General features: G+C 41.9%; 224 protein-coding genes, 8 tRNA genes and 10 pseudogenes (1 of these 242 cut by a window edge). 150 read left to right on the top strand and 92 right to left on the bottom strand.

Annotated elements, in window-relative coordinates:
- The 3 genes and pseudogenes from bioB to AC4CUX_RS01200 form a co-directional block, all read left to right on the top strand.
- Positions 1 to 527, top strand: a pseudogene (gene bioB, locus AC4CUX_RS01210) (biotin synthase BioB) (it extends 464 nt beyond the left edge of the window).
- A gap of 70 nt (positions 528 to 597) precedes the next feature.
- A pseudogene (locus AC4CUX_RS01205) lies at positions 598 to 1,269 on the top strand (class I SAM-dependent methyltransferase); the annotation flags it as partial.
- A 57-nt stretch (positions 1,270 to 1,326) separates the two neighbouring features.
- Positions 1,327 to 2,124 (top strand): thioesterase family protein, encoded by a 798-nt coding sequence (locus tag AC4CUX_RS01200; protein WP_004696223.1) that lies wholly within the window; start codon positions 1,327 to 1,329, stop codon positions 2,122 to 2,124.
- A 38-nt stretch (positions 2,125 to 2,162) separates the two neighbouring features.
- Here AC4CUX_RS01200 and AC4CUX_RS01195 read toward each other — a convergent pair.
- A protein-coding gene (locus AC4CUX_RS01195; protein ID WP_088631513.1) for an IS4-like element ISAba1 family transposase occupies positions 2,163 to 3,253 on the bottom strand; the annotation gives its coding sequence in 2 pieces (ribosomal slippage) (positions 2,163 to 2,713 and positions 2,713 to 3,253; 1,092 coding nt in all).
- A 150-nt stretch (positions 3,254 to 3,403) separates the two neighbouring features.
- Between AC4CUX_RS01195 and AC4CUX_RS01190 the strand changes: the two genes are divergently transcribed.
- A complete protein-coding gene (locus AC4CUX_RS01190; RefSeq protein ID WP_201951886.1) occupies positions 3,404 to 4,177 on the top strand; it encodes a Rossmann-like and DUF2520 domain-containing protein in 774 nt (257 codons plus the stop codon).
- Between the two features lie 122 nt (positions 4,178 to 4,299).
- Positions 4,300 to 5,085 carry a fatty acid desaturase family protein gene (locus tag AC4CUX_RS01185; protein ID WP_201951883.1) on the top strand — a complete coding sequence of 262 codons (786 nt, stop codon included), beginning with the start codon at positions 4,300 to 4,302 and terminating at the stop codon, positions 5,083 to 5,085.
- A 53-nt stretch (positions 5,086 to 5,138) separates the two neighbouring features.
- Here the strand turns inward: AC4CUX_RS01185 and trmB are convergent, their stop codons facing one another.
- Positions 5,139 to 5,855, bottom strand: a complete 717-nt coding sequence (trmB, locus tag AC4CUX_RS01180) for a tRNA (guanosine(46)-N7)-methyltransferase TrmB (protein ID WP_005400603.1) — start codon at positions 5,853 to 5,855, stop codon at positions 5,139 to 5,141.
- 192 nt (positions 5,856 to 6,047) lie between these two features.
- Between trmB and AC4CUX_RS01175 the strand changes: the two genes are divergently transcribed.
- Entirely contained in the window at positions 6,048 to 8,501 is a 2,454-nt protein-coding gene (locus AC4CUX_RS01175; RefSeq protein WP_201953947.1) for an ExeM/NucH family extracellular endonuclease, read from the top strand.
- Positions 8,502 to 8,567: 66 nt separating this feature from the next.
- Here AC4CUX_RS01175 and AC4CUX_RS01170 read toward each other — a convergent pair whose 3' ends face one another.
- Positions 8,568 to 10,010, bottom strand: a complete 1,443-nt coding sequence (locus AC4CUX_RS01170) for a SulP family inorganic anion transporter (RefSeq protein ID WP_201951881.1) — start codon at positions 10,008 to 10,010, stop codon at positions 8,568 to 8,570.
- A gap of 219 nt (positions 10,011 to 10,229) precedes the next feature.
- Here AC4CUX_RS01170 and AC4CUX_RS01165 point away from each other — a divergent pair, with 219 nt between their 5' ends.
- From AC4CUX_RS01165 to AC4CUX_RS01155, 3 genes are all read left to right on the top strand, one after another.
- The gene (locus tag AC4CUX_RS01165; RefSeq protein ID WP_078388936.1) at positions 10,230 to 10,841 is read left to right on the top strand and encodes a glutathione binding-like protein; all 612 of its coding nucleotides are present in this window, start codon (positions 10,230 to 10,232) and stop codon (positions 10,839 to 10,841) included.
- A gap of 156 nt (positions 10,842 to 10,997) precedes the next feature.
- The gene (locus tag AC4CUX_RS01160) at positions 10,998 to 11,579 is read left to right on the top strand and encodes an NAD(P)H-dependent oxidoreductase (RefSeq protein ID WP_201951878.1); all 582 of its coding nucleotides are present in this window, start codon (positions 10,998 to 11,000) and stop codon (positions 11,577 to 11,579) included.
- Between the two features lie 15 nt (positions 11,580 to 11,594).
- Positions 11,595 to 11,906, top strand: coding sequence for a putative quinol monooxygenase (locus AC4CUX_RS01155; protein WP_201951875.1), 312 nt, complete (start codon positions 11,595 to 11,597; stop codon positions 11,904 to 11,906).
- 40 nt (positions 11,907 to 11,946) lie between these two features.
- Here the strand turns inward: AC4CUX_RS01155 and AC4CUX_RS01150 are convergent, their stop codons facing one another.
- The 7 genes from AC4CUX_RS01150 to AC4CUX_RS01120 form a co-directional block, all read right to left on the bottom strand.
- Entirely contained in the window at positions 11,947 to 12,672 is a 726-nt protein-coding gene (locus AC4CUX_RS01150) for a hypothetical protein (RefSeq protein ID WP_201951872.1), read from the bottom strand.
- A gap of 212 nt (positions 12,673 to 12,884) precedes the next feature.
- A complete protein-coding gene (locus AC4CUX_RS01145; protein ID WP_004729973.1) occupies positions 12,885 to 13,748 on the bottom strand; it encodes an IS982 family transposase in 864 nt (287 codons plus the stop codon).
- A gap of 93 nt (positions 13,749 to 13,841) precedes the next feature.
- Entirely contained in the window at positions 13,842 to 14,627 is a 786-nt protein-coding gene (locus AC4CUX_RS01140) for a thiazole synthase (protein ID WP_005400610.1), read from the bottom strand.
- Between the two features lie 12 nt (positions 14,628 to 14,639).
- Positions 14,640 to 14,837 carry a sulfur carrier protein ThiS gene (gene thiS / locus AC4CUX_RS01135; RefSeq protein WP_078388931.1) on the bottom strand — a complete coding sequence of 66 codons (198 nt, stop codon included), beginning with the start codon at positions 14,835 to 14,837 and terminating at the stop codon, positions 14,640 to 14,642.
- Positions 14,838 to 14,856: 19 nt separating this feature from the next.
- Complete coding sequence (locus tag AC4CUX_RS01130) at positions 14,857 to 15,222, bottom strand: DUF423 domain-containing protein (protein ID WP_004696247.1); 366 nt, start codon at positions 15,220 to 15,222, stop codon at positions 14,857 to 14,859.
- A gap of 129 nt (positions 15,223 to 15,351) precedes the next feature.
- Positions 15,352 to 16,221 (bottom strand): RNA polymerase sigma factor RpoH, encoded by an 870-nt coding sequence (rpoH, locus tag AC4CUX_RS01125; protein WP_004982243.1) that lies wholly within the window; start codon positions 16,219 to 16,221, stop codon positions 15,352 to 15,354.
- A 138-nt stretch (positions 16,222 to 16,359) separates the two neighbouring features.
- Entirely contained in the window at positions 16,360 to 16,593 is a 234-nt protein-coding gene (locus tag AC4CUX_RS01120) for a sulfurtransferase TusA family protein (RefSeq protein WP_126037172.1), read from the bottom strand.
- Between the two features lie 391 nt (positions 16,594 to 16,984).
- Between AC4CUX_RS01120 and AC4CUX_RS01115 the strand changes: the two genes are divergently transcribed.
- Positions 16,985 to 17,197 carry a cold-shock protein gene (locus AC4CUX_RS01115; RefSeq protein WP_004648643.1) on the top strand — a complete coding sequence of 71 codons (213 nt, stop codon included), beginning with the start codon at positions 16,985 to 16,987 and terminating at the stop codon, positions 17,195 to 17,197.
- A 97-nt stretch (positions 17,198 to 17,294) separates the two neighbouring features.
- Positions 17,295 to 18,446 carry an ATP-dependent RNA helicase RhlB gene (gene rhlB, locus AC4CUX_RS01110; protein WP_004982241.1) on the top strand — a complete coding sequence of 384 codons (1,152 nt, stop codon included), beginning with the start codon at positions 17,295 to 17,297 and terminating at the stop codon, positions 18,444 to 18,446.
- Positions 18,447 to 18,506: 60 nt separating this feature from the next.
- Here the strand turns inward: rhlB and AC4CUX_RS01105 are convergent, their stop codons facing one another.
- Positions 18,507 to 18,887 carry a hypothetical protein gene (locus tag AC4CUX_RS01105; RefSeq protein WP_004982234.1) on the bottom strand — a complete coding sequence of 127 codons (381 nt, stop codon included), beginning with the start codon at positions 18,885 to 18,887 and terminating at the stop codon, positions 18,507 to 18,509.
- A 232-nt stretch (positions 18,888 to 19,119) separates the two neighbouring features.
- Here AC4CUX_RS01105 and AC4CUX_RS01100 point away from each other — a divergent pair, with 232 nt between their 5' ends.
- The 13 genes from AC4CUX_RS01100 (at position 19,120) to AC4CUX_RS01040 (ending at position 32,770) form a co-directional block, all read left to right on the top strand.
- Entirely contained in the window at positions 19,120 to 19,695 is a 576-nt protein-coding gene (locus AC4CUX_RS01100) for a nitroreductase family protein (protein WP_201702896.1), read from the top strand.
- A 23-nt stretch (positions 19,696 to 19,718) separates the two neighbouring features.
- On the top strand, positions 19,719 to 20,792 hold the full coding sequence (locus AC4CUX_RS01095; RefSeq protein WP_004982230.1) for an NAD(P)H-dependent glycerol-3-phosphate dehydrogenase: 1,074 nt from the start codon (positions 19,719 to 19,721) through the stop codon (positions 20,790 to 20,792).
- 102 nt (positions 20,793 to 20,894) lie between these two features.
- Complete coding sequence (gene sixA / locus AC4CUX_RS01090) at positions 20,895 to 21,350, top strand: phosphohistidine phosphatase SixA (RefSeq protein ID WP_201951870.1); 456 nt, start codon at positions 20,895 to 20,897, stop codon at positions 21,348 to 21,350.
- Between the two features lie 29 nt (positions 21,351 to 21,379).
- Entirely contained in the window at positions 21,380 to 22,519 is a 1,140-nt protein-coding gene (gene gspL, locus AC4CUX_RS01085; RefSeq protein WP_201951867.1) for a type II secretion system protein GspL, read from the top strand.
- Positions 22,519 to 22,998: a type II secretion system protein M gene (locus AC4CUX_RS01080; protein ID WP_201951864.1), complete on the top strand. Its 480-nt coding sequence runs from the start codon at positions 22,519 to 22,521 to the stop codon at positions 22,996 to 22,998. The genes gspL and AC4CUX_RS01080 overlap by 1 nt, the downstream gene beginning before the upstream one ends.
- 90 nt (positions 22,999 to 23,088) lie before the next feature.
- Positions 23,089 to 24,099 (top strand): quinone-dependent dihydroorotate dehydrogenase, encoded by a 1,011-nt coding sequence (locus AC4CUX_RS01075; protein WP_201951861.1) that lies wholly within the window; start codon positions 23,089 to 23,091, stop codon positions 24,097 to 24,099.
- Entirely contained in the window at positions 24,096 to 24,680 is a 585-nt protein-coding gene (locus AC4CUX_RS01070; RefSeq protein ID WP_004696270.1) for a CvpA family protein, read from the top strand. The genes AC4CUX_RS01075 and AC4CUX_RS01070 overlap by 4 nt, the downstream gene beginning before the upstream one ends.
- Positions 24,681 to 24,704: 24 nt before the next feature.
- The gene (purF, locus tag AC4CUX_RS01065; RefSeq protein WP_004696272.1) at positions 24,705 to 26,240 is read left to right on the top strand and encodes an amidophosphoribosyltransferase; all 1,536 of its coding nucleotides are present in this window, start codon (positions 24,705 to 24,707) and stop codon (positions 26,238 to 26,240) included.
- Between the two features lie 87 nt (positions 26,241 to 26,327).
- Positions 26,328 to 28,214, top strand: a complete 1,887-nt coding sequence (locus AC4CUX_RS01060; protein WP_201951858.1) for a M48 family metalloprotease — start codon at positions 26,328 to 26,330, stop codon at positions 28,212 to 28,214.
- A gap of 132 nt (positions 28,215 to 28,346) precedes the next feature.
- Positions 28,347 to 29,012 carry a hypothetical protein gene (locus AC4CUX_RS01055; protein ID WP_201951855.1) on the top strand — a complete coding sequence of 222 codons (666 nt, stop codon included), beginning with the start codon at positions 28,347 to 28,349 and terminating at the stop codon, positions 29,010 to 29,012.
- A 2-nt stretch (positions 29,013 to 29,014) separates the two neighbouring features.
- On the top strand, positions 29,015 to 29,983 hold the full coding sequence (locus AC4CUX_RS01050; RefSeq protein WP_201951852.1) for a 2-hydroxyacid dehydrogenase: 969 nt from the start codon (positions 29,015 to 29,017) through the stop codon (positions 29,981 to 29,983).
- Positions 29,984 to 30,067: 84 nt separating this feature from the next.
- A complete protein-coding gene (locus AC4CUX_RS01045) occupies positions 30,068 to 31,507 on the top strand; it encodes a M48 family metalloprotease (RefSeq protein ID WP_201951849.1) in 1,440 nt (479 codons plus the stop codon).
- A 172-nt stretch (positions 31,508 to 31,679) separates the two neighbouring features.
- Positions 31,680 to 32,770, top strand: a protein-coding gene (locus AC4CUX_RS01040) for an IS4-like element ISAba1 family transposase (RefSeq protein WP_490792115.1) whose coding sequence is annotated in 2 segments (ribosomal slippage) — positions 31,680 to 32,220 and positions 32,220 to 32,770 — 1,092 coding nt in all. Because the reading frame shifts where the segments join, the coding sequence is not laid out codon by codon here.
- Positions 32,771 to 32,865: 95 nt separating this feature from the next.
- Here the strand turns inward: AC4CUX_RS01040 and AC4CUX_RS01035 are convergent.
- Together AC4CUX_RS01035 and rpsU are read right to left on the bottom strand one after the other, a co-directional pair.
- Positions 32,866 to 33,312 carry a GatB/YqeY domain-containing protein gene (locus tag AC4CUX_RS01035; protein ID WP_004982206.1) on the bottom strand — a complete coding sequence of 149 codons (447 nt, stop codon included), beginning with the start codon at positions 33,310 to 33,312 and terminating at the stop codon, positions 32,866 to 32,868.
- 33 nt (positions 33,313 to 33,345) lie between these two features.
- Positions 33,346 to 33,561 (bottom strand): 30S ribosomal protein S21, encoded by a 216-nt coding sequence (rpsU, locus tag AC4CUX_RS01030; RefSeq protein WP_001136722.1) that lies wholly within the window; start codon positions 33,559 to 33,561, stop codon positions 33,346 to 33,348.
- A 145-nt stretch (positions 33,562 to 33,706) separates the two neighbouring features.
- On the opposite strand from rpsU, the gene tsaD reads away from it, so the two are divergent.
- Both tsaD and AC4CUX_RS01020 read left to right on the top strand, forming a co-directional pair.
- Positions 33,707 to 34,723 carry a tRNA (adenosine(37)-N6)-threonylcarbamoyltransferase complex transferase subunit TsaD gene (gene tsaD, locus AC4CUX_RS01025; RefSeq protein WP_176537941.1) on the top strand — a complete coding sequence of 339 codons (1,017 nt, stop codon included), beginning with the start codon at positions 33,707 to 33,709 and terminating at the stop codon, positions 34,721 to 34,723.
- 485 nt (positions 34,724 to 35,208) lie between these two features.
- Positions 35,209 to 35,880: an isochorismatase family protein gene (locus AC4CUX_RS01020; RefSeq protein ID WP_201951846.1), complete on the top strand. Its 672-nt coding sequence runs from the start codon at positions 35,209 to 35,211 to the stop codon at positions 35,878 to 35,880.
- Here AC4CUX_RS01020 and AC4CUX_RS01015 read toward each other — a convergent pair.
- From AC4CUX_RS01015 to AC4CUX_RS00995, 5 genes and pseudogenes are all read right to left on the bottom strand, one after another.
- Positions 35,877 to 36,104: pseudogene (locus AC4CUX_RS01015) on the bottom strand (transposase domain-containing protein); the annotation flags it as partial. The gene AC4CUX_RS01020 and the pseudogene AC4CUX_RS01015 sit on opposite strands and share 4 nt — an antisense overlap.
- 104 nt (positions 36,105 to 36,208) lie before the next feature.
- Positions 36,209 to 37,870, bottom strand: coding sequence for a group II intron reverse transcriptase/maturase (ltrA, locus tag AC4CUX_RS01010; protein ID WP_005167203.1), 1,662 nt, complete (start codon positions 37,868 to 37,870; stop codon positions 36,209 to 36,211).
- Between the two features lie 576 nt (positions 37,871 to 38,446).
- A pseudogene (gene tnpC, locus AC4CUX_RS01005) lies at positions 38,447 to 39,826 on the bottom strand (IS66 family transposase); the annotation flags it as partial.
- A gap of 74 nt (positions 39,827 to 39,900) precedes the next feature.
- Positions 39,901 to 40,236, bottom strand: coding sequence for an IS66 family insertion sequence element accessory protein TnpB (gene tnpB, locus AC4CUX_RS01000; RefSeq protein ID WP_004642106.1), 336 nt, complete (start codon positions 40,234 to 40,236; stop codon positions 39,901 to 39,903).
- Positions 40,233 to 40,334: pseudogene (locus AC4CUX_RS00995) on the bottom strand (IS66-like element accessory protein TnpA); the annotation flags it as partial. The pseudogene AC4CUX_RS00995 and the gene tnpB (AC4CUX_RS01000), both read right to left, overlap by 4 nt.
- 73 nt (positions 40,335 to 40,407) lie before the next feature.
- Here AC4CUX_RS00995 and AC4CUX_RS00990 point away from each other — a divergent pair.
- Positions 40,408 to 41,498 (top strand): IS4-like element ISAba1 family transposase gene (locus tag AC4CUX_RS00990; RefSeq protein WP_085947913.1). Its coding sequence is split into 2 segments (ribosomal slippage): positions 40,408 to 40,948 and positions 40,948 to 41,498, totalling 1,092 coding nucleotides; the frame shifts between segments, so codons are not numbered across the junction.
- On the opposite strand, the gene AC4CUX_RS00985 is transcribed toward AC4CUX_RS00990, so the two are convergent.
- On the bottom strand, positions 41,440 to 41,805 hold the full coding sequence (locus AC4CUX_RS00985; protein WP_490792114.1) for a transposase: 366 nt from the start codon (positions 41,803 to 41,805) through the stop codon (positions 41,440 to 41,442). The two genes, AC4CUX_RS00990 and AC4CUX_RS00985, sit on opposite strands and share 59 nt — an antisense overlap.
- 287 nt (positions 41,806 to 42,092) lie before the next feature.
- Positions 42,093 to 42,965, bottom strand: a complete 873-nt coding sequence (locus tag AC4CUX_RS00980) for an ATP-binding protein (protein ID WP_010327089.1) — start codon at positions 42,963 to 42,965, stop codon at positions 42,093 to 42,095.
- 204 nt (positions 42,966 to 43,169) lie between these two features.
- Between AC4CUX_RS00980 and AC4CUX_RS00975 the strand changes: the two genes are divergently transcribed.
- From AC4CUX_RS00975 to AC4CUX_RS00935, 9 genes are all read left to right on the top strand, one after another.
- On the top strand, positions 43,170 to 44,681 hold the full coding sequence (locus tag AC4CUX_RS00975) for a DUF3336 domain-containing protein (RefSeq protein ID WP_201951843.1): 1,512 nt from the start codon (positions 43,170 to 43,172) through the stop codon (positions 44,679 to 44,681).
- Positions 44,656 to 45,480: a serine/threonine-protein kinase gene (locus AC4CUX_RS00970; RefSeq protein WP_201951840.1), complete on the top strand. Its 825-nt coding sequence runs from the start codon at positions 44,656 to 44,658 to the stop codon at positions 45,478 to 45,480. Before AC4CUX_RS00975 ends, AC4CUX_RS00970 begins: the two co-directional genes overlap by 26 nt.
- Before the next feature lie 107 nt (positions 45,481 to 45,587).
- Positions 45,588 to 45,672: transfer RNA gene (locus tag AC4CUX_RS00965), tRNA-Leu, on the top strand.
- A 35-nt stretch (positions 45,673 to 45,707) separates the two neighbouring features.
- Positions 45,708 to 45,781, top strand: a tRNA-Trp gene (locus AC4CUX_RS00960).
- A gap of 33 nt (positions 45,782 to 45,814) precedes the next feature.
- Positions 45,815 to 45,899 (top strand) — tRNA-Leu (locus AC4CUX_RS00955).
- Positions 45,900 to 46,088: 189 nt separating this feature from the next.
- Positions 46,089 to 46,173 (top strand) — tRNA-Leu (locus AC4CUX_RS00950).
- Positions 46,174 to 46,208: 35 nt separating this feature from the next.
- A tRNA-Trp gene (locus tag AC4CUX_RS00945) sits at positions 46,209 to 46,282 on the top strand.
- A 33-nt stretch (positions 46,283 to 46,315) separates the two neighbouring features.
- Positions 46,316 to 46,400 (top strand) — tRNA-Leu (locus AC4CUX_RS00940).
- Positions 46,401 to 46,558: 158 nt separating this feature from the next.
- Positions 46,559 to 47,863, top strand: coding sequence for an IS4 family transposase (locus tag AC4CUX_RS00935; protein WP_168525014.1), 1,305 nt, complete (start codon positions 46,559 to 46,561; stop codon positions 47,861 to 47,863).
- A 66-nt stretch (positions 47,864 to 47,929) separates the two neighbouring features.
- Here the strand turns inward: AC4CUX_RS00935 and AC4CUX_RS00930 are convergent, their stop codons facing one another.
- The 3 genes from AC4CUX_RS00930 to ahpC form a co-directional block, all read right to left on the bottom strand.
- Positions 47,930 to 48,133: a hypothetical protein gene (locus tag AC4CUX_RS00930; protein WP_004696295.1), complete on the bottom strand. Its 204-nt coding sequence runs from the start codon at positions 48,131 to 48,133 to the stop codon at positions 47,930 to 47,932.
- A 488-nt stretch (positions 48,134 to 48,621) separates the two neighbouring features.
- The gene (gloB, locus tag AC4CUX_RS00925) at positions 48,622 to 49,353 is read right to left on the bottom strand and encodes a hydroxyacylglutathione hydrolase (RefSeq protein WP_201951838.1); all 732 of its coding nucleotides are present in this window, start codon (positions 49,351 to 49,353) and stop codon (positions 48,622 to 48,624) included.
- A 204-nt stretch (positions 49,354 to 49,557) separates the two neighbouring features.
- The gene (ahpC, locus tag AC4CUX_RS00920; protein WP_004982189.1) at positions 49,558 to 50,121 is read right to left on the bottom strand and encodes an alkyl hydroperoxide reductase subunit C; all 564 of its coding nucleotides are present in this window, start codon (positions 50,119 to 50,121) and stop codon (positions 49,558 to 49,560) included.
- Positions 50,122 to 50,465: 344 nt separating this feature from the next.
- Here ahpC and hrpA point away from each other — a divergent pair, with 344 nt between their 5' ends.
- From hrpA to AC4CUX_RS00905, 3 genes are read left to right on the top strand one after another with little or no spacing between them, the layout of a single operon-like run.
- Positions 50,466 to 54,404: an ATP-dependent RNA helicase HrpA gene (hrpA, locus tag AC4CUX_RS00915; RefSeq protein WP_279690356.1), complete on the top strand. Its 3,939-nt coding sequence runs from the start codon at positions 50,466 to 50,468 to the stop codon at positions 54,402 to 54,404.
- Between the two features lie 30 nt (positions 54,405 to 54,434).
- Positions 54,435 to 55,547 carry a beta-ketoacyl-ACP synthase III gene (locus AC4CUX_RS00910; protein ID WP_004696303.1) on the top strand — a complete coding sequence of 371 codons (1,113 nt, stop codon included), beginning with the start codon at positions 54,435 to 54,437 and terminating at the stop codon, positions 55,545 to 55,547.
- Between the two features lie 6 nt (positions 55,548 to 55,553).
- Positions 55,554 to 56,327 (top strand): 1-acyl-sn-glycerol-3-phosphate acyltransferase, encoded by a 774-nt coding sequence (locus AC4CUX_RS00905; protein WP_201951834.1) that lies wholly within the window; start codon positions 55,554 to 55,556, stop codon positions 56,325 to 56,327.
- A gap of 23 nt (positions 56,328 to 56,350) precedes the next feature.
- Here the strand turns inward: AC4CUX_RS00905 and AC4CUX_RS00900 are convergent, their stop codons facing one another.
- The 3 genes from AC4CUX_RS00900 to AC4CUX_RS00890 all read right to left on the bottom strand — a co-directional run bounded on the left by AC4CUX_RS00900 (position 56,351) and on the right by AC4CUX_RS00890 (position 58,486).
- On the bottom strand, positions 56,351 to 56,629 hold the full coding sequence (locus AC4CUX_RS00900; protein ID WP_004696307.1) for a hypothetical protein: 279 nt from the start codon (positions 56,627 to 56,629) through the stop codon (positions 56,351 to 56,353).
- 270 nt (positions 56,630 to 56,899) lie between these two features.
- Positions 56,900 to 57,895, bottom strand: a complete 996-nt coding sequence (locus AC4CUX_RS00895) for an ABC transporter substrate-binding protein (protein ID WP_201951832.1) — start codon at positions 57,893 to 57,895, stop codon at positions 56,900 to 56,902.
- A 3-nt stretch (positions 57,896 to 57,898) separates the two neighbouring features.
- Positions 57,899 to 58,486: an ANTAR domain-containing response regulator gene (locus AC4CUX_RS00890; RefSeq protein WP_201951830.1), complete on the bottom strand. Its 588-nt coding sequence runs from the start codon at positions 58,484 to 58,486 to the stop codon at positions 57,899 to 57,901.
- A 612-nt stretch (positions 58,487 to 59,098) separates the two neighbouring features.
- On the opposite strand from AC4CUX_RS00890, the gene AC4CUX_RS00885 reads away from it, so the two are divergent.
- The 23 genes from AC4CUX_RS00885 (at position 59,099) to AC4CUX_RS00775 (ending at position 82,188) form a co-directional block, all read left to right on the top strand.
- Positions 59,099 to 60,448 (top strand): MFS transporter, encoded by a 1,350-nt coding sequence (locus AC4CUX_RS00885; RefSeq protein WP_201951827.1) that lies wholly within the window; start codon positions 59,099 to 59,101, stop codon positions 60,446 to 60,448.
- A gap of 65 nt (positions 60,449 to 60,513) precedes the next feature.
- Entirely contained in the window at positions 60,514 to 63,060 is a 2,547-nt protein-coding gene (gene nirB, locus AC4CUX_RS00880; protein WP_004696315.1) for a nitrite reductase large subunit NirB, read from the top strand.
- A 95-nt stretch (positions 63,061 to 63,155) separates the two neighbouring features.
- Complete coding sequence (gene nirD, locus AC4CUX_RS00875) at positions 63,156 to 64,766, top strand: nitrite reductase small subunit NirD (protein WP_201953944.1); 1,611 nt, start codon at positions 63,156 to 63,158, stop codon at positions 64,764 to 64,766.
- Between the two features lie 291 nt (positions 64,767 to 65,057).
- The gene (locus AC4CUX_RS00870) at positions 65,058 to 67,850 is read left to right on the top strand and encodes a nitrate reductase (protein ID WP_201951825.1); all 2,793 of its coding nucleotides are present in this window, start codon (positions 65,058 to 65,060) and stop codon (positions 67,848 to 67,850) included.
- Positions 67,847 to 68,473, top strand: a complete 627-nt coding sequence (gene mobA / locus AC4CUX_RS00865) for a molybdenum cofactor guanylyltransferase (protein ID WP_201951822.1) — start codon at positions 67,847 to 67,849, stop codon at positions 68,471 to 68,473. Before AC4CUX_RS00870 ends, mobA begins: the two co-directional genes overlap by 4 nt.
- A 357-nt stretch (positions 68,474 to 68,830) precedes the next feature.
- Positions 68,831 to 69,859 (top strand): GTP 3',8-cyclase MoaA, encoded by a 1,029-nt coding sequence (gene moaA / locus AC4CUX_RS00860; protein WP_201951809.1) that lies wholly within the window; start codon positions 68,831 to 68,833, stop codon positions 69,857 to 69,859.
- Position 69,860: 1 nt separating this feature from the next.
- Positions 69,861 to 70,127 (top strand): MoaD/ThiS family protein, encoded by a 267-nt coding sequence (locus AC4CUX_RS00855; RefSeq protein ID WP_078425903.1) that lies wholly within the window; start codon positions 69,861 to 69,863, stop codon positions 70,125 to 70,127.
- A 1-nt stretch (position 70,128) separates the two neighbouring features.
- Positions 70,129 to 70,626, top strand: coding sequence for a molybdenum cofactor biosynthesis protein MoaE (locus tag AC4CUX_RS00850; RefSeq protein ID WP_201951807.1), 498 nt, complete (start codon positions 70,129 to 70,131; stop codon positions 70,624 to 70,626).
- 191 nt (positions 70,627 to 70,817) lie between these two features.
- Entirely contained in the window at positions 70,818 to 72,239 is a 1,422-nt protein-coding gene (gene cysS, locus AC4CUX_RS00845; protein WP_201951805.1) for a cysteine--tRNA ligase, read from the top strand.
- 64 nt (positions 72,240 to 72,303) lie between these two features.
- Positions 72,304 to 72,379, top strand: a tRNA-Gly gene (locus tag AC4CUX_RS00840).
- Between the two features lie 147 nt (positions 72,380 to 72,526).
- A complete protein-coding gene (locus AC4CUX_RS00835) occupies positions 72,527 to 73,174 on the top strand; it encodes a 2'-5' RNA ligase family protein (RefSeq protein ID WP_201951803.1) in 648 nt (215 codons plus the stop codon).
- Complete coding sequence (gene cobU, locus AC4CUX_RS00830) at positions 73,165 to 73,683, top strand: bifunctional adenosylcobinamide kinase/adenosylcobinamide-phosphate guanylyltransferase (RefSeq protein ID WP_490792113.1); 519 nt, start codon at positions 73,165 to 73,167, stop codon at positions 73,681 to 73,683. Before AC4CUX_RS00835 ends, cobU begins: the two co-directional genes overlap by 10 nt.
- Positions 73,680 to 74,732 (top strand): nicotinate-nucleotide--dimethylbenzimidazole phosphoribosyltransferase, encoded by a 1,053-nt coding sequence (gene cobT / locus AC4CUX_RS00825; RefSeq protein WP_201951798.1) that lies wholly within the window; start codon positions 73,680 to 73,682, stop codon positions 74,730 to 74,732. The genes cobU and cobT overlap by 4 nt, the downstream gene beginning before the upstream one ends.
- Before the next feature lie 2 nt (positions 74,733 to 74,734).
- Positions 74,735 to 75,337, top strand: a complete 603-nt coding sequence (locus AC4CUX_RS00820; RefSeq protein WP_201951795.1) for a histidine phosphatase family protein — start codon at positions 74,735 to 74,737, stop codon at positions 75,335 to 75,337.
- Positions 75,337 to 76,080: an adenosylcobinamide-GDP ribazoletransferase gene (locus AC4CUX_RS00815; protein ID WP_201951792.1), complete on the top strand. Its 744-nt coding sequence runs from the start codon at positions 75,337 to 75,339 to the stop codon at positions 76,078 to 76,080. Before AC4CUX_RS00820 ends, AC4CUX_RS00815 begins: the two co-directional genes overlap by 1 nt.
- Positions 76,081 to 76,352: 272 nt before the next feature.
- Entirely contained in the window at positions 76,353 to 77,330 is a 978-nt protein-coding gene (locus AC4CUX_RS00810; RefSeq protein ID WP_004982125.1) for a KpsF/GutQ family sugar-phosphate isomerase, read from the top strand.
- Positions 77,331 to 77,333: 3 nt separating this feature from the next.
- Complete coding sequence (locus tag AC4CUX_RS00805) at positions 77,334 to 77,873, top strand: KdsC family phosphatase (protein ID WP_004982122.1); 540 nt, start codon at positions 77,334 to 77,336, stop codon at positions 77,871 to 77,873.
- A gap of 34 nt (positions 77,874 to 77,907) precedes the next feature.
- The gene (gene lptC, locus AC4CUX_RS00800) at positions 77,908 to 78,450 is read left to right on the top strand and encodes an LPS export ABC transporter periplasmic protein LptC (RefSeq protein WP_201951789.1); all 543 of its coding nucleotides are present in this window, start codon (positions 77,908 to 77,910) and stop codon (positions 78,448 to 78,450) included.
- Positions 78,440 to 79,006, top strand: coding sequence for a lipopolysaccharide transport periplasmic protein LptA (gene lptA / locus AC4CUX_RS00795; RefSeq protein WP_004982118.1), 567 nt, complete (start codon positions 78,440 to 78,442; stop codon positions 79,004 to 79,006). The genes lptC and lptA overlap by 11 nt, the downstream gene beginning before the upstream one ends.
- Positions 79,006 to 79,752: an LPS export ABC transporter ATP-binding protein gene (gene lptB, locus AC4CUX_RS00790; RefSeq protein WP_004696348.1), complete on the top strand. Its 747-nt coding sequence runs from the start codon at positions 79,006 to 79,008 to the stop codon at positions 79,750 to 79,752. The genes lptA and lptB overlap by 1 nt, the downstream gene beginning before the upstream one ends.
- A gap of 264 nt (positions 79,753 to 80,016) precedes the next feature.
- Positions 80,017 to 80,613, top strand: coding sequence for an IMPACT family protein (locus AC4CUX_RS00785; protein WP_176537922.1), 597 nt, complete (start codon positions 80,017 to 80,019; stop codon positions 80,611 to 80,613).
- Positions 80,606 to 81,217 (top strand): acyltransferase, encoded by a 612-nt coding sequence (locus AC4CUX_RS00780; RefSeq protein WP_125273462.1) that lies wholly within the window; start codon positions 80,606 to 80,608, stop codon positions 81,215 to 81,217. Before AC4CUX_RS00785 ends, AC4CUX_RS00780 begins: the two co-directional genes overlap by 8 nt.
- A 128-nt stretch (positions 81,218 to 81,345) precedes the next feature.
- Entirely contained in the window at positions 81,346 to 82,188 is an 843-nt protein-coding gene (locus AC4CUX_RS00775) for a universal stress protein (protein WP_004696353.1), read from the top strand.
- A gap of 141 nt (positions 82,189 to 82,329) precedes the next feature.
- On the opposite strand, the gene AC4CUX_RS00770 is transcribed toward AC4CUX_RS00775, so the two are convergent.
- The 3 genes from AC4CUX_RS00770 to fdxA all read right to left on the bottom strand — a co-directional run bounded on the left by AC4CUX_RS00770 (position 82,330) and on the right by fdxA (position 84,304).
- Positions 82,330 to 82,995: an O-methyltransferase gene (locus AC4CUX_RS00770; protein WP_201951786.1), complete on the bottom strand. Its 666-nt coding sequence runs from the start codon at positions 82,993 to 82,995 to the stop codon at positions 82,330 to 82,332.
- Positions 82,996 to 83,128: 133 nt separating this feature from the next.
- Positions 83,129 to 83,848, bottom strand: coding sequence for a D-Ala-D-Ala carboxypeptidase family metallohydrolase (locus tag AC4CUX_RS00765; protein ID WP_201951783.1), 720 nt, complete (start codon positions 83,846 to 83,848; stop codon positions 83,129 to 83,131).
- A gap of 132 nt (positions 83,849 to 83,980) precedes the next feature.
- A complete protein-coding gene (gene fdxA, locus AC4CUX_RS00760) occupies positions 83,981 to 84,304 on the bottom strand; it encodes a ferredoxin FdxA (protein ID WP_004696359.1) in 324 nt (107 codons plus the stop codon).
- Between the two features lie 404 nt (positions 84,305 to 84,708).
- On the opposite strand from fdxA, the gene tnpA reads away from it, so the two are divergent.
- The 5 genes and pseudogenes from tnpA to AC4CUX_RS00735 form a co-directional block, all read left to right on the top strand.
- Entirely contained in the window at positions 84,709 to 85,092 is a 384-nt protein-coding gene (gene tnpA, locus AC4CUX_RS00755) for an IS66-like element accessory protein TnpA (RefSeq protein WP_043041542.1), read from the top strand.
- Entirely contained in the window at positions 85,035 to 85,424 is a 390-nt protein-coding gene (gene tnpB, locus AC4CUX_RS00750; RefSeq protein WP_101598935.1) for an IS66 family insertion sequence element accessory protein TnpB, read from the top strand. Before tnpA ends, tnpB (AC4CUX_RS00750) begins: the two co-directional genes overlap by 58 nt.
- Before the next feature lie 74 nt (positions 85,425 to 85,498).
- Positions 85,499 to 86,878: pseudogene (gene tnpC / locus AC4CUX_RS00745) on the top strand (IS66 family transposase); the annotation flags it as partial.
- 576 nt (positions 86,879 to 87,454) lie between these two features.
- Positions 87,455 to 89,116 (top strand): group II intron reverse transcriptase/maturase, encoded by a 1,662-nt coding sequence (ltrA, locus tag AC4CUX_RS00740; RefSeq protein WP_005167203.1) that lies wholly within the window; start codon positions 87,455 to 87,457, stop codon positions 89,114 to 89,116.
- Positions 89,117 to 89,220: 104 nt separating this feature from the next.
- Positions 89,221 to 89,448: pseudogene (locus AC4CUX_RS00735) on the top strand (transposase domain-containing protein); the annotation flags it as partial.
- Positions 89,449 to 89,666: 218 nt separating this feature from the next.
- Here AC4CUX_RS00735 and mutS read toward each other — a convergent pair.
- The 18 genes from mutS to AC4CUX_RS00645 form a co-directional block, all read right to left on the bottom strand.
- A complete protein-coding gene (mutS, locus tag AC4CUX_RS00730) occupies positions 89,667 to 92,300 on the bottom strand; it encodes a DNA mismatch repair protein MutS (RefSeq protein WP_201951780.1) in 2,634 nt (877 codons plus the stop codon).
- A 252-nt stretch (positions 92,301 to 92,552) separates the two neighbouring features.
- Positions 92,553 to 94,559, bottom strand: a complete 2,007-nt coding sequence (locus AC4CUX_RS00725) for an esterase/lipase family protein (RefSeq protein WP_201951777.1) — start codon at positions 94,557 to 94,559, stop codon at positions 92,553 to 92,555.
- Between the two features lie 132 nt (positions 94,560 to 94,691).
- Positions 94,692 to 95,594, bottom strand: a complete 903-nt coding sequence (locus tag AC4CUX_RS00720) for an ABUW_2363 family tetratricopeptide repeat lipoprotein (protein ID WP_201951776.1) — start codon at positions 95,592 to 95,594, stop codon at positions 94,692 to 94,694.
- 123 nt (positions 95,595 to 95,717) lie between these two features.
- On the bottom strand, positions 95,718 to 96,527 hold the full coding sequence (gene cysE / locus AC4CUX_RS00715) for a serine O-acetyltransferase (RefSeq protein ID WP_201951774.1): 810 nt from the start codon (positions 96,525 to 96,527) through the stop codon (positions 95,718 to 95,720).
- Entirely contained in the window at positions 96,520 to 97,368 is an 849-nt protein-coding gene (locus AC4CUX_RS00710) for an RNA methyltransferase (RefSeq protein WP_005400658.1), read from the bottom strand. Before AC4CUX_RS00710 ends, cysE begins: the two co-directional genes overlap by 8 nt.
- Positions 97,369 to 97,401: 33 nt before the next feature.
- The gene (gene dnaE / locus AC4CUX_RS00705) at positions 97,402 to 100,971 is read right to left on the bottom strand and encodes a DNA polymerase III subunit alpha (RefSeq protein WP_490792112.1); all 3,570 of its coding nucleotides are present in this window, start codon (positions 100,969 to 100,971) and stop codon (positions 97,402 to 97,404) included.
- 184 nt (positions 100,972 to 101,155) lie between these two features.
- A complete protein-coding gene (locus tag AC4CUX_RS00700; protein WP_201951769.1) occupies positions 101,156 to 101,785 on the bottom strand; it encodes a hypothetical protein in 630 nt (209 codons plus the stop codon).
- A gap of 85 nt (positions 101,786 to 101,870) precedes the next feature.
- Entirely contained in the window at positions 101,871 to 102,566 is a 696-nt protein-coding gene (locus tag AC4CUX_RS00695) for a methionine ABC transporter permease (RefSeq protein ID WP_004696373.1), read from the bottom strand.
- Entirely contained in the window at positions 102,563 to 103,588 is a 1,026-nt protein-coding gene (locus AC4CUX_RS00690; protein WP_078389205.1) for a methionine ABC transporter ATP-binding protein, read from the bottom strand. Before AC4CUX_RS00690 ends, AC4CUX_RS00695 begins: the two co-directional genes overlap by 4 nt.
- Positions 103,589 to 103,661: 73 nt before the next feature.
- On the bottom strand, positions 103,662 to 104,534 hold the full coding sequence (locus AC4CUX_RS00685; protein WP_004982088.1) for a MetQ/NlpA family ABC transporter substrate-binding protein: 873 nt from the start codon (positions 104,532 to 104,534) through the stop codon (positions 103,662 to 103,664).
- A gap of 587 nt (positions 104,535 to 105,121) precedes the next feature.
- Positions 105,122 to 106,405, bottom strand: coding sequence for a phosphoribosylamine--glycine ligase (purD, locus tag AC4CUX_RS00680; protein ID WP_201951767.1), 1,284 nt, complete (start codon positions 106,403 to 106,405; stop codon positions 105,122 to 105,124).
- 128 nt (positions 106,406 to 106,533) lie between these two features.
- Positions 106,534 to 108,108, bottom strand: a complete 1,575-nt coding sequence (gene purH, locus AC4CUX_RS00675; protein WP_125274433.1) for a bifunctional phosphoribosylaminoimidazolecarboxamide formyltransferase/IMP cyclohydrolase — start codon at positions 108,106 to 108,108, stop codon at positions 106,534 to 106,536.
- A 90-nt stretch (positions 108,109 to 108,198) separates the two neighbouring features.
- Positions 108,199 to 108,468 (bottom strand): DNA-binding transcriptional regulator Fis, encoded by a 270-nt coding sequence (gene fis, locus AC4CUX_RS00670; protein WP_001086304.1) that lies wholly within the window; start codon positions 108,466 to 108,468, stop codon positions 108,199 to 108,201.
- A gap of 380 nt (positions 108,469 to 108,848) precedes the next feature.
- Positions 108,849 to 109,748, bottom strand: a complete 900-nt coding sequence (locus tag AC4CUX_RS00665) for an MJ0042-type zinc finger domain-containing protein (protein WP_201951764.1) — start codon at positions 109,746 to 109,748, stop codon at positions 108,849 to 108,851.
- A gap of 18 nt (positions 109,749 to 109,766) precedes the next feature.
- Positions 109,767 to 110,669: a 50S ribosomal protein L11 methyltransferase gene (gene prmA, locus AC4CUX_RS00660; protein WP_004696394.1), complete on the bottom strand. Its 903-nt coding sequence runs from the start codon at positions 110,667 to 110,669 to the stop codon at positions 109,767 to 109,769.
- Positions 110,670 to 110,783: 114 nt separating this feature from the next.
- Positions 110,784 to 111,665, bottom strand: coding sequence for a bile acid:sodium symporter family protein (locus tag AC4CUX_RS00655; RefSeq protein ID WP_010327049.1), 882 nt, complete (start codon positions 111,663 to 111,665; stop codon positions 110,784 to 110,786).
- 44 nt (positions 111,666 to 111,709) lie between these two features.
- Positions 111,710 to 112,597, bottom strand: a complete 888-nt coding sequence (locus AC4CUX_RS00650) for a bile acid:sodium symporter family protein (RefSeq protein ID WP_004982071.1) — start codon at positions 112,595 to 112,597, stop codon at positions 111,710 to 111,712.
- Between the two features lie 137 nt (positions 112,598 to 112,734).
- Positions 112,735 to 113,085 carry a hypothetical protein gene (locus AC4CUX_RS00645; RefSeq protein WP_004696401.1) on the bottom strand — a complete coding sequence of 117 codons (351 nt, stop codon included), beginning with the start codon at positions 113,083 to 113,085 and terminating at the stop codon, positions 112,735 to 112,737.
- Positions 113,086 to 113,338: 253 nt separating this feature from the next.
- Between AC4CUX_RS00645 and mnmG the strand changes: the two genes are divergently transcribed.
- Positions 113,339 to 115,219, top strand: coding sequence for a tRNA uridine-5-carboxymethylaminomethyl(34) synthesis enzyme MnmG (gene mnmG / locus AC4CUX_RS00640; RefSeq protein WP_005400671.1), 1,881 nt, complete (start codon positions 113,339 to 113,341; stop codon positions 115,217 to 115,219).
- 44 nt (positions 115,220 to 115,263) lie between these two features.
- On the opposite strand, the gene AC4CUX_RS00635 is transcribed toward mnmG, so the two are convergent.
- On the bottom strand, positions 115,264 to 116,598 hold the full coding sequence (locus AC4CUX_RS00635; RefSeq protein ID WP_201953753.1) for an IS4 family transposase: 1,335 nt from the start codon (positions 116,596 to 116,598) through the stop codon (positions 115,264 to 115,266).
- 149 nt (positions 116,599 to 116,747) lie between these two features.
- Here AC4CUX_RS00635 and AC4CUX_RS00630 point away from each other — a divergent pair, with 149 nt between their 5' ends.
- Positions 116,748 to 118,556: an SEL1-like repeat protein gene (locus AC4CUX_RS00630; RefSeq protein WP_005400672.1), complete on the top strand. Its 1,809-nt coding sequence runs from the start codon at positions 116,748 to 116,750 to the stop codon at positions 118,554 to 118,556.
- A gap of 438 nt (positions 118,557 to 118,994) precedes the next feature.
- On the opposite strand, the gene AC4CUX_RS00625 is transcribed toward AC4CUX_RS00630, so the two are convergent.
- Positions 118,995 to 119,996, bottom strand: coding sequence for a helix-turn-helix transcriptional regulator (locus tag AC4CUX_RS00625; protein ID WP_005400673.1), 1,002 nt, complete (start codon positions 119,994 to 119,996; stop codon positions 118,995 to 118,997).
- Between the two features lie 239 nt (positions 119,997 to 120,235).
- Between AC4CUX_RS00625 and AC4CUX_RS00620 the strand changes: the two genes are divergently transcribed.
- The 5 genes from AC4CUX_RS00620 to AC4CUX_RS00600 are packed head-to-tail and all read left to right on the top strand — an operon-like array spanning position 120,236 to position 124,422.
- Complete coding sequence (locus AC4CUX_RS00620) at positions 120,236 to 121,786, top strand: circularly permuted type 2 ATP-grasp protein (protein ID WP_201951761.1); 1,551 nt, start codon at positions 120,236 to 120,238, stop codon at positions 121,784 to 121,786.
- Positions 121,787 to 121,811: 25 nt separating this feature from the next.
- Complete coding sequence (locus tag AC4CUX_RS00615) at positions 121,812 to 122,414, top strand: alpha-E domain-containing protein (RefSeq protein WP_125280490.1); 603 nt, start codon at positions 121,812 to 121,814, stop codon at positions 122,412 to 122,414.
- Positions 122,411 to 123,190 (top strand): transglutaminase family protein, encoded by a 780-nt coding sequence (locus AC4CUX_RS00610; RefSeq protein WP_201951757.1) that lies wholly within the window; start codon positions 122,411 to 122,413, stop codon positions 123,188 to 123,190. The genes AC4CUX_RS00615 and AC4CUX_RS00610 overlap by 4 nt, the downstream gene beginning before the upstream one ends.
- 24 nt (positions 123,191 to 123,214) lie before the next feature.
- Positions 123,215 to 123,949: a proteasome-type protease gene (locus AC4CUX_RS00605; RefSeq protein ID WP_058869871.1), complete on the top strand. Its 735-nt coding sequence runs from the start codon at positions 123,215 to 123,217 to the stop codon at positions 123,947 to 123,949.
- A 47-nt stretch (positions 123,950 to 123,996) separates the two neighbouring features.
- Entirely contained in the window at positions 123,997 to 124,422 is a 426-nt protein-coding gene (locus AC4CUX_RS00600) for a BLUF domain-containing protein (protein WP_201951755.1), read from the top strand.
- A 32-nt stretch (positions 124,423 to 124,454) separates the two neighbouring features.
- Here the strand turns inward: AC4CUX_RS00600 and alr are convergent, their stop codons facing one another.
- From alr to ppsA, 14 genes are all read right to left on the bottom strand, one after another.
- Positions 124,455 to 125,525 carry an alanine racemase gene (gene alr / locus AC4CUX_RS00595; RefSeq protein WP_201951752.1) on the bottom strand — a complete coding sequence of 357 codons (1,071 nt, stop codon included), beginning with the start codon at positions 125,523 to 125,525 and terminating at the stop codon, positions 124,455 to 124,457.
- A gap of 47 nt (positions 125,526 to 125,572) precedes the next feature.
- Positions 125,573 to 127,018, bottom strand: a complete 1,446-nt coding sequence (gene dnaB / locus AC4CUX_RS00590; RefSeq protein WP_004696432.1) for a replicative DNA helicase — start codon at positions 127,016 to 127,018, stop codon at positions 125,573 to 125,575.
- Positions 127,019 to 127,290: 272 nt separating this feature from the next.
- On the bottom strand, positions 127,291 to 127,737 hold the full coding sequence (gene rplI, locus AC4CUX_RS00585; RefSeq protein WP_058869869.1) for a 50S ribosomal protein L9: 447 nt from the start codon (positions 127,735 to 127,737) through the stop codon (positions 127,291 to 127,293).
- A gap of 9 nt (positions 127,738 to 127,746) precedes the next feature.
- On the bottom strand, positions 127,747 to 127,974 hold the full coding sequence (gene rpsR / locus AC4CUX_RS00580) for a 30S ribosomal protein S18 (RefSeq protein ID WP_004278792.1): 228 nt from the start codon (positions 127,972 to 127,974) through the stop codon (positions 127,747 to 127,749).
- An 11-nt stretch (positions 127,975 to 127,985) separates the two neighbouring features.
- Entirely contained in the window at positions 127,986 to 128,372 is a 387-nt protein-coding gene (rpsF, locus tag AC4CUX_RS00575) for a 30S ribosomal protein S6 (RefSeq protein ID WP_004278789.1), read from the bottom strand.
- Positions 128,373 to 128,516: 144 nt separating this feature from the next.
- Entirely contained in the window at positions 128,517 to 129,272 is a 756-nt protein-coding gene (locus tag AC4CUX_RS00570) for a DUF3142 domain-containing protein (RefSeq protein WP_201951749.1), read from the bottom strand.
- Positions 129,273 to 129,278: 6 nt separating this feature from the next.
- The gene (locus AC4CUX_RS00565; protein ID WP_490792111.1) at positions 129,279 to 131,393 is read right to left on the bottom strand and encodes a PA5441 family protein; all 2,115 of its coding nucleotides are present in this window, start codon (positions 131,391 to 131,393) and stop codon (positions 129,279 to 129,281) included.
- A gap of 105 nt (positions 131,394 to 131,498) precedes the next feature.
- Complete coding sequence (gene cyoE / locus AC4CUX_RS00560) at positions 131,499 to 132,377, bottom strand: heme o synthase (protein ID WP_004982036.1); 879 nt, start codon at positions 132,375 to 132,377, stop codon at positions 131,499 to 131,501.
- A 10-nt stretch (positions 132,378 to 132,387) separates the two neighbouring features.
- On the bottom strand, positions 132,388 to 132,714 hold the full coding sequence (locus AC4CUX_RS00555; protein ID WP_058869866.1) for a cytochrome o ubiquinol oxidase subunit IV: 327 nt from the start codon (positions 132,712 to 132,714) through the stop codon (positions 132,388 to 132,390).
- Entirely contained in the window at positions 132,714 to 133,370 is a 657-nt protein-coding gene (cyoC, locus tag AC4CUX_RS00550; RefSeq protein WP_058869865.1) for a cytochrome o ubiquinol oxidase subunit III, read from the bottom strand. Before cyoC ends, AC4CUX_RS00555 begins: the two co-directional genes overlap by 1 nt.
- A 4-nt stretch (positions 133,371 to 133,374) precedes the next feature.
- The gene (cyoB, locus tag AC4CUX_RS00545) at positions 133,375 to 135,363 is read right to left on the bottom strand and encodes a cytochrome o ubiquinol oxidase subunit I (RefSeq protein WP_176537896.1); all 1,989 of its coding nucleotides are present in this window, start codon (positions 135,361 to 135,363) and stop codon (positions 133,375 to 133,377) included.
- 3 nt (positions 135,364 to 135,366) lie between these two features.
- Positions 135,367 to 136,440: a ubiquinol oxidase subunit II gene (gene cyoA, locus AC4CUX_RS00540; RefSeq protein WP_201951743.1), complete on the bottom strand. Its 1,074-nt coding sequence runs from the start codon at positions 136,438 to 136,440 to the stop codon at positions 135,367 to 135,369.
- A 301-nt stretch (positions 136,441 to 136,741) separates the two neighbouring features.
- Positions 136,742 to 137,509, bottom strand: coding sequence for an RDD family protein (locus tag AC4CUX_RS00535; RefSeq protein ID WP_201951742.1), 768 nt, complete (start codon positions 137,507 to 137,509; stop codon positions 136,742 to 136,744).
- 343 nt (positions 137,510 to 137,852) lie between these two features.
- A complete protein-coding gene (gene ppsA, locus AC4CUX_RS00530) occupies positions 137,853 to 140,231 on the bottom strand; it encodes a phosphoenolpyruvate synthase (RefSeq protein WP_201951740.1) in 2,379 nt (792 codons plus the stop codon).
- Positions 140,232 to 140,387: 156 nt separating this feature from the next.
- Here ppsA and ppsR point away from each other — a divergent pair, with 156 nt between their 5' ends.
- On the top strand, positions 140,388 to 141,224 hold the full coding sequence (gene ppsR / locus AC4CUX_RS00525) for a posphoenolpyruvate synthetase regulatory kinase/phosphorylase PpsR (protein ID WP_005400687.1): 837 nt from the start codon (positions 140,388 to 140,390) through the stop codon (positions 141,222 to 141,224).
- A 132-nt stretch (positions 141,225 to 141,356) separates the two neighbouring features.
- Positions 141,357 to 142,031, top strand: coding sequence for a hypothetical protein (locus tag AC4CUX_RS00520; RefSeq protein WP_201951738.1), 675 nt, complete (start codon positions 141,357 to 141,359; stop codon positions 142,029 to 142,031).
- A gap of 34 nt (positions 142,032 to 142,065) precedes the next feature.
- Here the strand turns inward: AC4CUX_RS00520 and AC4CUX_RS00515 are convergent, their stop codons facing one another.
- From AC4CUX_RS00515 to AC4CUX_RS00500, 4 genes are all read right to left on the bottom strand, one after another.
- Entirely contained in the window at positions 142,066 to 142,629 is a 564-nt protein-coding gene (locus tag AC4CUX_RS00515; RefSeq protein ID WP_151835995.1) for an NAD(P)/FAD-dependent oxidoreductase, read from the bottom strand.
- 243 nt (positions 142,630 to 142,872) lie between these two features.
- Positions 142,873 to 143,874: an LLM class flavin-dependent oxidoreductase gene (locus AC4CUX_RS00510; protein WP_151835996.1), complete on the bottom strand. Its 1,002-nt coding sequence runs from the start codon at positions 143,872 to 143,874 to the stop codon at positions 142,873 to 142,875.
- 288 nt (positions 143,875 to 144,162) lie between these two features.
- Positions 144,163 to 144,690, bottom strand: coding sequence for a YMGG-like glycine zipper-containing protein (locus AC4CUX_RS00505; RefSeq protein WP_004982017.1), 528 nt, complete (start codon positions 144,688 to 144,690; stop codon positions 144,163 to 144,165).
- 224 nt (positions 144,691 to 144,914) lie between these two features.
- A complete protein-coding gene (locus tag AC4CUX_RS00500) occupies positions 144,915 to 145,340 on the bottom strand; it encodes a glycine zipper domain-containing protein (RefSeq protein ID WP_201951736.1) in 426 nt (141 codons plus the stop codon).
- 461 nt (positions 145,341 to 145,801) lie between these two features.
- Here AC4CUX_RS00500 and prfA point away from each other — a divergent pair, with 461 nt between their 5' ends.
- Together prfA and prmC are read left to right on the top strand one after the other, a co-directional pair.
- Positions 145,802 to 146,890, top strand: a complete 1,089-nt coding sequence (prfA, locus tag AC4CUX_RS00495; protein WP_004982013.1) for a peptide chain release factor 1 — start codon at positions 145,802 to 145,804, stop codon at positions 146,888 to 146,890.
- Complete coding sequence (prmC, locus tag AC4CUX_RS00490) at positions 146,890 to 147,708, top strand: peptide chain release factor N(5)-glutamine methyltransferase (protein WP_201951734.1); 819 nt, start codon at positions 146,890 to 146,892, stop codon at positions 147,706 to 147,708. The genes prfA and prmC overlap by 1 nt, the downstream gene beginning before the upstream one ends.
- A gap of 56 nt (positions 147,709 to 147,764) precedes the next feature.
- On the opposite strand, the gene AC4CUX_RS00485 is transcribed toward prmC, so the two are convergent.
- Both AC4CUX_RS00485 and AC4CUX_RS00480 read right to left on the bottom strand, forming a co-directional pair.
- Positions 147,765 to 148,586, bottom strand: a complete 822-nt coding sequence (locus AC4CUX_RS00485; protein WP_201951733.1) for an ABC transporter permease — start codon at positions 148,584 to 148,586, stop codon at positions 147,765 to 147,767.
- Positions 148,586 to 149,545, bottom strand: coding sequence for an aliphatic sulfonate ABC transporter substrate-binding protein (locus AC4CUX_RS00480; RefSeq protein WP_201951731.1), 960 nt, complete (start codon positions 149,543 to 149,545; stop codon positions 148,586 to 148,588). The genes AC4CUX_RS00485 and AC4CUX_RS00480 overlap by 1 nt, the downstream gene beginning before the upstream one ends.
- 129 nt (positions 149,546 to 149,674) lie before the next feature.
- Here AC4CUX_RS00480 and AC4CUX_RS00475 point away from each other — a divergent pair.
- A protein-coding gene (locus AC4CUX_RS00475; protein WP_223235881.1) for an IS3 family transposase occupies positions 149,675 to 150,807 on the top strand; the annotation gives its coding sequence in 2 pieces (ribosomal slippage) (positions 149,675 to 149,927 and positions 149,927 to 150,807; 1,134 coding nt in all).
- 313 nt (positions 150,808 to 151,120) lie between these two features.
- Here the strand turns inward: AC4CUX_RS00475 and AC4CUX_RS00470 are convergent.
- The 4 genes from AC4CUX_RS00470 to AC4CUX_RS00455 all read right to left on the bottom strand — a co-directional run bounded on the left by AC4CUX_RS00470 (position 151,121) and on the right by AC4CUX_RS00455 (position 155,597).
- A complete protein-coding gene (locus AC4CUX_RS00470) occupies positions 151,121 to 151,474 on the bottom strand; it encodes a hypothetical protein (protein ID WP_029575052.1) in 354 nt (117 codons plus the stop codon).
- Positions 151,475 to 151,952: 478 nt separating this feature from the next.
- A complete protein-coding gene (locus AC4CUX_RS00465; protein WP_201951730.1) occupies positions 151,953 to 152,912 on the bottom strand; it encodes a hypothetical protein in 960 nt (319 codons plus the stop codon).
- 9 nt (positions 152,913 to 152,921) lie between these two features.
- On the bottom strand, positions 152,922 to 154,244 hold the full coding sequence (locus tag AC4CUX_RS00460) for a sphingomyelin phosphodiesterase (protein ID WP_407079393.1): 1,323 nt from the start codon (positions 154,242 to 154,244) through the stop codon (positions 152,922 to 152,924).
- Between the two features lie 327 nt (positions 154,245 to 154,571).
- Entirely contained in the window at positions 154,572 to 155,597 is a 1,026-nt protein-coding gene (locus AC4CUX_RS00455) for an AraC family transcriptional regulator (RefSeq protein WP_201951727.1), read from the bottom strand.
- A 143-nt stretch (positions 155,598 to 155,740) separates the two neighbouring features.
- On the opposite strand from AC4CUX_RS00455, the gene AC4CUX_RS00450 reads away from it, so the two are divergent.
- The 8 genes and pseudogenes from AC4CUX_RS00450 (at position 155,741) to AC4CUX_RS00415 (ending at position 163,761) form a co-directional block, all read left to right on the top strand.
- Positions 155,741 to 156,511: a 3-hydroxyacyl-CoA dehydrogenase gene (locus AC4CUX_RS00450; protein WP_125280507.1), complete on the top strand. Its 771-nt coding sequence runs from the start codon at positions 155,741 to 155,743 to the stop codon at positions 156,509 to 156,511.
- Between the two features lie 261 nt (positions 156,512 to 156,772).
- Positions 156,773 to 157,909, top strand: a complete 1,137-nt coding sequence (locus tag AC4CUX_RS00445) for an acyl-CoA dehydrogenase family protein (protein ID WP_201951725.1) — start codon at positions 156,773 to 156,775, stop codon at positions 157,907 to 157,909.
- A gap of 259 nt (positions 157,910 to 158,168) precedes the next feature.
- Positions 158,169 to 159,815, top strand: a pseudogene (locus AC4CUX_RS00440) (AMP-binding protein).
- 293 nt (positions 159,816 to 160,108) lie between these two features.
- Positions 160,109 to 160,879 carry a HesA/MoeB/ThiF family protein gene (locus AC4CUX_RS00435; protein WP_201951723.1) on the top strand — a complete coding sequence of 257 codons (771 nt, stop codon included), beginning with the start codon at positions 160,109 to 160,111 and terminating at the stop codon, positions 160,877 to 160,879.
- 57 nt (positions 160,880 to 160,936) lie between these two features.
- Positions 160,937 to 162,235: an ABC1 kinase family protein gene (locus tag AC4CUX_RS00430; RefSeq protein WP_201951721.1), complete on the top strand. Its 1,299-nt coding sequence runs from the start codon at positions 160,937 to 160,939 to the stop codon at positions 162,233 to 162,235.
- Positions 162,236 to 162,379: 144 nt separating this feature from the next.
- A complete protein-coding gene (gene folB, locus AC4CUX_RS00425) occupies positions 162,380 to 162,760 on the top strand; it encodes a dihydroneopterin aldolase (protein ID WP_010327015.1) in 381 nt (126 codons plus the stop codon).
- The gene (locus AC4CUX_RS00420; protein ID WP_125274746.1) at positions 162,717 to 163,160 is read left to right on the top strand and encodes a 2-amino-4-hydroxy-6-hydroxymethyldihydropteridine diphosphokinase; all 444 of its coding nucleotides are present in this window, start codon (positions 162,717 to 162,719) and stop codon (positions 163,158 to 163,160) included. Before folB ends, AC4CUX_RS00420 begins: the two co-directional genes overlap by 44 nt.
- Before the next feature lie 73 nt (positions 163,161 to 163,233).
- Entirely contained in the window at positions 163,234 to 163,761 is a 528-nt protein-coding gene (locus AC4CUX_RS00415; RefSeq protein WP_227557028.1) for a COG3650 family protein, read from the top strand.
- Positions 163,762 to 163,829: 68 nt separating this feature from the next.
- On the opposite strand, the gene coq7 is transcribed toward AC4CUX_RS00415, so the two are convergent.
- Both coq7 and AC4CUX_RS00405 read right to left on the bottom strand, forming a co-directional pair.
- Positions 163,830 to 164,465 carry a 2-polyprenyl-3-methyl-6-methoxy-1,4-benzoquinone monooxygenase gene (gene coq7, locus AC4CUX_RS00410; RefSeq protein ID WP_004696505.1) on the bottom strand — a complete coding sequence of 212 codons (636 nt, stop codon included), beginning with the start codon at positions 164,463 to 164,465 and terminating at the stop codon, positions 163,830 to 163,832.
- 4 nt (positions 164,466 to 164,469) lie between these two features.
- Positions 164,470 to 165,789 carry an MFS transporter gene (locus tag AC4CUX_RS00405; protein WP_201951717.1) on the bottom strand — a complete coding sequence of 440 codons (1,320 nt, stop codon included), beginning with the start codon at positions 165,787 to 165,789 and terminating at the stop codon, positions 164,470 to 164,472.
- Between the two features lie 176 nt (positions 165,790 to 165,965).
- On the opposite strand from AC4CUX_RS00405, the gene AC4CUX_RS00400 reads away from it, so the two are divergent.
- From AC4CUX_RS00400 to AC4CUX_RS00390, 3 genes are all read left to right on the top strand, one after another.
- Positions 165,966 to 168,719, top strand: a complete 2,754-nt coding sequence (locus AC4CUX_RS00400; RefSeq protein WP_490792110.1) for an outer membrane protein assembly factor — start codon at positions 165,966 to 165,968, stop codon at positions 168,717 to 168,719.
- Between the two features lie 25 nt (positions 168,720 to 168,744).
- Positions 168,745 to 173,262, top strand: coding sequence for a translocation/assembly module TamB domain-containing protein (locus tag AC4CUX_RS00395; protein ID WP_078389340.1), 4,518 nt, complete (start codon positions 168,745 to 168,747; stop codon positions 173,260 to 173,262).
- Positions 173,263 to 173,415: 153 nt separating this feature from the next.
- Positions 173,416 to 174,621, top strand: a complete 1,206-nt coding sequence (locus AC4CUX_RS00390; protein ID WP_490792109.1) for a tyrosine-type recombinase/integrase — start codon at positions 173,416 to 173,418, stop codon at positions 174,619 to 174,621.
- Here AC4CUX_RS00390 and AC4CUX_RS00385 read toward each other — a convergent pair.
- The 14 genes from AC4CUX_RS00385 to AC4CUX_RS00320 all read right to left on the bottom strand — a co-directional run bounded on the left by AC4CUX_RS00385 (position 174,618) and on the right by AC4CUX_RS00320 (position 180,116).
- Positions 174,618 to 174,884 carry a helix-turn-helix domain-containing protein gene (locus AC4CUX_RS00385; protein ID WP_262470197.1) on the bottom strand — a complete coding sequence of 89 codons (267 nt, stop codon included), beginning with the start codon at positions 174,882 to 174,884 and terminating at the stop codon, positions 174,618 to 174,620. The genes AC4CUX_RS00390 and AC4CUX_RS00385 overlap by 4 nt on opposite strands.
- The gene (locus AC4CUX_RS00380) at positions 174,874 to 175,197 is read right to left on the bottom strand and encodes a hypothetical protein (RefSeq protein ID WP_490792108.1); all 324 of its coding nucleotides are present in this window, start codon (positions 175,195 to 175,197) and stop codon (positions 174,874 to 174,876) included. Before AC4CUX_RS00380 ends, AC4CUX_RS00385 begins: the two co-directional genes overlap by 11 nt.
- Complete coding sequence (locus tag AC4CUX_RS00375) at positions 175,194 to 175,403, bottom strand: hypothetical protein (RefSeq protein WP_490792107.1); 210 nt, start codon at positions 175,401 to 175,403, stop codon at positions 175,194 to 175,196. Before AC4CUX_RS00375 ends, AC4CUX_RS00380 begins: the two co-directional genes overlap by 4 nt.
- A complete protein-coding gene (locus tag AC4CUX_RS00370) occupies positions 175,396 to 175,812 on the bottom strand; it encodes a hypothetical protein (protein WP_490792106.1) in 417 nt (138 codons plus the stop codon). The genes AC4CUX_RS00375 and AC4CUX_RS00370 overlap by 8 nt, the downstream gene beginning before the upstream one ends.
- Positions 175,812 to 176,204 (bottom strand): hypothetical protein, encoded by a 393-nt coding sequence (locus tag AC4CUX_RS00365; protein WP_490792105.1) that lies wholly within the window; start codon positions 176,202 to 176,204, stop codon positions 175,812 to 175,814. The genes AC4CUX_RS00370 and AC4CUX_RS00365 overlap by 1 nt, the downstream gene beginning before the upstream one ends.
- A 78-nt stretch (positions 176,205 to 176,282) precedes the next feature.
- The gene (locus tag AC4CUX_RS00360) at positions 176,283 to 176,480 is read right to left on the bottom strand and encodes a hypothetical protein (RefSeq protein ID WP_490792104.1); all 198 of its coding nucleotides are present in this window, start codon (positions 176,478 to 176,480) and stop codon (positions 176,283 to 176,285) included.
- A 16-nt stretch (positions 176,481 to 176,496) separates the two neighbouring features.
- Entirely contained in the window at positions 176,497 to 176,868 is a 372-nt protein-coding gene (locus tag AC4CUX_RS00355; protein ID WP_490792103.1) for a hypothetical protein, read from the bottom strand.
- A 16-nt stretch (positions 176,869 to 176,884) separates the two neighbouring features.
- Complete coding sequence (locus AC4CUX_RS00350) at positions 176,885 to 177,079, bottom strand: hypothetical protein (RefSeq protein WP_490792611.1); 195 nt, start codon at positions 177,077 to 177,079, stop codon at positions 176,885 to 176,887.
- Positions 177,079 to 177,357, bottom strand: a complete 279-nt coding sequence (locus AC4CUX_RS00345) for a hypothetical protein (protein WP_428871394.1) — start codon at positions 177,355 to 177,357, stop codon at positions 177,079 to 177,081. Before AC4CUX_RS00345 ends, AC4CUX_RS00350 begins: the two co-directional genes overlap by 1 nt.
- A complete protein-coding gene (locus AC4CUX_RS00340; protein WP_428871395.1) occupies positions 177,354 to 177,572 on the bottom strand; it encodes a hypothetical protein in 219 nt (72 codons plus the stop codon). Before AC4CUX_RS00340 ends, AC4CUX_RS00345 begins: the two co-directional genes overlap by 4 nt.
- A complete protein-coding gene (locus AC4CUX_RS00335; RefSeq protein WP_490792102.1) occupies positions 177,569 to 178,246 on the bottom strand; it encodes a 3'-5' exonuclease in 678 nt (225 codons plus the stop codon). Before AC4CUX_RS00335 ends, AC4CUX_RS00340 begins: the two co-directional genes overlap by 4 nt.
- Complete coding sequence (locus AC4CUX_RS00330; protein WP_490792101.1) at positions 178,243 to 179,370, bottom strand: ATP-binding protein; 1,128 nt, start codon at positions 179,368 to 179,370, stop codon at positions 178,243 to 178,245. Before AC4CUX_RS00330 ends, AC4CUX_RS00335 begins: the two co-directional genes overlap by 4 nt.
- A 12-nt stretch (positions 179,371 to 179,382) precedes the next feature.
- Entirely contained in the window at positions 179,383 to 179,688 is a 306-nt protein-coding gene (locus AC4CUX_RS00325; protein ID WP_490792100.1) for a hypothetical protein, read from the bottom strand.
- Positions 179,688 to 180,116 (bottom strand): hypothetical protein, encoded by a 429-nt coding sequence (locus AC4CUX_RS00320; protein WP_490792099.1) that lies wholly within the window; start codon positions 180,114 to 180,116, stop codon positions 179,688 to 179,690. Before AC4CUX_RS00320 ends, AC4CUX_RS00325 begins: the two co-directional genes overlap by 1 nt.
- Positions 180,117 to 180,321: 205 nt before the next feature.
- Here AC4CUX_RS00320 and AC4CUX_RS00315 point away from each other — a divergent pair, with 205 nt between their 5' ends.
- Complete coding sequence (locus AC4CUX_RS00315; protein WP_490792098.1) at positions 180,322 to 180,516, top strand: hypothetical protein; 195 nt, start codon at positions 180,322 to 180,324, stop codon at positions 180,514 to 180,516.
- Positions 180,517 to 180,816: 300 nt separating this feature from the next.
- Positions 180,817 to 180,996, top strand: coding sequence for a hypothetical protein (locus AC4CUX_RS00310; RefSeq protein WP_490792097.1), 180 nt, complete (start codon positions 180,817 to 180,819; stop codon positions 180,994 to 180,996).
- Positions 180,997 to 181,244: 248 nt separating this feature from the next.
- On the opposite strand, the gene AC4CUX_RS00305 is transcribed toward AC4CUX_RS00310, so the two are convergent.
- Positions 181,245 to 181,949, bottom strand: coding sequence for an XRE family transcriptional regulator (locus AC4CUX_RS00305; protein ID WP_125273132.1), 705 nt, complete (start codon positions 181,947 to 181,949; stop codon positions 181,245 to 181,247).
- A 99-nt stretch (positions 181,950 to 182,048) separates the two neighbouring features.
- Between AC4CUX_RS00305 and AC4CUX_RS00300 the strand changes: the two genes are divergently transcribed.
- The 29 genes from AC4CUX_RS00300 (at position 182,049) to AC4CUX_RS00160 (ending at position 200,743) form a co-directional block, all read left to right on the top strand.
- Complete coding sequence (locus AC4CUX_RS00300; RefSeq protein WP_125273133.1) at positions 182,049 to 182,234, top strand: Cro/CI family transcriptional regulator; 186 nt, start codon at positions 182,049 to 182,051, stop codon at positions 182,232 to 182,234.
- Positions 182,235 to 182,298: 64 nt separating this feature from the next.
- On the top strand, positions 182,299 to 182,790 hold the full coding sequence (locus AC4CUX_RS00295; RefSeq protein ID WP_279681329.1) for a phage regulatory CII family protein: 492 nt from the start codon (positions 182,299 to 182,301) through the stop codon (positions 182,788 to 182,790).
- 42 nt (positions 182,791 to 182,832) lie between these two features.
- Positions 182,833 to 183,291, top strand: coding sequence for an HNH endonuclease (locus tag AC4CUX_RS00290; protein WP_490792096.1), 459 nt, complete (start codon positions 182,833 to 182,835; stop codon positions 183,289 to 183,291).
- Positions 183,272 to 184,210 (top strand): phage replication initiator YdaU family protein, encoded by a 939-nt coding sequence (locus tag AC4CUX_RS00285; RefSeq protein WP_490792095.1) that lies wholly within the window; start codon positions 183,272 to 183,274, stop codon positions 184,208 to 184,210. Before AC4CUX_RS00290 ends, AC4CUX_RS00285 begins: the two co-directional genes overlap by 20 nt.
- Positions 184,207 to 185,052 (top strand): hypothetical protein, encoded by an 846-nt coding sequence (locus AC4CUX_RS00280; protein WP_490792094.1) that lies wholly within the window; start codon positions 184,207 to 184,209, stop codon positions 185,050 to 185,052. The genes AC4CUX_RS00285 and AC4CUX_RS00280 overlap by 4 nt, the downstream gene beginning before the upstream one ends.
- Before the next feature lie 2 nt (positions 185,053 to 185,054).
- Positions 185,055 to 185,876, top strand: coding sequence for a DNA adenine methylase (locus tag AC4CUX_RS00275; RefSeq protein ID WP_490792093.1), 822 nt, complete (start codon positions 185,055 to 185,057; stop codon positions 185,874 to 185,876).
- Positions 185,873 to 186,319: a hypothetical protein gene (locus AC4CUX_RS00270; RefSeq protein WP_490792092.1), complete on the top strand. Its 447-nt coding sequence runs from the start codon at positions 185,873 to 185,875 to the stop codon at positions 186,317 to 186,319. The genes AC4CUX_RS00275 and AC4CUX_RS00270 overlap by 4 nt, the downstream gene beginning before the upstream one ends.
- A complete protein-coding gene (locus AC4CUX_RS00265; protein WP_490792091.1) occupies positions 186,316 to 186,888 on the top strand; it encodes a hypothetical protein in 573 nt (190 codons plus the stop codon). The genes AC4CUX_RS00270 and AC4CUX_RS00265 overlap by 4 nt, the downstream gene beginning before the upstream one ends.
- Complete coding sequence (locus AC4CUX_RS00260; protein WP_490792090.1) at positions 186,885 to 187,124, top strand: hypothetical protein; 240 nt, start codon at positions 186,885 to 186,887, stop codon at positions 187,122 to 187,124. The genes AC4CUX_RS00265 and AC4CUX_RS00260 overlap by 4 nt, the downstream gene beginning before the upstream one ends.
- Positions 187,117 to 187,518, top strand: a complete 402-nt coding sequence (locus AC4CUX_RS00255) for a hypothetical protein (RefSeq protein ID WP_490792089.1) — start codon at positions 187,117 to 187,119, stop codon at positions 187,516 to 187,518. The genes AC4CUX_RS00260 and AC4CUX_RS00255 overlap by 8 nt, the downstream gene beginning before the upstream one ends.
- Entirely contained in the window at positions 187,511 to 188,023 is a 513-nt protein-coding gene (locus AC4CUX_RS00250) for a RusA family crossover junction endodeoxyribonuclease (RefSeq protein WP_490792088.1), read from the top strand. The genes AC4CUX_RS00255 and AC4CUX_RS00250 overlap by 8 nt, the downstream gene beginning before the upstream one ends.
- Positions 188,024 to 188,034: 11 nt before the next feature.
- The gene (locus tag AC4CUX_RS00245; RefSeq protein ID WP_490792087.1) at positions 188,035 to 188,598 is read left to right on the top strand and encodes a hypothetical protein; all 564 of its coding nucleotides are present in this window, start codon (positions 188,035 to 188,037) and stop codon (positions 188,596 to 188,598) included.
- 496 nt (positions 188,599 to 189,094) lie between these two features.
- Positions 189,095 to 189,171 (top strand) — tRNA-Arg (locus AC4CUX_RS00240).
- Positions 189,172 to 189,741: 570 nt separating this feature from the next.
- The gene (locus AC4CUX_RS00235; RefSeq protein ID WP_490792086.1) at positions 189,742 to 189,981 is read left to right on the top strand and encodes a hypothetical protein; all 240 of its coding nucleotides are present in this window, start codon (positions 189,742 to 189,744) and stop codon (positions 189,979 to 189,981) included.
- Between the two features lie 5 nt (positions 189,982 to 189,986).
- Complete coding sequence (locus tag AC4CUX_RS00230) at positions 189,987 to 190,211, top strand: hypothetical protein (RefSeq protein WP_490792085.1); 225 nt, start codon at positions 189,987 to 189,989, stop codon at positions 190,209 to 190,211.
- Positions 190,150 to 190,428 carry a DUF968 domain-containing protein gene (locus tag AC4CUX_RS00225; protein ID WP_490792084.1) on the top strand — a complete coding sequence of 93 codons (279 nt, stop codon included), beginning with the start codon at positions 190,150 to 190,152 and terminating at the stop codon, positions 190,426 to 190,428. The genes AC4CUX_RS00230 and AC4CUX_RS00225 overlap by 62 nt, the downstream gene beginning before the upstream one ends.
- The gene (locus AC4CUX_RS00220) at positions 190,409 to 190,924 is read left to right on the top strand and encodes a NinB/YbcN family protein (protein ID WP_490792083.1); all 516 of its coding nucleotides are present in this window, start codon (positions 190,409 to 190,411) and stop codon (positions 190,922 to 190,924) included. The genes AC4CUX_RS00225 and AC4CUX_RS00220 overlap by 20 nt, the downstream gene beginning before the upstream one ends.
- Positions 190,921 to 191,565: a putative metallopeptidase gene (locus tag AC4CUX_RS00215; RefSeq protein WP_490792082.1), complete on the top strand. Its 645-nt coding sequence runs from the start codon at positions 190,921 to 190,923 to the stop codon at positions 191,563 to 191,565. The genes AC4CUX_RS00220 and AC4CUX_RS00215 overlap by 4 nt, the downstream gene beginning before the upstream one ends.
- Before the next feature lie 45 nt (positions 191,566 to 191,610).
- On the top strand, positions 191,611 to 192,078 hold the full coding sequence (locus tag AC4CUX_RS00210) for a DUF2280 domain-containing protein (protein ID WP_161417386.1): 468 nt from the start codon (positions 191,611 to 191,613) through the stop codon (positions 192,076 to 192,078).
- Positions 192,068 to 193,471, top strand: a complete 1,404-nt coding sequence (gene terL / locus AC4CUX_RS00205; RefSeq protein WP_490792081.1) for a phage terminase large subunit — start codon at positions 192,068 to 192,070, stop codon at positions 193,469 to 193,471. Before AC4CUX_RS00210 ends, terL begins: the two co-directional genes overlap by 11 nt.
- A 1-nt stretch (position 193,472) precedes the next feature.
- Entirely contained in the window at positions 193,473 to 194,909 is a 1,437-nt protein-coding gene (locus tag AC4CUX_RS00200; RefSeq protein ID WP_490792080.1) for a DUF4055 domain-containing protein, read from the top strand.
- 2 nt (positions 194,910 to 194,911) lie between these two features.
- The gene (locus AC4CUX_RS00195) at positions 194,912 to 196,030 is read left to right on the top strand and encodes a minor capsid protein (protein WP_490792079.1); all 1,119 of its coding nucleotides are present in this window, start codon (positions 194,912 to 194,914) and stop codon (positions 196,028 to 196,030) included.
- Positions 196,027 to 196,266, top strand: a complete 240-nt coding sequence (locus tag AC4CUX_RS00190; RefSeq protein ID WP_151765223.1) for a hypothetical protein — start codon at positions 196,027 to 196,029, stop codon at positions 196,264 to 196,266. Before AC4CUX_RS00195 ends, AC4CUX_RS00190 begins: the two co-directional genes overlap by 4 nt.
- 204 nt (positions 196,267 to 196,470) lie before the next feature.
- Positions 196,471 to 197,346, top strand: a complete 876-nt coding sequence (locus tag AC4CUX_RS00185; RefSeq protein WP_490792078.1) for a DUF723 domain-containing protein — start codon at positions 196,471 to 196,473, stop codon at positions 197,344 to 197,346.
- A 122-nt stretch (positions 197,347 to 197,468) separates the two neighbouring features.
- A complete protein-coding gene (locus AC4CUX_RS00180; RefSeq protein WP_490792077.1) occupies positions 197,469 to 198,239 on the top strand; it encodes a DUF6651 domain-containing protein in 771 nt (256 codons plus the stop codon).
- A gap of 23 nt (positions 198,240 to 198,262) precedes the next feature.
- Entirely contained in the window at positions 198,263 to 199,402 is a 1,140-nt protein-coding gene (locus AC4CUX_RS00175) for a major capsid protein (protein WP_490792076.1), read from the top strand.
- A 48-nt stretch (positions 199,403 to 199,450) separates the two neighbouring features.
- On the top strand, positions 199,451 to 199,996 hold the full coding sequence (locus tag AC4CUX_RS00170) for a HeH/LEM domain-containing protein (protein ID WP_490792075.1): 546 nt from the start codon (positions 199,451 to 199,453) through the stop codon (positions 199,994 to 199,996).
- 4 nt (positions 199,997 to 200,000) lie between these two features.
- On the top strand, positions 200,001 to 200,375 hold the full coding sequence (locus AC4CUX_RS00165) for a hypothetical protein (RefSeq protein WP_490792074.1): 375 nt from the start codon (positions 200,001 to 200,003) through the stop codon (positions 200,373 to 200,375).
- Entirely contained in the window at positions 200,372 to 200,743 is a 372-nt protein-coding gene (locus AC4CUX_RS00160; RefSeq protein WP_490792073.1) for a glutamate 5-kinase, read from the top strand. The genes AC4CUX_RS00165 and AC4CUX_RS00160 overlap by 4 nt, the downstream gene beginning before the upstream one ends.
- Here the strand turns inward: AC4CUX_RS00160 and AC4CUX_RS00155 are convergent.
- Positions 200,740 to 201,552 (bottom strand): NUMOD4 domain-containing protein, encoded by an 813-nt coding sequence (locus AC4CUX_RS00155; protein WP_479732319.1) that lies wholly within the window; start codon positions 201,550 to 201,552, stop codon positions 200,740 to 200,742. The two genes, AC4CUX_RS00160 and AC4CUX_RS00155, sit on opposite strands and share 4 nt — an antisense overlap.
- Before the next feature lie 101 nt (positions 201,553 to 201,653).
- On the opposite strand from AC4CUX_RS00155, the gene AC4CUX_RS00150 reads away from it, so the two are divergent.
- From AC4CUX_RS00150 to AC4CUX_RS00020, 27 genes are all read left to right on the top strand, one after another.
- A complete protein-coding gene (locus AC4CUX_RS00150) occupies positions 201,654 to 202,046 on the top strand; it encodes a hypothetical protein (protein ID WP_490792072.1) in 393 nt (130 codons plus the stop codon).
- Positions 202,043 to 202,477 (top strand): hypothetical protein, encoded by a 435-nt coding sequence (locus AC4CUX_RS00145; protein WP_490792071.1) that lies wholly within the window; start codon positions 202,043 to 202,045, stop codon positions 202,475 to 202,477. Before AC4CUX_RS00150 ends, AC4CUX_RS00145 begins: the two co-directional genes overlap by 4 nt.
- Positions 202,478 to 202,538: 61 nt before the next feature.
- A complete protein-coding gene (locus AC4CUX_RS00140) occupies positions 202,539 to 203,453 on the top strand; it encodes a phage tail tube protein (protein ID WP_490792070.1) in 915 nt (304 codons plus the stop codon).
- A gap of 41 nt (positions 203,454 to 203,494) precedes the next feature.
- Positions 203,495 to 204,001: a phage-derived protein YdaY family protein gene (locus AC4CUX_RS00135; RefSeq protein WP_490792069.1), complete on the top strand. Its 507-nt coding sequence runs from the start codon at positions 203,495 to 203,497 to the stop codon at positions 203,999 to 204,001.
- Between the two features lie 332 nt (positions 204,002 to 204,333).
- Positions 204,334 to 204,891, top strand: coding sequence for a hypothetical protein (locus AC4CUX_RS00130; RefSeq protein WP_490792068.1), 558 nt, complete (start codon positions 204,334 to 204,336; stop codon positions 204,889 to 204,891).
- Between the two features lie 69 nt (positions 204,892 to 204,960).
- Positions 204,961 to 208,977: a tape measure protein gene (locus tag AC4CUX_RS00125; RefSeq protein WP_490792067.1), complete on the top strand. Its 4,017-nt coding sequence runs from the start codon at positions 204,961 to 204,963 to the stop codon at positions 208,975 to 208,977.
- Positions 208,978 to 209,122: 145 nt separating this feature from the next.
- The gene (locus tag AC4CUX_RS00120; protein ID WP_490792066.1) at positions 209,123 to 209,599 is read left to right on the top strand and encodes a hypothetical protein; all 477 of its coding nucleotides are present in this window, start codon (positions 209,123 to 209,125) and stop codon (positions 209,597 to 209,599) included.
- Positions 209,596 to 209,937, top strand: coding sequence for a phage tail protein (locus AC4CUX_RS00115; RefSeq protein WP_490792065.1), 342 nt, complete (start codon positions 209,596 to 209,598; stop codon positions 209,935 to 209,937). Before AC4CUX_RS00120 ends, AC4CUX_RS00115 begins: the two co-directional genes overlap by 4 nt.
- Positions 209,938 to 209,989: 52 nt before the next feature.
- Positions 209,990 to 210,919, top strand: a complete 930-nt coding sequence (locus tag AC4CUX_RS00110; RefSeq protein ID WP_490792064.1) for a phage tail fiber protein — start codon at positions 209,990 to 209,992, stop codon at positions 210,917 to 210,919.
- Positions 210,903 to 211,691, top strand: a complete 789-nt coding sequence (locus AC4CUX_RS00105) for a phage minor tail protein L (protein WP_490792063.1) — start codon at positions 210,903 to 210,905, stop codon at positions 211,689 to 211,691. The genes AC4CUX_RS00110 and AC4CUX_RS00105 overlap by 17 nt, the downstream gene beginning before the upstream one ends.
- A 2-nt stretch (positions 211,692 to 211,693) precedes the next feature.
- Positions 211,694 to 212,449 carry a C40 family peptidase gene (locus tag AC4CUX_RS00100; RefSeq protein WP_490792062.1) on the top strand — a complete coding sequence of 252 codons (756 nt, stop codon included), beginning with the start codon at positions 211,694 to 211,696 and terminating at the stop codon, positions 212,447 to 212,449.
- Complete coding sequence (locus AC4CUX_RS00095) at positions 212,439 to 212,729, top strand: hypothetical protein (protein WP_063454333.1); 291 nt, start codon at positions 212,439 to 212,441, stop codon at positions 212,727 to 212,729. Before AC4CUX_RS00100 ends, AC4CUX_RS00095 begins: the two co-directional genes overlap by 11 nt.
- A gap of 33 nt (positions 212,730 to 212,762) precedes the next feature.
- Positions 212,763 to 213,395, top strand: coding sequence for a tail assembly protein (locus AC4CUX_RS00090; RefSeq protein WP_490792061.1), 633 nt, complete (start codon positions 212,763 to 212,765; stop codon positions 213,393 to 213,395).
- A complete protein-coding gene (locus AC4CUX_RS00085; protein ID WP_490792634.1) occupies positions 213,352 to 213,711 on the top strand; it encodes a hypothetical protein in 360 nt (119 codons plus the stop codon). The genes AC4CUX_RS00090 and AC4CUX_RS00085 overlap by 44 nt, the downstream gene beginning before the upstream one ends.
- Positions 213,712 to 213,769: 58 nt before the next feature.
- A complete protein-coding gene (locus tag AC4CUX_RS00080; RefSeq protein WP_490792060.1) occupies positions 213,770 to 219,214 on the top strand; it encodes a TipJ family phage tail tip protein in 5,445 nt (1,814 codons plus the stop codon).
- Entirely contained in the window at positions 219,211 to 219,399 is a 189-nt protein-coding gene (locus AC4CUX_RS00075; RefSeq protein ID WP_010326074.1) for a hypothetical protein, read from the top strand. Before AC4CUX_RS00080 ends, AC4CUX_RS00075 begins: the two co-directional genes overlap by 4 nt.
- A complete protein-coding gene (locus AC4CUX_RS00070) occupies positions 219,396 to 219,518 on the top strand; it encodes a hypothetical protein (protein ID WP_490792059.1) in 123 nt (40 codons plus the stop codon). The genes AC4CUX_RS00075 and AC4CUX_RS00070 overlap by 4 nt, the downstream gene beginning before the upstream one ends.
- Positions 219,519 to 219,575: 57 nt before the next feature.
- Positions 219,576 to 220,133, top strand: coding sequence for a coiled-coil domain-containing protein (locus AC4CUX_RS00065; RefSeq protein WP_490792058.1), 558 nt, complete (start codon positions 219,576 to 219,578; stop codon positions 220,131 to 220,133).
- Complete coding sequence (locus tag AC4CUX_RS00060; RefSeq protein ID WP_010326076.1) at positions 220,130 to 220,348, top strand: hypothetical protein; 219 nt, start codon at positions 220,130 to 220,132, stop codon at positions 220,346 to 220,348. Before AC4CUX_RS00065 ends, AC4CUX_RS00060 begins: the two co-directional genes overlap by 4 nt.
- The gene (locus AC4CUX_RS00055; RefSeq protein WP_201950344.1) at positions 220,348 to 220,923 is read left to right on the top strand and encodes a lysozyme; all 576 of its coding nucleotides are present in this window, start codon (positions 220,348 to 220,350) and stop codon (positions 220,921 to 220,923) included. The genes AC4CUX_RS00060 and AC4CUX_RS00055 overlap by 1 nt, the downstream gene beginning before the upstream one ends.
- 449 nt (positions 220,924 to 221,372) lie before the next feature.
- Positions 221,373 to 221,576, top strand: coding sequence for a hypothetical protein (locus AC4CUX_RS00050; protein WP_004696512.1), 204 nt, complete (start codon positions 221,373 to 221,375; stop codon positions 221,574 to 221,576).
- Positions 221,577 to 221,697: 121 nt separating this feature from the next.
- Positions 221,698 to 223,002 (top strand): IS4 family transposase, encoded by a 1,305-nt coding sequence (locus AC4CUX_RS00045; protein WP_201952043.1) that lies wholly within the window; start codon positions 221,698 to 221,700, stop codon positions 223,000 to 223,002.
- Positions 223,003 to 223,121: 119 nt separating this feature from the next.
- Positions 223,122 to 223,556 (top strand): I78 family peptidase inhibitor, encoded by a 435-nt coding sequence (locus AC4CUX_RS00040; protein WP_078389341.1) that lies wholly within the window; start codon positions 223,122 to 223,124, stop codon positions 223,554 to 223,556.
- A 108-nt stretch (positions 223,557 to 223,664) separates the two neighbouring features.
- Positions 223,665 to 224,024, top strand: coding sequence for a hypothetical protein (locus AC4CUX_RS00035; RefSeq protein ID WP_078389342.1), 360 nt, complete (start codon positions 223,665 to 223,667; stop codon positions 224,022 to 224,024).
- Between the two features lie 121 nt (positions 224,025 to 224,145).
- Entirely contained in the window at positions 224,146 to 224,415 is a 270-nt protein-coding gene (locus AC4CUX_RS00030; RefSeq protein WP_004696516.1) for a hypothetical protein, read from the top strand.
- 294 nt (positions 224,416 to 224,709) lie between these two features.
- Positions 224,710 to 227,349 carry a bifunctional aconitate hydratase 2/2-methylisocitrate dehydratase gene (locus AC4CUX_RS00025; RefSeq protein ID WP_078389343.1) on the top strand — a complete coding sequence of 880 codons (2,640 nt, stop codon included), beginning with the start codon at positions 224,710 to 224,712 and terminating at the stop codon, positions 227,347 to 227,349.
- A gap of 56 nt (positions 227,350 to 227,405) precedes the next feature.
- Positions 227,406 to 227,630, top strand: coding sequence for a hypothetical protein (locus tag AC4CUX_RS00020; protein ID WP_490792057.1), 225 nt, complete (start codon positions 227,406 to 227,408; stop codon positions 227,628 to 227,630).
- A 53-nt stretch (positions 227,631 to 227,683) separates the two neighbouring features.
- Here the strand turns inward: AC4CUX_RS00020 and AC4CUX_RS00015 are convergent.
- Positions 227,684 to 228,814: pseudogene (locus tag AC4CUX_RS00015) on the bottom strand (IS3-like element ISAcsp5 family transposase).
- A gap of 89 nt (positions 228,815 to 228,903) precedes the next feature.
- Here AC4CUX_RS00015 and AC4CUX_RS00010 point away from each other — a divergent pair.
- Together AC4CUX_RS00010 and AC4CUX_RS00005 are read left to right on the top strand one after the other, a co-directional pair.
- Positions 228,904 to 229,566: pseudogene (locus AC4CUX_RS00010) on the top strand (IS3 family transposase); the annotation flags it as partial.
- A gap of 86 nt (positions 229,567 to 229,652) precedes the next feature.
- On the top strand, positions 229,653 to 230,686 hold a 1,034-nt coding region (locus AC4CUX_RS00005), incomplete at its 3' end, for a hypothetical protein (protein ID WP_490792056.1).

Genomic DNA, 230,686 nt, shown 5'->3' with positions numbered 1-230,686 from the left:
CGTCTCGTGAGTACTATCCGAATGTGATTAGTACGCGTAGCTTTGACGACCGTCTAGATACCTTAAGTCATGTTCGAGAAGCAGGCTTAAAAGTGTGTAGTGGCGGAATTGTTGGCCTAGGTGAAGAGACCAAAGATCGAATTGGCTTATTATTTGAATTGGCGACTTTACCGATACATCCCGAATCTGTGCCGATCAACATGCTGGTTCCTATGCAAGGTACGCCTTTGGCAGAAGTTGAAAAGTTAGATGTGACCGAGTGGATTCGCACTATTGCAGTAGCGCGCATCATTATGCCGAAAAGTTATATTCGTCTGTCCGCAGGACGTGAATCGTTGTCCGATGCCGACCAAGCTTTGGCTTTTATGGCCGGTGCAAACTCATTGTTTTCTGGTGAGAAATTGCTGACTGCGCCAAATACAGCACAAGGCAAGGATCAACAACTCTTTCAAAAACTGGGTCTACATGCAGAAAAAGCCAAACCGCAACTTGCTGAGTTAACGGTCGATGCTATGGCTGTGGCTTAAGTGCTAGAACATGTGATCATGAAAGTGTAGATTTAGGGCGACGAATAAAAGTAGATGAGTGAACAATAAAATGGCGAAAGACTTTCAGAGTCAAACTGTAGTGGATGGTTATGATCAACATATTCGTAAGCTCATTCCAGGATATGAGTTGGTTCATCTGCAAATTCAAGCCATTTTAAAAACACATTTACCAGAACATGCGCATGTATTGATTGTGGGATGTGGAACAGGTTATGAGCTTTCATATTTGTTGGCGCAGCATCCGGCGTGGAGTTTTACCGCTGTTGACCCATCTTTGACCATGATTGAAAAAGCGCAGCAGTTATTGAGCGAGACCCAGAGTGATTTAACGCGTGTTCACTTTGTGCATGGTGATACGACGGCATTACAGGAAAGTGCAGAGTTTGATGCCGCTTTAGCCATATTGGTGGCGCATTTTATTCCACTTGAAGCAAAGCTATTCTTCTTTGCCGACATTTTACGCTGTCTTAAAAATCAAGCCATTTTACTAAGCTATGACCTGATGAGCTCTAGTGATGACACTGAACTCAAGGTTCTACAAACCTTATGTCAGAGCAATGGTTTGACGGTGGTACAGAGTGAAAAAATGATTGAGCGCCTGCAACAAGATTTTTATTTGGTCTCGGTCAGCCAGATGCGAGAGCTTCTGACTAAAGTTGGATTTCATGAAGTACGAAACTATAGTCAACTGTTGAATTATTATGGTTTTTTTTGCACAAAAGTAAAAACCAATGGCAGTGAAAAGATACATTTTAAAGATAAGAATGAAGGAATACACATGGCAGCCTATTATCAACTTTTAAATCGTGAACAGCACAGTGATGGGAGCTGTACGGCGTCTTATCTTTCCAATATTCATGCACAAGGCGCATGGAACCCGCATGAACAGCACATGGCACCTGCAACAGGGGTTTTATGTGCGGAGTTAGAGCAGTTTCAACCACGCGATGAGATGCGCATTGGACGCGTGAGTTTAGATATTTTTGGACTGATCGCTTTTGGTGAGTTTACGGTGCATACCCGTGTCATTCGTGCTGGAAAAACCATTGAACTGATCGAGGCGGAAATGCAGGCAAACGGGAAGACTTGTATTGTGGCCCGTGCTTGGAAAATGATGAAGCAAGATACCAGTGCAATTGCAGGGCTAGAAGATCAATCGATTGTACATCCTGAAACTTTGCCAGTATGGGATGGGATGAAATGTTGGCCGGGTGGTTATATCCAGAGTATTGAGACACGTGCGGCAGAAGGGCACCGTGCGGGTAAAGGCATTGTCTGGTTACATAATGATTTGGACATGGTGGAAGCTCAGGACACATCAAGTTTTGTGCGTTTATTGGGTATGGTGGATACAGCCAACGGTATTGTCCCACGTCAAAATCCAGCATCTGGATGGGGTTTTCCCAATTTAGATCTACAACTGCATTTATACCGTTTACCCCAAGGGAAATGGTTAGGTTTGGAAGCGACTCAGCAATATGGTGATGATGGTATTGGCTTAACCAGTGCGGTTTTGCACGATGAGCAAGGCCCATTTGGTCGTAGTGAACAGATTTTGACCCTGCGTAAGTTTTAGTTGGTCAGTGTCAATTTAATCTCTGTACACGACAAATTTCACAGAACCCTTATCCTATCAGGGTTCTGCCTTCTTAAAATTGCCAAAATTTCCTTAAACTCTTCTTTTTTCCCAAAACCAATTAAACGCTGAATCGCCATTTGAACATAGTCTAAACCATAGCGAAATAAACTCATTGAGAGTCGTCCATGCTTCTTTATTTTTATCACTTTTTTTTGATCATGTTGCCATTCACCCGTTAAGTAACACCAACAGAAGCTTATAGCTAACACCGCAATCAATTTTTTCACTCGTCTAGGGTCTGTCAAGCGCGTATTTTCAAGATTAAACCCGCGTCCTTTGAGACAACTGAATAAGGTTTCAATTTCCCAGCGTAATGCATAATCCTGAATAGCATTGGCATTAAACTGAGGAGAAACGACGAGTAAAAGCTCTCCATTTTCTAACTGTAGTGCACTTATATATAGTTTCACCCGACCAACCAAAATCCGTCGTTTACGACATTCAATTTGACCAACTTTAAGATGGCGAAATAAATCACTAATTTTATGATTCTTTCCTAAATGATTGGTGACAATGAAGTTTTTTTAACACGAATGCAGAAGTTGATGTCTTGTTCAATTAACCATGTAAACCACTGCTCACCGATAAACTCTCTGTCTGCGAACACATTCACAATACGGTCTTTACCAAAAATGGCTATAAAGCGTTGAATCAAAGCAATGCGCTCTTTCGTATCTGAATTTCCACGTTTATTAAGCAATGTCCAAAGGATAGGTATCGCTATTCCACGATAAACGATTGCGAGCATCAGGATATTAATATTTCGTTTTCCCCATTTCCAATTGGTTCTATCTAAAGTCAGTTGCACTTGGTCGAATGAAAACATATTGAAAATCAACTGAGAAATTTGACGATAATCAAAATACTGACCTGCAAAGAAGCGCTGCATACGTCGATAAAATGATTGTGGTAAGCACTTGATGGGCAAGGCTTTAGATGCAGAAGAAAGATTACATGTTTGCTTTAAAATAATCACAAGCATGATGAGCGCAAAGCACTTTAAATGTGACTTGTTCCATTTTAGATATTTGTTTAAGATAAGATATAACTCATTGAGATGTGTCATAGTATTCGTCGTTAGAAAACAATTATTATGACATTATTTCAATGAGTTATCTATTTTTGTCGTGTACAGAGCAATTTAATAAAAAAGGATGAATTGCTTCATCCTTTTTTTATTGGCATGCTGTAGGCACTTTAAAATAGTGAAATGAAGATGCGGATCAGTTTAATTGGAGCAGGGCGGGTGGCTCATCATTTGGCCAAAGCCCTGATGTCTCAGCATGAAATCATCAATATTTATAGCCGAAGCTTCGACAAAGCTGCGGATTTAGCGCAAGTTGCACATGCAAAGGCGGTCAGTCATTTTAAGCAGTTAAATGCTGATGTGGATTTGGTGATGATTGCAGTAAGTGATCAGTCTATTCCGAGTGTGATTTTGGCCTTGACTGAATATCTGCCGAATGTGTTGATTGTACATACTTCGGGGAGTACAGCGCTTTCAGTTTTGTCTACGAAACATGCACGTGCAGGAGTTTTTTATCCCTTACAGACCTTTAGCTTAGAACGTGAAATTGATTGGTCAAATACACCGTTGTTTGTAGAAGCCACTGAAAATACGGATCTTCAAAGACTACATATACTGGCAGAAAGCCTGAGCCAACGCGTGTATAGCTACAGCTCTGCGCAGCGTCTAAGTTTGCATTTAGCGGCTGTCTTTGCCTGTAATTTTAGTAATTATTGTTATGACATGGCGAAACAAGTGGTGGATGCAGAGCAGGTCGATTTTAATCTGCTACAACCATTGATCTTAGAAACTGCGCAGAAAGCCACACAGAATGACCCGAAGCAGATGCAAACTGGCCCTGCGATGCGTCAGGATCAGAATATTCTACAGATGCATCAACAGATGCTCGCGCAAGCTCAACGAGCGGATCTTGCTGACGTATATGCCTTAATGAGTCAGCAGATCAGTCAACGTCACAGTTGATATTTAAAATAATAAACGAAGAAGCGAGTCACAAAGAACAAGCAAAGCCACTGAAAACGTGGCTTTTTTATGCCCTAAGATTCGGTACAGTGTTGCTTAAAATAAATACAAATAGAGGGTATATGCGTTCACATTCATTATTAGAACAAGTGCAGTGGAAAGATCTCGTTCATTTAGGTCGTACCGATGTGATCAGTGAGTTATTTATCTCTTTACCGTGGTTGATCGTCTCTTTCATTTTTGCAGGTTTACAGTGGTATGTCTTGGCGCTGTTTTGCTCGTTTATGTTTTTCTTAACAGGGCTTAGACAGGTGCATAACGCTTTTCATTTTGCCTTAGGTATTAGCCGTCCTGCGACTCATTGGGTCATGTTTGTTTTGAGCATCGTCATGCTCGGTTCGATGCATGCTGTACAAATTAATCACCTGCGACACCATCAGCACTGTATGCAGGACGAAGATATTGAAGCAAAAAGTGCAACCATGAAGTGGTGGCAAGCTTTGCTTTTTGGCCCAGTTTTTCCATGGATATTACATAAAAAAGCCTTTGAGGTTGGGACTAAAACCCAGAAAAAATGGATGTCTGCTGAGCTGGTTGCCAACGTCATTGTCTTGTTTTTGGTTTTTATGGTCTTGGATATCAGTATTTTAAAATACCATGTCAGTGCCATGTTGATTGGGCAATGTATGACGGCATTTTTTGCAGTGTGGACGGTGCATCATGATACGGAAGATCATGTCTATATGGCGCGTACTGTGCGTAATGAGTTTAAACGGATCGTGACCTACAACATGTTTTATCATGTGGAGCATCATTTGTTTCCCGCAGTGCCGACACGACGTTTACATATTTTGGCAAAACGTTTGGATGAACATGATCCAACGGTTGAAATTCGGCATGTGTTTTAAAACATCGGCCATAAAAATAGGGCTCTTGGCCCTATTTTTATGAGATCTAAAATTTATTTAATTTTCTTAAATAAGAAGTCGTTGATCTTATGACCTTCTTCGAGTCCACGACGTTCAAATTTAGTTTGTGGACGCCAGTCTGGACGTGGGTAGCTGTTGCCTTTTCCTGCCATATTTTCAAGATTTGGACGGTTATCGAGTACATCAATCATCCATTCTGCATATGGTTCCCAGTCTGTCGCTGCGTGGAATGTGCCACCCATTTCTAACTTTTGCTCAACCAGTGGCATACGGTCATGGGATACGAAGCGACGTTTGAAGTGACGTTTTTTCTGCCATGGGTCTGGGAAGTACAGTTGCACAGCGTTGATGCTGTTATCTGGCATTTCACGTAATACTTGAATAGCATCTGCATCTAAAAGACGAAGATTGGTTAAACCTGCAATTCCAGCTTCATACACACATTGCGCAATCCCCGGAACATGCACTTCAATCCCGACATAGTTACGTTCAGGGTTGGCCTGTGCCATCAAGACCAATGAACGTCCCATACCAAAGCCGATTTCAACCGTGAGCGGACGTTCTGGATGTTCAAACTGCTGACGTAAGTCACCTACAGGATATTCCAAAATCATGTGACCATATTGTTCAAGCGCAGTACGTTGCGAGGTGTTCAGCGGAGATGAACGACGCATAAATGTCACAATTTCGCGGTGTTCATTTAAGTTGTCTAGCTCGACGACTTGCTGGTCTAATTGATCATTCGTCATAATTTTGGCAGATGTAGAAATTCGAAAGCGGTATTGTAAGTCCTGAGCAGGACAAGTCAAATTTTTTACTCAGAATTTATCAAATTCAGCACCATCGAGTTTGCGCAGCCTAGAAACTGTCATCATTTATTAATCATGATGTAACGAATAAAAATTAACCTGCCAGCTGATTTAACCAACTGATAAAAAATGATGAAAAATTTTAAGCCACAGATATTAAGCCTGAGCCTGATTTTGGCAGGTTGTTCTTTTCCTGCGTATGCACAACTATTATTGAGTCAGTATGTAGATGGAACTTCAAATAAGAAAGGATTAGAAATTTATAATCCAGATCCGACCACGGTCAACTTGGCAGAATATCAGATCAAGCAATACGCAAATGGCAGTAGCAGTGCAAATTTGACGGTGAGTTTGACAGGGCAATTGGTAGGAAAGGGGCATTATCTAGTCGGGCATTCTGCTTTAAAAGAAGCGCTGGGCGATGCGGTACAACAGCAGGCGAACTTAGCTTTCAATGGTGACGATGCTTTGGTGCTTTATCATAATGGCGTTGCGATTGACCGCTTTGGTACAGTGGGCGAAAGACCAAGCACTGGATGGGGTAGTGTTGCAACAGCGAATAGTTTTAAACGCACACTATTAAGTAATCATGTTTCTAGTACGGGGATAGACGTTACCGCACCATTTGATTTGGCATCGGCATGGGAAAAATGGTCAGACCGAAATGCATTTTCCAGTTATCTTGCTGGAAATACGTCACCACCCCTAACCACTGTGAGCTGTAGTACGACAGCTACCCCAATTGCGGCATTGCAAAGTGCAGCGCAAGATGTGGAGTATGTGGTAAAAGGCGTAATCACGGCTGATTATCGTTATAACAATGGTTTCTCAGGTTTCTTTGTACAAACACCTGATGTTCAAGCCCAAGCCAATACCAGTAATGCGGTGTTTGTCTATGTTCCCTCTTCAAGTAGCGTGACAGGTGGGCAAGTGGGGCAGGAAGTAATTTTCAGAGGCAAGTTAAAAACCTATCAAAACCAACTGCAGCTTCAAGATTTAAGCAGCGATATTAACGTATGTAATCCTTCGGCGAGTGACTTGGTTAAGCCAATGGCGATCAATTTGCCCTTTGATAATTTGACTGAAATGTCAGGCCATGCACCAAAACGCTATCAAGGCATGTTGGTCAATATTCCTCAAACTTTAACTGTCAGTGAAAACTATGATTATGGGCGTTATGGTCAGTTGGCTTTAAGCCCCGCGCGGTTATATATTCCAACCAATTTATATCCTGCCCATTCAACCGAGGCCAAAGCACTGGCACAACAGAATTTACGTTCTAAACTCATTTTGGATGATGGTTATAATAATCAGAACAGAACGCCGTGGTTGCCAACGACCTTTAGTGCTAAAAACACCCTACGTACAGGTGCACAACTGCAAAATGTACAAGGCATTTTAGAATACCGCTATAACCAATGGCGAATTCAACCTGTGCTTGGGGCAACAGCGCCACAAGTCTTAGACGCGACAAACCCACGTGCAAGCGTTCCCGCAAAGGCTACACAGCAAGTCCGTGTTGCAGCATTTAACGTACTGAATTATGACAATGGTTTGGTACAAGGTTTTCCAACTGAACGTGGTGCAAGTTCCGAAGCTGAGTTTAAAAAGCAACATCAGAAAATTGTCAGTGCATTAAAAGCGATTGATGCGGATGTTTATGGTCTGATGGAAATTGCCAACAATGGTTATGGCGAGCGTAGTGCAGTTGCATATTTAGCCCAAGCGCTAGGGAGCGATTGGAAATATGTAACACCTCCAAATGCTGACAAACTCGGAACCGATGCGATTGCTGTTGCTATTATTTATAATGCTAAGCGGGTCAAACCAATCAATGTCGCAGCGGTCTTCGATGATCAGAGTCAGAAAAACCGAGTCACGATGGCGCAAACCTTTCAAGCCTTATCAGGCGGGAAGACTTTTACGGTTATTCCCAACCATTTGAAATCTAAAGGTAGCTGTCCAGATGATAAAACCTCGATAGAGGCAGATCAGGGCGATGGTCAAGGTTGCTGGAATCCAACCCGCGTTAAAGCGGTGCAAGCGTTAATGCAATGGGTTGCAAAAAATCCAACGCAGGTGAGTAAACCAAATGTCTTACTGTTGGGTGATCTGAACAGTTATGCCAAAGAAGATCCCATTTTGGCGCTTGAACAAGCCAACTATAAAGTGCTGTTGAATGATGAAAAAATTGGTCAGGGGAAAACTGCTTATAGCTATGTCTTTGGTGTAGCCAGTAATACTCAAGGTTATGGTGGTGCAGGAAATCTAGATCATGCGATTGCTGATGCAGCACTTTATCCATTGGTGAAAAAAGCATTTGCATGGCATATCAATGCAGATGAACCGACCGCATTAGACTATAACGAAGAATATAAAACGGAGGAGCAAATTGTTGCATTCTATGCGGACGATGCTTACCGCTCTTCTGACCATGATCCTGTGATTGTAGATTTAGACTTAAACGATGCAGTGGTTAACGATGATGATAAAACCAGTGCGGGAAGTACAGGAATGTGGTCTGCATTAGGGTTAATTGGTTTGGCCTTGTATGGCAGTTTAAGACGTCGCAAGAATCAGTCTTAACTTGCTTTATGGATAATAATAAAAGGGCGTCATCGCCCTTTTAATTTGTTTATGATTTGAAACCTTTTATGAGCTGATACGGTCAATGAGGGTAGTGCTGGCTTCATTTAAGCCTAACACCTCGACCACAACACCTTGGACTTCAAACTTTTCAACTACCGCATTTAACATTTGGACTGAAGTCATATCCCAAATATGTGCATGGCTGAGTTCAATTTCAACCTTCTGAATATGCTCGTTAAAGTCAAAAAACTGAAAGAATTTCTCTGAACTGCTAAAGAAAATTTGACCGCTCACCAGATAGCGACGGGTATGGTTATGCAGTTCGGACTGAACATGAACCGTACTTTCCAGTTTATTGATGAAAAATAATGCGGACAGTAAAACTCCGACAAAGACACCCAAGGCAAGATTATGTGTGGCTAAGACAATCATCACGACACTGAGCATTACCACATTACTTTGTAGCGGGTGTTTAGAAAAGTTTTTAACCGAGTTCCATTGAAAGGTTGTAAATGCCACCATGATCATAATGGCAACCAAAGCTGCCATTGGAATATAGGACAGCCAGTCTTTAAAAAACACCACCAAACACAGTAAAAATACACCAGCTACTAAGGTTGAAAGTCGAGTACGTGCACCAGAGCTGACATTAATCACAGACTGTCCAATCATGGCACAGCCTGCCATACCGCCCATAAAACCGCTCACAATATTGGCCATGCCTTGTCCACGACATTCTTTATGACGGTCACCTTCAGTGCCTGTAACTTCATTTACCACCGTGGTGGTCATCATTGTTTCAAGCAAACCGACGGTCGCTAATGTGATGGCGTAGGGGAAGACAATTTGCAGCGTTTCAAGGGTTAGTGGAATATCAGGCAGTAGAAAAATAGGTAAAGTATCGGGGAAATGACCTAAGTCACTGACCATACGCATATCTGTGTCTAAAAACAGCGCCAAAGCGGTCAGGACGAGAATACAAATGAGCGGTGAAGGAATAGTTTTCCCTACTTTAGGCAGATAAGGAAATAGATAAATTACAGCGAGGCCAAGTGCGACAAATGCATAGCCCCAGTAATTCATTTGGCTGAGCTCTGGAAGTTGTGCCACGAAGATTAAAATCGCCAGCGCATTTAAAAAACCATACACCACCGACTGCGACACAAAACGCATCAGTTTGGCAACTTTAAAATAACCCGCAATGATTTGAATGACACCTGTGAGAACGGTTGCCGCCAGTAAATACTGTAGGCCATGCTCTTTGACCAGCGTGATCATGAGTAGTGCCATCGCGCCTGTAGCAGCTGAAATCATGGCTGGACGACCGCCAAAAAAAGCAATGCTCACTGCGATACAAAAGGAGGCATACAGTCCGACTTGAGGGTCTACACCTGCAATTGCTGAAAAAGCAATAGATTCGGGAATCAGGGCAAGTCCTACCACTAAACCTGCTAGAACATCGGTACGAATGTTAGAAAACCATTCATCTTTTTTAAGGCTAATCACAGATCAAATTCATTTTAGGGTTAAGGGGGCTATGTTAAAACAACTCTGTTGCAAATTGCAGTGTTGTTGTACTTGAAAAAAAATGTGAATTAGACAATATTCAATAGGCGAACGAATGATTTTTCGTTTACGCTTTTTTGCAATTTACAGGTTTTGATCACTTGAAAGTTTGTTAGAAGCCATTTAAAACAGAGAATAGAGTTATAACAAGGATCAGATATGAAGCTTTATTATGCACCGGGTGCGTGCTCGCTTGCGGCGCACATTATCCTCAATGAAATTAATGTTGACTTTGATTTAGTCCGAGTAGATTTAAAAACACATAAAACAGAAAAAGGTGCTGATTATTACGAAATTAATCCAAAAGGATATGTACCCGCTTTAGAAATTAATCCAGGTTTGATTCTGACTGAAAATGTAGCCATTTTGCCATTTTTAGCACAACATGATCCAAAACAAGATCTTATTCCGCCATCGGGTTTGGGGCGTGCCAAAGTTTTAGAATGGTTAGGTTATTTAAATTCTGAATTACATGATGCTTATGCCGTTTTCTTTGGTGCGCCATTAGATGCTGCTGCCAAAGAAAAAGCCTACGCAGAGATTGATCGTTTACTCAGTTATATCGATAAACAAATTGGTGAGTCGGATCATGACTATTTGGTCGATGATAATTTTGGCCCCGCAGATGCGTATTTATTTGTCCTCACCAATTGGTCAAATGGCATCGAACATGACTTATCACCGTATAAAAATATTATCTTTATCCGTAATAAAGTGGCTGAACGTCAGTCGGTACAAATTGCAATGCGAGATGAAGGTCTAATTCCGTAATTCTAATGCATTGAAGAAGCGCCGAAAGGCGCTTTTTTTATACTTTAAAGTTTATTGTTGATATTTAGTCAATAATATTTTGCAGATTCACTCCTTTTTAGCGCTGAAAAGAGCCTTTATAGTGCCTGCATAGATTTTGGCTTTTAGGCTCTTCCAATGAAAAATATTTTATTAATTAACGGTGCAAAAACCTTTGCACACTCGAATGGTCAGTTAAACGATACCTTAACTGAACTTGCACAAGAGGTGTTGTTAGACTTAGGACATCAGGTTCAAGTGACACGCGCCGACAGCGAATATGATGCAAAATCTGAAGTGGAAAAATTCCTGTGGGCTGACACCGTGATTTACCAAATGCCGGGTTGGTGGATGGGTGCACCATGGACTGTGAAAAAGTATATCGATGATGTCTTTACCGAGGGGCACGGTAGTCTGTATGCCAATGATGGTCGCTCACGTTCCGATGCTTCAAAAAAGTATGGTTCAGGCGGTCTGATTCACGATAAAAACTATATGCTGTCGTTGACGTGGAATGCGCCGATGGATGCATTTAACGACGCTGAACAATTTTTCCATGGGGTTGGGGTCGACGGGGTTTATTTACCTTTTCACAAAGCCAATCAATTTTTAGGAATGCAAACCTTACCGACGTTTATTGTCAATGATGTGATTAAAGCCCCTGAAGTTGAAGCCTATATGGCACAGTACCGTGACCATTTGACGCAAGTTTTTGCTTAATCGGGAGAAGTGACCATGTTAACTGTAATAGCTGAAATTATTTGTCATTCAGAGCAAGATTTTAAAACGGTTCTTGATTCATTCAACAACATCCGTGAGCAAGTATTACAAGAGCCCGGTTGCCATCTCTATGATGTGCATATCGACCATCCTGCTGTTGATAGTGCATTACACACCAAAGTGCCGTTTTCAATCATGATGTATGAAAAATGGGAAAGCATGCAGCATTTAGAAACACATATGCACAGTATCAATATGCAGCAACATGCTCAAGCAACTGAAGGTGCAGTTGCTCATGTACAAATTCGTATTTTAGAAGCGCAATAAGCTACGCATATGAGTTTGACAGCGCTTTTCTTCGCTCTGTTTATTTAAACTCCAGTGGCTCATTGAACTGAACCTGTTCGAGTTTCAATGCGTAGCGCTGTTTGAGTGTTGTCCATTGAACTTTGACAGGTTGTGTTGTTTCAGCAAACTCATTTTCACCTGTCGTACTTTTTACTTTACCTGTCATAAAGTTGATACTTCGCGCCGTGATGTCACCTGATGCACGGTGGAAATCATCGACATCATAACCAATCAGTTTAAATGTGCGGTCTTGGTATCGGAAAGTATACGTGTGATTGGTCACATACCACGAACCACAGCTTAACCAGTAGTGCAGATGAATTTTGAGCACGCCTTTTTGAATGCTTAACGCTTCAGTCTCACCGAGTGGATCAGCGAGGCAAGGGGACTCTATATCGCCTTCTGTCGGTAAAGTAGTATTAGTTGCCGCAAGTTGATAACCATGCGTTTGCTTCAATAAAACCAAAAGCTTTCGTTCATTGATATTGAGGACATCACTCCCTAAGCGATCATTTTTAACAATATGTTCAGGATTGGTGTCTTCAATAATCAGGGCAATATCCGCTTGACCATCTTGGTTTAAATCGCCTTGGACTTTTTCTAAAATCTTCCAGTTTTTTGGCACAAAAGATTGGTAACTTACTTTGAGAGTCGGTTTTTCCTCTACTTTGGCCCAAGCATTGCTTGTGAGTGTGATGAAAAATAGGGTGTTGAGTATGAGTGTTGGTCTGATCCATTTTTGCATGGGCATCGTTTCCTCTCATTTTTATATGGTTATAGATGTTTGAAGGTGGATATTGCTGAGTGTATCAAAGCGTGTGGCGAAATGTCCTTACAAACTAGGTGATCATAAGGTGTTGTCCTGATGTTGAAATAAATAAAAAAGGACTCCGAAGAATCCTTTTTATTGCTTAAAACAGATTAAAAGATTATTTAACCTGAGTTCGATGAAATATTTTAGCTTTTTAGCAAGTTTTGGAAAGTTGGCTTATTTGGATTTAAGCAATAAGCCACTATAGCAGCCATAATATTCACCATAAAGTTATTCACCGAACGATGACGTGAATGGTCAATTTGATGTAAGTTTTTTAACTGATCATTCACTGTTTCGATCAATCCTCTTCTGCAAAGCAATTGTTTTTCTTCTTCAGTTTGGATGGGTTTATTTTTCATATTCTTGCGTGACGGGGTTAATAGTCTGAGCCCCCTTGCTGCTAAAGCTTCAGTTTTTGCTTTACTCAGATAGCCTTTATCGCCCAGTAAAATACCTTTTAACTCTTGGGTTAAAGATTCAAGTACAGCAACATCATGAACACTTCCCGATGTAATCTTGAGATTAATAATTTCACCCAAGTTGTTGATAACAATATGGACTTTAAATCCATAAAACCAACCTGTGCTACTTTTACCACGACCAGCTAAGCCTTTAAATACACGATGTCTTTTAATTCTAAGATTATGGCAAACGACCAATTTAGTCGAATCAATAATACAAATTCCGGTATCTTCTCCTTTAACTTGATGGAAGAAACTACTCAAAGCTTGCAAACAACGCGGCATAATTTCAATAAAACGATTGTAACTAAGAAGCTTGGGAAAAGCTGATTTCCAAAATGGGATGATCATATGACAATAAAAATATTTGAAAAATCTAAACCCGGATTTATGAAATAAAATGACAATGGTCATGACTTCAGACAAGCTTAAAGCTGACTTTTTCATTGTTGTTTTTTGATCAGAAATTAGAGCTTTCTCTAAAGATTCATTAAACTTTTTGCAGAAATCATCCAAGATACAAAATAATTCGGTAATATAGTCCATGAAAAAGCCTTGCTCTGAAATGTTTTGTCTTCGTAACCAAGATATTACAGATGCTAAGGCTTTTTTTTATTTATTTTTTATGTCGAACTCAGGTTATTTAAAGAAATAACCTGTTTCTGGTGAGCTTGCATTGGCCATACGTTTGCGAGGCATACGACCTGCGAGGAATGCTTCACGACCCGCTTCAACGGCTTTTTTCATTGCAGAAGCCATTAAAATGGGATGTTGAGCGGCAGCAATCGCGGTATTCATCAACACGCCATCACAGCCGAGCTCCATGGCAATGGCTGCATCGCTTGCCGTTCCCACACCTGCATCTACCAATACTGGCACTTTGGCATTTTCTTTAATGATAGAAATCGTGTGTGGATTTAAAATTCCTAAACCAGAGCCAATCAAACTACCTAAAGGCATGATGGCAACGCAGCCCATGCTTTCAAGTTCTTGTGCCACAATTGGGTCATCCGAGGTATAGACCATGATTTCAAAACCATCGTCAATCAAGGTACGTGCCGCTTTTAATGTTTCGGTAATGTTTGGATATAGCGTTTTTTCATCGCCCAATACTTCAAGCTTGACCAAGTTATGACCGTCTAATAATTCACGCGCCAACATACAGGTACGCACGGCACTATTGGCATCAAAGCAGCCTGCTGTATTTGGGAGAATGGTATATTTTTCAGGTGGGACCACGGACAATAAGTTTGGTTGATCAGGATGCTGACCAATATTGACCCGACGAATCGCAACCGTCACGATTTCTGCGCCACTGGCTTGAATGGCCAAATCGGTTTCTTGCAGGTCTTTATATTTACCTGTGCCCACCAGTAGACGAGATTGAAATGATCTAGAACCAATGATGAGAGGGCTGTCTTGCATGTGAACTCCGTATTAACCGCCACCGACGGCATGAATAATTTCAATTCGATCCATTGCACAAATTGGGGTGTGTTCCAATTTACTTTTACTAATAATATTTTCATTTTGCTCAACAGCAAAACGTTTGCCTTCAAGTGCAAAGGTTTGCACCAACTCAAGCAGGGTTTTACATTCGGTATGCTGTAGTTCACCGTTTAAATAAATCTGCATCGTGCTCATCTCTAGTTGTTTACTTGGCATATTTCATGGCATTCCATGCCAGGACCAACCAACCTGCAATCATCAATGCCCCACCAATCGGGGTAATCGCACCTAGGCCACGCGGTAAGCCCAATGCCATGACATAGAGGGAACCACAGAAAAAGAAGATGCCGACTTGAATCAGTAAAAAGCTGATTTTGATGGGAAGCTTGGGAAGGACTTTGGCCAAAATGCCGAGCGCCAATAAACCAAGCGCATGGTAAAAAAAGTAATCAGTTGCAGTTTGCCACCAAGCCAATTGGGCTTCAGTGGCGCGTGCTTTGAGACCATGTGCGCCAAAGGCACCTAATATAACGGCAAACGCTAAATTCAGCGCTGAAATCGCAATCCACATATGCAATGCTTTACTTATATCACTGTGCGCAACAAAGTAGCATATTTTGAAGAAAGGTTAAAAGACAAAAAGCCTCATTTATTAGTAAAAAGAAAAGGGCATTTCGCCCTTTTCTGTATCTGTATCATCTTAGTTCGATGACATCGCCACTTTAATTTTTTCCATGGCATTTTTTTCAAGCTGACGAATGCGTTCTGCCGAAACATTATATTCAGCAGCCAGTTCGTGCAGTGTCGATTTTTCATCATCTAACCAACGGCGCTGTAAAATATTACGCGAACGGTCATCAAGTTGTTCCATCGCATCATGCAAAGCATTGGTACTTTGTTCTTCGTAATCTTCTTCTTCAGCCAAACGTGCAGGGTCGTAGCGGTTATCTTCAAGATAGAGCGCAGGTGCAACATGGGTTGAACCTTCATCGTCATCATCGCCCTGAGCTTCAAACGCTGCATCATAAGCAGTTAAACGACCTTCCATTTCCAACACTTGTTCAGGTGTCACATTAAGGTCATTTGCAATCGATTGAGCTTCTTTTAGAGTGAGTTTTTTAGACGATTTTTTTAGACTACGTAAATTAAAGAACAGTTTACGTTGTGCTTTAGTGGTCGCAATTTTGACAATACGCCAGTTACGAATCACATATTCGTGAATTTCGGCTTTAATCCAGTGTACCGCAAAAGAGACCAAGCGTACGCCCATGTTTGGGTCGAAGCGTTTAACAGCTTTCATTAAGCCCAAGTTACCTTCTTGAATGAGGTCACCTTGAGGTAAGCCGTAGCCTGCATAACTGCGGGCAATATGAACAACAAAACGCAGATGCGACATGACTAGAAGTTTAGCGGCATCGAGGTCTTGGTCATAATAGTAGCGTTCAGCTAGCTCTTTTTCTTGTTCCGCTGTCAAAATCGGGATTTGGTTGACAGTACTAATATAAGCGCCCAAGTTTACACCTGGTGCTGATAATGACAGGGGCATCAATTGATTGCTGCTGTCACTCATGTGTTCTCCTTAGGGATTTCATTTTTACCCAACAATTGAATTTATCTTAATCCAATCTTCCACTGAATAATGGAAAATTGGGTATAGAAATGTAAACTTTTATGCAAATGTGAATAGACTTAGTGTAATTGAAAAGAATTAAGATTCAATGAAGTAGTGAAATTCATGTTCATTAATTTGTTTCAAAACGCAAGTTAAATGATGGATTTCGCAATAACGCGTGATATCGATCTGACTGTGCGGATCAGACGATTTTAATAGAAAATGCTGCGCTGGGTTCTTTTTAAGTGCGCGTTTAAGTAACAACAGAGGCATAGGACATGGTTGTCCCATTGCATCAATAATGTTGGTATTTTGTTCGATATCACTCATATAGCTAGGGCAGGCTTCACAACATTTAGGTGGGTAGAAATAGTAGCAAATTCAGTGCCAAAACCCAAATATTTCATGCTTTATAGGCCTATAGTCGCTATATCTAAAATTACAAATAACTAGTTAAAAAATATGCTGAATTAAAAAGACGATTAATCAAAAAAAAGGGTATGAATTGTTTTTAACCCATGTTAAGCTCGTCGCGTACTGGGATTTAACACAACCATAAATTGTTTTAAATCCTATTTTACAAATGGATGTAACCGGGATTTTGTTAATAGTTATACAGAATGATTACAAGCTTAGAAATAATAAATATTTTTAAACCTTGTTTGGTCTGCTGTTTGCAACACCGGGTGGTCCTTCTTTTAGATACAATGAGGATTAACTTATGACAGCTCGTGAACAAGGCGTAGTTAAATGGTTCAACGACACTAAAGGCTTCGGCTTTATCCAACGCAATGGCGGCGACGATGTATTCGTTCACTTCCGTGCAATCCAAGGCGACGGCCACCGTTCACTACGTGACGGCCAACGCGTTGAATTCAGCGTTGTAAAAGGTCAAAAAGGCTTCCAAGCTGAAGAAGTACAACCTTTAGACTAATTGTCTGAACGTACTTTAAAACGCCCCAATGTAAATTGGGGCGTTTTTGTTTATACTACAGATCAATTTTCGTGATTTTTCGTCAGAGCGCACTTATATGTCATCAGGTTTTGAAACCTTAAATTTACATCCTCAACTTAAACGAGCTATTGATGCTTTAGGTTTTAAGGATATGACGCCTATTCAGCAAAAGGTTTTAAAATTCACTTTGGCGGGACACGATGCAATTGGTCGTGCGCAAACAGGGACTGGTAAAACAGCGGCATTTTTGGTGAGCGTCATTAACGACTTGCTGAATAACCCAATTCAAGAGCAGCGCTACCGTGGTGAACCTCGTGCCTTGATTTTAGCACCGACTCGAGAGCTTGCACTGCAAATCGAAAGCGATGCGAAAGAACTCACAAAATTCTCAGATTTACATGTCGTGACGCTTTTAGGCGGCGTTGACTTTGATAAACAAAAAGCACAACTCGATAAAAAACCTGTCGATATTATGGTGGCGACGCCAGGTCGTCTGATTGACTTTGTTGAGCAAAAAGAAGTTTGGCTCGACCAGATTGAGTTTTTGGTGATTGATGAAGCCGATCGCTTATTGGATATGGGCTTTATTCCTTCAGTCAAACGTATTGTTCGTTTCTCACCGCGTAAGGAACAACGTCAGACTCTGATGTTCTCTGCAACGTTTAGTTACGATGTTTTAAACCTTGCGCAGCAGTGGTTGTTTGAACCTGTAACTGTTGAAATTGAGCCAGAGAAGAAGACCAATGCAGACGTTGAACAACGTGTCTACATGGTCGCAAAGTCTGATAAATATAAATTGCTACAAGACATTCTGCGTGATGAGCCCATTGAAAAAGTGATGATTTTCGCAAATCGTCGCGATCAAGTGCGTAAGCTCTATGACAACTTAAAGCGTGATGGCTATAAAGTCGTGATGTTATCAGGTGAAATTGCACAAGACAAACGTTTGAAAATGTTAGATCAATTTAAAAATGGTCAACATAACATCATGATTGCAACAGATGTTGCGGGTCGTGGTATCCATGTGGATGGTGTATCACATGTTGTGAATTTTACGTTACCTGAACAGTCGGATGACTACGTACACCGTATTGGTCGTACAGGCCGTGCAGGTACAAGTGGTGTAAGTATTAGTTTTTTATCTGAAGATGATGCGTTCTATCTACCCGAAATTGAAAAAGCCATTGGGCAAAAACTACCGTTGACACGTTTAGAAGGCTATTGCTAATCGTTTGACGTGATTGGTGTAAAAAAAACCGCTCAGATGAGCGGTTTTTTTATGGCATCTTTATTTTGCTTTACACGAAAAAGTCAGGATTGTTTGATAGTCACTGTCTTGGTTAATGCCTGAGTTTGTGCCCGAAATAGAACCCAGTACAGATGCGGCTGCTTGGATCATTTTTCCAGTTTCGTCACTCACTACGCCTTTTAAAGCACCTTGATATTCGGTTTTTTCATCACTCACAATCGCCGTTGCTTTAGAGCCACACGTTTTAGCTGCTGCTTCAATGGCGTTGTTTTTTGCAATCAATGCAGTTTTACCAATACCCGTAACTTCGTATTGATTGTCAGCTTTTTGGATCGCTAAAGAGTTGCTTGGTGTCGATGCACAAGCGCTTAGAAGTAGTGTTAGTGCTGCTGCTCCAGCAATAGCGATATTCTTTTTCATTTCATACCCCAGTCATGTTTTATTAAATCATTGTTTATTGGAACATAGCTTGTAGGATGAATCATGTAAGAAATGTATGAAAAATGCAGTCTTATCGAATAGTTTAAAAAGTACTCAATATTTTAAAATTAGTTTTGTCGAAACTGGGTATTTCATGCTGAAGCGCTAGAGCAAACTTTTCAGAGTGTGCTACTCTAAAACGTATTGTTTAATTTGAAAGATTAAGAGCCTAATGACGGAACTCGCGGTAGATATCGTTCACCAGAATATGCATCAACGTCAATCGATTGGCCATTTGGTCGAGCCTGCTCCCAATGCAGAACAATTAGAGCGGGCGTTTCAAGCCGCATTGACTGCGCCAGATCATCATCGTTTAAAGCCGACACGTTTTATCGTAATTGCTGAAGATCAGCGTGAGGCATTTGGTGAGTTATTGTCACAAGCCTTGGCTGATTTGGGCGAAACAGAATCAGCACAATTAGAGCGTGTTAAAAATCATCCTTTTCGTGCCCCATTACTGGTTTTGGCACTGACTAAATTTCAATCGCATCCGAAAGTTCCTTATTTTGAGCAGACTTTAAGTAGTGGGGCTGCTATTCAGAATTTTATTTTGTCCTTACAAGCTCAAGGTTTTTCGAGTATGTGGCGTAGTGGGGCAGTGGTGGAATCGGTGCATTTCAAACAGGTTTTAGGCCTCAGCGCAGATGATTTGATCTCAGGTATTTTATATATTGGTACGGCAGTTAAAGCGATTCCGCCACGTGCCGAAATTCAAACCCAAGATTATGTAAGTTATTGGAATCAATAGTTCCATTTTAGGATATAAAAATAATGTCAGAGTTAAAATTTTCAGATTTGGTTGAACCTGTAGCAGTAGATCAAAAAACGGCACTACGTATTACAGTTTTGGGTGGAGGTAGTTTTGGGACGGCCATGGCGAATACCGCGGTTCGCAATGGCTGCGATACCATGATTTGGATTCGTGATGAAGCGGTTGCGGCTGATATCAATGCGACGCATGTGAATAAACGCTATTTGCCCGATTTTAAACTTGAAGATGGTTTACGTGCAGTTTCAAATATAGAAGAGGCTGTTCGTGATCGCGACATTATTTTGGTGGCGATTCCGAGTCATTCTTTCCGTGATGTCCTTAAACAAATTAAACCGTTTATTACTTCGCAAGCAGTGGTGTCTTTGACCAAGGGTATTGAAGCGAATACTTTTAGTTTTATGAGTGATATTATTCGCTCAGAGTTACCAGAAGTGCCTTATGGCGTGTTATCTGGGCCAAACTTAGCCAAGGAAATTGTGGCAGGACAACCGGCTGGGACGGTCATTGCAAGCCAGTCTGACTTAGTGCGTTACGCTGTACAACAAGCTTTGCATAGTGCCTTGTTCCGTGTTTTCGCCAGTGATGATGTGCATGGTGTAGAACTCGGCGGTGCGCTTAAAAACATTTATGCGGTTGCGATGGGAATGGCAGCTGCATACAAAGTCGGTGAAAATACCAAGAGTATGATTTTGACTCGTGCTTTGGCGGAAATGAGTCGTTTTGCTGTGAAGTTAGGGGCAAATCCACTGACTTTCTTAGGTTTGTCTGGTGTCGGAGATTTATTCGCAACCTGTAGCAGCCCACTGAGTCGTAACTATCAAGTCGGTTTTGCACTGGGGCAAGGCAAGAGCTTGGAGCAGGCAACCACTGAATTGGGACAAACAGCAGAAGGCATTAACACCATTGTGCAAGTCAAAGCACGTTCTGAAGAGTTGGATGTGTATATGCCGATTACCAGTGCTTTATACAGTGTTATTTTTGAAAATGCGCCACCAATGACAATTGCATTATCCTTAATGAAAAATGGACACCGAAGTGATGTGGAGTTTGTTTTGCCGCATCATGAGGTTTAAAGTCAATTAAAAAACGAAATAAAATGAGCGTTTAAGTGGGTAGAATGACTGAATTGTCATAAAAATTAATTAAAATAATCAGGATTTGAATAAGGATTTTTTATGCAACTGACTTTGGTCCGTCATGGCGAAGCTGCACCACCGATCATGGGGAATGACACTAAACGCCCACTCACTGAACGTGGGCATGCACAGGCAGAGCAAACTGCTGACTTTTTAAAGTCACGGATTCAACCTGATGTCTTTGTGGTTAGCCCCTTACTGCGTGCGCAGGAAACATTGGCACACATTAAACAGCACTTTGCGGATGTGCCTGTCGTAATCTGTAATACCATTAAGCCAGATGATGATGCAAAAGTGGCTGTGGAATGGTTATCACATTTGCCGTACGAGTCTATTGTGGTGGTGTGCCATATGAATGTAGTGGCGCATATGGCCTCGATTTTGGTGACAGAATCTTTCAATCCTTATGCTTTGGCTGAAGCGCGGATTTATGAGCAAGCAGTTATCGCGGAAGGCTTGTCGACACAAACAAAAGCATTTATACCTAGCATATAAAAACCAATTAAAACGGCAGAATATAATACATGTTGCAAATTTGGGTGCCCGAAGCCGATGGAACATGGCACTGGTCTATAGGGGAAAGATGGCAATCTGCTCATACACTTGAGCAATTGATCCAAGATATACAAGCGCATCATGGTGAGGAAGCAACTGTTTTCTTTCCAAGCCGTGATGTGCAAATTATTCAGCAAAATATGCCTAAGGCCCAATACAAGCAGTTGGGGGCTGAAGGTGTGAAGTATTTGCTCGAAGAATATGTATTGAGCTCAATCGATCAGATGAAAGTATTACATCACTTTCAAGCGCCTGAACAACTCACTGTTTTGGGTATTTCAAAGCATCGTTTAGAGACTTTGCAGCATGCCTTGAGTTTGATTCCTGTGAAGCTGGTCAGTCTATTGCCTGATTTTCTGATTTTGCCTGTACCTGACGCAGAACAGGTAATCTTGGGTTGTATTGAAGAGCGACTCTTATTTCGCGCTAATGCTTGGTTGGGCGGATCAATTGATGATCTTGCTGTATTTTTAGATTATCAAGCAGCCAATCAAAAATATAAGATTTGTAACTTGAGTGCTTCACACATGGATAGCTTAAACGCCAGTGTGACGCAGGAGCAGCTTGAGTCTTTCCATTATGAATGGGTGGTATTGCCAAGAGCAAAACAGCATCCATGGAATCTTTTGCCGAAGGTGAAAGAGCAACATGTTTCAACGGGCTATTGGAAAGCCTGTGCAGCGGTATTGGTTGCGTTGATTGTGACCCAACTGACCTACGATGCGACGCGTTGGTATCAAAATAAAAAGCTTGCAGAGCAAGTGGCTGTTCAGGCGGTCGATCAATTTAAATATTGGTTTGGTGTGAATTATCCTGTGAGCGAGCAAACCTTGCGGAGCCAGTTTGAATATCAGCTGAATATGAATAAACAAGCGGATGCTCAAGCTTTGTCTTTATTGAGTCGTGTTGGCCCTGTGCTCATGCAACAGCAAATTGTGGCGAATCAGGTGGTTTATGAAGCGAATAGCCTAAATATGCAACTTAAAGCCAATTCGGCAGAGGCTTTACAGACACTCACTCAGCAGCTTAATCAACAGGGTTTTCAGGTTGAATTAGGCAATATTCAGCCGACCACGGGTGGGGCAATTGGAATGGTGAAAATACAATAATGAAAGCCATGCAAAATTTACAAACTGTTTTGGATCAGCGTTTAGAGCTGATCAGTACTTATTTTGATCGTCTTACACCGCGCGACCGTGTATTGGCTATTTTCTTGGTTGTTTTTGTATTGGTGAGCTCGATAGGGGCTGCACTTTGGTATACCCATGCTGCGGCAGAAAAACAGCAAAAACGCGTGAACCAGCTCAAAGAAACCATGACATGGATGCAGAGCAATGCAGTCACCATGAAATCGAGCTCAGATGGACAACTAACCCCGATGGAGCAGATCCAACGTATTGCACAGCAGCAAGGTTTGTCGGTTGCTTCGCAGCAGAATGCTGAACAAATTCAGTTGGTCGTAAGCCACGCAAACTATGTAGTGTTAGCCAACTTTTTGACCCAACTAACGCAAAATGGTTTGAGTATTGAAAAAATGGAGTTGGTCTCAGATGCAGGGCAGATTAAATTATCGGCGAGCGTGAAATAATCGCTAAAAATAAAGCCAGACGAAGCATGGTGTTTTAGCGAGGCTATGCCTATAATATGGCGACTTAAAAAGCAGTAGACTTTTACAGATATGTTGTATTCTCTTGCCCGCCCTTTGTTGTTTACTTTAGCACCAGAGCGTGCACATGAGCTAACACTATCGCTATTGAAATCAACGCATAAGCTAGGCTTACTGCGTCAAAATATAGCGGCTAAACCGGTGACATGTATGGGCATCGAGTTCCCCAATCCTGTGGGTTTGGCTGCTGGTCTAGATAAAAATGGTGCTTATATTGACGCACTGGCAGGTCTAGGGTTTGGTTTTATTGAAATTGGAACCATTACTCCGCGTCCACAGCAGGGCAATCCTCTACCGCGTTTATTCCGTATTCCACAAGCTAAAGCCATTATTAACCGTATGGGTTTTAACAACGATGGCGTGGATCAACTGATTGAAAATGTCAAAGCAGCAAAGTTTAAAGGTGTTTTGGGGATTAATATTGGTAAAAATGCGGATACCCCAGTCGAAAAAGCAGTAGATGACTATCTCATTTGTTTAGAAAAAGTCTATAACTATGCGTCTTATATTACTGTCAACATTTCTTCTCCAAATACTAAAAACCTGCGTAGTTTACAAAGTGGTGATGCTTTAACCGAGCTGCTAGAAACGCTGAAAAAACGTCAGTTAGAATTGGCTGAAGAGCAGCAGCACTATGTACCCTTGGTGCTGAAAGTTGCGCCGGATTTGGAAGCGGAAGATATTCAATTTATTGCGAAACAATTGCTTCAGTTTAAAATTGATGGGTTGATTGTGACCAATACGACTTTGTCTCGTGAAGGGGTGGAAAACTTACCTTTTGGTGATGAAGCGGGTGGTTTATCTGGTGCGCCTGTGTTTGAGAAAAGTACAGCGTGTTTAAAAGCCTTTGCTGAGGTTTTAAAAGGTCAGATTCCTTTGATTGGTGTGGGTGGGATTTTGTCGGGTGAGCAGGCGCTTGCAAAACAAAATGCAGGGGCAAACCTTGTACAAGTTTATAGTGGCCTCATCTATACAGGACCAACCTTAATTCAAGACTGCGTCTCTGCAATGAAAACAACATGAATGCCATTGATATCTTCATATTGATTGTATTGCTCATTGGAGGGCTCAACGGTTTGCGTCAAGGATTTGTTAAAGCCTTTGCGAACTTGATAGGATGGATTTTAGCGCTGATTGTTGGTGCTAAATTTGCAAGCGTCCTAGCACCTTCGATGGTCTCACTCAGTGAGGATCCAGTGGTTCAAAAAATTGCAGCTTTTGCATTTATTGTATTGGTTATTGTGGTTTTGACGTGGATTGTCACGGCATTACTGAATAACATATTGAAGAGTTTAAAACTCGGGCCTTTGAATCGATTAGCCGGCGGTGCTTTTGGTTCATTAAAAGGGTTGTTAATTGTTCTGATTACGATGCAAGGTGTCGGGTCTTGGGTTGAAAGTTCTCCATATTGGAGACAATCTAAATTTGTCCAAACACTTTTGCCTTATGCGCCATGGGCGATGGAGCTTTCTAAAGAAGCTGCAAGCGAGGCGATGTCACATATCAAGTCTAAAGATACGCATGTATCTTCAGATTCTTCACCGAAAATTTCCTCGAAAAATGCTGAGGGACAGGGTGAGTCAACAAATAATCCTTTTTATTAATCCTAGCTTGTCTGCGAGGTTGCTATGTGTGGAGTAGTTGGTATAGCTGGTAAATCAGCTGTTAACCAAATGTTGTTTGATGCATTAACGATGTTACAACATCGTGGGCAAGATGCAGCTGGGATAGTAACCTGCCACGAAGGTCGTTTATTTTTACGTAAAGACAATGGCATGGTTCGTGATGTGTTCCACACTCGCCATATGCGTGCATTACAAGGTAACTATGGTATTGGGCATGTGCGTTATCCTACTGCGGGTTCATCGAGCAGCGCTGAAGCGCAGCCCTTCTATGTGAACTCACCTTACGGGATCACGTTAGCGCATAATGGTAACTTAACCAATGCTGAAGAAATTCATGACGACCTGTTTAAAACAGACTTACGTCATATGAATACGGATTCAGACTCAGAAGTACTGTTAAACGTGTTTGCGCATGAGTTGCAAAAACGCGGCAAATTGATGCCTACAGCAGACGACATTTTTCATGTAGTTAGTAAAGTACATGAACGCTGTAAAGGTGGTTATGCTGTAGTTGCAATGCTTACTGGGCATGGCTTAGTGGGCTTCCGTGATCCAAATGGTATTCGTCCACTGATTTACGGTTCGCGTGAAACTGATGCGGGTATGGAATATATCATTGCATCTGAGTCTGTCGCTATTACGGCACTTGGCTTTAAAGTTGAGCGTGATATTGCGCCGGGTGAAGCGATCTTTATCGACTCACAAGGGCAGATGTTTACCAAGCAGTGTGCTGAGGCGCCTGAATACCGCCCATGTATTTTTGAATATGTTTACTTTGCGCGTCCAGATGCGATCATTGATGGCATTTCAGTCTACAAAGCACGTTTAAAAATGGGCGAAAAGCTTGCTCAAAAAATCTTGACGGAGTGGAGTGAAGAGCATGATATCGATGTCGTGATCCCAATTCCAGATACCTCTCGTACCTCTGCACTTGAACTTGCAAATATGTTGGGCGTGAAGTTCCGTGAAGGCTTTATGAAGAACCGCTACATTGGCCGTACCTTCATTATGCCGGGTCAGCAATTGCGTAAAAAATCAGTACGTCAAAAGTTGAACCCTGTTGAGCTTGAGTTCCAAGGTAAAAATGTACTTTTGGTGGATGACTCAATTGTGCGTGGTACTACGTGTAATGAAATTATCCAAATGGCACGTGATGCGGGTGCGAAAAAAGTATTCTTTGCTTCTGCTGCGCCGATGGTGAAATATCCAAACGTGTATGGCATTGATATGCCAGCAAAAGAAGAGTTGATTGCATCTGAGCGTACAGTTGAAGAAATTCGTGAAATTATTGGTGCAGATCGTCTAATTTTCCAAGATTTGGAAGACTTAAAAGCAGCTGTGCGTACCAGCAAAGTGCCAGATTTACAAGAGTTTGACTGCTCGGTATTTGATGGTAAATATGTTGCTGGTGGTATCGATGAAGCTTATTTAGATGAATTACAAGCGAAACGCCGTGAAACATCGAAAAAGAAAGACAGCTATATTGATGTCAATATTGATGCAGCTTCCGTTGATTTGACGGGTGTGAAAGAAGTCTAATTGATTCAGATTTGAGAAAAGCGGGAGTTTCCCGCTTTTTTCATTTATGATGGTTTGATTCAAACAATGTAAGAAAAGGGATTTACATTGAAGGGTGTAAGTTATTCAATCATAAAGAATAAAAACATGTTGTGGTCTGCCAGTATCTGTTTGCTAGCGGTACTTTTGTCGCTATTTATTTTAAATACTGTTACTGGACTGCTGGTTTTTTATTTTGATTCGAGTCAAAGCATTTTTTGGCATAGCTTGAGTATTTATATCATTGGTTTATTGTTCTTGGTGATGAGTTATTCCGTGGTGTATGAGCTGTATGTGTTTCGTTCAGGTGGACATAGTCTGGCCAAGCAACTGCGTGCACGACGTCTAAGTTTGATTGAAAGTACACCTGAAGAAAGTATTGCACTGAAAATTACAGAAAAACTAGCGGATACTTTTTTAATTGCAACACCTGCTGTCTATGTTTTGCCCGATGAGGTGGGGGTAAATGCCTTAACCGCTGGTTTTTATCCCAAAGATATTGCGATTATTTTAACGTGGGGCGCACTGCAAAACCTCGATGAACTTGAGCTGACGGGGTTATTGAATCATGAGTTTAATCAAATTTTATCTGGTGAGACCGCTGAAAATACACGGCTAAAAATTTTATATAGTGCCCTCACCACCTTTAGTCAGTGGGGCAGTAAAATTGCTAAATTGGGATTTTCAACTCATCATAAAAAGTCGCAAAGTTTTGAAACTACTTTTGTCGCAACAGGTGGTGTGATCTGGTTGATTGGTAGTTTGGGGGTGCTGGTTACCCGCTGTATTAAGTTTCTGACGTTGGGGGGGCGTACTTTAAAAAATGATATGAAAACACGTCGTCTGATGCAAAATGATGCCAATATTCAAACCTTGATGCGAATCTATGTGCATCACGCAGGTTCGCAAATTCACAGTGAATATTCTGAGTCGATTGCACACATGTGTTTTGCCAACTCATTAAGTGCGCAAAGTTGGATGAATATTCATCCAAGTATTGAAGAACGTATTTATGAAATGAATCCGAATTTGGTTCAAGACATACAGTTAGAAAACCTAGAAAAACTGCGCAACCGTCCGCTATTTGGCTTGTTTCGTTCCTTAGAAGAGCAGTACGCGGATTTTCAAGCCCCTTGGACTTCACCGCAGCCTTTGCCCTTATTAAGACTGTCTCCGATTAGTTTTGCCATTAAAGATGCGATTAAACCGCTTAACCCTGAAGTACGTGCGCATATTGAACGTCCAGAGCTAATTCAGCGTGCTTTACAGACCGCAACAGGTTCACGCGAGCTGATGGTCGCGATTTTAATGATTCGCCAATTCCGTGAGTTTATTCCTGCTGAGGCTGAAGTGAGTCGTGCCATTGTTGATTCATTGTTAAACCTAGATGGTCGTGTTCATATTTCAATTTTCCATGAGGCATGCCGAAATATTGGTGGTATGCCAGCAACAATTGCACGCCAGTTTTTATTAAAGTTGGCGAGAATTATTCAGGAAGATGGTGAAATTGGACTGTTGGATGCGCTGTTGCTCGAACGGGTTAAGTTTGAGCTGAATCTGTTGCCTGTACATACACCTGCGGCCCTAGATGAAGTTAAACCACAGATTGTGCGTTTAATTGATGCTTTGTTACATGTTCAACAAATCAATAGTGAAACACAGCTGGAGGTACGAGAGAAAATTTTACGCCGAGTTTTAACTGTGCAAGAGTTGGAGCAGTATGCGGAAATTTCAGATGAGCCGATTGATTTAGCTGAAATTTTAAATGATATGGCGGGGCTACTGCTGCGGGATCGTTTGAGTATTTTGGGGGTGGCTGAAATTTGTCTATGGAATGACCGCATTATTACTCAAGATGAGCAGGATGTTTTGGAGTTGCTTTATTGGCGTCTCGGTTTTGACAGTGAAGAGATCGTTGAACAAATGCAAAAGAAGAATCGCTTGATGATTGTTTAATTGAGTGGTGAATTTTGTCTTTAGCATGCTCTCGATGTTTGCATACTGTCTATGCGAATAAAGTGTGAAAAGAACAGCATCTCTAAGCATTTCTCGATAGAATATGCACTGAATGAAGTGTGAAGGTAAAAGATGATCGGGCATCAGCGTGAGGTTTTGGCGAGTTTAGGAATTGATTTGTGGGTTCCTGCTTTTTTGCCGTCTCAACAAAATGCAACCACATCGATTTGGCGAGATCAAAGCACGACTGAGATTATTTCTGAAATTGTGCGACCTCAATCTCAGCCCGAAGCCAAAAGCATTTCTGAACATCCACTTGTACAGAATAAGCTTCCACATCAAGCGCCTCCTGCTGAAATTGCAACGCAGCCGATTGAACAAGAAGTTGTTACAGCATTAAAAGAAGAAATTGTCCGAGAGGCCATCCATGTTGAGGCTTTTCAGTTGCAAGCTATTGCCTTGGAGCACTGTGCCTTGGTCATTGAAGCGACACAATTGAGCTTGGAGCAGCAACAGCTGTGGCAAAATATTGTGCAAGCCTTACCAGCGCAAAAGTATGCGCTGAATTGGCCTTTTCCTTTGTTGAACTTACAAGATGGGCGCGGTGTTCAGAGTTATATTCAAGGTTTCATTGATGGTGTAAGTCAGGGTAAAACTGTTATTGCATTGGGCTTTATACCAAATGCTAATAGTATAAAAGTCACACAATCAGCAAGCTTACAAGAAATGCTTGATCAGCCATTACTTAAAAAAGCCCTGTGGCACATGATGCGAGCAAAACAACAAAATATGGAATAGGTATGAAACAGAAAGTCGTTGTTTTTAGTCAAATAGATGCAGAAGTATTACAGTGCTTAGAGCAGCGTTATCACGTGGTGGTCATCAACCCGAAAGCAGGTGATGTAAATACGCAAATCCGTGAGCAAGTTGCGAATGCGGATGCCATGATTGGTGCAGGGCGTTTACTGAATCAAAACAACCTAAAAACTGCGAAACAGCTCAAAATTATATCTAGTGTTAGTGTTGGCTATGACAATTATGATCTGAACTACTTAAACCAAGCAAAAATTTGGCTCAGCCACACCCCTCATGTGCTAACTGAAACCACTGCCGATTTGGCCTTTACGTTGTTGATGAGTGCGGCGCGTCAAGTGCCTTATTTGGATCAATGGACCAAAACTGGTCAGTGGTCGCGTACTGTCGGGCAGGCACAATTTGGTCAGGAAATTTTTGGTCAAACATTGGGTATTATTGGCTTAGGAAATATTGGTGCGGCAATTGCGCGACGTGGTTTTCATGGTTTTAATATGAATATTTTGTATCACGGGCGCCGAGAAAAATTAGAATTGGCTCAGCCATTAAATGCACGTTTTTACGAATTAGATGAGCTGTTGGAGCAATCGGACTTCATTGTTGTGGCGGTTGATCTAAACGCGAATACGCAGCATTTGATTGATGCAGAAGCATTTAAGAAAATGCAATCTCATGCCGTCTTTGTAAATATTTCGCGTGGTGCCGTAGTAGATGAGCAGGCACTCATTCAGGCCTTGGAGCAAAAGCAAATTTTTGCAGCTGGGTTGGATGTTTATGAAAAAGAACCCTTGCAAGATTCAGCACTGTTCCAGCTGCATAATGTGGTAACGCTGCCGCATATTGGTTCTGCAACGTCTGTAACACGTAAAAAAATGTCAGAGTTGGCTTACCAAAACTTGGTGAAAGCATTGGAAGGTGGTCAACCTCAATATGTGGTGAATCCTGAATTTAGATAAAGAATTGATAACACTTCATTGCATTTTCATTCAATTATCAATGTTATAGTCATTCGATTCCTTTAAATAAAGTCGGGGTGAGGGTTGAAGCGTTTTCTGTGTGCGTGCAGTTTAAGTCTTATTTCGACTGTTGGTTTTGCAGAAGGTCAATTTCTTACGAATGCACCACAGTTTAATGTGCCTGAGATTGGTTCGGGTATAGGTTTTATTGATCAATATAACGAGCGCTATATTGGTGAAAAAGTTTATCGTGAAGTACAGCGTCAGCTACCTGTTACGCAAAATCCGTGGCTAGAAGATCAACTGATGAATGCTTTTTCAAGCATTTTGAGTCAAACCCAGCTTGGTCAACCCATAGGTCTGGTGGTCATTAATGACCCGCAAATTAATGCCTTTGCAGTTCCGGGTGGTTTGTTTGCCTTAAATGCAGGCTTGATTACCAATGCCAATAATATGGATGAAGTTGCCGGCGTAATGGCGCACGAAATTGCGCACGTCACACAGCGCCACTACAGTCGTTCGCAAGAGGCGTTTAAGGGGCAGGGATTACTCGCGCTGGCAGGGATTTTGGTTGGTGCTTTGGTTGCATCTCAAGCCGATGGTGATGTCGGTTCTGCAGTCATGGTTGGTACGCAAGCCGCACTCATGGACAAGCAGTTGTCTTATAGTCGTAACCAAGAGCGTGAAGCTGACCGTATAGGAATGCAGTACATGTATAGCGCTGGTTATAACCCACAAAGTATGGCTGATTTTTTTGAAGTGATGCACCGTGCAACCAGTCGAGTGAGTTTTTTACCTGACTTTTGGTTTACACACCCACTCACGACTGAGCGAATGAGTGAGGCAAGGCTTAGAGCGAATCAGTTGCCTAAAGTGAAATCTACTTGGCGTGATGAAGACTTTGAAATCTTGAAGCTGTATACCGTGGTGATCTCGAATCAGGCGACAGAACAGCAATTGCAGATGCTGGTGAGTCGTAATAGTTATGCAGCCCAACTGGCTTTGGCTAGTTTTTATCTCAAACAAGGTGACTATAAACTTGCTCAACAAGTGTTAGATCAAGCCAAGTCACATCAGAAATTACATAATTTACAAACCTTGATCCAAACTGATATTTTGCTTGGACAAAATCGAGTGAATGAGGCTCTAACAGTGATTCAATCACCTGCGAGTATCATGCCTGAAAATCGGGCTTTAAATTATAAATTGGCTGAAGTTTACATTCGTCAGAATCGACCTGAGCTTGCGCAGCCTGTACTCAATCGGTTTTTGAAAAATAATCCGCGTGATGTGAATGCGTGGAGACTGATGCAGCAAGCAGCGAGTTTGGATAAAAAGTCGCCAATCCATACCATTAATGTTTTGCGTTATCGGGCTGAAGTGCAGTTCTGGTCGGGTTTTGAAGAAGAAGCGATTAAATCTTTATTGCATGCTCAGCGTTTAGCGAAAGATAATGAATCAATGTCAGCGACCATTAAAACGCGTTTAACCCAAATGCAAAAGGATCGACAATTTAGAGCTTAGAAAAGTGGTATTGCAAATAGAGAGGTAAAACAGAGATGAGTCAGGAGCTGTTTTAAAGCTGAGAATGAATAGATAAAATAAAAAAAAGAATAATAATTTTTCTCTGTACACGACAAAAATAGATAACTCATTGAAATAATGTCATAATAATTGTTTTCTAACGACGAATACTATGACACATCTCAATGAGTTATATCTTATCTTAAACAAATCTCTAAAATGGAACAAGTCACATTTAAAGTGCTTTGCGCTCATCATGCTTGTGATTATTTTAAAGCAAACATGTAATCTTTCTTCTGCATCTAAAGCCTTGCCCATCAAGTGCTTACCACAATCATTTTATCGACGTATGCAGCGCTTCTTTGCAGGTCAGTATTTTGATTATCGTCAAATTTCTCAGTTGATTTTCAATATGTTTTCATTCGACAAAGTGCAACTGACTTTAGATAGAACCAATTGGAAATGGGGAAAACGAAATATTAATATCCTGATGCTTGCGATCGTTTATCGTGGAATAGCGATACCTATCGTTTGGACATTACTTAATAAACGTGGAAATTCAGATACGAAAGAGCGCATTGCTTTGATTCAACGCTTTATAGCCATTTTTGGTAAAGACCGTATTGTGAATGTGTTCGCAGACAGAGAGTTTATCGGTGAGCAGTGGTTTACATGGTTAATTGAACAAGACATCAACTTCTGCATTCGTGTTAAAAAAACTTCATTGTCACCAATCATTTAGGAAAGAATCATAAAATTAGTGATTTATTTCGCCATCTTAAAGTTGGTCAAATTGAATGTCGTAAACGACGGATTTTGGTTGGTCGGGTGAAACTATATATAAGTGCACTACAGTTAGAAAATGGAGAGCTTTTACTCGTCGTTTCTCCTCAGTTTAATGCCAATGCTATTGAGGATTATGCATTACGCTGGGAAATTGAAACCTTATTCAGTTGTCTCAAAGGACGCGGGTTTAATCTTGAAAATACGCGCTTGACAGACCCTAGACGAGTGAAAAAATTGATTGCGGTGTTAGCTATAAGCTTCTGTTGGTGTTACTTAACGGGTGAATGGCAACATGATCAAAAAAAAGCGATAAAAATAAAGAAGCATGGACGACTCTCAATGAGTTTATTTCGCTATGGTTTAGACTATGTTCAAATGGCGATTCAGCGTTTAATTGGTTTTGGGAAAAAAGAAGAGTTTAAGGAGATTTTGGCAATTTTAAGAAGGCAGAATCCTGATAGGATAAGGGTTCTGTGAAATTTGTCGTGTACAGAGATAATTTTTATATAGAGTAGAACTTTGAACTGCCTTTTTAAGGTCAGTTCAACGTAATCGATTTGAAAATTTTTAAATTAAGCCAGTTTTGCTTTAATTTTTGCTGAAACTTGAGAAGGATCGGCGCGCCCGGCTATGAGCGGACGCAGAGAATTCATCACCTTACCCATATCTTTCATGCTAGTAGCTTCTTGCGCTGCAATCGTTTGCGCAATCATGGAATCAAGTTCTTCCTCAGTCATAGCTTCTGGTAGAAATTGAGATAAAACCTCAAGTTCGGCTTGTTCCTTACTAGCTAAATCTTCTCGACCAGCGCCTTCAAAGGCTTTGATCGATTCTTTACGTTGTTTAATTTGTTTTTCAATGACCGCAAGAACTTGAGCGTCGTCAAGTTCTTTGCGCTCATCGACTTCGATTTGCTTAATTGCCGCCTGTAGACCACGAATTACCGTTAACTTATCCATTTCTTTAGCACGCATAGTGGCTTTCAAAACTTCAGTTATTTGGCTTTTTAAAGTAGTCATTATTTAGTCCAGGCAGTCAATCACAAATTAATCTTAGTAAAGGCGAGTAGTACGTACTGATTCACGCGCCAATTTCTTTTGGTAGCGTTTAACAGCAGCAGCTTTTTTGCGCTTACGTTCTTGAGTTGGTTTCTCGTAGAATTCGCGCTTACGAACGTCAGCTAAAACGCCCGCTTTTTCGCATGAACGTTTGAAACGACGGATAGCTACGTCTACTGGTTCGCCTTCTTTCAATTTAACTTGTGGCATGAAGAATCCTCATTAAGTTATGGATAAGATCTGGGCGACATTGCCCTGATCACAAGTGAAGGTCAGTATTTTACTCATTTACATCTCATACCACAAGTCTATAATGGTTCACGCAATAGATTTGATACAGGTTATAGGCAGTTTAATGATCGTTTTAGGCTTAGAAACATCTTGTGATGAAACAGGACTTGCCCTTTATGACAGCGAGTCGGGTTTGCGTGGGCAAGTGCTGTACAGCCAAATTAAACTGCATGCAGAGTATGGTGGTGTGGTACCAGAGTTGGCATCGCGGGACCATGTGCGTAAGCTGATTCCATTGATGAATCAACTGCTTGAAGAAAGTGGTGTAAAAAAATCTGAAATTGATGCCGTGGCATATACGCGTGGCCCAGGTTTGATGGGCGCGCTGATGACAGGTGCGCTGTTTGGTCGAACTTTGGCCTTTGCTTTAAATAAACCTGCAATTGGTGTGCATCATATGGAAGGGCATATGTTGGCACCACTTTTATCTGAAATGCCGCCAGAATTTCCTTTTGTAGCACTTTTGGTCTCAGGTGGACATTCTCAACTGATGGCTGCCTATGGTATTGGGCAGTATGAATTGTTGGGTGAATCAATTGATGATGCTGCAGGTGAGGCCTTTGATAAGGTTGCGAAAATGATGGGATTACCGTATCCAGGTGGCCCAAATATTTCAAAACTGGCTGAGCAAGGTGATCCGAATGCCTTTGCTTTCCCACGTCCAATGCTGCATCAAGGTTTGGAGTTTTCATTTAGTGGTTTAAAAACAGCCGTATCTGTGCAAATGAAAAAACTCGGTGACGAAAACCGTGATGCGGATATTGCAGCGAGTTTCCAAGAAGCCATCGTGGATACCTTAGTTAAAAAATCTGTGAAAGCGTTGAAGCAAACAGGTTTGAAACGTTTAGTGATTGCAGGTGGTGTCAGTGCAAATAAACGTTTACGTGAGCGTTTGGAAGCAGATTTAACCAAGATTCGTGCTCAGGTTTACTATGCCGAACCTGCACTTTGTACAGACAATGGTGCCATGATTGCTTTTGCTGGTTATCAGCGCTTAAAAGTAGGGCAGCATGACGGTTTGGCTGTAACGACAACACCACGCTGGCCAATGACTGAGTTGACCAATCCCAGTGAAGTCTAAGACTTTCATTTGATCAGTTTAAAGCCCGACTAAATGTTGGGCTTTTTTACATTTAGGTCTTACCAAAGGGCTGTTAAAAATGCTCTGCTTAGACTTTAAAAATATTTTTGACTTACTTAAATGTAGCTTAGCATCAAGTTAAAAGTATTTACCCATAGGTTTATCCATAGAAATTGGGGATAAGTATGCCTAGCGTAGTTTTTGATTGATCTCAAGAGATTAAGACTTTGAGTATTTCTGAATTTAATTAAATTTTTATTTCTATACGAGGATAAAACTCAAAGCCACGAAGGCCAATTACAACACGTAATATGATTTAGCTTCCTGAGCTTAAGGATATTCTTTAGTTTATATGAAAGGCAGATATAGATTTCATTAAAAATATCTTGGTCGTATAAATCTCAAAGCTATGACGGTCTGTCTTAGGAACTTTCATTACAACAATGGAAGTACATAATTAGAAGAAAATTTTAGAGGTGTTACCCATGGCGGCTACTAATGGAATGCTAGACCCTGATGATTCGATAATTCTACTGATTGATCATCAAAGTGGACTTTTTAATACCGTACGCGATGTACCTGTACCCGACTTACGCAATTATGTGATTGCAATTGCAAAAGCAGCAACTTTATTAAATATACCTGTAATTACCACGGCTTCTGTACCTGACGGCCCAAATGGTCCTCTAATCCCTGAAATTCACCACTTTGCTCCGCACGCAGTTTATGTACCACGGACTGGACAAATTAATACTTGGGACAATCCCTTATTTGTAGATGAAGTTAAAAAAACGGGTAGGAAGACACTGATTATTGCTGGAACGCTGACCAGTGTATGTATGACTTTCCCTGCTGTAAGCGCTCGTAAAGAAGGTTATAACGTTTATTGTGTTGTGGATGCATCAGGCAACTGGAGTAAATTAGCTACAGATACATCAATTGCTCGTGTGACCCAAGCGGGCGCAATTCCAACCGATACTTTTGCAATCGTGGCCGAGTTAATGCGTACTTGGAACTGTCCAGAAGGCTACCGTTTTGCTGAAATTCTTTCAGATCATGTCTGCCCAGAATATAAATGCTTAATGGAGAGTTATGCAAAAGCACAAGCTGTGGTTAAAGATGGTAAGCGTCCGCTGAACCCCATGTCTATTTTTTAATTTGAGTTGGATTTCCAGCGGTGTGGTAGCAATTCTTCTATTTGGGTCACTTTATGGGTCGGCAATCTTTTCAGCACATCACTTAAATAGGCATACGGATCCAACCCATTCAGCTTTGCTGACTGGATTAAAGTCATGATGTTTGCCGCTCGCTGACCACTACGCAGCGAACCTGCAAATAACCAGTTCTTACGTCCCAACGCCCAAGGCCGCACCTGGTTGTCGGGTAGTCAGACGCAGTTACCTACGTCCAACCCCCTAAGAACCGTGCATGCGAGTTTCCCAGCACACGGCTCAAGCCTCTGCTAAGGCGCCATTCGGCACCCGGTTATACATCGTTGACATTGGCAAACTGAACACTCCTCGGACAATACAGATGGTAAATCTCAAGATTAGCAACTGCATCCGTTCCACCATGACTTAGCTTCACAATATGACGGCTGTGCCATGGTGTATCTTTGGTGACTGGTTTAAGACAGGCGCAGCAGCGACCACCTTGTTTTAGCCACACCCGATACAGCTTGGCTCGCCCCTTTGCGGAGACCAGCATTCTTTTACCCCATCGGGATTCGAAGTACTCATCCCATGCGGGGTCATGAGGGTTAGCAGCAGCCTTGATCTTGATATGTCGCACAATTGGCGTGTCCGAGGCAGACACTAATGTGTATTGTCGCTTCCGACCATCGGCGGACTGTTCATCACATGAGAACACCCATCGACGCGCTCCTTGTACTTTGAAATACCGATCTTTGACCCATCGGAGTGTCTTGCGAGGGTGGCGACGTACAGCCCATCGCCAGAGCATTTCCCACACTGCGTTGTCTACCTGGTTGAAAACCTTCTTGGCAACGACATGACTGTGATAGTTGGCCCAACCCCTTAGAATCGGGTTGAGCAAACCGATCAAAGTGGCCTGTCGTGTCGCTTTGTTTGCATTGATTAATGCTCGCAGCTTGTCAAGATGAGCGCTGATGTTTGCCTTTGACGGCTTGATCAGTAGCTTGCCGTTGTACTTACGTACGTTCCAGCCAAGAAAATCGAACCCGTTCCCTATGTGCGTGATTTTGGTCTTTTCCTGAGAGAGCACGAGACCGCGCTGCGCCAGAAATTCAACCACGGCAGGACGAACTTCATTTTCGAGCCACTCTTTAGAATACCCCGTGATGATGAAATCATCCGCATACCGTACCAGTTGCAGCTTTTTGCCTGTCCATTTGGCGTTAGAGAACCTCTTCGCCAGCATCGTTTCCAGTCCGTCCAAGGTCATGTTGGCCAGCACCGGGGAGATAATACCTCCTTGCGGTGTTCCGGAAAGACTGGGAAACAGCTTGCTTTGGTAGACGTAACCGGCTTTGAGCCATTTCCGTAGAATCACCTTGTCCATTGGGAGGTTGGCGATCATCCAGTCATGGCTGATATTGTCGAAACAGCCTTGAATGTCACCCTCTAGCACCCACTCCGCACTTACTTTTCTTGACAGCACACCAAAGCACTGTGCTGCAGCATCCGCGGTTGAGCGTTGCGGTCTGAACCCATAAGAGTTCCGATCAGCGATGGTCTCCGCGATGGGTTCCAAAGCCAGCAGATGGAGCGCCTGCATGGCCCGGCATTTCATCGTGGGTATCCCGAGAGGTCTCATCTTGCCATTTTTCTTCGGAATAAGGACTCTCCGAAGCGGAAGGGGCGTGTAACCTCGCCTCTTCAACGACATCATCGCACCGGTCTTGGCCTTGGGTGTATTCCAAGTCACCTTGTCGACCCCAGCCGTGTTTTTGCCTTTGTTTTCAGACACTCGTTTGACGGCCAATGCTTTGCCACTAAACGAGTGAGTCAGCAGCCATTGCAAAGCTTTCGCCTTGTTATGCCTGCCGTCTTGTACCGCCTTCACAATACGCGCTTGCAGCCCTCTGACATGACGCTGTACAGCAATCCAATCGATGCTGTCCCACGATGTGCTGGAAGGTGCACACGCTGATACTGCTGCATTCATTTGCTCTCCCTCCATTAAAAGGGTTCTACACACTCTCTTGTGATGAGAGACCATAAGGACGTCAGCCCGCTTTCGCGTGGGGTAATGTTTCAACCTCTATCCAACCCATTACAGACTGGCATTCGCTTTTTCCTCGTTCCTTCGCCCGCATCACCATGGGCAGTTTTTGCAAACTGCTTTCCCAATGGGAGTAATACGGGATTTCCACGTTCCGCTTACTGAAGTACATCGGCTTAGGTGCCTGCTATCGACCGGGAGGCGTATGGGTCACGAATGCGTAGTCGAAAGACGCAATTCCCACCTCCATTACCGTTTTGGTTCGAGCGTATCAGCCATTTCCGCTCGTTCAACTTAACGATCGTTACGCAGATTCACATGTGTTCACCATACCGATTATCTAGCCCTTGTCCGGCTATGGCTGCCAGAAGGGTACGCCTCTCACGATTGATACCCCGCACCTTGCGGTGCCTCGTTACATTGTCGAAGGCGCTCTTTATTCAGCCTTCTAGATTCACCCGGTGACACGGGTGGTTCCCGCAGGGGGGAACAACTTCATTAAGCGACTTCGTGTCGCACTTCCACCCAATTATTGCAAATCGGTAGATTGCCATCATCCAGATAGCGGCTTAAAGCTGGCCAACGCTTCAGAGTGTAATTGATGGCCTTGGCGGTTGGAGAACTCGATGGCACCGTCAGTTGATGCTGGTTGAGCCATTCATACAGTTGTTGCATCACCGGTTGACTATGCTGTTGTCGGTATTCGCGGCGCTGTTCTGCTGTACCATCGGTCTTTCTCCTGAGTTCTGCTTCTATGGCATACAGTTTCTGAATCAGCACTAAGGCCTGTTCAGCGACCTGACTTTTCTTGGTCACATGCAGTTCATGGAATTTACGACGAGCATGCGCCATGCAGCCCACCTCAATGACTTGGCCTGATTTAAAGCGTGCTTTATAACCACTGTAATCATCACAGACCAGATGGCCCTGCCAGTCTTTCAGGAACGCTTCAGCATGCTGGCCTGAACGACTATCCTGAAAGTCATAAATCACGGCTTGAATTGGATTATATTGGGTTGTTGCATAGGCCCAGACATAACCTTTCTTCGGTTTTTTCTCATCATCACTCATCCGCATGATGGTGACCGGCGTTTCATCGGCATGGATCACCCGCTGTTGCAGCACCACCTCTTTTAAAGCATTGGCCAGAGGTTCCAGTTCTACACCGCAGCGACCTATCCAGTCAGATAAAGTTGATCTAGAAAGCTCGATTCCCGCCCGCTGATAGATCAGACGTTGACGGTACAGCGGTAAATGATCTGCGTATTTCGAGACCAACACATGGCTAAGCAGTTCAGGACTGGCAATGCCTTTATCAATCACATAGGCGGGCATCGCTTGCTGAGTCAGTGTGTCACACTGATCACAGACCCATTTGCCACGCACATGCTGTTCCTTATAGAACTGTGCCGGTCTGAAATGTAGTTTTTCACTGATATCTTCGCCGATACGACGCAAGGTGCAGCCACAAGCACATTGGGTTGATGTTGGTTCATGCTCGATACGGATGGTGTGTAGATGATCGGGCAGCAGTCGACGTTTAGGTTTGTTGACTGTGGCTTTGTGTGTCGCTGCATCAGTTTTATCTGCATTCAGCCGTTCCAGTTCCAGATCAACAGCGGCAATATCTTCTTCGACCGCTTCATCCCACAGATGGATTTGTTTTGCGGTGAGATGTTCGTTTTTACTGCCAAATTTGTGCTGTTTAAATAGTGCGAGCTCATGCTCGTATTTTTGCGTGAGAATGGAAAGATGTTGAACTTTGGCATCCAATTGCTGGTTTGATTTTTCTAATTCTTGATTTGATTGTGCCAAAGACTGATGCTGCATTGCCAACTGCCGGGTAAATTCCAGCAGTTGTTCATGGGTCAGTTGGCTTAAATCAGGCAGCGTATTCATGACCGCAGTATGCCTGAGGTCATGACGCAGAGGAAATAGAACGTTTGGAGAATAGCAGAATGGACCAAGCTAGTTTAGAGCATCGTCACCACCTGCTGTCGTCCAATGCGCTGCCAAGGCAAACCCTGGATCAGTGCCTGTAACTGTTCTGGGCTGAGGGCTACACTTTCACCCTGGTGAACTTTAGCCCAGTGAAATTTTCCCTGTTCCAACCGCCGGGCACACAGCCAGATGCCCAGTCCATCATGTACCAGCACTTTCATGCGATGGCCACGTTTATTACAGAACAGGTAAGCACAATGCGGTTTGATGTAGCCAAAGGCTCTCACCACCTGAGCCATGGCCGTATCCATACCTGCACGCATGTCCATGGGCTGAGTAGACAACCAGATTTCATCGATACGGATCATGTTGTAAGTGCCTTGAGTAATTCTGCTAAAGCAGATATTTCTGATACTTGCCATTTCAAGCCAATTTCTGCTTTTGAGTGGGGTAAAGTAATTTGAACCGCTCTGTACACGACAAAAATAGATAACTCATTGAAATAATGTCATAATAATTGTTTTCTAACGACGAATACTATGACACATCTCAATGAGTTATATCTTATCTTAAACAAATCTCTAAAATGGAACAAGTCACATTTAAAGTGCTTTGCGCTCATCATGCTTGTGATTATTTTAAAGCAAACATGTAATCTTTCTTCTGCATCTAAAGCCTTGCCCATCAAGTGCTTACCACAATCATTTTATCGACGTATGCAGCGCTTCTTTGCAGGTCAGTATTTTGATTATCGTCAAATTTCTCAGTTGATTTTCAATATGTTTTCATTCGACCAAGTGCAACTGACTTTAGATAGAACCAATTGGAAATGGGGAAAACGAAATATTAATATCCTGATGCTCGCAATCGTTTATCGTGGAATAGCGATACCTATCCTTTGGACATTGCTTAATAAACGTGGAAATTCAGATACGAAAGAGCGCATTGCTTTGATTCAACGCTTTATAGCCATTTTTGGTAAAGACCGTATTGTGAATGTGTTCGCAGACAGAGAGTTTATCGGTGAGCAGTGGTTTACATGGTTAATTGAACAAGACATCAACTTCTGCATTCGTGTTAAAAAAACTTCATTGTCACCAATCATTTAGGAAAGAATCATAAAATTAGTGATTTATTTCGCCATCTTAAAGTTGGTCAAATTGAATGTCGTAAACGACGGATTTTGGTTGGTCGGGTGAAACTATATATAAGTGCACTACAGTTAGAAAATGGAGAGCTTTTACTCGTCGTTTCTCCTCAGTTTAATGCCAATGCTATTCAGGATTATGCATTACGCTGGGAAATTGAAACCTTATTCAGTTGTCTCAAAGGACGCGGGTTTAATCTTGAAAATACGCGCTTGACAGACCCTAGACGAGTGAAAAAATTGATTGCGGTGTTAGCTATAAGCTTCTGTTGGTGTTACTTAACGGGTGAATGGCAACATGATCAAAAAAAAGCGATAAAAATAAAGAAGCATGGACGACTCTCAATGAGTTTATTTCGCTATGGTTTAGACTATGTTCAAATGGCGATTCAGCGTTTAATTGGTTTTGGGAAAAAAGAAGAGTTTAAGGAAATTTTGGCAATTTTAAGAAGGCAGAATCCTGATAGGATAAGGGTTCTGTGAAATTTGTCGTGTACAGAGTTTGAACCGTTAACATGCCAGTAGGGATAGGATCTAATGGTGCGGAGCAAGATAAGGCAATAAATGCAGGTTTATTCGGTAGTAGTGAGCGATCATTCCCTGGCTTAGCATCAATTAAGCGAATCCATTTGGATACAAGATTTGTATTCAATCCATGTTGCAAAGCGACCGAAGCAATTGAAACCTCCGATGCTTTACACGCCTGAACGATCTGCTGTTTAAATTCAGCACTATATGTTCTTCGTTTTATCGTAAGAGATGCGATGGATGTCTGGTTATTTGTAGTCATAAATTTAAGTTCCCACTTGTTTTTAAGTGAGGACTAAATTAAGGCTTATAGGACGAATTCATAAGGTGTGTTCAGCGGACGCTTACTAAAGATGGGCCAGAAACAAACTTAGATAAATATCAATAATCAGATCAAACCTATTTGAACTGATATTTATCCCTAATTTTCAAAGAAATAACCCAAATTCTAATGCGGAATTTGGGTTATTTCTTTGATCAGACTGAACTATTAAAGATAAAAATAATTGAAATAAAATAGATGCTTAAGCGCCGATCAGTATTTTTATCCTAAAGCTGCTTTAATTGTTGTGAACCGACCCAGTGTTTAGAAAATTGATACGCGGCACGTCCAGAGCGTTGTCCACGCGCCTGACACCAACGAAGCGCTTCGGCTCGTACCATATCGTCCATGGCGATTTGAGCTTTTGCTAAGTAGTGCTGCACAATGTCCAAATATAAGTTTTGATCCATCGGATAAAAAGACAGCCATAATCCAAAACGATCGGAGAGTGAAATTTTTTCTTCAATCGCTTCTTGTGGATGTAGTTCAGTGTACTGCGGTACGTCGACCCGAGTTACTGGCGTGTTTTCATGCATAAACTCAGGCAGCAAATGACGACGGTTACTGGTGGCATAAATAATAAAATTACTTGAACCTGACTGCAAAGACCCATCCAGCACACTTTTTAAACTGCGATAGTTTTCATCTTCGGCGTTAAAAGCCAAGTCATCACAATACACAATAAACTTTTCAGGGCGCTCTGCAATTAGCTTTTGAATTTCAGGCAGTTCGGATAAATCATCACGTTCAATTTCAATCAGCCTTAAGCCTTGCTCTGCGTATTCCGTTAATAAAGCACGCACAATAGAGGATTTACCTGTACCGCGTGAGCCCGTCAGCAGGACGTCATTGGCAGGTAAACCATTGAGAAACTGTTCTGTATTTTGCAGTACTTTTTCTTTTTGACGCTCAATGCCTTTTAAATCATTTAATTCGATTCGTTTGAGCTGATGAATGGCTTTTAATTCGCCATTTTCCCATTTAAAGGCAATCGCTGAAAAATCAGGTGCTTGTTTAACTTCTGGTAGGCTTTGCTGTAGTTGTTGGAGTACAGTCGATAGTGCTTCTAAGATATTGTTCGGTAGGTCAATGGTCGCCATGATTAATCAGCTTATAATTACACTTGTCGTCGATCTTAACATCCGATTTAGTCGCATCAAACCCTTAAAGCGGTGCAGATTTGCCAATTTTAGGGTTGAAATGATAATTGTAATGCTCACATAATTTGCACATAGTCAGTTAGACTGACGGTTGAACGTGTCAGTGAAATTTTAGGAAAACAAAAAAAGTGGGTGAGGATGAATATGTTGTTTAAAGATTTCACACGGGAAATCAACCCGCACCAAGCCTATCGAATCAAAAAACTGAAAAACCAATTGGCTCAGGCAGACAACTATACTGAGTGGAAAAGTATTGCACTTAGAATTGATGAAGAGTCTGGGGCGCAAGAGTGGAAGTATGACAACTGTTCACCTTATTTTGATGCAGAAGTGATTACCCATCGTTTGGGACTGTTGAAGCGTTATCGCCAACAAAAGCGTATGACCGATTTGATGTACCTGCTACGTGAAGGTCTGAGTTACGATATTGCCAATATTGCTCATCCCATGCTGTTTACTGCAACCTATGTCGGCACCAAAAAGATTATTGAAGACTATATTGAAGAAGTTAGTCGAGGTTTAGCATTTGTAGCATCTACGGATTGCCAGTGTTTAGATAAACAGCAAAAAATTGAATTTTTTCAGCACTGCCAAAAAGCTTTTGGGCAACCAGCCATGATGTTTTCAGGGGGGGCAACATTAGGGTTGTTTCATACAGGTGTGTGTAAGGCTTTGCTTGAGCAAGACCTCATGCCGAAAGTGCTGTCTGGTTCAAGTGCAGGTGCCATTATGACAGCGATGCTGGGGCGAGCAACGCCTGCAGAAATGCTGAGCATCTTAAATGGTGAAAACTTTTTCAACGACGCATTTCAGTTTCGTGGTTTTCGTGAGGTCTTAAAGGGCAATGGTGGCTTAGCGGATGTAAAGCATTTAAAAAACTTTTTAATTGCAAATTTGGGTGACGTTACCTTTGAAGAGGCATTTAAGCAGTCAGGCTTGTATAACAATGTTGCGGTTGCGCCTTATGATGCCTCACAAAATCCACGCATTATGAATACCTTTACTTCACCTGACTTATTGGTGTGGAGTGCGGTGCTCGCGTCTTGTGCAGTGCCGATTCTATTTCCGCCAGTCAAGCTCACCAGTAAACGACATGACGGCTTATATACCCCCTATATGTCTTCTACTCGCTGGGTTGATGGCAGCGTGCGTAGTGATTTCCCGCAGGAAAAAATGGCGCGTTTATATAATTTAAACTACACCATTGCCAGTCAAGTGAACCCGCATGTGGTGCCATTTATGCAGTCGGATGAAGCACGGTTCCGTAAAGATATGTTGAGCTGGCCTGAACGAATTGTACGCAGACAAGGCAAAGTGATTAGTAAAGGGGTGATGGACTTTGCTCGTGAGCGTGTGGGGATGATTCCACCGATCCGCCGTTTACTGGATCATGGCTATGGTGTGGTCGATCAGCGTTATTATGGCGATGTGAACATTGTGGGTAAATATGGCCTGCGTCATTATAGTTATATGCTGCAAAATCCAAGACCACACTTATTTAAACTCTTACAACGTGAAGGCGAACGTGCAACTTGGCCAAAAATCTCAATGATTGAAACACATGCTCGTGTAGGGAAAACCATTCAACATTGTTTAGAGGTCTTAACTGCATTAAATACGGCAGAGATGAATGAATCCGAATTCTTGGCAGTTTGATCGACAAGAATTGAAAACTCTTGCGTTGTCGCTTCATACTCCGACTCAGCGTTTGGGTTGGGGGCGAAGGCTTTATCGCTTTGAAGTTGCAGGGCAGGGGTATTGGTTAAAGTATCAGTCGCTATCAGAGCATGCCGCGCTAATTAACGGCTTTGACGCTGAACTTAGTTTTTATCAACATGCATTTGCGATGCTGCAACTGCAGAAGTTCTTGCCTGAAGTGCAAATCCTTGAAAATTTTGAGTTTCACTCAGAGCAAGTGAAAGTCGCACTCATCTTAAAAAATGTTCCATCATTACTTATGGCGAACCCCCGTCAGTTAAGTCGAGATCATATCATTCATATCATTTTTAAAATGCTGAATGCTGTTGAAGAATTACATCAGATGGGGTGGATTCATGCTGATTTAAAAGCTTCGCATTTTTTGTTAGACGGTTCTACATGTAAATTAATTGATTTTGAGCAGAGCCAAAGAATTGGTGAAACTGCGCGTCAAAAGGCTTTAACAGCGACACCGCGCTATATGGCACCTGAATTATTTCATGGTGAAGCAAAGACCGTACAAACAGACCTATATGCACTCGGGATCATTCTACTTGAGTGGTTGACTGATCAACGTTTGCAGGCAGCAAGCTACCAAGACTGGGCGTATTTACACTGTCAGTCTTTGAATATAGCACTTCCAGAACCTTTTCAGGGTTTTAGTCCACTTTTACAGGGACTTTTAGCTAAGCAACAAAGCCAAAGATGGCAAAATATTATGGCTGCAAAACGATGCTTAATGACTGAAATTGAATGAGAAAAAGCCAAGTATATGATTTTTGTTTCTTATTTAATCAAATGAGTGTGTTTTTCTTAAAAATTGCTTGTCATGCGAAAATGATCCCTATAGTATACACAGCCATTGGGGACGTGGCGAAATTGGTAGACGCACTGGATTTAGGTTCCAGCGCCGCAAGGTGTGAGAGTTCGAGTCTCTCCGTCCCCACCATAAATCATTTGAATTAAGATGGTTTATAAGGCAATAGAGGATTGGTGTAATGGTAGCATGACGGTCTCCAAAACCGTTCGTCAAGGTTCGAATCCTTGATCCTCTGCCAACTTAAAGTCTAACGCAAAGTTAGCACCCTGATGGGGACGTGGCGAAATTGGTAGACGCACTGGATTTAGGTTCCAGCGCCGCAAGGTGTGAGAGTTCGAGTCTCTCCGTCCCCACCATCAGTAATGAAGCAAGGTATTAAGCCTTGCTTTTTTATTGCCTAAAATTTAGTGAAGAACTGAATAGCCTTTTTATACAGATAGAGCATAAAAATAGATTCAACTGCCGATTTTATGACAGAAAAGCGGGTGATTGCTTATAAAAGCGCTTGTCATATAGTGTCTATCGCTATAATATACACAGCCATTGGGGACGTGGCGAAATTGGTAGACGCACTGGATTTAGGTTCCAGCGCCGCAAGGTGTGAGAGTTCGAGTCTCTCCGTCCCCACCATAAATCATTTGAATTAAGATGGTTTATAAGGCAATAGAGGATTGGTGTAATGGTAGCATGACGGTCTCCAAAACCGTTCGTCAAGGTTCGAATCCTTGATCCTCTGCCAACTTAAAGTCTAACGCAAAGTTAGCACCCTGATGGGGACGTGGCGAAATTGGTAGACGCACTGGATTTAGGTTCCAGCGCCGCAAGGTGTGAGAGTTCGAGTCTCTCCGTCCCCACCATCAGTAATGAAGCAAGGTATTAAGCCTTGCTTTTTTATTGCCTAAAATTTAATAGATGATTCATATATAAAAAAAGCCCCTTTAAGGTAATGCCAGTCAGTTAAGCAAAAAAAGTTAAAATACTGTAAAAAGAGCGTATGTAAATACGCTCTTTTTTTATGAATTTATCTCAGAATTTAGATTTAACATTAAAACAAACCCTACCTTCACTTTCACAATTCAGTGAATTGATTGATTTAAACTGGATTGAAGATTGCTTAAACCAAACAGGTAAAGCATCAATTCGAAAAAGAAAACTGCCTGCTGAACATGTTGTTTGGCTGGTGATCGGACTTGCTCTATTTCGAAATCAACCGATTTGGTATGTGGTTCAACAATTGCAACTTGTTTTCGGTACGGCAGAATACTGTGTACCGAGTGCATCCGTACAAGCAAGACAGCGCTTAGGCTTAGAGCCCATGAGTGCTTTATTTTCGACATTAAGTCAGGCATGGTTTAAAGACTCACAACAACAATATAGCAACTTTCACGGTCTATGCGTTTGTGCTGTAGATGGTGTTGTTTGGTCTATGCCTCATACAGAAGAAAACTTTAAGCACTTTGGTTCATCCAAAGGCAAAACAGCAGCTGCCCCTTACCCACAAGTCAGAGCGACTTGCCTGGTGAATACCAATACGCATGAAATGATTGATGCCCAAATTGGCAGTATGGATCAAGGTGAATTAACCTTAGCCAGTCAATTAAAAGCACCAGTTCGCAGTATTACCCTATTTGATCGTGCTTACTTCTCTGCTGATTTTTTAGTAAGTTGGCAATCTCAGGCAGAAGAGAGTCATTGGTTGATGCGAGCAAAGGACAACCTGCGTTATGAAGTGATTCATCATAATGCGGCCCATGACTTTCAGATCAAAATGCCTGTTTCAGCAAGAGCAAAAAAGATAAATCCGTCATTGGGTGACTATTGGGAAGCACGTTTAATTGAAGTTGAATATGCAGGAAAAATAAGACGTTACATTACATCATTAACAGATTCTAAAGTTTATCCATTCAAAGACCTTGCAATGCTTTATATCCAGCGTTGGGAAATAGAAATGTGTTATCGGGAAATTAAAAGTGATTTACAGGATGCAAGAATTTTAAGAAGCAAACAACCTGATTTGGTCTATCAAGAATTGTGGGGGGTATTTATTGCTTATAATATCTTAAGAAGACAGATGAGGTTTATCGCTGAACATGCAAAGGTGAGTCCTTTAAGGATCAGTTTCCATATTGCATCTATGAGTATTATCAATATCTTAAGGCACACACCTTTAGAATCAGCAGGAAATCTACCCAAACATTTAGCACAATTATTTGAACAATCTAAAATATTTGTATTACCTGAAAAAAGGCAAAGGCAATGTCCGCGAGTAGTGAAAATTAAAGCACAAAAATATCCAAGAAAATGCCAGTCAATTTCTTAACTGACTGGCATTACCCTTTAAGGGGCTAAATTTTGATTCATCACGCGAAGTAAGTATGGAGCAATTTTAGGCTTTCAAATGGTCTTCGAATTCTTCACCGAGCTGCATGGCCAAGTTATTACCTGCTAGGTCGCAAGTTACCAGTCCATATTCTTTTTTAAAGCTAAAAGTAAAGCCACGGTTGTCTGCTAAGGTTTTAACTGAATAACCTAATTTCTCTAGCCAAATACGAAAGGCAATGAGGTTTTTTGCTTTCACTACTTTTTTCACGAGGATATTCCTTTTTCACTGATAAATTATTAATAGGGATATTTCACGCTTTTTTAAAGGGGATTTTTTTATATATTTTTGTTTTTGTCTCTTTTTAAAGCAATCTAAATTAAGGCGAAAACGTATAGAAAGCATAAACGATAGTTTTTCATTGTTTAAAATAAGTTTATCATGATGAAAAATAATAATATTTTGAGATGAGTCTCAATACAATGGAATTATGTGCGTTCGTGATAGAGAAGTATTTTCTCGTAAATAGAAATGTAATGATTTTTTTCAAAGTCTGGATATTTTGAGACGGTATTCTCCTCGAGTCTTGGTCGTGATCATTCGATTCTGGCATTGTGTGGGTTGAAACTGGATTGGTTGAAATTTTGAGAGCTCAAAGGTTAAGGGTAGAAGCCCAACTGATCGTTTTAACTCAATAGAAGCATACATACATAATAGGAGACTGCGTTAGTCAGCAGTCTCTAGAAGGGGGAGACCAATTAAAATTGATCCTTCAGATCACGCAGTCGCTTAAACTCTTCAACGTTTTCTGTACGTAAAAAAGGATTGGTTTCAAGTTCGATCTCAATACTGCTAGGAAGGGTACATTGCCCCAAATAACGCATGGTTTCTACATGGTCTAGGCGTTCTTGAATGGCAATATTGTCTGGTTCGACATGGTTGGCAAACTTCGCGTTAGAGAGCGTGTATTCGTGCGTACAATAGACTTTGGTTTCGGCAGGCAAAGCTGCTAAACGATTGAGCGAATGGTACATCTGCTCATGTGTACCTTCAAACACTCGCCCACAGCCCATAGCAAACAGAGTGTCACCGCAAAATAAAGTCTGGATAGATTCAATAAAGTACACAATATGGCCCAGTGTGTGGCCAGGAACTGCTAAAACATCGATATGTAAATCATGAAATGAGAAATAGTCATCATCCATCAATGCATGGGTGATGAAAGGAATTTTAGATAATTCCTCACGTGGTCCATACACAGGAATATTGCGACTCACAATCAGGTCGGCGACACCGCCAATATGGTCTTTATGCCAATGAGTCAGCCAAATTTGAGCAATGCTTAAGCCATGTTCAGTGCAATAATCTTCAACTAATTCAGCCTCAGTTGGATCAACCACCACGACTTGCTTTGATGAGGTGTGTTCCAGCAGCCAAATATAGTTTTGGACTTGGTTTTTCACATCAATCATATGAACTTGATAAGTCATTTTTCTTCTTCAAAGAGCTGCATGTATTCATTCTACTGTAGCGGGTACACGCACTGAATTCCAGTCATGAATTCTGTGTAGCGCATAAAGGTTAGCTCTTTATTGTTCTGGATTTTTCTCTTTTTTGTCATATTGTACTGTTATTTTGGCCATAAAAAACCACGCTAAAAAGCGTGGTTTTTTATGTGTTCAATCTAATTTAGATTAGATTTTACCTACTAGGTCGATTGAAGGAGCAAGAGTTGCTTCGCCTTCTTTCCATTTAGCTGGGCAAACTTCACCTGGGTGAGCGTGCACATATTGAGCTGCTTTAACTTTACGAAGTAATTCTTGAGCATCACGGCCAATACCACCAGCGTTGATTTCAACGATTTGGATTTTACCTTCTGGATCGATTACGAAAGTACCACGGTCAGCAAGACCAGCAGCTTCGATTAGAACGTCGAAGTTTTTAGAAAGAGTCCACGTTGGATCGCCGATTAATGGGTATTGGATTTTACCAATAACTTCAGAAGTGTCGTGCCAAGCTTTGTGAGTGAAGTGAGTGTCAGTAGAAACACCGTAGATTTCCACGCCTAATTTTTGGAATTCAGCGTAGTTGTCAGCAAGGTCACCAAGTTCAGTTGGGCAAACGAAAGTGAAGTCAGCTGGGTAGAAGAATACTACAGACCATTTGCCTTTAAGATCTGCTTCAGTTACGTCAACAAATTGACCGTTGTGATATGCAGTAGCTGCGAATGGTTTTACTTCAGTATTAATCAAGCTCATCATTGTCTCCATGATTGGGGTTTGTATTTAATGTTGAATAGGGTATCGAAATTTTTGTTATTGCTGAAACAGTATTTTTACATTACAAGAATCGGAAAAACCGAATCTTACTCCAGACTATTTCAGCGAATGTGATCATTCTGTTCATTTAGCATGATAAATATGATGACCAAATGACAAAATCATCTATTCCGCAACTCGTTTACAGACATGATGTCCCTAGGCTTAAAATTCAAGGGGATATTTGAAAAAAAGTTAAAATTAAAAAATAATGCTGTACTTTCGCTTCGCTGTATTACCACGTAAACTAAGCGATTGATGTTTTTGATGTAGGTATTTTTTCTGTGCAGCGTCCTTTAAATATAGAGCAATTGGTGATGGTCAAAGACCGTCATCGTTTAAACCGACTCAAAAAAGGAAAAGATGCCAACGAAAAGCAATATCAAGCATTATTTGAACAGTCGCATTTAAAAGTTCTAGAGCGTATTGAACGCATTCCGAATATTAAACTGAATCAAGACCTGCCTGTTACGCAGTATGCAGATAAGTTAATTGATGCCATTCAAGAGCATCAAGTGATTATCGTTGCAGGGGAAACAGGTTCAGGTAAAACCACACAGCTACCGCAAATTGCAATGTTGGCGGGTCGTGGTTTAACCGGTCTGATTGGTCACACACAGCCACGTCGTTTGGCTGCGCGTAGCGTGTCCCAGCGTATTGCAGAAGAAGTTGGTGAGAAACTTGGTGAGTCGATTTCCTTTAAAGTTCGTTTTAATGAACAAGGGTCGCAGGATTCGATCATTCGTTTAATGACAGATGGTATTTTGCTGGCAGAGTTGGCCAATGACCGTTATCTCAATAAATACGACACCATTATTATCGATGAAGCGCATGAGCGTTCGCTTAATATCGACTTTATCATGGGGTATCTCAAACAACTTTTGCCTCGCCGTAAAGATTTAAAAGTTATCATCACTTCGGCAACTTTAGATGTAAACCGTTTTAGTCAGTACTTTAACAATGCACCTATTTTTGAAGTAGAAGGTCGTAGCTTTCCAGTCGAACTACGTTATCGCCCAGTCTCTGAGATGAGCATTGTCGGTAGTGATGATGATGAGTTTGATGACTTTGAAGAAAACTTACCTCGTGCCGTCGTGCAAGCTGTAGAGGAATGTTTTCGGGATGCACAAGAAAAAGGCCATCCTGAATATGCCGATACTTTAATTTTTGCTAGTACCGAACAAGAGATCCGTGAGTTACAAGAAACTTTGCAAAAGCATGGGCCACGACATACAGAAATTTTGCCTTTATATGCGCGTTTGGCCTTGGCTGAACAACAAAAAATCTTTAATCCATCAGGTGGTGGGCGACGCATTATTATCGCCACCAACGTTGCAGAAACAGCGCTGACTGTACCCAATATTCGTTATGTGATTGACAGTGGTTTTGCGCGTATTTCTCGCTATAACTATCGTTCACGCGTACAGCGTTTACCGATTGAAGCGGTTTCACAAGCAGCAGCAAATCAGCGTAAAGGTCGTTGTGGTCGTATTGCTCCAGGTGTATGTATTCGTTTGTATTCTGAGGAAGACTTTCAAAGTCGCCCAGAGTTTACTGAACCCGAAATTAAGCGAACGAACTTAGCTTCAGTTATTTTGCAGATGCAAAGTTTAGGGCTGGGTGCTTTAGAAGATTTTGATTTTATTGAGCCGCCAGATCATCGTTTAGTCAACGATGGTCGTAAGTTGTTGGTTGAACTTGGGGCAATGACGGAGCAAAGTAAAGCCCCTCTTTTGCAAAGAGGGGTTGGGGGAGATTCATCTGAACTCAATCCCCCTCAATCCCCCTTTTCCAAAGGGGGAAGTAAAGGAGATTTAACCAAAATTGGTCAACAAATGGCCAAAATGCCAATTGATCCACGTTTGGCCCGTATGATTTTGGGTGGGGCACATTTTGGAGTGTTGAATGAAGTCTTGGTGATTGTTGCCGCTTTGGCTGTACAAGACCCACGTGAACGCCCAGCGGATAAACAAATGCAGGCGGATCAGAAACATGCGTTGTTCCGCGAAGCCGATTCTGACTTTTTATTTTATATCAAACTTTGGGAAGCACTGATTGCCAACCGTGACATGAGTGAAAACAAGCGTCGTACTTTTGCGCGTAATCACTTTTTAAGCTGGTTGCGTTTACGTGAGTGGAAGAAAACTCATGAGCAATTGGTTGATTTGGCAAAAGGCTTAAAGTTGTCTTTTAATGAGAAAAAAGCCAGTTATGAAAATTTACACCGTGCACTTTTAACAGGTTTGTTGTCTTTTATTGCCAATAAAACCGATGAACGCAATGTGTTTATGGCGGTGCGTCAGCAAAAGGCCCGCATTTTTCCAGCATCTACCTTACATAAGACCAATACGCCTTGGGTCATGGCTTTTGAGATGGTAGAAACTTCACAAGTCTACATTCGTACACTGGCAAAAATTGAACCTGAGTGGATTTTGCTTGCAGCAGGTGATTTGCTGAAGCACCACTATTTTGAGCCGCACTGGTCGAAAAAAGCAGGTGTGGTCAATGCATATGACCAAATTTCATTGTTTGGCTTAATTATTGAGCCGAAACGTCAGATCAATTATGAAAAAGTCGATCATGTTGCGGCACATGAAATTTTCCTTCGAGATGCACTGACGACAGGACATTTAGGCATTACGCCACCATTTTTAAAACACAACCTGCTTAAACTTGAAGAAGTAGAGCGGGTCGAAGATAAGCTACGCCGCCGTGATTTGGTGGTGGATGAAGAGACTATTTACCAGTTTTATGCGGCTAAAGTTCCTGAAGAGGTCGCAAGCCGTCGTAGTTTTGAAGACTGGCGCGCTACGGTTGAACCGCAAAACCCACGTTATTTATTTATCGATGATGATGCGCTGTGGATGAACGACCGTCCAACCACACAACAATTTCCCGATTTTTTACGCAATGGCGAACTGCGCCTAGCAGCCAGTTACCGTTTTGATCCAAGCCATGACGAAGATGGTGCAACAGTGAAAATTCCGTTGCAAGCCTTGCCTCAGGTGGATGAAAACTTGTGGTCGTGGGGCATTCCCGGCTGGCGTCAGGATTTAATGGAAGCCTTACTCAAGGCGCTGCCTAAAGATAAACGTCGTCATTTGGTGCCTATCCCTGACACGGCTGCAAAGCTAATGGCGAAAGTAGATGCGATGCATTTGCAACAGCATATTTTTAGCTTTTTAGCCTTCCAGTTGCGTGGCGAACAAATCACTGAAAAAGACTTTAGCTTTGAGCGGATTGAACAATATCTATTGCCATTGATTAAAGTGATAGATGACAAAGGCCGTGTGATTGAACAAGGTCGTGACTTGTCTGAGTTAAAAGCGCGCTGTCGAACAGAAACTCATAGTCCAGTCAAACAGCTCAAAGGTGAGTTCCAAACTTTTCCTGAAAATTTTGTGTTTGAAGCATCACAAAAAGTGACGGGTGTGGTGGTGAAGCAGTATCAAGCTTTAGTCCCGACCAAGGCCTTTGCGGCACTGGAACAAAAGGATGAGTCTGGTGTGGTGATTCAGACCTTTAATGATCAAGCTGAGGCGATTAAACAGCACCGTGAGGGTGTACTCCGTTTGGTGCATATACAACTGGGGGATTTGGTCCGTCAGTTGAAAAAGCAAATTTCCAAACCGTTGGCATTGGCGTATTCACCTTTGGGCGATAAGGTGCAGTTGGAGCAAATGTTAGTTTATGCCACACTGCAAATGTCGATCAATGAACTGCCTGTCAACGCACAAGAGTTTGAAAACTTGGTTGTAAATGTCAAAAAAACTTTTCTGACCCATGGGCAAAAAGCACTGGCAGATGTGACAGAGATCTATATTCAATGGCAGGATATACGTCGAAAACTGTTGGTCTTAGATGATGCAGTGTTTGGGAAAAATATTGATGATGTTGAAGATCAGCTAGATTTGATGTGCTTATCAACTTTTGTTTATGTGAAATCTTCCGACATTTGGCTTGAATTTCCTCGATATTTGAAAGCATTGGTCTTGCGTTTGGAGCGCCTGCCCAATAACCTACAGAGGGATAATTCTGCCATTGATCAAGTTGACCCGTGGATGGAAAAATTATTTAAGTTTAAAAATGACACTCGCCTTAAAGAATTGTATTTCATGGTTGAGGAGTTTCGGATTTCTTTATTCTCTCAACCGATGAAGACAAAGATGCCCATTTCTCCGACTCGCTTGCAAAAAGTATGGGAAAAACTTGGAATCAGTTAAGATATAGGTAATTTAAAGAAGGAGTTTTACATGGGCATCCGCATTACAGGTACGGGTCTTTATCATCCTGAAGACATCATTACCAATGAAGAGTTAGTTGAAAGTTTAAATGCTTATGTGGAACAGTATAACCTAGACAATGCTGACAAAATTGCTTCGGGCGAGTTGGAAGCCCGTCGTGGGTCAAGCGCAGAGTTTATTGAAAAAGCATCTGGTGTAAAACGTCGTTATGTGGTTGAGAAAACAGGGATCTTAGATCCGAAGCGTTTACGTCCATTGTTACATGAGCGTTCAAATGATGAACTCTCGATTCAAGCCGAATGGGGCGTGATCGCTGCAAAACAAGCGATGGAAAATGCAGGCGTAACTGCAGAAGATATCGATGTGGTAATTTTATCGTGCTCTAATTTACAGCGTGCTTATCCAGCTGTTGCAATTGAAATCCAAACAGCATTGGGTATTCAAGGCTATGCCTACGACATGAATGTGGCATGTTCGGCCGCAACCTTTGGCATTAAACAAGCCTATGATGCGATCAAAGCGGGCGGACGCCGTGTATTATTGGTGAATGTAGAAATCACCTCTGGTCATACCGACTACCGTTCACGTGATTGCCACTTTATCTTTGGTGATGTTGCAACGGCTTCAATCATTGAAGAAACCGACAGCAAAACTGGTTTTGAAATTGAAGACATTAACTTATTCACCCAGTTCTCAAACAACATCCGCAATAACTTTGGTTTCCTAAACTTAAGTGAAGTCGATGCAGACATTGAAAACAATCGTTTTGCTCAAGACGGTCGTAAAGTGTTCAAAGAAGTTTGTCCACTGGTTGCCAAAATGATTACAGCGCAACTTGAGAAAAACAACATTGCACCGACTGATGTGAAGCGTTTCTGGTTACACCAAGCCAATGCCAGCATGAATGAGCTGATTCTGAAACTGGTCGTAGGCAAAGAAAATGCTCAGCCTGATTTAGTGCCGATCATTTTAGATGAATTTGCAAATACCTCTTCAGCAGGTGTCATTATTGCGTTGCACCGCACAGCAGACCAAGTCAATGATGGTGAATACGGTGTCTTGTGTTCATTTGGCGCGGGTTACTCTGTTGGTGCTGTGCTTGTGAAAAAACACGTCGCATAAGCCCGTATGTTGCAGGTTGAGCATGATGCAAAATGGATTAAACGCCTGAGTGCTTTATCCAAAGTTTATTTCACACCGACATTTATTGGTGCTGAACAGTTAGATGCATCACAACCTGCAATGTATGTAGGAAATCATTCTATGTATGGTGTGCTCGATTCACCTATGTTGATTGATTATCTCTACAATGAGCATCAAGTGGCTGTGGTCAGTATTGCTGATCATAGCCATTTTTATTTGCCACTGTGGCGCAGTGTGGTGAAAAAATTTGGTGCGGTCGATGGCGTTCCAGTCTATGTGCGTGAAGCCATGCAACAAGGCTATTCTATTTTGGTTTTTCCTGGTGGCGGACGCGAAGTTCTAAAACGTGAAGGCGAACAGTACCACCTGATTTGGAAACAACGTTACGGCTTTTTAAAGCTCGCTCAAGAATTTGGCTATGACATTGTACCCTTTGCCGCGTTAGGCGGAGATGAAGTCTTTGATATTGGTTTTGATGCTAATAAAGTGGTTCAGCACCAATATTTTCAAAAGTTGCTACAAGTGCCACAGTTGAGTCGCTTGCTGCGTAAAGGGGAGGTGATCCCATCTTTGCCGAAACATTTTATTCCGAAACGCTTGCCTTTTTATTTTAAGTTTATGCCCAGACAACGTTTGATGCATATTGAAAACCTAGAACAGTTACAGCAGTTCCGCGACTTGATTGCAGCAGAAATTTATATTGGACTTGCAGACTTAAGAGTATTGCGTCAACAGCAACATGGTGACCGATTTGATTGAGCATTTACAGGCGTAAACTCGGCTTAGTCTTCCTGTAGATCTTTCAACAAATGTGCAATTTTTAAAGTATGGGTCTTATTCCCTTTGACTTCCATAACCTTATTTTCCACCCACCATAAATATTCAAAAATTTCAGTTTCACTGGCTTGTTCACAAATGAAGCGAAATAAACTGGGTAAGTATTCCTCATATTCATCTTGTAGTGCAGGATTACGATAGATTCGCAGTGGATCCCAGTCTTTAATCAGTATTTTGTTAATCGCATGTAATAAAGAAACATGTCGATTTTCCTCGGTAAACATAATACACCCCGCTGTCCTTGGGTTAGTTTGACGTTTAAAAAAGAAGTTGTGATGAAGATTATTTATCTATTGTTTTTATGTTTGAAAAGATCTTAGCGTGTTTTTCGCATCAGTAAATAGCACGCTCAGATAAATGGAAGCTAAAGAAAAATGTTTAATAAAGTGGCAGTAAAGTTAGATCACAGATTTACTTCAAAATATTTTTCAGAATAAATGTTTTAAAATGGTGCGTAATTACGTATCAAGTAACATATAGTAATAATTTAAAAATCAAGAATTTGTTTGAAGGACGCAATTTTCACTAATACCGCGAATTTCATCACTATCTAAATTTATATCATCCCATTTTTGCATTTGCTGTGTGAGCCAAACAAAATCCGAAACTTGCGGCTGGGCTTGTTCTGGAATAAAACCACGAATGATGTTCTGAATCAGGTGATATTTTTCGACGTGAACACTTGCTGAACACGCAAAGCGAATGATGTTGTAATCGACCAAGACTTGCCAAACAGGTTCAAGATCCGGCATCTGTTTAAGTTCAACTTGTGCTTTTTGGATGGCTTGGACGAGGGCTGAAAGTGTATTAGGATTGGAGATAGCCCATTCTTGAGTCACAGCCAGTACTTTGTCTGCGACGCGAGGAATAATGTCTGAGCCAGTCGCAATGATTTGGCTATAACCTTGAATTTCCGCTTGTGTGTTCCAAGGTTCCCCAACACAAAAACCATCGATCAATTGGTTTGAAATGGCTTCCACCATATAGGGCGGCGGTAAAGTGCGGAGATGTACGCGTTTGGCAAATTCAGGATTGGCCAACGCCAACCACTCACGTAAACAATAATGATGAATAGAGTGCTTAAACACATGGGCAATCGGAAGATACTGTTCATGCTGCATGGCACTAAAGAATTTCTGTGCAGTGGTGGCTGCATCGTCAGTTTTTTTGATATCAAGCGCGTAGCATAGTTTTTGGCTTAAGCTGATAAAAGCACTGTTGTAGCTTAAGACGAGAGGGGTTTGTAGCGGAATACCGAGTTGATCTTGAGCGAGTGCAGCAGCAGGCAACATGGCAGATAAACAATGCGCGGCGTCTAGAAAACCAAAAGCCAAACGATCTCTTAAACTTGCCCAAGACGCTTCTTTGACTAAGCTCACGTCTAAGCCCACGTCCTCAAAAAAACCGCGTTGTTTAGCCCACAGTAAAGCAACACAGTCTAAAAGTGGAATATAGCCCAGATGAAGTTGTGACTTTTCGAGTTGAGCCATGACTTAGTCCTTGAGTTGAGATTGTAAAAGCTGTTGAGCATCCAACAGACGTCTTGCCATTTCACCGATGGTCATACGGTGGCTCATGGCATTTTTACGCAGCAATTGAAAGGCATCATCTTCAGATAGTCCATGTAATTGCATCAGCAATACTTTCGCACGCTCCACATCTTTACGATCGGCGAGTTTATTTTTGGTGTCTTGTAAGTCTGTGAGCAACTTTTTGTGTTTACGAAACTGTTCGATCGAGATTTCTAAAATATTTTCTAACTTTGAAGGATCTATCCCATCCACTATATAAGCCGTCACTCCAGCATCTATGGCACTTTTAATGGTGTCTTTATGGCTATTTTTAGTAAATAAAACAGTGGGTAGGTTAAATTGACTTACACAGCTTTCAATAATGTCACGTTGCGGATGGTCCATATCTAACAAAATGACGTCAGCACTTAATTGTTCAAGACGGCTAATATTGATGTGATCGATAATCAGGCAGGCAACTACATCGAAATCATATTCGATGAGGGAACTTCGAATATATTGTGCGCGTTCTTGATTGTCATCAATCAATGCAATTTTCAGTTTAGGCATACTGTACAGTGCTCAGGAAAACCTGAAAATGAGATCTAAAAGTGTACAAGCAATTTAAATGCCAAACTTAACAAATGCCAGCTTTATCTCGGATTAGGCAGTCAATCTTTATGGTCGCGATTACAGACAAAGTATGCATGTTGCATATGTTGTGATCGGAGTTTTCATGAAAGAGTTTACGGATATGGATTCAGTAAATTGAAGTGTTGATGTTCACAGTCGATTTGTACATCTAAGGGAGAACTTCTAGATGTCGTGCTTAGAACAAAGCAATGTCGTTTATTTGAGAAAGCAGATGCTCATCGATAATGCAAAATGCACCAAGAGGTAGCAGTGTTTTAAAAAGTCGGAAAACTTAGCTGTTGTGCTTTAAAAATAAAAAGAGCTGACTATATCGAATTATAAGATTATTTTTTAAATAAATTTTTAAAAAACAATATGTTGTTATTTAATTATAAATATTGGCACACTCTTTGCATTATCCCTAATGAGTCAAAGACGACTCTAAATCGAATTTGTAAGACGGCCAACGACGTCCGTTCTGATCGCTTCTACATCCCAAGAGTTTGTGCTGTAGAAAAACTATACGCTCAGTTCAGTCTGGAGAAGGTTATGTCTTCAAATTTACATGCTAAAAAAGCAACAAAAATAAGTCTTTTCAGTTTTAACGGCGCAGCAATGAGAGCCTTCCACATGAGTTGGCTCGCCTTTTTTGTCTGCTTCTTTGCTTGGTTCGCTTGTGCTCCGCTGATGCCAGTGATCGCGGGTGAATTTCATTTAACCAAAGATCAAATTGCCAATATTAATATTGCGGCCGTAGCCATCACCATTTTAGTTCGTCTTATTGTGGGGCCATTGTGTGATAAATACGGCCCGCGTAAAACCTATACCGCACTTCTTGTACTCGGCAGCATTCCAGTCTTTGGAGTAGCGTCTGCAAATAGCTATGAATCCTTCTTGTTCTTCCGTCTATTGATTGGTGCGATTGGAGCAAGCTTTGTCATCACTCAGTATCACACCAGCATTATGTTTGCGCCAAATGTTGTCGGGACTGCAAACGCAGCGACAGCAGGCTGGGGCAACGCAGGCGGTGGTGCAACACAAGTACTCATGCCATTGATGCTCGGTGCCTTGGTGATGTTTGGTGTAGAGCAAGCAATGGGCTGGAGAATTGCACTGATCGTTCCAGGTGTCTTGATGCTGATCGTGGGTTTGATGTATTGGAAATTTACTCAAGATTGTCCACAAGGCAACTTCCAAGAACTTCGTGCAGAGGGCGTCAGTGTTGGTTCAGATAAAAAAGGTGGTGTAGCGATTCTGATGCATGCTGCGAAAAACTACCGTGTTTGGATTCTATTTGGTGCCTATGCCGCGTGTTTCGGAATCGAAATCTTTATTCACAACATTGTCGCGATGTACTACGTTGACCACTTTAGCTTTGGTTTAAAAGAAGCCGGGATGGCGGCTGGTATTTTCGGTTTACTGGCATTGTTTGCTCGTGCTCTGGGTGGCATTGTGTCAGACAAAGTTGCAACAAAAAAAGGGCTTGATGGTCGAACCAAAGTGTTGTTTGTCATGATTCTGCTGGAAGGCCTTTTCCTCGTCCTATTCTCTCAAATGAATACCCCCATCTTTGCGATTCTTGCAATGACAGTCTTTGCATTGTTCACGCACATGGCATGTGGTGCAACTTATGCTTTGGTTCCTTTCATTGACCGCGATGCCTTGGGCGGTGTGGCAGGCATTATTGGCGCAGGGGGGAACGTGGGTGCAGTGGCAGCAGGTTTCCTGCTCAAAGGTATGTTGGATATTCAAACCACACTGATGATTTTAGGTGGCTTGGTGGTCATCGCTGCAAGTTTTGTTCTCATGATTCGCTTCTCTGTTGAGCATAAAGAAAAGGAACAGCGCTTATTCGAACAAGCAGTACATGATCGTAGCATTGCTGAAGCGCAAAACTAAATAAAGAGATTAAACCCAAGCCTCAAGGCTTAGGCAGAACAAATGAAATATTGCGGAGAAAGAATATGAAAATCATCATGATTGGTCATGGCATGGTTGGCCACAAATTTATCGAATCAGTACTCGAACATGTGGGTGATGATGTTGAAATTACCATCTTGGCCGAAGAACCGCGCTTGGCTTATGACCGTGTACATTTGACTGAATATTTCAGTGGTAAATCAGCAAAGGATTTAACCCTTTGTCGTGCAGATTTTGCTGATGCTTATGGCATAGATTTACGTTTAAATACCAAAGCGGTTGCAATTGATCAAAGCCATAAAACGGTGACGACGAATCATGGTGATGTTCTTAGTTTTGACAAACTAATCTTGGCAACAGGTTCATACGCTTTTGTTCCGCCTATTTCGGGTAATGACCGTGAAAACTGCTTTGTCTACCGAACCATTGAAGATTTAGATGCGATTCGTGCTGCGAGTCTTAATGCGAAATCGGGTGTGGTCATTGGTGGTGGTTTACTGGGCCTAGAAGCCGCTAAGGCGCTACGGGATTTGAACTTGGAAACCCATGTGGTTGAGTTTGCACCGCGTCTCATGGCAGTCCAAATTGATGACTTGGGCGGAAAGGTTCTACGTGCAAAAATTGAAAACTTAGGCGTAAAAGTCCATACCCAAAAAGCAACTTCATCGATTGAGGAAGGTACTGCAACTAAGCATGTGATGAAATTTGGAGATGGTTCTGAGCTTGAAACAGACATCATTTTGTTCTCAGCGGGTATTCGCCCACGTGATGAGTTGGCACGTCAAAGCGGTTTAACGCTTGGAGAGCGTGGCGGGATCACGATTAATGATTATTGCCAAACGTCAAATCCAGATATTTATGCCATTGGTGAATGTGCACTGTGGCAAAACAAAATTTATGGTCTGGTGGCACCGGGCTATGACATGGCACGTATTGCAGCAAAACATGTCACTGAACAAGCTTGTGCTGAATTTGCGGGTGCAGACATGAGCACCAAGTTGAAACTGATGGGCGTTGATGTGGCTTCTGTCGGCGATGCACATGCGATGACACCGAATGCACTCAGTTATTTCTATGCCGACGAAGACACACAAGTCTATAAAAAAATCGTGGTGAACGGCGAAAAGACCAAGCTACTTGGTGCAGTTTTAGTGGGCTGCGCAAAAGAGTACAACGACTTACTACAAATGATGCTGAATGGTTTAGCGCTTCCAGAAAATCCTGAAAGTTTAATCATGCCAGGTTATGCACAATCCTCAAGTAAATCTGGCGGTAGTGGAGTTGATTTACTGCCAGACAGTGCAACCATTTGCTCATGTAATAATGTGTCTAAAGCCGATATTTGCAGTGCGATTGCTGAGGGTTCAACGTCTCTAGGTGCCCTAAAAAAATGTACCAAAGCAGCCACTGCCTGTGGGGGGTGTGCGCCACTGGTCACTCAGGTGCTGAAGTCTGAATTACAACGCCAAGGCGTGACCGTGAATAACCATATTTGTGAGCACTTTGCATACTCACGTCAAGAGCTGTATCACTTGGTACGGGTCAATGAAATCAAAACTTTTGATGACCTGATTCAACAACATGGTCACGGTTTGGGCTGCGATATTTGTAAGCCAACTGCAGCCAATATTTTAGCGTCGTGTTGGAATGACTTTGTTTTGAAACCAAGCCATGCAGGTCTACAAGACAGTAATGATTACTACCTAGGGAATATTCAAAAAGATGGTTCTTATTCTGTAGTCCCACGGATGGCAGGCGGTGAAGTGACGCCTGATGGCTTAATTGCTGTGGGGCAAATTGCTAAAGAATATGGCTTATATACCAAGCTCACTGGGGGGCAACGTGTCGATATGTTTGGCGCGCAAATTCACCAACTTCCTGAAATTTGGGAAAAGCTCATCGCTGCCGGCTTTGAGTCAGGCCATGCTTATGGGAAATCGTTGCGTACAGTGAAGTCTTGTGTCGGCAGTACATGGTGTCGTTACGGTGTGGATGACTCGGTGGGTTTAGCTATTTTCCTAGAGAACCGCTACAAAGGACTGCGCTCACCGCACAAATTAAAAATGGCTGTTTCAGGCTGTACCCGTGAATGTGCCGAAGCACAAAGTAAAGATGTCGGTGTGATTGCCACTGAAAAAGGCTGGAACCTGTATGTCTGCGGTAATGGAGGGATGAAGCCTCGCCATGCCGAGTTATTGGCTTCGGATCTTGATACCCAAACTTTAATTAAATACATCGACCGATTCTTTATGTTCTATGTGCAAACCGCAGACCGTTTACAACGAACTTCAGTATGGCGCGACAACATGGAAGGTGGTTTAGATTATCTCAAAGATGTGGTTGTGCATGATTCTTTAGGTCTAGCTGCTGAACTAGAACGTCGTATGAGCCATGTGGTGGGGACTTATCAAGATGAATGGCGTACGGCTGTTGAAGACCCAGAAGTACGTAAACGCTTCGTGACTTTCATCAATGCCAAAGCTGAGCAACAACAAGATCCGCATATTCAGTTTGCAGAAGTTCGTGGCCAGATTCGTCCTAAAACTGAGGCTGAACGAGATCGTAGCCGTATTCCAGTGGTTGAAGCTTAACAAATTAGGGTATTCAAACTTCTTTCTTCAGCACTCTCTCAAAAGCAAAGATAGAGGGAATAAATGAATGAAAAAGTTTAAAAAGGATCAAGATGATGACAATTTTAAAAGAAATGAATGAGCTAGATTGGGTTGATGTCTGTGCGTTAGATGATCTAACGCCAAACACTGGCGTAGGTGCACTTATTGAACATCAGCAAATTGCTATTTTTCGTGTCGGTGCTGAAAAGCGGGTATATGCCTTGAGTAACCAAGACCCATTTAGCCAAGCTTTTGTAATGTCGCGCGGCATTATTGGTGATTTACAAGGCGAGCGTGTGGTGGCATCCCCGATTTATAAACAGCATTTTAGCTTGGCGACGGGACGTTGTTTGGAAGATAAAGATCAAAAACTATTGGTTTTTCCAAGCAAAATTGAAAATGGTCGAGTGTGGATTAGTCCGACACCACAAAAAACCTATATCACCAACACAGGTGCATCTCAGGAAAAAATGAAATTGGTGCTGGTTGGCAATGGCCTAGCGGGGATGCGTTGTCTGGAAGATTTGCTCGACATGGCACCAGAGCGTTATGAAGTGACGGTGATTGGTGAAGAGCCTTGGGGAAACTACAACCGTATTATGTTATCGCCAGTGTTATCAGGAGAGAAAACCATCGATGACATCATGTTGCATCCACATGCATGGTATAGCGATAAAGGGATTCGTTTCATTGCGGGTGACCCTACGGTACGTATAGACCGTCCTCGTAAGCAGGTCTATACCGAAAAAGGCGAAGTGGTTGATTATGATCGTTTAATTTTAGCGACAGGCTCGAAACCATTTATTCCTCCAATTGCTGGAGCGGATTTGGAAGGTGTCATTAGTTTCCGAGATATCTATGACATCAACACCATGCTGGATTACTGCAAGACCAAGAAAAATGCCGTGGTAATCGGTGGTGGACTGTTGGGACTTGAAGCTGCATATGGCCTCAAACAACGCGGGATGAATGTCACAGTTTTACATCTGATGGATCGCATTATGGAGCGCCAACTAGACAGTAAAGCCAGCCAAATGCTACGCCATAGTATTGAACAAAAGGGTATCTCCATTATCACTGAGGCCAATACTGAAGCATTGGTGGGTGTAGATGGTCATGTCACACAAATTCGCTTGAAAGACGGTACAGTCTTAGCGGCGGATCTTGTGGTTTTTGCAGTTGGTATTCGTCCGAACATGGCACTTGCACAAAGTGCAGGACTGCGCTGTAACCGTGGTGTGTTGGTGAATGACACCATGCAGACTTTTGACCCAAGTATTTACGCCGTGGGGGAGTGTATTGAGCATCGTAGCCAGACTTTTGGCTTGGTTGAGCCACTTTGGGGGCAGGCGTTCATTTGTGCCTCACATTTGGCGGAGCATGGCAGCTTAACGTTCAAAGCACCAACTGTTCCAACACAGTTAAAGGTAAGTGGTTGTGATGTGTTCTCAGCGGGTAATTTTGAACCGAAGGATGACTTTGAAGACATTATTTTAAATGATGAAAAACGTCAGATTTATAAACGCATTATTATTCAAAAGGATAAGGTCGTTGGTGCGGTGTTGTTTGGGGATACCGAAGATGGTGTTTGGTATGCAGAACTTATTTCGGATCAAACCCCAATTTCTTCAATTCGAAATAAATTGTTATTTGGTAAAGATTTTGCATTAAAAAAAGCAGGGTAAAAACTTCCTCGTGAAAGGAGGGGGATAGATTTTCTGATAGTTAATTTGATACGCGGAAAAGTCATTCACAACTTGTTTGAGGCAGGGTTACTTATGAAAATTAATGTTTCTGCGAATAAGTTGGGGTGAAAGTGGTATGGGACGAGTTTTGTGAATGACAATGGTTTTGCCTACTTTTCCCAAAAGAAAAGTAGGTCGAACCGAAGGTTAATCCTAAATCTAAACACAAAAGAAAAGACGCCGTTGTGAGTGATTCAAAATAAATGAAAGGCAAATAGGAGCGAAGCAGAAATGAATAGTATCCCTGTAATGGAACTGCATAGCTCCACAGAAAAAATGATGACAACCACACAAACCACCTGCCCCTACTGCGGGGTGGGTTGTGGGGTAACAGCAACTGTTGAAGAAACTGCCTTAGGACATAAAGTCTCTGTGGTGGGTGATGCTCAGCATCCATCTAATTTTGGAAAGTTGTGCATTAAAGGCAGTAATTTAGCTGACACGGTAGGTTTAGAAACACGCGTCTTACATCCCATGTTAGGGCGTAAACCGCAACGTGAGGTAAGTTCATGGGATACCGCAACAGATTTAATCGCCAACAAATTTCAACATTATATCGATCAATATGGGCCTGAAAGTATAGCTTTTTATGTCTCAGGTCAACTGCTGACTGAAGACTATTATGTGGTCAATAAATTTGTTAAAGGTTACTTGGGTACGGCCAATATCGACACCAATTCACGGTTGTGTATGTCTTCAGCCGTTGCTGCGCATAAACGTGCTTTTGGGGAAGATTTAGTCCCAGCCAGTTATAGTGATTTTGAACATACTGATATGGTGGTTTTAGTCGGTTCAAATACCGCATGGTGTCATCCTGTGCTGTATCAACGCATCATGAAAGCCAAAGAGGAGCGAGATCTTTTTGTCGTCGTGATTGACCCGCGTTTTACTGCCACCTGTGAGGCGGCTGATTTACACTTACCGATTTTACCGGGTCAAGATGTCGCGCTGTTCAATGGTCTATTACAGTATTTAGCAACCAATCATTATACCGATACCGATTTTATTGCAAAGCATACTCAAGGCTTAGAACAGGCGCTGGCAAGCAGTGCTTCTGAAGCATCCATAGATAGTGTGAGCGAACGGACGGGGATTTCTATTGAAAAATTAGCACTCTTTTTTGAAAAATTTGCACAAACAGAAAAAGTGATGAGCTTATTTTCAATGGGTGTGAATCAGTCTTCACGTGGGGTAGACAAAGCCAATAGCATTACCAACTGCCATTTGTTAACGGGCAAAATTGGGAAGTTGGGCGCTGCACCTTTTTCGATGACTGGGCAGCCGAATGCAATGGGCGGACGTGAAGTGGGTGGTCTTGCCAATATGTTGGCTGCCCATATGGACTTGGATAATCCACAACATCAACAATTGGTACAGCAGTTTTGGCACAGCCCAACCATTGCAAAGCAAGTGGGTTTAAAAGCCGTCGACCTTTTTGAAGCGGTCGAAGCTGGAAAAATTAAAGCCATTTGGATTATGGCGACCAATCCTGTGGTGAGTTTACCCAATGCCGATCAGGTGAAACGTGCACTAGAGAAATGTGAGTTTGTGGTGGTGTCAGACATTTGTCTAGATACAGATACCACGCAATATGCCGATGTGTTACTGCCTGCATTGGGTTGGGGTGAAAAAGATGGCACAGTCACTAACTCGGAACGCCGTATTTCAAGACAGCGTGCTTTTTTAGACAGCCCTGAACAAGCCAAAGCAGATTGGTGGTCAGTGTCACAAGTGGCGCAAAAGTTAGGTTTTGACGGTTTTGACTTTGAAAGTAGTCATGACATTTTCAAAGAACATGCCCAGCTTTCAGCTTATCAAAATGCAGAAATCGATTTACGTTCATCGACTGAAACATTCCGCTATTTCAATTTGGCAGGTCTGACGAATCTTTCACTTGACGACTACCAAGAACTTGAACCGACGCAGTGGCCTGTACTTGCCCCTTTGAAAAACGGTCAAACCAAACCAAACACTTTTGCCCAATTATTTAAAGATGGTCAGTTTAGTCACCCAGATGGTAAAGCCAAGTTTATTGCAACAACAGCAGTTGGTGCAGTAAATCCAACCAGCAGTGAATATCCATTGGTGCTGAATACGGGACGTATCCGCGATCAATGGCATACCATGACGCGTACAGGTTTATCAGCTAATTTAAGCACACATAAAGCAGAACCTTATTGTGAAATTCACCCGAATGATGCCCTGAAATATGGTCTGAAAGATGGGGAATTGGTGGAGATCAAATCGGCTTGGGGAAACTGTGTGTTACGAGCCGCAGTCAGTGACAATATCCGTCGTGGACAGATTTTTGCACCGATTCACTGGAGTGATCAATTCGCATCAGATGCACGGATTGGCAAAGTGGTGAATCCTGTGGTGGATGCGATTTCAGGAGAACCTGAGTTCAAGCATACCCCTGTGATGATTCATCCGTTTTATACGCAATGGCAGGGCGTCTTTTATGTGCGAACAGGCTTTGAACATTTGGTACAACAAAGTATTGAACAAAGCATTTGGTGGACCAAAATCAAAACGTCCAAAGCTATTCGTTATGAGCTGGCAGATCGCCGACGTTTTACGGAAACGACGGAACAACTCAAAGCTTTATTGCCTTTTGATGATGAAAGTTTTGAATGGCTCAATGTAGAAGATCAAACCGCTCATATCAGTCATAGTGTGGTGTTGCAAGATGGACACCTCATTGCGAGTCTGTATATTGCGCCCAAAGCGTTATTGCCAGATCGAGACTGGGTGGCAAGTTTGTTTAAGCGCGAACGCTTAAGTGCTATGCATCGGAAGGCTTTATTGGCAGGGCAAGCCATGTCAATGACTAATAGCGATGGCCCACTGGTCTGTAGCTGTTTTAAAGTTGGGAAAAATCGTATTATCGATGTCATTAAAGAAAAAAATATCACCCATGAAAAACAAGTCACTGCATGCTTAAAGGCAGGAGGCAATTGCGGTTCCTGCTTACCTGAAATTCGAGGTCTGATCAAAGCTTGTCAAACGGAGGATGTAGAATGAAAAGAAAAATATTCAAACCCGTGAGCTACCCAGAAACTGAAGTTGTTATTTTGGCGGGTGGTCAGGCGCGCCGTATGAATGGCATTAATAAACTCTTGCAAAAATTTGATGATGAAATTCAACTTATCAAAATTCATCAGCAGTTAAAGTCACGTGCAACCAAGTTATGGGTCAACAGCCATCGCGATCATTCCATTTATGAGCGGTTGATTCCGTCGATTGGCTTTTTTGAAGATGAGGCAACAGGTTTCCAAGGACCCTTGATGGGGATGAAAAGTGCATGGACACATGTGCAATCAGACTATGTGCTGTTCGTACCCTGTGATGTGACTTTTATTCCGAAAAAAGTGTTTTCACGGCTACATCAGGCGATGCAACAAGATCCGAACTGTGGTGTCGTTATTGTAGAAATTAATGACCGTGCACTGTATCCGTTTTGTTTGTTAAAACGGAGCAGTTTGCCGACATTGATTCAGCACCTTGAGCAAAATCAGCGCAGTTTAAGGCAGTGTTTTGCAGATTTGCACCCACAAGTGGCACGATTTAAAAATCATGCACTGTTTTTTCACAGCATTAACTCTTTGGATGAGTTACAGCAGCATCGGCAACTTAATTTTTTATAAATACCTTAGATATTGAAGAGAGGAGGTTTGTGTCGAGAGCAGAAGAAGTTGCCATAAACCGATTTGACTGTTAAATATAAATCTATAAAAGAACCAAATAAGTATTCATATTGATATTAAATTTATTATAAAAACAATCATTTGAAATAGATTTAGGGGAAGTCGTTATTTTATTTAGATTATAAACGTATGTAGCAGTGATTATTCATTGATTATTCATTACGGCGGTGAACTGAAAATACTCAAAATTTAGAAAGTGCGCAAAGTTGGAACAGTTATTGCAAATTATACTTCAGAAAATAGGGCGCGAGATGTGAATTGCACCCGCATAGCACAAAGGATGCATAGGCAAGACAGATGAAAAGCATGACCCATGTATCCGCAGTTAAAGTATTCCAAGATCAGTTTGGACGTGAAAAGCGCAAACTACGAATCTCGGTGACGGATCGTTGTAATTTTAAATGCGTCTATTGCATGCCCGAACATCCCGAATGGATGAAAAAACACGACTTGCTCAGTTTTGAAGAACTTTATCATTTTTGCAAATTGATGGTGCAGCATGGCATTGAGCAAATTCGTATCACGGGGGGTGAACCGTTGATGCGCCAAGGTGTGGTGCATTTTATCGAACAACTACAAAGCCTAAAAAAGCAGGGGCTGAAGCGTATTTCCATGACCACCAATGGTCATTATTTAAAACAATATGCCGTTGCTTTAAAGCAAGTAGGGTTAGATGATTTAAATATTAGTCTAGACAGTCTAGATGCCGAGCAATTTCAACACCTCACAAAAAAACAACTACATACAGTGCTGGAAGGCATTCAGGCTGCACAACAGCTTGGTTTTAACATCAAAATCAATACCGTGCTGATGAAAGGCATCAATGACGATCAAATTGTTCCTTTGGTTCAGTGGGCAAAGCTGCAAAAGGTAGAACTGCGTTTTATTGAGTTTATGCCTTTGGATGGCGATCAAAATTGGTCGCAAGCCGATGTCGTCACTGAACAAGAGATTTTATCCCAACTCAGCTCGCAATTTACGGTGCAAGTGCTTGAAGGACAAGGTGCCAATCCAGCGCGTAGTTATCGAGTGGATGGTGCGAACATTGGGATTATCTCCACTATTAGCAACTCGTTTTGTGGGGAGTGTGATCGACTGCGATTGAATGCACAGGGTGAGTTTTATAATTGTCTTTTTGCCAAGCAAGGTTTAAATTTAAAGTCAGACATTCAACAAATTGCTCGACTTAATCAGCATGAAACCTTTGTTTTAGAGGGGAAACTTTCAACTTATGTTTGGCATAAAGAGCAAGGCTTTCATGCTATTCAAAAACAGCAATTGCATCAGCCCGTGCGAAAAATCAGTATGCATATGATTGGAGGTTAGGATGACTCAGGAATTAAACAATGTGATTAGAGTGAAGATCGAAGCTTTTGGTGCGATTGAACGGCAGTTATCCCCCAATTTAATGCTGCAATGTGAGCCTGATTCATCGGTTACGGTGGTTTTAAAGGATCTCGTTGCTCAATACCCAGCTGTCCACACGTTATTGGAGCGCTGTGCCTGTGCAATCGGTGAAGACATTATTCCAAGGCAGACCATTTTAAGTCGAGATTGTACTTTGGTGTTGTTGTCCCCTGTGGCAGGAGGTTGATATGGAATTAAAACAATTTCCACGGATTCAAACAGTGACTTTTAGCCAAAATGACTTTGATGGCATCCAGCATTTTCCTGAGTGTGGCGGCATAGGCATATTCATTGGTACGGTGCGGAATCATCATCAAGGCAAAGCTGTAAAAGCATTAAAATATACCGCTTATGCACCTGTCGCTGAAAAAATGATTCGTCAAATCGAACAAGAGATCCAATTAAAATATGGCGTGTCCTACGTTCGGGTGGTGCATCGCATAGGTGCTTTAGATATTGGCGATACAGCCATTATTGCGATGGCGTACGCTGCGCACCGCCGTGAAGCCTTTCAAGCCTGTGAGGAAGCGGTAGAGCGGGTGAAACATGAAGTTCCTGTATGGAAAGAGGAATTTTATATGGACGGTACCAGTCAGTATGTCGAGGGTTGTTGTATTCGAACAGATCATGAAGCGCCAAAACCTCATAGCCATGAGCATTGCGAGCATGCACATGTTCATCCTTAGCACAGTGCGTCATAGTAGTGCCAATATTTACCAGTAACCCGTTTACGATTTGGATAATGGAAATTTAGTAACAGTTGCGTATGAATGAAAAGTGGCGAGATAATTGAAAGAAAAATCTTCTGAAAACTTTATGAAAAATAATGCTTAGGTTAAGATGATCCATTCTTATATTTGAAGTCTTTTGAATCGCTATGCAACCATTTGTTCTATATAACTCAGAGCAACGCAAAAAAGTAGAATTCGTACCTCGTGTTGAGGGACATATTGATATGTATGTCTGCGGTATGACGGTTTATGACTACTGTCATATTGGACATGCGCGCGTGATGGTTGCATTTGACTATATTATTCGCTTCCTGCGTAGCCAAGGTTGGAGCGTGAAATATGTACGTAACATTACCGACATTGACGACAAAATCATTAAACGTGCCAATGAAAATGGCGAGTCGATTACTCAACTGACAGACCGCTTTATTCAAGCGATGAATGAAGATGCTGAAAATCTAGGCTGCCTACATCCAGACGAAGCACCGCGTGCAACGGATTATATTGATCAAATGCAAAGCATGATTGGTAATCTGGTTGAAAAGGGCACAGCTTATCCATCTGCCAATGGTGATGTGTATTTCCAAGTGGAAAAATTCGCTAAATATGGTCGTCTTTCAGGACGTAAACTGGAAGATATGCAGGCGGGTGCATCTGAACGTGTCGATGTCGAAGTTGAGAAAAAACATCCCTTTGACTTTGTACTTTGGAAACATGCCAAAGAAAATGAACCTGCATGGGCTTCGCCGTGGGGCAAAGGTCGTCCGGGCTGGCATATTGAATGTTCTGCAATGTCGACATGCTGCCTAGGGAACCATTTTGACATTCATGGCGGCGGTTCAGACTTGATGTTCCCGCACCATGAAAATGAAATTGCACAGTCTGAGGCTTCAACCGGCGAGCAGTATGTTAACTACTGGATGCATGTCGGTTTCATCAACGTTGATGGCGAGAAAATGTCGAAGTCATTGGGCAATTTCTTTACCATTCGTGATGTGATGGATAAGTTTCACCCTGAAGTGATTCGCTACTTCATTGTGTCATCACACTATCGTAGCCCTGTGAACTTCTCTGATGTTGCTTTAAAAGAAGCAAAAACAGCGCTGTCACGTTTCTATCATTCATTCAAAGCTTATCAACAAGCCTATGGCGATACACAAGTCGATACCTTAGATGAAACATTGCTTGAACGTTTCAATAGTGCCATGCGTGATGACTTCAATACCGCTGAAGCCATTGCGGTATTGTTTGAAGTGAACAAAGAATTGAACCGTGCCGTGAAAGAGCAACAAGCGGAACAAGCGGCGATTTACTATGCAACTTTGCGTCATTTAACCAATATTCTAGGTTTGGTTCAGCACAATGTTGAAGAGTTCCTGAAGTCTGATATTGGGCAAGAGGCTTTGGCTTTGTCTGAAGAGCAAATTGAAGATTTGATTCAACAACGTCAATATGCGAAAAAAGCCAAAGAATTTGCTAAAGCGGATGAAATTCGTCAGTCCTTGTTAGATCAGGGTGTGGTTTTGGAAGACACTCGTCAAGGGACAATCTGGCGCCGTGCTGATTAATTCAGCAATTGCATTATAGAGTGTTGACAGTTTGATGAAACTCTCTATAATGCACATCCATATTGCGGGAATAGCTCAGTTGGTAGAGCACAACCTTGCCAAGGTTGGGGTCGCGAGTTCGAGTCTCGTTTCCCGCTCCAAAATTTAAAAAGCCTCAAGTTCAACTTGGGGTTTTTTTATGCCTGTAATTTGAGTGTATTGAAAATAATTCATTTAAATGTGAAATTATCTCGGCGTTTCAGCCCATAATTTTGAGAAAAATATGCTTAAATCATTCATCTTCATTTGTGAATAAAATTGTGTTTCTTCAACCCCATAGCACTGTAGTACCGACCGAAGCTCGAGACTATCCTGAATGGCATTTGGGACGAGAACGCTATGCACTTTGGTATATTGAAGTGGATGATCCCGTTTTGATCAGCTATTTAACAAAGCTTCGTGAGCAGTTCTCAGATTTGCTTTATCAACCAAATCAACGGCAGTTTCATATCACTTTATTTGTTGCAGGTTTTTGGGTAGAACAGGTAACACAGTCGGATGACTTTAGTCGAGTGCAACTGAATCAGCAGCTTGAACGCCTTAAAAATTTAAAACTAGAATCTTTTCAGTTACAGATGGGTGCATTAAATAGTTTTGAAAGTGCCTTATTTTTAAAAGTGGATGATACCGCAGGCGTGTTGGATCAAATTAGAAAAACATTGCTGCAAACCTCGCAGGAAGTCGCGGCATTGAGTTATTGTCCACATATTACATTAGGTCTATACCGTGAAGCAGTGTGCAGTGATCATGTATTGGAACGTATGGCTGAAATTGAAGATATCAACTCTAGCTTCAACATCTCAAAGCTCACTTTTGGTTTTTATCAGTCCCATGTCCTACAAGGGGCATTGTTTTCACATACACAGATTGAGTTGGGGAATGCGCAATGCAACTGATTTTAGGTGGTGCACGTTCGGGGAAAAGCCGCTTGGCGGAGCAGATTGCACAACAGTTGGCGCAGCCTGTGGTTTATGTGGCAACTGCACAAGCCTTGGATGGGGAGATGCAAGTGCGCATTCAACACCATCAGCAACAACGACCCGAAGATTGGGGACTGTGTGAAGAACCTATTTATCTTGCAGCGCAGTTGCTCAAATTAGATCGCCCAAACCAAACCATTTTGGTCGATTGCCTGACCTTATGGATGAGTAATTTACTGATGCATACTGACCCAGACTTACAAGTTCAAGAATGCCAGAAGTTGTTAGATGTTGTCGGAAATTTACAGTCCGAGCTAATTTTAGTGAGTAATGAAACAGGCTTAGGTGTGGTTCCAATGGGACAAATCAGCCGTCGCTTTGTCGATGAAACAGGGCGATTGCATCAGCAGTTAGGTCAAATCGCTCATAAAGTGGTGTTCTGCGTAGCAGGATTTCCAATGATTTTAAAAGGAGAACAAGTGTGAGTTGGTGGTTAGAAGCATGTCAAAGTCCGAGTGAGTCTGTATTGGCTCAAGCCCTAGCACGCCAGTCACAGTTGACCAAACCGACAGACTCGTTGTCGGAGCTTGAATCGGTTGCAGTGACTTTAGCCAGTTTGCAAAACACTGTAAAACCCAAGATTGACCGTCCATGGATTACGATTTTTGCAGGTGATCATGGGGTGATGGAGGAAAATATTTCTGCCTACCCACAAGCGGTGACACGTCAAATGTTGCAGAACTTCGCAACTGGCGGGGCGTGTATTAGTGTGATTGCCAAAGAGTATCAAGCCAAGTTACAAGTCATCGACTGTGGTTCAGTCGGTGAAGCGTATGAATATGTCGGGGTTGAACGCCACTGCATCCGCGCGGGGACGGCTAACTTTGCTCAAACCCAAGCCATGACTGAAGCTGAATGTGAAGCAGCTTTTGCTTTGGGGCAAAAAAGTGTGGAAGATGCCATCGCTTATGGGGCAGATATCTATGTCGCGGGGGAGATGGGCATTGGAAATACCAGTTCAGCCTCAGCTGTGGCTTGTTTTTTATTGGCTGAACCCGCTGAAAAGTTAACAGGTGTTGGAACGGGTATCCGTACTGAACAATTGATACATAAAAAACAGGTGATTGATCAAGCACTTGCATTGCATACCCAATATGTCGGGAACGATCCGTTTAAAGCCTTATGTGCCGTGGGTGGACTTGAAATTGCAGCCATGACAGCTGCGTATATTCGCTGTGCACAATTGGGTCTACCGATAGTGGTGGATGGGTTTATCAGTACTGTTTCGGCATTGCTCGCAGTACGTTTAAATCCAGACGTTCGCGCTTGGATGCTTTTTGGGCATCAGTCGGCTGAATATGGTCATGTACGTTTGTTAGAAGAACTTAAAGCGATGCCTTTATTGAAGCTGAATCTGCGTTTAGGTGAAGGCAGTGGAGCAGGGGCCGCACTGGGGTTGATCAAGCTAGCCTGTCGCTTACATAATGAAATGGCGACATTTGCTGAAGCAGCCGTGATTGGTGAGAAAGTTTAGAGATGTTGTATTTAGATTTTCTGCGCCACGGCGAAACCAGCTTAAGTCATTCTCTACGAGGTAGAACGGATGATGCTTTGACTGCGAAGGGTTGGACGCAAATGCGATCTACCATCACACAGTCTGAGCAGACTGGGCAGGCGTGGGATGTTATTTATAGCTCACCATTACAGCGCTGCCGTCTATTTGCAGAGCAGTGGGCGGAGCAAAAACAGCTTCCTTTGTTTATAGAACCGAATTTGCAAGAAATGGATTTTGGGGAATGGGAGGCTCAGTCGACTGAGCGACTCTATCAACTCTACCCAGATGAATTGGCTCAATTTTGGCAAACACCGTTAAGCTTTACCCCACCTCAGGCGGAAAGTTTATTGACATTTAAAAGTCGTGTTCTAGAGTCAGTAGAGACCTTGACTCAGCAAATGTATGCGCAGGGCTGGACACGCGCATTGATTATTTCCCATGGTGGAGTGATTAAACTCTTAAAATGCCAAGCGCTGAGACAGCATGATAATGATCTTTTAAAAATGTCAGCAGAGTTAGGGCAGTTGAACTGCTTTGTATTCGATCAAGGGCAGCTTCAGTTTATTCAAAGTGAGGATGTGTAATGACACCTTTTTGGATTGCACTGCAGTTTTTAACGACCTTTCCAGTTCGTTTAAGCACGATGCCAACGCCTCAGCAAAATGCGCAAGCACTGTTATTTTATCCTGTGGTGGGCTTGCTCATAGGAGCCATTCTGTATGGGATCGCCCTGTTATTGCATGCTTTGCCACTTGTGCTGTTAAGCAGTGTGATTCTGGTGTTATGGATTTGGCTGACAGGTGGTTTGCATCTGGATGGTTTAGCCGACACTGCCGATGCTTGGGTGGGTGGTTTTGGCGATAAAGCACGCACACTTGAGATCATGAAAGATCCGAGTTGTGGGCCGATAGGTGTACTCAGTCTTGTCATTGTCTGTATATTAAAATGGTCGGCATTGTATGTGTTATTACAAAAACAGCTGTATACAGCACTGATCCTCTTTCCTATGTTAGGGCGTCTCGTGCCGCTATTTTTCTTTTTAAGCACAGACTATGTGCGTGCTAAAGGACTCGGCAGCCAGTTGGGCCAACATTTAGCACGACCGATGGCAGTGGCAATTTTACTGTTGATGCCTTTAGTGGCTTTGTATTGGGCATGGGTTGGTGTTGTAGTGATTGCCACGTTTTATCTGGTACTGTGGTATTTGCGGTATAAATTTATACAGCGTATTGGTGGTGTGACAGGAGATACGATTGGTGCCAGTATTGAAATGATTGAATTAGCGACACTCTTTAGTTTTGTGATGGCTACTTTTTATTTAACTTAAGTTACGAAATAAATAAGAACCTCTCAGCGTGAAAGCTGTGCAAGTTATACCTGGTCGAAAGAAAAAATAATAAAAATGAAACTAGCCGTATGCATCTGAAACAAGGCTCTTCCATCATCTGCAAAACACATTTGTAGATATGTTGTGAAAATCCAAAGATTTCCGCGCTAGTTGTCTACAGAGATATGATAAAATTGCGAAAATTATTTTTTATGTGCTGACGCTTCATTTCGTCACACGGTTCAGGTAAAACAACGTTGAATTCTGAAAATATGTCAAATCCCATTGATTTCCAAAAAGTTGCTTTAGAAACACTAGAGATAGAGCGTCAGGCACTCTCGGTACTTGCTAAGCAAATCGATGATCGTTTTAGCCGTGCTTGTGAAATTATCTTAAAGTGCAAAGGTCGCTTAGTCATTACTGGCATGGGGAAATCAGGGCATATTGGCCGAAAAATGGCAGCCACCTTTGCCTCTACAGGTACACCATCATTCTTTATGCATCCAGGTGAAGCGGGGCATGGTGATTTGGGGATGTTGGTTGCAGGTGATGTGCTGATTGCGATTTCAAACTCGGGCAAGAGTGATGAAATCATGATGCTGATGCCTTTGATCAAATATTTAGGTGTGCCTTTAATTACCATTAGTGGTGATGAGCGTGGGCCGATGCCACAGAATGCTGATGTGGCGCTGACGTTGGGCAATATTCAAGAAGCGTGTCCATTGGGGCTAGCACCAACATCGAGTACAACGGCGACTTTAGCTTTGGGTGATGCATTGGCTGTTGCACTGTTAGATGCACGCGGGTTTACTTCAGATGACTTTGCACGCTCGCATCCTGCGGGTGCTTTGGGTAAACGCTTGTTATTACATGTGAAGCATTTAATGCACACTGGAGACGAACTACCGAAAGTGTCTCCAGATACAGCAATGAACAAAGTTCTGTACGAAATCTCTAACAAACGCCTAGGTTTAACCACAATTGTGGATGACAATGATCATCTATTGGGGATTTTTACTGATGGTGACTTACGCCGTTTGATTGATAAACAGCAAGGTTTTGATGTGAACTTGGCAGTGTCTGATGTAATGATTAAGAGCCCGCTGACGATTTCACCTGAAGCGCGTGCTGTTGAAGCATTAGAGCGAATGAATGAAAAGAAAATCAACCAATTTGTCGTTGTTGATGAGAGCAATAAAGTCATTGGTGTTTTGAGTATGCATGACCTGATTCAAGCTGGGGTAAATTAAAAAATGGCTTCTTATATTTTGTTAGAACAAGCGCGTTATGTAGAAGCTCTAGTTTTGGACGTTGATGGTATTTTAAGTGATGGTTTTGTGACTTTGACTAACTCGGGAGACGAAATCAAATCTTTCGATATCCGTGATGGTTTAGGCATGAAACTGGTTCAGCAAGCTGGTGTGAAAGTGATTATTATCACAGGACGTAAAAGTCAGATCGTAGAAAAACGGATGTCTGATTTGGGCGTAGACCTTGTTTATCAAGGCCGTGAAGACAAAGGTGTTGCACTGCGCGAGGCTTGTGCAAAATTTGGTATTTCACCCGAAGACTGTTTATACATGGGCGATGACTGGCCTGACCTATCTGCATTTGCTATTGCCGGCATGAAAGTAACCGTGCCAAATGGTCATTTAGAAGTGCGTCGTCGTGCCGATTTGGTGACTCAAGCGATGGGTGGACGTGGCGCGGTACGCGAAATCTGCGATATGATTTTACAAGCCAAAGGTGTATACGAAACTTTACTTGAAAAGTACACCGCAGTCCCGCATTAATCTGTATGCATGCATGAGAGTTTAGTTAACATTTATGGATACTAAAGTTTTATATATCACTGCTGTAGCCATTGCGGCTATCAGTAGTGGTTATTACTATTACAGCGGAAAAGGGCAAAAGCTCGAGGTCGATGGTGCTCAAAGCATGACCTATTCTGCTGAGCAGATCCAACTGACTCAAACAGATGAGCAGGGTAATTTATACGTCCGCGCAAAAGTAGATCGTCTTGAGCAGGACATGCAAAAGAAAACCTCTAAGTTAGAGAACTTAAATGCTGAGATGTATAAAGATGGAAAAGTGGATGCAACTTTCTATGCCAAGCAAGCCAATGGTATCAACGACAACGAAAAAGTCGTTCTGACAAACCAAGTGGTTGCAAAGAAAATGTTGGATCAAGGTCAGATGCAGTTTGAGACTGCAGAACTGACCACGTTTCCACAGACGCGTGAATTGGAATCTCAGCATCAAGTGGTTGTCACTACACCACAAGCAGAATTTGTCAGTCAGGGCTTAAAAGCGAATTTAAATACGGGTCAATATGACTTTTTCCATATTCGAGGGAAGTATGAACCATAATCCAAAATTTTCTATTTCGAAAACTTTCCTCAAGCAAACACTTGCACTGAGTTTAGGTGTGGCTGTTTCAACTTTTGCCTTGGCACTGCCAAGTGACCGTAGTAAAGCGATTTCGTTGGTGGCAGATCGAGCAACGTTTAATGAAAAAACGGGCGTTACGACGTATACAGGCAATGTCATCATTGAACAGGGTACGATGAAACTACAAGCAGATTCAATTGTTGCCAATTTAAATCAAACCCGTCAAATTAGCACCATTACGGCCAATGGTAAGCCTGCACGTTTCCAGCAGCAAGTCAGTACCAATAAAGGTATTGCCAAAGGTCAGGCACAAAAAATTATTTATAATGCAGAAACAGGTATTATTACCTTATCAGGCAGCGCACTTCTAGAACAAGATGGTGCCAGTATTCGCGGTAATACATTACGTTATAGTATGAACAAAGGTGATATCGAAGCGATTGGTACACCAAACAGCAGTGGTTCGTCGAGTGGTCGTGTTCAAATTGTGATCCCACCTTCAGGTTCTCAATCCTTCCCAGGAGCGCGTGACTAATGGAGCAAACTCTCAATCAGCCACAAACCCTATGTATTAAGCATCTCGCGAAAAACTACAGTAAGCGCTGGGTAGTGAAAGACGTATCTTTTAGCATGCAAAGCGGACAAATTGTAGGTTTGCTCGGTCCTAACGGTGCAGGGAAAACCACCAGTTTCTACATGGTGGTTGGACTGGTGCGTATGGATAAAGGTGAAATTCATCTTGATGACCTAGATATGTCTGATTTGGCCATGCATGAACGTGCGCGTAAAGGCATTGGTTACTTACCTCAAGAAGCATCAATTTTTAGAAAACTCACCATTTCTGAAAATATTATGTCGATTTTGGAAACGCGCAAAGATCTAAATAAAGAACAACGTAAACAGCGTTTGCATGAATTACTGGCAGATTTCAAAATTAGCCATATTAAAGATTCATTGGGTATGAGTGTGTCTGGTGGTGAACGTCGTCGTGCTGAAATCGCACGTGCGCTGGCAGCCGATCCAAAATTTATGTTACTCGATGAGCCTTTTGCTGGGGTTGACCCAATTTCAGTGGGTGATATTAAAGATATTATTCGTACTCTAAAAGACCGTGGTATTGGCGTTCTTATTACGGATCATAACGTTCGTGAGACTTTGGCGATTTGTGAACGTGCTTATATCGTGAGTGAGGGTGCGGTGATTGCTGAAGGTTCTCCAGATGAAATCTTAGCCAATGAAACCGTGCGTCAAGTTTACCTTGGTGATGACTTCACTGTATAAGCCTTTTCTGCGCCAAGAAAATAATTGGCGCAGATATCCCTCTCATATGTTTAATCGATCGCTTTGCATTGAATTAATAATAGGGTATTCCTTTATATATTCAAACTGTGCGCTCTACCATCCTTTTGAAATCGCTTCTTTCAGCATGCTCCACAGTATGCATGTCTGTTTATTTTGTGTGGGCTTAAAGCGAAAAGCCATTTTCATGCGATAGCTGATTGAAAATACGTTATAATTTTTTGTGAAATTTTTAAAAATTACGCTATGCCATTTACCATCTCTAGTTTAGTGAGCTATGAAGAAGACATTAAGAAAAGTCGTTTTCAAGCTTTTGCTGTGCCTGTAGAAAATGAACAAGCCGTTAAAGATTTTCTAGAGCAATATAAAGATATCAGCACCACGCATCAGTGCTGGGCATGGAAAATTGGCCACAATGTTCGTTTTAATGATGACGGTGAACCTTCAGGTACCGCAGGTCGTCCTATTTTAGCGACCATTGAAGGCAATGAACTGACCAATATTTTGGTTTTGGTCAATCGTTGGTATGGTGGTGTCAAGCTAGGCACAGGCGGGCTGGTACGTGCTTATGGTGGAACTGCAGGACAGTGTTTACTGTTGGCTGAAAAAATAGAGCTCATTGAGAAGAAAAAAGTGCATTTTGCCTGCCAATTTAATGAATGGGCAATTTTCCAGTACGAGCTGAATAGCCAGCAGATTGAGTTTAATGAGCAATATACTGCTGATGGCGTACTTGTAGAAGCATTATTACAAGTGCATCAGATTGAAGCGCTCAGACTTAAAATACAAGACGTAACCCGTGGGCGTGAAGCGTTAAAAATTGTGGATGACCATCATGACTGATCCCTTATTAAAATATCGTGAGCAGCATAAGCATCGCTTAAACTATATGCCCTGGTTATATTGGTCACTCAAGCCTAAAAACCGTGTGTGGGCTGAAGCATGGCAGCAAGAATACCAAGCTTATCTAATGGAAATGGAAACCGTTGAAATTGGTCAAAACTGTTTTATTTCTCCATTGGCACACATATTTGCAGAGCCTGGTCGTAAAATTGTCATTGGGGACAACACTTTTATTGCTGCCGATTGTACTTTGCATGGGCCTTTAGAGATTGGCAGCGAAGTCGCGATCAACCATCATTGTATTTTAGATGGTGGTCGTGTGGGGATTAAGTTACATGATCAAGTGCGTATTGCGGCTTATTGTCACTTATATGCCTTTGATCATGGCATGGCACTCAGCGATCCGATTTATCAACAGCCTGTACGTTCACAAGGGATAGAAATTGGTCGGGATGTTTGGTTGGGTGCACATGTGGGCGTGAAAGATGGAGTGAAAATTGGCGCACATGCTGTGGTGGGGATGAATAGTATGGTCACCAAAGATATCGCCGAGCAATCGATTGTTGCTGGCAATCCCGCACAGTTTATTCGTTTACGTGATTAAGATATCAAAGAATATTGAACATTTATCAATACTTAATTACATAAAAACCTGCCATCAAAAAAAAAGATATGCTAAGTTTAGAACAACAATGAGACCTTATACCAAATGCGGTGTAATGAGAGGCGATAATGAAACGAGTCATTGCATGTATTGATTCTTCCCCTTGTATCAATGCTCTAGCAGAAGCTGCGGCGTGGATTGCAAAACAGACGGGGCGGGAATTGGTCCTTTTACAAGTTTTGGATTATTATCCTGCAAGTTATCACTTAGGTGAAATTAGCGGGGTAATTGGATTTGAAAGCAATGCAATGTTGCTCAAAGAGCTGGCTGAATTAGAGCAAAAACAAAGTGAACTTGCGCTCAGTTATAGCAATAATTTACTCGATCATATTTCTAAACTCATTCTCGAAACGCATGGCCTGCATACGACGCATATTCAAGAAAAGGGTGACTTTCTAGAGCAAAGTTTTAACTTATTGCATGAAGATGACATTGTGGTGATTGGCCGTGTGGGTGAGAAATCGGCTGAACGCAATAAACCGTTGGGCAGTAATGTTGAGAATTTTATCCGTGGCGCAAACTGTACCGTCATGACGGTAGGCGATAGTTTTAAGCCACCTACGCGCTTTATCTTTGCCTACGAGTATTCACCGACGTGTGTGAAGATGATGAAGCGGATTGCGCAAAGTGATTTACTGCGCCTCTTACAATGCCATTTGGTTTATGTCGGTGACCACCCTGAAATTTTAAGAGAGCCTGAACAGTATCTGAAAGATGCAAATTTGGATGTGATTACAGAATATCGTTATGGCGACGTGGCTGAAAATATTCTGGAATACCAAAATGAGCATGGCATACAACTGATTGTGCTCGGTGCGTTCAGCCACAGTAAAATTCATCAGTTCTTCTTGGGCAGTATTGCAACCACCATTTTTAGGAATGCCAAAGTTCCTTTACTGGTTGCCCGTTAATTTAGAGTGATTTATCTAAATTGGAACTGTTTTATCCATAGTTATCCGCATTAATTGTGGATAACTATATGGACAGTAAATGTAAGTTTATAATTTATATAAGCTTAAATTAATCGATTGTTTTTTAATCTAAGTTTTAGCTTATTTTACAATGGCTAAGGCAAATCCATCATGTCCTTTGCTACCGACCGTTTGAAGTGCGGTGCACGACAAAATTTTCGGATGGTTTTGCATCGCTTTGAACATATCTCGAATTCCTTCAATACTTGGTTTGTGATTTTCAGGATTGATAATATCGCCTGCACGAATCACGTTATCGAGGAAAATCAAAGTACCTGAATGAGATAGGTTCAGACTTAATTCCAAATACTCTGGGTAGCTTTGTTTATCGGCATCAATAAAAATAAAGTCGAAAGGTTCAATGTCTGCTGGCAGTGATTTAAGGATATCTGCTGCACGTCCACATTTGAGTTCAATTGTTTGTTTGAGCTGAGCTTTGTCGATATTTTCTTGGCCGATCGCTGCATGCGTATCACGCCCTTCAATCGTTAAAATATAGCCGTCTTCAGGTAAAGCACGCGCTAACCACATGGTGCTATAGGCAGCAAAAGTGCCAAGCTCTAGCACGCGCTTACATTGATTCATTTGAATCAGCATTTGTAAAAGCATGCCTTGGTTCGGTGCAACAGCTAAGTGATCTGGAAAACCATGCTTCTCTGTATTTTCTAAAGTTTGCAGTAGAATGGAGTCTTCAGGAATTAAATGTGCATCGATATAGTTATCAATCTCTGTCCACATTTGTTGCATAGCATGTTCACCTTGGTTGCGATGTGGAGCATTTTAAACTTTTATTTTCAGAGTGCAATTTTTCCGACCATATTTGTTGAAATCAATGCTCAAAAAAAAAGAGGTCATATTGACCCCTTTTATTTTTTAAAAATTAGTAACTACACATCGAAGAATTGCGACTGAGGTCTGGGCCCCATGTACGATATCCTTGGGTATCAATGTGAATCTGACCAGAAGCATATAAACCTAAGCCCATGTTCAAGCTCTGACCATGTTGGGTCCAAAATTGGCATAGACGATATTTTGTATTTTCAATATAAGCATAATCTTCAGGTTGTGGGTTTTCAGACCCAATTCGAAAATCGATAGCAGAATTGAATAAGTGGCGTGACGAGTTTGCACCGCCAGCACATTGGTTTAAAGGCAGATCACGATAAACTGAAGTGACTTCAAAATCGGTCAGTACTTTGGCTGCAACTAAATATTTGAACACTTTTAAGGTCGCAATTTGGTTTTTCCAAAGTTCACGATTGGGCACCATATATTGTGCTCGACCACATTTTTGCCAGTCACGCGCTGTTCTGAGTAGTTCAAAGCTTGGGATGATATTTCCCACACCATTGCGTTCAAGAAAAACTTCATACTCACGTACGCGTGCTAGCGTGTCACCGACAGACATCCAAGCATTGTAGGTATAAGGAATAATTTTAGGTGGAGCAGGGCGGTCAAAACTAATTTTCTCTTGCGGGATAAAAATACGTTTTCCATCAGGAGTTGTGATGGTCTGGCCTTTGTGGGATGAAGTCATACAGCCAATCATCACCAAGGGGATTATGCTAACCGCAAATAATCCCTTTAAAAATTTCTTCATTATAGAAATCAAATATTTAAAAAATACGCCTATTATTTTAATCCAAATTTGTGAGGAAAAATTGGAAATATTGCAATCAAATGTGTGTTTTAGGTATAAAAAAAGATCAGCTTATGCTGATCTTTTTCTGGCTTACTTTTCTAAGTATTGTAACTTATCTGCTTTACCGTTCCATTCTTCACGGTCAGCAGGTTGGTCACCAATCTGGGTAATGTTCGGCCAAGTTTGTGATAACTCAGCATTTAGTTCAATAAATACTTCTTGACCTTCTGGCAGTTCATCTTCAGAGAAAATTGCATTTGCTGGACATTCAGGTTCACACAGTGCGCAATCGATACATTCATCCGGATTGATCACTAGAAAGTTTGGACCTTCATAGAAACAGTCTACTGGACAGACTTCTACGCAGTCTTGATATTTACATTTAATACAATTTTCAGTGACAACAAAGGTCATGGCGAAGGCTACCTAAAAATATGGTTCTAATAACTAATGTGTATTTTAGGCAAAAACAGCATCAACTAACAATTGCTTTTATTGATATTTGTTATTTATATGCGTGAAATAAGACTATGTTTATGATTTTTATTAGAATGTGTATTGATTTTAAAGGGGGTTTTATGGGAGAAATCGAGCTTTAAGAAATTATAGAAAACAATAACTTAAATAATAGTTTTTTAGGTGCAACTTATGTCACATCTGCAAATGGTAAAGAGATTCCAATATCAAAATCATTCCATGTAATTTTTGATCTGAATGCATAGAACTTAGTCAGTAAGCGTCCGCTGAACACACCTTATGAATTCATCCTATAAGCCTTAATTTAGTCCCCACTTAAAAACAAGTGGGGACTAAAATTTATGACTACAAATCACCAGACATCCATCGCATCTCTTGCGAAAAAACGAAGAACATACAGTGCTGAATTTAAACAGCAGATCGTTCAGGCTTGTAAAGCACCGGACGTTTCAATTGCTTCGGTCGCTTTGCAACATGGATTGAATACAAATCTTGTATCCAAATGGATTCGCTTAATTGATGCTAAGCTAGGGAATGATCGCTCACCACTACCGAATAAACCTGCATTTATTGCCTTATCTTGCTCTGCACCATTAGATCCTACTCCTACTGACATGTTAAAGGTTCAAATTACTTTACCCCACTCAAAAGCAGAAATTGGCTTGAAATGGCAAGTATCAGAAATATCTGCTTTAGCAGAATTACTCAAGGCACTTGCAACATGATCCGCATTGATGAAATCTGGCTTTCTACCCAACCTCTGGATATGCGAGCAGGGATGGATACGGCTATGGCTCAGGTGCTGAGAGCCTTTGGCTACATTAAACCGCATTGTGCTTACCTGTTCTGTAATAAACGTGGCCATCGCATGAAAGTGCTGGTACATGATGGACTGGGCATCTGGCTGTGTGCCCGGCGGTTGGAACAGGGCAAATTTCACTGGGCTAAAGTTCACCAGGGTGAAAGCGTAGCCCTCAGCCCGGAACAGTTACAGGCACTGATCCAGGGTTTGCCCTGGCAGCGCATTGGACGACAGCAGGTAGTGACGATGCTCTAAACCAGGTTGGTGCATTCTGCTATTCTCCAAACGTTCTATTTCCTCTGCGTCATGACCTCAGGCATACTGCGGTCATGAATACGCTGCCTGACTTAAGCCAACTGACCCATGAACAACTGCTGGAATTTACCAGACAGTTGGCAATGCAGCATCAACAACTCGCAGAAGATAACCAACAATTAGATACCAAAGTTCAGCATCTTGAAGCATGCAACCAACATCTTTCCATTCTCAATCAAAAATACGAGCATGAACTGGCGCTGTTTAAAAAGCACAAATTCGGCAGTAAAAACGAACATCTCACCGCAAAACAAATCCATCTCTGGGATGAAGCGGTCGAAGAAGATATTGCAGCCGTTGATTTGGAACTGGAACGGCTGAATGCAGATAAAACCGATGCAGCGACACACAAAGCCAAAGCAAATAAACCTAAACGTCGACTGCTGCCCGATCATCTACACACCATCCGTATTGAGCATGAACCTGCATCAACCCAATGCAGTTGTGGCTGCCAGTTACGTCGTATCGGCGAAGATATCAGTGAAAAACTGCATTTCAGACCGGCACAGTTCTATAAGGAACAGCATGTACGTGGCAAATGGGTCTGTGATCAGTGTGACACCCTGACTCAGCAAGCGATGCCCGCCTATGTGATTGATAAAGGCATTGCTTCACCTGAACTGCTCAGCCATGTGCTGGTATCGAAGTATGCCGATCATTTACCGCTGTACCGTCAACGTCTGATCTATCAGCGGGCGGGAATCGAGCTTTCTAGATCAACGTTATCTGACTGGATAGGTCGCTGCGGTGTAGAACTGGAGCCTCTGGCCAATGCCTTAAAAGAGGTGGTGCTGCAACAGCAGGTGCTGCATGCAGATGAAACACCAGTCACCATTATGCGGATGGGTGATGATGAGAAAAAACCGAAGAAAGGTTATGTCTGGGCCTATGCCACTACACAGTACAATCCAGTTCAGGCAGTGATCTATGACTTTCAAGATAGTCGTTCAGGCCAGCATGCTGAAGAGTTCTTGAAAGGCTGGCAGGGCTATCTGGTCTGTGATGATTACAGTGGTTATAAAGCACGCTTTAAATCAGGCCAGGTCATTGAGGTGGGCTGCATGGCCCATGCACGTCGTAAATTCCATGAACTGCATGTGACCGGGAAAAGTCAGGTCGCTGAACAGGCATTGGTGCTGATTCAGAAACTGTATGCGATAGAAGCAGAACTCAGGAAAAAAACCGATGGTACGGCAGAACAGCGCCGCGAATACCGACAACAGCATAGTCAACCGGTGATGCAACAACTGTATGAATGGCTTAACCAACATCAACTGACTGTGCCATCGAGTTCTCCAACCGCCAAGGCCATCAATTACACTCTGAAGCGTTGGCCAGCTTTAAGCCGCTATCTGGATGATGGCAATCTACCTATAGATAATAATTGGGTGGAAGTGCGACACGAAGTCGCTTAATGAAGTTGTTCCCCCCTGCGGGAACCACCCGTGTCACCGGGTGAATCTAGAAGGCTGAATAAAGAGCGCCTTCGACAATGTAACGAGGCACCGCAAGGTGCGGGGTATCAATCGTGAGAGGCGTACCCTTCTGGCAGCCATAGCCGGACAAGGGCTAGATAATCGGTATGGTGAACACATGTGAATCTGCGTAACGATCGTTAAGTTGAACGAGCGGAAATGGCTGATACGCTCGAACCAAAACGGTAATGGAGGTGGGAATTGCGTCTTTCGACTACGCATTCGTGACCCATACGCCTCCCGGTCGATAGCAGGCACCTAAGCCGATGTACTTCAGTAAGCGGAACGTGGAAATCCCGTATTACTCCCATTGGGAAAGCAGTTTGCAAAAACTGCCCATGGTGATGCGGGCGAAGGAACGAGGAAAAAGCGAATGCCAGTCTGTAATGGGTTGGATAGAGGTTGAAACATTACCCCACGCGAAAGCGGGCTGACGTCCTTATGGTCTCTCATCACAAGAGAGTGTGTAGAACCCTTTTAATGGAGGGAGAGCAAATGAATGCAGCAGTATCAGCGTGTGCACCTTCCAGCACATCGTGGGACAGCATCGATTGGATTGCTGTACAGCGTCATGTCAGAGGGCTGCAAGCGCGTATTGTGAAGGCGGTACAAGACGGCAGGCATAACAAGGCGAAAGCTTTGCAATGGCTGCTGACTCACTCGTTTAGTGGCAAAGCATTGGCCGTCAAACGAGTGTCTGAAAACAAAGGCAAAAACACGGCTGGGGTCGACAAGGTGACTTGGAATACACCCAAGGCCAAGACCGGTGCGATGATGTCGTTGAAGAGGCGAGGTTACACGCCCCTTCCGCTTCGGAGAGTCCTTATTCCGAAGAAAAATGGCAAGATGAGACCTCTTGGGATACCCACGATGAAATGCCGGGCCATGCAGGCGCTCCATCTGCTGGCTTTGGAACCCATCGCGGAGACCATCGCTGATCGGAACTCTTATGGGTTCAGACCGCAACGCTCAACCGCGGATGCTGCAGCACAGTGCTTTGGTGTGCTGTCAAGAAAAGTAAGTGCGGAGTGGGTGCTAGAGGGTGACATTCAAGGCTGTTTCGACAATATCAGCCATGACTGGATGATCGCCAACCTCCCAATGGACAAGGTGATTCTACGGAAATGGCTCAAAGCCGGTTACGTCTACCAAAGCAAGCTGTTTCCCAGTCTTTCCGGAACACCGCAAGGAGGTATTATCTCCCCGGTGCTGGCCAACATGACCTTGGACGGACTGGAAACGATGCTGGCGAAGAGGTTCTCTAACGCCAAATGGACAGGCAAAAAGCTGCAACTGGTACGGTATGCGGATGATTTCATCATCACGGGGTATTCTAAAGAGTGGCTCGAAAATGAAGTTCGTCCTGCCGTGGTTGAATTTCTGGCGCAGCGCGGTCTCGTGCTCTCTCAGGAAAAGACCAAAATCACGCACATAGGGAACGGGTTCGATTTTCTTGGCTGGAACGTACGTAAGTACAACGGCAAGCTACTGATCAAGCCGTCAAAGGCAAACATCAGCGCTCATCTTGACAAGCTGCGAGCATTAATCAATGCAAACAAAGCGACACGACAGGCCACTTTGATCGGTTTGCTCAACCCGATTCTAAGGGGTTGGGCCAACTATCACAGTCATGTCGTTGCCAAGAAGGTTTTCAACCAGGTAGACAACGCAGTGTGGGAAATGCTCTGGCGATGGGCTGTACGTCGCCACCCTCGCAAGACACTCCGATGGGTCAAAGATCGGTATTTCAAAGTACAAGGAGCGCGTCGATGGGTGTTCTCATGTGATGAACAGTCCGCCGATGGTCGGAAGCGACAATACACATTAGTGTCTGCCTCGGACACGCCAATTGTGCGACATATCAAGATCAAGGCTGCTGCTAACCCTCATGACCCCGCATGGGATGAGTACTTCGAATCCCGATGGGGTAAAAGAATGCTGGTCTCCGCAAAGGGGCGAGCCAAGCTGTATCGGGTGTGGCTAAAACAAGGTGGTCGCTGCTGCGCCTGTCTTAAACCAGTCACCAAAGATACACCATGGCACAGCCGTCATATTGTGAAGCTAAGTCATGGTGGAACGGATGCAGTTGCTAATCTTGAGATTTACCATCTGTATTGTCCGAGGAGTGTTCAGTTTGCCAATGTCAACGATGTATAACCGGGTGCCGAATGGCGCCTTAGCAGAGGCTTGAGCCGTGTGCTGGGAAACTCGCATGCACGGTTCTTAGGGGGTTGGACGTAGGTAACTGCGTCTGACTACCCGACAACCAGATGCGACCTTGGGCGTTGGGACGTAAGAATTGGCTATTTGCAGGTTCGCTGCGCAGCGGTCAGCGAGCAGCCAATATCATGACATTAATCCAGTCAGCAAAGCTGAATGGGCTGGATCCGTATGCCTATTTAAGTGATGTTCTGAAAAGGTTGCCGACACATAAAGTGACCCAAATAGAAGAATTACTGCCACACCGCTGGAAATCCAACTCAAATTAAAAAATAGGCATGGGATTCAGCGGACGCTTACCTTAGTCATTTATGAGTTGGTATTACTAATCCATTGGTGAACTGATTGTCCTGTATAAAAATTAAGTATGATTGAGTTCCTTGCTGTTAAATTTGATAAAAACTGAACATTCTGGTGAAAACTGCTTTTAACAATAAAAAAGACCGTCATTTTGACGGTCTAAATGAGTTGCTAAAATCGAAAGCGATTATGAATGTAACTGATCTTTCAATGCATAAAGCTGCTGTAAAGCTTCACGTGGACTTAAGTTATCAACATCAATACTCTTAAGTAGTTCAAGTGCGGCAGAAGGTTTCTCAATTTCGACCACACGTTCAATGATTTCAAGTTCAGGTGTTTCTATCACGGCAAACAAATCATTTTGAACGACTTTAGGTTTTTGCAGTTGTTGCTTCTCTAAAATTTTCAGACGATTTTGTGCTTCTTTGATCACACTGGCAGGAATTCCCGCCAATTTTGCTACCTGTAAGCCGTGACTTTGACTCGCTGGCCCATGTTGGACTTTATGTAACAAAATGAGGTTGCCATTGAGTTCTTTTGCAGTGACATGGTAGTTATCAATAGCAGTTTCTTTGGCCAGCTCGGTCAGTTCAAAGTAGTGTGTGGCAAATAAACATAAGCATTTAATGCGTTTGGTTAAGTCAAGTACGCAAGCCCATGCCAAAGATAAACCATCATAGGTACTGGTGCCACGACCAACTTCATCCATCAGAACCAGCGACTGATTGGTTGCATGATGTAGGATTTGCGAGGTCTCAGTCATTTCCACCATAAAGGTCGATTTGCCTGTAGATAGGTCATCTGCAGAACCAATGCGGGTAAAGATTCGATCAATAGGACCTAATACTGCCGATTGAGCTGGTACATATGAACCACAATAGGCCAATAGGCTAATTAAAGCAGTTTGACGCATAAAGGTTGATTTACCGCCCATGTTAGGACCCGTAATAATGGCCATACGGTGGTTGAAGTCAAGTGTCGTGTCATTCGGTGTAAATGTAGCTTTGTTCAACGCCTCAACCACTGGATGACGTCCTGCAATAATTTTAACCCCAATTTCTGGACTATACTCAGGACGTGACCAATTGCGTAAGCGAGCCTGATGTGCAAAGTTCGCTAAGAGGTCGATCTGCGCAATAGCGCTGCTCATCATTTGTAAATGACCAATGTCGGCGCGGAGTTCATCTAAAAGCATTTCGAACAGCATTTTTTCGCGAGCTAATGCACGGGATTCACTCGAAAGCACTTTGTCTTCAAAGGTTTTTAGCTCAGGCGTGATATAACGCTCAGCATTTTTTAAGGTCTGACGACGAATGTAGTGATCAGGTGCTTGCTCGGCTTGCGCACGGGTCAATTCAATGTAATACCCGCTGACACGGTTATAGCCAATTTTTAAGGTCGAAATGCCAGTATTTTGACGTTCTTGAATTTCAAGGTCGATCAAGTACTGTCCTGCATGATCGCGGATTTTACGGAGTTCATCGAGTTCATGATCAAAACCTTCCGCTATCACATTTCCATCTCGTAAAAGCACAGGTGGATGTTCAACGATGGCAGACATTAAACGTTGATGTAAGCCATGGAAATCACCCAATTCCTCATTCAATTGGGTAATGAGTGCGGACTGTTTACTTTGAATCACGGGTTGAATGGCATGACGTAAATAAGGGACTTGCGCACAGGCTTGGCGCAGTTGCACTAAGTCACGCGGACGGGCGCTACCTAAAGCCACCCGACTGAGGACACGTTCGATGTCTCCAATCTCTTTTAATACTAAACGGACTGGTGATTCATGGTAACCATCCACAAGACTCTTAGTGGCATCTAAACGTGCGTCTAAGAGCTTGGTATCACGTAACGGTTGCATCAGTGTACGACTAAGTAAACGTCCACCCATTGCCGTTTGACAGTCATTGATGAGTTGAAATAATGACGTGCCGTGTTCAAACAGAGGCTCAACTAGCTCTAAGTTTCTACGTGTCACAGGGTCAAGCGCAATGAAATCACTGCTTTGTTCAAGCTGAATAGAGCGAATATGCGGTAAGGCTGTTTTTTGCGTTTCTTTGGCATAATGAATCAGCGATGCTGCTGCTGCTTTGGCAAGCGGCAAATGGTCAATACCGAAACCAGCTAAAGTCGATACAGCAAACTGATCACATAAAGTTTTTTGTGCATTGTTTAAATTAAAGTCGACATTGGGACGGCGTGTTACAGGGCAGTCGAGCAGTTTTTTAATGTGTTCAATGATATTGGGGTCGACAATATTTTCATCGACCAAAATTTCACTTGGCATCAGACGAGACAGTTCAATACCGAGTTGCTCAAGCTGAAACTCTTGTTGCTGAACTTTGAATAAACCTGCACTTAAATCTAACAGCGCAATACCAATTTCGTTTTGTTGTACGCAAAGCGCGACAAGATTTGAACTTTGATGTGCAGTCAGTAAGGCATCATCTGTCAGTGTACCTGGGGTAATAATCCGGACAACGCCACGTTCAACAGGGGCCTTACCTGTGACTTCACCAATTTGCTCGCAAATAACGACGGTTTCGCCTTTTTTCACCAAGCGAGCAAGGTAGCCTTCAGCTGCATGGTAAGGAACACCTGCCATAGGGATGGGTTCACCATTGGCTTTGCCACGATGGGTCAGGGTAATCCCGAGAAGTTTAGCGGCCTTGTGTGCATCTTCAAAGAACAGCTCGTAGAAGTCACCCATACGATAGAACATCAAAGAGTGCGGATGTTGCATTTTGACGCCCATGTACTGTTGCATCATGGGTGTGAGTGTGGACAAATCAGTTATGATTCCCGAATTGCTCATGTAGGTGAAATCCTTAAATCTTTGAAAATGCACAATATAAAAATAGACCGAGCGACACCGCTTACCGTGTGTATTTATGCGCTATGAACAGCTATTGTATGAATGGCAATATCTTAGCAAAATTGAAAACGACTAAACAATAAATCATCTATAAAGCGAACAGTTGTTAAACAGCCAAGTGATTATTGCTGTAGGCATTAGGTGTAAAGCAAAAATAAAAAAGCCTAAACATCTGTTTAGGCTTTTTAAGATTTAAGGCTTATACAGACCGAGTTCAGTCAGCTGCAACCGTAGGATACGACGTATCTCAAGAACAGCTTCAGGCGTTTCTTGAATAGAATGTCCACCTTTAATAATCTTCTCAGACAATGCACCATCTAGATGGGCACTCGTATAAGGCACGACATCGTCTGTAATGATATTGATGTCATCACTTTTGGTCGCATTCCCCATGATGCTGTGGAATTTCATGCCTTTGTATGGAACGACGTTTTTAGTTAACCGAGTGAAGTTAGAGTTCTTGCTGAGATCACTTGGCCCATTTTGTATGAGTCCATTATCTACATCTTTAATAAATTCTTGTAGGTCAGGGTCACTACTTTGTATAACATCGGTCAGTGCCCCCAAAAATGCACCTGGTAGACGAATGACTTTACGCGCCGCGAGGGTAAACCAGCGGTCAGCAAACTCTGTCCCACGATGTGGCGCTGCTAAGAAAATGGCCCGACTGAAATTTGGAATCGGTTGAATGTCGAGGCGCGATTTAAACAGAGGATCATTTTTAAATTGTTGCACACGTCGATTGGGTAGCAGTTTCATTGCCGCAGGGGTTAAGTCAGCATCGCTTACCAAAAGCCGCGCAATAATACCGCCCATACTATGACCCACTAGCACGGCATCCTTTTTGGCAGGCGCTTTGCTATCGACCAAATTAAAACTTTGTTGAATGATTGCATAGATTTGGAAACGACTTTCCAAAATTGGCATATTGGTCGAGTAGAACACTTGCCAGACTTGATAGTGTTCACGTAGCACGGGATCGCCCATGACATCATTCGTCAAACGAATCCATGCCTCTGGACTACTGGCTAGTCCGTGAACGAGCACCACCACTTTTTTATTTGGGTTGTACGGCTCAAGCATGTATAGGTGCGGCATAGTGAGGCGTGCATCACGATCAATCAGTGATAAATACGCGGCTTTACCTAAATTGTTTTGTGCCAACCATAAGCCATAAGGCGCAGAAAAGTTTGCAGCAAGAGGGTAACTTTTGCCTGCAATTTTCGCAGATTCAAACTTATAGGGATCATAAGCTGAGATTTCAAACTCAGGGTTGTTTAAGATCTCATCGATATTGGATGCAGAGCGTGGTTGTGCGGTAATAGTCGCTGCTAAATAACGGGCATTGTGAATGTTAGGATTACGACCATTGGTGTACTGATAATGCAGTGGATCGACAATATATTTGGCTTTTTCTGGTGAGGTGTCATTGTGCTCGGGTGGGAGGACAATCAGAAACTCTGAACCAAAACCATCGCGACGTGTGATAGAGCGTAGGCCTGAAAAGTTCATATTGTAAGTTGACATCAGTTGTTCAACTTGACGGTTTTTTAAAAGTGGGTAGTTGTCATAATTTATGCGGTAAATACTTTGCCCCACTTTTATTTGATTGCCGACTTCAGATGGCCCATGGCGTAAGCGATAACTATTTACAAGCTTAGCGATAGCTTGGTTATAAAAGTCACGGAGTTGGACTTGACGGTTATCAAAAATACGGTCTTGCGGGCCACGTTTGGTGTTAAACATGTAGGCATAACTATAGCGAATGCTTTTATCCAGCATGCCAAGTTGTTGATCTAGGCAGTTTTGGTAGTTTTGTTTTTGTAGCGCCTGTTTTTCTTCAGAGTGTGTCTTGGCTAAAATACTTACTTTACAGGCTGATGATTTTTCTAAGGAAAGTGCTTTAGCGAGATAGAGTTCGCTGGCAGTAGAGAGGAGCTGTTCATCTTGAATTTGTGGAATTTGTTTGAGTTCACTGACGCATTCTTCAGGTTGCTCTGAACAGATTTTGGCTTCTCGACCCGTCATAGACAGCACGTTTAGACTCGCTTCACTGAGCTTATCCCGCGTTAAAATACTCTCACGCTCATTGGTAATCGTGACGTTCAGTGATTGATTTTTCACACTGACCACTTGGCAACCACTCAAGAGCGAAAATAGAGTGGTTACCATCAAGGTGCTACGGATGTATTTAGGCATAAAAAGCGTCGACTACCGTTTATTCTTTTGAATTTTTTAAATCATACGATAATTCTCGGATTTATCAATACGCCTAAAATAAAAATAGACCGAAAATTCGGTCTATTTTTAGGTACATCAGAAGTGATGGAATTATTTTGCAGTATTTAGAACTTGCCAAACATTCCAACGACCTTGTTTTTCAATTTCATTAATCAAGCGATCCGCAACTTCGGCTTCTTGTGGATATTTCAGCTTGTAGTTTTTCAAGGTTTGCACCGCATTTTTCTTTTGTTCCATAGCAATGTAGTTATTTGCTGTCGCTAAATAGGCTTCTTGAACACCAGATTTCATTGCTTTATCGAGGTATGGCATTGCTTCGCGTTGACCACCACCTTCAGACAAAGCAAAACCGAACCAGAAGTTTGCTTCAGGGTCTTCTTGGTTAATTTTTAAAATACGCTGTGCATAAGCCAAAGATTTGGTGGTATAGACTGAACCAAGGTCTAAATTACGTGCCATAACGCTGGCTTTGAACGCACGAACCAGCACATCAAATGAAGCATTGTCTTTCGATGCTAACGTATCAAGCTGTTGTGTCACTTCTTTTAGTTTTAACTCAAAACCTTTACGTTCTTGGCGTTCCGTAAAGCGCGGTGGGTAGTGACGGGCTTTGCCTTCAACCAACTGTAAGAAGTCATCAATTTCAGTAATGTCGACTTCATTGTCGCCCGCCAGTACGGCAAACTTCAACTGACGGTCTTTGCTGTTTACGGTTGGAATAATCAGTTTATTGGTGTCTAAAACCATTTTTTTAGATGGATCGTCAGAGCGAGTCACTTCCATTTTTGTTACAGGCTGAGCCGCTGCTTTTTTTAAGTTAATTTCAAATGGAGGTGGCGCATCATAATTAAATGGATTGAGTGCATAAAATGGTGCAGTTAATTCAGGCTCTGTAAAAACGATGGTATCACTATTGTTCTTCGTTGGGTTTGAGCTACACGCTGTTAAAAACGAGACAGCAAGAACAGCAACCGCTAAGGGTTTAAGCATCATAAGGTTCATCCATTCATTATTTTAAGAAGTGGTATAAAAGGCATGTTCGTCAGTCTAAAAAAACTCTGATGAACATGCAAGGTTTGCTATAGGCAGGTTTTCAAAAACTAACACTTTTCATGTTTAGTCATTGGATGGCAGGCTTTGAGCTTCACATTCGCGGCGTACATCTTCCAAAATTTTCAATTCTTCAGCACTAAAGGGTTGTTCATTTTGTTGTTGCTTTTTAAAAGTTGGATCAAGCAAAGATAAGCGTTGGCAAAGGGTATTCATCCGTTTTTCATTCAGCTGAATGCGGTCAAGTAGAACACGCATACCTTCAAGAATTGGATCAGACTGGTCTTGCGTTGCAGCATAAGGTTGGAAACCAATACTTTCTGCATAATCGCGACGACGTGTTTCTGCTTCATCTTTCGGTTTATCTTTAGAAATAAAGCGTGCAGGGTTACCAACTGCGGTGGTGTCGGCTGGAACAGCTTTGGTGACGACTGCATTTGAGCCGACTTTCGCATTTTTACCGACAGTAAAAGGGCCTAAAATTTTAGCACCAGCACCAACTACTACACCGTCTTCTAAGGTCGGGTGGCGTTTGCCTTTATTCCACGTGGTCCCACCTAAAGTGACACCATGATATAGGGTCACATCATCACCAATTTCAGCGGTTTCACCAATCACGACGCCCATGCCGTGGTCAATAAAAAAACGATGACCAATTTTAGCACCTGGGTGAATTTCAATACCTGTTGCAAAACGGCTAAAAGAAGACAATAAACGTGCTGAGCCTTTACATTCTTTTTTCCATAACTCATGCGCCATACGGTGCATGATCAAGGCATGAATGCCTGGATATGTGGTTAGAACTTCTAAAGTGTTTCGTGCCGCAGGATCGCGCGCGAATACAGCTTGTATATCTTCTTTGAGCTGTTTAAGCATTAGATTGATCCTCTGTTTGATCCGTATTTGACTTTTTCCATGTGCCGTTATTTAAAGCTTGTACACGACTAAAAATACCACGAAGTAAATGATATTCCATACGATCTAATTGTATACGTCCAAAAAGACGACGCAAGCGTAAAGGCAGTAATCGAGGATTTTTTGGATCTAAAAATTCAATCTCGGCCAACATTTTTTCAATGTGCGGATAGAACTGTTCCATTTGCTCATGGGTGACCAAAGGCTCATCCCACTGCATAGACTCAGTATCTGTTACAGGCATGGTTGCAGTTTCATCTTTACCGCTTTCCACAGCAGCAAGAGTTGCCATACGCATTTCATAACAAATCACTTGAATGGCTTGAGCCACATTTAGCACGCCATAGTCTGTATTTACAGGAATGGTGACATGATAGTTAGCCATGGCCAGTTCTTCGTTGGTCAGTCCGCGGTCTTCACGGCCAAATACAACAGCAACGTCTTGCTGATCATTCACCACTGCTGAAATTGATTTTTCAGCTGCGGGACGTGCGTCTAGCAAGGGCCAAGGAATGGTACGACTACGCGCACTCGTGCCAAACACTAAATGGCAGTCTTTGATGGCATCGGCAAGGGTTTCAACGATTTCAATCTGCTCAATTAAATCAGTTGCACCCGCAGCCAAAGCATCGATATCGGGATGCGGATAGGTTTTTGGCGCAACCAAAACCAGTTTTGAGAGTCCCATCGTTTTCATGGCACGCAGTGCGCTACCAATGTTCGCAGGGAGTGTAGTATTGACCATGACAATACGCACATGGGAGAGATGCGCTGAAACAGCGGCATTGTCAAATTGGCTCATGATTTTTCCAATGAATCTTTAAAATTTAAATAATTAAGAGAACTGACCGACTTCAGCTTGATATAAGTCCATGGCATCATCCATGCTCATATCCGCAGGGGGCGGTGGTACATCTACAGGTTTGGCTTCTTCATAGCTCACCGCTTTGGCTGCTTTGGATTTGACTTGATATTCCACATGAAGATTTTCTTTACCAAAATAGTCACGGAGTTTAGAAAGTAGTTCATCCAGCGGTGCCACTTTCCAATTGATTCCTAAGTGTAATTCAGCCGTGGCATATGGGTATTCCAACAGCAATTGCAGCGGGATGTGATTACACATATCGACATTACAAAAGGATGCAAGAATATTTTTTAAATCTTGGCTCAGTGTTTTTGTACTATGTGTTGGGTCGAGACGAATTTGAATACAGTTAGCGCGCTTTTGGCGAATTTCATTCAGCGTAAATGCTTTGGTTAAGCGTCCCATTGGCCGGTCAAAACCTTCACGTTCGTAAATTTCACCTTCAATTACCACCACTTTTTCATTTTGAATGATGTCTTTAAAACGCATAAAGCGTTCATGGTTCGCAGAGACTTCAATCCGTGAGGTACCATCATCTAAGGTCACCATCATGCGGTTCGGGAAGTTGGCTACATCAACTACAAGCCCAGCAAAAACGGTAGTGACACCACGACGGGTCGGGGTAAGTTCATTAATTTTGTTCGGAATAAACGCTTTCAACTCAGTGCGATAGACATCGATCGGGTGACCTGTTAAATACAACCCTAGGGTGTCTTTTTCACCTTTGAGACGGACTTCATCTGACCATGGCTTAACAGGTTTGGCAGGTTTACGTTGTACTTCTTCAACCTCACCAAATAAGTCCATGATGCCTGTTTCACGGTTTGATCGAGCTTGATCCGCCGCTTGTACCGCTTCAGGAAGCTGCGCCATTAGACTTGAACGTTCAATGCCGAGGCAGTCTAAAGCACCTGAGCGAATCAATGCTTCTAAAGTCCGTTTATTGATTTTTTTCAGATCAATACGATGGCAGAAATCAAATAAGTCACGATAAGGCCCATCTTGAATACGCGAGTCAATAACCGACTGCATCGCCGCTTCACCGACGCCTTTAATTGCACCGAGCCCATAGACGATCGTTTTGTCGTCCGAAGCATGGAATTGATAGATAGACATATTGACCGAAGGCGGCAATACCTCTATATCGTTGTGTCGACAGTCATCAATCAAGAACACCACGTTATCGGTGTTTTGCATTTCCGATGACATCACCGCTGCTAAGAATTCAGCTGGATAATGCGCTTTGAGCCATGCAGTTTGATAGGCCACTAAGGCATATGCTGCGGCATGCGATTTGTTAAAGCCATAACCTGCGAACTTTTCCATATAGTCAAAGATATGGTTGGCAGTGGCTTCATCAATATCTTTTTTCGCTGCACCTTCCGTGAAAATTTGGCGCTGTTTGACCATTTCTTCGGGCTTTTTCTTACCCATCGCACGACGCAGTAAGTCCGCACCACCCAAGCTATAGCCCGCACAATACTGTGCTGCCTGCATTACCTGTTCTTGGTAAACCATAATACCGTAAGTCGGCTCAAGTACACCTTCAAGTAGGGGGTGAAGATACTCAAACTCGCCACCATGCATACGGTGGATAAAGTCTGGAATCAGGTCCATCGGACCCGGACGGTAAAGGGATACGAAGGCGATAATTTCTTCAAATTTACTTGGACGTGCTTCCTTGAGCATTTTTTTCATGCCCACGGATTCAAACTGGAAGACCGCTGTGGTGTTGGCATTGGCAAAGATGAGGTATGCATCTTTGTCGTCAAGCGGAATGAACGCAATGTCTAAAGGCACATCTAGCTGAATGCGCTTATTGATATTCTTCACGGCATCTTCAATGACCGTTAAGTTGCGCAGACCCAAGAAGTCGAACTTTACTAGACCTGCAGATTCAACATCGTCTTTATCGTACTGCGCAACACGGCCTGTACCATCTGCATCACACAGCACGGCAGAAAAGTCGGTAATTTTAGTCGGGGAAATGACCACGCCACCTGCGTGTTTACCTGTGTTACGGGTAATGCCTTCGAGCTTTAATGCCATTTCCCAAATTTCAGCCGCATCGTCATTGTCTGGGTTGGATGGGTTAGTGACAATGTCTTTAAGCTGTGGCTCTGCTTCAATCGACTCTTCGAGGCTTAAACCTAAAGGTTTGGTCGGAATCATTTTTGAGATTCGGTCTGCCAAACCATAGGATTTACCCAAGACACGTGCCACGTCACGAATCGCACCTTTGGCTGCCATGGTACCGAAAGTGGCAATTTGTGATACTGCATCGCGTCCGTATGTACGCGCCACATAGTCAATGACACGGTCACGACCAGCAATACAGAAATCGACGTCGAAATCGGGCATTGAAACACGTTCTGGGTTTAAGAAGCGTTCAAAGAGTAGTCCGTATGGGAGAGGATCGAGATCCGTAATTTTTAAGCTGTAGGCCACAAGTGAACCTGCACCTGAACCACGACCTGGACCAACGGGAACGCCATTACCTTTGGACCATTGGATGAAGTCCATGACAATCAAGAAGTAGCCCGGAAAACCCATTTTAAGAATGGTTCCGATTTCATATTCTAAACGATCATCGTATTCTTTACGTTTTTGAGGCCAGTATTCATCACGCGTTTCTGGTGGATATAAAAAGTCTAAACGCTCTTCTAAACCTTCTTTGGATAAATGTGCAAAGTAGGTGTCAATGGTATGGCCTTCAGGAATAGGGTAGTCAGGCAGGAAGTATTTACCTAATTGCAGAGTGACGTTACAACGCTTCGCGATCTGATAAGTATTTTCAATTGCAGAGGGAATGTCTGCAAATAACTCCGCCATTTGTTGGCCAGATTTAAAATATTGCTCTGGAGAGTAATTTTTTGGTCGGCGGTTATCCCCTAATACATAACCATCGGCAATACAGACTCGGGCTTCATGTGCTTCAAAGTCTATTTCTTTCATGAAGTGCACATCGTTGTGCGCAACTACACCAATATTGTATTTTTTAGCCAGTTTTAGGGCTTCATAGTTGAAGTCATCTTCACCTGAACGCTCTGTTCGACATAAAGCCAAATAAACACGATTGCCAAACTTTGCAATCCATTCTTCGAGTAAAGGTTCGGCTTTTTGCGGATTCGATGTACAGAGCATTTTGCCGACATCAGATCGCATGCCAAGTAGCGCAATCAGGTCATGGTTTTGTTCTAAAATCCAGTCTTTTGCAACGCAAGGAATATCAAGCTGTTGACCTCGGATAAAACCTTCTGAAACCAGTTCGGTTAGATTACGCCAGCCAACATTGCTCATCGCCAATAATGTCACGCGATGTTCAGCATCGTTCAAGCGAACTTCTGAACCCATAATCGGTTTGATACCATTATCTAAGCATTTACCATAAAATTTTACAGCAGCATGTAAGTTAGATAAGTCAGTAATGGCAAGGGCTGGCATACCTTCTGCCTTAGCAGCTTTGACTAAATCAGGTATACGTACAATTGATTCTGTGATTGAAAATTCTGTATGAATACCAAGATGTACAAAGTGCATAAGTGAGTCCCTGCAAAAACCGCTGAATAGTTTAACATGCTCTGCCTTCATTCTGAGTGCGATTCAAATGAATTGGCAAAATTTAATAGGCTACAGTGTTTGGACTGTTTATTTTATTGTCAGTAAGTTCTAAACGACTTAAAAAAGGTAATGTCAGTCGCATTGTTTCTTGGAATAAAAGCCTTTAGCAGGCCACTGCTTGCTGAATGGCAAAGCTGCTTAACTGTCCATTTTTAAAACCAAAGTTGAGATAAGCCGTGTAGGGTGGGGCAAAGTCTTGCGGTTCTTTTAGAAAGGTTTTGATTTCATTGGGCTGCAAGAGCAAAACTTGGGCTTCACCTGATGCTACCATGCCTTGTGCACTGTATTTAAAGTCTTGTTTAAACTGCTGCAAAGTATAATTCGGTGTGATCTGAATATTTTGCACGCGTATATTTTCGCTCATCGCTTGGGTGCTTTTCCAGTCAAGCCAAACACGGCCTTTGGTTTGACCGAGTTGTTTGAAACTCGCTTTGTCCTTATAGAATTTTTCAGCCTGAGTCTTGGGATTATCTTCGTTAAAAATCTCAAATTTTAGGGTTTTGGGTTGAGCACTTGTAATACTGTATTCATAGTTGCCTGTACATTCGGCATATTGTTTACTGGTTTTTCCATTCGGAGGAGCGAGTAATTGACTGACTTGATGTGCTGTCACAGGTGCATTGAGTTCAACCTGATTCACTTTCACACTGGTGACGTAGTTATAGGGATTTGAAGCTGCATGGCTGAGCATCGGCAAAAGACTTAGACTGATCAATAGAGTTGTTATTTTCATCGTTATAGCTTTTAAAGGTTTTGTTTGCCGCATTATATAAAATTTAGACCTGAAAAAAGCTCCCAATATTGAGAGCTTGATTTTGTTAGCGCAGTTTAGATAGCCAATCGCCAACGGATTGTACAATTTGCACCATGATCAACAGCACAATTACTGTGAGTATTACGACACTGGTGTCAAAACGTTGATAACCATAAGATATAGCAAGGTCACCAATACCACCTGCACCCACTGCACCGGCCATCGCGGTTGCACCAATTAAGCTAATGGTGGCTGTGGTTAAGTTTAAAATCAGTGAACTGCGTGCTTCAGGTAAAATAAACTTAAAGATGATTTGTAGCGGAGTTGCACCCATGGCTTGTGCAGATTCGATAATGCCTTCATTCACTTCCAGTAATGAAGTTTCCACCAAACGACCAATGTATGGTCCGACATAGATGGTGAGCGGAACAATTGCAGCCCACGTGCCAATCGATGTTCCGACGATGAGTTTGGTTAAAGGTAAAACCGCAATCAGCAAAATAATAAAGGGTAGAGAGCGCAGGGCATTCACAATCGGGTTGAGGCTGTGATAAATCGCTTTGTTTGGCAAAATACCATCAGGACGTGTGACCAATAAAATGATGGCCTGAATAAAGCCCCAAATACAGCCAAATAGCATTGCAAAAAACACCATATGAAATGTTTCTTGCAAAGCAGTAATAAACTGATCAATTGATAAAGAGCTTTTCCAAAAAGGTGCTGTGATTTGAGTTAACCACTGGACAATTAAATCTCTCATGCCAGCTCTCCTGATTGTTCAACAGCCACACCATGTTGTTTTAAAAACTCAACCGCTTCAGCGATCAGGCTTTCATCGCCCAAGAGCTGAACAAACATTTGCCCAATCACATTGCCATCAATTTCAATCATGTTGGCAAACAGGATATTGAGACTAATATCAAACTGTTTAATTAAGTTTTGGATTACGGTTTCGTGTGCAGAGTTACCAAGAAATTGTAAGCGGTAAATACTATGATGATGCTTATGTTCGAGGTTATTCAGAAGCTTAATCGGTAGCTGTTGATGCAAAATCGTTTGAATAAAATTCTGTGTCGTTGCATGTTGTGGGCGACTAAACAAGTCCACCGTTTTCCCCGTTTCAACCACTTTGCCGAGTTCCATTACGGCCACATGTGAGCAGATGCTTTGGATCACATCCATTTCATGTGTCACCATGACGATGGTAATGCCTTGCTCTTGATTGATTTTTTTGAGCAAGTCCAATACCGACTTGGTGGTTTGTGGGTCGAGTGCAGAAGTCGCTTCGTCACAAAGTAATATTTTAGGATGGTTGGCAAGCGCACGTGCAATGCCGACACGTTGTTTTTGACCACCCGAGAGCTCGTCTGGATAAGCTTCTTTTTTATGTTTGAGGTCAATAAACTCAAGTAGCTCATTCAAACGTTTTTCACGTTCAGCTTTGCTATAACCTAAAAGTTTCATGGGCATTTCAATATTGGCTGCAACGGTTTTGGTTTGCAGTAAATTAAAATGCTGGAAAATCATGCCAATATTTGCACGTTCTTGACGTAATGCTTTTGCATCTAATGCAGTAAAGTCTTTCTGATTGATAATTACTTGTCCTTCGGTTGGACGTTCAAGTAAATTGATCAAACGAATGAGGGTACTTTTACCTGCACCACTATAGCCAATAACGCCAAAAATACTGCCTTCTGGAATGTCCAAATTGATTTGGTCCAGTGCAGGAATGGTTTGGCCCTTCAACTGATAGTGCTTTGAAATGTTTTTAAATTGAATCATATCGTCAAAAACTACACAAAAATGAAAAAACAGGCAAAGAGACTTTGCCTGTTTCGTTGATTTGATTATATTACTATTTAGCTTGAGTAAGGTAGCTTACTGGCTTGTTCACATCAATTTTTGTGCCGCCAAAATGTTCTTGAACATATTTGCCTACTGCAGCGACATGGTAAAGTTCACCGACTTTTTTCAGTACAGGGTCATTTTGACGCGCTTCAGCCACAGCAAGTACGTTTACGTTCATTTTTGTGGTTTGATCGATTGGCTCATAGTAAATCGCATCTTTCAATACGTTTAGACCGCCTTCCATTGCAAGGGTATTACCCAAAACAATTGCATCAACTTCGTCTTTCACACGTACAGCCGTTGCCATTTGAATAGGCTTGATGACGAGAGCTTTGTTGTTTTCAACGATGTCTTTCGAAGTGCCCTTCACGAAGTCAAAGTCATTTTTTAACTTCACTAGACCCGCAGATTGTAATAATAACAATGCACGTGATTCGTTCGCACCATCATTTGGAATCGCAATCGTTGCACCATTTTTAAATTCAGCCAGTGTTTTGACTTTGCTTGAATAGATGCCCATTGGCTCTAGATATGTGGTTGAAAGTGGCGCAATCTTCGCTGTGTTCGCTTCGTTGTATGCCACAAGGTAAGCATAAGATTGGAATGCGTTGACATCGACTTCATTGTTAGCAACAGCGGTGTTCATTGCGACATAGTCAGTGAAGTTTTTAATGTCTAACTTTAAGCCCGCTGCTTTAGTCTCTGGCAAAGTTGCAATGTGGCGCCAAATATCAGCATCAGAGCCAGTCGATGCGATGGTTACTGTTTGCTCAGCTGCTGCAGTATCCGTTTTAGCCGCATCTGTCGCAGGTGCTTCGGGTTTGCTACAACCCGTTAATACAACAGATAAACCCAGCGCAATTCCTAGAATTTTTTTCATTTTTTCTTCCCGATTAAGCATCTAAACGAGGCTTAACTTAGCTGAACAATAGAGAGATCAATTGATTTTAAATCAGGCATTTCTGATTTGTTGCATATGACTGTAATGTGAGTTTTGAAAGCGTGCAATTCGATATCAGTCGAATATAGGCTTTCACTTTGAAAAAGATTAACTTTTTCAACTCACTAGAAACATCTCTGCTCAATCGTTAAATTTTGCACATCATATCAACAAAGTAATATTCGATATAGAGCATAAAAGTTCAATACTTATCTTATTTAAAGATTAGTAATTTGCATATTGTTTGTAATTTTTTAATGAAAACAATATATTATTTTTAATTAATCTATTTAAAAATAACAATTTGCATAAATTTTGTGCTTTATAAGATTTTATCTAAACTAAATACAAAAAATAGATATAACGAGTATAAAGTGCAAAAAGTATGTCTCAGAGTACAGGATGAATATAGCTATATCTTTAGAACTTAATTTATCTTCATACGGATATATTTAAAAAATTCGCAGCGGTTTGCAATTAAAAAACCCGCATTTAGCGGGTTTTTTAAAGTGTGTTGACTGCGTTACTTATGCGTTTTCACGCGCAATGGCACGATAACCAATATCTGTACGATATTGCATACCCGTAAATGTGACTTGACCACAAACTTCTAAAGCATTGACTTGTGCTTCAAGTACGGTATCACCAAGAGCTGTCACACATAAAACACGACCACCCGCAGTCAAGATGTGACCGTCGGCACTCATTGTTGTGCCCGCATGGAAGATTTTTGTGTTTTCAGGAGATTGACCAAGACCAGAGATGACGTCACCTTGACGAACGGTTTCTGGGTAGCCTTCAGCTGCAAGAACAATACCAATTGATTTGCGTTCATCCCATTCAGCTTCTGCTGGAAGATTACCTGCAATACCAGCTTCAACCAGATCGACCAATGATGATTTTAAACGCATCATAATCGGCTGAGTTTCAGGGTCACCAAAACGACAGTTGAACTCGATCACTTTTGGTTGACCTTTGTCATCAATCATCAAGCCTGCGTATAAGAAACCTGTATAAACGTGACCGTCTTTTTTCATACCTTCAACGGTAGGACGCATCACTTCATTCATGGTTTTTTCAAATACATCTGCAGTCACCACAGGAGCAGGAGAGTAAGCACCCATACCACCCGTGTTTGGACCTTGGTCGCCTTCAAAAATACGCTTATGGTCTTGAGATGTTGCCATTGGTAAGATGTTGTCGCCATCAATCATACAAATGAAAGACGCTTCTTCACCAGCAAGGAATTCTTCGATCACAACACGAGAACCAGCATCACCAAACTTGTTGCCCGCCAACATGTCATCAATCGCATCAAAAGCTTCTTGATTAGTCATGGCTACAATCACGCCTTTACCCGCAGCAAGACCATCGGCCTTGATCACGATTGGCGCGCCATTTTTTTCAACAAATGCTTTCGCTGCATCGACTTCAGTAAATACATCGTAGAACGCAGTAGGAATGTTGTGGCGTTTTAAGAAGTGCTTAGCAAATGCTTTTGAGCCTTCTAGCTGGGCAGCAAATTGAGTTGGGCCCCAAATTTGAAGCTCTGCCGCGCGGCAAGCATCAACTACACCATTTACAAGCGGTGCTTCTGGACCCACAATAATCAAATCTACGGCATTGTTTTTTGCAAAGTCGATAATTGCAGCATTGTCTAAAATGTTGAGTGCAACATTTTCACATTTGTTTTCTGTTGCAGTTCCTGCATTACCTGGTGCAACAAAAACTTTTGTAACTTTTTCATCTTGCGCGATTTTCCATGCCAATGCATGTTCACGACCGCCATTACCCAAAACTAAAATGTTCATCGGTTCATACTCCATGAATCGAAATGACATAAAGTCCTCAGCCTAAGAAGGAGAGGACTTTATGTAAGATTTAGAAATCTGTTTTAAACCACATGTATGACTTTGTCATTACGGTCTGCATCTATCACTTAGTGACGGAAGTGGCGCATGCCAGTGAAGACCATTGCAATACCTGCTTCATCTGCAGCAGCAATGGTTTCTTCATCACGCATAGAACCGCCTGGTTGGATAATACATTTAATGCCTGCTTTCGCTGCATTATCAATACCATCGCGGAATGGGAAGAATGCATCAGATGCCATTACAGCACCTTCAACCACTAAGCCTGCGTGCTCCGCTTTAATCGCAGCAATACGCGCTGAGTTAACACGGCTCATTTGACCTGCGCCTACACCAATGGTTTGACGACCTTTAGCATAAACAATGGCATTTGATTTTACGTATTTCGCAACTTTCCATGCAAAGATCAAATCATCAATCTCAGCATCCGTTGGTGCGCGTTTCGTCACGACTTTTAGATCATCTTTAGTGATCATACCTAAGTCTTGGTCTTGAACCAATAAACCGCCATTTACGCGTTTATAGTCCAATTGTGGCGCACGCTCATCAAGTGCAGGTAATTCACCACAAACGAGAACACGAACATTTTTCTTCGCGCCAGTGACTTCAAGTACGCCTTCAGCAATGCTTGGCGCAATGATAACTTCAACAAACTGACGGTCAACAATCGCTTGTGCAGTTGCAACATCTAACTCACGGTTGAATGCAATGATGCCGCCGAAAGCTGATTCAGGATCTGTTGCATAAGCCAAGTCATATGCCGCATGAATACCATCTAAAGATACCGCAACGCCACATGGGTTTGCGTGTTTAACGATGACACAAGCCGGTTTTGCAAATGATTTGACACATTCAAGTGCGGCATCTGTATCTGCAATGTTGTTATAAGAAAGTTCTTTACCTTGAAGTTGTTTCGCTGTTGAAACAGAGGCTTCAGTTGCTGTGCTTTCTACATAGAATGCTGCTGACTGATGCGGGTTTTCACCATAACGCAAGTCTTGAGCTTTATTTAACTGTGTATTGAAGGTACGTGCAAACTTGTCTGCTTGACCTTCTTCCTTGCCTACGCGAGCGCCTAGGTAAGAAGCAATCATGCCATCATACTGTGCTGTATGTTCAAATGCTTTAACGGCTAAGTCAAAACGAGTTTCGTAAGACAAAGCACCATTTGCTTTTAGCTCAGCAATAACAGTGTCATAGTCTGTAGCATTGACCACAATACCGACAGAAGCATGGTTTTTCGCAGCAGCACGCACCATGGTTGGGCCGCCGATGTCGATATTTTCAATCGCATCCGCAAGTGAGCAGTTTGGTTTAGCGACTGTTGCAGCAAATGGATAAAGGTTCACAACCACAAGATCGATCGCATCGATATTGTGTTCAGCCATCACAGCTTCGTCTAGACCGCGACGAGCTAAGATACCACCATGAATTTTCGGGTGTAGCGTTTTTACACGACCATCCATCATTTCTGGGAAACCAGTATGCTCTGAAACTTCGACTACAGCGATATTGTTGTCTTTTAACAACTTATATGTACCGCCAGTAGATAAAATTTCTACCCCTAGAGCAACAAGGTTTTGAGCGAACTCAACAATGCCAGTTTTATCGGAAACAGAGATTAAAGCGCGTTTAATGGTCATGATCTTCGTCACAGTTATCAAGAATTAAAACAAAAAGCCAAAAATAGCAGGTAAAAAAAATGCCCGCGGAAGCCGCAAGCATTTTATCATTTATTCACTCATTAAACCGTGAGCTTTTAACTTTTTACGTAAAGTTCCACGGTTAAGTCCTAGAATCTCCGCAGCACGTGTTTGGTTACCGCGGGTATATTCTAAAACTACAGATAGAAGAGGTTTCTCCATTTCTGCCAGCACCATGTCGTAGACCTGAGATGGTTGCTCGCCTTGCAGTTGTGCAAAATAGTGGCGAACTGCGCGATCTACGTGAATACGAAGAGCGACATCAGACTGTGCAGTAAAAATAGGAGATTTGCTATTCATGCGAAGTAATCCGAAAAATCTAAATATCACTTGGGTAAAGTGACATATATAAAGTGGTCTAAAATTAAAATGAACTTCGTTTTAGATCCTAAAACGACTAGTTCTAAAACTGTACATTTAGCATGCCACAATATCGCTAAGTTGGTCGAAATATAAGCGTAACAATAGTTAAATATTTGTTACCGACCTTTTTTAAACAAAAAAATCTGCTCAATACGCGATATTTTGATAACGCGCATTTTTGCTGATGTTCTATTTGTATTAAAAGACTGAGGAGATTGCAGCACTAAGCTTTTGTGGCGCGTATCATACCATTGTCTAAGAAAAAGTGAGCAAGAAAACTGCATTTTTTTTCACTTTTTTTACATTTTTTTTAAATTTTAGGGCTGGACTATTTCTAAACTGTAATGATTGAAGCTTTTACGGCTAACTGGCAGGCTAAATTTGAATTTGAACGGACTATTTTTAGGAATTCGTTTGATTCCAACCAGACTATCAATCAAATATTCATTTGCATGTAGTTGATAAGTTGAATCGACTTCACCATCCACTTTTAAAATGACTTTAAGATCTGGTAGCGGAAGACTGGTGTCATGATAATTGATCAGTTCACCTGAAAATTGAGTTTTCTGTGCGTTTACACGTTTTACTTTTAATTTATTAATGCTGATCAGACTATAACGTTCTTGTAAGCTGCTACAGTTTAGTACAAGACAAATTTTATTATAGGTTGCACCTAATGCGGGGCTGTTATTGAGGATATGTGGGTTAAACCATAGGTATTGGAAACATAATAAAGCCAATAAGCTGAAGTTAATCACACCCCAAAGCATATAGTACATTGGGCTTTTTTGCGGTTTCCCTGGATTGTTGTCAGCCAAATTCATGGCAGGATAGTTACCAATCGGGTCGGTACTAAAATAGTTTAAATTGTTTAAATAGGTTTTGAGGTCAATGTTGGAGTGCTCAACTTTCAGATTGAAAATATCAAGCAAATTTGATGTCGACATTGAAAGCGCAGCAGATTGCGATAAATCAAAATGAATGCTGTCTACACGAGGAGAGGAAAATGCTGAATTTGAAGACATGCTCATGTCATTCTGATTCGACGATCTTTCCTCACCTGTGTCAAAAGTATGACCCGTGGTTAAATGCGAGAGCGCATTAAAGGTCATCGAACACTTTGGGCAACAAACCATACCTTGCGCAACAGTGAGTTGCGCAACACTTACTTTGTAGATGGTTAGGCATTTAGGGCAAGAGGTTTGTTTGTCGCTCATAGTGTATTTAGAGTTCATTTAAAGGGTGTGGCGTTTACCGGAGATTCGACACCAGTTTTCATCACGTTTCTCGACCTCTAATATATCAAAAAACTCAGAATAAACACTAGAAACATCAGAAACTTGCTCTTCAATTACTCCTGCAAGTGCGAACTCGCCCTCAGATTTGACCAAAGTTGCGAATTCCGGCGCTAACATCATGAGCGGGCCTGCCAAAATATTTGCTACAAAGACATCTGCTTTTTGGTCAGCCAGCTCTAAATTGAACTCATCTGGTAAACCGACATAAAGGTTCTCAGCCACGCCATTGAGTGCCGCATTTTGTTCAGTGGCTAAAATTGCTTGAGGGTCAATGTCTGTGGCATAGACTTTTTTTGCACCTAGAAGTAGAGCAGCAACACCTAAAATACCTGAACCGCAACCATAGTCGATTACGATTTTATCTTTAACATCAGTTTTACCTAACCACTGCAGGCAAAGAAAAGTAGATGCATGGTTCCCCGTGCCAAAAGCTAAGCCTGGATCAAGTTTAATGTTCACTGCATCCGGTTCTGGTGCTTCCATCCATTCAGGAACGATCCAGTATTTGTCTGCAATTTGAATTGGTTCGTAGGCATCCATCCATGTGCGTTCCCATTCTTGGTCTTCAAGAAATTCGCTACGCATCGGTGCATCAGGCATTTGAGTGCGAATAAAAGTTTCTAATGCATTGACATCAATTTCTTCGTCGTCTTCTTGCGCATAGATACCTGTCACAATGACTTTATTCCAAAGTGGCGTTTCACCTGGAAGTGGTTCAAGTAAGTCTTGGTTTTCTGCATCATCTAATGTGACACTGACTGCACCCAAAGATTCTAAAAGGGTTTCAGTAAAATCGACTTGCGCTTGATCAACCGTAATATGAATTTGTAGCCACTTCACAGGAATAACCTAATATTTATGTATAAATAAATATTGTAGCGGAACAGGGGGCAGTTCGACAGTATTCCTCAAAATAAAAAAGGATGCCGAAGCATCATTAGACCTACATGTGTTCTAGGCTTGTTCTGTACTGGTTTGAACCGATGGGGCAAAACGGTTGAGTAATGTCCCAAAGATGGCAGCAAAGATATACATAAAAATAGAATAGACAGCTGCGGGCATGGCGATGGTGGTACTGGCCATCACGGTGAGTGCAATGGTCATGGCAAGGGTGCTGTTATGAATGCCAATTTCAAATGCACAAGCCCGTGCTTGAGCACTGTTGATCCCCAGTAGTCGCGGTACAAAATAACCAATCATTAAACTACAAATACAGAAAATGACTGTGGCTAAACCGACCTGAGTCAGATACTCCAGAATATGGGCGCGTTCTTTGGCTATTGCGCCAACAATGATTAAGACTAAAAACACAACAGAAAAAATACGTAATGGCTTATTCAGCTTCTTGGTAAAAGAGGGTGCATAGTGGCGAATCAACATACCAATGCAGACAGGGATAAGAATAATTGAGAAAACCTGTAAGATTTTACTAAACTGCATACTGACGTGTTGTCCATCCTGCATAAAGTACTGAATGGCAAAGTTGACAATTAACGGCAAGGTAAACGCTGCAATAACGGAGTTAATGGCTGTTAAGGTAATATTGAGCGCAATATCACCTTTAAACAAATAGCTAAATAAATTTGCAGTACTGCCACCAGGAGAAGCTGCTAATAGCATTAAGCCGACGGCAAGCAGTGGCGGTAAGTTGAGTACTTTGCAAATTACAAAGGCAATCCCAACAAGAAGTACCAATTGACAAAATAAAGCAACCAATACTGCTTTGGGATGCTTGCTCACACGTGCAAAATCCTTCGGGGTTAACTCTAAGCCCAAGCCAATCATGATGATGGCAAGAGCTAGGGGTAACATAATAGTTATAATTCCTGAATCCATAGGTGCATATTCTCCTTAAAATTATATAAATCATGACCGTGAAATTATTCAGCTACGGTCTCTTTCTTCAAAAATAAACTGTCATTTCTTCGCGAGATTAATAGGCCTAATAACGCAGCAAATACAAACATGAAAATAGAATAAATACCGGCAGGAATGGCCATGGCGGTGTTGCCTAAGACTGACAGGGCAACCGTGATGGCAAGTGCGGTGTTGTGAATGGTGATCTCAAAGGAGCAGGTTAAGGCTTGTTTTTCTGGAATATTGGCCAGATGCGGCACAAAAAAACCAATAAACATGCTACAGAAGCAGAATAAGGCCACGGCTGGCCCAATCTCAAACACATATTCGACAAAATTATGTCGCTCTAAGTACAGTGCGAGAAAAAAGATAAAAAGAAGACAGCTTGCAGACAAAATACGCATTGGGCGGTTTAATCTGTCGGCAAGTTTTGGAAAGTAATAACGTAAAAACATGCCCATACTGACAGGAAGTAGAGTAATGAAAAATACCTTCATCATTTTCATGGCGGGCATGTCAACGGGTTGTGATGTTTGTAGAAAGTACATCAGTGAAAAATTAATAATAAAAGGGAGGGTTAGTGTTGAAATGATGGAGTTCGTGGCTGTAAGAGTAATGTTGAGCGCAACATCACCTTTAAATAAATAGGTCAATAGGTTTGACGTTGGCCCACCTGGTGAAGCTGCAACGAGCATCAAACCAATCGCGAAAATAGGCGCTAAATTTAAAAACTGGCAAATGAGGAACGCAATGCCCACCAGCAGCACCAACTGTGAAAATAACGCGATGAAAATGACTTTGGGATGCAGTGTGAGGCGATAAAAATCAGCTGGGCGTAGGTGTAAACCAAGACCCATCATCATTAATGCCAAAGTCAAAGGCAAAAAAACTGTAAACAATTCCGAATCCATGGAATACCTTTTTTATTCGTTTTTATCTTTTGTGTTTTTGAGTGTATACAGAATTCAATAATTTACAAGGTCGAAAAAAGGGTAAAAAATGGACTATTTTTTACCCTCAATACAGCATGAACTTTCAGTTGTTTTGCTTACATTCTTGGTTTAGGTGCTACAAAACCAAGGGCACATTTGCCTTTAATTTCTTTACCTTCGATATTGATTGATGTCGCTTTTGAGTCGCCTTGGCAAATGCTGGCTAACTCAGCTTCATCACCATGAATATTGGCATTTTTTGAGCTTGGGAAAAATTGAGGTTCACAGGTACCATTCCAAATAATGCCTCGATAGGCAAAACTAACCGCTGTTCCTTGTGACTTGCCTTTACAGACTTGTTGATAACGTTGACTATCATAGACCTTTTCAACTTTGTCGTTGGCTGATACAAAAGGCGAAAAAAATAAACCGCAGAGAATGGATGAAAAAAGAATCTTCTTATTCATAATGCTTACCTTTGGTTGTTGTATGATCAACTTATAGGATAAAAAATGATCAAATTAATACAAGGCTTTTCAGGTAACAAAACGCATCCTTTGTTGAGTTTTTGCTACTGCTCTGCAAGTAAAATTACATAAACCTAGCGCTGGCGCAGTAAGCACAGCACCGCATATACAATAAATTCCACGGAATCTGTCAACTTACAATCGAAAATTTGCTATAATCTTCCGTTATCATTTTTTAATCTCCTTTACCACTATGCATTATCCTAAAGTTTACGATGTCATTGTTATCGGCGGCGGTCACGCAGGTACAGAAGCAGCATTGGCTGCGGCACGTATGGGGCGACAGACTTTACTCTTAACTCATAATATTGAGACTTTAGGGCAGATGAGCTGTAATCCAGCAATTGGTGGTATTGGTAAATCGCATTTGGTGCGTGAAATTGATGCCTTGGGTGGTGCAATGGCATTGGCTGCCGATAAAGGTGGTATTCAGTTCCGTATCCTAAACTCACGCAAAGGTGCAGCCGTTCGTGCAACTCGTGCGCAGGCAGACCGTATTCGCTATAAAGCCGCGATTCGTGACACTTTGGAAAACCAAGCAAATCTCGATATTTTCCAACAAGCCGCAGACGACCTGATTGTTGAGGGTGATACTGTAAAGGGTGTTGTAACTCAAACGGGTATTCGTTTTGATGCGAAAACAGTTGTACTCACTGCAGGGACGTTCTTGGGTGGTGTAATCCACGTTGGTCTTGAAAAATCAAGTGGCGGCCGTGCAGGTGATCCACCTTCAATTTCACTGGCACACCGTTTACGTGAGTTGAATTTGCCAGTGGGTCGTTTAAAGACAGGTACGCCACCACGTATTGATGCGCGTTCGGTTGATTTTTCTGTGATGATTCCACAGCCGGGTGACTTCCCATCACCGACGATGTCATTCATGGGTGATGCATCTATGCACCCTGAACAAGTGAATTGTTATATTACACATACCAATGAAAAAACCCATGACATCATCCGCGGCGGTTTAGACCGTTCACCGATGTACACTGGTGTTATTGAAGGTGTGGGGCCACGTTACTGCCCATCCATTGAAGACAAAATTCACCGTTTTGCCGATAAAGACTCACACCAAGTATTCTTAGAGCCTGAAGGTCTAGATACACATGAGCTTTATCCAAATGGTATTTCAACTTCACTTCCGTTTGATGTGCAGTTTGAGCTGGTTCGTTCAATTCGCGGGATGGAAAATGCGCACATTTTACGTCCGGGCTATGCCATCGAATACGATTATTTCAACCCGCAAGCGTTGAAGTTTACTTTAGAAACCAAAGCCATCAATAACTTGTACTTTGCCGGCCAAATCAATGGTACGACAGGTTATGAAGAAGCGGGTGCACAAGGTTTGCTTGCAGGCTTAAACGCTGCGCGTCGTGCGTGGGATCAAGAGCAATGGACACCAAAACGTGATGAAGCCTATATGGGTGTATTGGTAGATGACTTGATTACGCTCGGTACGAAAGAACCGTACCGTATGTTTACTTCACGTGCCGAATATCGTTTGATGCTACGTGAAGACAATGCGGATCAACGTTTAACGCCAGTGGGTCGTGAAATGGGCTTGGTGGATGATGTGCGTTGGGCAGCTTACTGTGAAAAAATGGAAGCCGTTGAACAAGAAACTGGTCGCTTACAACACCTTTGGGCTGCACCAAATAACCCGATGGGTAAAAAGTTTGTCGAAATGACAGGTGCGGATTTATCGAAAGAGTGTTCTGCGATTGATTTGTTAAAACGTCCGAATATTTCATTTGCTCAAATTGCGGAACTCACACGTTCAGAAGTGTCTGCACAAGTGGGCGATCAAATTGAAATCGCGGTGAAATATGCAGGTTATATTAACCGTCAGCATGAAGACGTTGCGCAAATGAAGCGTTTGGAAGAAACTAAAATTCCAGCCGATTTTAATTATGATGTTGTTTCAGGTTTATCTCGTGAAATTACTTTAAAATTGAAAGATGTACGTCCTGAGACATTGGCTCAAGCAAATCGTATTCCGGGGGTAACACCTGCAGCAGTGCAATTGATCATGATTACGATCCGTAAAAATGCACAAGCGAAAAAATCTGCTTAATATTTGAAAGTTATTGAAAAAGTCCGCTTTATGCGCAATGCTGTTCACTTAAGAGGAGCAGCATTTCGATCTACTGGATAACGGGTTTTTGACATCTTAACCGTTCGGGGTGTTGTTGCCCTCGAACGCCTTTCCAGAAACAGGCTACCTATCCCTGATCTCAGCTCCGATAGCCGCCTGCCAGTTCTTGATAATGGGTTGGCATTCGCCATCACGATCAGCTGAACGGCTATGTACTGGCATACAGGCTTGAAACGGATATCCGAAGGTGAACGCCCAAAGGCTACCGCTGCAAATGCCGCTTCTCGCCGGATAATATTGTAGGTCAGCAATAGACCCCACAGCTCTTGATAAACCAGCTCTACTGTCTTGCTGCGAAGCGTGATGGCATTATGCTGCATCGAGCTTTTGATATCCCGAAAACCTAATTCGATTTCCCAGCGTTCTTGATAGAGTCTAGCGATATCCTTTGCAGGATACTGATCGGCCGGCAGCGAGGTCAGAACCGTCTTTATTCGTCCCTTATCCACAGCATAACTGACTTGCCTGACTTCCCAGTATTCGGGGAGCATCGGGTTGTTCTTTCTTGCTTGGGGTGATACTTTCATCCGTACCCGCACGTCATCTTCTGCATACGTCTCGATCACCTCACTTTTCAGATTTTTGCGTTCCGGAATCAACCAGTGACGACCTTGACCCTGCATCGAGAGTGAAAGCAATAAGTCCGCACTCCAAAAACCCTTGTCAAACAAGGTGATCGAATGATCGGGAATCTGGCTGAGAAACTTCGACGCCAGAGGAATCTCCCCCCGGCGATAGGGACTGATCTGCGCATCGACTAATATATGCGAGCGCACATTCATCAGTGCGACGAGCCGTAGCATCGGAAATGGCGTCTGGCGCTGCGTGGAAGTATTCCCTGAGCCAAAATGCTCACGAAGATCATTTGTATCTTGGGTTCGCAAGAGTGCACCGTCGACAGCAAAGACCTGAAGCCCCTGCCATTGATCATCTGGGTAACGCTCATGTCCCCAGTGCTGACCTGTCTGGCGAAACAGCCACTCCACAGGATCTGCACCCAAACGCTTACGTGCTTCAGTTACCCCGCTGCGTGCCAACAGGTCAAGAGAGGCCAGTCCTTGAGCGCAAATATTTAGTCTTCTTGCCACTTCATGGACAGGCTCATCACGAAAAATCGCCATTCCGAGAACCAGCCAGAGAACCTGATCTGCGGGCAAGCGTCGCCTGCGGATAGTAGCCGAACTGCTCAATTTAAGTGCAGATTCAACCCACTCAATGGGGATATTATGAGTAAATGTATTCAGATCCGAGAAGTTAAACAGACTGTTGAGGTCGAGAAGATCCTGCTGAAACACCATAAAAAATCCAATGCCAAACCCGACATCGGATTCTCTAACAAACTCCGCCACGCTTCAATTGCTTAAGTGAACAGCATTGCGCTTTATGCGGGCTTTTTTTTGGGTAAAATCTGCGCAGGGGTAATATACAATAAAAAATAAGGTGAATTATGTCATTACATTATAAAAGTGGAGAAGATATTCGCGCGGGTGATGTGGTTATCTGGCTCAATCAAAGTGGTGAGTTTTATCAATTTGATCAAGCTATTATGAAAGTTTGGGAGGTTGCTAAAACCAATGATGGAGAACTTGTTGGGGTAAATTTAATGCCACCAGAAGCTGAATCTCCTATGCAGATGCTGAGAGCATTGGTTCGACCCGAAGATCCTGAGCCATCTTCTGACATTGTGAAAATGAAAGATGTTCCGGGACTCTATACCATTACACGATGGTTTCTACCCATTGAGCAAGTATCTAAAAGTTTGGGATTGATTGAACGTATTGAGTATTTCTCTGAGCATGAAACCGGACATGGAGCGTTAATCCTTCAATTAATTAGAGATAAAACCGAGCAATATCGGGGTATTTATCAATATTATTTGGCAGATAAAGCCTATCAAGAGCGTGAGTTTCAGCTCTATATTGATTTACTACGTCAATCTGCTCAGTCGGGTTATAGCCCTGCGATGTGTCAGTTAGCGCAGCAATTATTCATAGGCGGAATTTTACAAAAAAGTCTGGAAGGAAGTTTTAACTGGTATCGAGAAGCCGCGTCCAAAATGGATAGCATTGCGCTATATCAGCTGGCGGGATGTTATGCACGAGGTCAAGGCACTGAACAAGATTTACAAAAAAGTTTGCAGCTCTTGGAACAATCATCTGAACAGGGGTGTTGGGCAGCCACATTGGGGTTGGCGGCTTATTATCGTTTTGGCTGGTTAACGTGTTTCTTGGTCAATTCAGTTTATCCAAATTATGGTGTGGTGAGCGAACATGTGATTCACTTGGCACGAGCATTCTATTTGTATCATCGAATTGCATCACAAGCACCTGAAACTGAAAAAGGTGTTTTGGCAAATGTTTATTATCATTTAGGCTGGATGCATCAAGATGGTATTGGGACTCAACAAGACTACGAACAATGTGTCTATTGGTATCAAAAATCTGCCGATCTGGGTAATCCCGTTGCGATCAATAATTTAGCGGATAAGTATGAGCATGGTTTAGGTGTACCACTTGATTTAGATATGGCAATTGGACTGTATCAACAAGTAGCAGGTCAGGTCATAGCGGCAGATTTAAGTTTGGGTCGTATGTATTTAGAAGGACGAGGTGTTGAGCAAGACTTCGAATTGGCTCGAAAACATTTAAATGTCGTACTGGATGCGCGTATCAGTGGGATAGATGAGATGCAGGCAGAAGCAATGCAATTAATAGCATCCTTTACTGAAGAAAGTCCACTGCAACAGGCTCAACATGTTCTCAAAAATGCACGGGACTACTCAATTGATCAGGTTAATGAACAAATCCGAAAGATTGATTCATTTCTGCATATGGATGAATCCAAACAACTATTCTTCAAACTATTTTTATTGAATGCCCAAAAAGGTGAGGCATCTTCACAGTACCAAGTGGGTTATTGGTATTTAAATGGCTTGTACACTGAGAAAAATTTGGAAGAAGCCGTGTATTGGATTCAAAAAGCGGCTGATCAGAAAGACCAATATGCGGAATGTAAAATTGGTTATTTGTATGAAAAAGGGCTCTATTTTAATGCAGATTTAGACGTCGCACAAAAATGGTATGAGCGCTCATTACGAAAACCTTGTACATCGTATACGCCTGAATATATCGGAGAACAGTTGAATCCTGAATATTTTAAAATGTATGACAGAATCAATAATGAAGCACTCAAGGGATTGGTGCGTATTGAAGAAAAGCGGCCTAAACGTAGCAAGTGGCAATTTTGGAAGAAATAAACGCGGATGATTTGTAACGATTGCTGATGAGGGCGGTTTTTGAGATCGGCATTTGGAAATGCAGAAGGCTAATCATAAGCCTGCTGACCATAAGGCTGGCTTTTTGTTTTGGCAGATAAACAAAGCAAAATAGTTGTTTAAGATAAAAACAGATAAAAATAGCCAATCATGTTATTTCACAAAAGTATCGCCGTCTTTTAAATTGATTTTACGTTCTTAACATGAGGTCAACACCATGACGATGAAATCGATCCGTTTTAACAGTGGAGAACTTGCATGCCAATGCTAGTTTGTATCAATCACCAAAAACAGCGCACTTATCTTGGTTTAGGGGAGGCATTAAACCAAGATGAGCAATGAAAACGACAAACGCAAGCAATTCAAATATCTAATACCAAAAAGACTATAAAGCCCCGAATACTTGGGGCTTTTTTTATTTTAGTCGGTGATGGTCTGATTAACTGCATCACGAACTTCTTTGGGTTCAATGTGACTAATTTTATGCCCAAAACTACGTAACCACCACACCAGTTGATTGGTAAAAGGGACGGTCGCATGAACCAAGATTTGCCCATTTCTAAGCGGTTCTAAAACCTGATTGGTACTGAGTTTGGTTTCCTCCAAATACAGCGCATCTATTTCAGTCATAGTCAGGGTAAGTGCAACGGTTTCTGTAGGTTTTGAAAAGTCTACACGGAAACCTAATGCACCAGATTCGATATATTCATCGATATCAAAATTGACTGGGTGTAATGCACGAGTGTTTAAAACCGTCGCTGATTTGAAACGGTGCAGTGCAAAGGTTTGAATATCAGTTTTGTCGTGGCGGGTACAAATCAGATAAATAATTGCACCTTTTTGAACCAGTGCCAGCGGGTTGAGGGTATAGGTTTTTGCTTCAGCCGCTTGGTTTAAGCCTTGATAAACGCATTCCAGCTGTTTGTCTTGGAGTAGTCCTTCATAGATGGCTTGCTGTGCTGTTTTCTCCACAATCGGGGGAATCAGCGGTTGTGTCGCAGGGACAATGCGTACGCGGTTAATCCATTGGCGTACATTGTTTTGGGTAGAGAGGCTACGACGTGCTAAGTCAAACCATGGATTCATTTCTTCAATTAAGCTTGGAGGAAGAAGATGTTTAAGGTGTTCTTCAACCATCATAAACGTCACCGCCTGAGAGCTGGTCATGTGCGGTAAGCTTTGAATCGGAGCATCAGAACGCCAGCGCCAACCTTGAGGCACAGCCCCATTGTTTTCAATCGGAAAGCGTTGAGAGATTTGGTTTAAATCACGTTGAATGGTTCGCAAAGTAATATCGATGCCTTCACGTTGTAAAATCTCTTGCAGCTCTCGAGTCCCCATCCATTTTCCAGTGGAAAGGCGAGACAAAATTTGCCATTGGCGATAGAGACTATTGGACGTTTCTTTTTCTTGTATAGACATAGTTTAATAAAATATAGGAGTCGAAATTACTTACTTGAATGTGAACACAATAAGAAAACTCATTCGTTTAAGCAAGCTTTGCTTGAAATTTTTCAGTTATATTTTTTGACACAACTTAATGCGAAATAGAATTGAAGCAATGCGTTTTTTATCGATTAATAAACAAAGCATCTTTAGAAATACATGGCATAGATATTGCTACGTATGGGTTACATATCGATAACAATTGAGAGGTTTGTATGTTTAAAGAAGATAAAGATACAAATGTAAATACGATGTTGGACGGATATAAGCTTAACTCTCCTGTATTAAATCCGATTCACTCTCATGATCGTCTATCGAGCCAGTCTGTTGGATTGTTTCATCAAATGACCTCGAATTTCTTTAATGAAATGACAGATGACCAAGCGATGTCTGGTGAGGCTTGTACGCGTATTGAGCACTGGTTGTCACAGCATAGTGTAGAAGAACTCGAAGAACTGAACCAAATTGCCAAACAGCATTTTTTATATGAAGGTATTACGTTTACTGTATATGGTGAATCTGAGGGCATTGAGCGCACCATTCCTTATGATTTAATTCCACGTGTGATCGCTAAACAACAATGGAATAAAATCTCCCTTGGATCTGCTCAACGTGTACGGGCTCTAAATCTATTTTTACATGATATTTATCATCAACAAGACATTCTCAAAGCGAAAATTATTCCAGAACTGCAAGTGTTGACGCATGAAGCTTATCAACCGCATATGTATGAGCACCGTTTAAAAGGTCAGATTTATAGCCAAATTAGTGGAATTGATATTATCCGTGATGGGCAGGGTGAGTTTTATGTACTTGAAGATAATTTAAGAACACCGTCGGGCGTGTCTTATATGCTTGAAAGTCGTAAGATTAGTGAAAAACTCATGCCTGATTTGATGCAGAAGAACCATATTTTAGGCATAGAACAATATCCACAATTACTTAAACAAATCCTGGCTGAAAATGCGTATGTCGATCAGCCTTTCATCGTGGTGTTGACACCGGGACGTTTTAATAGTGCTTATTATGAACATGCTTTTTTAGCCCGTGAAATGGATGTACCTTTGGTGACATCGCGCGATTTGTTTGTAGAGCATGATAAGGTCTATGTCAAAACCATTCGGGGCCGTCAACGGGTAGATGTGATTTACCGACGTTTGGATGATGCTTATCTTGATCCGCTGTGCTTTATGCCGAATAGCACTTTAGGTGTCGCAGGGTTGATGTCCGCTTATCTGAGTCATAACGTGGTTATTGCGAATGCACCAGGCACAGGGGTTGCGGATGATAAATCGATTTATCCTTATGTCGATAAAATGATTCAGTTTTATTTAGGTGAAAAACCTATCTTAAAAAATGTTCCGACATATCAATGTCGTGACAAGCAAGATTTGGCTTATGTACTCGAGAACCTTGAGCAGTTAGTGGTCAAAGAGGCGCAAGGTTCGGGTGGGTATGGTATGCTGATTGGACCACAAGCCTGTAAAAGCCAAATTGAGCAATTTAGAGATAAGCTCATGGCGACGCCGCATTTATATATTGCCCAGCCCACTTTAGAGCTTTCAGTCAGTCCAACCATGACTGAATCGGGTGTGTCTGAACGTCATATTGACCTTAGACCGTTTGTGCTCAGTTCACCGTATCGTACTGAAATTGTCCCTGGCGGTTTAACACGTGTTGCGATGAAAGAAGGTTCGTTGGTGGTCAACTCATCCCAAGGAGGAGGAATTAAAGACACTTGGGTCGTGGAAAACTTACATTCATAAAATAAACAAATATGAGGGTAGAACTATGATTTTATTAAGCACCAATGCTGAAAATATTTTTTGGTTAGGGCGTTATTTAACACGTACTCAATATTTGTGTGCTCAGTTTCCTTTTACCCAAGACCAGCCTGCAATGGATTATGCGCATGCATTTTGTTTGCCTGCTTTTGATGCGTGCTCACTGAATGCGCTGATTTTAAACCCAAACAATCCTGCTTCATTTAACCAGCAATTTCAAAGCGCTAAGAGTAATGTTCAAGACTTGCGCGGGATTTTATCTGCAAAGGCATATGCGGAACTGAATCAATTTATCAAAAATGCCACTGAAAACACCGCCTATATTTGTGATGTGGTTGGAGAGTGTCAGGATGTACTTGAGTCTGAAGCCAGTGATGTCTTTTTATTCTTTAGTTTGGGGCAAATGATTGAGCAGCTTGACCGTCAAATTCGCCTGAAACAAGATGCACAAAATACTTTAGTTGAAATAGAAAACATCGTCATGTTGTTAAAAGAAATGGGCTGGCTAAATCTGGCACAGGCTTGGTTAGAGCTCAAATCACAACCTGATGCGATGAATTTTTATCATTTTAGTGATTATATTCAACAATTGTTTGAGGTTGATGTATGAAACTTATGATCAATCATCAAACGCATTATCAATATAGTGAATTGGCCCTGAATAGCATTCAATATATTAAAATGACACCCACGAATAATTCACACCAAAAGGTATGTCACTGGCATGTGAGTGTGCCAGGAGAGCGTGAAGAAAAACGGGATGCCTTCCAAAATATTTGGATTACCAGTTCGCAACGTGAAGCCTATCAACAGCTGACCATAATGGCGCAGGGCATTGTTGAAATTAATAGCTTGGCAGAACATGGCATCCAAGATCGACTGAATCCCAATTTATTTTTACAACCGACGCCCAATACTCAGTGCAATGCCGAAATGAAGGCATTTGCACATCAGTATGTGCCTGAGCTGAATCGGGAAAATTTGATGAAACTGTCAGAAGCAGTTTTAGCGCATATTCCTTATGTACCTGCTGAAACCTCGGTACTCACTTCGGCAATCGAGGCATTCAATGGGCAGCAAGGCGTATGTCAGGACCATAGTCATGTTTTTATTGCCATGTGTAAGCATCTTGGCTTACCGGTACGTTATGTATCAGGGTATTTGCATGTGCCTGAAACTTCACACCTCGCCAGTCACGCGTGGGCCGAGGTGTATATTGATGATGCATGGTATTGTTTTGATACCAGTAATCAATTGTTCAAACCACAGTCACATATCTATGTAGCTATTGGGCGCGATTATTGGGATGTGGCTCCCGTTCGTGGCGTACGTGAAAAAGGTGGGGTGGAATCGATGCATTCCATGGTACAAGTTTTAAGTTGTTAAGGTTTAGCTGAAAAAGGATGTTCTATGACCTATTGTTGTGCACTTCGTCTTCAAGATGGTTTGGTTTTTATAAGTGATACGCGTACGAATGCAGGTGTAGACCATATATCCGTATTTAGGAAACTGTATACCTTTGGTGTGGAGGGTGAACGCTTTATTGCGATTCAAACCTCAGGAAATTTAGCCACGACCCAAGCGGTGATTGGACATTTAAAAAATCATCTGGAGTTAAGCCAAGAACCGAATTTATATAGTGTCAATACCATGTTCGAAGCGGCTGAGTTGGTCGGGCATACTTTGAAAAAAGTCTTGGCGGATATGGCACCAGACACGCAAGAACAGAGTAATTACTACTGTAGCTTATTGGTCGGTGGACAAATTAAAGGGGCAGAAATGCAACTTTATAATATTTATCCGCAGGGGAATTTTATTTGTGCGACCAAAGATACGCCGTATTTTCAAATTGGTGAAAGTAAATATGGAAAGCCGATTCTAGATCGTGCATTACGGTATGACATGCCCTTAGCCGAAGCGGTGAAGTGTAGTTTGATTTCTTTTGATTCAACCTTACGTTCCAATGTTTCTGTCGGTTTGCCCTTAGATGCTTTGGTGTATGCAAGAGATAGTTTACATATTCCAGTGGGTAAGCGGATTGATGAAGAAGATCCGTATTTTTCAAGCATCAGTAAGCAATGGTCGGATACCTTAAGAAAAGGATTACAAGAATTGGCAAAGCCGACGGATGACTATTTAGTATAAACGTGTTAGATACTAAAAATAATGAAATCAATCAATTGGGGAAGTCTATGCGGCAAATTTGCTATGCAAGTACTTCAACTTCGGATCATGTACAGCTTCTTCAAGATGTTCGGGACATTTTAAGCGAAGCGCGTGATTTTAATGCAGTACATAATATTTCAGGCGTTCTTTATTATGCAGATCAGCATTATTTCCAGTGCTTAGAAGGGGATGAAGCTGCTTTAGAATTATTAATGTCAAAATTATTGAAAGACCCTAGACATAAAGATATCAAAGTCTTTGAGGCGAAAACGATTCACGCGGCACATTTTAGAGCTTGGGGCATGAAGTATGTGCAACGTATGAGTAGCGTACATACCAAAATGCGTGAGATGGGTTTTGCAAAATTTGAACCGCAGAGTATGAGTCAGCAACAAATTGATCAGTTGTTACAAGACCTTTACGATGCCCAGCCTGATGAGAGTTTGTGTTGAAAAAAGCCCAAGTAGAACTTGGGCTTTTTTGGTTAGATTTGCTTACGTATAGGGCGATTACTTAACCGGCAAAGTAGCTCATAACCAATGGTTCCATTGGCTTCCGCAACATCGTCAACTAAGCGGTTTTCACCCCAGAGCTCAACCTTTGTACCGAGTTTGGCGTTTAAACCCGTCACATCGATCGCAATCATGTCCATTGCTACTCGGCCCACAACAGCTACTGCCTGACCATTTATAGCAACATAGTTTTGCTTTGAAAATGCACGTGGATAGCCATCTCCATAACCAATCGAAACAATGGCCAGTTCAGTTTCTTGGTTTGCGACAAAATGTGAACCATAGCCGACACCTTCACCTGCTTGAATGGTATTTAATGCAATAATTTCCGCCGTGAAGGTCATAACTGGCTTTAAGTCTAAGTCGTGTGCATTTTTATCGGCAAAAGGTGATGCACCGTAAAGCATGATGCCAGGACGAACAAAATCAAAATGAAGTTCAGGCCATTTAAAAATAGCAGCTGAGTTACAACATGAGGCTAGAATTGGTGAACACGCTTCTTTGATGTGTAGGAATTGCGCACGTTGCTGCTCATTAAGTGGGTGATCCGCATCGGCATTGGCAAAGTGCATTGCTAGGACACATGTAAAGCCTTCTGCTTTTAAAGTGTTGATGACATCAATGATTTCAGCAACTTTAAAGCCTAAGCGGTTCATACCGCTGTTGAGTTTTACCCATACTTTAAGCTTTTGTGCGATATACGCGGTTTTATGTGCTATTAACCAATCGACTTGTTGTTGCTGATGAACCACACACTCGATATTTTGCTCAATGACGGTTGGCATTTCATCTGATGAGAAAACACCTTCAATCAGGGTAATCGGCTGTTTAAAGCCGAGATCACGAATCTCTAGTGCTTCTTCTAAACAGGCGACGCCAAAGGCATCGGTTTCACTTAAGGCTGCTAAACAGTCTTTGACTCCGTGTCCATAAGCATTGGCTTTGACCATGCTGACGATTTTCGCGTTTGGGGCAAGTTGTTTGACACGGTTTAAATTATATTGCAGCGCTTGGCTATCAATATAAACTGTTGCTTGACGCACCCTAATTACTCCTACAGGGTCATGGAAGGGCGATGATGAGGCTTTAATTATTCCTCATCATCGTACTGAGCATAAAACTCAGGGGATAAGTTACTAAAGCGGGTGTATTGGCCTTCAAAAGCAAGTCGAACGGTACCAATAGGGCCGTTACGTTGTTTACCAATAATAATTTCGGCAGTGCCCGCTTCTTTGGATTCTTTGTTATAGACTTCATCACGGTAAATAAACATGATTAAGTCGGCGTCCTGCTCGATCGCACCGGATTCACGTAAGTCTGACATCACGGGACGTTTGTTTGGACGGTTCTCGAGGGAACGGTTAAGCTGCGATAGTGCAATTACAGGGCACATCATTTCTTTGGCAAGAGCTTTTAAGCTTCGTGAAATTTCTGAAATCTCACCGACACGGTTATCACCCATACCTGGTACTTTCATCAGCTGTAAGTAATCGACCATGATGCAGCCGAGTTTACCATCGTGCTGTTTGGCAATACGACGTGCACGTGCTCGAACTTCTGTAGGCGGAAGAGCAGAGGAGTCATCGATATAGAGCTTTTTCTCTTGCAGTTGCAAAATGGTGCCGGTCACTTTTGACCATTCATCGCCATCGAGTTTACCCGAACGTAAATGGCCCTGATGGACTTTCCCGTAAGATGAAATCAAACGCATGGCGATGGAGTCGGCTGGCATTTCCATGGAGTAAACCAAGGCAGGTAGGTCATTATTAAACAGCACGCTTTCAACCAAATTCATGGCAAAGGTGGTTTTACCCATCGATGGACGCGCTGCAACAATAATCAAATCACCTGCTTGCATACCCGAAGTTTTATTGTCGAGTTCAAGAAAGCCTGTGGTTAATCCTGTAATGCTGCCTTCCATTTGCGACAGCTCATTCAGCTTATCAAAGACATCGGCCACAACTGTATTGATGGCTTTAGGCCCTTGAGCTTTGGCGTTGTTATTGTGTTGTTCTGCCAAGGAGAAAATATTGGTTTCGGCCAAATCTAAAATTTCACTGACGTTACGACCTTTGGTGTCATAGGCATTTTGTAAAATTTCAGAGCTAACCTTAATCATGCTACGCAAAGTCGAAAATTCTTTGATCTTAGTAGCATAAGTTTCCATGTTATAGAAACTAGATGGGGAGTCTGCCATCAATTGCATCAGGTACTCTTCACCACCAACCGCATCGAGTAGGTTTTGTGTGGTGAGCCAGTCATGAACTAAAACCGCATCATAGGGTGAGCTGTCTTTGGAGAGTTGCGCAATGGCGCGAAAAATATATTTATGGCGCGTCGCATAAAAGTCATTTTCGGTCAGTACATCGCCAACTTGTTCAAAGGATTCAGCAACCGTCATTAAAGCGGCAAGTACAGCTTGTTCCAATGCTAAGTTATGCGGAGGTGTACGGAATTCTTTCAGTTGCCCTGACTCATTTGGTTTATTGTCTTGTTTCGATGAGCTCTTTTGAGCAGTGGCATTCGCCTGTGACATATAACGCCCTGATTTTTAATACAGTAAGAGGGATAACTTAAGATAAATTTCACTGTAAATTTGGAAAAAATTACAGCCATTTAACTGTATGCACTTTATCAAAAAATGCAGCTGCTGTGTGCTGAATTCAAGGCTTATGGATAAAACCCATAATATTCAAATTTGGCATTTTGAGGGGCAGGCTGATAAAGTTTTAAGCTGAGCGAAGAAACTACTTTTTCATAGAGATAAAAAAAGAGCATGCAAAAGCATGCTCTTTTTTTTGCAAGAAATTACTCAGATACGATAGTAACGAGAACTTCAGCAACAACATCATGGTGCAATTGGATTGCGATGTTGAATTCGCCAGTGTGACGAAGTGCACCGTTCGGTAAACGAACTTCTGCACGGTCAACTTCAAGACCAGCATTTGTTAACGCGTCAGCGATATCACGAGTACCGATAGAACCGAATAGTTTACCTTCGTCACCAGCTTTCGCAGTGATTACGATGTTAACTTCGTCTAATTGGCTAGCACGTGCTTGAGCAGCAGCTAAAATATCAGCTTCAGCTTTCTCAAGTTCAGCACGACGAGCTTCAAAAGCAGCAGTGTTAGCTTCAGTAGCTGCTACTGCTTGACCTTGAGGGATAAGGTAGTTGCGGCCGTAACCAGCTTTAACTGAAACTTTATCGCCTAATTTACCAAGGTTTTTAATGCGTTGTAATAAGATAATATCCACAGCTCAACCTCACTTATGATTGTCAGTGTAAGGGATCAAAGACAAATAGCGAGCTTGTTTAATAGCAAGCGCTAATTGACGTTGGTAACGAGCTTTAGTACCTGTAATACGGCTAGGAACAATTTTGCCGTTTTCAGTGATGTACTGTTTTAAAGTGTCGATATCTTTGTAGTCGATGTACGTAACGTTCTCAGCTGTAAAGCGGCAGAACTTGCGACGACGGTAAAAACGTGCCATTGATGTTCTCCTTATGCTTCAGCAGAGTCTTGAGCGTGTTGTGCTTCTTCACGTTGAGCTTTACGCGCACGTTTTTCTTCAGCACTCTTAGCCAATAGTGACTCTTCAGTGATAGCGTTCTCACGACGGATGATAAGGCTACGAATAATTGCATCGTTGTAACGGAACAATTCTTCTAACTCATCAAGAGTAGTTTGACCACACTCAACATTCATAAGAATGTAGTGAGCTTTGTGGATCTTGTTAATTGGGTAAGCCAATTGACGACGGCCCCAGTCTTCAAGACGGTGAATTTGACCTTCAGCTTCTTTGATGTGAGTTAGGTAGCGTTCTACCATACCAACGACTTGATCGCTTTGATCAGGGTGTACTAAAAGTACGATTTCGTAATGACGCATTGTCAGCTCCTTACGGTTTAAACAGCCCCTAACAAAAAAGTTGTTAGAAGCAAGGAGTCACAACCTAGGTTGTGTCGCATTAGATGCGAAGGGGGAATTTTAGAGACTTTGCTCGCCAAATTCAAGAACTTCTCTTAAAAAGCCCTAATTATTTTGAGGTTTTGAGCGTAAAAGGAAGACGACATAGCCTTTAAAGTTCGGATCATTTTCAAGCTTGGGCGGTCTATGCCACTCACCATATTGAACAATGCCAATTTTATAAGGCAGTTTTAGTGCTGAAACTTTTTTTAGATAAGCTGCATAGTTGGGTATGGTGGTTGAACTTTGATAAGTTTGAATGACCAACTCGTCGATGGTGTTATTCAGGAGGTTTAAAGTCTCCTGATTTGTCACATTGGTCCAGTCCATTAAACCCGTGATACTGAGTTGATAGTGCTGCGGCAATTGTTTTCTTAATTGACTTAAGAATAGCGTATATTGGTGAATGTGTTTGGTTTTGGCATCGAAATCAATTTGTATGCCTTGAATATGATTCCCTGCATTTTCCCATTGCTGAACGCGTTTTAAAATTTGTGTAAGTTCTTGGCCCTGCCAGTCTAAATGATAATTACGAAAAACTAGCCACACCTTTTGCTGAGGAATTTTTAAGACGCTTACGCCTTGCGGTATAAGCTTAGAGTGATGTTTTTGGGAGTCTAAACGGATTTCACCTTGTAAAATATAAAGTTCTTTAGCCACTTTTAGGTAAGGGGCAGTTGAAATATTGCCCCAAATCCAAAATGCATCATAGTCTTCGGCATTTACCTGACCAGATGTTGAAGCTGACTGACTCGGCTGACAAGCCATGATGCTGAGCATACAGATCAGCGTCATAACAACGGAAAAAATCTGCTTCAACATATAGTCTTACCAGTAATACTTTAAAGATTGTGCCCAAGAGGTACTTGGATAGTCGCGTTTAATGTGGTCGAACCATTGTTTACGGGTAGATTTTTCAACCTCTGCATCCTGACAGTCATTCATCCCGCTTGGTGAGTAACACATGATTGAGCGATAAAGCGCATAAGCTTTTAAATCGGGTACAGAGCTGGATTTGATGATGTCTTTATACACTAGACCACGGGCAAAAATTGCACCTTGAAAGCTAGCAGTTTCTTTTTCTAAAGCGGTGACATAGCTTATGTTGTAGCCTTGAGTCGAGCGTGCATATTCGCCCAAACAAAGTCGGAGCTTTAAATCTTGAGGTGAATTTTCAAGTTTTTGAGTCAGGCTGAATAACTCAGGGCATTGCATTTGTGGCGTGATTTTTGTTCCTGCCCAGATGAAATCACTAAGGGGTGGTTGATTTTTATAGTTTTGATATGTTTCTGAGTTATATTTATACTTCGCGGCATCTTGTGGCAGTAGTACGAAGGCTTGATTAAACAGTTTAAAGTTTTGATGTACCAATGACTTTTGCAAAGTTTTATATAAAGCTAAATTTTTTTGATCTGTATTTGATGCTTTGCTCTGTACAATTTGCATTAAGCTTTTTTCATTGGCTTTATTTTCAATAAAGCTTTTTTGCAATGCAGCTTGTTTGATTTTAGCATCTGAACCGATAAAGGCGCTGGCATTTTGCTGTTGAGCATAATGTGGATACAACATCAGCTCAAATAAGCCACGCTGTTCAATGGACTTTGATTGACTAAGCTGACCTTCCCAATACTGCTGTGCATTTTGAGTTTGTCCGAGTTTTTCTAAAATACGACCTTTTAACAATATTTGACTGAGTTGAAGGTAACTATTAATTGAATTAGAGAAATGTTCTGGCAAATATTTTAAAGCTTCGGCTGGTTTGTTCTGCACAAAGAATAAGTGATTGGCTTGTAGGTATTGGAACAGTTCTGGCTGACTCTTAAATCGTGTTTTTTGGTTGTTGAGTTCAGACCAGCTTAAGACTTTATCTTCTGCCGATGTTGCCTGACGCATTTGCATTAAATCTGAAATGGTCAGAAAGAAGGGATCTTTTAGATTTTTTGCATTGAATGAGCGGCTTTGAAATACATGGCGATCCATTTCGAAGGCTAGATTATCGAGCTCTAAATTATAGTATTTGGAATCGGGATGATTGATTTGCCATGCGAGTTCGTTGGTCAGGAGTTCGGTATTTCCACTCAGCCAATAACAACGACGTAGTAAACCGCGTGCACTTGCGGCATATTTCCCCTCAGGAAAGCGTTTGAAGTAGGTAGTGATATGCTCATAGGTATTTTTGAGTAAAGTCTGATCTACTTTATCGATTTTTAAGTCGCCATATTTACCGACACCCGACTGATAGCTTTCATTGAGGCTGCTACGAATCAACATATATTGTGATGTTTCTTTGATCCAAAGCTGATCAACCGTAGTTAATACTGAGTAAATTTTAGTAGCTATGGAAAAATTACTATTATAAAAGGCAATGGTTGCATTTAAATAAGACGCATACTGACGTGCTTGTATAGACCAGTTCGGATTGACTTGGATGAGAGCAAGATCACGGTCACAGGCTGAGATATTCTGTCTTTCTTGAATCAGTAAATCTTTTTCCGCTTTGCTGAGATTTTTGTCGGCTTTCACCTGCTGGGTAAATTGATCCGCACCATTGTCTAGACTACTGCAATGTTCTTGGTAGGGTGTCTTTTCATTGTTTGGTTTTAATCGGGCACTTGGTAGTTTATTGGTTACGCTTTGAAACAATGTTTTAGCCGCAAATGGTACGTTACTATATTCAGTTTCCCAAAGTGGACTATTTGGCTGATTAAAATTCAATTTGGCTAAACCCATGTCGCTCAGAAGTAAGAGCATATTGGTTTGATTGTCATTGGCGGGCGTGAGTGCAGGCAAATTGTCACAGGCGGTATAGGCATTGGTTTGAATGTTGGTCGATGGGTAGCAAGAAACATCGAAACCAGAAAAACTGTGTGTGCTATAAGCAAGAGTGATAGGGAAGAGACTAATAAAAATAGATTTTTTAAAAAATTGTGATGGCATTTTCATTGCAGAGCATGAGTTATTGTTGTGTCTGCTATAGTAACAATTTAAAGACTAGACTTAAATATTGAATAAGTTGAAATAAAAAAGATAGAGAGAACTCTATCTTTTTTAAAACAGCGGCAAATGTGGCGCAGGTGAGACATAGCTAAAACTAAAACTAAAACTTAATGCAGTAATTAATATCACTGAATATAAGAAATAGCGTTTTGCCCAAACCTGATCATTTTCAGCTTTAAAACCAATGATTGATAAATATACCCAATAAGCACAGAGTGCGTTAAAGGTGATAAGAAAAAACATATTGGTATAGCCAAAACAATACAAACCATTTAACACCGCAGCAAACAGCAAGACATAAATCAAGCTTTCAACTTTCGTGCGGAAAATTGAACGTGCTACAGGTAAAATTGGAATGCCTGCATTTTTATAGTCGTCAAAGCGGTATACCGCAATTCCCCATGAATGAGGCATTTGCCAAAGTGCATATGCTAAAAAAAGCAACAATGCGGCAACATCAAATTCATTGGTCACAGCTGTATAGCCGATCACTGGTGGACTAGCACCAGAAATACTTCCAATCACGGTTTGGTGAATAGATGTGCGTTTGCTCCATAGACTATAAAAAATCACATAAACCACAAAACCAAGTACAGCAAAGCCAAAGGCATAAGCATTAACAAAGAACCAGAGTAGGGCGAAACCTAATATTCCAAGCGCAGCAGAAAATGCCAAAGCAACGGAAGGACTGATGGTTTTTTTAACTAATGCACGGTTCATCGTCCGTTCCATCTTTTGATCAATATCTTGATCAATGACGTTATTGACGACACAGCCAGAAGCAACAACCAGTGTTGTACCGAGTAGGGTGATGAGAAGAAGGAGGAAATCTACAGACCCCTGAGCGGCTAAAAAGAAGCCGCCCAGAGTGGTAACGAAGTTACCAAAGAGAATTCCTGGTTTAGTCAGGAATAAATACTTTTTCAACATGACGATCAGTTTAGATCATCATGTTGTAGTGTAAGTAGTTCATAATCCATACAGAGCCGACTAGAAGTACAGCAATACAAAGTACTGTATAGATAAATGCAATCACGTTCCAACGTTGCTCTGAAGATGAGTTCATGTGCAAAAAGTAAACTAATTGAACTAGAACCTGAGCAACCGCTGTAATTGCAATAACCGCCATAACAATACCACGGCCAAAACCACCTGCCATTACCATACCAAAAGGAATAATGGTAAGAATAACAGATAGGATAAAGCCAATCATATATTGCTTAGTGTTACCGTGTGATGCACCAGCTGAGTTATGATCGTGACTCATTAGAGAACTCCCATCAAGTAAACGACGCTGAATACACAGATCCAAACGATGTCAAGGAAGTGCCAGAACAAGCTTAGGCAAGCAAGACGACGAGTGTTTGGAAGAGTCAAACCATATTTCTTGATTTGAATCATTAACACGATCATCCAAACTAAACCTGAAGTTACGTGAATACCGTGCGTACCAACCAAAGTAAAGTACGCAGATAAGAACGCACTTGTAGTTGGTCCAGCTCCATGAATAGTTTCACCCAATGAGTTTACATATTCATAATGGAAAGCTAAATGGTTGAACTCATAAAGTTCCATACCAATAAAGATCGCACCGAAAACCCATGTCACGCCTAACCAAGTTAAAACTTGGTTGACGTTCTTTTTGTATGCAGCAAGAACCGCAAAACCAAAAGTTACAGAAGAGATCAAGAGAGCGAAAGTTTCAGTTAAAACGAAACCTAAAGACTCACCGAATAATTCTTTTGCACTTGGTGTGCCCATAGGCACATGGCTACTTAAAACAGCGAATGCAATGAAGAGTGTACCGAATAGAATCAAGTCACTCATCAAATAAGTCCAAAAACCAAAGACGGTGATGTCAGTATCATCGTGGTGATGATGCTCATCGTGTCCGTGGTTTTCGTGATGAAGTACGTCAGCCATTGTCTTAGTCCTTCTTCAAATGTTTTTCAAGAATCGCGTAACGTTCATTTTCAATACGCTCAACTTCAGCAGCAGGAACATAGTAGTCCACTTTCTTCGTAAACGAAGACGCGATGAAGCTGATAATAGAAGCGATGAACATCACAACAACTAACCACCAGATATGCCAGATTAAACCAAAGCCCATAACAGTAATGAACATGGCAATCACAACACCAGCAGCACGATTCGTTGGCATATGAATGTCTTCGTATGAAGTAGGTTTCGCATACGCTACGCCATTCTCTTTGTCATTCCAGAACGTATCAATACCATTGATTGTTGGAAGGTGAGCAAAGTTGTAGAACGGAGCAGGAGACGAAGTCGCCCATTCAAGTGTACGACCATCCCATGGATCGCCTGTAAGGTCGAGGTTGTCGTTGCGTTGTAAGTAACCAACAACAATCTGCATAACGAAACATGCAATACCAATCGCGACTAACACAGAACCGAAGAATGCAATAGCAATGTACGGATCCCATTCAGGGTTGTCATATGTATTCAAACGACGAGTCATACCCATGAAACCAAGGATATAAAGTGGCATGAACGCAAAGTAGAAACCGAAGAACCAGAACCAGAACGCAGCTTTACCCCATGCTTCATTGAGCTTCCAACCAAACATTTTCGGCCAGTAGAAAATGATGCCGGCAAACATACCAAACACCACACCACCGATAATTACGTTATGGAAGTGAGCAATCAAGAACAATGAGTTGTGTACAAGGAAGTCCGCAGGTGGAACCGCCATTAATACACCAGTTAAACCGCCAATACCGAATGTTACAAGGAAGCCAAGCGTCCATAACATAGGAGTAGTGAAGGTAATACGACCCTTATACATCGTGAATAACCAAGAGAAGATTTTCACACCAGTAGGAATCGCAATAACCATGGTCATGATACCGAAGAACGCATTCACGTTCGCACCAGCACCCATGGTGAAGAAGTGGTGAAGCCATACTACGAACGCAAGTACTGTGATCGCAATTGTTGCATACACCATTGATTTGTAACCGAACAACGTTTTACGAGAGAACGTTGATACAACTTCAGAGTAAATGCCAAATGCTGGTAATACTAAGATGTAAACTTCTGGGTGACCCCATGTCCAAATCAAGTTTACATACAACATTGGGCTACCACCCATGTCATTTGTAAAGAAGTGGAAACCGAAGTAACGGTCAAGCGTTAACATCGCAATTGTTGCTGTTAACACTGGGAATGACGCAATGATCAATACAGCTGTACACAAAGATGTCCAAGTAAAGATCGGCATGTCCATAAGTGACATACCAGGCGCGCGCATTTTAATGATGGTAACGAAGAAGTTAACACCTGTTAATAGCGTACCTAAACCTGAAATCTGAAGTGCCCAGATATAGTAGTCCACACCCACGCCTGGAGAATATTCGATACCTGAAAGAGGAGGATAAGCCATCCAACCTGTTGCAGCGAATTCACCAATTGCAAGAGATGCCATCATTAAGCCTGCAGCACCAGCAAATAACCAGAAGCTTAGAGAGTTTAATAATGGGAAGGCAACGTCACGTGCACCAATTTGAAGTGGTACAGAGATGTTCATTAAGCCAACAACTAGACCCATTGCTACGAAGAAGATCATGATTACACCGTGTGCGGTGAAGATCTGATCGTAGTGTTCTGGGTGTAAATAACCTTCACCGCCACCTTTTGCAAGGAACAGTTGAAGACGCATCATAATCGCATCGGCGAAACCACGCAAAAGCATGATGATCGATACGAAAAGATACATGATACCAATTTTTTTATGGTCGACTGATGTGAACCATTCGTTCCACAAGTAGCCCCATTTTTTAAAGTAGGTAATACCAGCAACAACTGCGATACCACCTAAGATCATCATTGCAACTGTGACCAGTACAATTGGATCGTGCGGAATAACGTCCGGACCTAACTTACCTAAGAAGCTCATGTCTTATTCCCCTACAACTGATGAAGCAGGTTCAACAGCGGCATGTGCTTCAGATGAAGCAGCCCCGTGAGCACCCGCAGTCGCTGAGTGATCAGCACCGTGATAGTTGCTCATATATTTGCTGATGACTGACTTAAACAAGCCTTCCTCTACAGAAGAGTAGTAAGTCACAGGGTGTGGCTTAGTTGGATAAGGCTTCATTGCCTCAGCAGCAGCCTTCTCTTCAGGAGTTTTTGCTTTTGAAATCAAAACTTCAATTTGGTGTTTACCACGGTTACCGTCACGTAAAGACTCAAATTCAGCTTGATCTAAAATTGTTTTTTGTACAGCTTTAGGATTAATGCTTGTACCGTTACCTGCTTTAACTGCAGCAACCCATTCAGCGAATTGAGTGTCAGTTACAGAGTGAGCACGGAAGCGCATTTGTGAGAAGCCGTAGCCTGAATAGTTTGAAGAGAAACCGCGGTAGCCTTCAGCTGGGCTAGTTCCATCTGCTAACAAATTCAAGTGCGTTTGCATGCCTGCCATTGCATAAATTTGACCACCTAACGCAGGGATGAAGAACGAGTTCATCGTGAAGTTAGAGGTAATTTTAAGTGCAACTGGAGTTTTTTCAGGGAAACGAATTTCGTTAACCGTCGCAATGTTAAGATCAGGGTAAATGAAGATCCATTTAAACTGTTCTGCAATGACTTGAATATTTACAGGTGCTTTATCAGATTCGAGTGGGCGGTAAGGGTCATACTTGTGTGAACCCCACCAAGTTAACCAAGCCAGAATACCAATAATAATGACAGGAATACCCCAAACTACAATTTCAATTGCAGTAGAGTGTGCCCATGTAGGTTTATAGTCTGCATCTTTATTCGACGCGCGATATTTCCAACCAAACCATAATGCCATTACGACTGATGGAATAACCACCAATAGCATTAAATAGATCGCAGTCATCATTAAGTCAGATTGACCTTGTGCAACTGGACCTTTTGAGTTTAGAAGTACCATATCACCACCACACCCAGTTAAGAGCGCGGCGATCGCAGATAAAGACAATACAGCTAAAATCGTTTGTCTCATTTTACAACCTCGGTGAAGAGTCCCATTCCCTAATAAAATTGGGATAGCGATTAAAGTGTCGCATGATTGAAAAGTTTCTTTTTAAGTCTAAAAACACTTCTCAATCATAAGACACCGCTACGTTGTAGGGCATTATGCCTCATATCGACAAACTAAGCTATACGTAAAGATGCTTTAAATGACTGTTATAAAAACCGATTTTTTCACTCGGAATTTTATAATTTATTTATGGATTTATTTTGAATATCAATAAACTGCAGAAAACTGAGGTGCGCCAAACCTCAGCTTAAATATGGTCAAATTACTGCTTAATGACCTTGGTTTTTGCTAGCTTATCGTGCAAAGTTTGACGCTTTGCAGTTAAACCAAAGACGTGATCGGCGATGGTAATAAACGGCATGAACAGCATATTGAGCACAATAAAGACAACACTGCGCAATGTGAATACACGCAAAAGGCTGACTTTTTCGTTCGTTTCAACGTCTACAATTTTAATCTTGGTGATTTTTTTGCCAATACTTTGACCACTTTTTGCTAAGAAAAAGGCCTGAATACCGAGCATAATCAGCAGGTAAATTCCCATGGTGGTCCATGCTTCAGTAGGAATTAAACTGAACAGTTGTGCTTGCAGTTCACTGGCCTGAGTTGCTGTAGTAGCCGCTTGCATTTTTTGCTGAATTTCAGTCAGTTCACCAAATTTATCGGCTTGTAAAAAGAACGAGGGAATCGCAGCGGCAGGGAGCCAAAGAAGTAAATCAATGACTTTGGCTAAGACACGTGTGCCTATTGATGCCAGTTCAGGTTGAGCAACTTTCGCCACTTTGCGGTTTGGCTGTGAAAATTGATTTGGCGCATGCATTGGCTCAGGAATAGGGGGTTGAGGCTGATAACCTACAGGTTCATACGCCAGTTTTCCTTGGGTGAGTTCACCTAAAGCTTTCCATTCAGGCATACCCTGATGCCAAACTAAATCCGTCAATAAAACTTGTTGGCTTGCGAGCATCTGATTCAACTGCTCTAAGGTATATGGACCGGCTTGTTGATTATTTCGTGCCAAGTAAATCTGCATATAAACTTAATCTCAAAATATAAATTGGGATATTTAAATAATAAATGTATTTGTTTTCAGATTAAAAACAAATAAAAAATCTATGGTAAAACATGCGGATAGTATAGAGAATTTCAAGCTAAAATTAACCAAAACTACACAAAATGCAGGACAGTGTAACAAGGATTATGCTGCTTCTTCTAGCTTTATCGCAATGCAATCTTTTCTCAATCAAGATGTTGATGCATGAGTATCAAACTTAGTCTAAATTTTTGCATCAATATGCTTGTTTTATTACGGATACGTTAAAAGAGTAGATATAAAAAAAGACCCTTGAAAGGGTCTTTTTTATCGGATCAAAAAGTTAAGCTTTTTGAACTTTTTCTTCAGCAAGGAAGAACCAAGTGTCTAATACTGAGTCAGGGTTAAGTGATACAGATTCGATACCTTGTTCCATAAGCCATTGCGCAAGATCTGGGTGATCTGATGGGCCTTGACCACAAATACCCACATATTTACCTGCTTTACGGCATGCATGAATTGCCATAGAAAGAAGTGCTTTTACTGCTGGATCACGCTCATCAAATAGGTGAGATACAATACCAGAGTCACGGTCTAGACCAAGCGTTAACTGAGTTAAGTCGTTTGAACCGATAGAGAAGCCATCGAAGTGTTCAAGGAACTGTTCAGCCAATAATGCGTTTGTTGGTAACTCACACATCATGATCACTTTCAGACCATTTTCACCACGTTTCAAACCATTTAACGCCAATAATTCAATTACACGTTTTGCTTCATGTACAGTACGTACGAAAGGAATCATGATTTGAATATTGGTTAAGCCCATTTCGTCACGTGCTTTTTTCAACGCGCGGCATTCTAATTCGAAGCAGTCACGGAAGTTGTCAGACACATAACGGCTTGCACCACGGAAGCCCAACATTGGGTTTTCTTCTTCAGGTTCGTATAACTTACCACCGATCAAGTTTGCGTATTCATTTGACTTAAAATCAGACATACGAACGATCACAGGTTTGTCTGCAAATGCTGCAGCAAGGGTAGAAATACCTTCAACCAGTTTTTCAACATAGAATTCGATTGGCGATGCATAACCCGCAGTACGTGCCATTACCGCAGCACGTGTTTCACGTGGCAAGCTGTCAATGTTCAACAATGCTTTAGGGTGGACACCGATCATACGGTTAATGATGAACTCAAGACGTGCAAGGCCAATCCCTTCATTTGGAATTTGTGCAAAGTCAAATGCGCGGTCAGGGTTACCGACGTTCATCATGACTTTGAACTGAAGCTCTGGCATCGATTCGATTGAGTTGGTTTGAATTTCGAAATCTAAAGAACCTTCGTAGATGAAACCTGTATCACCTTCTGCACATGAAACTGTTACTTCTTGGCCGTCTACTAGAACTTCAGTTGCATTACCACAACCGACAATTGCTGGAACACCCAATTCACGCGCAATAATCGCTGCGTGGCAAGTACGACCACCACGGTTAGTCACAATTGCAGCCGCACGTTTCATTACTGGTTCCCAGTCTGGGTCAGTCATGTCAGATACAAGTACGTCACCGTCTTGTACTTTGTCCATTTCTTTAATAGACGTAACAATACGGACTTTACCAGAACCAATACGTTGACCGATTGAACGACCTTCACAAATCACAGTGCCTTTTTGTTTTAAGAGGTAGCGTTCCATAGTGCCGACGTTTTCACGGCTCTTCACAGTTTCAGGGCGCGCTTGAACGATATAAATTTGACCGTCATCGCCATCTTTTGCCCACTCGATGTCCATTGGAGAACCATAGTGGTTTTCAATGATCAGCGCTTGTTTTGCAAGTTCTTGTAGTTCATGGTCGTTTAATGCGAATTGTTGACGCTCTTGTTTTTCAACATCAACCACAACAACTGATTTACCTGCAGAAGCTTCTTCGCCATAAATCATTTTTTGGTGTTTAGAACCCAGATTACGACGGAGGACAGCGTGCTTGCCTGCATTTAAAAGGGGTTTAGAGAGGTAGAATTCGTCAGGGTTTACTGCACCTTGAACAACCATTTCCCCCAAACCATAAGATGCAGTGATGAAAACTACGTCACGGAAACCTGATTCAGTGTCGAGTGTAAACATTACACCCGCTGCACCAGTTTCAGAGCGGACCATACGCTGAACACCAGCAGATAAAGCCACAACATCATGCGCAAAATTTTGGTGTACGCGGTAAGAGATTGCACGGTCGTTATACAGTGATGCAAATACTTCTTTGATCGCGATCAATACGTTGTCGATACCGCGAATGTTTAAGAAGGTTTCTTGTTGACCTGCAAAAGAAGCATCTGGTAAATCTTCTGCTGTCGCTGAAGAACGAACGGCAACCGCGATATCTGGGTTGCCGTTTGAAAGCTCTGCAAATGCTTTACGAACTTCTTGTTCGAGTTCTGCCGTAAGTGGGGTATCTACAATCCATTGGCGAATTTTCGCGCCTGTTTCAGCAAGAGCATTTACATCATCAACATTGAGGACTTTTAACTCTGCATTGATTTTAGCGTTTAGGCCACTTTGCTCGAGAAATTCACGATATGCTTGAGCTGTAGTAGCAAAGCCACCTGGTACAGATACACCTGCATTTGATAGGTGGCTGATCATTTCACCTAAAGATGAGTTTTTCCCACCTACAAGTTCAACGTCGTGTTTCCCTAATTTTTCTAGACCAATTACGCGCGCTTCCAAAGTTGTTACTCCACTTTTGCAGTATTTAATCACTATCTTGGCATCAGATTATAACAAATCTACTTAGCTTTTTGATTTTACTAAGCGACAGTCATGTAAGATCGGTTTACTATAAAGATTATATAGCACTAAGACAAATTTTTGAGGAGAATTTTAATGTCAGGAAGTAAACAATTTAAGCGGAGTGTTTTTTTTGTATCAGATGGTACTGCAATTACCGCTGAAACCCTTGGGCACTCGCTATTGGCGCAGTTTCCAAATGTTGACTTTGACATTCATATTATTCCTTATATTAGCTCTGAAGAAGCTGCTACAAATGTGGTTGCTGAGATCAATTTAAGGGCGCAACAAGACGGACAAAAGCCACTGGTTTTTGACACTTTAGTCGACCCGTACGTGCGTGACATTATTAATACTGCAAATGCTATAAATCTTGATGTATTTGAGGGGCTTATTAGTAAATTGTCTGAAGAGTTGGGAACACCGCCTACAACTTTAGTCGGACAGACCCATGCGGTGACCGATTCGGAGTCTTATAAAGCACGTATTGATGCGGTGCATTTTGCTTTGGATAACGATGATGGCGCACGTACACGCCACTATGACAAGGCTGACCTGATTTTGATTGGGGTGTCACGTTCGGGTAAAACACCGACTTCAATTTATTTGTCATTACAGTTTGGGATTCGTGTAGCAAACTATCCATTGACAGAAGAAGACTTGGATGACAACCGTTTACCTGCGGTACTTCGCGCACATAAGCAGAAGCTTTTTGGTTTGATGATTGATGCGGAACGTCTTGTTGCTATTCGCTCTGAACGTAAAGCCAATAGCCGTTATGCAAGCTTCAGCCAGTGCCAAATGGAGCTTCGTGCAATTGAAGGGATTTATATCTCTGAAGGGATTAAATACTTAAATGTCTCGGAAATGTCGATTGAAGAAATTTCAACTCGGGTACTGCAAATGACGGGCTTAAAACGTCGTATTGGTTGATATTGTCATTACATTATAAAGCGTCATATTGATGATGCTTTATAATATTGATCAATATAAAAATACAGATTAGATCAAATGAAAATAATATCAAAATGCCTATTAGGTGTATTTTGTTGTGCTCATTTTAATATGGCTTTATATGCGCAAAATATATCAATTCAACAGGCTGAGCAGGCGATTGATCAAAAATATGCAGCGCTAGATTTTTATGCGGTGAATCAACAGATCGAAAATGATGTGGTTGATTTAATCCGTGAAAATGCAGAAAGTTATGCTTATTCTTTCCCCAAATTGACTGAAAACCTTAGACTAAAGATTAATGCCTCACCGGACCAACTGCTTAAATTCTATACTTTTGATGTAGGTGGTGGCGGTACCATGGGTGAATTTTCATCCTATGTGCAGATGAAATCGAGCAAGTCCACTAAACTTCGGCCTTTAGAAACAGGCTATATTTTAAAGATTGATCAAGTGAAATGGGGTGCACAGCCGATTTATCTGATTCAAAGTTATTACAAAGGCGATAGTTGTCACGGTCTCTATCAAATTCAAGCCTTTAAAATGCATGCCCAAGCTTTGACAGCAACACCAGTTTTTCAGACCAAGAACAAGCAACTAAGTTCGATTGAAGTGGATTATGACTGTCATTATGACGAAGAGCAGCGCGGTTCATATATTCGTGTTTCAAAAGACTTAAACAAGATTGATATCACTTTATTAGATCAAAACAGCCGCCCGACTGGAAAATACTTACGTTATCAGCGCTCAAATACAGGCTATCAATGTACAGGTGTGACGAAATAAACAACGGGTAAGTAGGGAAACTCACCCTATATGGTTAATGGCTATAGGTGGTAATGATCACATCGACGGTATATTCGGCGCCATCTAAACTTTGAATGTCATGTTCTCGGATTTTGACGATTGGCCAAGTGATTAGCTTACAGTTGTCGCGCTGTAAGGCGTGATAATAATGATCGGACTTGAAAAATTTAAGTTTATCGGCAGCGGAGTTAGGTTTGAGTTGGTGTCTAAGCCATGGGTCTTGAACTTGGGTTTCTAAAAAGCGTAGGGCCAGTAGGCATTTGATCCGTGTGTTAAATAGGCGTCGGTTCTTAATAACCAAAGGATGTTGAATTAAGCGCTGAATTCCACGCTCTGTTTTTGGCAAGATAAATTGTGGCGCATTTTGAAAAACATAGACCGATTGAGCGACCTGACAAATCGATTCGAGGGCAGTTACTGTATGCTGGTTGGTGCCAATAATTGCGACCCGTTGCTCAGTAAAAGTATGTTGTTTAATTTCTGATGAGGGAATCAGTTGCCCTTTAAAATGCTGAAAATACTCGGGATGGTTTTGAAATAAACCAGATACGTTGTCTGTTGAATGCAAATTGACCATGCTCGATCCTTAATTGTTTTTTATCGTCTTTCCTTAATTTATTATTTTTAGTGCTTTTGCTCTAAAAAGGCAAAGTGATAAATTGTCTGAGCAGTCACGCTAACTTTAGTCTAGACATAGCAGCAGTTTTTGCAGGGTTTTAAGGATTTTTTAGATATCGGCTGAGATTTTAGTTATTCATTTATGTATGTCGCCTTATGGGTATGCATTAATACGCATAAGGCGATTAGCTTTTATTTGTACTTAGCTATTTTTGATCTGCATGAGACGTTCAAAGTTTTCTAAACGTTTGTCGGTGTCATAGATGTCACAGGTGAAAATGAACTCATCGACATCATATTCTAAAAGAAGCTGTTTCAAGCCTTCTTTTACTGTGCCGTTGGAACCGATTTGGGCCATGGCATAAAAACTATCTACCGACATTTTTTCCGCAGGTGACCATAGACCATTCATGCTGGCAATTGGTGCTTTTAACTTTAAACTTTGACCGCGCATGAGACCTAAAACTCGTTGGTAGGCACTGGTCGCTAGATATTCAGCTTCAACATCGGTTTCAGCAACGACCGTCGGGACACCCATAGACACATACGGTTTCGATAAGTATTCAGAGGGTTCAAAGTTTTCACGATAGAGTTGAATCGCTTGTTTCAGCATACGCGGTGCAAAGTGTGATGCAAAAGAGTAGGGAAGTCCGAGTTTTGCAGCCAGTTGTGCACTAAATAAACTTGAACCGAGTAGCCATACAGGTACATGTGTCCCTTGCCCCGGAGTTGCAATGATGCGCTGATTTGGCTCAGCGTCCTTAAAGTAATGCAGAATTTCTAAAACATCTTGTGGGAACTGATCTTCAGTTTCTTGACGGCCACGGCGAAGTGCACGCATGGTTATTTGGTCTGTACCTGGTGCCCGACCTAAACCTAATTCGATCCGATTTGGATAGAGTGTTGCAAGTGTACCGAATTGCTCCGCTACGATCAGTGGGGCATGGTTTGGGAGCATGATACCGCCAGAACCCACTTTTAAGGTTGAGGTATTTGCGAGTAAATAGCCGAGTAGCACCGCAGTTGCAGAACTGGCAATACCATCCATATTATGATGTTCTGCAAGCCAGAGTCGGCTATAGCCTAAACGCTCAGCTTGTTGGGCCAATTTTAAGCTATGCTGTAGGGTGAGTTGTACAGTCTGATCTTCGCGGACAGGAGCTAATTCTAAAATAGAAAATTGAGTCTCGGACAACGTGCGCATTCTACTTCTCAGTTTTGTTTTATATATCGAAATAATACGATATAACTGTTATTTTGTATATCGATTTTATTCGATATTCTGGTCGTTTTGTATAAGGTATTGATTTAAAAATGAAACTAATTATCTATTCAACATCGTTGAACCGCACTAGCCACACATGCGTTTAAAGCAAAAAGAAGTAAGCAACTGCATCGCAGAAACGATACAGTGTCTTTCTTAAGTGTAGTGGTCAGATAAACAAAAAGCACCCGAAGGTGCTATTTTATTTGAGAATGTTTTATGCGGTGCTTAACGTTTACCGTTTTTGTACCATCCCAAGTGACGGCCATTGTCACCACGATAGTCACGACCATTATATTTATAATTGCTGTTACGGTAGCCGCGGCTGTCATAACGACGATCATAACGGTCATCGTAACGGCGGTCATATTCATCATCATAACGACGGTCTTCAGAGACTTTTTTACCCAGAACTGCACCACCCGCTGAACCTAGACCTGCGCCAATATACCCACCATTGGTACCGCCCATGTTTTTACCTACGGTATAACCACCTGCACCGCCGAGTGCTCCACCAATGATTGCACCATTACGGTCACGTTTGTTGGCTGAAGCGGCTGCACCTGCACCACCACCAATGGCAGAACCAATCATCGCGCCTGTTTGGCCACCCATTTGGTTACCAATCGCGGCACCAACAACACCACCTAATGCAGATGTTAGTGCAGTATTGGTTGTATTACCTGCATATGTTGTGGTCATCGTTAATGCAGAAGCTGCAATTACGGTACTCATTAAAATTGATTTAATTTTCATTTTTAAACACCTAAGAGCATGTCTATTTTGTCTTGATTTCACTTTAGCGAAACAAGTTGGAAGAATAATGAAGAGAAATTTTATCGAAACCGTTGCTTTGGTAAGTGCTGTGTAACGACTCTTCGTATTTTCTACCAGTTTGGCTAGAGTATTATTGCGTCTAAATCTGTGCCATAAAAAAGCACCCGAAGGTGCTTTCAATGACATCTTTACGATGCAGCTAATTAATGGTGTTTATGTTTTTTCTTCCATTTTTTACCATGGTAAGAGTCATACTGTTTATCTTTTGAGATTTTGTTGCCGAGTGCTGCACCGCCCGCTGCACCTAATGCAGAACCCACGTAGCCACCATTGGTGCCGCCCATGCTTTTACCTACGGTATAGCCCGCACCACCACCGATGGCACCACCAATAGCAGATTCAGTACGATGACGTTTGTCACTTGCAACTGCTGCACCACCTGCACCACCAAGTGCTGCGCCAATAGTTGCACCAGTTGTGCCGCCCATGTTTTTACCAATTGCTGTCCCTGCAACACTACCTAAAGCACTGGCTGCTGCAACGCGAGTTGTGCTGTCTGCATATGCAGTTGCAGTAAATATAGATGCCGTTGCTAATGTTGCTGACATTAAGAGTGAATTAAGTTTCATGTGTTTCTCCATGTCCAACATTGGTTGAACTGTCTTACTTTTTTCGATGTGGCTAATGTAACAAAAAGATTCCAGTTAATTGTGGAGAGTTAAAACTAAATTGAAACCCGTTGGTTTCTTGTTTTGCCCAGTTTTATTACAAATGTGAATAAGCAGAATGAAATTTATCCAAAATCATGCAAATGTGGATAAACCTAGGAGTGATGCAGTTCACACTCTGAATTTTGAGCTGAAATGACCTATTTAAAAGATGTATATGAAATAAGCTGTTTTGCATTTTTTAAGCGTTAGTAAGGTCATAAACATGCTTTAAAAGTGTATCAATTTACTGAGGCGTATAAAGTAAACGTCGCTCAGGATTGAATAAAGATGTTCTTTGCGTGATAGAGCCGTTAAACTAAGCGCAAATTTTTTGGTGCTGTGAAACTGTATTGCAGCCTTTATATTGAGATATTTTCCTAATGAAAGAATCGTTACGTTTACGATTAGATCAACTTTCTGACCGTCACGAAGAATTAACAGCATTACTTGCAGATGTAGAAGTCATTTCGGATAACAAACGCTTTCGTCAGTTGTCACGTGAACATAGTGATTTAAGTGAAATCACAGAAGTTTGGACCAAGTACAAACAAGCAGAAGCTGATATTGAAACGGCTGAAGCGATGCTGTCAGATCCTGATTTTAAGGAAATGGCTGTTGAAGAAATTAAAGAAAATAAAGCTATTATTGCGTCTTTAGAAGCTGATTTAAATATCTTAATGATTCCGAAAGATCCAAATGATGCGAACTCTGCATATTTGGAAATTCGAGCGGGAACAGGCGGTGATGAAGCTGCTATTTTCTCGGGTGATTTATACCGCATGTATACCAAGTACGCTGAATCACAAGGCTGGCGTATTGAAGTGTTGTCTGAAAATGAAGGCGAACACGGTGGTTATAAAGAAATCATTTGTTTGGTGAATGGTGAAGGCGTTTACGGTCGCTTGAAGTTTGAAAGTGGCGCGCACCGTGTACAACGTGTACCTGCAACGGAGTCTCAGGGTCGTGTACATACGTCGGCGTGTACCGTTGCGATTTTGCCTGAAATTGATGTCGATACAACAGTCGAGATTAATGCATCAGACTTACGTATTGATACCTACCGTGCCTCAGGTGCGGGTGGTCAGCACATCAACAAAACCGATTCAGCTGTGCGTATTACCCACATTCCAACAGGAACGGTGGTGGAATGTCAGGAAGAGCGTTCGCAGCATAAAAACAAAGCCAAAGCGATGGCTTTACTTGCTTCACGCTTGGAAAATGCAAAACGTGCAGCGGCTGATGCAGCAACTTCTGAAATGCGCCGTGACTTGGTCGGCTCGGGTGATCGTTCAGAACGTATCCGTACCTATAACTACCCGCAAGGTCGTATGACCGATCACCGTATTAACTTAACTTTATACAAGTTAGACGCGGTTATGGAAGGCGATTTAACTGAACTATTAGATAGCTTACATCGTGAATATCAAGCAGATCAGCTTGCGATGCTTGCACAGCAGAATGGTGGATAATGAATATTGCCCAAGCTTTGGCTTTACGTGGTGAAGCTGAGAGTTACGAACGTCAAGAGAATGCATGGTTGTTGGAGCACATTACCAAAATTGATTCTTTTGATTTGGTTATGAAAAAAGATCAAGTGCTGACCGATGAACAAGAGCAGGCCTATGTTGCTGCCTTGGCACGAATCGAAGCAGGTGAACCTTTGGCCTATGTGACAGGTTCGCAGCCGTTTTGGACGCTAGATTTGATTGTCACTCCTGACACTTTAGTTCCACGTCCAGATACCGAGGTACTGGTTGAAACTGTACTACGTTTAGACTTACCTGAAGATGCGCGCATTGTTGACTTAGGCACGGGGACAGGTGCGGTTGCGCTTTCATTGGCCAGTGAACGGGACACGTGGGACATTACGGCGACCGATATTTATGAGCCAACTTTAGCTGTTGCGCAGCAAAATGCAGAAAAGCATGACTTAAATGATGTGACTTTTGTGTGTGGCAGTTGGTTTGCACCGCTGAATCGAAAGTTTTTTGATGTGATTGTCTCGAACCCGCCGTACATCGATGCCGATGATGATCACATGCAAGACTTAGCAACTGAGCCTGAACGTGCCCTAGTTGCAGCAGATCATGGTTTGGCTGATTTAAGAGTCATTATCCAGCAAGGTAAAAAGCATTTAACTCTTGATGGCTGGGTGGTACTTGAGCATGGTTATGACCAAGCTGACGCTGTACAGAAAATCTTTAAAGAAGCGGGCTATAAACAAGTCCGTACGGTGAAAGATTATGGTGGTAATGACCGCGTTACTTTAGGGCAGTGGACACAATAATTTCATTGTTCCCTCCAAAATAAAAGCGCATCCGATGCGCTTTTATTTTTTCTACCTTATGTTCCAAATACGTCACGCCAACGCAGTAGCCAAGTCTCGAGGGCTTTCATGATGTTATCACTGAGTTTTCCGAGCACGGCTAAAAGAATAATCGCTAAGATCACAATATCAGGACGTGAAGTTTCTCGGCCATCACTCAGTAAGTAGCCTATGCCTTGTGTCGCTGCAATGAGTTCTGCGGCAATCATAAACATCCATGCCAAACTTAAACTGTTGCGCAGTCCCGTTAAGATCCCCGGAGATGCTGCAGGCAAAATAATCTGTTGTACTTGCTGCCAGTACTTCAGCCGATAGACTCGTGCGACTTCGATAAGCTTGCGATCAACCCCTTTAATCGCTGCAACCGTGTTGGTATAGGTCGGAAAAAATGCGCCAATTGCAATTAGGGTAATTTTCGATGCTTCATCAATTCCCAACCACAGTAAAAGTAGAGGAATCCACGCTAAGCTCGGGATGGATTTGATCGCTGAAAAACTGGGTTCTAAAAACGCTTCAACCTGTTTATTGAGTCCCACCAAAATTGCAAATATTAAAGCCAGAGCACTCCCAATAAAAAAGCCTAAAAACACCCGCCATGTACTGGTCCAGACATGCATCCATAAATCTGCCTGACATAAATCTAGAAAGGTTTGCCACAGACTACTAGGTGCAGGCAATAAATAAGGTTCAATAAAACCTGCACGAACCAGATATTCACAAGCAATCAGTAAGAGCACTGGAAGGGTGATTGCTTTGAGAACACTCTTCAATTTCAACTGCAATGAGGAACTTTTTTTCACTTCAATATCGGTGAAAGGGCTCGCGACTGACTTGGTCATTATTTGCTTACAACCTTTTGTGCATATTGTGGTTTAAACAACTGAGTCACAACTTGATTAACATTGGTGCCTTTACGGACTAAGTCTTCTTCATTCAAAATGCTGCCAGACTTTTGTAATGCGGCAATCTGTTTGGCTGACGGAATGTTTTGATCAAAGTTGGTACGGCTTAATTGTAATTTTGCGACATTCAGCGGAAGTTTGGACTCGCGTGCCAATAACTCCGCCAATTTCTCTGGATTAGCTTTGGCCCATTTACGTGCTTGCTCATAAGCTTTAATCACGGCTTCAATGGCTTCGGGACTTTGCTGAGTAAAAGACTCTTTGACACTGAGCACGCTATAACTGTTAAACCCAATATTTCGATACAGCAGTTTTGCGCCAGATTGCACTTGTGCCGATGCCATCAGTGGATCTAAGCCTGCCCAAGCATCGACTTGACCACGTTCTAAAGCTGTTTTGCCATCTGGATGTTGTAAATGGACCAGTTGCACGTCGCGTTTATTTAGACCCACTGTATCCAGCGCTTGTAAGGTAAATAGAAATGGATCTGTACCTTTGGTTGCGGCAATTTTTTTTCCTTTTAAGTCTTTTAGGCTTTTAATCTGGGAGTTTTTAGCAACCACCAAAGCAGTCCATTCAGGTTGGCTCTGGATATAAATGGTATTGATTGGACTGCCGTTGGCACGACTGAGTACGGCTGCAAGCCCTGCGGTTGAAGCAAAATCGACACTGCCGCTATTTAAATATTCCAACGAGCGGTTACTTCCTTGGCTAAATACCCATTTAATCTCAGTTTTAGGTAAGGCCTTTTCTAACAGTTTTTGTTCTTTCACTACGAGGCTGGTTGGTGCGTAGTAGGCATAATCAAGTTTGAGCGTGTTTGGAATAGCGGCATGGGTATAAGAGCCGATCAGACCTAAAATCAGTGAAGTGCTCAGTAGTTTAAAGTTTTTCATGTTGCATCATTTAAATAAGTTTATTTGAGGGTTCTTTTAACAGAGGTGGATCAGGAAATTTGAACAACACTTATAAGTGATATTTTGCTCCCCAAATGATGTTATAAACATCAATATATGGAGTATTTTATGGCACGTAGACCAAGAAGAAATCATTCAAATGATTTTAAAGCTAAGGTAGCACTTGCTGCGATTAAAGCAGAAAAAACACTTGCTGAATTGAGTGCTGAATTTGATGTTCATCAAAACCAAATTATCGACTGGAAAAATCAACTGATTTCAGCTTCCTCGCAAGCTTTCGATCAATCAAAAGCTCCAACAGAACCACCCATCGATCTAAAAAAACTACATGCAAAAATCGGTGAGCAGGCATTAGAAATTGATTTTTTAGAAGGTGTGTTGAAGAAACTGGGCCGCTTCAACCACAAAAGTTAATCGATGACTCACTTCAGATTTCAGTATCTAAGCAAGCTCAGCTGCTGAAAGTCTCCCGTGGTTGTTATTACTATCGCCCAAAACCTGTGAGTGCATCAGATCTGAAGCTAATGCGGTGTATGGATGAGTTACATATGCAATACCCTTTTGCAGGTAGCCGGATGATGCGTGATTTGTTGAATCGTCAAGGACATCATATAGGACGACGTCATACACGTACTTTAATGAAGAAAATGGGCATTAATGCGTTATATTGCAAACCAAATTTAAGCCAGGCTAATCAAGCTCACCGCAAATATCCATATCTGCTCAAAGGATTGGCTATTCAGCGCAGTAATCAAGTGTGGTCTACGGATATAACGTATATCCCTATGGCAAAAGGCTTTGTTTATTTATGTGCTGTGATTGATTGGCATAGCCGCAAGGTACTTGCGCATAGAGTATCGATTAGTATGGAGGTTACATTTTGCATAGAAACATTAAATGAAGCTATTGAAAAATATGGTCGACCTGAAATATTTAATACAGACCAAGGCAGTCAGTTTACCAGTGATGCATTTATTGATGTATTGAAATCAAATGGCATTCAAATCAGTATGGATGGTAAAGGTCGATGGGTTGATAATGTGATGGTTGAACGATTATGGCGGAGCGTTAAATATGAAGAGGTGTATCTCAAAGCCTACAGCAATGTTTTGGATGCGAAGAAGCAATTAAACGCATATTTTGAATTTTATAATTTGAAACGACCTCATTCGAGTCTGGACAAAATGACTCCAGATGAGTTTTACTATGACCAGCTACCACAACAAAATAAGGTAGCTTAACTAGAGCAGAGTATCACTTATAAATAAGCTTTTAGTTGTTCAAACATGTGGGACCACCTCTTAACCTTATGTATGCGAAAAATAAAAAAAGAAAAATGGATAACAAAATATTAAATTGAAATAAACGGGTGGTCTTGGTTTAACTATCTGAATTTTAATAACTTGGTTGAGCTATGTGCAGTTTTTGGAGTATAGAATAACTTCCAAAAAGCATAGAATAATTTCTTCTTATATGAAAATTGCATAACTAAATCATTCATTTTGAATGTAAAAAAGCGACTGTAATAGTCGCTTTTTTAAGGGGGTTGCAAGCTTACATTGGATAGTCTTGTAAACTGTCAAACACTTCAACTTGCTCTAAAGCATCAGTTTCAAGTGCAAGACAAAGTGTCACAATTTTCTTTAGATCAGCTAAATATTGTTCATCTTTAAACGATGCACCTAACTGAAGGGCTTGAATACGGTCAGCGCTAATATCCAACGCTTGAGCAGCTTCAATCGCATTAACTTCATTAAAAAATGCAGTAACAGCATGATTTAATTCAAGGTCTGATGCATTGAGAATACCTTGATCCAGTTGCTCTTCAAATTGTGGGGTAGGAGACTGCAAAGCTTGAGTAAAGTTTTGCACCAGACGTTGATCGAGAACATCAATCATTTTAAGCATGTCATAACCTTTAAAAGAAATAAGGTGATTAAACAGGGGGAGTACAGCCGGAAAATAAGCATTAAAGAATGCTTTAAAATTGGTTGAAAAATAATCCATTTTGGAACTTTTTGCAAATAGATTCCGATAAATGAAAGATGGATTTGTTAAGTGAATGAAAAGCTTAAATTTATTAAATTGAGTGCCTGTGTGCATTTCATACGACTGTTGCAAGGGGCTCGGATCGATCAAAAAGAAGTATTCAATGTGAAATATTGTGGAGTTTTAATCAAAAAGTTCTTTTATTTTTATTTAAGATATTGAATTATAATAATTTATTAATATTATCGTTGCAATGGTCTTTATTTTACGCATCTCTGATGCGAACTCAAAACATTGTGGAATTGCAATTTATAAGGACATGCTAAAGCAACATGAGGTATATCACCTTGCTTTAGCTGTCTTTGTTTGATGTGGAGAATGATGAACGTTTAAGCCACTAGTTAAAGTGTTTTTGCCTCAGTTGTTCTAGACGGAGTTGATATTGCTGCTGCCATGCACTTTCAGCTAAGTTTTGTTTTTGCTGGTTCATTTCTTGGTTGAGAGCAGCAAGCTCAGATTGATAACTGGCGATCTGTTGTTGTTGTCGAGCGACTTGTTGTTCGCGTTCAGCCAACTGCGCTGCTTCTTTGCCTGAAAAGTAGCTGTTACGAATTTGTTGGGTAATTTCTTGTTGCTGCATTGGGTCGGTGACGCCAATTAAAGCCAATTTAAGGGCTTTATCGTAACTACCACTTTGACCATCAATATTTTTGCTTGGGTTTTTATATTGTTGCTGTAATTGTGCAAGTTCACTCAGACGTTGCTGTAGCGTCATTTGCGATGCTCGGCCCAAGAGTTCACCATAAGCATACTGATAGCTGGCAAATTCTTTTTCTTCAGCAAAGCCGAGTTGTGTTTCTTGCTTACCTAAAGTCTGTTCACGTAAGTTCCAAATTTCCTGATAACGCTGTTGCGGTGTCATTTGTGTGGACATGGTTTTAGCCTGCATTTCTTTTTCATACAGTGGTAGGCGTTCTATCAATTGTTTTAAAGTCTGGGCAAACTGCTGATCTGGATATTCGGCCAGTATCTGTTTTAATAATGCCTGACAGTTGGTATCGGGGCAGTTTTGCTGTAACTGGTTTAATAATTGTGTGATATTGCCCGGATTTTTTTGAAAGAGTTGAATGATTTTTTGGATGGATTCTTGTTGCTGTTGTTGCTGCATTTTTGACTCGTCATTGTTTGCAGCGGCAAGCTTCTCTTGCAAACTGCTGGGTTGAGCAGTCTCTGTAAGGGACGGTGAGGATGCCTGAGTTTGACCCGATGTGGCATATGATGAGCCAAGGCCCAACCATATCACCACACCGATCACCAATACACTCAGCACCAAAGCGATAAGCCCAAAGCGCTTCATTGTTCTTCCTTATGGGTTGTATTGGAATTGACCCATTACTGGGAAGTGGTCAGATAAGTCCCAAGTCATAAATACGGGGTCGGCAGTCGAGCGAAGAATGCGGACATCATTACGTGCTTGCATAGGCTGACGGTGGTTATTGGATGACACCACGTAGTCTAAATACTCTACGGTAGAGCCGCCTGTGAGTCCTGCACCCGCGAGTTTATTCACTCGTGGATCGAAGGTGGATTCGGTATATCCAGTGCTGACTGGCACCGTACCATTCAAGTTGATTTGCATTTGCGCATAATCTTGCGGCCACAGTAGTTTGTTGACATTAAAGTCACCGCCCATGAGTACAGCATCAAATGATGGGATATTTTGCTTATCGACCAAAGCGCGGATTTGCTTAAATTGTTGCTGGCGCATATCACGTGCCGCGTCGGTATCAAACGATGCGGTATGTGTGGAGGTCACATGATAGGCTTTGCCATTCTTGAGAATTTCAGCATAAATCACGCCTTTATCGGCAAAACAGTCAATGCCTGTACAGCTCGGATAAATAAAATGATCCGTTTTTACAATAGGATGACGACTTGCAACCAATATGCCGCTGTCATAGATATTGAAACCTGAACCAATTGGAATATAAGTTTGGTACGGATATTCCTGTGCTAATTTGGCCAACATGGCGGTACGACCAGAAGCAAAGGTTTCTTGGAATAAGATTGCATCGTAGCCTTTTAGGTTTTGCGGCAGTTGCTCTAAACGTGAATCAATTTTACTTGCCACCAAAGGAAGAGCATAAATATTGTAGGTTAAAACTTTAAACTCATCGGCACTGCTGGCAACGGGTTCTGGCACGGTATTTTGATGGATAGTGTAGTGGAAGTCGTCATAACCACCAGTGTATTCAGCTTTAAAAGCAGTCTGCGCTGCTTTTCCTGCATAATTGGTGTTGAAACGCTGAATGTTGCGGTCGTTGAACCATGGTGCTGAGAAATCACTGCCAGATGCAGAGTGTTTAATATCACTGCCAGACCAAGTGCCAGTCATGGATTGTTTCAGGGTGACACTTGAACCACCGCCTGTAATGACTGTATCAAAATTATAAGTTTGACCTGACTTTACCCCAGTATAACGGTTAAAACGCAGCACACGTTTGGTTTCATAAGGTGCAATTTGGGTGGCTTCTTGAGCCCATTGACTCCCTTGAGTTAAGGTGCGTGTACCATGATGATTAATATTGACGGATACCGTTTCAGGGGTGGTATTGGTCACATAAATGTATGAGTCTGCTATCGCTTGCTGCGTACACAGCAGTAATGATAACCATCCGATATTTTTCATTAAGTTTTTATTTAATTGGGTGCTCATGTGTTCCCTCCATGATGTTTTTATTCAATATTGTGTAAAACAATATGACGAGATCACTATGGCAGGTAATTTTTTTAAGTCAGTAACAAAGTGCGACAGCACCCTGATTTTCCGATGAATGAGCATCAAAAAATCAATTTAATTTATAAGCTCTGTTGACATTTCATTTGGCAAATCAAAACCAAACCCAGAACAATAAAATGTTGAGGTTTACTTTAACGAGAGAATGGTATGGGTGGGTTATTTGTTATGTAGAAAGAGCAAGAGCGTTTCGTAGTTGCCTATACCAATCGACCTAAGTTAAGCGTCCTTATTTTGACGATAAGCACCGGGGCTGACGCCTGTCCATTTTTTAAAAGCACGATGGAAAGCACTCGGATCATGAAAATTGAGTTCAGTGCTAATGTCTTGTAATGATACTTGGCTGTTACTGAGCAGCTCAATCGCCATATCACGGCGTATATCATTTTTGAGCTGTTGATAACTGAAACCTTCACTTTTCAGTCGACGCTGAATAGTTGCCTCAGACATATTGAAATGATGGGCAATTTCAGACAGTTCAAGCCACTGGATCGGGGGTTCTTGCATTAAATAGCGACGAATTTGGGCACTGGTTGAATGTGGGTTTTTATAACGAGTAAGTAAAATATGTGGGGTTTGCTGAATAAATTGATACCACGATTTACTGTCCTGTTTTATGGGCATTTTTAAATAATTGGCATCGAACTGAATATAGTTTTCAGCCATTTGATACTGGATATTTTCGCAAAAACGAACTTTGTAGTCGATGTCATTTGTAGGTGCATCACATTTGAGTTGAATTTGATTCAAAATCACCCGTTGCCCCACTAGCCAACACATTAGGGCATGAATCAGCATGATGTAAGTTGCGTAACTAAACATGCGCTTGGGCTGTTGTCGTTCATATATCACAATATAGGCATAATGTTCTTGCACCATAAGTTGACTGCTAAAGTCGTCTAGTACCAAATTCATAAACTGCAAAATATGCTGAATGGCTTGGTCCAGCTGGGTGGTGTGTAACAGTGATTTAGATAAAAACTGAAAACTGCCACGGCGCATAGCATGGCGATCCATTCCAAAAAACTCATCATTCATGACATTGGCCAGTTCAGTCCAGAGCTGTGCATATTGATTGACTGAGACTCGTGTTTTTGTCGCACTTAACAGTTCGTTATTGATGCCTGCATTTTTCAAAATATCAGCAACTGCATATCCCTGCTTTTCAGCTTCAAACAATGCTTCGTGTACCAAAGCAATTGAAATGGAATCTTTCTTGGCGTTTGCATGTTCCGATGCAGTCATAGTGGCTTCCATATTTTTATTGTGCATTTTGAGCATTGTCCAAAACCATCATGGAAGATGCAATATTTGGAAATTGTACTCAAGTGCTTCTGTGTTTACATTTCTTCTTAAGTCGTAGCATTCAATCATACAAGGAAAAATAAATGAAGATTCAAGGGAAGGTTTTTGTCGTCACGGGTGGAGCATCGGGTTTAGGCGCAGCAACAGCACGTCATTTGATTGAGCAAGGTGCGAAAGTCATTTTGGTGGATATGAACCAAGCTTTAGGTGAAGAGCTACAGCGTGCGTTGGGTGAAAATGCTCAGTTTAAAAGCCTCGATGTTACTGATGAGCACGCTGTGCAAAGTTTCTTCCAAGAAGTCGAGGCGGAATATGCACAGTTGAATGGTTTGGTGAACTGTGCGGGTGTAGCGCCTTCAGCCAAAGTGTTAGGTCGTGATGGTATTCATGAGCTGGCGTTATTCCAAAAAGTATTAAATATCAATGTCTCAGGTACTTTCAATATGCTGCGTTTTGCTGCGCAGTTAATCGCAAAATATGAACCTCAAGTAGGTGAAGAAGAGCGCGGAGTGATTGTGAATACAGCTTCGGTTGCAGCCTATGATGGACAAATTGGCCAGACCGCTTATGCAGCCTCTAAGGGTGCTGTTGTCTCGATGACTTTACCACTGGCACGCGAGCTAGCACGTGAAAAAATTCGAGTGATGACCATTGCTCCGGGCATTATGGAAACACCAATGTTGAAGGCGATGCCGCAAAATGTACAAGATGCGCTGGGTGAAATGGTGCCATTTCCGAAGCGGTTGGCAAAACCTCAAGAGTTTGCTCAGCTTGTGGGGCATATTTTTGAAAATAGTTATTTGAATGGTGAAGTGATTCGTTTAGATGGTGCGATTCGTATGCAGCCTAAATAATCTATTTTGATTTGTGATCTTTGAGTTTATGCGGAGTCTTTAGGTCGATAAGTAAGGGCTTCTTATAACCTTCGGTTCGACCTACTTTTCTTTCGGGAAAAGTAGGCAAAACCATCTCCATTCGCAAAACCTGTTTTATTAAATTTACAGACTACTTTCTCGCAGAAACATTATCTTTTGAAAGGCTTTCAGGTTGCGAATGGGTCGCCGTGTATCAAATATTTATTAAATTTAATAACCTGAACAGAGAAGGGATACTCCATGCTTTTAAATGAAGAACAAAAAATGGTTCAGGATATGCTGCGTAGTTATTCGCAGGAAAAACTGAAGCCAACCGCGGCTGTACGTGACAAAACTGCACAGTTTCCTGCGCAAGAACTTAAAGAGCTTGGTGAGTTAGGTGCTTTGGGTATGACTGTTTCACCTGAGTGGGGTGGTGCAGGTTTGGATTATATTTCACTGGTGGTGGCACTTGAGGAAATTGCAGCAGGTGATGGTGCGATTTCGACCATTGTCAGTGTGCAAAACTCACTGCCGTGTGGCATTACCCAGCGTTATGGAACTGATGAGCAAAAGCAGAAATATTTAAGCAAGCTTGCCACAGGTGAGTGGTTAGGGTGCTTTTGTCTCACTGAACCACAAGCAGGCTCAGATGCAGGGGCGTTGGAGTGTAAAGCCGTTCGTGAGGGCGATGAATGGGTGCTGAATGGAACCAAGCAATTCATTACCACAGGTAAGCATGCTCAAGTCGCTTTGGTTTTTGCAGTCACAGACAAAGCTGTGGGTAAGAAAGGCATTTCTTGCTTTTTAGTCCCAACCGATACCGAAGGCTATATTGTCTCTCGTATAGAGGAAAAGATGGGGCAGCATTGTTCAGATACGGCAACCATCGTTTTGGAAAACTGCCGCATTCCGGCTGATCATTTGCTAGGTGCTGAAGGCGAAGGCTATAAAATTGCGCTTTCAAATTTGGAGTCGGGACGTATTGGTATTGCTGCGCAATCAGTGGGCATGGCTCGCGCCGCTTTAGATGCTGCGGTTGAATATGCCAATGAACGCAAAGCCTTCGGTGTTGAAATTGTACAACATCAAGCAGTTGCTTTTCGTTTAGCCGATATGGCGACGCAAATTGAAGCGGCGCGTCAGTTAATTCTCCATGCAGCTGCTTTGAAGGATGCAGGATTGCCGTGTTTAAAAGAAGCCTCTATGGCCAAATTGTTTGCCTCAACCATGGCGGAGCGTGTTTGTTCTGATGCTATTCAAATTCATGGTGGCTATGGCTATGTCTCAGATTTTCCTGTTGAACGAATTTATCGGGACGTCCGTGTGAGCCAGATTTATGAAGGAGCGTCTGATATCCAGCGTCTTGTCATTGCACGTGAAGTCACCAAGGTTTAAGTCGCCTCAGTTTTAGACCTTGGTCGATGTTCAAAGCCTGCATTTTCATTGAGGGATTTGGAAATTGTAGGTGCATTTAAAACATGGTTATCTAGGTGTAGCAGTTAGTTACAAGTATTAAGTCGAGCAGCTGAGCTGCTCTAGGTTTTCAAATAATATAGAACTGACAATGAGGTCAGTTCAACGCTTAAAACGATAAAGAACATGGACGGCCAAAGTGGATTTGGCCTTAAAAAATGGATAATGCGAGGTTGTCGTGATGAAGACATTAGAACAAGCCCATCAAGAATTTAACTATGAGCAACTGATTCAAGAACAATTGGTCGGCCAACCCAATGCAGTGAATGCTTATATTGAGTGCTGTCAGCGCTATGTCGGGCAGCAAAAAACAGCACTCATTTGAGAAGGAAAAAATGGCGAGTCAGAGCAATGGAGTTTTGAACAGCTCGATGTTGCCTCAGCACAGTTGGCAAATTATTTTAAAAGTATTGGCATTCAAGTAGGTGACTGTATCGCAGGGCTGTTACCGCGTACGCCTGAACTGCTGATTACGATTTTAGCAACATGGCGGATCGGTGCGATTTATCAGCCTTTGTTTACTGCTTTTGAGTCGAAGGCGATTGAACATCGAGTTTTAACTGCGAACACTAAATTGATTGTGACCAATGCAGAGCAACGTCCAAAGCTAAATCACGTTGAAGTCAAACATATTCTTACAGTGAATGCGGGAACAAACTTAACCAGCAATGAAGCTGATTTTTGGCAGGAGGTCAAACAACAGTCTGATCAATATGAAGCTGTTTTACGTAGCTTTGATGATGATTTCCTGATGATGTTTACCTCAGGCACCACAGGTTTGGCCAAATCAGTGCCTGTCCCTTTAAAAGCTGTTTTGGCTTTTAAGGGTTATATGCAACATGCGGTTGATTTAAGAGAAGACGATTCATTTTGGAATTTAGCCGATCCGGGTTGGGCTTATGGGTTGTACTACGGCATTACAGGCCCGCTCAGTTTGGGGCATAGCATCATTATGGATGAGCGTGCATTTAGCGTCGATCATGCAGTTGAAGTCATTAAAAAGTATCGCGTCAGTAACTTAACGGGTTCGCCTACAGCTTTTCGGATGTTCTTTGGTTTTAAAGAAAAGTTTGATCCTTCCATTAAAACCCACTTGCGCGCCGTCAGTAGCGCGGGGGAGCCTTTGACCCCAGAAGTGATTCATTGGTTTAATAATGATCTGAACGTCAACATTTATGACCAATATGGACAAACTGAGTTGGGCATGGTGATTGCCAACCATCATGCACTGGAGCATGAGAAAAAAGTCGGTTCGGCAGGCTTTGCCAATCCAGGACACCGTTTTGCAGTACTGGATGCGAATCACCAAGAAGTGAAGTGCGGCGAAATTGGAACGTTGGCGATAGACTTTAGCCAGTCACCACTGACATGGTTTAAAGGCTATGGTGGCAATAATCGTAAATCCTTTGTGGGACAGTATTATTTAACAGGTGATACGGTCAAACTAAATGAAATTGGCGGTATCGACTTTGTTGGACGTGCTGACGATGTCATTACAACGTCAGGCTATCGCGTTGGGCCTTTTGATGTCGAAAGTACCTTACTTGAATGTGCCGAAGTACTTGAGTCTGCTGTGATTGGTAAGCCTGATCCAGAGCGCACTGAAGTGGTGAAAGCTTTTGTGGTGCTGAAGCCACAGTACCAAGCATCTAAAGAATTGGATGGCAAACTCCAAGCCTATGTGCGCTCACGTTTATCTAAACATGCTTATCCGAAAGAAATTGAGTTTGTTGAAAGCTTGCCGAAAACGTCGAGTGGCAAAATTCAACGTAATTTACTGAAACAGCAAGAAGTGGCAAAGATACAAACTTTACAAGCTGCCATTTAATTTAAAAATAAAATGGATAAAGAAAAAGCCAGTCAGTTCTAAATAGACTGGCTTTTTCTTTTCTTCATTTATAGCGGGACGTAACTTGTGGAACACCGCTAGAAATATAGTTAGATGTATAAATAGCCTAAGAAAATTTAACTAGGCAACTATTATGATTCAATCTCCATTACTTAAAAATGAAAAAGTTGAGCCATCTAAAGCTCATAGCATTTATTGAATTTGTGCATAGCTAACCTTGGTTTCATGGTTATAATTCGCCATCAACATTTTCTTTAGCAAAAGGCTGAATCATGGACGAGTTAGATGAAAGTCTAGAACTCAGTAATGCTGAAATGCATCTCTATAGTCGTCAGATTTTATTGGACGGATGGGATATAGACGCACAAGAAAAATTAAAGTTGGCCAACGTACTCATCGTAGGCTGTGGTGGTATTGGTTGTCTGACTGCGGAGTTATTGGCACGTGCTGGTGTAGGGCAAATCACCCTGATTGATGTTGATACGATCGAAGTGAGTAATCTCCAAAGACAGATTGCCTATGTAGAAAATAATGTCGGTTTTTATAAAGCAGAGGTTTTGGCCCAGCGTTTAAAGCAGATTAATCCCTATATTCAAGTTCATGCGTATGCTGTAAAACTTGATACATCTAATGCATCTAGCTTAATTTTAGGTCAAGACTTAGTTCTTGATGGTTGTGATAATTTTACGACACGGTATTTGGTCAATCAACAGTGTAAAGCGGCCAATATTCCACTCATCAGTGCATCGGCCATTGGTTTTCAAGGGCAGCTGTTTATGGTGGAAGGCGAGTCTGCTTGCTATGAATGTCTGTTCCCGAAAGAAGAACATGCGAATGAAAGCCTGCGCTGTGCAGATTCGGGCGTTTTAGCTACCACGCCAAACGTGATGGCCAGCCTTCAAGCGCATCATGCACTTTTATACTTGGGTTTAAATGTCACCGCACTCAAACAACGCCTGTTGCTTTGGGATGGTCTAAGTATGAAACAACGTTTGCTTGCTTTCGAAAAAGATACAGATTGCCCCGTTTGTCAGGCAAGATAAGCCTACAATTTTTTCATTCTTTGATACACTCAATACAATTTATTTTTGACCGATATTATGAAGAACAATATCTTTTTAGATGGACTGCGTTCTGTTGCCCGTGTTGGGGAGACAGCAGTCATTGCAGCACGTGCCGGTATTAAGTACGCAACTGAAAAACCAAGTAATGCCAAACTGATGCGTGAAACCTTCGAGTCTCTGGGTTCAACCTATATCAAGTTGGGTCAGTTTATTGCGAGTACACCTTCACTTTTTCCACGTGAATATGTTGAAGAGTTTCAAGGCTGTTTAGACCAAACTCCATCTTTACCGTTTAGTTATGTACAGGGGGTTTTGGCGTCTGAGTTTGAAGGCCGAAACCTGTCTGAGATTTTTGCATCGATTGATGAAACACCTTTAGCTTCAGCGTCTATTGCCCAAGTCCATGCTGCAAAGCTAGTGACGGGTGAAGATGTAGTGATTAAAGTACAAAAGCCGGGTGTAGAAACAATTCTATATACCGACTTAAATGTTCTGCACTGGGCAACCAAGGTTTTAGAAAAAGCAGTGCCTAAAGTCAAATTTGCATCGCTTGCAGACATTGTGGAAGAAATTAAAACCCGCATGGTTCGAGAAGTCGATTTTATTGAAGAAGCCAGTAATCTGGATGACTTTGTGAACTATCTCAATATCACGCAAAACCATAAGGCGATGGCACCTAAGGTCTATCATCAATATTCGACTCGCCGTGTGCTCACCATGCAGCGTCTTTACGGTGTGCCATTAACTGATTTTGAAGTGGTTAAAAAGCGCTGTAAAGATCCTTCACAAGTCCTGATAACTGCCATGAATACATGGTTTGGTAGTCTAATGATGTGTAATAGCTTCCATGCTGACTTACATGCTGGAAACCTGATGCTGCTTGATGATGGTCGTGTGGGTTTTATTGATTTCGGCATTGTGGGACAGTTGAAACCTGAAGTATGGACAGCTTGTATCGCCTTTATGGATGCCTTACAAAAAACGGATTATCCACTCATGGCGGAAAACATGCTGAAAATGGGCATGACCGCAGTGAAGATTGATACGCAAGTGTTGGCTACAGATCTTGAGCGTTTATTTAGTGGTGTGTTGTTGGCAGATCCGCAAGAATTGCTGAGTTCAAACCCAGCAGATTTAAATGACATCATGATGGATATGGTTGCAGTAGGCGAGCGTCACGGTATTCGCTTCCCGCGTGATTTTGCCTTGTTATTTAAACAGATGCTGTATTTCGATCGTTTCATGCGCATCCTTGCACCGTATACCGACATCTATGCTGACCAGCGTTTGCAAATGGTGCAAACTATGGATCCAAATGTGTTGTTAAAAAACTAAGTTCTTTTGAAGCACATTCACCAAAAGAACCTTTCAGTCCTTCTTTTGAAAGGAGGGACTGAAAAACGCTTTCCTGTTTAAGCGGTGAGAAACATGGTTTCGCAAGGCAGGGATTAAAAGTCAAAATCTGTTAAAGGTAATAATGTGGACGCAATTATCATTGAAGGCTTAAAAGTTGAAACAGTGGTTGGCTGTTTTAACTGGGAACGTCAGATTATTCAGCCTTTAATGTTGGATATGATTATTCAAACAGATTTGGAACAAGCTTCAAACTCAGATGACTTAGACCATACCTTAAATTATGCTGAAATTTGTGAAATTGCAGCAAAGGTCATTCAAGACGCCAAGCCTGAACTGATTGAACATGCGGCAAAATTGGTCATCAATGCACTTTTTTCTACCTTTCATGCGATTGAATCGATTAATATTACCATCCGTAAGCCTGCCATTATCGCGCAAGCAAATTCTGTAGGAATTCGTCTTGAACGCCACCGAAACGATTTTCGCCCTAGCTCTGGCGAGTAATAATAATCCAAAGCAACATTTTTTATATGCCTCTAAGCAACTTGCTAAAATTGGGCAACTGCAATTTTCGAACATTTATTTAATTCCATGCCGTGATGGAGTTGGGGCAGATTATTGGAATGCAGCGTGTTTGCTTAAATCATCTTTGTCTGTTGGCGATATTTCGGTATTGCTGAAAAATATGGAAGCAGCATCTGGGCGTGTCCGTCCATCACATCAGATTTCACTGGATGTCGATTTGATTGCATGGGGTGAAAACTTAGAACATATGCAGTTCAATCCCAAAAAATTGCCTTTGGCTCTAGATGTTAAAATTCCAATGTTCGATGTGTGGAAGGATAATGCATTTCAACATCAAGCGCATGTATTTCCAACGGTGAGCTGCTTGGAAGCCAAGTAACATATCGAAGTGTGATTGGCACTTGAACTGGCTTAATATGCTTATAAAATATAATTCGCAGCGAGCTATTTTCATGAAAATACAAATTTTGAGTGCTCTTCCTTTAGCAGTGTTTTTAGCGGGTTGTTATTCAACTCCGTCCAAAACGACAGCGACAACTGCTATGGATATAACGAGTGTATCTCAAACGACTGAAAAACAAGGGTTAAAACTAGCTGTTCAGGCCTATACCCAAGATCAATCAGATTATCAAACTCGCTTATATGACTTAAACCAAGACGGAATCGATGATGCCGTGGTGTTGTTAAGTGGGATGGAGTGGTGTGGTTCAGGTGGCTGTACGTTGTTGGTCTTTAAAGGTCTTGCAAATGGAAGTTTCCAACCGCATAGCAAAATGACTGTTTCATCTACCCCGATTTATGCTTTAAGTACCCAAACCCAAGGTTGGCGTGATTTATCGGTCTATACCCGAGGTTTAGGGCAAGTTGTACTGAAGTACAATGGGAAAAGCTATCCATCCAATCCATCACTAGCATCAAAATATACGGCGAATTTAAAGCAAGCGGGTAATACCTTATTACTGCCGATATCAGCGGAATAAGCGAATTAGAGTCAATAAAAAAGCAGTGGTTTTTCCACTGCTTTTTTATTGGGCTAAAGCATGTTTGTTTAAATAAAATAACTGGTCTTGGTCATGAGTTTGGAAATAGCCGTCATGGTAATTTTGACAGGAATCGGTAAATCGACTCCGCCAGCATTCAGTGCTGTATCACGATGGTGTAATTCATCTTCATTCATTTGCACAAGAATATTGCGTGAACGGTCATCTTGAGCAGGGAGTTGGCTGATGTGATGCTGTAAATGCAGGCTCACTTGGCGTTCAGTTTCTGCAACAAAACCTAAGCTATATTTATCGCCTGCAATGCCTGCGATTGCACCCATACCAAAGGATAAACCGTACCAAATTGGATTAAGCAGACTGGTATGGCTGTCTAGCTCTTTTAAGCGGTCTTCACACCATGCAAGATGGTCTTGTTCTTCAATTGCGGCTTGTTCCATTTCGCGGCGTACATTTGGCAATTTTGCGGTTAATGCTTGCCCATGATAAAGCGCTTGCGCACAGACTTCACCACTATGGTTGACCCGCATTAAACCTGCAACATGACGCGCTTCACTCACTGCGAGTTGAGTTTCGACCGCCTTGCCTGGGTTTTCACGTTGAGCAGACGTTGTGCCTGGAACTAAGCTACGCAGGGCTTGATCAAAAGAATTGATAAATTTATCGATGCCAGTGTAATGACGCATAACTTTAGTCCTCTAACTCAGGTTGTACAGTTTTTAGCATGGGTTTGAGTCGATATAACAACCACAGCGTAAAGCCCGCACTTAATACAGCAGTAATGCTGAAAAGTATTTTAATATCAATCTTCAAAACACTTAAAATGATAATCGAAAATATAGCAGAAGACACCATAAACACCGCATTTAATATGTTGTTTGCGGCAACAACGCGTGCACGGTGTGAACGCGGTGAATAGGCTTGCATCATGGCGTATAGCGGCACAATATAAAAACCGCCACTGATGCCGAGCAAGGTCACCGCAAGCATGACATGGTAGTAAATTGCACCGTGGTTAAACATATCTGCAACATTCATCATTGCGCCTGTACGCTCAGGTACAAAAGCCAGACTCAAAGCTAAGTAAAAGGCAAATAGAGTGAGCCCAATTGCACCGATTGGCACCATTTTAATATTCACTTCAGAGCCACCAATTCTACGACACAGCAGTGAGCCGACTCCAATCCCGACAGAAAAGAACGTGAGTAAAAGACTGACGACATTTTCTGATGCATGTAGGTTTTGTTGAGTCAACTGTGGAATTTGGGTGAGATAGGTTGCGCCGTAAAACCAATACCACGAATTCCCCAGTAAAATCATAAAGATGAGGGGGAGGCTTTTGGCATATTTGAGTGTTTGAAAACTGGTTCTAAAGAAATTCCAATCAATTTTTAACTCGGGTGAGCTGACTTGTTGTTTTAAGATAAATCGACTGGATAGATAACCCAAAACAGCAATGATGACGACAGTCAGGCTGATCCAAATAAGATTGCCTTGAGAAACCGAAATAACTGCGCCACCCAAAATCATCCCGATTAAAATAGCAATGGAGGTGCCCGACTGAAATAGCGCATTGCCTGACATGAGTTCATTCGGTTTTAGAATCTCAGGTAAAATGGCGTATTTAATGGGGCCAAAGAAGGTGGAATGTGTGCCCATCATAAATAGAGCCAAGAGCAGTAGCCATAAATTGCCCAATAAGAAACCCGCGGAACCGATGAGCATAATCACAATTTCTAGAACTTTGATGCCACGAATGAGTTGTGAGCGCTCAAACTTATCGGCAATTTGTCCTGCGGTTGCAGAAAAAATGAAGTAAGGCAAAATAAATAACAGCGCGGCCAAATTATTTAAGGTACTGACATCCGCGGCTTGTTGATTAATCCATCCATAAGTAATGACTAAAAGCAAAGCTTGTTTATAGACATTGTCGTTTAAAGCACCAAAAAATTGGGTAATAAACATGGGAAGAAAACGACGGGTACTTAATAGATGTTCATTGTTTTTCATGTTTTTTGCACTGCATTAAGTTTTATTAAGAAATGTGACTAATTGCTCAAACGTCCAATAAAATCATGTAAGATATTTAAAACCTGAAATTGGGTAAAATAATCAATAGATTTCAGTTCTTTTGTGACAATTCATTAGAGCAAATCCATAACGATTAAATAAATTTAGAGTTTTCTATGCTTGCCAAAACACAATTTAAAAAGTCGACTCTTTCATTGAGTATGAATTCTTTCATACCGTGGCATCATAACAATAAATATTTGTGTCTGAGTATCTTTTTAACGCTTTTGTCACAAGCGGCTTTGGCTGAAACGCCGGTTGCGATTGAACCAAGTAACGCACAAGTCGAGCCACAAACTTCTACGCAATTCACTGAAGACATTAAAAAAGAAGCAATTCGCCAAGGTATGGGCAGCGCGGACGAATTAAAAAAAGTTGAAAATTCTGTAGTTCAGCCCACGGTTCCAGACAGTATGCAAATGTTGCAACAGCAGCAGACGGCTTTAAAAAATTTACCTGAATTTGCACCGATTGAGTTTGATGATCTTGAAGATTTTCCAACTGTGCAAGTTGATCAAGGCATGGCCAATGATATTTATCAGGTGGCTGAGCAAGCGAAAGCAGAAGCACAAGCTTATCGTAGTGGCCAAACGAAAGAGCTGGTGGTGAGTGATGCCACTCAACAGGAAATGGCGGAAATTAATCAAGCTCCAGTCAATGTTGATCAACTGATGCAAAGCATCCAAGCAGACAGTAAAATTTCTGTAGAAGCCAACACGGAAGGCAATACCTTAGACTTTGGCATGAGCGCTGAAGAGCAAATTGCCAAAGAACCCAATTTCTTTAAGCGCATGCTTTATAAAATTCGACCACCAAGAGAACTGGATACTGCAAAAGTACCGCGGATCAGTGCGGATGTTGAAATCATCAATGCGAAATATGAAGGCGAAATATCCAATAAAGCGTATCAGGCCGCTTTGGTTAATTTAAAAGAAAATATTGAAGGTAAAGTTTCAAGCTTTACACAAGAGTCTTTTGAAGATTTTCCTTCGGCATTGCCGCAGCTACGCTCAATTTCAAACCAAGCCGCACAAGCCGTCGGGTTTTATAATGCGGAATTTAAGTTTGAAAAAACCAGCAATAACCGTGTGCGCATTCAAGTGGTGCCGAATATACCTGTGCGGATTGAAGAACAAAACATCGAGTTTAGTGGTGCAGGTCAGTACTTACCGCAGTTCCAAGTGATTAAAGTCTTACCTGAACAAGACGTCGGTGATGTATTGCATCATGGTTTGTACGAGTCGACCAAAGCACGAATTAATGAAGCGGCCAGCAATAACGGTTTCTTTGACAGTTACTGGCGCTTACATGATGTGAAAGTGGAACAGCCGCAAAATACGGCAGACATTAACTTACGTTATGAAACAGGTGAACGCTATAAACTCGGCGGTGTTGAGTTTGTGATGAGTGATCCAAGCAAACCACTGCCTATTGATTTAGATGTTTTACAAAGTTTAGTGACTTGGGAGCCTGGCGCGGACTATACCTTTTGGCGTGTTAATGGTTTGGCTAATAATTTGACCAACTCACGTTACTTCAACTACAGTTTGGTAGATGCTGTTCGACCTGATCCGGTTGAAGGAATCCGTGAGTTACCGCCTGATTTACAGCAGTTGGTCGATGAACAACAACTTTCTCGTCAGGATGTTCTGGTTCAAGAGAAACAGGAAGTCGCTTCGAATCGTGAAGTGACGCAGTCTGTGGTGAGTGAAGCACAGTTCGCAGGTGTTAATGATCCTGAGCAGAATAAAGCACAAGCAGCGCTTCGCACCGCACAAGAAACCAAACAGAGTGAAGAAGAGCGTTTAAAACTTGAAGCTCGGGAAACAAAAGTAATTCCTGTTAAAGTTACTTTAAATGCAGACCAGTTAAATAGTGTAGAAGTCGGTGCAGGTTACGGTAGTGACTCAGGTGCACGCTTACGTACACAGTATCGCCGTGCGATTGTGAACCAGCGTGGACACTCTTTTGATGCCAACTTAGAACTTTCAGAAATTCGACAGGCTATTGATGGTCGCTATAATATCCCATATAAGCATCCACTAAATGATTATATCAGTCTCGTGGGTGGTTATGAGCGTGAAGAACGAGATGACATCGGACAAGGCGTAAACTTACTCACTGAGTCTGCTGTTGCTGGGGCTGACCGTGTTATTAAAAACCCTATGGGAAATTGGCAACATACTTATGGTGTACGTTACCGTTTAGATCGATTGACGCAAAAGGGTTCAGCGAAAGTAGATGATTTGCCTGATGCATTTATTGCAAATAATGATCCTGAGCAAGAGTCGCTTTTATTGGGTTATGAAATTTCTAGAATCGATAGCGATAAACGTGTAAACCCAAGTAAGGGAATTAAACAAACTTATAAAATTGAACTGGGAAGCGAAAGCTTGCTTTCAGATGCAGATATGGCCATCGTAAATGCGGGTTGGCGTTTTATCTATTCATTGGGTGAAAATGATAATCACCAGTTTGTTGGGCGTGGTGATCTCGGTTATATCTTTACCTCAGACTTTAATAAAGTCCCTTATAACTTACGTTATTTCACGGGTGGAGACCAAGGCATTCGTGGTTTTGACTACAAGAGTTTGTCACCTGTGGTCGATGGTTTTAAAGTGGGTGGTCAAGCCTTAGCTGTCGGCTCCATGGAATACAATTACCAATTTAAAGAAGGCTGGCGTGCGGCAGTATTCAGCGACTTTGGTAATGCTTATGATACAGATTTTAGCAATGACACCGAATACAGTGTCGGTCTTGGTGTGCGCTGGGCATCACCGATAGGACCGATTCGGATCGATGTAGCTTCAGGTATTTCTGATGATAGTCATCCGATACGTGTGCATTTCTTTATTGGCTCATTATTATAATATTTAACACTTTTTTGGGAAGACTATGGCTGAAGTAGAACAGCAGCAAGAACCAACACCACCTGCGCCGCTTATCAAACAGCGACGTATTTTTAGAAGTGTCATTTTGACACTGTTGTTGACGCTCATTTTGTTGGTGATATCGCTTGCAGTCATGTTTTCTACCGACAAAGGCAGTAAGTTTTTACTCGACCAAGTTTTACAACGTCAGCAGATTATCCAATATGAGTATGAAGGCGGTAACTTGTGGAAAGGTATTATCCTTAAAAATGTGGTGGTTACCTTAAAGCCTGTCGATGTCAAAATTGACCGTGCTGACGTGATTTTGGGTTGGCGTGCCATCTTAGATAAGGAGATTCATCTACGTGAAGCTGATGTACGCAATTTGCGCATCATTACTAAAGGTGAACCGAGTGATGAACCCTTTAAGTTCAGCGAAATTAAATTACCCTTTGTTTTACGTTTAGATACAGCAGATATTGATCATTTAAATATCCGGACTGCATCCGATGCCCAAGTAGATTTTTATGATGTGCATTTAAATAATGCCCTCTGGTCGGGGACGGAACTTGAGTTTGAAGACTCTCGCATGGACATGGGCTATTTAGCAGTTCGTAATGCAACTGGGAAAATGAAATTCTCAGGGAAATATCCACTTGAGGCGAGTGCTATTGCCAACCTACCGTCACTGCGTGATAGTTTAAATGTGCATGATATTGCTGTACACGCAACAGGGACATTGGATACTATTCAAGCGGGTTTTGCAACGCGGACACCTGACCTGTTGACGGGTTGGGCTATTTTGCACCCTGTACGTAAGCATGTACCGATGCAAGGTCAGCTTAAATTTAATCATTACAACTTACCACTCCTGACCGATTACAAACTCTATGCTGAAAAAGGCATTGCTAAATTTTCAGGTGATATCGAACGTTTAAATATTGACTTAAATACAGATCTGAGTGGTAAAGATATTCCAAAAGGTCAATATACTGCTTTGATGCATACCGATTTGGTTCATCAACTTGACATTGATAACTTAAATGCTCAGTTGATGAAAGGTTCGGTCAATCTGGGTGGTGTGGTAAGTTGGAAGGATCATGTCACTTGGGACATACAAGGTCGTTTAGATAAAATCAATCCTAAAGATGATGTACTGCCACAAGTAGTTTCTGACTTTCTACCACCAAGTTTGGATGCAAAAATTGCATCCAAAGGTACGCTTGAAAAGGGTTTACACTTAACTGCAGATCTAGACTTTGATCGTTATGAAGCATGGCATCTCGCACTAGACCAAAACCCAGAGAAAAATAACAAAGTCCAGCCAATGTTGATGGATGTCTCTTGGAAAAATATTGATCGTGCCGTGCCTTATATCGGCTGGTTAAGTAGTGCTTCAGGGGATGTAAAACTGGCGTTGGTTGAAGGTCAGCAAGATATTCATGTTGCAACTGTTGTGAGTAAACACGAAAAAGCGACGTTACCTGCAGGTAATTACCTTGCACAGTTAAATTTTAAAAATAATAATTTAAATGTGCCGAGTTTTAGTTATGTGGCAGGTAAGGGAAGCTTAAGTGGTAATGCGGTGGTTGAGCTACCAGATGAGAAACGTCAACTGAAGTGGAAAGCCACTTTAAACGCGAAAGATTTTAACCCACAAATGGTGGCAGAGGCTTCACCGGTTAATTTATTGAATGGAAAGCTACAAGCAAATGGCTATGCCAAACCGAATCAGCAGATCATTCAGCTACAGGGGATTGATCTGACTGGAAAATTGGTGGGTAATAATGAAACGGTTCACTTAACTGGTCAGTCAACCGCAGCACTCCTGTTTAATGATGAAAAAGCTGGTGGTGCTTTCAAAGGCTATGCAGTGAACTACGATGGCGCTTTAAAAGCCAGCCAGTTTGAAGCCAGTCAAGGTACGTTGAACCTAAAACTTTCAGGAACGCCTGAATTTATTAAAGTGACTGAGCTGAAACATAATGGTGTGGCAGGCCAAATTAATGCCAGCGGTTTGGTGCATTTTATTCACGGCATCACTTGGGATGTGAATGCAGCATTCATTCGTTTTAAACCTCAATATTTTGCGTCTAGTGTTAAAGGCGAATTGTCTGGTGTAGTGAAAACCAAAGGTACATGGTCGGATGCTTTAAAACGCATTAACATTGAAAGCTTAAACCTCGCAGGTACGCTGAACAATAAGCCAGTCCGTGGCACAGGTAATTTAGCTTTGGTGCTCAACTCCAGCGAAAAGGGCTTTTTACCGCAACAGTTTGAAGCGAATAACCTACTGTTGGCGTATGCCAAAAACCAAGTACAAGCGACGGGTAATGCACAAAATCTAAGACTGAATATTAATGCACCTACTCTGTATGAAATTTATGCGGGCTTACGTGGCCGTGCCTACGGCTATTTAAATATCCAATCTCAACCACGTTTAAGAGCTACGGCAAACTTAGCAGTGGATAATTTTGGCTTTAAAGATCTGATTGATATGCGTAAATTACGCATTGTCGGGCAATTGCCGACATCGGAAACAACACCGTCATTATTAACTGCAAAAATGGAAAGCTTAAGAAGTGGTAATCGTGAAATTCAACAAGGTGAAATTTCACTGGCAGGTATTCGTAAAGCCCATTTATTAAAAGTTTCTGCGCAAAACGAAAAGTCGAAATTTTATGTGCAATTGGCAGGTGGTTTTAATGCGCAAAATGATTGGTTAGGCCAAATCCAAAAAGGTGATTTTGACTCTTTGCGTGCACGTTTGGTACAGCGCCAAAGTGCAGCCGTGGTCTATAACAGTGCCAAAGCAGATTTGTTGATTGGTGCGCATTGTTGGATGAGTCAACAAAGTCAGTTGTGTTTTGACCAGCCGATTCGTGTCAGTAAAACACGTGGCAATATTTCATTCGTGACTCAAAACCTCGACCTAAACGACTTTGCTGCCTTTATGCCTGAAGGATTAGCGATTACAGGTAAGTTAAATGGACATGCTAAAGCGGTTTGGGCACAAGGATCTAAACCAAAAATTGATGCGCGCTTAGTCACCCGTGATGGTGTGATTGGCTTGGCGGCGGATGACCCACAAGATATGGGTTCAACCTTAAAATATGAACAAGTGGCTTTGGTTGCCAAAAGCATCGCGGAAGGTTTACAAATCCGTTTGGATGTCAAAACACCTGAAATTGGTGTGGGCTATGCCAATGTGGTTATTGATCCGTATCGGGACAATATGCCTATGCGCGGTGAAATTGCATTTGATCAGCTACAACTCAAAGTCTTTAAACCTTTCATTGCTGATGTACGTTCGATGGGCGGAACAATTTCGTATGCAGGTAAAATTAATGGAACGCTAAAAGCACCACTACTTACAGGCGATGTCCGTCTGAAAGATGGTTCAATTAGTATGATCTCACTTCCAGTCAATTTGACCAATATTCAGCTGTATTCCGCTATACGCCAAGACCAAGCCACCATCAATAGTGCTTTTAACAGTGGTCGTGGTGTGGGTACACTTACAGGGACGGTAGATTGGAAAAATGATCCACGTATTCAGCTTCAGTTGAATGGAGAAAATCTACTGATTCGCCAAGCGCCATTAATTACCGCGCTAGTGACGCCGAAAATCACACTGGATGTTTTACCGTTGAGTAAGAAATTAACCTTAAACGGTGAAATTCAAGTTCCTCGTGCGCTTATTTCGATGCCTGAAGCATCTGTACCTGTGGTGAACGTATCGTCTGATGTACGCGTGGTCAGAGAAGGTCAAAACCAATTGGCGATTTTAAATAGCGCAAAACCTTGGGACATTCGTGCTGATCTGATGGTTGGACTAGGTAATCAAGTTGTCTTCCAAGGGTTTAATAGTCGTATTCCATTGTTAGGTCGTTTATATCTATCGCAGCGCGGTGCTGAAACCGCAATGCGTGCCAATGGTGCAATTGGGGTAAGTCAGAAAGTTAAAATTGAAGCCTATGGGCAGAGTTTGGACTTAAACCGTGCCATTGCGCGTTTTAACGGTGTGTTGAGCAATCCAACACTGGATGTCGATGCAAATAAAAATGTACAAGGCAGCACGGTGGGTTTCCGTGTGACGGGTACGGCAACATCACCCAATATTCAAGTCTATAACGATGCAGGGCTTTCCGAGCAAGAAGCTTTGAATGCATTAATTACAGGCCGCATTAATGAAGGTACAACTGGTTTAAGTCAAACGGAAGGCTTTAAGTCAGATGTCAATAACACCATTGCTGCCGCAGGGATTAGTTTAGGTTTAGGCGGGACACGCGCCTTTACTAACCAAATTGGACGTACTTTTGGTTTAAGCGGTTTAGCGCTGGATGCGCAAGGCACAGGGGATGACACACAAGTCAGCCTGACGGGTTATATTACACCTGACTTATATATCCGTTATGGCGTGGGTGTCTTTACACCAGTTAATAAACTGACTCTGCGTTATCAAATGAACAAACGTATGTACTTAGAGGCGAGTCAGTCATTAGAGCGTGCCATCGACGTCTTCTATAACTGGAAGTTCTAATGGTTAGAAAGTGTGGTGTGATTCAAGTTGTTGTTATTAATTGGTTTATTATGCATAAAGTCTACACTAAAAAATAACGTGTAGACTATATGTAGACTGTTGAGTAATTTCAGGCTTAAAATGCAAGTGTCGAATTTGTAGATTAAGCCTGAAATGAAACTCAACAAGACTAATGTTGATGCTATTGCATTGACCGAAAAAGGGCAAGCCATCTATCGTGACTCAGACCTAATTGGTTTTGCAGTCCGAGCTACTACCAAAAGTAAATCTTATATTGTTGAACGCCGACATGCTGGAAAGTTATTCCGTGTGACGCTAGGTAAGACTAATGAGATTACACCTGCGGAAGCTAGAAAAAAGGCTCAGTCTATTTTGGCTGATATAGCCAATGGTGTTTTTGAGAAAAAGAAAGATGCTTTAAATAGCAAGATAGCCTTGGGGCAGGCTTTCGATCTGTACCTAAACCAGAGAAAGCTAAAACCGCTTTCTGTGGATACCTACAATCACTGCATCAATACCTTTCTTTCAGACTGGAAAGAACGGCCTATATTTGAAATCAACAAAAAGGATGTGTTTGATCGATTCATTAAGCTGACAGAATACAGTCCAACTCAAGCCAATCTTACTTTAAAAATGTTCGGGTCTATCTGGCGCTTCGCTCAAATCCATTGCTCAACCGATGAAAACCCGATTCTCAAACAAAACCCAGTTGATGTGATTCCTGCAAAACGCGGTTGGAATAAAACCAAAGTACGTACACGTCACTTGGATGAAAGCAATATTCACACTTTTTACAATGCGGTCCTAAATTACTTCACTGAGCGCTCCTTGTATGAAGATGCCTCCAAGAATGCTACACGCGACCTTGTGCTATTCATCATGTATACCGGTTGCCGTAGAAATGAAGCTCAAACCCTGAAGTGGGAAAATGTAGACATTGAGAAGGGTTTATTTGTATTTAAGGACCCAAAGAACGGTGACGACCACTTATTACCAATGGGCGACCATTTATTTGAAATTATCAAACAGCGATATGAATTAAAAAGCAATGAGTATGTCTTTCCGGGCTCCAATATGGCCACTGAAGCAAAACACATATCAGGAGCTCAAGGCTTGTTAAGAACAATAGGTGAGCAGACAGGCATTGAAATTTCACTGCACGATTTGCGTCGAACCTTTGCCACTATCTGCAATAATTTGGATTATGGTCCATATACGATTAAGCGATTACTCAACCATAGATCCGGCGCTAAAAATGATGTGACTGGTGGCTATGTGCAGGTATCACTCAAAAAATTACGGCTTGCAATGAATGACATTGAAGCCGTGTATCAGGGTAAGCTCAACTGCTTCGATTAAGAGGCAAGTTGAGCTGTATTCATTACTGTTTGTCGCTCTTGGTAGGCCAGTACATCCGACTTCTTGTAGGTAACACATCGACCTACCTTGGTGTAAGGAATCCCACCACCCGCACAACGCAAGCGCTGTAAGGTATGGACAGAACAGGAGAGGTAAATTGCTACATCTTCCTGCGGAAACAACTGCTGATCCGATGCAGCAAGGAAGCGATCTAAGCGCATATCTTTATCTTGCTGCGACATTTCATTTAGCTTAATTTTCACTTTCCACCTCCAATCTTTTACCTGCTTTTATTTCTGCATCTGTCGCGTGTCGAACGCTTGGCGGCTTCCAGCAAAAACCCTTGTAGTCTAACCAAACACCGCCATTTTTATAGACACCAAGTACGGGCCATAAAATAGTGTTCTTGGGGTGTGTTTTAATAACCTTATCCCCAACCTCAAAAATATTGTGCTGGCGGCGGTATTCGAGAAGTGTTTTAGCTAGAATACCCCCATCATAATCACTCTTAATCATAGCCATGCGAAGTATTCTTTTAGCTTCCTCATACCCGCCCAATTGCTCAATTAGATTCACGACACCTCTCCTAAAGACTTCACCACACCAACTGGCAGCTCCACATCAACACTGGCTTCTTCATTTCGCATCCAAAAATCAACAGCGATATGATAAAGCGCAGATACTTGCTCAGCCGTAAACGTTTTAACTGTGCCAGTCTGACTGATTACATGTGGAGCTAAGTCCTCAGCAAAGTCTTTTGCGATTTCTAGAATTTCAGTCATTGGCTGGCTCCTGCGCTTCGATCGCTTCTTCTTCGGTATCAAAAAACTTAACTTCTGTACCATGACGTTTTCCAAAGGCTAACAATCCAAAGCAAGGTTTATTGTTGATTTCAATAACCTCAAGACATTCAACCTCAACAATTGCATTAATGTCATGGTCACTGGTAATGGCATCTTTTATTCCATCAATACAGGTCCACTCATCCCAATCTTTTAACTTGAAGTAGTGGTGGGTATTGGATTCAGTTTTTTCTACAAAACCTTCCAGCACCGCTTGGGCTTTGGCTGCTTGCTCAATAGCGTTTGCAAACTCATAAACATATGAATGCAGATCCATATTTCCACTTGCTTGCTCTTTTAATGAAAAACCATTCGCTAATGCCAATTCTTTGATTTTCTGAACATCCATCAGTCTTCATCCTCCTGAAAATCATCAATATCAAAACGCCATTTATCAATCAGACCGTTTTCATTGATGTTCATGATGATGTAATCGCCATAGCCACGTTCAGCGGGGCATAAGGTTTTAGGCACATAACCATCGTCTTGCGATTGAATTACAGCGCCGTTTTCATCTAACAATTCCCAGCCGCAGCAATCGGCTACTTTGTAGTGAACTTTAGCAGTTTTACCAATTTCCCAATTTTCAATAATGCCAGTAGCTACATTGATGACTGGGCACCACAATTCACCTTGTTTGCATGGAATGTTGTCACCATTTTCGGTGTCATCAATTCCATTTACTTCGGTGTCTTCCCAATAACGAATTTGAGCTTTAACTTTAACTTTTTGAATACCCATCACACTCTCCTGAGCAAACATCTGCGCAAAAACCTAATTTATTGTTTAAATTGCGCAAATAATTGCTCGAAATATTTATTAAGCTATTTCTTCAATAGCGGTTTTTAATTGCTGTTTTTGCACTGGAAGCAAGGTTATTTGACCTTGAGTTAAATCTTCCACAAGCTTTGTGAAGTAGCCTATTGCATTACCTAATGTTGTTTCATCAGCTTGAGCAGGGCGCTTTATCAAAATATCAATCGCTTCTAAAAGTTTTCGCTTTTCATGCACTTCCATCACGCCACCTCAACCTTTAATAATATTCGTCATCAAGCCATTCACATTCATCTTCATAGCTCTGATAAAACTTTGAAACACAATCAGGGCAAGCTTCATAAACTGGCCCACACATGCCCTCATCGGGATCACGATATGAACTCAAATAAGGAACATGATTTCCGCATTTCCTACAGCATTCCCATTGCTCAGGATCTTCTTTTTTGGCTTGAATCGCTGCTTGATGCTCATTCCAGCATTGATCACACATGTTGTAATATTCAGCACCAAAGCTATCGGCTTCTGAACAAATACGGTGAGTAGCCTTAATATCGTGGTGTTTGTAGCAAAATGTTCCCCATTCATCATCGTGAATAGAAACGAATTGTCCTGGTAAATGTGCAGACATTTTTAAGCCTCCTTTCTTAATTGGCTAGTACGTTGACAGCATTTAACACAGTGATGTTTGCTAGATTGACAGGCTTTGAACTCAGTAAGTCCATGCAAGTCGCATTTGCCTTCAAAAGTACTTTCACCTTCGCCAAGTTAATCTGACGATGCACTTCCACAAATTTAGCAACCGCTTCCGAATAATCGGGCTTAATTTTTGTTTCAAACATCACGCCACCTCCTTATTTCCAAGCTCATAAATAGATTTAATGGTCTGCTTATTGGTTTTTAGGCGTTCAGGTTTATATTTCTCTATGTAACAACCCTTGCATGCACCAGTGGCTCTTAATACAAATCCATTTCTTGAAGTGCGCTTTTGGAAAAACCAAAATTCATTAGTTAAAGGCCAGTAATCACCACAATGAATACAAAGTTTTTCTTTACCAAGTTCGGAAACTGAATAACGAGGTAATGCTTTGGAATTGATAACAGCAAACTGATTATTCATGCTGCAAGCTCCTGCCAAGGTTCAAAAGCATATAAACGAGCATTTACAGAACGATCAATTTTCACGTTTAAAACTGCATCAACCATTAGATTGTTGCGCTTAATTTCCTGTTCAGCTTGAAAGCCGTTTGGAGCTTCAACACGGCCACGGATAAAACCGCGACCGCCTTGAACTTTTGCTTTATATGTCCAGATGTATAATTTAGGAGTGTTCATAGAGTCACCAATGCTTTACGGAGGTAAGGATCTAAGTCATCTTGGCGTAGTAACCAAGTTATATAACTTGGATCAAGGTCTTTAATAGCAGTACCTTTATGCTTTCCAAAAGTTATGTACTTCGGTATGCGGGCAGTTTCTGACATGATGTACAGAGAGTTCATGTCTTTAATGCCCAGCTGCTCTACTAATGTTTTTAGAATTACACCAGTGAAATAGATGTCTGCTTTAGCGTTGTGGGCATGTCGAAGGTGTTTACGTGCCAGCTCCAAATCATCCATAACGTGGTAGTACATTGCGCTTAATGTGTGTGGCAATTCAGGCCATACCATGCGACATAAAGCCAACGTGCAAATACCTTTGACAGTGAAGTCTGGCTGGCATTTCTGAACAGCTTTAATGTCATAATCAATATTGTGTCCAATCAAGTATTGAACACCTTGAGGCATCTTGAATGTATCAAAGCTTGGCTTTTCAGCAATATCAGCTTCAAGAATGTGGTGCGTTGCTAAAGCACCTAGAGCGATAGGCTCAGGGCATGAGAAGTACTCATCAAAAACTTCCCCTTGGTTGATTACCAACACCCCTTGCTCAAAAGAGCAAGGTGCGTAAGCAATCTCAATTGGGTAACCATTCAGGTCGTGAGTTTCTGTGTCTAGGATTAATGCGCTCATTGGCTGATTCCTGATTTTGCTAATTCTTCAAGTTCTTTCATTACTTTCTGGACTTGGGTTGAATCAATTTCCATAAGAGAATCTATACCCAAGTGCTCACAAGCTGTTTTTACATCCAATCCACACTGGTCTATAAATGCCTGAAGTTCATCCCTTAGAGCTTCTGATATCCCATTAAATTCAGGAGGTTCTATCCATGTATCGCGGGGTATATCGAATGTGCAGCCGAGTACTTTCGCTCGAGCAAGCATTGCTTGACGCATGTTTTGATAATAAGTGTGTTCTTTGTCTAGCTTTAGGGTCTCGGTCAGGTGATTTAAGTCGCTTGCATAAACTGCTTCTTCGCAGCTTTGTTTCCAGTTATCCAAATCCTCAAGTGCTTTATTTAATGCAATTTGAGCAGGGGTAAGCGTGTTGATATGAGCCTTCGCATCTGCAATTAAGTCTGCAAGAAAAGTAGGGTGTAACTTAAGATCAGGTACCCAAACCTCACCAGTCTCACCACCTAAAGCACCAGAATTTTTCGCATGGTGTGTTGGGGATGGCTTGAAGTTAATGACTCTCGCATTTTTACCTTCACCAGTAGTAACAGTGGTCAAATAACCCATGATGTCTGCAATACGGTAAAGTTCATTTCGGTTCTTACCACCAAGCTCAGGACGGTAGATGATCTGATCACCGCTTTGGTCTTCTGAGGCATGGGCAATAAAGACGACATCCTTACCAAAGCTTAAAAGCGTATTGATGTACTGCTTAAACTTCATGTTTGCTAAGCCTTGGGCTTTTAACTTGAGTGCACCATCTTGTTGACGGTTATTCGCTGTTTTGAGCAAATGTGTCTTGATGGATTCAAGCATTGCGCCCACGGTATCAATAACAACCGTATTGAAAGGTGCTAAGTCTTGTTCAGTAATGTTTTCAATATCTGACCACTGCTGAACAGGAACAACAGCTCCGCGACGAAGTTCACCAGTACGGTGTGAACCACGGTCAAAGTCAAATGAAATGGCTTTATCTGCGGTGAATCCTAAAGACGTTTTACCAAGCCCTGGATCTGCATAAATGTAAGTAATAATCGCGCTTACGTTTAATGCTTGGTCTGCTGGAATAATAGGTATAGCCATGATTATTTCCCCTTATGCCCAGAACAGTGAGCCTTTAGCTCGTTTAAATGATTTTGGATAAGTGCGTGTAAGTGACTTCTGAAGACGAATAGCCATAGTTTTTCTTTGTTGGAAAGCTCGTTCACGTTCAAAGTTTTCACGGATCCAAGACTTGGCTGCATGCACCTCAAGCGTAATTAGCTGTTCGGTACCATCCTTATTCACTACATAAATATGGCGACCTTTTTCAAAGTAGGTTGAATGGCCGAGACGCATACGAATGTTGCCTTCTTCATCTTGGCTGATGAACTCAGAAAACTTTTGAGTAGAAGTAGTCATTAGCCTGCCTCCACTAAACGATGTTTTTCGATATAACCCTTAATAAGAGCATTGAAGTTCTGATGGTCGATGTGATTTGTGAAGTCGCTGTATGGATTGCCTAGGGCATCTGAAACGGTCACTTCATCAAGGCTGGTTACGTCTACAGCGGTGAATTCACCACCTGGTACGCCGTAGCTGTCAGGAAATGCTTCAACTTCAAAACGTGCTGTAACGCGGAAACCATCTAAACGAATAACAGCTTCGCCGTGGTTATCACCAGTCATACGTAATGCAAGGAGTTGATATTCAGAAGGTGCTACGTTGGCAACGATAGGTTGAGCAGCCTGAGGTGCAGTTTTAAACCCACAGCTAAGCACGCCTATTGTTACAGCAGCTACACCAAGAGATATCTTGATGGTATTGAAAGGGGATGAGGTTTTGGTCATAATTGATCTCGCAATTTGCAAAAGCCCAGTTCCCGTCTAAAGTTGCTGGGCTTTTTTGTGTTTACGAGGTTTATAGTAAGTTAACTTACCTTTATGGTCAAGCGATTTGGTAACTAAAATTACTTTATTTTTTAAAAAACTTACTTTCTATGTTTTAATAGACAAAAGAAAACCCATCACAGGGATGGGTTGTTTGGAGTTTGTTATGGGTAAGAATCAAGAATTAGAACGTGGCATTATTCCTGCTGGAACACACATCCGACTATATGAAGGCTTAATCACACTCTTGGAGGATACTGTGGTTGATGCAAACCAAGAGTGGATTGATAAAGCGATTCAGGATCAGAATGATTGGGATAATCAACCAAGATCTAGCGGTTGTTCGCAAGGAGCCAATTAACCGAACTTTGAGGGATATTCCAGGCATTCCAGACTGGCATATCAATCTTCATTACAAGCAAAACATCATCACCATCTATACAGGTAATAAGAAAATCACGAATCTGTTCAGTAGTTAGTGGTGATGAGATAAGCCACTGTGAGCGAGTGGGGCATGTGTGGCTTGGTGATAGCGACCGAATCCCACTAAATAGTTTTTCGTAATCTTTATCTTTTTTCAAGTCATAGGTTATTGAGTAGATAGCCATATAATTCTCCACCCGATCCAGGAGCCGCTCGGGTATGCGGCAAGGTAATTATTATGAATGACCACCCTAACCACTTAACAATTGCAGTAAGCTTAATTGCTATTGGTATGTCATTTCCTGCATTTGATATTGACCGTGTCTTCACTGGTGCTTGTTATGGTGCAGCGGTCATACTTTTCATCATTTTTATAAAACTGAAGATACAGAGAGGTAGTCGCCAGAACGAGAGCTAAAAATGCGAATAATTGAGTTATGAAAGTATTAGGATTTCTTGATATGGCTCGCCATATTACAGCTAATGGTTCCCAGAAGCAGCTTGCCACTTTCGCAGTCCAATGCCTATACGGTTGTCTTTCATGCTCGTACACCTGGAATTCAAAGTTAAATTCAGGCTCCCCATCATCACCCCTGTACCAGTCTTTTATTGTTTGGATTATTTTTTTCATAAAACACCTAAGCCGCATATAGCGGCTTTTATTTTTTACCAACTCTGAATCGATGTTATTTGCCAAATCCAACCAATAACTTCAAATTCCTGTTGTTTTCTTTCCTCGGCCGTCAATACAACCTCTGGGTACTCAACTGCATTGTCTGAGACTATGCGAACTCCACCTTGAGGAAGATTGTAAAGGCGCTTAGCCATAAAAAGACCACCGTGACATATAGCATATATCTTTCCGTCCTTTATTGCTTTGCGCCCTAAATCAATGTGAATAGTGTTCCCATCCTTGATTTCAGGAGTCATAGAATCCCCGGATGCTAATGTAGCAACGGCATTCTTTTTATCTATATCTAGTTTTCGTAATACAGCTTTTGGGAGTCGTAGCTTTTGCTCATTGGAATCAAGCGCCTCACCAATAGATCCACCACCACAAGCAAAACTAAAATCTTCAAAAAATGGAATCTCCACCTCATCATCATCAACAGGTGTATTTTCATCATAGACAGAGGCCCCGTGAAAGTCCTTATCCTTGATAGCTGGAGCATTTTCACCAGAAGTAAGCCAACCAGGTGTCGTATCCAATATCTTAGCTAGCGCCATAAGACTTTCATGTTTTGGAACATTTTCATCTTTCTCCCAATAAATAACAGAAGTCTTAGACACGCCTATTGCGTCAGCTAATTTTTGCTGAGTTATTTTTTTTGAAGATCGCAATCTTTTAAGTCGTACACCCAGAGTTTCCATGGTAATTCCACAAAATATTATGTAAGTAATCTTACCAATTGACTAGGTAAGTTTTATGTAGTTTAATAGGGTAAGTTAAATTACTTTAAGGTAAGTTAGATGACTAAATCTGAAGCCTTAACTTTACTGAACTGCACTGTAACGCAGTTAGCAGCAAAGTTAGGAATCACCCATAACGCCATTAGTCAGTGGCCTGAAGAAAGAATTCCTTTAGTTCGTGAATATCAGATTCGCGATCTATCAAAAGGAAAGAAACCCATCAAACGCAAACCGGAAGCCGCTTAATTATTAAGAGAATTATGGTCTGGTGGGTGAATTAAATAAACGTGAAAGTAAACAAGGTGTTCACATGGATATATCGAAAGAGACCAAAACCGCATTGCACAAGATGGTGCACCAGTCGAACGGCATTACTCCAAAAGAGATAGCTGATCTTGTTGGCGTGTCTCATAACACGATTTTGAACTATGCCAATCCAAACATGGAAAACCATCTGCCGAGCCTGAAAGCATTTGAAGCAATGCTGACTTATACGCAAAACCCAGCTCCATTGAAAGTGTGGGCGCACAAATTAGGTTTTGTATTGGTTCCAGTAGATCAAGCTCAAGGCAGGGATCATGAGCTAGGTGTTCTTGAATCGCTTCTTGGTATGAATGTAGGCAATGGTGCAGCAAACAAGCAGGTTTTATCTGCTCTGGAAGATGGTGTGGTGACACCTGCTGAAATGGATGAGACAGATCGCATCCTGGAAGAAATCGAACACAAAATTCAGTCTTTGCGTAAGGCCATGAAAGGCGAGTGTGCAAAGTATTTATCAGCTCTACAACGAGAAAAAGCCTGACGGTCGAGGTCAGGCTTTTAGATTCATTAATTATCGGAACCAATGAATATGAAATCAAATTTAGCACATGAACCACCAAAGTCACAAGATGAGAAGCAATGTTATTTGTGTGAAGTAACCGACAACAATGCTTTTTACTTTCAATCCCAATACGGTCAGACCATCTGTTTTAAATGTATGGCGACCCATGCAGCATGGTATCTGGAGTATGTGAGTGAACAATTTGTTCAGCAACAACATCAATCTAGCTATCAGCGCAGCATGGCTAGTCGAGAAGATGTCAATACATACAAAAAAAAGAAGATTAGCCACTCTTTGAGGATGACGGTGTATGAGCGAGATGGGTTTAAGTGTGTGACATGTGGTGTTCAAAAAAACCTTTCGCTTGATCATATCAAGCCAGAAGTAATAGGCGGGGAATCAACTCTTGAAAACCTCCAAACCATGTGCAAATCGTGCAATTCAAGAAAAGGAGCTAGATATGTCGAAGCTTCTAATTAATGAGTCACCTTTGCAAGTACAGCCATCTTTAGCAATGGCAATAGGTCTAAACGAAGCAATCTTTCTACAACAGCTCCATTATTGGATGGGCGCATCACGTCATCACCGCAATGGGAAAAAATGGGTTTACAACACCTATTCAGATTGGTTGCTTCAACTCAAATATCTGTCACTCCCAACACTAAAAAGAACCATCAAATCCCTTAAGGATCGTGGATTATTGAGTGTAGAGCGCTTTGATAAGCTGCGTTCAAATCAGGTTAATTATTACGCTATTAATTATGATGTTTTGGCAATTATTGAATCAAATATCGCTCAAGCCATTGATTCTATTGATCAGCTCAAAATGAGCCAATCGAGTAGCTCAAATTGCACCAATGCATTGGATCAAAATGAGCCAATCCATCAGCTCAAAATGAGCCAATCTCCATTAGCTCAAAATGAGCCAATCTTAACAAGAGAATACCAACAGACTACTCATGAGACTACACAAGAGAAAAAAGATGTTGGGAAGAAAACGAAATCTAAATTCTCTCTTGAACAAGCTTTAAATTTTGAACTCCCTGAAGGTATTGATCGAAGCCTTTGGATTGCTTACATCGAAATGCGTCATGCAGTGAAAAAGATGCCCACCCAAAAAGCAGTTGAACTTGCGATTGGTGATTTAGCTAAGTGGGGATATGAGAAAGCTAATCAGTCTCTAAAAAACTCAATTACAAGTAATTGGATTGGCTTATTTGAACCAAAACAGGCTGTTCAAACCTACGCAACCACATATCAATCTGCTGCAGCAAAAAACAGTAAGACCATGAATGACCATGATGCGTTTTTCGCAAAGTATGGCATCGGATCTGAACAGCAGGAAATCATTGATGTGAATCCTGTGTTTGCTGCAGTTACTTGGGAGGGCGAGCAATGAGCATTTTTACAACTGAACACGCGGCTCGCCTAATGAACAAGATGAAGGCGTTCTACGGTAAAAAATATGCTGAGCAATGGGGTGATATTCCAGCGGTAGATATTGCGGATGCGATGGTTGAGTGTTTGCAGGGTTTAACCCAAGAGGATTTTAAGCGCGGTTACTTGCGTATGCAGAAATCTACGTTTTGCCCAACAATTCCCGAATTCCGTTCTTGGTGCGAACCAAAGACCGACGACTGGTTGGGTTCACATGAAGCATGGGCGATTGCTGAAAAGTCTATTGGCTTTGATGGTCAAGAATTAACAGTGATCTGGACTGAGCAGATGTCCCAAGCATTCAGCCGTTGTGAAGAATTAATCAAGACTGGCGACAAGTATCAGCGTGCTGAAGCAAAGAAAATATTTTGTGATGCCTATGACCGACTTGTAACTCAAGCCAAGGATCAGGGGTTGAAGCCGATCTATGTCACTTCGCTCGGTACAGACAAAGACCAAGCGATTGCAGCGATTAAACAAGCAGAGGTTGATGGGTTTTTACCTGCGTCTGAAGCAGCACTTCAACTTGAACACAAGCAGACTAAAGCTGAAATCCAAAGCGATTCCTTGAAATACAAGACTATTGCTCAAGAAGCACTTGCGAAGCTTGCACCACACATCAAGCGCAATGTGAACAAGATGACTGAGGAAGTGAAAGAAACGCAGCCTTGGGAGTCCATGGAGATGCAGCACATTGATCCGTTTGATGACTTCGATGAGTACAAAGCGGCTTTACAGGCTGAGCAGAAGAAATTGCCGCAAGCAGTTCGTTTTATGGATGAAAAAGTAGGGGGTGGGGTGTGAAAATGAATCATCCATTAATCCGTTACCACGGTGGCAAATTTCGTTTAGCAGATTGGATTATTAGCCACTTTCCTAAACATGAAACCTATGTTGAGCCATTTGGCGGTGGTGCTTCGGTGCTGCTAAGCAAAACACCAAGTCGAATGGAGGTTTATAACGACCTTGACTCAGACATAGTGAACTTCTTTGAAATTTTAAGAGACCAGCAGCTGGCAGAGGAATTGGCTCAACAAATCGAACTTACCCCATATTCAAGAGTTGAGTTTCTGAATGCGCGAGATGAAACAAGTGATCGAATTGAGCGTGCTAGACGTTTAGTGGTTCGCGCTCAAATGGGTTTTGGTTCAGCTGGGGCCACCAGAGCTAAAACAGGCTTTCGCCTAGATACCGCTAGAAGTGGGTCAGACATCGTGACCATTTGGCAGCGCCAACCAGAAATAATTATTCAAGCTGCTGCACGATTAAAAAAAGTGCTGATTGAAAACCGTGATGCGATCAAGGTTATTCAAGATCACGACAGGGAAGACACATTATTTTTTATTGACCCTCCTTATGTTCACGAAACCAGAACAATTGGGGATAGAGCATATCGCCATGAGATGACAAATGCTGACCATGAGCAATTAATTAATGTGCTTAATTCATGCAAAGGAAAGATCATTTTATGTGGATATGACCACCCAATTTACGAAGCATTGAACTGGAAAAAGGTAATTAAATCTGTTGCAGCTGCTGGGCAGTCAGGATCTGTGCTGAGGGAGGAAATTCTATGGATTAACCCACAAGCAGAAAAGCAAGGTGATTTATTTGGTGGTGCAGCATGAACGAAATACTTCAACAAAGAATCGAGTCAGTACAAGCTGGCAAAAACATAACTCATGCTCAGATCGAAGCTAAACGCAGTCTACGTGAGCAACTTGATAGTGACCTTGAAGCTTTCTTAAAAAACGGTGGAGCTGTTGAGCAATTACCTCAAGGCTTTTCGGGTGAATGCAGCAAAGGGTGGAATGGCTCAAAACCAAAATCTCAAAAGACTATGCGTGAAGTGATGGCGAATTCTGTTGCTCAAGCTAGAGCACTGAACAACAACCCAAGCGTGATTGCTTGGAAAGAGGCGAAAGAAAAGGACTTAAAGCACTTTAACGGAACAGCGTGTATCACTTGTGGTTCAACGCTTCGGTATACAAGCACAAGAAGTTGTTTCTCATGCAACAAAGCTTCGTCGCTACGCAGAGCAGAACGTATTAGAAATGGGAAGGCAGTATGAAAAAGCGCAATAAGAAATATAACCCAAAGCAAATCATTCAGCAGAAGGTGCATAAATTCCAGATGACTTGGGAAGTAAATGAAGCGAAACGCATTATTGAGATGCATCACTTGCTTGGTGGTGTTGATCCGCAAGAGTCAACGCATACACCACTGGAAGTTTGGATGAATGCGCATAAGGGTGATTTAGCTTTGGCTCTAAAAACTCAGACCATCCCGCCTGAGCAAAGCTTTCATATCGTGAGCCGTATTCATGCTGTCAATAAAGAAACTGGTGAAGAGGTAGATGTTGATTTCCAGCTTGCCACTGCGACAACCATGCATCTATGGCAATTTTTGGGGGATGTGGATTCAGACATTTACGTTGAGGATGGTGGATTTAAAAAGAAATGGCTTGGCTTTAATTCTGAACTTGAGAAGTATTTGGAAAGCATCGAAGGGGATTTTGAAATCGAAACAAATCACTGTTGTTTAACCTGTTTCTCAACATTCTCAAGCTTTAGGCATGAAATGGAATTTAAAGCACGTAAGTTAATGTTTATGGGTCAAGGTTTGAGGGTAGCGGCATGAACTTAATCGAAAAATTGGGGTTGGAAAACGCAAAAGCACTTGATGGGATGCTTCAAAAGCATGGTGTGCCTGAGAGTTGGAAAATCGCTGTAATCAATGGAATGTGGCAAAGAAGTTCGGATGGCTTTACTCATGGTGAATTACGCACCGCTCTAGCCGACCACGACCGCATTGATACGTGTAGTGATATTGCTAATCACATCTCTCCAAATACGAAGGTGATTGAGCATGAGTGATTTTATTACCGATGTTGAACGTCAGTACGAGGTGTACTGCAAAATCGCAGAAGAACACGGGTTTATTGATCTTAATGCCAAGAAAAACGGCTTTCGGTGCACAACTAAATCAAATGAATTTAATGCTGGATGGATTGCGTTTACTGGTGCTGTCGCTGCGGTGCGTGATGAACAACAAGCCATCATCGAAAATCTAAAAGCCCAGCTCAACAATATGGAGACTTGTTATATCGAGAAGAAGAAGCAGGTTGAGGCTGTTTCGCAAGTGCTTTGTGAGCTCAAGGAGTCTTTAAAGGATTTTCAGGAAATGGATTTATACGACAAGGGGCATCGAGTTACCACTGAGTATGTAATTGCTGATTTAGAACAAGCTCTGCGAGGTGCCAATGACTAATCTCCGTATCACCGCAGCACAGGCACGAAAAGCCGGTATTGGCCCTCGATTTGGCGTAACAGCCAAGTCGGGAAAAAAGAAATCTAATCCAGATCCAATGCCAAAGGTTCCGGCTCATTTGGTCGAAGGGAAAGGATTTGGTGTGATGAATGATGAATTGCTTTGGTGTGAGGTTTTAATCACACCTCCTTCGGTGAATCACTACTGGATACGTGGGGCGAACAAGACCAATCGACTAAGTAAGCGTGCAATCCACTTTATTGACGTTATGAAGCGTTTTATCGAGCCAGCAGGGTATCAGGGCAGAGTTCGAGTAAAGATCGAATACGCGCCACCTGACGCGAAAATACGTGACATCGACAACATCGTAAAGCCATGCTTTGACGCTTTGTCAAAAGGTGGGCTGATTCTGGATGATTCCCAGGTGGATGAATTGCTTGTGAAGCGGTTGCCATCAGAAAAAGGCGGGAAGTTGATTATTCAAGTTGAAAAGTTAAAAATTTAAGGGGAATGGGGATGAATGCGATGGTGAAGGTTCAAAATATTATGCAGGCGGTTGATTGGTCGAAATACTCACTGGAGGAGTGGCTTTATCAATTTGGGGCTTGGATGAATAGCGTGTCTGGTGTGTGCGGTAATAGCGTCAATCCGATTGCTGTTGCTATGGATCAGGCGGTTATTAAGCAGAAGATTGCAAAGCTGACCGAGCAGCAAAAGAAGGAAATTATTGCGGCTCACTTTCTTGATAGCGAAAAACCAAAGCTCACACGAAGCAACATCACTTGTCTGATTGATGACAATGAAGCGCGAGCAGTACAGCGTTTAATTCTGGATATGCAGGGCCAGAGTGAAATCATGGATGAGTGGATGGATGCGATTATCTGCCGTTATTTTTATGGCAATTCATGGTCGCAATTCATTGTGTGGAGACCAATTAGAGATAAAGATGGTGTGGTGGTTCGGAATGAGAATGGTGAGCCAAAAATGATTAAAGTGTACTCAGAAAACGATGCTCGTGCTGATGTGAAGTGTGGCTTGGCTGCATTGCACTGCCGTTATAAGTTTATTGAGTATAAATAATGATTAGGGATTGACCTTGTACAAGGGTAATGCTAAATTCATGGTATAGTGGTGCGAAGTGTAAGTAAGTCGCACTACTGATAAAGGATATTCACGAAAGCCAAAACGCCATGAGCGAGATTACGTGATGCGAAAGGGAACAATGAAATGGCAACCCTTAGCCCCTAGACACAAAGCGGTATTAGCGCATAAGGCAAAATGCAAAGTGTGTCAGTTAAGCCTAGAAGAAGCTCATCGAAAGGTGGGCTTTTTTAATGCCCATGAAAAGGCAACCTAGCCTACTGGAGTGCTGACCAGTGGAACATGCCATCGAGTAAACTTCCCTTTGCGGGCTTGAACTAGGGAGTAGCGTCCCGACCTAAAGAGGATTGAAAGCAAGTAAAGCAGACCGTGCATGTTAGGTGTGTGTGATTGTGAGTAGCGGTAGATTAGTTGCCGAGCTGATTAATATCGAACTATAGGCAAGGGTGTGGCAGATAACCACATCCTTTTTTAAGCGCCATTAGCTCAATTGGATAGAGCATCGGTCTTCTACACCGCTGGTCGCAGGTTCGAGCCCTGTATGGCGTGCCAAAATCAAAATACTATTTCAAGCTAGCAAAATACTATTTTAAATGCTCAAAATAATATTGACAGTTTGGTTTTTAATTCCCTTCGAATTCGATGTGTTTAAAAAATCATAAAATATAAACATGAGTTGATTGTTATGTCGATGAGATAACCATATCGAGCAATCGCTCGAAATGCCCATAAAAAGACATTTACCCTGCTGAGGTAATCAACATGCTCCAATTCTTATTATGTTTATTCGGCCTACATGGTGCGGCTGAGATCGACTACACGGTTGATGATGAAGAAATCAAAGTGTGTCGTGATTGTATGAAAGAAGTTTAAGACCCTCGCCACTTCGGTGGCATTTGCCGAACGTATTACGGCACATAAGACCCTGCTGAGATAACAAACTTGGCGGGGTTTTTCTTTTCTTATTGGTGGTGACTGTGTGGCAATTCTTACTTGGTTTTATCGTGGCTTGGGTTATTTGCAGTTGGTATACGCATATCTACGTGGCAAATGAATGTGAGCGACTTGGTGGGTTTTTCGTTGGTGAGAAAACCTATAAATGCATCTCAATAGAAGATCAAAATGAATCAAAAACAAAAGAAAGCAAAGCGATTGAAAGCAACTCAACACACTAAGGCTCAAGCTCGGTACAAACCAGTTCAGCCAGTCGTATTTAATCGTCAGTCTGCCGAGGCATGTTTGGTGCAGGATGATGTGTTTGGCAGAGCGGTACATGAAGTGGCTAAAAAGAAGCTTAGAGCCAAGTTGATTATCGCTGGTCTGGTATTTTGGGTGCTAATGGCACTTGCAATAATTTGGTGAAGCCTATGGACATAGTATCTGCACAAAGGGAATTAAAAGAGCATTGCGACCAGATTGATATTTTACTCAGCCTGTCACGCAGCATGATGACTGCTAAAGAGATGGTGAATATTGATGAAAAGCTTAAACGCCATCGAGAGCGAGCAAGAAACATCAGAATCAATCTCTATGAAGCGCAACCCAAAAAGACTCGCAGCAATACGCACACTACCTTGCGTGAGGTGTGGTAATCCACATAGTCAAGCGGCTCATTCAAATTCAAGCCGTGATGGTAAAGGGCGCGGAATCAAAAGTTCTGACCTATTTGTTATTCCCCTATGTGCAACCTGCCATGCTGCATTCGATCGTTTTGAGCTTGGTAATCGGGCAGAAAGTGAAGCCATGTTTGATCAGTGGTTGGTTAAGACCGAGTTAATGATGGGTAAGCATGATGAAGAATGTTTCTAAGCTCGAACCTATAACACTTGTCATTAAATCGTTTGAAGAAGTAGGTCGTGCTATTGCGTATATGCACAAACATCATGCGGATGCTATGAATGATGGAAAGCCTTTAGTTGTTCGCATTGATCAGAAGCAAGAAACATTATCTAGCGCGCAAAGAAGATTGTATTGGCTTTGGATGACTGAGTACGGCAAACAGCGTGGACTAGATAAAGAAGAAGCGTCTGCATTCTTTAAATACAAATACCTTTCGATTATTTATAACCGTGACAATGTTGGCGAATATCCAGAGACATTCAGGGTCATGCGTGATTTGAAAAATTCAGGTGCATCCGAATATGAGCCGTTAAGACAGTTTGTATCAAATCGAATGAGTATCACAGAAGCCACGACAAAGCAGATGGCAGAATTCTTAAATGATATTGAAATGTGGTGCTTGAAAGATGGTGTGAAGCTGACTTGTCCAGATGATCTTAAATATGTGATGGAGATGAGCCGATGAAGCGGCCAATGCCACCAAAAGATATAGGTGTGTTTGATTTCGATTGGAGCATGCATAGCGATATGCCTTATGACTTCCGGCCCGATGAAGATTTAAAGGATTGGGTCTGGAATACATTCATTGATGAAGAGAGCGAACTCTGCAACCCAGATCATATTCACCTGTCTTACTACAATCGTGACTTGATTGGCTTTATGTGGGCCAGTCGACCATTTGAAAAGGGTGGGCATGTTGTCTTAGGTCAGGCTGAGCAAGTTGCAATTATGGCAGGTGGCTGGAAGCGTAAGCGCCAAGAGTTGCAGATGGTTCAGTGGTTCGGTTATATCCCTAAATACATAATCACTTTAGATGCTGGATATGCTGAGTCATGTAGTGATGCCGACTTTTGTGCATTGATCGAACATGAGCTTTATCACATTGGTTTTGAAATCATGGATGGTGAGATGTATATCAGCCCATCAACCGGCAAACCTAAATTGAAGATGAAGGGCCACGACGTCGAAGAATTCCACGGTGTGGTCCAGCGTTACGGTGCATCACCAGATGTCCAAAAAATGGTAGACCTTGCTAATGAAGGCCCAACGATTCGGAAAGCCAATATTGCACATGCATGTGGTACGTGTTTATTGAAGTTGGCTTAATTTTTTTGTCTATCTTGCTATACGTAGCTATACAAAGAGGTGGTTATGGCAGCCCTAAAAGAGCCTGTAAAAATATTTATAGTTCAAGCTCTTGCATGCCGTGACACCCCCCAAGAAGTTGCGGATATTGTTAAGCAAGAATATGGGATTAAAATCGAACGCTCACAAGTTGCTTTGTATGATCCAACAAAGGCAGCAGGAAAAAATCTTTCCAAAAAATTTATCGATCTTTTTAATGAAACCCGTGAAAAATTTGATGCAGGCTTGATCGATATTCCAATTGCTCAGAAGTTTTATCGAATGCGTCAATATCAAAAGCATCTTGAGAAAAATGCTAGAAACACGGTAATGTCACTAAACATCATGAAGCAGGCAGCGCAGGATCTGGGTGGTCAATTTACCAACCGACAGGAAATTACCGGTAAAGATGGCAAGCCAATAGAGACCATTAATCAGAATGTACCTACGGATAGCTACCTGAAAGCAAGGGAGCAGGCGTTAAATGATTATTGACCCAGCGCGCGAGCTTGCGATCCAAATTGAAGCGCAGCAAGACCTGTACTTCTTTTCGCGGTACATGTTCAAAGAGCGCCGCAAGTACAAGTGGATGCATAACTGGCACCATCGTGTGGTTTGCGATGCTTTAATGAAAGTATTCCGTGGTGAAACTAAGCGTTTAATCATCAATATTCCACCACGTTATTCCAAGACTGAATTGGCTGTGATTAATTTCATGGCTTGGTGCTTTGGCAAGGTGCCTGATTGTGAGTTTATTCATATCAGCTACTCTGCGACATTGGCAGCTAATAACGCATTTCAGACGCGAAATTTGGTACAGGAAACAGCATACAAACGCGTATTTCCTGAATTTCAGCTACGCGATGACAGTAAGGCTAAAGATGATTGGCGCACTCAAGCGGGCGGTGTCTGCTACGCACAGGGTACAGGCGGTACGATCACGGGTTTTGGTGCTGGTAAGATCCGAAAGGAATTTGGTGGGGCTATCATCATTGATGACCCACACAAAGCCAGTGAAGCAAGCTCTGACACAATTCGCGGTAACGTTATTGAGTGGTTTCAAAACACGCTTGAGTCGCGGACAAATTCACCTGATACACCAATTATTGTCATCATGCAGCGCTTACATGAAGAAGATCTTGCAGGTTGGTTGCTTGCTGGCGGTAATGGTGAAGAATGGGAACACTTATGTCTGCCAGCGATTCAAGATGATGGCACAGCGCTATGGCCTGCTAAGCATTCAATTGAACGTCTAAAGGTGATGGAGGATGCGGCGCCTTATGTGTTCTCAGGTCAGTATCGACAATTACCATCACCGCCAGCAGGCGGTTTTTTTAAACCTGATCGAATTGAAATTGTTGATGCGATGCCTGCGGAATTTATCAAAGAAGTCCGCGCTTGGGATTTGGCTGCTTCTGAAAACGAAGGTGACTGGACGGCTGGTCCACGAATGCTCAAGACCAAAGAAAACATCATTTACATCGTGGATATGGTGCGTGGACGCTGGGGCCCTGATGGTGTGGAAAACACAATCAAGCAGACAGCCCAAATGGATGGGAAAAAGGTCATGATCCGTTTGCCACAAGACCCGGGGCAGGCAGGCAAGGCTCAGGCAAAGAATTTTATTACAAATTTATCTGGCTTCAATGTGAAGGCTGAGACGGTATCGGGTGACAAGATTACACGAGCACAGCCGTTCGCAGCTCAAGTCAATATCGGCAATGTGAAAATGCTTCGCGGTGATTGGAACAAAGCGCTCGTTGATGAGTTACGCAACTTTCCCAATGGCAAACATGACGACCAAGTGGATGGCTGTAGTGATGGGTTTAACGAGTTAAATGAGGCCCCTCAAGTCACTCACATCGACCTACCAATGTTTGGATTCTAATATGAGCATTACAGCAACACATGCTGACTACGATAAGCACATTGCGACTTGGAATAAGTTGGATGATGCCTGTGGTGGTCAGGAAGTAATTAAAGAAAAACGTGAAGTTTATTTGCCGCTACCTACACTATTTAAATCCCCTAAAGATTTAGATGGTAAGGGGCGATATGGGGAATATCTGCTCCGTGCAATCTTTCCAGGTGTAACAAGTCGAACGCTTGCCAGTCATATCGGATTGGCATTTGGGAAAACACCTGTATTCAATCGTCCACGTACGCTTGAATATTTAGAACGCAATGCCGATGGTGCTGGACGTTCAATTTGGCAATGTGCACAGCGTGCGACACGACTGGTAAATAAAAACTATCGCTGTGGGGTTTACGTTGACTACCCAGCAGTAGCACCCAGCAAAAATAAGGAAGAGGAAAAGTTAAAAGGCGCTTTTCCTATGATTCATATTATAAAAGCAGGTGCAATCAAGGATTGGGATTACATCATTGTTGGTAATCAAAAAAAGCTTAGCTTTGTAAAATTGTTGGAAACAGTAAAGGTTCGCAACGGCTTTGCTGTTGAGTCAAACGATCAGTATCGTATTTTGCTGTTGGAAGAAACGGCTAATGGGCATATTTACACTGTGCAGATCCACTCAAAGGATGATAAAGGGCAGTGGGTAGAAGGTGAGAAGTTCACTCCAACTGACTATCACGGCAAGCCATGGGACTACATCCCTTTCACGTTTTGTGGCGCCGTGGACAATTCAGATGAGATTGGAACTGCTCCATTGTATGAATTGGCTTCAATGGAGCTTTCATACTATGCCAGTACCGCAGATGTGGAAGAGTCTGCATTCATTGTTGGGCAACCAACACTATGCTTTCCGAGCATTACCCAAGAGCAGTATGCCATGGTGAAAGAGTCAGGTGCCTCGGTCGGCAGTCGCTCAGGAATCCCAACAGATGCAAAGATGGTCCAAGCTGAAAAGAATGGTTTGGCCTATGAGCGTATGAATGACAAATGGAACCAGATGAAAGAGTTGGGTGCACGCTTGATCGAGGTTGGTTCCGCCAATAAGACTGCTACACAGGCAGACAATGATAGTTCGGTGCAACATTCTGTTTTGTCGTTGGTCGTGGCCAACGTGTCTGAAGCATTCACCATAGCATTACGTTGGTGTGCAAAGTTTGTTATCCCTGAGCATGATTTAAAGGTGGCTGAGCTAAGTTTCACAATTGCTCAGGATTTTAATAAACCTAAATACGATGCCACACGCTCTAAACTCATTTACGAAGCTTGTTTAGCTGGTGAGCTGCCGATGTATGTGTGGTACCACTATGAGCAGACTGGTACATTCCCTGAAGATAAATGGGAGGACATCGTAAAGAAAATTGAAAAGCGGGATGATGGTGGAATGAATAATCCACCAAATGATGAGGAATAAAGATGGATAAATCAGCGCAGAAAGCCCTTATTGATGCGCTGAGCCAACATCAAGCGTATCTGTATCGTGCATCATCTCAAAGCGTAAACGAGCTGACAGCTCAATTTAATAAGCTTTCCAATGTTCAATTACTTAGATTAAGTGAATTACTTGAAAATTTGACGGATTCTGAGCGTAAAGCATTACAGAGTGTTAATTTTTCGAGTAGAGCTAAAGCCAGTCGGAATATTGAAGAAATTAAAGCCACTTTAAGCGAGTGGTTTTCCTCATTAAATACAGAGCTGCCTGCAATATTTGAACAGTCTGCTATTGCCTTGGCGGTTTATGAGGCTGGTTATACCGTTGCTCTAATGGGCGAGACACTTAAAACTGATGGTGAAAAGCTGTATCAGAAAGCTAAAAAGGTGCCTTTCTCTGGTGGCCAGTTAGTTGATTATCTTTTTTCTGATATCGCAGCCAATTTACGCAAGAAGGTGGAGTACGTCATTCGTGATGGATTTTCACAAGGCCAGACCAATCAGCAGATTATCAATCGAATCAAGGGCCGAAAGTCGCTTGACTATAAAGATGGATTGCTCCAGTCAGAACGCTATGTCATTGAGCGGCAAGTCAGGACTGCGCGTAGTCATGTATCGAATACATCGTATCTACAGACCTACGAAGCTCTTGGATTTACACATATTAAATTCGTCAGTGTGCTTGATGGGCGTAGTAGTTTTACGTGTGCAAACCTAGATCAAACCATGTGGAAGATTGATGATCCCAAAATTAGAAGACCTCCACTTCATCCAAATTGCAGATCGACGCTGATTGGTGTTGATGCTGATGGAAATCTGGGTGGGGTGCGTCCATTTGTGGCGGACGAGCGGAAAATCAAGAATATCCCCAAAGATGAGCGTGATGGCATCATTGGTCAGGTCGAGGCGAACACTAAATTTTCAGATTGGTTTAAGGATCAGGATGATGATTTTCAGCGCAATTGGTTGGGGAGCACACGCTTTGAGCTATATAAAAAATCAGACTTTCCAATTGATAAATTTGTTGATCCAATTGGGCGAAAATACACGCTTGATGAGTTGAAGGCGCTGGATAAGAAGACGTTTAAGGAGTTGGGATTATGAAATACCGCAAAAAACCTATTGTGATTGAAGCATGGCAAAATAGTGATGAAAATGAGTTCCCAGCATGGGTTGATAGTGCAGACGTTGGTCGTGAGCCGGGTGGGGTAATTCTTATTAACACACTGGAAGGCGTGATGAAGGCCATGCCGGGTGACTACATTATTAAAGGTGTTCAAGGTGAAGTCTACCCATGCAAGCCTGACATCTTTGAAGCAACTTATGAAAAAGTTGAATAAATAAACCAAATCCAAACCTAGACCCAAACGGGTCTTTTTTTATGCCTGCTGAAAGCGGATGCGGACAGCGATTTTTTACATTAAAAAACCTTTTAAATTAATTGGTTGTGTTTGTTTGTTGTATAATTTAGATACAAAAACAAAACCCCAGAAGACGGCAATCTTAAGGGGTTTCTAATCATTTATCGTTAAAAAGGAACGACTATGACTGACTGTAATTCTAAAGTTATAACAGAGGCTATGCAATCAAGGATTAAATCCTTTGTTGAGAAGGCTAAGATTATCCATGGTGGTAGATATGATTATTCACTCACAACATTTATAGATTCAAAATACAAAGTAAATATAATTTGCAAAAAGCATGGTGTTTTCGAGCAAACAATTTACAGACATTTGCAAGGACGTGGGTGTTCGCGGTGCTCAGGGAACATAAAGTTTCAGGATGAAATGATAGCTGATTTTAGAAGAGTTCATGGTGACAAGTATGACTACTCTCAAGTCGTATATGTAAATGCGAAAACTAAAATAAAAATTATCTGTCCGCTGCATGGCGAGTTTTGGCAGACACCTGATAACCACAAGAAATATGGCGGATGTTATGAGTGTGTCGGCATGTCCAAGATTGGCGTACCGTTAAGATGGCTTGAGGAAAATAAGTACTGTAATTCTGATGAGTGTTTGATTTGGCCATTCTCATTATTTCCTGATGGTTATGGGCAAGTTCGATACAAAGGTAGGTCTCAAAATGCTAGCAGGATGATGTGTATATTTTCCCATGGAAAGCCAATATACCAAGGATTAGAGGCTGCTCACTCCTGTGGAAAGGGGCATTTAGGTTGTGTGAATCCAAAGCACTTGAGATGGGATACACCTAAGGGTAATTGCTTGGATAAACTTGAGCATGGAACCGATACTAGAGGTGAAAAGAATTGGAACGCCAAACTGACAGTCGATGCCGTAAGAGAAATTAGGCGCGCTTATAGTGACGCAACCAAAGAATCCCTTGCGGAAAAGTTTGGTGTACATGTGACAACAATTCGAGATATTTTTAAGGGAAGAACTTGGGCTTGGCTTGAGTGATATAAATTAAGAATCTGACCGTCCTTTGTGGACGGTTTTTTATTGCCTAATTGACGGATGTTAAGAGGGTGTTTTGCGATGGAAGTCGCTCCAAGAAAATGGCGGATGCCAGAGGTAAAAGAATGAAGCTTAAAATGATTGAAATTGATGGTAAGCAGTATGCGGAAGTGAGTGAAGGTCGTCCGCTGTATATCCATAATGATGGTAAAGAAGTGGCTTTTGATGCACCGCAGACAGTGGCAACAATCACTCGGCTGAATGGTGAAGCGAAAACCCATCGTGAAGCCAAAGAACAGTTTGAAGCACAAGTTAAAGCCTTTGAGGGGCTCGATCCCGTCAAGGTAAAAGAAGCACTTGGAATTGTTCAGAACTTGGACGCTAAAAAACTTGTGGATGCAGGTGAGGTAGACAAGGTTAAGACTGAAATTACCGATGCACTTAAAAAGACCTATGAACCTCAAATTCAGCAATTAACCACTGAGCGTGATGCTGTCCAACAGCAATTACATAGTGAGTTGATTGGTGGTGGATTCGCTCGCTCTAAGTACATTCAGGACAACATTGCTGTACCCGCAGACATGATCCAAGCCCAGTTTGGGAAAAGCTTCAAAATCGAAGAAGGCAAGGTTGTGGCCTACGGTACGGATGGTCAAAGAATCTATTCACGCGCGCGCCCTGGTGAAGTCGCTGACTTTGATGAGGCTTTGGAGTCTTTAGTTGGTGGATACCCTCATAAAGATTCAATCCTAAAAGGTGGCCAAGGTTCAGGCGGCGGTTTTCAAGGTAATGGGGGTCAGGGCGGGGCTAAGACGATGTCGCGTGATCAATTTACAAATCTAAAACCTATCGAGCAGTCTTCATTTATGCGTGAAGGCGGCAAAGTTACTGATTAATTTTTAAAAGGAAAAAATAGCGAATGGCTAACACTCTTACAGGTTTAATTCCTGATATCTACGAAGCACTAGACCAAGCCTCACGTGAGTTAACAGGTTACATTCCTGCGGTCTCGCGTGACTCGGGTATTGAGCGTGCAGCAGTAGGGCAAAATGTTCGCGTGCCAGTGACCACTGAAGTTACAGCACAGGACACAATCCCTAGCGCAAACGCTCCAAATACTGGTGATACCAACGTAGACCATGTAGATGCACAAATCACTAAATCCCGTCACGTTCCTGTGCGCTGGAATGGTGAAGAAACTAAAGGCCTCTCTAATGCTGGCACGTTCAGCACAATTCAGGCTGATCGCTTCTATCAGGCTATGCGTACATTGGTGAATGAAATTGAATCAGATGTACATGTAGAAGCTTATAAAAATGCCTCACGTGCATTTGGTACAGGTGGTACCACACCATTTGGTACAGCGGCAGATTTATCTGACTTTTCAGGCGTATTGCGAATTCTTGAAGAAAATGGTGCACCTCGTACTGATCTTCAGTTGGTCCTTGGTCATGCTGCAATTGGTAATTTACGTGGTAAGCAGTCTGGTTTATTTAAGGTAAATGAAGCTGGTTCAGCAGACATGCTTCGTAACGGTATGACTGATCGTGTGATGAATATGGCGATTCGTCACTCACATGCATCAGGTTTGCATGTGAATGGCACTGGTGCTGACTATCTTGTCAACGGTGCAGTAGGCGCAAAATCTACAACCATTGCTGTTGATGGTGGTGCAGGAACAATTCTAGCTGGTGATATTGTTACTTTTGCGGGCGATGGCAACAAATATGTGTCAGGTGGATTGGCAGGTACAAGTCTTGCCCTGAATAAATCAGGTTTATTAATCCCAGCTGCTGATAACACAGCCATTACCCGAGGCAATGCTTACACAGCCAATGTGGCATTTGCTCGTTCAGCAATTGCATTAGCAACTCGTGCACCAGCACTACCAGAAGGTGGTGACTCTGCTGATGATGTAATTCAAGTGGTTGATCCATTAACTGGCCTAGCGTTTGAAATCGCCGTGTATCGCCAGTTCATGCAGGTTGTTTACCATGTCCGTCTAGCTTGGGGCGTAAAGGCAATTAAGCAAGATCATATTGCCTTGCTGTTGGGTTAATAAAACTTAGATTGAGCGCTATACGCGCTCTTTCTTTTGGAGAGTTACATGTCACAAGTAAAAACTGTAAAAATTAAAGATGGCGATGATTTTCGAGTCATTAATGAATCCGATTTCAAACATAGCCAACATGAATTATATGAAGGTGAAAAGCTTTCAACTGATTCTGTGGTAGTGAGTTTGAATGTAGGTATTACGCCTGAGCTGCAAGCGACAATCGATCAGGCTAAAGCTGAATGCGCCAAGGTTGTTGCTGAAAATGATGAATTAAAACAACAGGTGGAAACATTAAAGGCTGGGCTGATTCAGGGTGAACCTGCTGATTTAAGTGGTTTGATACCTGTAGAACAATTTGATGCGGTCGCGCTTGATTTAACCAACACAAAAGAGCAGTTGGCCACAGCACAAGGTGAACTGATTTCTTTCAAAAACGATGTTGGTGCAATGCAAGCCCGTATCGCTGAACTTCAATCAGTGGATTATTCAAAACTTAAAGTGGATGAGCTAAAAGATGTTCTGAAATTGAAAGGAATTGAATTCTCATCTGATGCCAAAAAGGATGAACTATTGGCACTATTAACCCCAAAGGAATAACACCATGAGCTTTATTACTCAAGAACAGGCTGAGCAGATTCTAGGTGATGACTTTGCACCATCTGGTGATAAAGCTCGTCTCATTAAATTAGCAAATACATGGATGCGAAACGAAGTTGGATATGTTCCAGATCCGATTGACTCACTCCTGATCGATGCTGCATGCGAAATTATCAAGGGCATTATCGCTGGGGTGATTTATGCAGGTATTGCACGTCAGACTACAAGTGAAAGCGTTAAGGCTGATACAGTCCAAGTCACTGAAAGCTTTGCCGAGGGTAGTGTGGAAGTGTCCGAGTTTGAGCAAATTGCGCGGGCTTACATTGCTTCATTGGATTTAAAGCCGAAAGGCTTTGGTTTTGAGGTGTATCGAGCATGATCAAAAATAAGATCCAATCCAAGGTTGCCAAAGCCTTTGATAAAAAGCTTGCTGATGCTGTCGATACCTTCACCTGTGAAAAGCCGATTTATTCAGGCGAGTTTGATTTTGAAACGCAGACTTATCCCGTTATTGGTAATGAATCATATTCAGGGCGTGGCGTCCTGTTTGGCTCATATTTAAAAGACTTGGTGAAGCCTGCGGATTATCAAGCCGAAGATGCAAAGGCAATTGTTCTGCAAAATGAAGTAGCTGCGGTGCCACAGATTGATGATGTTTGGGTTACCAGTAAAGGTGATTTCAAAGTCATAAATATTGGCGCAGATCCAACTTCCAGTGTATGGGTCTGCCAATTAAGAAAAACCTAACAAGGTTGTTTGGGTCTTTTTCTAGCCGATAGGACAAAGTTGTTTTTTAGATAGGGTGGAGTTGTGCCGCACGGAGGTACTACCTCGGATCTAATTTTCCCATTATTAATCAAGCTGATGTAGGTGCGACTTAAATTTGTGGATTTAGCTACCGAGGATACGGAATTTCCAGCCATCAACCAGCTAATAATATCTAGTATAAGCAACTCAGGGTGCTTAATACTGTGATACAACTGCTTGGGTTTTTTATATTCAGCGCATTTTTTTACCAGTTCAGGGGTTGATGCTGAAGCCCAAGCACTTCCTGATCGGACGTTATTGATAATATATTTAGGAATTTTGAGTTTGCATGAAATATCTTTTAAAGACACATCCTGAAGAATCATGTGGCGAATCTCATCTGCCTGCTTATTGGTTATAGTAGAGACACTGCTTAATTCGCCAGAGGGTGGTAAAAAGAGGCCGATCTTAATTGCATGAAGTGAGTTTTCACTTGGGGTTACCCACTCCAAATTAGCTGCGTTGTTATCTAGTTTATTTCCATTCTTGTGATTTACGTGCGGCTTGGAAAGCTGATTGTCGCAAAAGGCTGAGGCTACAAGGCGATGTATTTTATGGGTGGTTTGTTTGCCATTCTTATACAAGGTTAAATAAAGATAGCCAGTTTTCCCCACTCTGGGCTTAAGTATGGACTCGAAAATGAAAGGGCGAATAGGGTTGTTAGTTGGTCTCGCTAAGGACTTGACGCGACCTTGATTTGATATTTCATATAGGTTTTCAAAACCAGAAATAGGCTTCCAATTTTCCATTTTAAAACCACAATTTATATAAAATACAATTATATATGATTTGCTAACGAAGTGGTTCAAACATATGTAACATTGTATATTCAACTTAGAAAGGTGTAGCAATGGGATGGAAAAACAAACCAACTAATTTTGCTGCCGAAGTAAATAAAACAGGCGGTGACCTTGTTAAGAAAATTAGCGCTGAAATGCTTCAAGGCGTGATTATGGGCAGTCCAGTCATGGACAGTCCATTCCGATCAAATCACCGAGTGACCATAGATACCCCGACTAGCGAAACGGTAGAAGGTACAGGGAATAGATCTCCAAAAGGCTCACTGGATCAATTGACATTCAATGATGGGGCTAAGGAAATTTTAAAAGCAAAACTCGGCTCGTGTGTCTACATCCAAAATAACATCAGCTATGCCTTAGCCCTGGAAAATGGTCATTCCGATCAGGCACCCAAGGGGGTGTATGCACTCACCTTTAGATACATCAGTGAGAAATACAAATGATGACCAATACTCAAGCCTTACAAGCGATTCTTGCGCGTGTTGGTACATTCACTGGCATGCCTAAAGCGAATATTCAAATTGCAAACAATCCACAAGCCGGTGGCAAGCCATTTGAGCCGCCAAAGAAAGAGATCTGGGCAAAAGTCACAGTAAAAAATGCGGGAACTTTTATTGCAAGTATTGGTGATCAGCCTTGTACGCGAACACCCGGTATTGTGTTTATCCAGCTATTTGCACCACTTCACTCTGGAACACTGGAACTATCAAAACTTGCTGACAAGTGGGCTGAACATATGCAGTTTTATAAGGTGGGTAATTTGGAGATGCTTCACGTTGATATTCTAGATGCAGGATATTCATCAGCGATTGGCGATCCTTCAGCCATGAGCTTTTATCAATACAACGTAAACGTAAGTTATCGAATTAACTAAAACAGAATTTATTTATCGCCACCGAAAGGTGGTTTTTTTATGCCTTGAATAGGAGAAAACCATGAGTTCGGGCGCAAAAAAATTAGTGCAGATTGCAAAAGAAACTGTCATTGGAACAGTGCCTTCGCCATTTGCGCGTCAAACCTTGGCATTTACTGATATTTCATTAAACCAAAGTGTTGAAAAAACAGAATCAGCTTCGATTACAGATAGCCGATTACAGCAATCATCTATGATTACTTCGGCGGAGTATTCAGGCGAATTGAGCGCAGAAGCTCAGTATGGTGCTTATGATGACTTGATGGCAGCAGCAGCTTTTAATGCTTGGGCAACCAATGTTCTGATTTTTGGTGGCACGACTCGTCAAACATTTAGCGTATTGCTTGGTTATACCGACATTGCCAACTATCACACATTCTCAGGCTTGCATGTAAACACATTCGGCATTGATATTCCCGAAGCTGGTCTGATTGGCTTGACCTTCGGCTTCATGGGTACTAAGCGAACCACAGCCGCAGTTGCACCTGTAGGAACAATTACGCCAGCATCAGCCAATCCGCGTATGTCGAATATCTCGGTCGGTGACCTGCTTGTCGATGGAGCATCGGTTAAAGGCACGGCTTGTATTACTGCATTCTCATTCAATTGGGATAACTCGATGCAGGTGCAAAAATGCTTGGGCGCTGGTCTTGAGGTTGGTGCAATTCTTGAAATGTCAGCGAAAGGTACAGGCAGTTTTACAATGGCTTGGTCTACTAAAGCGGCAGAGCTTTATGAGAAGCAGTTCACCAATGGGAATATCTCGCTATCAATTCCAATTACGGATACCGCTGGGAATAAATACGTTTTAAATATTCCTAAAGTTGAGCTTACAGCACCGCTTGCAACTGGTGGTAAAGATGACCTCTTAAACACAACATTTGAATACACAGTTGTGGATCAAGCGCCAACAATCACACGCACACCTAAAGTTTAATCAATAGCCGCCTTCGGGCGGTTTCTTTTGGAAGATCAAACATGGCTTTAAAAGTAGCAATCCAACAAAGCAAAGAAGTCACACTTTGGAAAGAATACAAAGATAGCGAAGGGAATGTTTTAGCTGAGTTCAAGATTCGTGGTTCTGACTACAAAGCATATCGTGTAGCGGTTGAGCGTGCACAGAATCAGTTGTCATCAAAAGGCTATGATGTGGCAACTGCGGGTAGTGAGGATAAGCTTTATCATGAGCTATTGCTTGAAGCTGCTGCATGTCATTTGGTGGCTGACTGGAAAGGTGTGGTCTTTGTTGAAGATGGCAAGGAAATTGAACCGGAATGTTCACCTGAGAATGCAACCAAGCTTTTCAATATGGGTGACATTGGTGTAGCAATTTGGGCATTTGTGAAAGCACAAGCCGATCAAATCCAAGCTGAAGCAAACGGTTATCGAGATGAAGTATTGGGAAAGTCCAAGGACTCTACAAATACCTCCAGTTCGCCAGTGAAGAAGAAGCGGGCGAGTACAACCAAAAGCAGCGAGCAATAGCTGAGGCGACAGGCAGAAAACCACCAGAAGAAGTTAAAAAGCCTGAGTATAGCTATACAGCCAATGCTTTAATTGAAGCCTACAATGTCATTTCACGCTCACGCAGATATGAGCAAGGCACACCGTTAGCGTTAGGCATTGCTGATCTAAATGCCTATTGTGAGCAGTATGAGTTACCAGTAGAGCGTTATATTTTTAATGCTGCTATTTTTGATCTGGATAATCGGTTCATTGATGAGGCTTATAAGAGAATGCAGAAGAAATCGGCTTAGGTTGGTTTCTTTTTGCTCGGTTAATTAGTATCTTGTGATTACTTATAAGAGGGTATTCACATGAAAAAAATTGCTTTATTTTCCTTATGTTTATTCATGGCAATTTCAAATGCTCAAGCTAAAAACAAATATGAACCAGATTGCAAGGTGAGTGGGTTTGATAATCAAACTACCTGCTTTATAAAGCCTTATGGTGTATGGGTTGATAATAAAAGAACTGCATCGAGTTTTGTTTCATTTGGTGGAACATGGACAAGCGCAGCTCCAGACAGCATAGGGTTGGCGATTTTTTACGGTGACGCCTCCACAAACATAAAGTCCGTATCATTCAACATTGATGGCAATATCTCTGAATTTAAGGTTGATATTTTGTCAAATAAGGTGAGTAGACAAGGTAGCTTAGCGAATACCACAGCGCTTGTAGTGGTTCCAGTGGATTATGTGCACCAGCTGGTGAAATCTAAAAATGTCAAATACCGAGTATCAACAATAACGGATGGGTACAGAGAGGGTTCTTTTTATTCTGAAAAAGGGGCGGCATCTGAGCCGATTACCACGCTAAAGGCTTTGCTTGAAAAAGCAGATGCCAAGCAACCAAACAAGGGTAGTGCACAATAAGCCAACCCTCTTTTATATAATTTATAGCTCGCATCTTGCGGGCTTTTTTATTGCCCGCAGGAAAGTGAAATGGCTCAAGAATCTGTATTGAGAATCGTAATTGACTCAAGAAATGCTGAACGAAATGCGCGTGCCTTGGCGAGTGAACTAGACAGCATCGAAAAGAAAGGTGATTTCGCTAGCAAATCTATGGATTCGATGTCTGTGGCAACTCGTCAGCTTGCGGGTTATATGGTTGGCGTCGTGACTGTTGGTGCTGCTATTGGCAAAATGGATACGTATACAGGTATCCAAAACCAATTAAAGCTCGTCACAGACTCACAGGCCGAACTCAATAGTGCTATGAAAGAGACTTTCGCAATTGCACAGCGATCAAGATCTTCATGGGAATCAGTTACGACTGTTTACCAAAAGCTTGCTATGAATGCCAAAGAAATAGGCTTGGCGCAATCAGACATCTCAAAGCTGACAGAAACTGTTTCAAAAGGTATTGCATTGTCAGGCTCCAGTGCAGAGGGGGCTGCATCAGCTATTACTCAACTAGGGCAAGCGCTTGGTAATGGACAACTGCGTGGCGATGAATTCAACGCAGTAATGGAGAATGGTTATGGTCTTATGCGACTTTTGGCTGAGGGAATGGGAGTCCCAATTGGGCAATTAAAAGCTATGGCAGAAGCTGGCGAGTTGACATCTGAAAAAGTTACCAAAGCCCTTTTATCTATGTCATCCACAGCAGATGCTGAATTTGCAAAAACAGATGCAACCATCAAGCAGTCGATATCGGAGCTAGGGAATGCTATAACCAAATTTACAGGTGAGTCAGGACAAGCCTCTGGTGCGGCACAGATCCTCACTTCCTCAATCTCGATGTTGGGTCAAAACCTAGAAGCAGTTGCAAATATTGCGGTAATTGGCGGTGTAGCCTTACTAACCAAAACTATTGCCACTCAAACAGTGGCGATTCACGGTTCGATCACCGCAGTAGTGGCACGACGAGCAGCAGATACCGCCGCATTGCAATCACAAGTACAGCTTGCAGCAGTGGAAGTGCAACGTACTCGTCAAGTTACGGCTTTGGCAGCACAAGAAATCCATCTTGCACGCCAAGAGCTAAACAGCGCAACAACACGCCAAGCACGTGCAGCCGCAACTATGCGACTCACTCAAGCAGAGATTGCACACAGTATTGCATTAAAGCAAAGTGCATCCGCTGTAGTTGCTCAAACCACTGTTGAAAACGCACTCAATGCTAGTCGTTCACGTTCAGCAATGTTGCTTGGTTTAGTTGGTGGTCCAATTGGTGCACTAACGATAGGTGTAGCTGCGCTTACTGCTGGCTATATGTACTTAAAAAGCCGTACAGCCGAAGCCAATGCAAAACTTGAAGAACAAGCCGCTGTAGCGAAAAAAGCAAAAGATGAATTACTAGCTTTAAAAGGTCTTGAGAAAGATAACGCTGTTAATGATATGGCGGCAGCTTTCGAGCGTCAGAACGCAGCATTGTCTGAATCCAGCAGCAAGATCAATATGCAATTGAATGCAATTGAGCAACTTTACAAGGGAAATAAGGAAGTTGTGCAAGTTGTGCAAGATGCCCGCAACGGCACGATTAGCATGACTGAGGCAGTACAGCGATTTAATGAGCTTCGCATTAGTAAAGAAGTTTATGAGTCGATAAAAGCGAATACTGTTGAGTTTGAAAAAAACGCAAAAGAAGCAACCAATACCAAGACCAAGCTGAGCTTATTTGGTTATGAGGTTGAGCTTTCAGGCCGAAAAGCACAAACCGCAGCAGTTGGTGTGGATGAAGATTCCAAGGCTCTTGGTAAAAACGCAACGGCAGCGGAAAAAGCAGCAGAGGCTCAAAAAAAGTTTAAAGCATCTTTGTTTGATCGTGAGTTTAATGCAAGCTTAACCAAAGCAATGCTGGATCAGGGCTATAACGCAGAACAAATTAACTTAATCTCGGAATATGCGCTAAAACTTCAAAAAGAAGGCAAGTCGATTACTGTAGAGCAAGTTCAATATTTACTGAAAATCAATAGCATTGAGGAGCAAAACAAAAAGGTTGTTGAGTCCAGAAATGCCGCTGAAAAGGAGCGCACCAAAGAGCTTGAGAAGCAGCAGAAAGTTTTAACTGCAAGCTCAAAAGTCCAAGCCAATGCAGCCAAGTATAATTTTACTGGTCTTGAGTCTAAATACGGACTGCCAAGCGGCACATTATCAGCAATCCATGCAATTGAAACAGGGAATACTGGCAAAACCAATCAAGTGAATAAGCAAACTGGTGCTACTGGTGGCTTTCAGTTTCTGGAGGGCACAGCCAAGCAATATGGCGTCAAAGACCGCACGGATTTGGCTCAATCTGCCGAAGGTGCTGCAAAGTATATGTCATACCTTTTAAAGCTCTTTAAGGGGGATTTAGAGAAAGCTGTACGTGCCTATCATGCGGGCGAGGGTAATGTCCAGAAGGGTAAGAATATTGGCAAGTACAACAACGACTACTGGGGCAAATTCAAAGGCTATACCGCTGGAACAAATGGATTTACAGCTGGTGATGTAGGTTCTAAAGAATGGGAAAAATTGCTTGAAGAAGCGGCCAAGATGGCTGAGCAACAAGCAGAACTCCGAAAAAATTTAGAACTCAATGTTGCTGATGAAATAACTCGTATTCGCTCTAAGTTGGCAGATGATTTACAAGAGATAGACAAGGCAGGCTATTCACCTGAGCGCGCTAAAGAGCTTAAAGTTGAATACCAAACCCGAGCTGACAATGATATTGCAATCGCGCAACAAGCTCTTAAGACCAAGCTTAATGATTACAGTGCATTCAAAAAGACTGAATCTCAGTTATTGGAAGATAGTTTTAATGAGCGAAAATTCTATGCTTCTCGTGATTTAGAGCTAACCAAAGAGCAGCGAGATAAAGCAGTTGCTTTGCTTGATGAGCAATTGAAGCAAGAGCAGGCGTTGTTGATGCTGGCTCAAGAAACTCGCCTCTTTCAAATGCGTGAGCAATTCTTAAATGAAACTGTGGCCATGGAGCAACGCTATGACCTAGAACACAAAAAGCTAATTGAGATTAAAGATGTAAAAGAGAGGGAATATAAGGCAGAGATGCTCAGACTTCAGAAGATGTCTGAAATTCAGCAACGTCTTAAGAATGCCTCGCAAAACTGGGCTTCGATTCAGGCCGACATGAATGGAACAAGTGAGTTGCTTCGATTGTCCGACGAAAGGGATTACAGGGCGCAACAAAGCGGAGAGCTTGCAGATGCTGAATACCAATCTCTTGCACAGAAGGCCCAAGACCCTAATGCCAACATGGAGGAACTTGCGGCACAACGTGAAGCAATTTGGCAGGCACACCATGATCGAATGGCGGCTATTGAGTCGGATTACCAAGCATCATCGTATAGCCTTCAGCTTGGCTATGGTCAGCAAGTGACAGGCGCACTCTCGGGTATGTTTGGTGCAATGCTGGGTGAGTCATCATCGGCATATCGAGCTTTATATACGGCACAGCAATCATTCGCTCTTGCTCAAGCAGGTATGAACGTCTGGAAAGCCGCGTCTGATGCGTATGCAAATGAACCTGGTACAGTTTGGCAAAAAATGGGCGCTGCGGCTTTAGCGACAATTGAGTCAGGCACTTTTGTTACGATGATTCAAGCAGCCACTCCTAAAGGCTTCGCTAGCGGTGGCTACACAGGCCACGGTGGTAAATACGAGCCAGCAGGTGTTGTCCATAAAGGCGAAGGTGTTTTAACCCAAGAGGAAGTTAAAGCTCTAGGTGGCCCGCAAGGCTTTGAGGATTTGCGAAAGTCTATTCGTCGAGGTTATGCGACAGGTGGACTGGTTACAGATACTCACCGTGTCGGTATGGGGGCTGTGAATGCGATTAATTCGGGTGGTGGTAATGGCTCTAGTTCGGGCGATGTAAATATCACTGTCAATGTCACCGACTCGGGCGTAACAACACAATCTAACCAGTCAGATCAGAAGCAACTCGGTCAGATGATTGGTAATGCGGTTCGTACGGTGATTCGTCAAGAGCAACGCCAAGGGGGATTACTTTCTAAATGAAAACGATAATGGCTATATCACTAGCCCTAATTATTTCCCTAATCCTATACGCAGCCTCTTTCTTAATTCATCCAAGTCACTACAAAATTTTCGTAGTGGCTTTTGTTTTTGGGCTGAGCTGCTCATTCTTATTGAGGTACAAAACATGAAAGCAATTCAATTTAAAAAAACAGGCACATTTACTGGCAATGATGAGGAAATTCAGGCTCTTTTTGGTGGTCACTTTTGTTATATGGGAAAGGGTCGCTTAAAGGATATTGAAATGTACTTCGAGCGAGGAAGTCAAAGTTTGCCGATCGGGTTTGATGACTGGATTGTTGACCTTGATGGAGTCATTTTAGTTTTAGATGGTGCGCAGTACCAAGCACTTGTGGCGGAAACAGCAAGCGCTAGAAAGCAGACCGATGACCAAAAACAGATTGGTCAAATGGTCAGTGATTCAATTAAGGCTGTGATCAAGAAAGATCAGCAACGAGGCGGATTACTTGCTGGCAACAAGCTTACAGAAGGTGGCTACATCAAACCACCATACATCACTGAAATGGAAAATCAGATTAAGGCGCTTTCAACTATGGTTTCAGCATTGGATTGCCGCCTTAATGTCCTGAGTGGTGGGAAATGAGCAATCAAAAATTCACATGGTGTAATGACTTAGACGGAAACTCCCAAACATCAAGCTTTAAAGTCCTTCAATCCAGTTTTGGCGATGGATACACACAGCGAACCAGTGTTGGGATTAATAATCGATCTGGCACATGGGCTTACAAAAAGACTGGCTACAAGGATGAGATTATCGCAATTAAAGCCTTCTTTGATCGCCACAAAGGTGCTGACTCATTTTTATGGGATTCGCCTTTAGATGGCGAGGTTCGCGTAGTAGCAGGTGACTATATGCCAGTCAGTTTAGGTGGTGATGTCTGGTCAATCTCCACCACATTCACCCAAGACTTTAAACCTTAACTTCAATCAACTTTATGCCCCACATGTTGGGGCTTTTTTGTGGGCGTAAATTATGGCTAAACAAACAATTAATCAAGGCACAGCACCTACTGGCGCAGGTGGGGATACGTTCCGTTCAGGTTCGGCAAAACTACAGGCGAATGATGATGAGCTTTATAACTATCTTGGTGACGGTACGAATTTGAATAAATTAGGCACTGCTGCAACAAGAAATGTTGGTACAAGTGCTGGCAATGTGATGGAGGTAGGTGCGTTTGGTTGGGGGTCGAATAACGGTGAAGTAATTAATGTTGCCAGCGACACGTCTCTTCTCAATTCGCTAAAAGGTGTAACGCAAGCCTTTAGAAATACTGGAGAAAGTAGCGGCTATTTTTCACAATGGACAACAGGTCTTTATCTACAATGTTTTGATAGTGTATTTGCGATTGGTTCATCTATTAATTCAAATAAAATTGCTGTACTCAAAGGGTTGGAGTCAAACACTCAATATGGATTTCTTTATTCAAACTTCAATACAACAGTTGATGCAAATGGGTTCCTAAAATCTGCATCTCCAATTGTTAAGTTGTTTACAGATAAAATCGAACTCAACGACGAAGCTCAACAGCAAGATATTTCTTTTGAAAAGCTGGGTGTTGGCGACTACTTAATCAAAGGATCAACTGGTTTTGCACAAGAAGGCTGGTATGTGGAAACCCCAAAAGATGCTAATGGCAATCTGCTTGTTGCTGTCGTATATGAGCAACTTGCAAATGGCGACATTAGCGTTAAGACGTATGACTACATGCTCAACAAGAAAGGGCGTATTGTAGCTGATACTGAAACACCTTTAGATATTCCTGAAAACCGATGGATTGACTTGCGATTGCAAGAGTTGCCACAACCTGAAATTGCGCCGCCTGTATCCAATACGCCAGCAAGTTTCCAGCCTACAGGTATTTCACAAGCGGTTTCGGAGATGATGAATGGCACTGAACAGTGATTTCCAAAAACTCTATGTAGATGGACTGATTACGCTATTTGAACTCGATGCTCGCGCTTTAGGTGCAGGCATCTTACGTTTTCATGGTCATATCTCTTATGAAGATTGGGAGCGCATTTATACATCCATCGGCTCGGCTGAGTTAATCGGCGCGGATATAGGCTCGATTGGTAAAGCTTTTGATTCTGGTGATAAAAAAGCATGGCATCGAAATATCATCTGGCAGGGTCAGACTTTCGAGCCGATGGCTTTAGAGGTATCGGGCTTAGAAATGCGATCCGATGGCAAAGCCTCAGCACCAACTTTAAGCATGGCGAACAATATTGGTGGTATTCAAAACGCAGTTTCTGCTCTTTGTTTACAGCTTGGTGATTTTGCAGGGGCAAAGCTTAAGGTTATTACCACACTAGCTAAGTATCTTGATGCTGAGAACTTTAGCTCTGGTAATGCCACAGCTAACCCAAGTGAGAAGCGAGAGCAAATTTGGTTCATTGAACAAAAGACTTCTGAAAATGCTCAGCAAGTGACGTTTGAGCTTTCTAATCCAGTGGATTTTGAAGGGTTAAAAATACCAACACGACAAATCTCAAATTACTGCAACTGGGAATATCGAAGTGAAGAATGTGGCTACATCGGATCTGCAATGTTTACTGAAAAAGATGAACCAACAGATAATCCAGCTTTAGATCGATGTAACTACAGAACGTCAGGCTGTCGTTGTCGAGAGAATGAGCTTCATTTTGGTGGATTCCCTGCATCTTCAATGGTGTAAAAATGAAATTAAATAAAAAACTAAAAGCAGCGATTCTATCTCATGCTGAAGAATGTTTCCCCGCAGAATGTTGCGGGGTTATTGTTTCTGGTGAGTATATTCCATGCCGTAATGTCGCTGAAAAAGGTCAGTTTCAAATTCATCATGAAGACTTGGCTCATGCTGAAGATCAAGGTGAGATTCAAGCCTATGTACATTCACATCCGAATGCTACAACACGTGCTTCGGATTTAGATTTATTGCAAATTGAGCTTCATGAAAAGCCTTGGGTGATCTGTGCTTGGCCTGAAGTAGATTTCCAAGTCTATAAGCCATGTGGCTATAAAGCGCCACTCATTGGTCGTGATTACCACCATGGATACCAAGATTGCTATTCAATAATTCGTGATTTTTACAATCGAGAGTTAGGCATTCAGTTGGTTGATTTCGAGCGTAAAGATGATTGGTGGAGTGATAAAAACCACAAATCCCTTTATTTAGAAAATTTAGATGAAGCTGGATTTTATGAAGTCAAAGAACCTCAGTATGGTGACATGTTGGTGTGTAATGTTGGTCGTACAGAACACCCGAATCATGCTGTGATTTGGCTGGGTGATCAGTGGCAATTAAAGTCAGAAGAAAGCACAAGTTGTTTTGGTGGACCATTAATCCTACACCATCCTTATGGCCGAAAGTCTGTTCGTGAAATCTTTGGGCAACAATGGCAAGAGCGAGTTGCAAAGGTGGTTCGGCATAGGGAGATGAAGTATGAACTTTAAAGGGTTGCATCAAAGAATTCACGAAAAACAGAAAGAACTAAATGATCTACTTAACGATTTAAATGAGCAACTTGCTTTAGAGCAAGGAGATTACAGTGGGTTATCAATACCTCACGATGCAACACATTACCGAGTTGTGAATTGTAAAGTGGAATATATTAGGAAATGTCCTTATCGAGACGATTGGGATATTTGGCTAGATTCAACCAACAGCTGGCTTGGAACCTTCTGGAAGAGAGTAGAAGTAGGAAAAGATGTAAAGCTATTAACCGCCAAATAAGGCGGTTTTTTATTGCGTGGAGAAAAGTGAATCATGCTCAAGACAATTAAGTTATACGGTATTTTAGCCAAGAAGTTCGGCAAAGAATTTCATCTAGCTGTTGAAAGCACCCGCGAAGCTGTAAAAGCGCTATCAGTCCAAGTGCCTGGCTTTGAGCAATTCATGCTAACAGCTCATGAGCAAGGTCTTGCCTTTGCTGTCTTTCAAGATGATGAAAATATCAGTGAGGATCAAATCGACTTTGAGACTGGCGCCAAAGTTATCAAGATTGTGCCCAAAGTCATCGGCGCGGGTGGTAATGGAGTATTGCAAACAATTCTTGGTGCTGTACTAGTAGTTGTTGGTGTTGTTTTGATGTATGTTCCTGGCGGTCAAGCATTTGCACCATCTGTAATCGGAGCTGGTTTAGGTCTATTGATTGGTGGTATAGCTCAAATGCTTGCCCCTAAGGTTGATACAGAAGATCAAAACCAAGACGGCAACAAGGCAAACAAGGGATTTGGTGGTGCAGTCACTACAATCGCACAAGGCAATCCAGTTCCGATTCTTTATGGTCAGCGTGAAGTCGGTGGATTTATTGTGAATGCTGGTCAATTTGCAGTAGATACTTTTAGCTCTGCGGATGCTGGTTACACAGGCGGCGGCAGCAGCGGTGGAAAGAAATAATAAGTGCTGGATAATATCCAGAAGATTTAATGTAATTGAGAGGTTTGTCATGGAAGTTATTTTTGAAACAGATTCTGCTGATGTTGTTGATTTAAAGAAGAAGCTAAATAGTCTCCTTGAACACATTAAGCAACAAGAATTGCCAAATATGCGTCAAGCAGCTATGGCTGAAAAGTCAATTGAAGCGTTTTTCAAAACAAAAGATGAAGCCCACCTTAATCGCGCGATTGTTCATCTGAAAGTCATTAGGGGTGAAATTACAACACGAAATCAAATTGACCACATGATTTATGGACTAGAGCTTCCTAAAAAGTAATCAAAAATCAAAAAAACACAGGCGCAATGAGCGCCTTTTTTATTGTCTGAGGATAAGTATGAACGCAGTAATTAAAGGCGCAAAAGGCGGTAGCAAAAGCCAAAGACAACCCAAAATTGCAAACGATACAACCGCTTCAAAAACCTATGCACGTTTACAATATGGCATGAGCGAAGGGGAAGTTGAGGGCTTAGCAAATGGCTTTAAATCAATCTTCCTCGATGACACGCCAGTTGAAAGCGATAGTGGCGCAAGAAACTTTCAAGATGTCACTCTAGATTTTCGCTCAGGCACTAATGATCAGACATACATGGAAGGCTTTGAAAGCATTGCTTCTGAAGCTGCTGTTGGAGTTGAGCTTAAAAGTGATACGCCTTGGGTTAAAGGGATTACCAATCTTAATCTCGATGCCGTAATTGTAAGGGTGCGTTTTGGGGCTTTAAAAAAGCAAGACCCAAGCAATGGCGATGTTTCAGGTATTGTTATTGATTACTCGATTGAAGTGCAAACTGATGGAGGGGCATGGGAGTTAATGCTTGACACTAAAATGTCAGGGAAAACTTCAGCAAATTATGAACGTACCCACCGTATCGGCTTGCCAAAAGCCAATAATAATTGGTTGATTCGCGTCACACGTAAAACACCAAATTCAAGCTCTGAATATGTCAGCGATAAGATGTATATTCAAGCCATTACTGAAGTTATCGATCTTAAACTTACATACCCAAATACCGCAGTGATTGGCGTGCAATATGATGCTGAAACATTCTCGAATATTGCCAAATTCGCAGTCGATCTAAAGGGTGTAAAGATCAAAGTGCCGAGCAACTACGATCCAGTGAGCCGAACTTACATCGGGATGTGGGATGGTACATTTAAACGTGCTTATAGTAATAATCCAGCTTGGATTTACTATGACCTATGCACCAATAAGCGATATGCGCTTGGCAACCGTTTAACCGAGCAAATGATTGATAAATGGTCTTTATATCGTTTAGCTCAATACTGCGATCAGTTGGTGTCAGACGGCAAAGGCGGTCAGGAGCCGCGTTTTACTTGCAATGTGTATATTCAAAGTGCCGAATCTGCTTTTGATATTTTAAGCAAACTAGCAGGTGTATTCCGTGCAATCAGTTATTGGGACGGCAATTCAATTGTCTGCGATGCTGATTTACCGCAAGATACTTATTTCACCTACACTCGCGCCAACGTCATCGATGGGCATTTTGAATATTCAGGCACTCGTGCGCGTGATCGACACACAGTTGCAAAAGTGGCTTGGGATAATCCACAAAATCGCTATAAGACCGAATATGTGTTCGTGCGGGATGAAGCAGCTATTGCAAAGCTCGGTGTGCGTATTGCTGAGATTGATGCGTGGGGTTGTACTTCTGAAGGGCAGGCACAACGTGCAGGTCTTTGGGCATTAAAGTCTGAGCAACTGGAAACTCGCACTGTATCTTTTAAAGTTGGTTTGGATGGTTATATTCCACAACCAGGTAAAGTAATTGAAATTGCGGATGAGTTGTTCGCAGGTCGTGCCAATGGCGGGCGTATCTCTAAAGTTTCTGCAAACTTGCGCACCATTACTTTAGATCGTGATGATGTGGTGTGTCGTGCAGGCGATCGACTTGTTGTAAACGGTGAAAATGGCAAGGCGCAAACGCGAATTGTGTCATCAAAAGTTGGGCGAAATGTCACAGTCACAGTGGCGTTTGAATCCGTTGCAGCAGAAAATGTTTGGGTCGTTGATGCGCAAGACTTAAAAACGATGAAGTTTCGCGTCATGAGTATTACTCAAGACGACAAACATCAGTTTTCAATCACTGCACTACAGTATGAATCAGCAAAATATGATGCGATTGATTTCGGTGCATTCATTGATGATCGTCCAATTTCAATCATCAATCCAACGACTCAAGCACCTGTCACCAATGTTTTAATTTCATCTGAAAACATGGTGCAGCAAGGCTTGTCTGTTGAAACCATGCTGATTACTTGGGATCAAGCGCAAGGTGCCACAAAGTATCAAGTCGAGTGGCGCAAAGATGATGGTAACTGGATTAAGTTGCCAATTACAGGTAGTAATTCGGTTGAAGTACAGGGTATTTATGCAGGCAACTATGAAGCTCGTGTTACTGCGATTTCGGCGTTTGATATTGCCTCTCTGCCAACATATTCAAATCTGACAGCATTGACTGGCAAACAAGGATTACCGCCTGCTTTAGCCAATATTGCAGCAACAGGCATCTTATTTGGCTACCGTTTAAATTGGAATTTCCCAGCCGTTGGTGCGCTCGATACCGCTTATACGGAAATTGAGATTGCAACTACAGCCAACGGTGCCAATGCTGCGCAACTTGGGCTTTTCGCATACCCAACAAACAGTCATGTCATTCAAGGGATGCAGCCAAATTTAAAGCGTTATTTCCGTGGTCGCTTGATTGATCGTATTGGGAATGTTGGACCATGGTCAAATTGGGTCAGCGCAACCACATCGGCAGATGCGTCTGCTGTACTTGATATTTTGTCAGGCAAAATCACCGAGTCACAATTACACCAAAACTTGCAAACCAAGATTGATAAGATCGACACAATTGCAGGTTTGGATGGTGACATTGGTAATTTGATTGAAAATATTAGTGCTGTTCAAATTCAGACAGATCAAATCAGCGATGAGCTTGGTTTGGAACGTCAGCAACGAGTTGCAGCAATTCAAAACTTAGACAATGGCTTAACGCAGGAGATTAAAGATCGTCAAGATGGTGAAACTGCAATCTATGGCTATGTAGATACTTACAAGCTCAGCAATAAGAAGGCGCTTGCTAGTTTTCAGGATAGTCTTGATATTGCATTATCTGATTCATCTTTAGCGATTGAACAAACTCAAGCGTTAGATGGTCGGGTGAAAGTTGCAGAAGATGATGCTGGTAATGCCTTGTTTAACTCAGCAAGTGCTTTACAGAAGGCTGAAATTGCAGTTGATGACACAAAAGCATTATCAAGTCTTGTGACCGAAGTTAAAGCAGTTGCAGAGCAATCAGCAGATACGGCAGACATAGCAGCAGCGGGAGCGGCGAGTGCGATCGAAAAAGCAACCGCTTCAGCAGAACAGTCAGGTGCGAATGCAAATAAGATTGAGGAAATTACTGCTGAACTTGGAACCAAGGCCAGTACAGGAGCATTAACTCAAACCAACGCCAGTATTGCTGAAGTTGACGACAAGGTTAAGGCAAACACCACTCGTCTTGATGGTGTGTATGCGCAAGTGTACCCCGAAATGATCGGCTCGACAGAGGGTTTTATTGGCTCGACAGGTCTTGCGGGCACATGGACTTTGCAATCAGCAGTGATTGAAAATGACATGGCTTTGAGTCAGCGCATCGACACCACTGTTGCTGAAATCAGTAACGCAAAAGCACTGGTTCAAACCGAATCTTACGCAAGAGCACAGGAGAATGAGGCACTATCATCTCGCATCAACACACTAAAAGTTGATGTTGATGGAAATAAGGCGGCGATTGTAACGCTGGAAACAGCGCGAACGACTGACAATGAATCTTTCGCTGGTCGGTTCGATACACTTCAGGTAAGCACAAAGGCCGCAAAAGACACAGCAGATCAAGCTATTCAGGATGCGCAATCCAAGTCAGCCGCAGCAGAGGCGGCAGCTAAGGCTTATGCTACAGCCCAAGCCGAAGCAGAGCGTTTAGCAGCCATTGCAGCAGCATCTGATGATGCTACAGCGAAAGCAGATGCAGCAGAGGGAGCAGCCAAAGCAGCAGCAGCTTTAGATGCTAAAAACAAGGCTGACGCTGCAAAGCAAGCAGCTATTGATGCAGCAGCACTTGATGCAACTGCTAAAGCTAACGCAGCCGAAGCAGCAGCCAAGGCGGTTGCAAATGCAGCGCAGCAAGCAGCCAGTGCAGCAGCTATAGCAGCAGGTAATAAGGGTGAGGTTATTTTTGGCTCAACCGCTCCCGCAGCAGATAAGCGTCTGTCTCAAAACTTATGGATTGACACAACAGGAGGTCTAAACACACCGAAGCGCTGGAATGGGTCAGCGTGGGTTATTGTTACCGACAAGGCTGCAACCGATGCCGCAAAAGCAGCAAAAGCAGCTCAAGACACAGCAGATGAGGCGCTTGGTAAGGCGGATAAAGCAACTGAGAACATCGCAACCATTCAGCGCGAGCAGGGTGTCTTTGCTGACAACCTTAACGCGATCGGTGGTGAGATTAAGACGATTCAGGGTTATGTAGGTGGTCAGCAGACAAGCATTGAGGTTGTAAGTGCTGTTGGCGACCTAAACAAGCTCAAGAATGAGATTGCAAAAGCTCGACTTGATGAGGACATCACCAAGCTGCAAGCGCAATCAGCAGTATTGACATCAGCAGTAAATAGCTATGATGCAAGAATTGCTGAGATAACAAGTAAGCGCACAGCAGAGCAAGCAAAGGCGGATAAAAATCAGGAGTTAATTGATCTTTATACAAGCCAAATTGCAGAGCTAAATGCTGCAAAAATTGATGCAAATGCGCAGAAAGCCGCTATTTCTTCGCAAGTTGAAAAAATCACAGCAGATAAAGAGAAGTTAAACTCACTTGTTCTGACTGAAAGTAAGATTAAAGCGCAGCACACAATCAAGCTTGATAGCGGTGGTGTGATTTCGTCTTACGGCTTGGCGGTTGAAGAGAGTGGTGGTACGAACTACAGCAACTTTGTTATTCGTGCTAACTCGTTTGCGCTGGCAGGGCCAGCAAGCGAGGGAAGCACACCATACTACCCATTCATCTTCCGCAATACGCCTTGCACAGACCCAAACACAGGTACAGTTTTCCCTGTGGGGGCTTACATGAAGTCAGCCTTTATGGATTATCAGTCTGTCAAAACTTCGCATATTGAAGATTTGGCGGTGAAGTCTGCACAGATTGATAACTTGGCTGTGACTTCAGGAAAAATTGCGCAACTTGCTGTGGACACTTTACACATCAAAGATCGAGCTGTAACGGTACCATTGGGCATTCAGCAACAAATATCTACTGCAAACTTCTCAGGGAGCGTAGCTGCTGGCTGGACAAAGGAAGTTGATGTTGCATTTCCAGGCGTTGAAACCATTACAGCAGGTAACTTTTGTACTTTATTTTTCCGTAGTGACATTCGATTCTACTCGCCAAACGTCCCTAACCCACTGACCCTTGAGATCTATTTAGGGGATGGTTTGATCGGTACTATTGGATCTCGTGTTGTCGTTGACGGGTCAGTTACTAGACGTGTTTGGGTGGTTACAGGTCTCTCAGGGGAATATATTACAATGGTTACAGGTGTAACCACAGGGGCTTATATTGATGAACAAGGTGCAATTCAAGTTGCATTTACAATGCCCTTTGGAATTAATGCATCAAGTGCCTTGAAGTTTAAGTTCATCAACAGCGCAGTAGCCCGTTCTGTGGTCATTTCAGGAAGCTACGTTAATCTATTTTTAGTGGAGTTTAAGAAGTGAGATTCATTGTTATTAATAAGAGCGACAAAAAAGTAAAGTCTATTGCAGATATTCCTTTTGACTATGATTATCCAATTGATGAGGAGTGTGATCTTGTAACTGGGTATGAGGATTACGCATTTAACTTAATGAGCCACGATTATATTTTCAGTGGTGATACATTTACAGAGGTGGCTAAATTATGAAGTTAACAGGTTGGGTTTTTGTACTTATAACACTGTCTGCATGTGCTTTTGATCTAGTTGCTTATGATGAGCTGAGAAAGCAAGAGCATGAAGACCACTTAAAACAAAATGGTTATTAAGTAGTTAATTTTTAGCGCCTTCGGGTGCTTTTTTATTACCAAAATTTAGGGGGCGCAATGCCAAATGACTACTCATCTGACCCACCAGTAGCGACAGCAGGGCAACTTCTTGCCATCTCTGACAAGATTAATGACATATCCAAAAACATGGATAAGTTGGCTGAGATGCCTCAAAAGCTCGACCGCATGAATATGCAGTTAGAGCAACTCAACAAAGAGCATCAACAGACCCGTAATGACTTAACTCAGACTCGGGACAACCTACAAGATGATCTGGATCGAGCCAAGTCAAACTTCAAAAGTGAGATTAAGCAGCTCAGAAATGAAGTTGAGCCAAGATTTAAGGAGATGGACTCACAAATCAGAGTACTGCATGAAAGTAAAACCAAGATCGACAGTATCACCAACCTTGTACGCTTTGGCGGCATTTTCTTAGCGGGTCTGTTTGTAGTCGCTTGGAATACTCAGACGAGCAAAACAGACACAGTAAATACTCAAGCCACGACCAACGCCCAGAGCATTCAGGTTCTTGAAAAACAGTCCGATCAACTTTTGAGAACAGTTGAAGAAATCCGAAACAAACTTTATGAACGAAATATGAGAGAGGAAAAATGAAATTCATTCCCGAAAATGTTTGGAAATATTTATCTGTAAAGCTCCCAATTATCGGAGCTTTTTTATTGGGTGTTCTTCCTGTTTTAATTCAAGAAGGCATCAATACACAACTCATTCCTGCTGAATACCATGCTATTTTGCTTTCTGTAGTTTTACCTGCATTGGCGTACATTGGCCGTAAGATTGCACAGCCTAAAGTTAAGGGTAGCCCATAATGAAACACATATTTGATTTCCTGCGAAAGATCAGTGGTGGCAAACTCACCCAAAAGCAGGTTGATGCTGCAGATAAGCTGATTGCAACTGCTTATGATGACCTGAACGATGTGTTGGGTATCGCCACAGATGAAATGCATGTGAGTCCAAGTGGAGTCGATCTGATCTGCAATTTTGAAGGTCTGCGACTGAAAGCCTATGACGATGGCGTAGGTGTATGGACTATTGGTTTCGGCACCACAAAATACCCAAATGGTATTCGTGTCAAAAAAGGGGATACCTGCACACTGGATCAAGCCAAAGCTTATATGCAGAACGATCTGAAATCATTTGAGCAGACTGTAAATAATACGGTCAAAGTTCCACTCAATCAGAATCAGTTCGATGCTTTAGTTTCACTTGCCTACAACATTGGGACCAATGCATTTAGCAAATCAACTTTGGTGAAAAAGCTGAATGCCAATGATAATCGTGCTGCTGCGGATCAGTTTGATGTGTGGGTGAATGCGGGTGGTAAGCGTATGCAAGGGCTTGTGAATCGTCGTGCTAAAGAAAAGGCTTTGTTTCTATCATGATCAAAGCATTCATGCTGTGCATCCTCTTATCAGGTTGCACAGCTCATTCAAATTCACACCTATATATAGTCATTAAAAAATGTAGACTGATTTGTAGACTGTTGAATTATATTTGTAGACTGTTCATGGTTGTTAGTGCGAAGTGTTGCATATATACAATATATTTAAAAACAATGATCTACTGTTATTTATATCCAATTAGATTAAGCGCAAAACAATGTTCTCAGAACTGGAAGTTCTAAAGCTGCTCTTCTGCCAAATAAAGCCTACATCATGTAGGCTTTATTTTTAGGTGTTAAAAAAGCTTAATTCGTCATTTGATAAAATTCTTTATTTGATAGATGAAGAAAACCTATGAATAACAGACACTAGATACTTAAAATCAATTAAACCATAATGAAAGTAGGTGTATAGTAAATGGACTTGCTAAATTTAGAGTGATGATCCCTATGCCGATCAATTTTGTAATACGCTTTGCAGTGATTTTATTTTCAGTTTTAATTTTAGTGGCGCTTGCTATCCAGTTTTTCTTTGATCCGCACTATACCGTGGTCTTTTGGATCTTTGCTATGCCGTTCATTTTAGGTACTCCAATTCTAGCATCTGTAGTTTTAGCAAAAAATGAAGAGCTTGATATTCACTCAGTCAATTAAAATTGACCTGAAAATCTAGCTTTTCAAAATAAAAAGTCCGTCAAGTGATGTAATGCCAGTCAGTTAAGCAAAAAAAGTTAAAATACTGTAAAAAGAGCGTATGTAAATACGCTCTTTTTTTATGAATTTATCTCAGAATTTAGATTTAACATTAAAACAAACCCTACCTTCACTTTCACAATTCAGTGAATTGATTGATTTAAACTGGATTGAAGATTGCTTAAACCAAACAGGTAAAGCATCAATTCGAAAAAGAAAACTGCCTGCTGAACATGTTGTTTGGCTGGTAATCGGACTTGCTCTATTTCGAAATCAACCGATTTGGTATGTGGTTCAACAATTGCAACTTGTTTTCGGTACGGCAGAATACTGTGTACCGAGTGCATCCGTACAAGCAAGACAACGCTTAGGCTTAGAACCCATGAGTGCTTTATTTTCGACATTAAGTCAGGCATGGTTTAAAGACTCACAACAACAATATAGCAACTTTCACGGTCTATGCGTTTGTGCTGTAGATGGTGTGGTTTGGTCTATGCCTCATACAGAAGAAAACTTTAAGCACTTTGGTTCATCCAAAGGCAAAACAGCAGCTGCACCTTACCCACAAGTTAGAGCGACTTGCCTGGTGAATACCAATACCCATGAAATGATTGATGCCCAAATGGGCAGTATGGATCAAGGTGAATTAACCTTAGCCAGTCAATTAAAAGCACCAGTTCGCAGTATTACCCTATTTGATCGTGCTTACTTCTCTGCTGATTTTTTAGTGAGCTGGCAATCTCAGGCAGAAGAGAGTCATTGGTTGATGCGAGCAAAGGACAACCTGCGTTATGAAGTGATTCATCATAATGCGGCCCATGACTTTCAGATCAAAATGCCTGTTTCAGCAAGAGCAAAAAAGATAAATCCGTCATTGGGTGACTATTGGGAAGCACGTTTAATTGAAGTTGAATATGCAGGAAAAATAAGACGTTACATTACATCATTAACAGATTCTAAAGTTTATCCATTCAAAGACCTTGCAATGCTTTATATCCAGCGTTGGGAAATAGAAATGTGTTATCGGGAAATTAAAAGTGATTTACAGGATGCAAGGATTTTAAGAAGCAAACAACCTGATTTGGTCTATCAAGAATTGTGGGGGGTATTTATTGCATATAATATCTTAAGAAGACAGATGAGGTTTATCGCTGAACATGCAAAGGTGAGTCCTTTAAGGATCAGTTTCCATGTTGCATCTATGAGTATTATCAATATCTTAAGGCACACACCTTTAGAATCAGCAGGAAACCTACCCAAACATTTAGCGCAATTATTTGAACAATCTAAAATATTTGTATTACCTGAAAAAAGGCAAAGGCAATGTCCGCGAGTAGTGAAAATTAAAGCACAAAAATATCCAAGAAAATGCCAGTCAATTTCTTAACTGACTGGCATTAGTCAAGTGATGGGCTTTTTTATGCAATCTTAAATGTTGCAAAACTCGCACAGTTTTTTTTTAAACATATTTGCTATGTTGATCTTTTATTTAAAGAAATATTTTTTATGAAAAAAATCGTAATGCTTGGATTAATGGTTGCTGCTATTTCGGGTTGTAGTACTGCGCAAAAGAATGAAACTGAAAAGCCAACTTTAGGTATGGCTAATCCTGCCAGTACGTACTGTGTTGAACAGGGTGGTAAAGTAGAGATTCGAAAAGAGGCCAATGGTGAAGTAGGCTATTGCCATTTGCCGAATGGTCAGGTCATTAAAGAATGGGCACTTTTCCGTGCTAGTCAAAGCAAATGTGTTGCTGAGCAAGCGACAGCTTTGATTGGTCAGTCAAATTTAACTGAAGCACAGATTAAGCAAAAAACCAGTGCGAAGATGGTACGCTTAGTACAATCAGGGCAGCCTGTGACTATGGATTATCGCGAAGACCGTGTGACAGTAACAGTCGATCCGAAAACCAATAAAGTAGTTCAAGCAAGCTGCGGTTAATTTTTCTAAGTATAAAAGCCCAAATTTGGGCTTTTATACTATTTAAAGTGGGTAATGGTTCTTCATTTGAAAAAGTTTGATTATGATAGGGCGAATAGGAGAGTTGTAATGAAAAAGTTATTCGCTTTGGCTGCTGTGATTGCACTGGTGGGTTGTGTTGAAAAAAAACCGTTAACACCAGAAGAGCAATGGCATGGCTATTGTAAAAGTATTGGTAATGCAGCACGTTCAATTATGTTAGACCGTCAAAATGCCATTGAAAAAGATAAAGCGATTGAGCATGCCAATAAAGTTGAAGACGAAATGACTAAGGCATTTGCGTTAGAAATTATTGAAGATGTTTATGCTTTACATGAGGCTGAAATTAAGTCCGATATTGAAGGTGCACGTGAAAAAATTCGTGTGAAATATACTGAAAAATGTATTGCAACACCGCATACTGAAATGCCAGATTACAAACCGTTCTAAGGAACGGTTTTTTATTTTTTGCATGGAACTTTTTGTGACAAAACTCTAAATCATATATATAGCAAAGCATATAAAAATAAAGAATAATGAACCTAGAATAAAAAAATGAGAGGAGCAGAAAATGGAAGTTGTTGGCTATTTAAATCACGCAGATTTACTCTTGGAAGATGAAAATGGTGTGGCCGTAATTGGCGGTGGTCATTATGTCCTTAGCTTGGGTGACCATGTATACTTCAAACACGCACTTGACCATGAACCTACACGAATTTCAGTACAAATTTCTTTTGCAAGCTCTGCACATCAAAATTTACATGAGGACGAAATTCAGATGAAATTTGAAGGCTGTCGTGAAAGTTTCAAACAATATATTCAAGCGACAACGGTACACTAAGGTTGAATATTTATATTGCGTAAAAAGAGGCAACATAGGTTGCCTTTTTTATTTTTAAATGGCAGTTCAAAGTTAATGTGAAACAATTCCAAACGATCTGACTATATTGCTGTTTTTATGTTCAATCGATATGAGCATCATTTAGTTAGAAAATAATGGGCATCACGAAGAAACACTTGTAGCGCATTAACTTTTAACTGGAATTTTAGTAAAATTAAGCAGTCCATATTATTTACGTAGCTTTATTTAAAGCAGGAATACGTAAATAATTTTTTAAAAAAGAGGAATAACACCGTGCTAGAAGCTTACCGCCAACACGTTGCAGAACGTGCCGCACTCGGAGTCCCACCGAAGCCACTTGATGATGCTCAAACAGCTGCATTAGTTGAATTATTAAAAAACCCACCAGCTGGCGAAGAAGCATTTTTAGTTGATTTACTAGAAAACCGTGTTCCAGCGGGTGTTGACCAAGCTGCATATGTTAAAGCTGCATTCTTAGCTGCTTTGGCTAAAGGCGAGGCGACCTCTCCATTAGTTTCTAAAGAACGTGCGGTTTACTTACTAGGTACTATGCTTGGTGGTTATAACGTTGCTCCTTTAGTTGCTCTTCTTGACGATGCTGCACTTGCTGAATTAGCGGCTGAAGCGCTTAAGAAAACACTTCTAGTATTTGATGCGTTCCATGACGTTGCTGATAAAGCAAAAGCTGGTAACGCAAATGCTCAAGCAGTTATGCAGTCTTGGGCTGACGCTGAATGGTTCACTAGCCGTAAAGACGTTCCTGAAGAAATCAAACTGACTGTTTTCAAAGTAACTGGCGAAACCAACACTGACGACTTGTCACCTGCACAAGATGCTTGGAGCCGTCCAGACATTCCATTGCACGCAAATGCAATGTTGAAAAACGTACGTGACGGAATCAATCCAGAAGTTCCTGGTGAAGTGGGTCCACTTAACCAGATTAAAGAACTGATCGCGAAAGGCAACCAGGTTGCTTACGTGGGTGACGTTGTTGGTACAGGTTCATCTCGTAAATCTGCAACTAACTCTGTACTTTGGTTCTTCGGTGACGACATCCCGCACATCCCGAACAAAAAAGACGGTGGTTACTGCCTAGGTTCTAAAATCGCTCCGATTTTCTTCAACACCATGGAAGATGCGGGTGCATTACCGATCGAGATCGATGTTGCCAACATGAACATGGGCGACGAAATCGTTCTTAAGATCGATCACGCTGCTGCTAAAGTAACTGCGTTCAAAGACGGCGCACAAATCGCTGAAGCTGAACTTAAAACTCCAGTACTTCTAGACGAAGTTCGTGCTGGTGGTCGTATTAACCTGATCGTAGGTCGTGGTTTGACGACTAAAGCGCGTGAAGCTTTAGGTCTTCCAGTATCTACAATGTTCCGTACTCCGGTTCAGCCTGCTGCAACTGGTAAAGGTTTCACTCAAGCTCAGAAGATGGTTGGTCGCGCTTGTGGTCTTCCTGAAGGTCAAGGTGTACTTCCAGGTACTTACTGTGAACCTAAGATGACTACTGTGGGTTCGCAAGATACAACTGGTCCAATGACTCGTGACGAATTGAAAGACTTGGCTTGCCTAGGCTTCTCTGCTGACCTTGTTATGCAATCTTTCTGTCATACAGCTGCGTATCCAAAACCAGTTGACGTTCAAATGCAACACTCGCTTCCTGATTTCATCATGAACCGTGGTGGTGTGTCTTTACGCCCAGGTGACGGTATTATTCACTCTTGGTTAAACCGTATGCTTCTTCCGGATACTGTTGGTACTGGTGGTGACTCGCATACTCGTTTCCCAATCGGTATTTCATTCCCGGCGGGTTCTGGTCTTGTAGCGTTCGCTGCAGCAACTGGTGTTATGCCACTTGACATGCCTGAATCTGTACTTGTGAAGTTCAAGGGTAAAATGCAGCCTGGTATCACGCTACGTGACCTTGTACATGCAATTCCTTACTACGCAATTAAGGAAGGTGACTTAACTGTAGAGAAGAAAGGTAAGAAAAACATCTTCTCTGGTCGTATCCTTGAGATCGACTTAACAGAAATGGAAACTGACCTGACTGTTGAGCAAGCGTTCGAACTTTCTGATGCTTCTGCTGAACGTTCTGCTGCAGGTTGTTCTATCACACTTTCTGAAGAGAAAGTTGCTGAATACCTTCGTTCAAACATCACTATGTTGAAGTGGATGATTTCTGAAGGTTATGGCGATGCGCGTACTATGGCTCGTCGTGTTGAGAACATGGAAAAATGGTTGGCTAATCCAAGCCTGATCAAAGCGGATGCTGATGCTGAATACACGAAAGTGTATGAAATCGATCTTGCAGACATCAAAGAACCTATTCTTTGCTGCCCGAACGATCCAGATGATGCAAAACTTCTTTCTGATGTTCAAGGCGCGAAAATTGACGAAGTATTCGTTGGTTCTTGTATGACTAACATCGGTCACTTCCGTGCGACTGGTAAATTGTTAGAGAAAGTTCCTGGTGGTGCGTTGTCAACTCGTTTGTGGATTGCTCCACCTACGCGTATGGACGAACATCAGTTGATGGAAGAAGGTTTCTATAACATTTATGGTAAAGCTGGCGCGCGTACTGAAATGCCAGGTTGTTCATTGTGTATGGGTAACCAGGCACGTGTAGCTCCGAACACGACTTGTGTATCGACTTCTACGCGTAACTTCCCGAACCGTTTAGGTCAAGGTGCTAACGTTTACCTGGCTTCTGCTGAACTTGCTTCTGTTGCTGCTGTATTGGGTAAATTACCTTCTCCAGAAGAATACCAACAGTATGCAGCTCAAATTGACAGCATGTCAGCTGACATCTATCAATACTTAAGCTTCGACAAGATGAGCGAATATACTAACGCTGCTAAAGACGTTGATACTAAGAAAATTGCTGCTGCTCAATTGACTTAATTGTTGATTAAAAAGTAGTTTAGAATAAGGGCTGATTTATCAGTCCTTATTTTTTTATGAAAAATTATTACGAAGAAAAATTTGATTCATTATTTACAGAATTTGATCCAAAAAAAGCATTAGAAAAAATAGTCGAAGACTTACTATATAAATGTTCACAACCAAAATATTTTGATTATAAAAATAAATTTGATATGTTTTGGCAGTCAAATTTTATTAAGCTACTTACAGTTGATGAGGTTAGGAGTGAGAATTATATTTTGGTAATGTGGTTCCGTTAATTAGACCACTCAATTCAGTTTTATAAGTGATAAATCCGCTCTAAATATTTAAATTATGCTGCCATTACTTTTAGTAAATGTTGATCATAAAATTCATCCGGTGTTGCCTTATTCAAACTTGAATGAGGACGTATCATGTTATAAAAATCCAAATATTCAGCAATTGATTGTTTCGCTTGTTTAACCGTATCGTAAGCCTTCAAATAGACTTCCTCATGGCTTCACACTGCGCCATAAACGCTCAATCATTACATTATCCATCCATCGTCCTTTCCCATCCATACTGATACGGATATTTCGCAATTTTAACTCATTCAAAAATGCCTCGCTTGTGAATTGACTGCCTTGGTCTGTATTAAACACCTCAGGACAACCATATTTCACAATTGCTTCTTGCAACGCATCTATGCAAAAGTCTGTTTCCATACTGATCGATACTCGATGAGCCAGTACTTTACGACTATGCCAATCTATAATTGCACACAGATAGACAAAGCCTTTAGCCATAGGAATGTACGTTATATCTGTACACCAGACTTGATTAGAGTGATCGATGACCATGTTTTTCAACAGATATGGGAAAATACGGTGTGCAAGATTAGGCTTACTGGTATTGGGTTTTGGATACAAGGCATGTATTCCCATCAAGCGCATTAAACGTCGGACTTTACGCCGACCTATTTGATGTCCTTGACGCTGTAGCATATCTCGTATCATTCGACTGCCCATAAATGGGTAGTCGAGATGAATTTCATCGATTAGACGCATCCAACTCAAATCAGTTGATGAAATCTCTTTGGGCTTGTAATACAACGTACTGCGATTGATTTGAATCAATTGCGATTGTTGTCGTACCGAAAGTTGATGGGTCTTATCGATCATTTTTTGCCGCTCAGCTGCCCTATTTTTCTGAGCGCACCTTCTAAAAAATCAATTTGCAATGCCTGATGTCCTATCTTGGCATGTAGAGCTTTGAGGTCAATCTCTGGTTCTTGTTGTGCTGTTGGTCGTGAAAAAATATTGACTGATTGCTCAAGCAGTTGATTTTTCCAATCGATGATTTGGTTTTGATGTAAATCGAATTGAGTAGAAAGTTCAGCGAGTGTGTGGTCGCCTTTAATTGCTGCGAGAGCAACTTTAACTTTAAACTCTGCTGAATGATTACGACGTTTTCTTCGTGTCATGGTTGACTCCAAAAACAAGCATTTCCCATGCTTATTGGGGAGTAGATTATCACTTATAGGCGTGGTCTAAAATCCTAGAACCACATCAGATGCGTGATTTGTTGAATCGTCAAGGACATCATATAGGACGACGTCATACACGTACTTTAATGAAGAAAATGGGCATTAATGCGTTATATTGCAAACCAAATTTAAGCCAGGCTAATCAAGCTCACCGCAAATATCCATATCTGCTCAAAGGATTGGCTATTCAGCGCAGTAATCAAGTGTGGTCTACGGATATAACGTATATCCCTATGGCAAAAGGCTTTGTTTATTTATGTGCTGTGATTGATTGGCATAGCCGCAAGGTACTTGCGCATAGAGTATCGATTAGTATGGAGGTTACATTTTGCATAGAAACATTAAATGAAGCTATTGAAAAATATGGTCGACCTGAAATATTTAATACAGACCAAGGCAGTCAGTTTACCAGTGATGCATTTATTGATGTATTGAAATCAAATGGCATTCAAATCAGTATGGATGGTAAAGGTCGATGGGTTGATAATGTGATGGTTGAACGATTATGGCGGAGCGTTAAATATGAAGAGGTGTATCTCAAAGCCTACAGCAATGTTTTGGATGCGAAGAAGCAATTAAACGCATATTTTGAATTTTATAATTTGAAACGACCTCATTCGAGTCTGGACAAAATGACTCCAGATGAGTTTTACTATGACCAGCTACCACAACAAAATAAGGTAGCTTAACTAGAGCAGAGTATCACTTATAAATAAGCTTTTAGTTGTTCAAACATGTGGGACCACCTCTAAAGAGAGATGAGTTTTCAGTCTGGATGAGTAGTGGTTGGTGTAATAATCTTAATAACGGTTCTGAATTCGAAGAACTCCCTACGAAAAGAGCCGAAATTGTAAAGCGATTGGCTAGTTCTATATCTGAAGAATTATCTGCTGATAATGATGATGACGATAGAAAAGACAATTGGGTGGAAATTTGTACTAAGCATCCTATGCAAGTGCTTTTTGCTTTAAAAGATTTAGCTGAAAAAGATATATGGCCTTTGAATAGATGGAAGCAAGCATTTCAAACTTGGGGTAACCGTCGATTTGCTAAAAGAGTGTGGATCTACGGTGCTCTATTTATACAAAATATCCCAGATCATTTATTAAAAGAAGTAATACACAGTTTTTCTAGATGGATGGAAGAGGCATCAAAAGCAACAAATTGTCATGATAAAATTTTTATAGCTCTTTGTGGGCAAGTGTTAGAGATATTCGTTGAAAATACCGATGAAGTAGGTGATCAACCAGTACTAGAGGCTATTAATCACCCAGTAGGCGTTATTACAGAAACACTCATTAACTTATGGTTCCATAGCAAACCAAATGATAATGAAAAGTTGCCTAAGGACTTCTTAGAAATATTCAGTACATTGGCCAGTTTAGAACATACTTCATATAGACATGGTAGAGTGATTTTAGCTGCTAATTTAATTCCGCTTTATAGGGTGGACAAAATTTGGACGGAGACTCATTTATTACCTTTATTTAATTGGGATAATAAAGAGGCAAAAAATGTATGGGAAGGTTTCTTATGGTCACCACGTATCTATGTCCCATTATTGATTAGTATAAAGGAAGATTTCTTAGAAACTGCACACTATTATTCTCAACTTGGTGAGTACAAGAACCAATATATAAGATTTTTGACATTTGTGGCTTTAAACAATTTAGATGGATATGCATTAAGTGACTTTGTGGATGTCTTCGATGAGCTTCCTCAAGAAGCATTAAATGAAGCAGCACATGCTTTGGTTGATTATATAGAAGCAAATAAAGATCAACGTGAAGAGCATTGGAAAAGTAATGT

It is taken from the genome of Acinetobacter sp. 231_lipA, assembly GCF_058243005.1.
The sequence above is the reverse complement of the archived record's forward strand: the minus strand, read 5'-3'. Positions and strand labels throughout refer to the sequence as shown.

Bases quoted from the DNA above. Each gene is read 5' to 3' on its own strand.
- AC4CUX_RS01055 (WP_201951855.1), top strand. From the start codon at position 28,347: ATGATCGGGCATCAGCGTGAGGTTTTGGCGAGTTTAGGAATTGATTTG.
- fis (WP_001086304.1), bottom strand. From the start codon at position 108,468: ATGAATAGCAAATCTCCTATTTTTACTGCACAGTCTGATGTCGCTCTT.
- AC4CUX_RS00280 (WP_490792094.1), top strand. From the start codon at position 184,207: ATGAGCATTTTTACAACTGAACACGCGGCTCGCCTAATGAACAAGATG.
- AC4CUX_RS00090 (WP_490792061.1), top strand. From the start codon at position 212,763: ATGCTCAAGACAATTAAGTTATACGGTATTTTAGCCAAGAAGTTCGGC.
- AC4CUX_RS00185 (WP_490792078.1), top strand. From the start codon at position 196,471: ATGACTGACTGTAATTCTAAAGTTATAACAGAGGCTATGCAATCAAGG.
- prmC (WP_201951734.1), top strand. From the start codon at position 146,890: ATGAATATTGCCCAAGCTTTGGCTTTACGTGGTGAAGCTGAGAGTTAC.
- AC4CUX_RS00450 (WP_125280507.1), top strand. From the start codon at position 155,741: ATGAAGATTCAAGGGAAGGTTTTTGTCGTCACGGGTGGAGCATCGGGT.
- AC4CUX_RS01070 (WP_004696270.1), top strand. From the start codon at position 24,096: ATGAATGCCATTGATATCTTCATATTGATTGTATTGCTCATTGGAGGG.
- AC4CUX_RS00695 (WP_004696373.1), bottom strand. From the start codon at position 102,566: ATGAGAGATTTAATTGTCCAGTGGTTAACTCAAATCACAGCACCTTTT.
- lptA (WP_004982118.1), top strand. From the start codon at position 78,440: ATGAACCATAATCCAAAATTTTCTATTTCGAAAACTTTCCTCAAGCAA.
- thiS (WP_078388931.1), bottom strand. From the start codon at position 14,837: ATGCAGATTTATTTAAACGGTGAACTACAGCATACCGAATGTAAAACC.
- AC4CUX_RS00520 (WP_201951738.1), top strand. From the start codon at position 141,357: ATGGCTTTATATGCGCAAAATATATCAATTCAACAGGCTGAGCAGGCG.
- AC4CUX_RS00905 (WP_201951834.1), top strand. From the start codon at position 55,554: ATGTTGCAGGTTGAGCATGATGCAAAATGGATTAAACGCCTGAGTGCT.
- AC4CUX_RS00215 (WP_490792082.1), top strand. From the start codon at position 190,921: ATGAAGCGGCCAATGCCACCAAAAGATATAGGTGTGTTTGATTTCGAT.
- AC4CUX_RS00935 (WP_168525014.1), top strand. From the start codon at position 46,559: ATGAATTTATCTCAGAATTTAGATTTAACATTAAAACAAACCCTACCT.
- AC4CUX_RS00250 (WP_490792088.1), top strand. From the start codon at position 187,511: ATGACTAATCTCCGTATCACCGCAGCACAGGCACGAAAAGCCGGTATT.
- AC4CUX_RS00780 (WP_125273462.1), top strand. From the start codon at position 80,606: ATGACTGATCCCTTATTAAAATATCGTGAGCAGCATAAGCATCGCTTA.
- AC4CUX_RS00870 (WP_201951825.1), top strand. From the start codon at position 65,058: ATGAATAGTATCCCTGTAATGGAACTGCATAGCTCCACAGAAAAAATG.
- AC4CUX_RS00985 (WP_490792114.1), bottom strand. From the start codon at position 41,805: ATGACTACAAATAACCAGACATCCATCGCATCTCTTACGATAAAACGA.
- cobU (WP_490792113.1), top strand. From the start codon at position 73,165: ATGCAACTGATTTTAGGTGGTGCACGTTCGGGGAAAAGCCGCTTGGCG.
- AC4CUX_RS00855 (WP_078425903.1), top strand. From the start codon at position 69,861: ATGACTCAGGAATTAAACAATGTGATTAGAGTGAAGATCGAAGCTTTT.
- AC4CUX_RS01075 (WP_201951861.1), top strand. From the start codon at position 23,089: ATGTTGTATTCTCTTGCCCGCCCTTTGTTGTTTACTTTAGCACCAGAG.
- rpoH (WP_004982243.1), bottom strand. From the start codon at position 16,221: ATGAGTGACAGCAGCAATCAATTGATGCCCCTGTCATTATCAGCACCA.
- AC4CUX_RS00645 (WP_004696401.1), bottom strand. From the start codon at position 113,085: ATGAATAAGAAGATTCTTTTTTCATCCATTCTCTGCGGTTTATTTTTT.
- cyoA (WP_201951743.1), bottom strand. From the start codon at position 136,440: ATGAGACAAACGATTTTAGCTGTATTGTCTTTATCTGCGATCGCCGCG.
- AC4CUX_RS00210 (WP_161417386.1), top strand. From the start codon at position 191,611: ATGGCAGCCCTAAAAGAGCCTGTAAAAATATTTATAGTTCAAGCTCTT.
- AC4CUX_RS00445 (WP_201951725.1), top strand. From the start codon at position 156,773: ATGCTTTTAAATGAAGAACAAAAAATGGTTCAGGATATGCTGCGTAGT.
- mobA (WP_201951822.1), top strand. From the start codon at position 67,847: ATGAAAAGAAAAATATTCAAACCCGTGAGCTACCCAGAAACTGAAGTT.
- AC4CUX_RS00565 (WP_490792111.1), bottom strand. From the start codon at position 131,393: ATGAAAATGCCATCACAATTTTTTAAAAAATCTATTTTTATTAGTCTC.
- AC4CUX_RS00600 (WP_201951755.1), top strand. From the start codon at position 123,997: ATGCGGCAAATTTGCTATGCAAGTACTTCAACTTCGGATCATGTACAG.
- AC4CUX_RS00355 (WP_490792103.1), bottom strand. From the start codon at position 176,868: ATGTCTGCACATTTACCAGGACAATTCGTTTCTATTCACGATGATGAA.
- rhlB (WP_004982241.1), top strand. From the start codon at position 17,295: ATGTCATCAGGTTTTGAAACCTTAAATTTACATCCTCAACTTAAACGA.
- AC4CUX_RS00370 (WP_490792106.1), bottom strand. From the start codon at position 175,812: ATGGATGTTCAGAAAATCAAAGAATTGGCATTAGCGAATGGTTTTTCA.
- AC4CUX_RS01095 (WP_004982230.1), top strand. From the start codon at position 19,719: ATGTCAGAGTTAAAATTTTCAGATTTGGTTGAACCTGTAGCAGTAGAT.
- trmB (WP_005400603.1), bottom strand. From the start codon at position 5,855: ATGACGAATGATCAATTAGACCAGCAAGTCGTCGAGCTAGACAACTTA.
- AC4CUX_RS00630 (WP_005400672.1), top strand. From the start codon at position 116,748: ATGTCATTACATTATAAAAGTGGAGAAGATATTCGCGCGGGTGATGTG.
- tnpB (WP_004642106.1), bottom strand. From the start codon at position 40,236: ATGATCCGTATCGATGAAATCTGGTTGTCTACTCAGCCCATGGACATG.
- AC4CUX_RS00170 (WP_490792075.1), top strand. From the start codon at position 199,451: ATGTCACAAGTAAAAACTGTAAAAATTAAAGATGGCGATGATTTTCGA.
- AC4CUX_RS00415 (WP_227557028.1), top strand. From the start codon at position 163,234: ATGAAAATACAAATTTTGAGTGCTCTTCCTTTAGCAGTGTTTTTAGCG.
- AC4CUX_RS00485 (WP_201951733.1), bottom strand. From the start codon at position 148,586: ATGACCAAGTCAGTCGCGAGCCCTTTCACCGATATTGAAGTGAAAAAA.
- prfA (WP_004982013.1), top strand. From the start codon at position 145,802: ATGAAAGAATCGTTACGTTTACGATTAGATCAACTTTCTGACCGTCAC.
- AC4CUX_RS00770 (WP_201951786.1), bottom strand. From the start codon at position 82,995: ATGCAACAAATGTGGACAGAGATTGATAACTATATCGATGCACATTTA.
- purD (WP_201951767.1), bottom strand. From the start codon at position 106,405: ATGAACATTTTAGTTTTGGGTAATGGCGGTCGTGAACATGCATTGGCA.
- nirD (WP_201953944.1), top strand. From the start codon at position 63,156: ATGACAATTTTAAAAGAAATGAATGAGCTAGATTGGGTTGATGTCTGT.
- AC4CUX_RS00405 (WP_201951717.1), bottom strand. From the start codon at position 165,789: ATGAAAAACAATGAACATCTATTAAGTACCCGTCGTTTTCTTCCCATG.
- AC4CUX_RS00265 (WP_490792091.1), top strand. From the start codon at position 186,316: ATGAAAAAGCGCAATAAGAAATATAACCCAAAGCAAATCATTCAGCAG.
- AC4CUX_RS00050 (WP_004696512.1), top strand. From the start codon at position 221,373: ATGCCGATCAATTTTGTAATACGCTTTGCAGTGATTTTATTTTCAGTT.
- AC4CUX_RS00690 (WP_078389205.1), bottom strand. From the start codon at position 103,588: ATGATTCAATTTAAAAACATTTCAAAGCACTATCAGTTGAAGGGCCAA.
- AC4CUX_RS00155 (WP_479732319.1), bottom strand. From the start codon at position 201,552: ATGGAAAATTGGAAGCCTATTTCTGGTTTTGAAAACCTATATGAAATA.
- AC4CUX_RS00765 (WP_201951783.1), bottom strand. From the start codon at position 83,848: ATGAAGAAATTTTTAAAGGGATTATTTGCGGTTAGCATAATCCCCTTG.
- AC4CUX_RS00325 (WP_490792100.1), bottom strand. From the start codon at position 179,688: ATGACTACTTCTACTCAAAAGTTTTCTGAGTTCATCAGCCAAGATGAA.
- AC4CUX_RS00455 (WP_201951727.1), bottom strand. From the start codon at position 155,597: ATGACTGCATCGGAACATGCAAACGCCAAGAAAGATTCCATTTCAATT.
- AC4CUX_RS00195 (WP_490792079.1), top strand. From the start codon at position 194,912: ATGGATAAATCAGCGCAGAAAGCCCTTATTGATGCGCTGAGCCAACAT.
- AC4CUX_RS00135 (WP_490792069.1), top strand. From the start codon at position 203,495: ATGGCTTTAAAAGTAGCAATCCAACAAAGCAAAGAAGTCACACTTTGG.
- AC4CUX_RS01080 (WP_201951864.1), top strand. From the start codon at position 22,519: ATGAAAGCCATGCAAAATTTACAAACTGTTTTGGATCAGCGTTTAGAG.
- tsaD (WP_176537941.1), top strand. From the start codon at position 33,707: ATGATCGTTTTAGGCTTAGAAACATCTTGTGATGAAACAGGACTTGCC.
- tnpB (WP_101598935.1), top strand. From the start codon at position 85,035: ATGGCAAGTATCAGAAATATCTGCTTTAGCAGAATTACTCAAGGCACT.
- AC4CUX_RS00190 (WP_151765223.1), top strand. From the start codon at position 196,027: ATGAAATACCGCAAAAAACCTATTGTGATTGAAGCATGGCAAAATAGT.
- AC4CUX_RS00515 (WP_151835995.1), bottom strand. From the start codon at position 142,629: ATGGTCAATTTGCATTCAACAGACAACGTATCTGGTTTATTTCAAAAC.
- AC4CUX_RS00045 (WP_201952043.1), top strand. From the start codon at position 221,698: ATGAATTTATCTCAGAATTTAGATTTAACATTAAAACAAACCCTACCT.
- AC4CUX_RS00030 (WP_004696516.1), top strand. From the start codon at position 224,146: ATGGAAGTTGTTGGCTATTTAAATCACGCAGATTTACTCTTGGAAGAT.
- AC4CUX_RS00480 (WP_201951731.1), bottom strand. From the start codon at position 149,545: ATGAAAAACTTTAAACTACTGAGCACTTCACTGATTTTAGGTCTGATC.
- AC4CUX_RS00260 (WP_490792090.1), top strand. From the start codon at position 186,885: ATGAACTTAATCGAAAAATTGGGGTTGGAAAACGCAAAAGCACTTGAT.
- AC4CUX_RS00400 (WP_490792110.1), top strand. From the start codon at position 165,966: ATGCTTGCCAAAACACAATTTAAAAAGTCGACTCTTTCATTGAGTATG.
- AC4CUX_RS01020 (WP_201951846.1), top strand. From the start codon at position 35,209: ATGGCGGCTACTAATGGAATGCTAGACCCTGATGATTCGATAATTCTA.
- AC4CUX_RS01145 (WP_004729973.1), bottom strand. From the start codon at position 13,748: ATGGACTATATTACCGAATTATTTTGTATCTTGGATGATTTCTGCAAA.
- AC4CUX_RS00365 (WP_490792105.1), bottom strand. From the start codon at position 176,204: ATGGGTATTCAAAAAGTTAAAGTTAAAGCTCAAATTCGTTATTGGGAA.
- sixA (WP_201951870.1), top strand. From the start codon at position 20,895: ATGCAACTGACTTTGGTCCGTCATGGCGAAGCTGCACCACCGATCATG.
- AC4CUX_RS00685 (WP_004982088.1), bottom strand. From the start codon at position 104,534: ATGAAAAAAATTCTAGGAATTGCGCTGGGTTTATCTGTTGTATTAACG.
- AC4CUX_RS00775 (WP_004696353.1), top strand. From the start codon at position 81,346: ATGAAACGAGTCATTGCATGTATTGATTCTTCCCCTTGTATCAATGCT.
- AC4CUX_RS00295 (WP_279681329.1), top strand. From the start codon at position 182,299: ATGGATATATCGAAAGAGACCAAAACCGCATTGCACAAGATGGTGCAC.
- AC4CUX_RS00275 (WP_490792093.1), top strand. From the start codon at position 185,055: ATGAATCATCCATTAATCCGTTACCACGGTGGCAAATTTCGTTTAGCA.
- AC4CUX_RS01100 (WP_201702896.1), top strand. From the start codon at position 19,120: ATGACGGAACTCGCGGTAGATATCGTTCACCAGAATATGCATCAACGT.
- AC4CUX_RS00470 (WP_029575052.1), bottom strand. From the start codon at position 151,474: ATGCTTAAAATGATTGATGTTCTCGATCAACGTCTGGTGCAAAACTTT.
- AC4CUX_RS01105 (WP_004982234.1), bottom strand. From the start codon at position 18,887: ATGAAAAAGAATATCGCTATTGCTGGAGCAGCAGCACTAACACTACTT.
- terL (WP_490792081.1), top strand. From the start codon at position 192,068: ATGATTATTGACCCAGCGCGCGAGCTTGCGATCCAAATTGAAGCGCAG.
- AC4CUX_RS00105 (WP_490792063.1), top strand. From the start codon at position 210,903: ATGGCACTGAACAGTGATTTCCAAAAACTCTATGTAGATGGACTGATT.
- AC4CUX_RS00620 (WP_201951761.1), top strand. From the start codon at position 120,236: ATGTTTAAAGAAGATAAAGATACAAATGTAAATACGATGTTGGACGGA.
- AC4CUX_RS00220 (WP_490792083.1), top strand. From the start codon at position 190,409: ATGATGAAGAATGTTTCTAAGCTCGAACCTATAACACTTGTCATTAAA.
- AC4CUX_RS01130 (WP_004696247.1), bottom strand. From the start codon at position 15,222: ATGTGGATTGCGATTTCAGCGCTGAATTTAGCGTTTGCCGTTATATTA.
- AC4CUX_RS00635 (WP_201953753.1), bottom strand. From the start codon at position 116,598: ATGGTGTTTCAGCAGGATCTTCTCGACCTCAACAGTCTGTTTAACTTC.
- AC4CUX_RS00130 (WP_490792068.1), top strand. From the start codon at position 204,334: ATGAAAAAAATTGCTTTATTTTCCTTATGTTTATTCATGGCAATTTCA.
- AC4CUX_RS00165 (WP_490792074.1), top strand. From the start codon at position 200,001: ATGAGCTTTATTACTCAAGAACAGGCTGAGCAGATTCTAGGTGATGAC.
- AC4CUX_RS01160 (WP_201951878.1), top strand. From the start codon at position 10,998: ATGAAAAATATTTTATTAATTAACGGTGCAAAAACCTTTGCACACTCG.
- AC4CUX_RS00270 (WP_490792092.1), top strand. From the start codon at position 185,873: ATGAACGAAATACTTCAACAAAGAATCGAGTCAGTACAAGCTGGCAAA.
- AC4CUX_RS00465 (WP_201951730.1), bottom strand. From the start codon at position 152,912: ATGAAGCGCTTTGGGCTTATCGCTTTGGTGCTGAGTGTATTGGTGATC.
- AC4CUX_RS00150 (WP_490792072.1), top strand. From the start codon at position 201,654: ATGGGATGGAAAAACAAACCAACTAATTTTGCTGCCGAAGTAAATAAA.
- AC4CUX_RS00065 (WP_490792058.1), top strand. From the start codon at position 219,576: ATGCCAAATGACTACTCATCTGACCCACCAGTAGCGACAGCAGGGCAA.
- AC4CUX_RS01155 (WP_201951875.1), top strand. From the start codon at position 11,595: ATGTTAACTGTAATAGCTGAAATTATTTGTCATTCAGAGCAAGATTTT.
- AC4CUX_RS00085 (WP_490792634.1), top strand. From the start codon at position 213,352: ATGCTGGTTACACAGGCGGCGGCAGCAGCGGTGGAAAGAAATAATAAG.
- rpsR (WP_004278792.1), bottom strand. From the start codon at position 127,974: ATGGCACGTTTTTACCGTCGTCGCAAGTTCTGCCGCTTTACAGCTGAG.
- AC4CUX_RS00570 (WP_201951749.1), bottom strand. From the start codon at position 129,272: ATGTTGAAGCAGATTTTTTCCGTTGTTATGACGCTGATCTGTATGCTC.
- AC4CUX_RS00345 (WP_428871394.1), bottom strand. From the start codon at position 177,357: ATGAATAATCAGTTTGCTGTTATCAATTCCAAAGCATTACCTCGTTAT.
- AC4CUX_RS01035 (WP_004982206.1), bottom strand. From the start codon at position 33,312: ATGACTACTTTAAAAAGCCAAATAACTGAAGTTTTGAAAGCCACTATG.
- AC4CUX_RS00625 (WP_005400673.1), bottom strand. From the start codon at position 119,996: ATGTCTATACAAGAAAAAGAAACGTCCAATAGTCTCTATCGCCAATGG.
- AC4CUX_RS00430 (WP_201951721.1), top strand. From the start codon at position 160,937: ATGAAGAACAATATCTTTTTAGATGGACTGCGTTCTGTTGCCCGTGTT.
- AC4CUX_RS00535 (WP_201951742.1), bottom strand. From the start codon at position 137,509: ATGCAGATTTACTTGGCACGAAATAATCAACAAGCCGGTCCATATACC.
- AC4CUX_RS00820 (WP_201951795.1), top strand. From the start codon at position 74,735: ATGTTGTATTTAGATTTTCTGCGCCACGGCGAAACCAGCTTAAGTCAT.
- AC4CUX_RS00615 (WP_125280490.1), top strand. From the start codon at position 121,812: ATGATTTTATTAAGCACCAATGCTGAAAATATTTTTTGGTTAGGGCGT.
- AC4CUX_RS00340 (WP_428871395.1), bottom strand. From the start codon at position 177,572: ATGAACACTCCTAAATTATACATCTGGACATATAAAGCAAAAGTTCAA.
- AC4CUX_RS00335 (WP_490792102.1), bottom strand. From the start codon at position 178,246: ATGAGCGCATTAATCCTAGACACAGAAACTCACGACCTGAATGGTTAC.
- AC4CUX_RS01140 (WP_005400610.1), bottom strand. From the start codon at position 14,627: ATGCAAGACAGCCCTCTCATCATTGGTTCTAGATCATTTCAATCTCGT.
- AC4CUX_RS00350 (WP_490792611.1), bottom strand. From the start codon at position 177,079: ATGTTTGAAACAAAAATTAAGCCCGATTATTCGGAAGCGGTTGCTAAA.
- AC4CUX_RS00300 (WP_125273133.1), top strand. From the start codon at position 182,049: ATGACTAAATCTGAAGCCTTAACTTTACTGAACTGCACTGTAACGCAG.
- AC4CUX_RS00500 (WP_201951736.1), bottom strand. From the start codon at position 145,340: ATGAAACTTAATTCACTCTTAATGTCAGCAACATTAGCAACGGCATCT.
- AC4CUX_RS01050 (WP_201951852.1), top strand. From the start codon at position 29,015: ATGAAACAGAAAGTCGTTGTTTTTAGTCAAATAGATGCAGAAGTATTA.
- AC4CUX_RS00785 (WP_176537922.1), top strand. From the start codon at position 80,017: ATGCCATTTACCATCTCTAGTTTAGTGAGCTATGAAGAAGACATTAAG.
- mutS (WP_201951780.1), bottom strand. From the start codon at position 92,300: ATGAGCAATTCGGGAATCATAACTGATTTGTCCACACTCACACCCATG.
- AC4CUX_RS00650 (WP_004982071.1), bottom strand. From the start codon at position 112,597: ATGGATTCGGAATTGTTTACAGTTTTTTTGCCTTTGACTTTGGCATTA.
- AC4CUX_RS00970 (WP_201951840.1), top strand. From the start codon at position 44,656: ATGAATCCGAATTCTTGGCAGTTTGATCGACAAGAATTGAAAACTCTT.
- AC4CUX_RS00710 (WP_005400658.1), bottom strand. From the start codon at position 97,368: ATGAGCCAATTTGACAATGCCGCTGTTTCAGCGCATCTCTCCCATGTG.
- AC4CUX_RS00395 (WP_078389340.1), top strand. From the start codon at position 168,745: ATGGCTGAAGTAGAACAGCAGCAAGAACCAACACCACCTGCGCCGCTT.
- purH (WP_125274433.1), bottom strand. From the start codon at position 108,108: ATGACCATTAAACGCGCTTTAATCTCTGTTTCCGATAAAACTGGCATT.
- AC4CUX_RS00390 (WP_490792109.1), top strand. From the start codon at position 173,416: ATGAAACTCAACAAGACTAATGTTGATGCTATTGCATTGACCGAAAAA.
- AC4CUX_RS00315 (WP_490792098.1), top strand. From the start codon at position 180,322: ATGGGTAAGAATCAAGAATTAGAACGTGGCATTATTCCTGCTGGAACA.
- AC4CUX_RS00120 (WP_490792066.1), top strand. From the start codon at position 209,123: ATGAAAGCAATTCAATTTAAAAAAACAGGCACATTTACTGGCAATGAT.
- lptC (WP_201951789.1), top strand. From the start codon at position 77,908: ATGGATACTAAAGTTTTATATATCACTGCTGTAGCCATTGCGGCTATC.
- ltrA (WP_005167203.1), bottom strand. From the start codon at position 37,870: ATGAATGCAGCAGTATCAGCGTGTGCACCTTCCAGCACATCGTGGGAC.
- cyoB (WP_176537896.1), bottom strand. From the start codon at position 135,363: ATGAGCTTCTTAGGTAAGTTAGGTCCGGACGTTATTCCGCACGATCCA.
- AC4CUX_RS00060 (WP_010326076.1), top strand. From the start codon at position 220,130: ATGAAATTCATTCCCGAAAATGTTTGGAAATATTTATCTGTAAAGCTC.
- AC4CUX_RS00895 (WP_201951832.1), bottom strand. From the start codon at position 57,895: ATGGCTCAACTCGAAAAGTCACAACTTCATCTGGGCTATATTCCACTT.
- AC4CUX_RS00180 (WP_490792077.1), top strand. From the start codon at position 197,469: ATGAAGCTTAAAATGATTGAAATTGATGGTAAGCAGTATGCGGAAGTG.
- AC4CUX_RS00320 (WP_490792099.1), bottom strand. From the start codon at position 180,116: ATGACCAAAACCTCATCCCCTTTCAATACCATCAAGATATCTCTTGGT.
- AC4CUX_RS00890 (WP_201951830.1), bottom strand. From the start codon at position 58,486: ATGCCTAAACTGAAAATTGCATTGATTGATGACAATCAAGAACGCGCA.
- AC4CUX_RS00725 (WP_201951777.1), bottom strand. From the start codon at position 94,559: ATGCCTAAATACATCCGTAGCACCTTGATGGTAACCACTCTATTTTCG.
- AC4CUX_RS00040 (WP_078389341.1), top strand. From the start codon at position 223,122: ATGAAAAAAATCGTAATGCTTGGATTAATGGTTGCTGCTATTTCGGGT.
- purF (WP_004696272.1), top strand. From the start codon at position 24,705: ATGTGTGGAGTAGTTGGTATAGCTGGTAAATCAGCTGTTAACCAAATG.
- rpsU (WP_001136722.1), bottom strand. From the start codon at position 33,561: ATGCCACAAGTTAAATTGAAAGAAGGCGAACCAGTAGACGTAGCTATC.
- AC4CUX_RS00055 (WP_201950344.1), top strand. From the start codon at position 220,348: ATGAAACACATATTTGATTTCCTGCGAAAGATCAGTGGTGGCAAACTC.
- AC4CUX_RS00700 (WP_201951769.1), bottom strand. From the start codon at position 101,785: ATGAAAATAACAACTCTATTGATCAGTCTAAGTCTTTTGCCGATGCTC.
- tnpA (WP_043041542.1), top strand. From the start codon at position 84,709: ATGACTACAAATCACCAGACATCCATCGCATCTCTTGCGAAAAAACGA.
- AC4CUX_RS00245 (WP_490792087.1), top strand. From the start codon at position 188,035: ATGAATGCGATGGTGAAGGTTCAAAATATTATGCAGGCGGTTGATTGG.
- AC4CUX_RS00310 (WP_490792097.1), top strand. From the start codon at position 180,817: ATGAATGACCACCCTAACCACTTAACAATTGCAGTAAGCTTAATTGCT.
- AC4CUX_RS01120 (WP_126037172.1), bottom strand. From the start codon at position 16,593: ATGAGTGATATCGAACAAAATACCAACATTATTGATGCAATGGGACAA.
- AC4CUX_RS01185 (WP_201951883.1), top strand. From the start codon at position 4,300: ATGCGTTCACATTCATTATTAGAACAAGTGCAGTGGAAAGATCTCGTT.
- AC4CUX_RS00285 (WP_490792095.1), top strand. From the start codon at position 183,272: ATGTCGAAGCTTCTAATTAATGAGTCACCTTTGCAAGTACAGCCATCT.
- AC4CUX_RS00655 (WP_010327049.1), bottom strand. From the start codon at position 111,665: ATGGATTCAGGAATTATAACTATTATGTTACCCCTAGCTCTTGCCATC.
- AC4CUX_RS00900 (WP_004696307.1), bottom strand. From the start codon at position 56,629: ATGTTTACCGAGGAAAATCGACATGTTTCTTTATTACATGCGATTAAC.
- AC4CUX_RS00290 (WP_490792096.1), top strand. From the start codon at position 182,833: ATGAATATGAAATCAAATTTAGCACATGAACCACCAAAGTCACAAGAT.
- gspL (WP_201951867.1), top strand. From the start codon at position 21,380: ATGTTGCAAATTTGGGTGCCCGAAGCCGATGGAACATGGCACTGGTCT.
- AC4CUX_RS01175 (WP_201953947.1), top strand. From the start codon at position 6,048: ATGAAAAATTTTAAGCCACAGATATTAAGCCTGAGCCTGATTTTGGCA.
- AC4CUX_RS00510 (WP_151835996.1), bottom strand. From the start codon at position 143,874: ATGCGCACGTTGTCCGAGACTCAATTTTCTATTTTAGAATTAGCTCCT.
- AC4CUX_RS00665 (WP_201951764.1), bottom strand. From the start codon at position 109,748: ATGAGCGACAAACAAACCTCTTGCCCTAAATGCCTAACCATCTACAAA.
- dnaE (WP_490792112.1), bottom strand. From the start codon at position 100,971: ATGCACTTTGTACATCTTGGTATTCATACAGAATTTTCAATCACAGAA.
- cysS (WP_201951805.1), top strand. From the start codon at position 70,818: ATGCAACCATTTGTTCTATATAACTCAGAGCAACGCAAAAAAGTAGAA.
- AC4CUX_RS00505 (WP_004982017.1), bottom strand. From the start codon at position 144,690: ATGAAAATTAAATCAATTTTAATGAGTACCGTAATTGCAGCTTCTGCA.
- AC4CUX_RS00810 (WP_004982125.1), top strand. From the start codon at position 76,353: ATGTCAAATCCCATTGATTTCCAAAAAGTTGCTTTAGAAACACTAGAG.
- fdxA (WP_004696359.1), bottom strand. From the start codon at position 84,304: ATGACCTTTGTTGTCACTGAAAATTGTATTAAATGTAAATATCAAGAC.
- AC4CUX_RS00360 (WP_490792104.1), bottom strand. From the start codon at position 176,480: ATGGAAGTGCATGAAAAGCGAAAACTTTTAGAAGCGATTGATATTTTG.
- AC4CUX_RS01200 (WP_004696223.1), top strand. From the start codon at position 1,327: ATGGCAGCCTATTATCAACTTTTAAATCGTGAACAGCACAGTGATGGG.
- AC4CUX_RS00175 (WP_490792076.1), top strand. From the start codon at position 198,263: ATGGCTAACACTCTTACAGGTTTAATTCCTGATATCTACGAAGCACTA.
- AC4CUX_RS01150 (WP_201951872.1), bottom strand. From the start codon at position 12,672: ATGCAAAAATGGATCAGACCAACACTCATACTCAACACCCTATTTTTC.
- AC4CUX_RS01165 (WP_078388936.1), top strand. From the start codon at position 10,230: ATGAAGCTTTATTATGCACCGGGTGCGTGCTCGCTTGCGGCGCACATT.
- AC4CUX_RS00435 (WP_201951723.1), top strand. From the start codon at position 160,109: ATGGACGAGTTAGATGAAAGTCTAGAACTCAGTAATGCTGAAATGCAT.
- AC4CUX_RS00375 (WP_490792107.1), bottom strand. From the start codon at position 175,403: ATGACTGAAATTCTAGAAATCGCAAAAGACTTTGCTGAGGACTTAGCT.
- AC4CUX_RS00910 (WP_004696303.1), top strand. From the start codon at position 54,435: ATGGGCATCCGCATTACAGGTACGGGTCTTTATCATCCTGAAGACATC.
- moaA (WP_201951809.1), top strand. From the start codon at position 68,831: ATGAAAAGCATGACCCATGTATCCGCAGTTAAAGTATTCCAAGATCAG.
- AC4CUX_RS00850 (WP_201951807.1), top strand. From the start codon at position 70,129: ATGGAATTAAAACAATTTCCACGGATTCAAACAGTGACTTTTAGCCAA.
- AC4CUX_RS00095 (WP_063454333.1), top strand. From the start codon at position 212,439: ATGAACTTTAAAGGGTTGCATCAAAGAATTCACGAAAAACAGAAAGAA.
- AC4CUX_RS00020 (WP_490792057.1), top strand. From the start codon at position 227,406: ATGAAAAATTATTACGAAGAAAAATTTGATTCATTATTTACAGAATTT.
- AC4CUX_RS00140 (WP_490792070.1), top strand. From the start codon at position 202,539: ATGAGTTCGGGCGCAAAAAAATTAGTGCAGATTGCAAAAGAAACTGTC.
- AC4CUX_RS00805 (WP_004982122.1), top strand. From the start codon at position 77,334: ATGGCTTCTTATATTTTGTTAGAACAAGCGCGTTATGTAGAAGCTCTA.
- AC4CUX_RS00975 (WP_201951843.1), top strand. From the start codon at position 43,170: ATGTTGTTTAAAGATTTCACACGGGAAATCAACCCGCACCAAGCCTAT.
- AC4CUX_RS00980 (WP_010327089.1), bottom strand. From the start codon at position 42,965: ATGGCGACCATTGACCTACCGAACAATATCTTAGAAGCACTATCGACT.
- ppsR (WP_005400687.1), top strand. From the start codon at position 140,388: ATGTCAGGAAGTAAACAATTTAAGCGGAGTGTTTTTTTTGTATCAGAT.
- AC4CUX_RS00815 (WP_201951792.1), top strand. From the start codon at position 75,337: ATGACACCTTTTTGGATTGCACTGCAGTTTTTAACGACCTTTCCAGTT.
- AC4CUX_RS00145 (WP_490792071.1), top strand. From the start codon at position 202,043: ATGATGACCAATACTCAAGCCTTACAAGCGATTCTTGCGCGTGTTGGT.
- lptB (WP_004696348.1), top strand. From the start codon at position 79,006: ATGGAGCAAACTCTCAATCAGCCACAAACCCTATGTATTAAGCATCTC.
- AC4CUX_RS00225 (WP_490792084.1), top strand. From the start codon at position 190,150: ATGAAGCGCAACCCAAAAAGACTCGCAGCAATACGCACACTACCTTGC.
- ltrA (WP_005167203.1), top strand. From the start codon at position 87,455: ATGAATGCAGCAGTATCAGCGTGTGCACCTTCCAGCACATCGTGGGAC.
- AC4CUX_RS00125 (WP_490792067.1), top strand. From the start codon at position 204,961: ATGGCTCAAGAATCTGTATTGAGAATCGTAATTGACTCAAGAAATGCT.
- AC4CUX_RS00555 (WP_058869866.1), bottom strand. From the start codon at position 132,714: ATGAGTCACGATCATAACTCAGCTGGTGCATCACACGGTAACACTAAG.
- nirB (WP_004696315.1), top strand. From the start codon at position 60,514: ATGAAAATCATCATGATTGGTCATGGCATGGTTGGCCACAAATTTATC.
- AC4CUX_RS01190 (WP_201951886.1), top strand. From the start codon at position 3,404: ATGCGGATCAGTTTAATTGGAGCAGGGCGGGTGGCTCATCATTTGGCC.
- AC4CUX_RS00035 (WP_078389342.1), top strand. From the start codon at position 223,665: ATGAAAAAGTTATTCGCTTTGGCTGCTGTGATTGCACTGGTGGGTTGT.
- AC4CUX_RS00115 (WP_490792065.1), top strand. From the start codon at position 209,596: ATGAGCAATCAAAAATTCACATGGTGTAATGACTTAGACGGAAACTCC.
- cyoE (WP_004982036.1), bottom strand. From the start codon at position 132,377: ATGTTGAAAAAGTATTTATTCCTGACTAAACCAGGAATTCTCTTTGGT.
- AC4CUX_RS00605 (WP_058869871.1), top strand. From the start codon at position 123,215: ATGACCTATTGTTGTGCACTTCGTCTTCAAGATGGTTTGGTTTTTATA.
- AC4CUX_RS00235 (WP_490792086.1), top strand. From the start codon at position 189,742: ATGAATCAAAAACAAAAGAAAGCAAAGCGATTGAAAGCAACTCAACAC.
- AC4CUX_RS00110 (WP_490792064.1), top strand. From the start codon at position 209,990: ATGGCTAAACAAACAATTAATCAAGGCACAGCACCTACTGGCGCAGGT.
- AC4CUX_RS00200 (WP_490792080.1), top strand. From the start codon at position 193,473: ATGAGCATTACAGCAACACATGCTGACTACGATAAGCACATTGCGACT.
- AC4CUX_RS00160 (WP_490792073.1), top strand. From the start codon at position 200,372: ATGATCAAAAATAAGATCCAATCCAAGGTTGCCAAAGCCTTTGATAAA.
- AC4CUX_RS01115 (WP_004648643.1), top strand. From the start codon at position 16,985: ATGACAGCTCGTGAACAAGGCGTAGTTAAATGGTTCAACGACACTAAA.
- AC4CUX_RS00885 (WP_201951827.1), top strand. From the start codon at position 59,099: ATGTCTTCAAATTTACATGCTAAAAAAGCAACAAAAATAAGTCTTTTC.
- AC4CUX_RS00080 (WP_490792060.1), top strand. From the start codon at position 213,770: ATGAACGCAGTAATTAAAGGCGCAAAAGGCGGTAGCAAAAGCCAAAGA.
- AC4CUX_RS00230 (WP_490792085.1), top strand. From the start codon at position 189,987: ATGGACATAGTATCTGCACAAAGGGAATTAAAAGAGCATTGCGACCAG.
- rpsF (WP_004278789.1), bottom strand. From the start codon at position 128,372: ATGCGTCATTACGAAATCGTACTTTTAGTACACCCTGATCAAAGCGAT.
- AC4CUX_RS00305 (WP_125273132.1), bottom strand. From the start codon at position 181,949: ATGGAAACTCTGGGTGTACGACTTAAAAGATTGCGATCTTCAAAAAAA.
- mnmG (WP_005400671.1), top strand. From the start codon at position 113,339: ATGCATTATCCTAAAGTTTACGATGTCATTGTTATCGGCGGCGGTCAC.
- cysE (WP_201951774.1), bottom strand. From the start codon at position 96,527: ATGCTTAAACAGCTCAAAGAAGATATACAAGCTGTATTCGCGCGCGAT.
- AC4CUX_RS00720 (WP_201951776.1), bottom strand. From the start codon at position 95,594: ATGATGCTTAAACCCTTAGCGGTTGCTGTTCTTGCTGTCTCGTTTTTA.
- cyoC (WP_058869865.1), bottom strand. From the start codon at position 133,370: ATGGCTGACGTACTTCATCACGAAAACCACGGACACGATGAGCATCAT.
- AC4CUX_RS00610 (WP_201951757.1), top strand. From the start codon at position 122,411: ATGAAACTTATGATCAATCATCAAACGCATTATCAATATAGTGAATTG.
- AC4CUX_RS00460 (WP_407079393.1), bottom strand. From the start codon at position 154,244: ATGAAAAATATCGGATGGTTATCATTACTGCTGTGTACGCAGCAAGCG.
- AC4CUX_RS00100 (WP_490792062.1), top strand. From the start codon at position 211,694: ATGAAATTAAATAAAAAACTAAAAGCAGCGATTCTATCTCATGCTGAA.
- gloB (WP_201951838.1), bottom strand. From the start codon at position 49,353: ATGACTTATCAAGTTCATATGATTGATGTGAAAAACCAAGTCCAAAAC.
- ahpC (WP_004982189.1), bottom strand. From the start codon at position 50,121: ATGAGCTTGATTAATACTGAAGTAAAACCATTCGCAGCTACTGCATAT.
- AC4CUX_RS00330 (WP_490792101.1), bottom strand. From the start codon at position 179,370: ATGGCTATACCTATTATTCCAGCAGACCAAGCATTAAACGTAAGCGCG.
- dnaB (WP_004696432.1), bottom strand. From the start codon at position 127,018: ATGTCACAGGCGAATGCCACTGCTCAAAAGAGCTCATCGAAACAAGAC.
- AC4CUX_RS00070 (WP_490792059.1), top strand. From the start codon at position 219,396: ATGAAGTTAACAGGTTGGGTTTTTGTACTTATAACACTGTCTGCATGT.
- AC4CUX_RS00255 (WP_490792089.1), top strand. From the start codon at position 187,117: ATGAGTGATTTTATTACCGATGTTGAACGTCAGTACGAGGTGTACTGC.
- coq7 (WP_004696505.1), bottom strand. From the start codon at position 164,465: ATGCGTCATTACACTGGCATCGATAAATTTATCAATTCTTTTGATCAA.